Source organism: Lysinibacillus sp. JNUCC-52 (assembly GCF_015999545.1).
In the GTDB taxonomy this organism is placed as follows: Bacteria; Bacillota; Bacilli; order Bacillales_A; family Planococcaceae; genus Lysinibacillus.
Map to the genome: position 1 here is coordinate 4,086,446 of NZ_CP065546.1, position 230,686 is coordinate 4,317,131.

The 230,686-nt window shown below is 37.4% G+C and carries 225 protein-coding genes, 1 other RNA gene, 1 riboswitch and 5 other annotated features (2 of these 232 cut by a window edge); of the genes, 188 read left to right on the forward strand and 38 right to left on the reverse strand.

Features of this window, described 5'->3' with window-relative positions:
* The 13 genes from pnuC to JNUCC52_RS20280 form a co-directional block, all read left to right on the forward strand.
* Window positions 1–144, forward strand: partial view of a nicotinamide riboside transporter PnuC gene (pnuC, locus tag JNUCC52_RS20220; RefSeq protein WP_172772281.1) — the final stretch only. 537 nt of this gene lie to the left of the window's left edge; the window shows 144 of its 681 coding nt (coding positions 538–681); its start codon lies beyond the left edge, outside the window; the stop codon is at window positions 142–144.
* The gene (locus JNUCC52_RS20225) at window positions 141–1,151 is read left to right on the forward strand and encodes an AAA family ATPase (protein ID WP_337980671.1); all 1,011 of its coding nucleotides are present in this window, start codon (window positions 141–143) and stop codon (window positions 1,149–1,151) included. The genes pnuC and JNUCC52_RS20225 overlap by 4 nt, the downstream gene beginning before the upstream one ends.
* A 25-nt stretch (window positions 1,152–1,176) precedes the next feature.
* On the forward strand, window positions 1,177–2,070 hold the full coding sequence (locus JNUCC52_RS20230) for an NUDIX domain-containing protein (RefSeq protein ID WP_337980672.1): 894 nt from the start codon (window positions 1,177–1,179) through the stop codon (window positions 2,068–2,070).
* Window positions 2,067–2,618, forward strand: coding sequence for a riboflavin biosynthesis intermediates N-glycosidase (gene ybiA, locus JNUCC52_RS20235; protein ID WP_337980673.1), 552 nt, complete (start codon window positions 2,067–2,069; stop codon window positions 2,616–2,618). The genes JNUCC52_RS20230 and ybiA overlap by 4 nt, the downstream gene beginning before the upstream one ends.
* A gap of 41 nt (window positions 2,619–2,659) precedes the next feature.
* Complete coding sequence (locus JNUCC52_RS20240; RefSeq protein WP_172772278.1) at window positions 2,660–2,950, forward strand: hypothetical protein; 291 nt, start codon at window positions 2,660–2,662, stop codon at window positions 2,948–2,950.
* 71 nt (window positions 2,951–3,021) lie between these two features.
* Window positions 3,022–3,444, forward strand: a complete 423-nt coding sequence (locus tag JNUCC52_RS20245; RefSeq protein ID WP_172772277.1) for a DUF6508 domain-containing protein — start codon at window positions 3,022–3,024, stop codon at window positions 3,442–3,444.
* Complete coding sequence (locus JNUCC52_RS20250; protein ID WP_172772276.1) at window positions 3,434–3,742, forward strand: hypothetical protein; 309 nt, start codon at window positions 3,434–3,436, stop codon at window positions 3,740–3,742. The genes JNUCC52_RS20245 and JNUCC52_RS20250 overlap by 11 nt, the downstream gene beginning before the upstream one ends.
* A gap of 86 nt (window positions 3,743–3,828) precedes the next feature.
* Window positions 3,829–4,059 carry a hypothetical protein gene (locus JNUCC52_RS20255; protein WP_172772275.1) on the forward strand — a complete coding sequence of 77 codons (231 nt, stop codon included), beginning with the start codon at window positions 3,829–3,831 and terminating at the stop codon, window positions 4,057–4,059.
* Window positions 4,060–4,098: 39 nt separating this feature from the next.
* Window positions 4,099–4,479, forward strand: coding sequence for an Imm10 family immunity protein (locus JNUCC52_RS20260; protein ID WP_172772274.1), 381 nt, complete (start codon window positions 4,099–4,101; stop codon window positions 4,477–4,479).
* Between the two features lie 231 nt (window positions 4,480–4,710).
* Entirely contained in the window at window positions 4,711–5,766 is a 1,056-nt protein-coding gene (locus JNUCC52_RS20265; protein ID WP_337980674.1) for an ankyrin repeat domain-containing protein, read from the forward strand.
* 17 nt (window positions 5,767–5,783) lie between these two features.
* Entirely contained in the window at window positions 5,784–6,800 is a 1,017-nt protein-coding gene (locus JNUCC52_RS20270) for a hypothetical protein (protein ID WP_337980675.1), read from the forward strand.
* A 443-nt stretch (window positions 6,801–7,243) separates the two neighbouring features.
* Window positions 7,244–7,666, forward strand: coding sequence for a DUF6678 family protein (locus tag JNUCC52_RS20275; protein WP_337980676.1), 423 nt, complete (start codon window positions 7,244–7,246; stop codon window positions 7,664–7,666).
* Between the two features lie 52 nt (window positions 7,667–7,718).
* Entirely contained in the window at window positions 7,719–9,008 is a 1,290-nt protein-coding gene (locus tag JNUCC52_RS20280; RefSeq protein WP_337980677.1) for a DUF1963 domain-containing protein, read from the forward strand.
* Window positions 9,009–9,079: 71 nt separating this feature from the next.
* Here the strand turns inward: JNUCC52_RS20280 and JNUCC52_RS20285 are convergent, their stop codons facing one another.
* From JNUCC52_RS20285 to JNUCC52_RS20295, 3 genes are all read right to left on the reverse strand, one after another.
* Window positions 9,080–10,462, reverse strand: coding sequence for an SMI1/KNR4 family protein (locus tag JNUCC52_RS20285; protein ID WP_172772270.1), 1,383 nt, complete (start codon window positions 10,460–10,462; stop codon window positions 9,080–9,082).
* Window positions 10,463–10,727: 265 nt separating this feature from the next.
* Window positions 10,728–10,901, reverse strand: a complete 174-nt coding sequence (locus JNUCC52_RS20290; RefSeq protein ID WP_337980678.1) for a hypothetical protein — start codon at window positions 10,899–10,901, stop codon at window positions 10,728–10,730.
* Between the two features lie 132 nt (window positions 10,902–11,033).
* Window positions 11,034–11,600 (reverse strand): hypothetical protein, encoded by a 567-nt coding sequence (locus JNUCC52_RS20295; protein WP_337980679.1) that lies wholly within the window; start codon window positions 11,598–11,600, stop codon window positions 11,034–11,036.
* 287 nt (window positions 11,601–11,887) lie between these two features.
* Between JNUCC52_RS20295 and JNUCC52_RS20300 the strand changes: the two genes are divergently transcribed.
* Window positions 11,888–12,115, forward strand: a complete 228-nt coding sequence (locus JNUCC52_RS20300) for a hypothetical protein (RefSeq protein ID WP_172772268.1) — start codon at window positions 11,888–11,890, stop codon at window positions 12,113–12,115.
* Window positions 12,116–12,219: 104 nt separating this feature from the next.
* Here the strand turns inward: JNUCC52_RS20300 and JNUCC52_RS20305 are convergent, their stop codons facing one another.
* Both JNUCC52_RS20305 and JNUCC52_RS20310 read right to left on the reverse strand, forming a co-directional pair.
* A complete protein-coding gene (locus JNUCC52_RS20305) occupies window positions 12,220–12,750 on the reverse strand; it encodes a hypothetical protein (protein ID WP_337980680.1) in 531 nt (176 codons plus the stop codon).
* Window positions 12,731–13,228 (reverse strand): RNA polymerase sigma factor, encoded by a 498-nt coding sequence (locus JNUCC52_RS20310; protein ID WP_172772266.1) that lies wholly within the window; start codon window positions 13,226–13,228, stop codon window positions 12,731–12,733. The genes JNUCC52_RS20305 and JNUCC52_RS20310 overlap by 20 nt, the downstream gene beginning before the upstream one ends.
* 310 nt (window positions 13,229–13,538) lie before the next feature.
* Between JNUCC52_RS20310 and JNUCC52_RS20315 the strand changes: the two genes are divergently transcribed.
* Complete coding sequence (locus JNUCC52_RS20315) at window positions 13,539–14,384, forward strand: aldo/keto reductase (RefSeq protein WP_337980681.1); 846 nt, start codon at window positions 13,539–13,541, stop codon at window positions 14,382–14,384.
* Window positions 14,385–14,438: 54 nt separating this feature from the next.
* Here JNUCC52_RS20315 and JNUCC52_RS20320 read toward each other — a convergent pair whose 3' ends face one another.
* A complete protein-coding gene (locus JNUCC52_RS20320; protein WP_172772264.1) occupies window positions 14,439–14,822 on the reverse strand; it encodes a winged helix-turn-helix transcriptional regulator in 384 nt (127 codons plus the stop codon).
* A gap of 108 nt (window positions 14,823–14,930) precedes the next feature.
* Between JNUCC52_RS20320 and JNUCC52_RS20325 the strand changes: the two genes are divergently transcribed.
* From JNUCC52_RS20325 to JNUCC52_RS20340, 4 genes are all read left to right on the forward strand, one after another.
* Complete coding sequence (locus JNUCC52_RS20325; protein WP_337980682.1) at window positions 14,931–16,118, forward strand: MFS transporter; 1,188 nt, start codon at window positions 14,931–14,933, stop codon at window positions 16,116–16,118.
* A gap of 394 nt (window positions 16,119–16,512) precedes the next feature.
* Window positions 16,513–17,499 carry a LacI family DNA-binding transcriptional regulator gene (locus JNUCC52_RS20330; protein WP_337980683.1) on the forward strand — a complete coding sequence of 329 codons (987 nt, stop codon included), beginning with the start codon at window positions 16,513–16,515 and terminating at the stop codon, window positions 17,497–17,499.
* Between the two features lie 256 nt (window positions 17,500–17,755).
* On the forward strand, window positions 17,756–19,030 hold the full coding sequence (gene hisD, locus JNUCC52_RS20335; protein ID WP_172772261.1) for a histidinol dehydrogenase: 1,275 nt from the start codon (window positions 17,756–17,758) through the stop codon (window positions 19,028–19,030).
* 75 nt (window positions 19,031–19,105) lie between these two features.
* Entirely contained in the window at window positions 19,106–20,428 is a 1,323-nt protein-coding gene (locus JNUCC52_RS20340) for a GntP family permease (RefSeq protein WP_172772260.1), read from the forward strand.
* A gap of 92 nt (window positions 20,429–20,520) precedes the next feature.
* Here the strand turns inward: JNUCC52_RS20340 and JNUCC52_RS20345 are convergent, their stop codons facing one another.
* Complete coding sequence (locus tag JNUCC52_RS20345; RefSeq protein ID WP_172772259.1) at window positions 20,521–20,751, reverse strand: phosphoglycerate mutase; 231 nt, start codon at window positions 20,749–20,751, stop codon at window positions 20,521–20,523.
* A gap of 155 nt (window positions 20,752–20,906) precedes the next feature.
* On the opposite strand from JNUCC52_RS20345, the gene JNUCC52_RS20350 reads away from it, so the two are divergent.
* From JNUCC52_RS20350 to JNUCC52_RS20375, 6 genes are all read left to right on the forward strand, one after another.
* A complete protein-coding gene (locus tag JNUCC52_RS20350; RefSeq protein ID WP_172772258.1) occupies window positions 20,907–21,917 on the forward strand; it encodes a linear amide C-N hydrolase in 1,011 nt (336 codons plus the stop codon).
* 230 nt (window positions 21,918–22,147) lie between these two features.
* The gene (gene pdxR / locus JNUCC52_RS20355) at window positions 22,148–23,578 is read left to right on the forward strand and encodes a MocR-like pyridoxine biosynthesis transcription factor PdxR (RefSeq protein WP_172772257.1); all 1,431 of its coding nucleotides are present in this window, start codon (window positions 22,148–22,150) and stop codon (window positions 23,576–23,578) included.
* Window positions 23,579–24,090: 512 nt separating this feature from the next.
* Window positions 24,091–24,537 carry a YfmQ family protein gene (locus tag JNUCC52_RS20360; protein WP_172772256.1) on the forward strand — a complete coding sequence of 149 codons (447 nt, stop codon included), beginning with the start codon at window positions 24,091–24,093 and terminating at the stop codon, window positions 24,535–24,537.
* 244 nt (window positions 24,538–24,781) lie between these two features.
* Window positions 24,782–25,048: a hypothetical protein gene (locus JNUCC52_RS20365; protein ID WP_337980684.1), complete on the forward strand. Its 267-nt coding sequence runs from the start codon at window positions 24,782–24,784 to the stop codon at window positions 25,046–25,048.
* A gap of 16 nt (window positions 25,049–25,064) precedes the next feature.
* Window positions 25,065–25,625, forward strand: a complete 561-nt coding sequence (locus JNUCC52_RS20370) for a DUF4256 domain-containing protein (protein WP_172772255.1) — start codon at window positions 25,065–25,067, stop codon at window positions 25,623–25,625.
* A gap of 75 nt (window positions 25,626–25,700) precedes the next feature.
* Window positions 25,701–26,195: a CDI toxin immunity protein gene (locus JNUCC52_RS20375; protein ID WP_337980685.1), complete on the forward strand. Its 495-nt coding sequence runs from the start codon at window positions 25,701–25,703 to the stop codon at window positions 26,193–26,195.
* A gap of 217 nt (window positions 26,196–26,412) precedes the next feature.
* On the opposite strand, the gene JNUCC52_RS20380 is transcribed toward JNUCC52_RS20375, so the two are convergent.
* The gene (locus JNUCC52_RS20380; RefSeq protein WP_172772253.1) at window positions 26,413–26,580 is read right to left on the reverse strand and encodes a YjcZ family sporulation protein; all 168 of its coding nucleotides are present in this window, start codon (window positions 26,578–26,580) and stop codon (window positions 26,413–26,415) included.
* Between the two features lie 422 nt (window positions 26,581–27,002).
* Window positions 27,003–28,763 (reverse strand): ABC transporter ATP-binding protein, encoded by a 1,761-nt coding sequence (locus tag JNUCC52_RS20385; RefSeq protein WP_172772252.1) that lies wholly within the window; start codon window positions 28,761–28,763, stop codon window positions 27,003–27,005.
* A gap of 169 nt (window positions 28,764–28,932) precedes the next feature.
* On the opposite strand from JNUCC52_RS20385, the gene JNUCC52_RS20390 reads away from it, so the two are divergent.
* The 11 genes from JNUCC52_RS20390 to JNUCC52_RS20440 all read left to right on the forward strand — a co-directional run bounded on the left by JNUCC52_RS20390 (window position 28,933) and on the right by JNUCC52_RS20440 (window position 41,957).
* Window positions 28,933–30,363 carry an ABC transporter permease gene (locus JNUCC52_RS20390; protein ID WP_443136901.1) on the forward strand — a complete coding sequence of 477 codons (1,431 nt, stop codon included), beginning with the start codon at window positions 28,933–28,935 and terminating at the stop codon, window positions 30,361–30,363.
* A gap of 13 nt (window positions 30,364–30,376) precedes the next feature.
* A complete protein-coding gene (locus JNUCC52_RS20395; RefSeq protein ID WP_337980686.1) occupies window positions 30,377–31,873 on the forward strand; it encodes an ABC transporter permease in 1,497 nt (498 codons plus the stop codon).
* Between the two features lie 24 nt (window positions 31,874–31,897).
* Window positions 31,898–33,709 (forward strand): ABC transporter substrate-binding protein, encoded by a 1,812-nt coding sequence (locus JNUCC52_RS20400; RefSeq protein WP_337980687.1) that lies wholly within the window; start codon window positions 31,898–31,900, stop codon window positions 33,707–33,709.
* Window positions 33,710–33,859: 150 nt separating this feature from the next.
* Window positions 33,860–34,198, forward strand: coding sequence for a hypothetical protein (locus JNUCC52_RS20405; protein WP_337980688.1), 339 nt, complete (start codon window positions 33,860–33,862; stop codon window positions 34,196–34,198).
* Window positions 34,199–34,410: 212 nt separating this feature from the next.
* Window positions 34,411–34,611 (forward strand): hypothetical protein, encoded by a 201-nt coding sequence (locus JNUCC52_RS20410; protein ID WP_172772247.1) that lies wholly within the window; start codon window positions 34,411–34,413, stop codon window positions 34,609–34,611.
* Window positions 34,612–34,820: 209 nt separating this feature from the next.
* Entirely contained in the window at window positions 34,821–35,999 is a 1,179-nt protein-coding gene (locus tag JNUCC52_RS20415) for a beta-ketoacyl synthase N-terminal-like domain-containing protein (RefSeq protein WP_337980689.1), read from the forward strand.
* Window positions 36,000–36,011: 12 nt separating this feature from the next.
* Window positions 36,012–38,405 carry a sensor domain-containing protein gene (locus JNUCC52_RS20420; RefSeq protein WP_337980690.1) on the forward strand — a complete coding sequence of 798 codons (2,394 nt, stop codon included), beginning with the start codon at window positions 36,012–36,014 and terminating at the stop codon, window positions 38,403–38,405.
* A 112-nt stretch (window positions 38,406–38,517) separates the two neighbouring features.
* Entirely contained in the window at window positions 38,518–39,729 is a 1,212-nt protein-coding gene (locus JNUCC52_RS20425) for an SH3 domain-containing protein (protein ID WP_337980691.1), read from the forward strand.
* Window positions 39,730–40,367: 638 nt separating this feature from the next.
* A complete protein-coding gene (locus tag JNUCC52_RS20430) occupies window positions 40,368–40,745 on the forward strand; it encodes an SET domain-containing protein (RefSeq protein WP_172772243.1) in 378 nt (125 codons plus the stop codon).
* A gap of 261 nt (window positions 40,746–41,006) precedes the next feature.
* Window positions 41,007–41,210 (forward strand): cold-shock protein, encoded by a 204-nt coding sequence (locus JNUCC52_RS20435; RefSeq protein WP_172772242.1) that lies wholly within the window; start codon window positions 41,007–41,009, stop codon window positions 41,208–41,210.
* A 333-nt stretch (window positions 41,211–41,543) separates the two neighbouring features.
* Entirely contained in the window at window positions 41,544–41,957 is a 414-nt protein-coding gene (locus JNUCC52_RS20440; RefSeq protein ID WP_172772241.1) for a YugN family protein, read from the forward strand.
* Window positions 41,958–42,052: 95 nt separating this feature from the next.
* On the opposite strand, the gene JNUCC52_RS20445 is transcribed toward JNUCC52_RS20440, so the two are convergent.
* Window positions 42,053–42,466, reverse strand: a complete 414-nt coding sequence (locus JNUCC52_RS20445) for an NUDIX hydrolase (RefSeq protein WP_172772240.1) — start codon at window positions 42,464–42,466, stop codon at window positions 42,053–42,055.
* A 143-nt stretch (window positions 42,467–42,609) separates the two neighbouring features.
* Here JNUCC52_RS20445 and JNUCC52_RS20450 point away from each other — a divergent pair, with 143 nt between their 5' ends.
* A complete protein-coding gene (locus tag JNUCC52_RS20450) occupies window positions 42,610–43,686 on the forward strand; it encodes a PQQ-dependent sugar dehydrogenase (protein WP_337980692.1) in 1,077 nt (358 codons plus the stop codon).
* A 57-nt stretch (window positions 43,687–43,743) separates the two neighbouring features.
* Window positions 43,744–44,160, forward strand: a complete 417-nt coding sequence (locus JNUCC52_RS20455; RefSeq protein WP_172772239.1) for a universal stress protein — start codon at window positions 43,744–43,746, stop codon at window positions 44,158–44,160.
* A gap of 144 nt (window positions 44,161–44,304) precedes the next feature.
* Here JNUCC52_RS20455 and qoxD read toward each other — a convergent pair whose 3' ends face one another.
* The 6 genes from qoxD to JNUCC52_RS20485 form a co-directional block, all read right to left on the reverse strand.
* Complete coding sequence (qoxD, locus tag JNUCC52_RS20460; protein ID WP_172772238.1) at window positions 44,305–44,586, reverse strand: cytochrome aa3 quinol oxidase subunit IV; 282 nt, start codon at window positions 44,584–44,586, stop codon at window positions 44,305–44,307.
* Entirely contained in the window at window positions 44,586–45,185 is a 600-nt protein-coding gene (qoxC, locus tag JNUCC52_RS20465; RefSeq protein ID WP_172772237.1) for a cytochrome aa3 quinol oxidase subunit III, read from the reverse strand. Before qoxC ends, qoxD begins: the two co-directional genes overlap by 1 nt.
* Before the next feature lies 1 nt (window position 45,186).
* On the reverse strand, window positions 45,187–47,130 hold the full coding sequence (qoxB, locus tag JNUCC52_RS20470; protein ID WP_172772236.1) for a cytochrome aa3 quinol oxidase subunit I: 1,944 nt from the start codon (window positions 47,128–47,130) through the stop codon (window positions 45,187–45,189).
* A 27-nt stretch (window positions 47,131–47,157) separates the two neighbouring features.
* Complete coding sequence (gene qoxA / locus JNUCC52_RS20475) at window positions 47,158–48,096, reverse strand: cytochrome aa3 quinol oxidase subunit II (RefSeq protein ID WP_172772235.1); 939 nt, start codon at window positions 48,094–48,096, stop codon at window positions 47,158–47,160.
* Window positions 48,097–48,867: 771 nt separating this feature from the next.
* The gene (locus tag JNUCC52_RS20480; RefSeq protein WP_172772234.1) at window positions 48,868–49,710 is read right to left on the reverse strand and encodes a DUF2785 domain-containing protein; all 843 of its coding nucleotides are present in this window, start codon (window positions 49,708–49,710) and stop codon (window positions 48,868–48,870) included.
* A 268-nt stretch (window positions 49,711–49,978) separates the two neighbouring features.
* Complete coding sequence (locus tag JNUCC52_RS20485) at window positions 49,979–50,443, reverse strand: hypothetical protein (RefSeq protein WP_337980693.1); 465 nt, start codon at window positions 50,441–50,443, stop codon at window positions 49,979–49,981.
* Window positions 50,444–50,640: 197 nt separating this feature from the next.
* Here JNUCC52_RS20485 and JNUCC52_RS20490 point away from each other — a divergent pair, with 197 nt between their 5' ends.
* The 17 genes from JNUCC52_RS20490 (at window position 50,641) to JNUCC52_RS20570 (ending at window position 73,005) form a co-directional block, all read left to right on the forward strand.
* Window positions 50,641–51,630 (forward strand): CDC27 family protein, encoded by a 990-nt coding sequence (locus JNUCC52_RS20490; RefSeq protein WP_337980694.1) that lies wholly within the window; start codon window positions 50,641–50,643, stop codon window positions 51,628–51,630.
* Window positions 51,631–51,899: 269 nt separating this feature from the next.
* Complete coding sequence (gene tig, locus JNUCC52_RS20495; RefSeq protein WP_172772231.1) at window positions 51,900–53,189, forward strand: trigger factor; 1,290 nt, start codon at window positions 51,900–51,902, stop codon at window positions 53,187–53,189.
* 609 nt (window positions 53,190–53,798) lie between these two features.
* Window positions 53,799–55,070, forward strand: a complete 1,272-nt coding sequence (gene clpX, locus JNUCC52_RS20500; RefSeq protein WP_172772230.1) for an ATP-dependent protease ATP-binding subunit ClpX — start codon at window positions 53,799–53,801, stop codon at window positions 55,068–55,070.
* A 230-nt stretch (window positions 55,071–55,300) separates the two neighbouring features.
* Window positions 55,301–57,625, forward strand: a complete 2,325-nt coding sequence (gene lon, locus JNUCC52_RS20505; protein WP_172772229.1) for an endopeptidase La — start codon at window positions 55,301–55,303, stop codon at window positions 57,623–57,625.
* Between the two features lie 4 nt (window positions 57,626–57,629).
* Window positions 57,630–58,211, forward strand: coding sequence for a ribosome biogenesis GTP-binding protein YihA/YsxC (gene yihA / locus JNUCC52_RS20510; RefSeq protein ID WP_025220187.1), 582 nt, complete (start codon window positions 57,630–57,632; stop codon window positions 58,209–58,211).
* A gap of 201 nt (window positions 58,212–58,412) precedes the next feature.
* On the forward strand, window positions 58,413–58,586 hold the full coding sequence (locus JNUCC52_RS20515) for a YjfB family protein (protein ID WP_172772228.1): 174 nt from the start codon (window positions 58,413–58,415) through the stop codon (window positions 58,584–58,586).
* Window positions 58,587–58,749: 163 nt separating this feature from the next.
* Window positions 58,750–60,405, forward strand: coding sequence for a hypothetical protein (locus JNUCC52_RS20520; protein ID WP_228134126.1), 1,656 nt, complete (start codon window positions 58,750–58,752; stop codon window positions 60,403–60,405).
* 80 nt (window positions 60,406–60,485) lie between these two features.
* Complete coding sequence (locus JNUCC52_RS20525) at window positions 60,486–61,934, forward strand: S-layer homology domain-containing protein (protein ID WP_337980695.1); 1,449 nt, start codon at window positions 60,486–60,488, stop codon at window positions 61,932–61,934.
* Between the two features lie 17 nt (window positions 61,935–61,951).
* On the forward strand, window positions 61,952–64,879 hold the full coding sequence (locus JNUCC52_RS20530; protein WP_337980696.1) for a VWA domain-containing protein: 2,928 nt from the start codon (window positions 61,952–61,954) through the stop codon (window positions 64,877–64,879).
* A 349-nt stretch (window positions 64,880–65,228) separates the two neighbouring features.
* Window positions 65,229–66,593, forward strand: a complete 1,365-nt coding sequence (gene hemA, locus JNUCC52_RS20535) for a glutamyl-tRNA reductase (protein WP_337980697.1) — start codon at window positions 65,229–65,231, stop codon at window positions 66,591–66,593.
* Between the two features lie 222 nt (window positions 66,594–66,815).
* Window positions 66,816–67,643, forward strand: a complete 828-nt coding sequence (gene ccsA / locus JNUCC52_RS20540; protein ID WP_172772224.1) for a cytochrome c biogenesis protein CcsA — start codon at window positions 66,816–66,818, stop codon at window positions 67,641–67,643.
* An 18-nt stretch (window positions 67,644–67,661) separates the two neighbouring features.
* Complete coding sequence (gene hemC, locus JNUCC52_RS20545) at window positions 67,662–68,594, forward strand: hydroxymethylbilane synthase (protein WP_337980698.1); 933 nt, start codon at window positions 67,662–67,664, stop codon at window positions 68,592–68,594.
* A complete protein-coding gene (locus tag JNUCC52_RS20550) occupies window positions 68,584–69,345 on the forward strand; it encodes a uroporphyrinogen-III synthase (RefSeq protein ID WP_337980699.1) in 762 nt (253 codons plus the stop codon). Before hemC ends, JNUCC52_RS20550 begins: the two co-directional genes overlap by 11 nt.
* Window positions 69,342–70,322, forward strand: a complete 981-nt coding sequence (gene hemB / locus JNUCC52_RS20555; RefSeq protein ID WP_172772221.1) for a porphobilinogen synthase — start codon at window positions 69,342–69,344, stop codon at window positions 70,320–70,322. The genes JNUCC52_RS20550 and hemB overlap by 4 nt, the downstream gene beginning before the upstream one ends.
* Window positions 70,323–71,615: a glutamate-1-semialdehyde 2,1-aminomutase gene (gene hemL / locus JNUCC52_RS20560; RefSeq protein WP_337980700.1), complete on the forward strand. Its 1,293-nt coding sequence runs from the start codon at window positions 70,323–70,325 to the stop codon at window positions 71,613–71,615.
* 119 nt (window positions 71,616–71,734) lie between these two features.
* Window positions 71,735–72,181, forward strand: a complete 447-nt coding sequence (locus JNUCC52_RS20565) for an SRPBCC family protein (RefSeq protein ID WP_172772219.1) — start codon at window positions 71,735–71,737, stop codon at window positions 72,179–72,181.
* Window positions 72,182–72,318: 137 nt separating this feature from the next.
* Window positions 72,319–73,005: a valyl-tRNA synthetase gene (locus JNUCC52_RS20570; RefSeq protein ID WP_173477664.1), complete on the forward strand. Its 687-nt coding sequence runs from the start codon at window positions 72,319–72,321 to the stop codon at window positions 73,003–73,005.
* Here the strand turns inward: JNUCC52_RS20570 and JNUCC52_RS23240 are convergent.
* A complete protein-coding gene (locus tag JNUCC52_RS23240) occupies window positions 72,982–73,176 on the reverse strand; it encodes a YszA family small membrane protein (RefSeq protein ID WP_228134125.1) in 195 nt (64 codons plus the stop codon). The two genes, JNUCC52_RS20570 and JNUCC52_RS23240, sit on opposite strands and share 24 nt — an antisense overlap.
* A gap of 104 nt (window positions 73,177–73,280) precedes the next feature.
* Window positions 73,281–73,604, forward strand: a binding site (T-box leader).
* Window positions 73,605–73,783: 179 nt separating this feature from the next.
* Between JNUCC52_RS23240 and JNUCC52_RS20575 the strand changes: the two genes are divergently transcribed.
* From JNUCC52_RS20575 to JNUCC52_RS20680, 22 genes are all read left to right on the forward strand, one after another.
* Complete coding sequence (locus tag JNUCC52_RS20575; RefSeq protein ID WP_337980701.1) at window positions 73,784–76,429, forward strand: valine--tRNA ligase; 2,646 nt, start codon at window positions 73,784–73,786, stop codon at window positions 76,427–76,429.
* A 125-nt stretch (window positions 76,430–76,554) separates the two neighbouring features.
* Window positions 76,555–76,653: riboswitch (cyclic di-GMP riboswitch) on the forward strand.
* Between the two features lie 88 nt (window positions 76,654–76,741).
* Complete coding sequence (locus tag JNUCC52_RS20580; RefSeq protein WP_139860139.1) at window positions 76,742–77,143, forward strand: hypothetical protein; 402 nt, start codon at window positions 76,742–76,744, stop codon at window positions 77,141–77,143.
* A gap of 141 nt (window positions 77,144–77,284) precedes the next feature.
* On the forward strand, window positions 77,285–78,577 hold the full coding sequence (locus JNUCC52_RS20585; RefSeq protein WP_443136902.1) for a bifunctional folylpolyglutamate synthase/dihydrofolate synthase: 1,293 nt from the start codon (window positions 77,285–77,287) through the stop codon (window positions 78,575–78,577).
* Complete coding sequence (locus JNUCC52_RS20590; RefSeq protein ID WP_337980703.1) at window positions 78,574–79,833, forward strand: bifunctional folylpolyglutamate synthase/dihydrofolate synthase; 1,260 nt, start codon at window positions 78,574–78,576, stop codon at window positions 79,831–79,833. The genes JNUCC52_RS20585 and JNUCC52_RS20590 overlap by 4 nt, the downstream gene beginning before the upstream one ends.
* Window positions 79,834–80,143: 310 nt before the next feature.
* Complete coding sequence (locus tag JNUCC52_RS20595; protein WP_337980704.1) at window positions 80,144–80,794, forward strand: hypothetical protein; 651 nt, start codon at window positions 80,144–80,146, stop codon at window positions 80,792–80,794.
* 98 nt (window positions 80,795–80,892) lie between these two features.
* Window positions 80,893–81,486, forward strand: a complete 594-nt coding sequence (locus JNUCC52_RS20600; RefSeq protein ID WP_337980705.1) for a Maf family protein — start codon at window positions 80,893–80,895, stop codon at window positions 81,484–81,486.
* Window positions 81,487–81,518: 32 nt separating this feature from the next.
* Window positions 81,519–82,190: a RadC family protein gene (radC, locus tag JNUCC52_RS20605; RefSeq protein ID WP_173477662.1), complete on the forward strand. Its 672-nt coding sequence runs from the start codon at window positions 81,519–81,521 to the stop codon at window positions 82,188–82,190.
* Between the two features lie 603 nt (window positions 82,191–82,793).
* On the forward strand, window positions 82,794–83,813 hold the full coding sequence (locus JNUCC52_RS20610) for a rod shape-determining protein (protein WP_172772214.1): 1,020 nt from the start codon (window positions 82,794–82,796) through the stop codon (window positions 83,811–83,813).
* A gap of 13 nt (window positions 83,814–83,826) precedes the next feature.
* A complete protein-coding gene (gene mreC, locus JNUCC52_RS20615) occupies window positions 83,827–84,738 on the forward strand; it encodes a rod shape-determining protein MreC (protein ID WP_172772213.1) in 912 nt (303 codons plus the stop codon).
* Entirely contained in the window at window positions 84,738–85,262 is a 525-nt protein-coding gene (gene mreD, locus JNUCC52_RS20620) for a rod shape-determining protein MreD (protein ID WP_172772212.1), read from the forward strand. Before mreC ends, mreD begins: the two co-directional genes overlap by 1 nt.
* A gap of 29 nt (window positions 85,263–85,291) precedes the next feature.
* Window positions 85,292–85,960, forward strand: a complete 669-nt coding sequence (gene minC / locus JNUCC52_RS20625; protein WP_172772211.1) for a septum site-determining protein MinC — start codon at window positions 85,292–85,294, stop codon at window positions 85,958–85,960.
* A gap of 1 nt (window position 85,961) precedes the next feature.
* Window positions 85,962–86,759 carry a septum site-determining protein MinD gene (gene minD, locus JNUCC52_RS20630; RefSeq protein WP_172772210.1) on the forward strand — a complete coding sequence of 266 codons (798 nt, stop codon included), beginning with the start codon at window positions 85,962–85,964 and terminating at the stop codon, window positions 86,757–86,759.
* 133 nt (window positions 86,760–86,892) lie between these two features.
* Entirely contained in the window at window positions 86,893–87,447 is a 555-nt protein-coding gene (locus tag JNUCC52_RS20635; RefSeq protein WP_172772209.1) for a M23 family metallopeptidase, read from the forward strand.
* Entirely contained in the window at window positions 87,437–88,048 is a 612-nt protein-coding gene (locus tag JNUCC52_RS20640) for a zinc metalloprotease (protein ID WP_337980706.1), read from the forward strand. Before JNUCC52_RS20635 ends, JNUCC52_RS20640 begins: the two co-directional genes overlap by 11 nt.
* Before the next feature lie 45 nt (window positions 88,049–88,093).
* Window positions 88,094–88,169 (forward strand) — a sequence feature (ribosomal protein L21 leader region).
* Window positions 88,170–88,183: 14 nt separating this feature from the next.
* Window positions 88,184–88,492, forward strand: a complete 309-nt coding sequence (gene rplU / locus JNUCC52_RS20645; protein WP_010860053.1) for a 50S ribosomal protein L21 — start codon at window positions 88,184–88,186, stop codon at window positions 88,490–88,492.
* A gap of 16 nt (window positions 88,493–88,508) precedes the next feature.
* Entirely contained in the window at window positions 88,509–88,865 is a 357-nt protein-coding gene (locus JNUCC52_RS20650) for a ribosomal-processing cysteine protease Prp (RefSeq protein ID WP_172772207.1), read from the forward strand.
* Entirely contained in the window at window positions 88,862–89,161 is a 300-nt protein-coding gene (rpmA, locus tag JNUCC52_RS20655; RefSeq protein WP_024363181.1) for a 50S ribosomal protein L27, read from the forward strand. The genes JNUCC52_RS20650 and rpmA overlap by 4 nt, the downstream gene beginning before the upstream one ends.
* 137 nt (window positions 89,162–89,298) lie before the next feature.
* Window positions 89,299–89,826 carry a Spo0B domain-containing protein gene (locus JNUCC52_RS20660; RefSeq protein ID WP_172772206.1) on the forward strand — a complete coding sequence of 176 codons (528 nt, stop codon included), beginning with the start codon at window positions 89,299–89,301 and terminating at the stop codon, window positions 89,824–89,826.
* A 5-nt stretch (window positions 89,827–89,831) separates the two neighbouring features.
* Window positions 89,832–91,121 (forward strand): GTPase ObgE, encoded by a 1,290-nt coding sequence (obgE, locus tag JNUCC52_RS20665; RefSeq protein ID WP_172772205.1) that lies wholly within the window; start codon window positions 89,832–89,834, stop codon window positions 91,119–91,121.
* Between the two features lie 24 nt (window positions 91,122–91,145).
* Window positions 91,146–91,601: an ACT domain-containing protein gene (locus JNUCC52_RS20670; protein WP_172772204.1), complete on the forward strand. Its 456-nt coding sequence runs from the start codon at window positions 91,146–91,148 to the stop codon at window positions 91,599–91,601.
* Between the two features lie 369 nt (window positions 91,602–91,970).
* Window positions 91,971–92,849: a prephenate dehydratase gene (gene pheA / locus JNUCC52_RS20675; RefSeq protein WP_172772203.1), complete on the forward strand. Its 879-nt coding sequence runs from the start codon at window positions 91,971–91,973 to the stop codon at window positions 92,847–92,849.
* Between the two features lie 20 nt (window positions 92,850–92,869).
* Complete coding sequence (locus JNUCC52_RS20680) at window positions 92,870–93,259, forward strand: thiol-disulfide oxidoreductase DCC family protein (protein WP_337980707.1); 390 nt, start codon at window positions 92,870–92,872, stop codon at window positions 93,257–93,259.
* Between the two features lie 205 nt (window positions 93,260–93,464).
* Here the strand turns inward: JNUCC52_RS20680 and JNUCC52_RS20685 are convergent, their stop codons facing one another.
* Window positions 93,465–93,998 (reverse strand): transcription repressor NadR, encoded by a 534-nt coding sequence (locus JNUCC52_RS20685; protein ID WP_337980708.1) that lies wholly within the window; start codon window positions 93,996–93,998, stop codon window positions 93,465–93,467.
* Between the two features lie 142 nt (window positions 93,999–94,140).
* Here JNUCC52_RS20685 and JNUCC52_RS20690 point away from each other — a divergent pair, with 142 nt between their 5' ends.
* The 8 genes from JNUCC52_RS20690 to JNUCC52_RS20725 all read left to right on the forward strand — a co-directional run bounded on the left by JNUCC52_RS20690 (window position 94,141) and on the right by JNUCC52_RS20725 (window position 101,354).
* Window positions 94,141–95,217, forward strand: a complete 1,077-nt coding sequence (locus JNUCC52_RS20690; RefSeq protein WP_172772200.1) for a LysM peptidoglycan-binding domain-containing protein — start codon at window positions 94,141–94,143, stop codon at window positions 95,215–95,217.
* 70 nt (window positions 95,218–95,287) lie between these two features.
* Window positions 95,288–96,085 carry a phosphotransferase gene (locus tag JNUCC52_RS20695; protein ID WP_172772199.1) on the forward strand — a complete coding sequence of 266 codons (798 nt, stop codon included), beginning with the start codon at window positions 95,288–95,290 and terminating at the stop codon, window positions 96,083–96,085.
* 112 nt (window positions 96,086–96,197) lie between these two features.
* Window positions 96,198–96,818, forward strand: a complete 621-nt coding sequence (gene ruvA, locus JNUCC52_RS20700) for a Holliday junction branch migration protein RuvA (RefSeq protein ID WP_139860358.1) — start codon at window positions 96,198–96,200, stop codon at window positions 96,816–96,818.
* A gap of 18 nt (window positions 96,819–96,836) precedes the next feature.
* Window positions 96,837–97,841: a Holliday junction branch migration DNA helicase RuvB gene (gene ruvB / locus JNUCC52_RS20705; RefSeq protein WP_139860360.1), complete on the forward strand. Its 1,005-nt coding sequence runs from the start codon at window positions 96,837–96,839 to the stop codon at window positions 97,839–97,841.
* A gap of 18 nt (window positions 97,842–97,859) precedes the next feature.
* Entirely contained in the window at window positions 97,860–98,906 is a 1,047-nt protein-coding gene (gene queA, locus JNUCC52_RS20710) for a tRNA preQ1(34) S-adenosylmethionine ribosyltransferase-isomerase QueA (protein WP_139860362.1), read from the forward strand.
* Window positions 98,907–99,015: 109 nt separating this feature from the next.
* Complete coding sequence (tgt, locus tag JNUCC52_RS20715) at window positions 99,016–100,161, forward strand: tRNA guanosine(34) transglycosylase Tgt (protein WP_172772198.1); 1,146 nt, start codon at window positions 99,016–99,018, stop codon at window positions 100,159–100,161.
* Window positions 100,162–100,308: 147 nt separating this feature from the next.
* Window positions 100,309–100,575, forward strand: a complete 267-nt coding sequence (gene yajC, locus JNUCC52_RS20720) for a preprotein translocase subunit YajC (RefSeq protein ID WP_173477661.1) — start codon at window positions 100,309–100,311, stop codon at window positions 100,573–100,575.
* 143 nt (window positions 100,576–100,718) lie between these two features.
* Window positions 100,719–101,354: a DUF421 domain-containing protein gene (locus JNUCC52_RS20725; protein ID WP_172772197.1), complete on the forward strand. Its 636-nt coding sequence runs from the start codon at window positions 100,719–100,721 to the stop codon at window positions 101,352–101,354.
* On the opposite strand, the gene JNUCC52_RS20730 is transcribed toward JNUCC52_RS20725, so the two are convergent.
* Entirely contained in the window at window positions 101,351–102,868 is a 1,518-nt protein-coding gene (locus JNUCC52_RS20730; RefSeq protein ID WP_172772196.1) for a putative polysaccharide biosynthesis protein, read from the reverse strand. The genes JNUCC52_RS20725 and JNUCC52_RS20730 overlap by 4 nt on opposite strands.
* A gap of 93 nt (window positions 102,869–102,961) precedes the next feature.
* Between JNUCC52_RS20730 and JNUCC52_RS20735 the strand changes: the two genes are divergently transcribed.
* Complete coding sequence (locus JNUCC52_RS20735) at window positions 102,962–103,300, forward strand: post-transcriptional regulator (RefSeq protein WP_172772195.1); 339 nt, start codon at window positions 102,962–102,964, stop codon at window positions 103,298–103,300.
* A 360-nt stretch (window positions 103,301–103,660) separates the two neighbouring features.
* Entirely contained in the window at window positions 103,661–105,928 is a 2,268-nt protein-coding gene (secDF, locus tag JNUCC52_RS20740) for a protein translocase subunit SecDF (protein ID WP_337980709.1), read from the forward strand.
* A gap of 140 nt (window positions 105,929–106,068) precedes the next feature.
* Here secDF and JNUCC52_RS20745 read toward each other — a convergent pair whose 3' ends face one another.
* The gene (locus JNUCC52_RS20745) at window positions 106,069–106,770 is read right to left on the reverse strand and encodes a hypothetical protein (protein WP_337980710.1); all 702 of its coding nucleotides are present in this window, start codon (window positions 106,768–106,770) and stop codon (window positions 106,069–106,071) included.
* A 104-nt stretch (window positions 106,771–106,874) separates the two neighbouring features.
* Between JNUCC52_RS20745 and JNUCC52_RS20750 the strand changes: the two genes are divergently transcribed.
* From JNUCC52_RS20750 to JNUCC52_RS20790, 9 genes are all read left to right on the forward strand, one after another.
* Window positions 106,875–107,063 (forward strand): hypothetical protein, encoded by a 189-nt coding sequence (locus JNUCC52_RS20750; protein ID WP_172772191.1) that lies wholly within the window; start codon window positions 106,875–106,877, stop codon window positions 107,061–107,063.
* 147 nt (window positions 107,064–107,210) lie between these two features.
* Window positions 107,211–107,526, forward strand: a binding site (T-box leader).
* A 102-nt stretch (window positions 107,527–107,628) separates the two neighbouring features.
* Window positions 107,629–109,002, forward strand: a complete 1,374-nt coding sequence (locus JNUCC52_RS20755) for a chorismate-binding protein (RefSeq protein WP_337980711.1) — start codon at window positions 107,629–107,631, stop codon at window positions 109,000–109,002.
* On the forward strand, window positions 109,002–110,033 hold the full coding sequence (gene trpD, locus JNUCC52_RS20760) for an anthranilate phosphoribosyltransferase (protein ID WP_337982244.1): 1,032 nt from the start codon (window positions 109,002–109,004) through the stop codon (window positions 110,031–110,033). Before JNUCC52_RS20755 ends, trpD begins: the two co-directional genes overlap by 1 nt.
* Window positions 110,030–110,821: an indole-3-glycerol phosphate synthase TrpC gene (trpC, locus tag JNUCC52_RS20765; protein WP_337980712.1), complete on the forward strand. Its 792-nt coding sequence runs from the start codon at window positions 110,030–110,032 to the stop codon at window positions 110,819–110,821. Before trpD ends, trpC begins: the two co-directional genes overlap by 4 nt.
* Complete coding sequence (locus JNUCC52_RS20770) at window positions 110,818–111,435, forward strand: phosphoribosylanthranilate isomerase (RefSeq protein ID WP_337980713.1); 618 nt, start codon at window positions 110,818–110,820, stop codon at window positions 111,433–111,435. Before trpC ends, JNUCC52_RS20770 begins: the two co-directional genes overlap by 4 nt.
* Window positions 111,432–112,643 (forward strand): tryptophan synthase subunit beta, encoded by a 1,212-nt coding sequence (gene trpB, locus JNUCC52_RS20775; RefSeq protein WP_337980714.1) that lies wholly within the window; start codon window positions 111,432–111,434, stop codon window positions 112,641–112,643. The genes JNUCC52_RS20770 and trpB overlap by 4 nt, the downstream gene beginning before the upstream one ends.
* Window positions 112,640–113,431, forward strand: coding sequence for a tryptophan synthase subunit alpha (gene trpA, locus JNUCC52_RS20780; RefSeq protein WP_337980715.1), 792 nt, complete (start codon window positions 112,640–112,642; stop codon window positions 113,429–113,431). The genes trpB and trpA overlap by 4 nt, the downstream gene beginning before the upstream one ends.
* Window positions 113,432–113,725: 294 nt before the next feature.
* Window positions 113,726–116,065, forward strand: coding sequence for a single-stranded-DNA-specific exonuclease RecJ (gene recJ / locus JNUCC52_RS20785; protein ID WP_337980716.1), 2,340 nt, complete (start codon window positions 113,726–113,728; stop codon window positions 116,063–116,065).
* Window positions 116,066–116,079: 14 nt separating this feature from the next.
* Window positions 116,080–116,592, forward strand: a complete 513-nt coding sequence (locus JNUCC52_RS20790) for an adenine phosphoribosyltransferase (protein ID WP_172772184.1) — start codon at window positions 116,080–116,082, stop codon at window positions 116,590–116,592.
* Between the two features lie 82 nt (window positions 116,593–116,674).
* Here JNUCC52_RS20790 and JNUCC52_RS20795 read toward each other — a convergent pair whose 3' ends face one another.
* Window positions 116,675–117,127 (reverse strand): MarR family winged helix-turn-helix transcriptional regulator, encoded by a 453-nt coding sequence (locus tag JNUCC52_RS20795; protein ID WP_172772183.1) that lies wholly within the window; start codon window positions 117,125–117,127, stop codon window positions 116,675–116,677.
* A 188-nt stretch (window positions 117,128–117,315) separates the two neighbouring features.
* On the opposite strand from JNUCC52_RS20795, the gene JNUCC52_RS20800 reads away from it, so the two are divergent.
* The 6 genes from JNUCC52_RS20800 to JNUCC52_RS20825 all read left to right on the forward strand — a co-directional run bounded on the left by JNUCC52_RS20800 (window position 117,316) and on the right by JNUCC52_RS20825 (window position 124,010).
* Entirely contained in the window at window positions 117,316–118,572 is a 1,257-nt protein-coding gene (locus tag JNUCC52_RS20800) for an MFS transporter (protein ID WP_172772182.1), read from the forward strand.
* A gap of 210 nt (window positions 118,573–118,782) precedes the next feature.
* Entirely contained in the window at window positions 118,783–119,874 is a 1,092-nt protein-coding gene (locus tag JNUCC52_RS20805) for a carbohydrate kinase (RefSeq protein WP_172772181.1), read from the forward strand.
* Between the two features lie 3 nt (window positions 119,875–119,877).
* Window positions 119,878–120,792, forward strand: a complete 915-nt coding sequence (locus tag JNUCC52_RS20810; RefSeq protein WP_172772180.1) for a pseudouridine-5'-phosphate glycosidase — start codon at window positions 119,878–119,880, stop codon at window positions 120,790–120,792.
* A gap of 206 nt (window positions 120,793–120,998) precedes the next feature.
* Entirely contained in the window at window positions 120,999–123,194 is a 2,196-nt protein-coding gene (locus JNUCC52_RS20815; RefSeq protein WP_337980717.1) for a RelA/SpoT family protein, read from the forward strand.
* A 94-nt stretch (window positions 123,195–123,288) separates the two neighbouring features.
* Entirely contained in the window at window positions 123,289–123,729 is a 441-nt protein-coding gene (gene dtd / locus JNUCC52_RS20820) for a D-aminoacyl-tRNA deacylase (protein WP_172772178.1), read from the forward strand.
* Window positions 123,730–123,800: 71 nt separating this feature from the next.
* On the forward strand, window positions 123,801–124,010 hold the full coding sequence (locus JNUCC52_RS20825) for a DUF2642 domain-containing protein (RefSeq protein WP_337980718.1): 210 nt from the start codon (window positions 123,801–123,803) through the stop codon (window positions 124,008–124,010).
* A gap of 56 nt (window positions 124,011–124,066) precedes the next feature.
* Here JNUCC52_RS20825 and JNUCC52_RS20830 read toward each other — a convergent pair whose 3' ends face one another.
* Window positions 124,067–125,659, reverse strand: coding sequence for an N-acetylmuramoyl-L-alanine amidase family protein (locus JNUCC52_RS20830; protein WP_337980719.1), 1,593 nt, complete (start codon window positions 125,657–125,659; stop codon window positions 124,067–124,069).
* A 163-nt stretch (window positions 125,660–125,822) separates the two neighbouring features.
* Window positions 125,823–126,065 (forward strand) — a binding site (T-box leader).
* A 125-nt stretch (window positions 126,066–126,190) separates the two neighbouring features.
* On the opposite strand from JNUCC52_RS20830, the gene hisS reads away from it, so the two are divergent.
* From hisS to JNUCC52_RS20915, 17 genes are all read left to right on the forward strand, one after another.
* Window positions 126,191–127,456, forward strand: coding sequence for a histidine--tRNA ligase (gene hisS / locus JNUCC52_RS20835; protein WP_337980720.1), 1,266 nt, complete (start codon window positions 126,191–126,193; stop codon window positions 127,454–127,456).
* Between the two features lie 18 nt (window positions 127,457–127,474).
* Window positions 127,475–129,244, forward strand: coding sequence for an aspartate--tRNA ligase (gene aspS, locus JNUCC52_RS20840; protein ID WP_337980721.1), 1,770 nt, complete (start codon window positions 127,475–127,477; stop codon window positions 129,242–129,244).
* Between the two features lie 137 nt (window positions 129,245–129,381).
* Window positions 129,382–129,585: non-coding RNA, 6S RNA (gene ssrS / locus JNUCC52_RS20845), on the forward strand.
* Between the two features lie 295 nt (window positions 129,586–129,880).
* A complete protein-coding gene (nagA, locus tag JNUCC52_RS20850; protein WP_337980722.1) occupies window positions 129,881–131,056 on the forward strand; it encodes an N-acetylglucosamine-6-phosphate deacetylase in 1,176 nt (391 codons plus the stop codon).
* 13 nt (window positions 131,057–131,069) lie between these two features.
* Window positions 131,070–131,792, forward strand: coding sequence for a GntR family transcriptional regulator (locus tag JNUCC52_RS20855; RefSeq protein ID WP_172772172.1), 723 nt, complete (start codon window positions 131,070–131,072; stop codon window positions 131,790–131,792).
* A gap of 4 nt (window positions 131,793–131,796) precedes the next feature.
* The gene (locus JNUCC52_RS20860) at window positions 131,797–132,516 is read left to right on the forward strand and encodes a sugar isomerase domain-containing protein (RefSeq protein ID WP_173477659.1); all 720 of its coding nucleotides are present in this window, start codon (window positions 131,797–131,799) and stop codon (window positions 132,514–132,516) included.
* Between the two features lie 17 nt (window positions 132,517–132,533).
* Window positions 132,534–132,803, forward strand: coding sequence for an HPr family phosphocarrier protein (locus JNUCC52_RS20865; protein ID WP_172772171.1), 270 nt, complete (start codon window positions 132,534–132,536; stop codon window positions 132,801–132,803).
* Complete coding sequence (ptsP, locus tag JNUCC52_RS20870) at window positions 132,797–134,509, forward strand: phosphoenolpyruvate--protein phosphotransferase (RefSeq protein WP_337980723.1); 1,713 nt, start codon at window positions 132,797–132,799, stop codon at window positions 134,507–134,509. The genes JNUCC52_RS20865 and ptsP overlap by 7 nt, the downstream gene beginning before the upstream one ends.
* 40 nt (window positions 134,510–134,549) lie before the next feature.
* Window positions 134,550–135,725 (forward strand): GNAT family N-acetyltransferase, encoded by a 1,176-nt coding sequence (locus JNUCC52_RS20875; protein WP_337980724.1) that lies wholly within the window; start codon window positions 134,550–134,552, stop codon window positions 135,723–135,725.
* 262 nt (window positions 135,726–135,987) lie between these two features.
* A complete protein-coding gene (locus JNUCC52_RS20880; protein ID WP_172772168.1) occupies window positions 135,988–136,299 on the forward strand; it encodes a PTS sugar transporter subunit IIB in 312 nt (103 codons plus the stop codon).
* A gap of 12 nt (window positions 136,300–136,311) precedes the next feature.
* The gene (locus JNUCC52_RS20885; RefSeq protein ID WP_172772167.1) at window positions 136,312–136,632 is read left to right on the forward strand and encodes a PTS sugar transporter subunit IIA; all 321 of its coding nucleotides are present in this window, start codon (window positions 136,312–136,314) and stop codon (window positions 136,630–136,632) included.
* A 46-nt stretch (window positions 136,633–136,678) separates the two neighbouring features.
* Window positions 136,679–138,001: a PTS sugar transporter subunit IIC gene (locus JNUCC52_RS20890; protein WP_172772166.1), complete on the forward strand. Its 1,323-nt coding sequence runs from the start codon at window positions 136,679–136,681 to the stop codon at window positions 137,999–138,001.
* A 26-nt stretch (window positions 138,002–138,027) separates the two neighbouring features.
* The gene (locus JNUCC52_RS20895) at window positions 138,028–139,110 is read left to right on the forward strand and encodes a DUF871 domain-containing protein (protein WP_337980725.1); all 1,083 of its coding nucleotides are present in this window, start codon (window positions 138,028–138,030) and stop codon (window positions 139,108–139,110) included.
* A 72-nt stretch (window positions 139,111–139,182) separates the two neighbouring features.
* Window positions 139,183–140,160 carry an N-acetylglucosamine kinase gene (locus JNUCC52_RS20900; RefSeq protein WP_337980726.1) on the forward strand — a complete coding sequence of 326 codons (978 nt, stop codon included), beginning with the start codon at window positions 139,183–139,185 and terminating at the stop codon, window positions 140,158–140,160.
* Window positions 140,161–140,337: 177 nt separating this feature from the next.
* Window positions 140,338–141,099: a tRNA threonylcarbamoyladenosine dehydratase gene (locus JNUCC52_RS20905; protein WP_172772163.1), complete on the forward strand. Its 762-nt coding sequence runs from the start codon at window positions 140,338–140,340 to the stop codon at window positions 141,097–141,099.
* Between the two features lie 291 nt (window positions 141,100–141,390).
* Window positions 141,391–141,777 (forward strand): hypothetical protein, encoded by a 387-nt coding sequence (locus JNUCC52_RS20910; protein WP_337980727.1) that lies wholly within the window; start codon window positions 141,391–141,393, stop codon window positions 141,775–141,777.
* A gap of 221 nt (window positions 141,778–141,998) precedes the next feature.
* Window positions 141,999–142,517, forward strand: a complete 519-nt coding sequence (locus JNUCC52_RS20915) for a hypothetical protein (protein WP_172772161.1) — start codon at window positions 141,999–142,001, stop codon at window positions 142,515–142,517.
* Between the two features lie 226 nt (window positions 142,518–142,743).
* Here the strand turns inward: JNUCC52_RS20915 and JNUCC52_RS20920 are convergent, their stop codons facing one another.
* Entirely contained in the window at window positions 142,744–144,027 is a 1,284-nt protein-coding gene (locus tag JNUCC52_RS20920) for a replication-associated recombination protein A (RefSeq protein WP_337980728.1), read from the reverse strand.
* Between the two features lie 135 nt (window positions 144,028–144,162).
* Between JNUCC52_RS20920 and cymR the strand changes: the two genes are divergently transcribed.
* From cymR to JNUCC52_RS20940, 4 genes are all read left to right on the forward strand, one after another.
* Complete coding sequence (gene cymR, locus JNUCC52_RS20925) at window positions 144,163–144,582, forward strand: cysteine metabolism transcriptional regulator CymR (RefSeq protein ID WP_172772159.1); 420 nt, start codon at window positions 144,163–144,165, stop codon at window positions 144,580–144,582.
* Between the two features lie 136 nt (window positions 144,583–144,718).
* Window positions 144,719–145,864 (forward strand): cysteine desulfurase family protein, encoded by a 1,146-nt coding sequence (locus JNUCC52_RS20930; RefSeq protein ID WP_337980729.1) that lies wholly within the window; start codon window positions 144,719–144,721, stop codon window positions 145,862–145,864.
* 107 nt (window positions 145,865–145,971) lie between these two features.
* Window positions 145,972–147,096, forward strand: coding sequence for a tRNA 2-thiouridine(34) synthase MnmA (mnmA, locus tag JNUCC52_RS20935; protein WP_337980730.1), 1,125 nt, complete (start codon window positions 145,972–145,974; stop codon window positions 147,094–147,096).
* A 141-nt stretch (window positions 147,097–147,237) separates the two neighbouring features.
* Window positions 147,238–147,897, forward strand: coding sequence for a tetratricopeptide repeat protein (locus JNUCC52_RS20940; protein WP_172772156.1), 660 nt, complete (start codon window positions 147,238–147,240; stop codon window positions 147,895–147,897).
* A 223-nt stretch (window positions 147,898–148,120) separates the two neighbouring features.
* Here JNUCC52_RS20940 and JNUCC52_RS20945 read toward each other — a convergent pair whose 3' ends face one another.
* From JNUCC52_RS20945 to hisA, 3 genes are all read right to left on the reverse strand, one after another.
* On the reverse strand, window positions 148,121–148,855 hold the full coding sequence (locus tag JNUCC52_RS20945) for a GTP pyrophosphokinase (protein WP_337980731.1): 735 nt from the start codon (window positions 148,853–148,855) through the stop codon (window positions 148,121–148,123).
* A gap of 227 nt (window positions 148,856–149,082) precedes the next feature.
* Window positions 149,083–149,370: a hypothetical protein gene (locus tag JNUCC52_RS20950; RefSeq protein WP_172772154.1), complete on the reverse strand. Its 288-nt coding sequence runs from the start codon at window positions 149,368–149,370 to the stop codon at window positions 149,083–149,085.
* Complete coding sequence (gene hisA, locus JNUCC52_RS20955) at window positions 149,367–150,134, reverse strand: phosphoribosylformimino-5-aminoimidazole carboxamide ribotide isomerase (RefSeq protein WP_337980732.1); 768 nt, start codon at window positions 150,132–150,134, stop codon at window positions 149,367–149,369. The genes JNUCC52_RS20950 and hisA overlap by 4 nt, the downstream gene beginning before the upstream one ends.
* Window positions 150,135–150,325: 191 nt before the next feature.
* Between hisA and recD2 the strand changes: the two genes are divergently transcribed.
* The 16 genes from recD2 to mtnN all read left to right on the forward strand — a co-directional run bounded on the left by recD2 (window position 150,326) and on the right by mtnN (window position 168,598).
* Window positions 150,326–152,767 carry an SF1B family DNA helicase RecD2 gene (gene recD2, locus JNUCC52_RS20960; protein ID WP_172772152.1) on the forward strand — a complete coding sequence of 814 codons (2,442 nt, stop codon included), beginning with the start codon at window positions 150,326–150,328 and terminating at the stop codon, window positions 152,765–152,767.
* Window positions 152,768–152,798: 31 nt separating this feature from the next.
* Window positions 152,799–154,493, forward strand: coding sequence for a polysaccharide deacetylase family protein (locus JNUCC52_RS20965; RefSeq protein ID WP_337980733.1), 1,695 nt, complete (start codon window positions 152,799–152,801; stop codon window positions 154,491–154,493).
* Window positions 154,494–154,870: 377 nt separating this feature from the next.
* Window positions 154,871–156,301, forward strand: coding sequence for a 4-hydroxyphenylacetate 3-monooxygenase, oxygenase component (hpaB, locus tag JNUCC52_RS20970; RefSeq protein ID WP_337980734.1), 1,431 nt, complete (start codon window positions 154,871–154,873; stop codon window positions 156,299–156,301).
* Window positions 156,302–156,407: 106 nt separating this feature from the next.
* Window positions 156,408–156,622 (forward strand) — a binding site (T-box leader).
* A 76-nt stretch (window positions 156,623–156,698) separates the two neighbouring features.
* A complete protein-coding gene (alaS, locus tag JNUCC52_RS20975; protein ID WP_337980735.1) occupies window positions 156,699–159,359 on the forward strand; it encodes an alanine--tRNA ligase in 2,661 nt (886 codons plus the stop codon).
* Window positions 159,360–159,445: 86 nt separating this feature from the next.
* A complete protein-coding gene (locus JNUCC52_RS20980; protein WP_024363117.1) occupies window positions 159,446–159,712 on the forward strand; it encodes an IreB family regulatory phosphoprotein in 267 nt (88 codons plus the stop codon).
* A gap of 2 nt (window positions 159,713–159,714) precedes the next feature.
* Complete coding sequence (gene ruvX / locus JNUCC52_RS20985) at window positions 159,715–160,131, forward strand: Holliday junction resolvase RuvX (RefSeq protein WP_172772148.1); 417 nt, start codon at window positions 159,715–159,717, stop codon at window positions 160,129–160,131.
* 17 nt (window positions 160,132–160,148) lie between these two features.
* Window positions 160,149–160,457, forward strand: a complete 309-nt coding sequence (locus JNUCC52_RS20990; protein ID WP_024363115.1) for a DUF1292 domain-containing protein — start codon at window positions 160,149–160,151, stop codon at window positions 160,455–160,457.
* Window positions 160,458–160,609: 152 nt separating this feature from the next.
* On the forward strand, window positions 160,610–161,137 hold the full coding sequence (locus JNUCC52_RS20995; RefSeq protein WP_172772147.1) for a DUF1292 domain-containing protein: 528 nt from the start codon (window positions 160,610–160,612) through the stop codon (window positions 161,135–161,137).
* A 211-nt stretch (window positions 161,138–161,348) separates the two neighbouring features.
* A complete protein-coding gene (gene mltG, locus JNUCC52_RS21000; protein ID WP_172772146.1) occupies window positions 161,349–162,476 on the forward strand; it encodes an endolytic transglycosylase MltG in 1,128 nt (375 codons plus the stop codon).
* 276 nt (window positions 162,477–162,752) lie between these two features.
* Window positions 162,753–163,385: an O-methyltransferase gene (locus JNUCC52_RS21005; protein WP_173477658.1), complete on the forward strand. Its 633-nt coding sequence runs from the start codon at window positions 162,753–162,755 to the stop codon at window positions 163,383–163,385.
* A gap of 5 nt (window positions 163,386–163,390) precedes the next feature.
* Window positions 163,391–164,323 (forward strand): peptidase U32 family protein, encoded by a 933-nt coding sequence (locus JNUCC52_RS21010; RefSeq protein WP_337980736.1) that lies wholly within the window; start codon window positions 163,391–163,393, stop codon window positions 164,321–164,323.
* A gap of 14 nt (window positions 164,324–164,337) precedes the next feature.
* Window positions 164,338–165,618, forward strand: coding sequence for a peptidase U32 family protein (locus tag JNUCC52_RS21015; RefSeq protein WP_337980737.1), 1,281 nt, complete (start codon window positions 164,338–164,340; stop codon window positions 165,616–165,618).
* Window positions 165,618–166,256 carry a uridine kinase gene (gene udk / locus JNUCC52_RS21020; protein ID WP_337980738.1) on the forward strand — a complete coding sequence of 213 codons (639 nt, stop codon included), beginning with the start codon at window positions 165,618–165,620 and terminating at the stop codon, window positions 166,254–166,256. The genes JNUCC52_RS21015 and udk overlap by 1 nt, the downstream gene beginning before the upstream one ends.
* A 187-nt stretch (window positions 166,257–166,443) precedes the next feature.
* A complete protein-coding gene (gene greA, locus JNUCC52_RS21025) occupies window positions 166,444–166,932 on the forward strand; it encodes a transcription elongation factor GreA (RefSeq protein ID WP_172772142.1) in 489 nt (162 codons plus the stop codon).
* A gap of 108 nt (window positions 166,933–167,040) precedes the next feature.
* Window positions 167,041–167,703, forward strand: a complete 663-nt coding sequence (locus tag JNUCC52_RS21030) for a YrrS family protein (protein WP_337980739.1) — start codon at window positions 167,041–167,043, stop codon at window positions 167,701–167,703.
* Between the two features lie 202 nt (window positions 167,704–167,905).
* Window positions 167,906–168,598, forward strand: a complete 693-nt coding sequence (gene mtnN / locus JNUCC52_RS21035) for a 5'-methylthioadenosine/S-adenosylhomocysteine nucleosidase (protein WP_172772140.1) — start codon at window positions 167,906–167,908, stop codon at window positions 168,596–168,598.
* Window positions 168,599–168,952: 354 nt separating this feature from the next.
* Here the strand turns inward: mtnN and sigK are convergent, their stop codons facing one another.
* Together sigK and pssA are read right to left on the reverse strand one after the other, a co-directional pair.
* Window positions 168,953–169,660 carry an RNA polymerase sporulation sigma factor SigK gene (gene sigK, locus JNUCC52_RS21040; RefSeq protein ID WP_172772139.1) on the reverse strand — a complete coding sequence of 236 codons (708 nt, stop codon included), beginning with the start codon at window positions 169,658–169,660 and terminating at the stop codon, window positions 168,953–168,955.
* An 87-nt stretch (window positions 169,661–169,747) separates the two neighbouring features.
* Entirely contained in the window at window positions 169,748–170,248 is a 501-nt protein-coding gene (pssA, locus tag JNUCC52_RS21045; protein WP_173477657.1) for a CDP-diacylglycerol--serine O-phosphatidyltransferase, read from the reverse strand.
* A gap of 136 nt (window positions 170,249–170,384) precedes the next feature.
* Here pssA and JNUCC52_RS21050 point away from each other — a divergent pair, with 136 nt between their 5' ends.
* The 12 genes from JNUCC52_RS21050 to JNUCC52_RS21105 all read left to right on the forward strand — a co-directional run bounded on the left by JNUCC52_RS21050 (window position 170,385) and on the right by JNUCC52_RS21105 (window position 180,695).
* Window positions 170,385–171,167: a phosphatidylserine decarboxylase gene (locus JNUCC52_RS21050; RefSeq protein WP_172772138.1), complete on the forward strand. Its 783-nt coding sequence runs from the start codon at window positions 170,385–170,387 to the stop codon at window positions 171,165–171,167.
* Between the two features lie 36 nt (window positions 171,168–171,203).
* Window positions 171,204–171,725, forward strand: a complete 522-nt coding sequence (locus JNUCC52_RS21055; protein ID WP_172772137.1) for a YqeG family HAD IIIA-type phosphatase — start codon at window positions 171,204–171,206, stop codon at window positions 171,723–171,725.
* Window positions 171,722–172,825 carry a ribosome biogenesis GTPase YqeH gene (gene yqeH, locus JNUCC52_RS21060; RefSeq protein ID WP_139860448.1) on the forward strand — a complete coding sequence of 368 codons (1,104 nt, stop codon included), beginning with the start codon at window positions 171,722–171,724 and terminating at the stop codon, window positions 172,823–172,825. The genes JNUCC52_RS21055 and yqeH overlap by 4 nt, the downstream gene beginning before the upstream one ends.
* Window positions 172,826–172,856: 31 nt before the next feature.
* A complete protein-coding gene (aroE, locus tag JNUCC52_RS21065) occupies window positions 172,857–173,687 on the forward strand; it encodes a shikimate dehydrogenase (RefSeq protein WP_337980740.1) in 831 nt (276 codons plus the stop codon).
* Window positions 173,688–173,692: 5 nt separating this feature from the next.
* A complete protein-coding gene (gene yhbY / locus JNUCC52_RS21070) occupies window positions 173,693–173,995 on the forward strand; it encodes a ribosome assembly RNA-binding protein YhbY (protein ID WP_139860444.1) in 303 nt (100 codons plus the stop codon).
* A 9-nt stretch (window positions 173,996–174,004) separates the two neighbouring features.
* Window positions 174,005–174,595: a nicotinate-nucleotide adenylyltransferase gene (locus tag JNUCC52_RS21075; RefSeq protein ID WP_337980741.1), complete on the forward strand. Its 591-nt coding sequence runs from the start codon at window positions 174,005–174,007 to the stop codon at window positions 174,593–174,595.
* Window positions 174,564–175,136: a bis(5'-nucleosyl)-tetraphosphatase (symmetrical) YqeK gene (gene yqeK, locus JNUCC52_RS21080; RefSeq protein WP_172772136.1), complete on the forward strand. Its 573-nt coding sequence runs from the start codon at window positions 174,564–174,566 to the stop codon at window positions 175,134–175,136. Before JNUCC52_RS21075 ends, yqeK begins: the two co-directional genes overlap by 32 nt.
* Window positions 175,133–175,477: a ribosome silencing factor gene (rsfS, locus tag JNUCC52_RS21085; protein ID WP_172772135.1), complete on the forward strand. Its 345-nt coding sequence runs from the start codon at window positions 175,133–175,135 to the stop codon at window positions 175,475–175,477. Before yqeK ends, rsfS begins: the two co-directional genes overlap by 4 nt.
* A complete protein-coding gene (locus JNUCC52_RS21090) occupies window positions 175,478–176,218 on the forward strand; it encodes a class I SAM-dependent DNA methyltransferase (protein WP_337980742.1) in 741 nt (246 codons plus the stop codon). It abuts the gene before it with no gap.
* 856 nt (window positions 176,219–177,074) lie between these two features.
* Window positions 177,075–177,716 (forward strand): helix-hairpin-helix domain-containing protein, encoded by a 642-nt coding sequence (locus JNUCC52_RS21095; RefSeq protein ID WP_337980743.1) that lies wholly within the window; start codon window positions 177,075–177,077, stop codon window positions 177,714–177,716.
* A gap of 121 nt (window positions 177,717–177,837) precedes the next feature.
* Window positions 177,838–178,407: a ComE operon protein 2 gene (locus JNUCC52_RS21100; protein WP_172772132.1), complete on the forward strand. Its 570-nt coding sequence runs from the start codon at window positions 177,838–177,840 to the stop codon at window positions 178,405–178,407.
* A gap of 188 nt (window positions 178,408–178,595) precedes the next feature.
* Entirely contained in the window at window positions 178,596–180,695 is a 2,100-nt protein-coding gene (locus tag JNUCC52_RS21105) for a DNA internalization-related competence protein ComEC/Rec2 (protein ID WP_337980744.1), read from the forward strand.
* A gap of 32 nt (window positions 180,696–180,727) precedes the next feature.
* Here the strand turns inward: JNUCC52_RS21105 and JNUCC52_RS21110 are convergent, their stop codons facing one another.
* Window positions 180,728–180,865 carry a YqzM family protein gene (locus JNUCC52_RS21110; protein ID WP_172772131.1) on the reverse strand — a complete coding sequence of 46 codons (138 nt, stop codon included), beginning with the start codon at window positions 180,863–180,865 and terminating at the stop codon, window positions 180,728–180,730.
* Between the two features lie 169 nt (window positions 180,866–181,034).
* Between JNUCC52_RS21110 and holA the strand changes: the two genes are divergently transcribed.
* Together holA and JNUCC52_RS21120 are read left to right on the forward strand one after the other, a co-directional pair.
* On the forward strand, window positions 181,035–182,045 hold the full coding sequence (gene holA, locus JNUCC52_RS21115) for a DNA polymerase III subunit delta (RefSeq protein WP_172772130.1): 1,011 nt from the start codon (window positions 181,035–181,037) through the stop codon (window positions 182,043–182,045).
* Between the two features lie 57 nt (window positions 182,046–182,102).
* Window positions 182,103–183,137 carry an acyltransferase gene (locus JNUCC52_RS21120; RefSeq protein WP_172772129.1) on the forward strand — a complete coding sequence of 345 codons (1,035 nt, stop codon included), beginning with the start codon at window positions 182,103–182,105 and terminating at the stop codon, window positions 183,135–183,137.
* A gap of 182 nt (window positions 183,138–183,319) precedes the next feature.
* On the opposite strand, the gene rpsT is transcribed toward JNUCC52_RS21120, so the two are convergent.
* Window positions 183,320–183,568 carry a 30S ribosomal protein S20 gene (gene rpsT / locus JNUCC52_RS21125; RefSeq protein ID WP_172772128.1) on the reverse strand — a complete coding sequence of 83 codons (249 nt, stop codon included), beginning with the start codon at window positions 183,566–183,568 and terminating at the stop codon, window positions 183,320–183,322.
* Between the two features lie 163 nt (window positions 183,569–183,731).
* Between rpsT and gpr the strand changes: the two genes are divergently transcribed.
* The 4 genes from gpr (at window position 183,732) to lepA (ending at window position 190,312) form a co-directional block, all read left to right on the forward strand.
* Window positions 183,732–184,748, forward strand: coding sequence for a GPR endopeptidase (gene gpr, locus JNUCC52_RS21130; RefSeq protein WP_172772127.1), 1,017 nt, complete (start codon window positions 183,732–183,734; stop codon window positions 184,746–184,748).
* Between the two features lie 51 nt (window positions 184,749–184,799).
* Window positions 184,800–185,642: a stage II sporulation protein P gene (gene spoIIP, locus JNUCC52_RS21135; RefSeq protein ID WP_228134123.1), complete on the forward strand. Its 843-nt coding sequence runs from the start codon at window positions 184,800–184,802 to the stop codon at window positions 185,640–185,642.
* Between the two features lie 580 nt (window positions 185,643–186,222).
* Window positions 186,223–188,103, forward strand: a complete 1,881-nt coding sequence (locus JNUCC52_RS21140) for an acyltransferase family protein (RefSeq protein ID WP_337980745.1) — start codon at window positions 186,223–186,225, stop codon at window positions 188,101–188,103.
* Window positions 188,104–188,485: 382 nt separating this feature from the next.
* Entirely contained in the window at window positions 188,486–190,312 is a 1,827-nt protein-coding gene (gene lepA, locus JNUCC52_RS21145) for a translation elongation factor 4 (protein WP_172772124.1), read from the forward strand.
* 104 nt (window positions 190,313–190,416) lie between these two features.
* On the opposite strand, the gene JNUCC52_RS23210 is transcribed toward lepA, so the two are convergent.
* The 3 genes from JNUCC52_RS23210 to JNUCC52_RS23215 are packed head-to-tail and all read right to left on the reverse strand — an operon-like array spanning window position 190,417 to window position 191,261.
* Entirely contained in the window at window positions 190,417–190,632 is a 216-nt protein-coding gene (locus tag JNUCC52_RS23210) for a tyrosine-type recombinase/integrase (RefSeq protein ID WP_443136928.1), read from the reverse strand.
* Window positions 190,601–190,990: a site-specific integrase gene (locus tag JNUCC52_RS21150; RefSeq protein ID WP_337980746.1), complete on the reverse strand. Its 390-nt coding sequence runs from the start codon at window positions 190,988–190,990 to the stop codon at window positions 190,601–190,603. Before JNUCC52_RS21150 ends, JNUCC52_RS23210 begins: the two co-directional genes overlap by 32 nt.
* 25 nt (window positions 190,991–191,015) lie before the next feature.
* Window positions 191,016–191,261, reverse strand: a complete 246-nt coding sequence (locus JNUCC52_RS23215) for an N-terminal phage integrase SAM-like domain-containing protein (RefSeq protein ID WP_443136903.1) — start codon at window positions 191,259–191,261, stop codon at window positions 191,016–191,018.
* Between the two features lie 220 nt (window positions 191,262–191,481).
* Between JNUCC52_RS23215 and JNUCC52_RS21155 the strand changes: the two genes are divergently transcribed.
* Entirely contained in the window at window positions 191,482–192,249 is a 768-nt protein-coding gene (locus tag JNUCC52_RS21155; RefSeq protein ID WP_139859976.1) for a hypothetical protein, read from the forward strand.
* 681 nt (window positions 192,250–192,930) lie between these two features.
* The gene (locus JNUCC52_RS21160) at window positions 192,931–193,155 is read left to right on the forward strand and encodes a PepSY domain-containing protein (protein ID WP_139859978.1); all 225 of its coding nucleotides are present in this window, start codon (window positions 192,931–192,933) and stop codon (window positions 193,153–193,155) included.
* A 226-nt stretch (window positions 193,156–193,381) separates the two neighbouring features.
* On the opposite strand, the gene JNUCC52_RS21165 is transcribed toward JNUCC52_RS21160, so the two are convergent.
* A complete protein-coding gene (locus JNUCC52_RS21165; RefSeq protein ID WP_172772122.1) occupies window positions 193,382–193,546 on the reverse strand; it encodes a hypothetical protein in 165 nt (54 codons plus the stop codon).
* A gap of 189 nt (window positions 193,547–193,735) precedes the next feature.
* Between JNUCC52_RS21165 and JNUCC52_RS21170 the strand changes: the two genes are divergently transcribed.
* The 13 genes from JNUCC52_RS21170 to JNUCC52_RS21230 all read left to right on the forward strand — a co-directional run bounded on the left by JNUCC52_RS21170 (window position 193,736) and on the right by JNUCC52_RS21230 (window position 203,426).
* Window positions 193,736–194,443: a hypothetical protein gene (locus JNUCC52_RS21170; RefSeq protein ID WP_337980747.1), complete on the forward strand. Its 708-nt coding sequence runs from the start codon at window positions 193,736–193,738 to the stop codon at window positions 194,441–194,443.
* Window positions 194,444–194,726: 283 nt separating this feature from the next.
* A complete protein-coding gene (locus tag JNUCC52_RS21175; protein WP_337980748.1) occupies window positions 194,727–195,116 on the forward strand; it encodes a VOC family protein in 390 nt (129 codons plus the stop codon).
* A 166-nt stretch (window positions 195,117–195,282) separates the two neighbouring features.
* On the forward strand, window positions 195,283–195,921 hold the full coding sequence (locus tag JNUCC52_RS21180) for a DUF2306 domain-containing protein (protein WP_337980749.1): 639 nt from the start codon (window positions 195,283–195,285) through the stop codon (window positions 195,919–195,921).
* Window positions 195,922–196,546: 625 nt separating this feature from the next.
* Window positions 196,547–196,954 (forward strand): S8 family serine peptidase, encoded by a 408-nt coding sequence (locus JNUCC52_RS21185; RefSeq protein ID WP_337980750.1) that lies wholly within the window; start codon window positions 196,547–196,549, stop codon window positions 196,952–196,954.
* Between the two features lie 747 nt (window positions 196,955–197,701).
* Window positions 197,702–198,190, forward strand: a complete 489-nt coding sequence (locus JNUCC52_RS21190; RefSeq protein ID WP_337980751.1) for a tetratricopeptide repeat protein — start codon at window positions 197,702–197,704, stop codon at window positions 198,188–198,190.
* A gap of 40 nt (window positions 198,191–198,230) precedes the next feature.
* The gene (locus tag JNUCC52_RS21195) at window positions 198,231–198,440 is read left to right on the forward strand and encodes a hypothetical protein (RefSeq protein WP_337980752.1); all 210 of its coding nucleotides are present in this window, start codon (window positions 198,231–198,233) and stop codon (window positions 198,438–198,440) included.
* 84 nt (window positions 198,441–198,524) lie between these two features.
* Window positions 198,525–198,863 carry a cupin domain-containing protein gene (locus JNUCC52_RS21200; RefSeq protein ID WP_337980753.1) on the forward strand — a complete coding sequence of 113 codons (339 nt, stop codon included), beginning with the start codon at window positions 198,525–198,527 and terminating at the stop codon, window positions 198,861–198,863.
* A gap of 63 nt (window positions 198,864–198,926) precedes the next feature.
* Window positions 198,927–199,664 carry a VOC family protein gene (locus tag JNUCC52_RS21205; protein WP_337980754.1) on the forward strand — a complete coding sequence of 246 codons (738 nt, stop codon included), beginning with the start codon at window positions 198,927–198,929 and terminating at the stop codon, window positions 199,662–199,664.
* A gap of 89 nt (window positions 199,665–199,753) precedes the next feature.
* Window positions 199,754–200,161, forward strand: coding sequence for a GNAT family N-acetyltransferase (locus JNUCC52_RS21210; protein WP_337980755.1), 408 nt, complete (start codon window positions 199,754–199,756; stop codon window positions 200,159–200,161).
* A 168-nt stretch (window positions 200,162–200,329) separates the two neighbouring features.
* Window positions 200,330–201,091, forward strand: a complete 762-nt coding sequence (locus JNUCC52_RS21215; RefSeq protein WP_337980756.1) for a formate/nitrite transporter family protein — start codon at window positions 200,330–200,332, stop codon at window positions 201,089–201,091.
* A 23-nt stretch (window positions 201,092–201,114) separates the two neighbouring features.
* Entirely contained in the window at window positions 201,115–202,131 is a 1,017-nt protein-coding gene (locus tag JNUCC52_RS21220) for a DUF1835 domain-containing protein (RefSeq protein ID WP_337980757.1), read from the forward strand.
* A gap of 140 nt (window positions 202,132–202,271) precedes the next feature.
* Complete coding sequence (locus JNUCC52_RS21225; protein WP_337980758.1) at window positions 202,272–202,931, forward strand: hypothetical protein; 660 nt, start codon at window positions 202,272–202,274, stop codon at window positions 202,929–202,931.
* A 69-nt stretch (window positions 202,932–203,000) separates the two neighbouring features.
* Entirely contained in the window at window positions 203,001–203,426 is a 426-nt protein-coding gene (locus JNUCC52_RS21230) for a GatB/YqeY domain-containing protein (RefSeq protein WP_172772110.1), read from the forward strand.
* A 133-nt stretch (window positions 203,427–203,559) separates the two neighbouring features.
* Here JNUCC52_RS21230 and JNUCC52_RS21235 read toward each other — a convergent pair whose 3' ends face one another.
* Window positions 203,560–205,257 carry a methyl-accepting chemotaxis protein gene (locus JNUCC52_RS21235; RefSeq protein ID WP_172772109.1) on the reverse strand — a complete coding sequence of 566 codons (1,698 nt, stop codon included), beginning with the start codon at window positions 205,255–205,257 and terminating at the stop codon, window positions 203,560–203,562.
* The gene (locus tag JNUCC52_RS21240; RefSeq protein WP_337980759.1) at window positions 205,241–206,884 is read right to left on the reverse strand and encodes a pyridoxal phosphate-dependent decarboxylase family protein; all 1,644 of its coding nucleotides are present in this window, start codon (window positions 206,882–206,884) and stop codon (window positions 205,241–205,243) included. The genes JNUCC52_RS21235 and JNUCC52_RS21240 overlap by 17 nt, the downstream gene beginning before the upstream one ends.
* Window positions 206,885–207,382: 498 nt before the next feature.
* Between JNUCC52_RS21240 and JNUCC52_RS21245 the strand changes: the two genes are divergently transcribed.
* Complete coding sequence (locus JNUCC52_RS21245; RefSeq protein WP_172772107.1) at window positions 207,383–208,249, forward strand: DUF4179 domain-containing protein; 867 nt, start codon at window positions 207,383–207,385, stop codon at window positions 208,247–208,249.
* Between the two features lie 99 nt (window positions 208,250–208,348).
* Window positions 208,349–209,509 (forward strand): chromate efflux transporter, encoded by a 1,161-nt coding sequence (chrA, locus tag JNUCC52_RS21250; protein WP_337980760.1) that lies wholly within the window; start codon window positions 208,349–208,351, stop codon window positions 209,507–209,509.
* Window positions 209,510–209,656: 147 nt separating this feature from the next.
* Here the strand turns inward: chrA and JNUCC52_RS21255 are convergent, their stop codons facing one another.
* A complete protein-coding gene (locus JNUCC52_RS21255) occupies window positions 209,657–211,339 on the reverse strand; it encodes a sigma-54 interaction domain-containing protein (RefSeq protein ID WP_172772105.1) in 1,683 nt (560 codons plus the stop codon).
* A 289-nt stretch (window positions 211,340–211,628) separates the two neighbouring features.
* Here JNUCC52_RS21255 and JNUCC52_RS21260 point away from each other — a divergent pair, with 289 nt between their 5' ends.
* The 8 genes from JNUCC52_RS21260 (at window position 211,629) to hutH (ending at window position 222,489) form a co-directional block, all read left to right on the forward strand.
* Window positions 211,629–213,344, forward strand: coding sequence for an N-tau-methylurocanate hydratase (locus JNUCC52_RS21260; RefSeq protein WP_337980761.1), 1,716 nt, complete (start codon window positions 211,629–211,631; stop codon window positions 213,342–213,344).
* 78 nt (window positions 213,345–213,422) lie between these two features.
* Window positions 213,423–214,775 carry a YjiH family protein gene (locus tag JNUCC52_RS21265; RefSeq protein WP_228134119.1) on the forward strand — a complete coding sequence of 451 codons (1,353 nt, stop codon included), beginning with the start codon at window positions 213,423–213,425 and terminating at the stop codon, window positions 214,773–214,775.
* Window positions 214,776–214,787: 12 nt separating this feature from the next.
* On the forward strand, window positions 214,788–216,053 hold the full coding sequence (hutI, locus tag JNUCC52_RS21270; protein ID WP_337980762.1) for an imidazolonepropionase: 1,266 nt from the start codon (window positions 214,788–214,790) through the stop codon (window positions 216,051–216,053).
* Between the two features lie 15 nt (window positions 216,054–216,068).
* A complete protein-coding gene (locus JNUCC52_RS21275; RefSeq protein ID WP_337980763.1) occupies window positions 216,069–217,232 on the forward strand; it encodes a M20/M25/M40 family metallo-hydrolase in 1,164 nt (387 codons plus the stop codon).
* A 16-nt stretch (window positions 217,233–217,248) separates the two neighbouring features.
* The gene (locus JNUCC52_RS21280) at window positions 217,249–218,427 is read left to right on the forward strand and encodes a M20 metallopeptidase family protein (RefSeq protein ID WP_337980764.1); all 1,179 of its coding nucleotides are present in this window, start codon (window positions 217,249–217,251) and stop codon (window positions 218,425–218,427) included.
* A 12-nt stretch (window positions 218,428–218,439) separates the two neighbouring features.
* Window positions 218,440–219,609 carry a hypothetical protein gene (locus JNUCC52_RS21285; RefSeq protein ID WP_172772101.1) on the forward strand — a complete coding sequence of 390 codons (1,170 nt, stop codon included), beginning with the start codon at window positions 218,440–218,442 and terminating at the stop codon, window positions 219,607–219,609.
* Window positions 219,610–219,629: 20 nt separating this feature from the next.
* Entirely contained in the window at window positions 219,630–220,946 is a 1,317-nt protein-coding gene (locus tag JNUCC52_RS21290; RefSeq protein ID WP_337980765.1) for a Na+/H+ antiporter family protein, read from the forward strand.
* A gap of 37 nt (window positions 220,947–220,983) precedes the next feature.
* Window positions 220,984–222,489, forward strand: coding sequence for a histidine ammonia-lyase (gene hutH / locus JNUCC52_RS21295; protein WP_337980766.1), 1,506 nt, complete (start codon window positions 220,984–220,986; stop codon window positions 222,487–222,489).
* A gap of 456 nt (window positions 222,490–222,945) precedes the next feature.
* Here hutH and rpoN read toward each other — a convergent pair whose 3' ends face one another.
* Window positions 222,946–224,211, reverse strand: coding sequence for an RNA polymerase factor sigma-54 (gene rpoN / locus JNUCC52_RS21300; protein WP_337980767.1), 1,266 nt, complete (start codon window positions 224,209–224,211; stop codon window positions 222,946–222,948).
* A 559-nt stretch (window positions 224,212–224,770) separates the two neighbouring features.
* Here rpoN and JNUCC52_RS21305 point away from each other — a divergent pair.
* From JNUCC52_RS21305 to dnaJ, 6 genes are all read left to right on the forward strand, one after another.
* Window positions 224,771–225,163 (forward strand): YhfM domain-containing protein, encoded by a 393-nt coding sequence (locus JNUCC52_RS21305; RefSeq protein WP_337980768.1) that lies wholly within the window; start codon window positions 224,771–224,773, stop codon window positions 225,161–225,163.
* 246 nt (window positions 225,164–225,409) lie between these two features.
* Window positions 225,410–226,555 (forward strand): radical SAM family heme chaperone HemW, encoded by a 1,146-nt coding sequence (hemW, locus tag JNUCC52_RS21310; protein WP_172772096.1) that lies wholly within the window; start codon window positions 225,410–225,412, stop codon window positions 226,553–226,555.
* 89 nt (window positions 226,556–226,644) lie between these two features.
* Window positions 226,645–227,673 carry a heat-inducible transcriptional repressor HrcA gene (gene hrcA / locus JNUCC52_RS21315; protein WP_172772095.1) on the forward strand — a complete coding sequence of 343 codons (1,029 nt, stop codon included), beginning with the start codon at window positions 226,645–226,647 and terminating at the stop codon, window positions 227,671–227,673.
* Between the two features lie 17 nt (window positions 227,674–227,690).
* Entirely contained in the window at window positions 227,691–228,257 is a 567-nt protein-coding gene (grpE, locus tag JNUCC52_RS21320) for a nucleotide exchange factor GrpE (protein WP_172772094.1), read from the forward strand.
* A gap of 75 nt (window positions 228,258–228,332) precedes the next feature.
* The gene (gene dnaK, locus JNUCC52_RS21325) at window positions 228,333–230,171 is read left to right on the forward strand and encodes a molecular chaperone DnaK (protein ID WP_172772093.1); all 1,839 of its coding nucleotides are present in this window, start codon (window positions 228,333–228,335) and stop codon (window positions 230,169–230,171) included.
* A gap of 241 nt (window positions 230,172–230,412) precedes the next feature.
* Window positions 230,413–230,686, forward strand: partial view of a molecular chaperone DnaJ gene (gene dnaJ / locus JNUCC52_RS21330; RefSeq protein ID WP_172772092.1) — the 5' portion only. The gene runs 848 nt beyond the window's last position; the window shows 274 of its 1,122 coding nt (coding positions 1–274); it begins with the start codon at window positions 230,413–230,415; its stop codon lies off the right edge, out of view.

Below are 230,686 nucleotides of genomic sequence, written 5' to 3' on the forward strand. Positions count from 1 at the left end.
TTCACTGTGCTGCTGTGGGCAATTCGAATGCTGGAAGGGAGCGGCGAAGGCTTGCTAATGATTGTGATGTGGAGCGCGTATCTGGTCAATGCGGTTTACGGGTACTATACTTGGAATAAAGTGGTTAAGGAGGTGGCGGTATGAAAACGCTTGGACTAACACTCGGGAAGTTTGCCCCGTTGCATAAAGGACATCAGTTTATGATTGAAACGGCGTTACAAGAGGTCGATGAATTAATTGTAGTTATTTACGAGACGACGGTCAGCCCAATTCCGCTTCATATCCGAGCAAATTGGATTCGCAAACTCTATCCGCAAGTCCGTGTAATCGAAGCTTGGGATGGACCAGACGGCTATTCGGATGATCGAGAGCATGAGATACGCGAAGAACAGTATATACTCGGTTTACTGAACGGAGAGCAAGTAACACATTTTTATTCGAGCGAGTTTTACGGCGAACATATGAGTATTGCTTTGGGTGCTATAGACCGACGGGTGGATGAAGCCCGCGAGCTAGTTCCAATCTCAGCGACAATGGTGCGCTCCAACCCATATAAGTATAGAGAGTTTGTAAGTGATATTGTGTACCGAGATTTAATCACGAAAGTTGTTTTTGTTGGAGCGATGTCAACGGGGAAATCGACAATTACTGAAGCACTTGCCAAACGATACAGCACGACGTTTGCAAGTGAATATGGGCGCGATTATTGGACTGAGCATCAGGTGGATCGCCGAATTGGACTCGAAGCGTTCGATGAAATTGCAGTCGGACATATTGAGCGCGAAGAACAGGCATTACTTACTGCGAACAGATATCTTTTTGTCGATACCAATGCCATTACAACGTATATGTTTGCTCAGGACTATCATGGCAGGGCGCCCGAGCTGTTAACACATCTCGCTTTGGAGAATACGCAACGCTATGATCTGTTCTTCTTATGTGATGACGATATTCCTTACGACGATACGTGGGACCGAAGTGGAGATCAGAAGCGGCATGTTTTCCATAAACAGATTATTGCGGATTTGAAGGAGAGACGAATTCCTTATATTACACTGCAGGGGAGCCTAGAGGAACGCATAAACAAGGTTGACGAAGTGCTGGCAAAATTCGAGCCCTACGGAAACTATTTCGGAGAGTTAAATAGTTAAATCATGAATTGAGGAGGCGAGCCAAATGGATTTGTTAGATAAAGATGGACTTACAGAACACGAATTTTTGGAGCAGTATAGTGTTGGGGATTACGAGCGACCTTCTGTGACAACGGATATGGTTATTTTTACTGTAACGGCGGAGGAGGCTGACAGTTATCGTAAACTGCCAGAAAAAGAGCTACGCGTCCTGCTTATTCGTCGAGCAGGACACCCGTTCTTAGGTAAATGGGCATTGCCTGGTGGCTTTGTACGTTCGAATGAGACGACTGAGCAGGCAGCGGTAAGGGAACTATGCGAGGAAACGGGCGTGAAAGACGTTTATTTGGAACAGCTATATACGTTTAGTGATATTGGGCGAGATCCACGAACATGGGTGATAAGCTGTAGCTATATGGCATTGATTAACAGTGACAAGTTGGAACTGAAGGCAGGAGATGATGCTGCTGATGCCGCCTGGTTCAAGGTAGCTTATCGACCGCTACGGGAGAAAAAAGAGCGGATTGAAGACGGGTATATCAAAACACTGGAGTATGAAATTAAACTAAGTAGTGAGGAAGAAGAACTTTCGGCGGTCGTGGCAAGGACGATGACAGCGAAAACGACCTCTACTGGCATGGATTATCAGATTGTATCGAATGATGGATTGGCTTTTGACCATGCAAAAATCATAGCATGCGCTATTGAGCGGCTGCGTGGAAAAGTGAATTATACAGATATTGCATTGCACCTAATGCCGAAGTTTTTTACTTTAACGGAGCTGCAGCAAGTTTATGAGGTAGTGATGGATAAAGAACTGTTGAAGGCGGCATTCCGACGTAAAGTGGCCGATCTTGTGGCGGAGACTGATCAATACACCGAAAATGCGGGGCATCGACCATCTCGCTTGTATCGGAGAAATTGGGAGGATGAAGGATGATTTACAATATAGACGACTTAAAAAAAGCATATAACGAGGGGAAGAAGTCCAAATTCGTGTTTTTTTGGGGGCATACGCCGTCTAAGGACGGGAGTGTCGACAAAAGCTGCTTTAGTCAATGGTGGATGTGTCCATTTACAGTAGACGGAACGCAGTACACTTGCGCCGAGCAGTTTATGATGGCCGAGAAGGCACGGTTGTTTAGTGATGATGAAATGCTAGAGTCCATCCTAAATGCTAAGCATCCAAAGGAGATGAAGGCTTTTGGACGGGCGGTTCGAAACTTTGATAATGATATTTGGGATAAGGAATGCTATGGCATTGTCAAAAGAGCAAGCTTGGCTAAATTTTCGCAAAATCTGGTGCTTGCGGATTATCTTAAATCGACAAAGAACCGCATACTCGTTGAGGCTAGCCCGCGGGACCGTATTTGGGGGATTGGCATGGCACAGTCCAATCCAGCTGTGGAAAATCCACTGAAATGGCGGGGGAAAAATCTGCTGGGGTTCGCACTGACGGAAGCACGAGACGAGTTGCTAAAGCATTAGAAGTAAGACTTATAGTAAGAGAAAATAAAGGAAGGATAGTGATGACCTTGAGATACACTGAATATGTCCGTCTAAAAACAGGTAGATACCAATCTGTCGGCAAGTTTGGTGATGAAATTTATGCCTATGAGGTTTTAACTGGGGTAACAGACTCCCCTGAGTACCATCAAATTTCTAAGGCGGAATTCGACTCATTTGAAACATGGACGAAAGAGTATATTTCGGATCTTAAAAAACTGTATGACATCATTAACCGCCCAGTTATATGTAGTGGTTATTTGGGGAAAGAGAAATTGGATACTTCACTTCTTCGTGATTTAGAAAATGAATAAAGAGGGTTTCCATTTAGAACTATGAATTCCTAAAATTTAAATTTTTAAATAGATGAATTGAGGTGAATGGGATGTCACAGCTGCCAGAAATAAACTATGAAGCGTTAAATAAGCTAGTTAAATTTCTTGATTTTTTCCAAAGACTAGACGGACTGCCGAGTGAAAACGAAAAAAGAAATATGCTTGTATGTGAAGAAATTCGACAATTTCACGATGAATTAGGTAAGACAGGTTTTCTCATTGTATTCGATTGGAAGAGTTGGTTGCATGAAAATGAAGCTTATAGGCAAATTGCAAATGATATAGAAGAGCATATCAAGAAAGCAGATTTAGCTACACTTCGAAAATTGATGACCAGTTATATACGAGGAGATCGATTTACGGAAGGACTATTTGAAGCCGTCATTATCAATGGACATATAACAAAGATACTAACAAGACTGCAAGAATTAGTGGAGATAGAAGGCAATAGGAGGGACATAAATGAGTATTAGTAACGCTCAACAATGCAATCTAAATATATGGTATGACTTACCATCTGAGGTATGGGATAGGATGACGAATGTATACGAGTGTATGCCTGGGTGGAAAGGATATAAAAATGGTATTCCCTATTGGTTTGGGCACGAAGAGGATGATGTTTTTATAATGGCATCGGTAGAACCAAGTGGGTTATCTTTTTTTGCACAGATGAATCATGATGACTGGCATACCTGGATCGAGCGCTTTAAAGTGGAAGCTACCAAAATAGTAGGATTTGATGTGGGTGAACCGGAAGACGGATTTAATTAATTTGGGATGAGATTAATAAAAAGAAACGAGGGATAGCTATTAATAACAATATCAAGCAAGAACATATTGAGGGGCTTTCTGAGAAATTGAAAGCTATATTACACAATGAATTATTGCTTGGGAATGAAATTACGGAGACTTGGGAAGGGTGGCCTCCAGATAGCATTGTTGTATTTTTGAAAAAGCCATTTAGAACAAATATTAAAAAGATAGATAAAGAACTAGAGTACAGAGAAATAAATGATTTGCATTATTGGCAAGCCGAAATACATGATAGAAAGTCAAATCGTATATTGCTATGTGGCTTTGCTAATTAACGATTAATACAACTAGATATTAGGGGAGAGAGTAATTAAATGTCCATTTTACTAAAAGCGTCATTTGTTTATTTTGGTATTGAGGATGAGACAATTATAATTGGTTTTGCAGATGATGAATTTGATACGAAGGAATATGTGTTATTTCAAAAGTCGTTATCGGTTGAAGAAATACCTATTTTAAATAAGGTTCATATTACGCTTAATAGTGAAAATAGAGCAGCGTATGGGGGAATAGTAAGGATAATACTAAGTAAAAAATTAATTTCTATTTTTTTATCAAAAGAGACAGCAAGTTCACTAGGCGTAGCTGATTCCATAGACATTGAGTATGCAACAGAAGAAAAAGAGTTTGATTCCTTAATAAGTCACTTTCATAAACTTAATGTCGAGCAAGAGATAGTCATTGAAGTGAAGTAGATTTAAGAATGATGTTCATGATGAAGTGACAATTAAAGATAAAACGCTAAAGAATCGAGCTCCCTCCTAAGACACCCCTCAGGCATTCTCCATCGGTCCCTCTATTAAGGGAATCTCTCCATATTTATGACACCCTATTGATGGGTGCAGGAAATAGACAAGAAATGAATAAGTGGTAAAATTTAGTGATACAGTAAAATGAAAAATCAGACGTAAGGAGAGAAAACAACGATGGGCAAGAAGAAAAAGACCTTACCGAAAAATTTTGATGAACTAATTGAAGCAGGAGATATATTAGGGTTAAAAGAGGTATTTACCAAATGCGAACTAGATGCTCGTGGCGGTTACAGTAAATCAACAGCTTTAGGCTTTTACAATATACCGCATGAATTCGTTCGCTGGCTTTTGGAACAGGGGGCTGATATAAATGCTAGCGATAGTTATGGAAGAACAGCTTTACATAAACATGCAATAAGTTCGAGCGGTATTACTGAATTGCTACTTGCTTTGGGTGCAGATATAGAAGCTAGTGATTATCAAAACGAGACACCTTTATTTGCCGCTGCAGGTTTTTGTAATCCAAATGCGGTGCTCACATTAGTTGCCAACGGAGCAAATACTAGCGCAAAAAATAAGATGAAACAAACGCCTTTAGAAAAAGCTTTGGCAATGTGTAAAAATAGCGATATCGTCAACATGGCAAAAGTTGCCGATATTTTGCTTGACGCTGGGGTAAATGTCACGCAGGAAATGAAAGAGTCTATTAAGCGAATTGGAACAGACTTTGAATTTCATAGAGAAGGTTTTAACAAAGACCATTTGAATCAAACAGATGAGGCACTATTACATCTATACGAACTATTCGATGTTCCTCCAGTAGGGAAACGAAAGACTCACGATGGCGCCTCTTCGATAGAAGTTTCTACAACGGGATGGCAAGCACAACATAGTGAACTTTGGAGTTTATTAATTCCTTCACAAGGACATGCGAAAACCGTACAGGGCGAGGTTATTCGTATTACTGGTAAAGTATCATACGAAATATTAGATAATGGTGGTATCAACTGGGATAACCAATATCGTAAAATGCTCAAAAGTCTAAACCAATACTTTAAATTGGGCATTCCATTAAATGATGATGCACTTCTGGAGGTAGAAACATTAGTAAAGGAACTTCACAATGGCAATGGTAGTGATGAACCAGCAAGACTGTGTGAACTGGCAGTGAGCTGGGTACTCAGCAATCTAAATCCTATTACGTTGGAACAGCCTGACTATAAGCGATAAAGGGGATGTATATCACAATGAGTAATGATGTTCAAATTGGAAGGCTAATCAACGGGACAAGAGAATTGGAAGGCAAAGGTACGTTTCTACTATGCTCAACAGCTCAAACCATTCAGGAAATCACGACATTTAATCCACATGAAGGGATTTTCGTTAGTAGAAAAGATCTTGAGAATGCGCTATACGACTTCTGCAAATCGGCTATCTCTAACTATATAGAAGAAGGAAGAAATAAAGATGTGTATACCTTCTCCATCTATACCGATAGCTATAACGGTAGCTACATTGTGTACATAAATAATCGGGCTTCCTTAGAGCAAACTGTTGCAGATTGTTACGACTGTTATCAAGAAAATTATATGAGAACGGGTGACGAAATTTATAACCAAACAAAAGAGCAGGTCTATCGTTCAAGTAAATTTAGTGAAGGTGATTATCCCTTTATGTTTGAAGACATGCCTGCGTGCCTAGAAAGCTATCTTGAAACATACAGCTGCATTAGTCAAGAAACGCCTGAGTATTTAAGCAATAAGGAGAATTATATATTTGAAAAGACGATTATAGATTCGGAGCTATTTTTAATCGCCATGGATGTTATTCAACGATTGCACAACGATTTAAAACAATTAAACCAAACAGAGGACTTCATTGCCTACGTTTCAGCAGCGGATGGCGTTGGTGGTGATTATTTGACACTAAGCCAACTCGTCAGAAACTGTGTACCCTTAGACCAATTGTATAAAGCAATGCCTGACTTAAAGATTAAAGACCAAGAATTTCAGTTTGCTGTCGAAGCTATACACCAACTCTCCCTTGATCAACAAGTAAAACATTGGGTCAATGTGATAGAAGGAGGAGAATTTGGTGAAGGTAGTATGAAAAGTTTCTGGCGAACAGATTATGAAGCCTATGAACAACTTGCTGCGCTTGGAGCACTAGCCATCCCATATATTAAAGCGTATTTGAACGGTGATCTTAATAATGAGAGTAGGAATATTCTAACGTTAGTATTAGAAACTCTAGGCGAACAATAACACCCAATAATACTGTTACTCATGAAAAATATGAGGTGACTGGCTTGATTACAGGAATCGCGATTTATAATACTGAGAATATTAGCGCGACCGACTCTTTAAACATCGGATTGTCTTTTTTTTTAGGCGGTATGCGTCGGAGATTATGTAGAGGATCATCAACTTTCCAATGATTCTGTCGATCGGTTATAAGAGAATGTGTTAAATGGAGCTTGTGATGCGTTAGGGCTATACCATGAGCGAAAGGGCTCGACACCTTGATATGCTACATTCAGCCGTGAAACTGTGAAGTTTGGCAGCTTCTCTCATTTCACTGCATGTTGTGAATGTTCACTTGAAAAAGTTTATGCCCCTTTAACGGCGATGCTTGCAGACTTTGCAAAGCGATTTCCAAGCTTGTCCTATGCGATCCATACAATAACTTATCGAACTGAGGTTTCAATATGATAGCAAATCAAAACAAAATGAAAGTAATGGAGGCCATTGCAGACAGAAATTTAGTTTCGATTATGAATAATACAAAGTGGCGAGAACTGCAAGATGCCGTTATAAATACGTTATTATTTCCGCCACCATACCAATGCAAGTATTTGTTAGAAGGAATACTACACCCAGAAGAATTTGAAACGGATGTGTGGTATTGGGGAGATTGGGAAGAGGGCATTGAACCGTTTTACAGTGTCGAGTGGATTAGAGTAAGGCCAAGATATTTGAAACATCGAGGTAAACTCGTTTCACCAGAACTGATTGATATCACAGATGATTTTGTCAATATATTAAAGGCATTATCCATTCCATACCGACTTGAGAAGGATACCTATTATATTTACGGCTATCTATTAGATACAAGTATATTAACATCATGAAGCCCAGTGGGAGGCAATGTTAGCTGTTGACAAATAAAGGAGGGAATCTAATATGACAGAACGAATATCATGTAAGACGGAAGGTTGCAATGCAACAATTTTGCCGAGCACCGCAGCCAAGACAGGCGGAATCTGCATGCCTTGCTATCAAGAGCAGGAACGAAAAAAACAACAAGCATATATTAAGCAGCACCGCAAAACGGTCAATCTCTATGAAGGATTAACAGATCATGTCGATATCCTCAAGGTGATGCATGCACCGAAAAAGCATGATCCGTTTATCGAGTATGTTCCTTATCCAATAAGCAAGGAGCAGATATACATATCTTTATCAGACCAAGAAGCGGACTGTATGCTGACATATGCAATGGAATTACTCGCTGTTCACAATGAAAGTGAAGCAGAGGATATTTTATTAGCGCTAGTGTGCTATCGGGATGTGAATATTTCAGATGCTTTGTTAGATCTTATACAGCAAGGCTTGTTTGATAATCCAATTCTTTTTAAAGATGCAACACAAGACATTCGAAATCAGCTTCTAGAGCGGGTGGAATGGGATGAGGATAGCCGAAATCATCTCCTCCTTATACTCGGCTGGATTGGTGATACGGTAGTTATCGAGCAGTTTCGAAAATGGCGAATGCAGCCACCAAAATGGGTGGAGCAGTTATTTGTAACTCCTGAAACTTACGCTCTTGATGGCGGGTGGGAGCTTACCCCTGACGGAGAGCGACGTAACCTAATTAACCAACTATGTTATGCAATTAGGCAAGCAGATGAACCATATAATGAATTAAATGTAGAACATCATGCGCGTTTCCTGGAGACAAGTCATTTAACATGTCCATGGTGCAACAGGAAGCTAACGAAGTTGATGGACGTAGCTACCTCTCATCCAGCTTTGCAATATCTCAAACTCCAGATGGAAACATTACAGGTCATAACCTGTGACTTATGTGGGGGCTTTAGCACAATATACATGGAGCTGGATAATCGTGGCGTGCCTGTTTGGAGCCGCTATAATCAGGAACCCGATTATCTTCCTGATGCTGATGACGTTAATAGCAGTACGGAAACCCCTCATAATTTAATGCTTGCACAAAAGCCACAATCGCCTTATTATGCTGCTGTTTGGACAATGTCACAATTAGATTCGCAGATGGGTGGACATCCAAGCTGGGTACAAGATTCGGAGTATCCGATTTGTCCTTGCTGTACGCGAAGAATGATGTTTATAGGGCAGATTGATTATGCTGATATCGATGAATATGCAGAAGGTATTTTTTATATGTTTATATGTCCAAAAGACAGAATAACAGCAACAGTATATCAGCAAAGCTAATTAATGTTCACGCTTTGTTGCATTTCAGGAACCGCCACAAGAAGAACCCGCTTTAACAGCGAGCTCTTTGCTTAGGCGTCTTTTAACTTATTAATTACTTCATTTGTATAGGAATCGTTAAAGCGAATGATCCCGTGATTCTTTACAATACGACCTTCCTTCAAGCGGCGATCAAGCCAATCGGTAATAAAGGCAGGAGCATATCCGCCTTGCCCGAATTCTCCGCCAAATGCAATGATGTTCTGATAAACGGATACATATTGATCGTAATTAGTATCTGTATACGACTTGGTATATAACCAAAACTGCACATCGTACATGTCATAGGATAATTCATCTGCATGAAAACTAAAATAGCCTTTTTCTTCGACAATCCGTGTGCAAATGTTGCGGATTTTTTGTTCAACTTGTTCTACTTCGGTTACCCGAGAGCACAGCTCCTCCAGCAGTGGTGAAAATTTGCCGTGCGCTACTTTATCGAGGGCTTCCTCTTTGTCCTCTTCAAAAGTATCGTATTGTTCTTCGCTCACTAACCCTTTAATAAACGCTTCGAAATTGTCGGCAAGGAAGGTAATCTCATAATCATCTTCTTGATCGACATGAATCACTTCAGGTTCACCATCCCTACCACATGCTCGATAGTCTAACATAACGACATCATGACCTGCTGATGGACAATCGCAGATTACGACTCCAATGTCTGGATATCCCCATTCCTCAATCATAAACGGACTGCCCAAATCTCCGCATAGGGAATAGCTTTTCTCACGCCCAATACCCATGATACCAGTAATGGCAATATGATCTTCAGCCCAGGAAGTAGGCTCCTCTGTTGGAAAGCAAGTGTGCATCGGTACTCCGCCATTTTGCTGCTTCATGAGATAAATATAAGAGGAAGGGAGCTTATAGCCAAGTTCCTTTTCAATAGATTCAATTAGTTCATCCGTCGGGGGCTCACATTGATAGGATGTTCTAGCATACTCGCTGTCTTCCCAGAAATCGGGTAAAGACATGTCTGAAAAAGGAATCTTTTTTTCTACGAACCCACCATGCGCTAACGAAGCTTTCTTTTTAGCAAGCCGAAGTTCTTCTTTTTGCTGCTTCGTCGCTTTATGCGTACTTTGTCTCAAAAAGTATTCTGTACTTTGATCACCAGGTTCTAGTTGATTAGAAATGCTAAAAGCTTGAACTGCTTCCTCATATCGCTGTAAATGATAAAGAGCAAAGCCAACCCGATAATGCCAGAGAGAATCCTGTTTGCCAGCCTCAGCAATCTTATCGAATTGATAGAGCGCTTCTTCATAAAGCCCTGAATTGTTATAGGCTCTTGCCATAATACTAATTGCTTCATAGTCTCGCTTTTCTTCGGGTATTGCTAAAAGCGAATCGATAATTCGCTGATGTTCGTCCATTTCATGCCACTCGTTCAATTGATCAGTAAGTCTTTGCTCCATGTCTACCTCCAAATGAATATTTACTTAATAACTACATATGTTTCTGGTGGTCTCTACCTTAAAATAGTAACATCTATAAATGAAGGATTCTAGAATTTTCCTTTGTTACGATGAAACTGAAATGATAATTTGTTTATTCAAATAATCACAAATTATAGAAGTTCGTTCATCACGTAGGTATAGGAGCTATAGAGGAAGCATATTAAAAGGACTTGCATAAATGATAAAAAAATATCCATACAAGTCCTAAAACGTAACGCTGTGATTATTTTTCTTTTATAAAGAAGAAGCCTGTTCCATTTTCTTGTGGCACAAAACCTTCTTTAACGAATGTTTTTTCAACCATATATTGTTCTTCTTTTGTTATAACCGTAGTCATGTTTGTTTGTTTTGAAGCAACAACAGTTTTTTCTTCTATTGATACTTGTGTGTTTTGCAAGTTTGCAACAAAACCAATTGTGAATGCAAGAACGCCTGTTAAACCGATAGTAAAGATTACATTCTTTTTTATATTAAAACTTCCAGTTGTATTTAGATTGCAACAAGCACATAGGTTTACTTTACGGAGACATTAAGGATACCAAGAAAGTTTAGAATCACTATCTAGTGGTATCGTTTTTATTTCTTCACTTATAATAGTGAACCATTTACGTAAAATGTCTTCTTTTCCTAAATTACTATTGTCATCATCAGCCCAAATAATATGGGAAAACCATGCTCCTGTTGCCCATTCGAATTGCAGTTCAGCAAATGATATGCCAGGATGGTTCACTTGAGTGAATTTGTCATTTACTGCGACAGCGACATTAGAAGCTTGAGGGAGTAATTCATTTTGTATTTTTTCTGTCATATTAGGATCTTCAAGCTCATTCCACATCTTGAGACGCCCATCAATTTGGTAAAAAATATTGAAAGAAGGCTGTTCGCCCATATCGATTAAAATAAAGGCACGTTCTACTGTGTTGTCAGTCGCCTTAACGGCATTGACGATTAGATTTTGCGCGATGTCCACCCAAAAGTTATTGGCTTCATCTAATGGTGTGTCCTCTAAATAAAACTCCGATTCAAGTTCAGAAGCAGCGACTTCTCCTTTATTCACATCTTCAATTTTTTTAAAAAACCTATTAAAGAACCCCATTTATTTACACCCTCCGATATTTATATAATAAATAATTCTAGCATTGAATTTCTTGTTTAAAATTCTACATATTACAAATTTTAACACATTGAAGTGTTGGATAGTAAATAAATAGATTTTCATGGTGAGTACTAAACAGAAAGTATGAACTACAGAGTAAAGGGATTCTTACTATATAAAAGATCTGTAACTGTTCACGATGAAATTGTAGTAGAGCTAAAAGTATTTTGGTTGATTACTTCAATGCCAATTGTCCCATGCTATAACTAGATGGGGGGTGTTGGTTAATGGATTACGAATATACAGTGAAGTTATACTTCAATGAAAGTCGTGAAGAAGAATATAAAATTAAAAATAATATTGGACAAGATACATTTGTAGAAGAAATTTTGAATGGGTTCAATGAGAAGCGCTGGCATTCATTTACTGAAACTGAAAATTTTAAAACGATATTAGTTAGTACTAATGAGGTTTATAAAGTAACGGTAGTGCAAAATGTTGTAACGTTTGATTAATCTAATGGAAAAGTCACTTCTAATTTGGAGTGACTTTTTATTACCTCTATAAGGTCATTTCAATGAATGGAGTGGGAAGTAAATATAAAAAACAGATAACTTATTTAGTTATCTGTTGCAGGAGCCATATTGTTGTAGATTACGTCGGCAGTCACTTTACCAGTCGTAACATCTTGAGAGGTGTAACCTGAAATGAAGTTTCCTACTTTAAATTCTTTCTGTAACAGTTCTTCGGATGGTTTTGCTGCAGTTGGACCTTTAATTCCCAGCTGGGTTTTGTCCGTTATCGTTACCCATAAATCACCGATCTTAAAGGTTTTGCCGTTTGCAGTGACTTCCGTAATCGTCCCTTCAATATTCACCACTGCTTTAGCTGTAGTTTGCGGTTTATCTATTTCTATTACTGTACTTTGCGTGTCGCTTTTTAAATGCTGTGTCATCGTGTATGTCCCCGTGAGTACTGTACAAACTGTGACTATTAAACCGAAATTTTTTAAGGATAATTTCATGTTTTTTTTCATTTTCACTTCCTCCTTAATGGGTGTTGATTGCATGATTTTTTTATATGTTTCTTCTTTGAACCTATTGTTAATCTTGACCTGCTCCATCGCAGATTTATAGACAGACTTCCTCATTGTCAAGGCCTCCAATCTTTTCTTTTAAAAGAAGGCGTCCACGCGCAAGCCAAGTACCCACTGTTGCTGGTTTGGCCTGTAAGATTTCTGCAATTTCCTGAATAGAATAACCCTCATAATAGTGCAGATGAATAGGAATCCGATATTTTTTATCCAAAGCTAATACTGCCTGTAATAACTCGTTCTCTTCCTTGGGGAGGTAGCTTAAATCCTCAGGAATTGGGTTTCTACTGCGGAACCATCCCGTTTTTAGCATGTTTTTGCTTTTGTTAATAGTTGTGCGTATGAGCCAAGCTTTTTCGTGTTCATCGCTGTTGAATACAGGGGCATTCTGCAAATACGTTAAAAATACCTCCTGTGTAACCTCTTCAGCGTCCGCTACATTTTTTAAATAGGCGAACGCTACTTTAATCAGACTGTGCGAATATAAGTCTAGTGCTCTTCGCAATGCTTCATGTACTTCTAGAGAATGATGCACGCCACCACCTCCTTTCACTATTAATACAACTGAGGATGCCAATATTTTTCATCGAGCATAAATTTTTTAAAATATTGAGTGGAAAAGTTTATTGTATATCCAGTTTCAATCTTCTACCTATCTTCCTTGTTTTTCTGTAATGATAAAAACGAAAGAAATTGATGATAAAAAACTTTATCCCGCTTATCATTGCCAATTCACAAATGTTACCTCAACGTTACTATGAAACAAAATTGTGCGTACTTTTTTTTACTCCTTCAAGACTACATAATGAGAAAGCAATCAAGAAAAGCACATTGGAGGAATAAAAATGATTAATCATTTACAAGATACAATCACATTAAATAACGGCTTACAAATGCCTGGAATGGGTTTAGGTGTTTTCCAAGTAGAAAATGAGGCGACGGCAGAGATGGTGAAAAACGCTATCGAGGTTGGCTATCGCAGTATTGATACAGCTGCTATTTATGGCAATGAAGCGGGAGTAGGGCAAGGTATTAAACTAGCATTAGCATCTACTGGTTTAAAACGTGAAGACCTGTTTATTACATCAAAAGTATGGAATGACGGATTAAGCTATGACGAAACAATTGCTGCTTATGAAGACAGCCTACAAAAATTAGGGTTAGATTATTTAGATCTTTACCTTATTCATTGGCCAGGTAAAGATAAGTATGCGGAATCTTGGAGAGCACTTGAAGACCTATATGACCAAGGCAAGATTAAAGCAATCGGCGTATGTAACTTCACTGTTGCACACTTAGAAAAATTATTAACGTTTGCTCGTATTAAACCTGTTATCAATCAAGTGGAATTTCACCCACGCTTACAACAAGTGGAGCTTCGTGCGTTTTGTGACAAGCACCAAATTCAATTAGAAGCGTGGGCACCTTTAATGCAAGGCGGTCTGCTTGAAGATGAAACGATTGCACAAATTGCTACTAAATACGGAAAATCAATTCCTCAAGTTATTTTGCGCTGGGATGTACAAAATGGTGTTATCACGATTCCAAAATCTGTGCGTAGAGAGCGCATGATGCAAAATGCTAATGTTTTTGACTTTACATTAACAGATCAAGAAATGGCGATTATCAACTCGATGAATCTTGAACAACGTGTTGGTCCTAACCCAGATGAATTCGACTTTGCGCTATAAGCATTAAAAAGGAAAAGAGACTGTCTAGTGTATGACAGTCTCTTTCTTCCCTCATTATGAGGTTTGTTGCATAGCGATATCTTCATCACGTTGTTTCAAAATGATATCTTCACCTTTTTCTTGTAATACTTCAATATGATGTTCGCCCCACGTGCAAAGCATGTTTAAAATAGGTTCCATGCCTTCTCCATAAGGCGTTAATGAATATTCTACTTTGGGTGGTACTTGATTAAAGACTTTGCGATCGATGAGTCCAGCCTGCTCTAATTCTCTTAATTGACTTGTCAGCATTTTTTGTGAAATTTTTGGAATCAATCGTCGAAACTCATTTGTTCGAATTTTACCATGGTGGTTTAAATGACAAAGAATGACCGGTTTCCATTTTCCGCCGATTACTTCAAGTGTCGCTTCAACACCAATATTATATAGTTTTTGCATTGTAACCTCCGTAATATTCAAAAGTAACTAAAAGTACTCTATGGTTTGTTTAGGTATGTATGAATAGTACTACACATGAAAAGAAAAATCAAAGGAGATAGTATTTAAATGTCACAATCAAAAAAAACAAGTGCTAAATTAACATTGCTAGCACTTGCAATCAGTGCTTTTGGTATAGGTTCTACTGAATTTATCAGTGTTGGATTGCTACCATTAATAAAAGAAGATTTTGGTATATCGTTAAGCACAGCAGGTTTAACCGTTTCTATTTATGCATTAGGTGTGACGATTGGGGCCCCATTATTAACAGCCCTAACATCACGCCTCAGTCGAAAAACCGTTTTATTACTTGTTATGGCTATATTTATAGTTGGTAATTTAACTGCAGCTTTCGCCCCTGTTTTCTCTATCCTAATATTAGGGCGCATTATATCAGCATTAGCACATGGTGTATTTATGTCGATTGCTTCTGTTATTGCTGCCGATGTAGTTGAACCAAATAAACGAGCAAGTGCCATTGCCTTTATGTTTACAGGTTTAACATTAGCTACTGTAACAGGTGTCCCGCTTGGTACTTTTATTGGACAAGTAATGGATTGGCGTATGTCATTCATCTTTATTGTCGAAATTGGCATTATCGGCTTAATTAGTAATGCGATGTTAGTGCCTAGCCAATTATCGAAAGGTAACCCAATCTCATTACGTGATATTGGCAAAGTATTAGGCAATATCCGCATGTTATTAATACTGTTCATTACCGCAATTGGTTACGGTGGTGCCTTTGTTGCTTATACTTATATTTCACCTATTTTAGAGCAATATATGGGCTATTCACCACATGCTGTTGTTGTTATTTTAGTTGTCTATGGTATTTGTGTAGCGATTGGTAATACACTAGGCGGTCATTTTGCTAACCAAAATCCGCTTCGTTCAATTTTTATTATTTTTATTGGGCTTGCCTTGGCGTTACTTGGCATTAACTTTACTCTAGAATCACCTATTATCGGATTAATCATGGTACTGCTAATGGGACTTTTTATGTTCATGAATGTCCCTGGTTTGCAGCTATATGCGGTTATCCTGTCTGAAAAATATGTACCATCAGCTATTTCAATGGCGTCCGCATTGAATATTTCTGCTTTCAACATTGGTATATTCCTAGGATCGTATATTGGTGGCTTTATTATCCGTCATCAATCATTAGCCTATACGCCAATTTACGGATTCTTAATGGTAATGCTTGCAGCGGTTGTTACATTGTTATGGTTACTTTTCGATAAAAAGAAAGTAGATTAAATTTTTAGCCATGAATTGCATTTCGGATAACTAACAAAAAGGAAGCTCACTATCGCTTCCTTTTTTATTTATGGCAACAACGCTTTCCTTGGAATATTCTTGACATCTAACGTAGTTTCTAGTTTTAATATAAGTATATACATTAAGCAATAAACACGTTTTTCGGTTACGTATAGGTAGGACCTCTAGTTGATAGATGGTCTTTTTTTGTGGGCTCATATCGACTATACAAGTTAGGAATGACATTCAATACAAATAGTCTATCTAGTACTTGCTTTCCACCCAAGTTCTAAGGTAGTTTGTTTATGAGAATAGGTTTTATCGAGGACACAGTGAAAGCTCATGCAATTAATTTGTTGAGATGAAATATAGATCGAAAGAGGTTATGTACAACATGAAACAAGGAGTTACTGCCAAGGATGTAGCAAAATTGGCTGGTGTTTCACAATCTTCAGTATCAAGAGTTTATTTTGAAGGTGCGTCAGTATCTGCGAAAACTAAAGAAAAGGTTTTAGCAGCGGCACAGGAGCTAGGTTATAGACCGAATGAATTTGCACGTAGTTTAATTACAAATCAATCAAAAATAATTGGTTTAGTAATGAAAGGCGTTCAAAATCCATTTTACCCTCAAGTATTAAAGCTATTTACAACTTCTCTAAAAAAACATGGCTACAGCGTACTATTCATCTATACGAACAATGATGAAATACAAAAAGATGATATCGAAATATTATTTAATTATAATGTTGCGGGTGTAGTTATTACCGATGCATCACTTTCTTTATCGGTTACAGAAGATTTCATCAAGTATCAAATACCGTTAGTTCTGTTTAATCGAAAAATAGATAATAATCAATTTTATTCTGTATGTTGTAACAACTTTGAGGCAAGTAAAAAGATTGCAGAATATCTATTGAGTATGGGCTGCACAAAGATGATTTATATTTCAGGGAATGAAAATACATCGACTAGTAGAGAACGGGAAAAGGGATTTAGTGCTGTGTTGCAAGGGGAAGAAGTGGACTATCAGAAATACAGCTCTGATTACACATATGAGGGTGGATATAATATCACACAGAAAATTATATCAGAAAAACAATTGCCCGATGCGTTCTTTGTGGCCAATGATATTATGGCGTTAGGGGTAGTGGATGCATTAAAGGACAATAATATTGATATTCCGAATGAAACGAAAGTAATTGGTTTTGATAATATTGAAATGGCAGCTTGGCCTACATACAATCTAACAACATGGGAGCAACCAATTACAGAAATGGTAGAAGAGACTGTGAAATATTTACTTAATGAACTAGAGGAATATTCAGGTGAAGCTAAAAATCTCGAAATTGATGGAGCGCTTATTTTACGAAAAACAACATAGTGTATAAAGGTCGTAAAGACTTATTTCTAGGCATCATGCTATTTCAAAATGAGGATGCATACAGCAATATGTATGTGTATCTTATATGAGATAGTGTGATGCTTTTATTATTTTTATATGTGATATGGTAAATATTTAATAAAAATAACGAAAATAAATACTTGTTGACAAGCTATTATTTTTCGAATAATCTTACTTATATAATTTCTGCATACGTATGCAAAAATGAAATTCTAAACAAAAAGGGGTAAAAACAATGGTTAAAGTATTGAAATCTGGAAAATCAAAAGAAGAAGTAAGCATAAATGACTCGCAGGTATCTCAAATTGTTTCCGAAGCAATTAAGGATATAGAAAAACGAGGAGATCAGGCAGTTCGTGAACTATCTGAAAAATTTGATAAATGGTCTCCGACAGCGTTTCGTTTAACTGACAAACAAATAAATGAAATCGTATCCAAAGTGCCAAGTGACGTAATTGCGGATATTCAATTTGCTCAAAAAAATATTCGTGAATTTGCAGAGGCGCAATTAGCTTCACTACATGATGTAGAAGTAGAAAATATTCCAGGCGTTATTTTAGGTCACAAAAATATTCCTGTTAACAGTGTTGGATGTTACATCCCTGGTGGTCGCTATCCAATGGTTGCATCAGCACATATGAGTGTTTTAACGGCTAAAGTGGCAGGCGTAAAACGAGTAATCGCATGTACGCCACCTATTAACGGAGAAATTCCACATGCCACAATTGCTGCTATGTCCTTAGCAGGTGCGGATGAAATTTACCTTTTAGGTGGTATTCAAGCAATGGCTGCAATGGCAATTGGGACAGAAACAATCGAATCTGTAGATATGATTGTTGGACCAGGGAATGCTTTCGTTGCTGAAGCAAAAAGACAATTGTATGGTCGCGTAGGCATTGACTTGTTTGCTGGACCAACAGAAACATTAGTAGTTGCTGACCATACGGCAGATGCCGAAATGATTGCAACGGACCTTTTAGGTCAAGGGGAACATGGACCTACATCACCTGGTGCACTAATTACAACATCTGAAAAACTAGCAGAAGAAACTGTAAAAGAAATTGAACGTCAATTGCAAACGTTACCAACTGCTGATGTTGCCCGTGTATCTTGGGAAGATTATGGTCAAATCCTTTTAGTAGATTCAATTGAGGAAGCTAGAGTTGAAGCAGATCGCCTTGCTTTTGAGCATGTAGAGATATTAACCGAAGATCCAAATTACTTCCTTGAAAATATGACGAACTACGGATGCTTATTCTTAGGCCCTGAGACAAATGTTGCCTATGGAGACAAAGTAATTGGCACAAATCATACATTACCAACTAAAGGTGCTGCTCGTTATACAGGTGGATTATGGGTAGGAAAATTCATTAAGACGGTTACCTATCAAAAAGTAACACCAGAGGCAAGTGCCTACATCGGGGAATATGCAGCACGTCTTTGTCAGTTAGAAAATTTCGCTGGTCATGCAGAGCAGGCTCTTCTACGTGTAAGAAGATACGGAAAATAGAATGATGAATGCTAGGAATGACGGCAAGTAAGTGAAGATTAATAAAGTGCAAAAAGGGGATTCGGGGGGAACAATATGTTAGGGATGATTGGGTTATTTGGCGGATTGGCACTATTAATATATTTAACAATGAGAGGTATGAATTTACTCATTGCTGCACCTATTACCGCATTGCTTGTAGGGCTATTAAATGGGCTTCCGCTTTTCCCGCAGCTCGCAGAAAATGATGCTGCAAACTTTTTAACTAATTATATGTCTGGTTTCACAGGCTTTATTGCATCTTGGTATTTAATGTTTTTAACAGGGGCTATATTTGGTAAAGTAATGGAAGATAGTGGAGCGGCGGACAGTGTTTCGCAATGGATTGTCAATAAAATTGGCATGAAACAAGCTGCATTAGCGATTGTAGTTGCCTGTGCGGTTTTAACTTATGGTGGTGTGAGCTTGTTTGTTGTAGCATTTTCTGTGTATCCAATGGCGCTTAGCCTATTTAAACAGGCCGATTTACCAAGACGCTTTATTCCAGCGGCACTTGGGTTTGGCTCAACAACGTTTACGATGACATCTGCAGGTTCGCCTGAAATACAAAATTGGATTCCAATTCAGTTTTTAGGCACTTCACCATATGCAGGATGGGAAGTGAGCTTTATTGTCGCTGTATTTATGTTGGCATTTGGTTATTGGTGGCTAAAAAAGATGATCAACAAAGCTATGGCGAATGGAGAACGATTTGTTAGTAGAGAGACGGATGTATTGAAAACAACTCGAACAGATTTACCAAATCCGATTTTAAGTATTGTTCCGCTTCTCGTTGTATTAATTATTTCTTTCACCTTCCATAATTCTTTAGGAACGTCAGCATTGATTATTGCGTTAACGGGCGGTATTTTAGCAAGTTACCTAATCAACAGAAAGTTCTTTCAAAATTTTGGTGCAGCAGTAGGAGAAGGGGCAATGGGTGCTATTGTTGCGATTGCAAATACAGCTGCAGTTGTTGGTTTTGGGGGTGTCGTAAAAGCAACACCTGCCTTTGAATCTGCTGTGAAGGTTATGACGGATATTCCAGGAAGCCCATTAGTAGGTGGTGCTTTAGCGGTAGCAGTTATTGCGGGACTAACGGGTTCGTCATCTGGTGGACAAGCCATCGCATTACCTTTATTAGCACCACATTATTTAGATTTAGGAGTCAATCCTGAGGCGTTACACAGAACAGTTGCCATTTCTTCTGGGTCACTTGACTCGCTTCCACAAGGAGGATATGTTGTCACGACTATTCGTTCTATCTGTGGAGAAACACATAAAGATGCTTATCCAGCATTTGGTGCCTTAACAGTTGTAGTACCAGCATTAGGCGTTATATTAGCCGTAATTTTATTCTCATTAGGTTTGGGCATTTAAAAATATATGAAAATAGAAACCCAATAAATGATTAATCATTTATTGGGTTTCTAAGCCTGCAATAGTTTTATTTAAGCATAGCTAAATGTTAGTTACCGGTGCATCGTATTGGTTGTTTCATACTGTATATTTAACTTAATTTTGTTCAAGTCTCTATCAATTTTGGAAATTAACATATGTAATTCTTCATTTTCTGGAGCGTCAAACGTTTCCCCTCTTCGTTTGCATAAAGTCACTGTTTGATTAATTAATCGCAAACAGGATTTAATTAGAGCCAAATCAGTTTTGATTGCTTCTTTGTTTATAATGTCTATTTCATCCATTAATAATCACCCCTACAAACATAATACAATATTAGTGATAATTAACCAATTTCGTAAAATGAATATAATCCTTGGGAAATTCACATTTTGTTTTTAGTGAAAGCATGTCACCCATTCAAAGTTGGTTAAGCTAATCTTAAAGAGGGAGTGTTTTAATGTTTGGATGTAGTAGCTTATCAATAAATACAACAGATAAAAAAACATTATTTGCTAGAACAATGGATTTTACAATGGAACCAGATAGTAAAGTAGTTATTGTTCCACGTAAATATGGCATTCGATTGCTTGAAGAGAAAAATGAGGTAACGATTAGCAATCCATACGCGTTTATTGGCATGGGAAGCACGGATCTCGCATCTCCAGTTCTCTACGATGGTGTAAACGAAAAGGGGTTAATGGGAGCAATGCTTTACTATGCCACATTTGCGACATATTCGGATAAGCCGAAAGAAGGTACGAGAGGTATTAATCCAATTTATGTTGTTTCACAAGTTTTAGGAAGCTGTGTAACAGTCGACGATGTTGTTGAAAAATTAGGTGCTTTTACATTATTGACTGAAGCAAATAACATACTTGGCTTCGCACCACCACTTCACTATACTTTTACAGATGCTACTGGAGAAACGATAGTTATTGAGCCTGATAGAACAGGCATAACCATTCATCGCCAAACAATAGGGGTTATGACCAATAGCCCTGGATATGAATGGCATCAGACAAATTTAAGAGCTTATATTGGTGTCACACCTCACCCTCCACAAGACATTACAATGGGAAATTTGAAATTAACACCGTTTGGGCAAGGGGCAGGTGGGTTAGGATTGCCAGGTGATTTTACGCCATCTGCACGATTTCTTCGTGTCGCTTATTGGAAAAAGTATACGGAACAAGCGAAAAATGAAACAGAAGGGGTAACTGCCATGTTTCATATTCTATCTTCCGTTAATATTCCGAAAGGTGTTGTGTTAAATAAAGAGGGAAAGACGGATTATACAATTTATACTTCTGCAATGTGTGCCCAAAGCAAAAACTATTACTTTAAGCTTTATGACAATAGTCGAATTTCAGCTATTTCATTATTTGCAGAGGATTTGAATAGCCATGATTTAATTACATTTGAGTGGGATCGTAGACAGGATATCAAACAGTTGAATATAAAAAGCTGATAGTGGTCCAGTTCTCATTAATATAATGAGCAACTGGTCTTTTTTTAGTCTTTTAGTAACCGTCGCAACGCATTATAGCTAGCGATTGGATTTTTTAGTGGATGGCTAAAATAGCATTGTAGTGGCTGGTTCAAGACAAGCTAACTTACATTAATATATAATCTTTTAGCTTGTATAAAAATGCTAAAAGATGAAAGCATGTTTGATAGAATATTATGAGGTGAGTATATATGGATTGGAAACCTGATAGAAAAGCAAAAAAAGCTATCTATAAACAACTCGCAGAATATATTGAAAAGGGAATTGCAGATGGTACATTTCCACCTGATAAACCATTGCCATCGGAAAGATATTTGGCTAGTACATTAAACGTAAATAGAAGTACTGTCGTGCATGCATATGACGAATTAGAATCGTTGGGCCTAATTGACAGAACTAGAGGAAGCGGTACTACCATTAGTAAAGATATTTGGGGTATTACAAAAAAACGGATTCCAAGCTGGAACCGCTATATTGAGGCAGGTTCTTTTTTACCGAGTCTACCTGTAATGCAAAAAATAAGAAAAGAAGCAGTTGAACATAAATTAATTAATTTAGCTTCTGGTGAGTTGTCAGAGGATCTTTTCCCTAAAAAATTTTTAAGCGAAATTACTTCGACACGCTCCTTTATTGGAAGCTTAGGATACGATCATCCTCAAGGAAATGAAATTTTAAGAAGTACACTTTCAAAACATGTAAAAAGAAGTCGCGGAATTGAAACCAGCCCGTCTTCAATACTTATCACTTCAGGGGCGCAGCAAGCATTACATTTAATTGTCCAATGTTTGCTAAAGCCAGGAGACGCCATTGCTATAGAAGATCCTTCATATAATTACAATCTTCCTACTTTTAAATCAGCAGGCATTCAAATACATTATTTGCCTGTCGATAAGGATGGGATTAACCCAGAAGATTTGCAAAAACTATATAAAAAACACCGAATTAAAATGATTTTTCTAAATCCTTATTTTCAAAATCCGACTGGTTATCTATTGAATCAAAGAAAAAGAGAAGCGATTTTAGACATATCCTCAAAGCTAGGGATTCCTGTTGTAGAAGACGATCCATATAGTTTAACTGCTTTTTCAGGAGAGAAAATTTCAACCCTTAAATCATTGGATAGGAACGGCAATGTTTTATATATTAGTTCATTGTCCAAAATTGTAGCTTCAGGACTAAGAATTGGATGGATTATTGGTCCGACATCAGTAATTGAACGTTTATCCGATGCGAAGCAACAAATCGACTTTGGTCATTCTAGCTATACACAATGGATAGCGAATGATTTTTTAGAATCAGAAAATTTTCATACGCATATAAAAAGTTTAATTAAGGAATTAGAAAAAAGAAGAGATACAATTATTAAAAGCCTTGATACTTATTTAAAAGGGCTTGTGGAATATTCGATTCCGCAAGGTGGTATTCATATATGGTGTAAAATACTAAAAAGCTTTAATGAAACCCAATTACTTGAGGCATCTATTAAGCAGGGGGTCATCTATGCCCCAGGCTCTACATTAGGTTCCAAAGAAAGCTTTGTTCGTTTTACTTTCGCAAGGGAAGATGAAGAATCGATTGATGAAGGTATAAAAAGGTTTGCACAAGCACTACAAAGAGTATAGTTAATTGGATGACTAAAAATAACCAAGAGTGGATGGTTTAAACGATATAGAAAACCTATATGATTGTAATAAGGGAAAATAGCATCATCCCTTAAAAGTTCGAGCTGCTGATGAGAAAACTTAAGGCGGCTACCTTTTATTATATTTTATACCGCGTTCATTTTATGTTTTAAAGACATCGCCACTTAAGCTTAAAATGAAAGAAATAGAGCACTCCTCCAATCCTCAGGTTGGAGAGTGGCTCTGTTTTTATTATGTCACAATACTTTCATTTGATATTCAAAGCTTGTATGGTATGGTTTTGAATAGAGCAAAAAAATGATTTTAGTTTAGTTCCAAAATAAATGGATGGTCAAAAAACCCTCCAATTGGATGGTACGATTCACTATAATTCCTTTATCATTGAGAAGTGGATGATGCATCTAGGCATTTAGTGAAACGATGGCAATGAAGGTGATAAAATTATTTGCTATATATAAAAATAATAAAATGATTGAAAGAGTTGATATGCTATGACATGGGGTTTAGTTATTACAATCGTTATTGGATCTATTGTTAAATTGATAATGAGTCCGCCAAGTATCGTTGTGGGATGGACAGTAAGTAAATTTGAACTTCATAAAAAACTGGATTCAAAAGATGTGACGGTAACCTACAATGGAAAGAATTTAGAAGAAGAAGATAAAAATAGATTTACTGGCTATTTTAATGAGGCTTCCTTTTTAAAAAAGCATTATATCTTTCCAGGCAATGAAAAATTATTTTTAGAGCCAGAATCGAATGTAACGCCTTTTGTTATCAATGTAAATAAGGGCAAAAAAGAAGATATTCACTTTTTTGTTTTTAATTACGATAATCACGTGGATGTTGTGAAGAAATACAAAGAGAAAGTTGTTTCTTATAGTATAAGTTCTGAACATCTACAAAAATGGTCTACGTCTCCTAACGGATTAATTTAAAGGATAAATACCTAAACATAATATGGAATTCATGAAAAGGCACTTACTAAGTTGTAAGTGTCTTTTATTCTGTCGCCTCTTATATTACAAAAATCACTATCGATTGAGATTGTATCGTTCTCTTTTGTACTAATAACAGTCACGAATAAACAACTGTCGATGACAGCAAGTTGTTGAAAACGACGAAGAAACAGGTTATTTTATATAGATAATTGAAAGTGATTTTCAAGGTGGAATAAATGAATTGATAGAAGATTTACTTGCAGCTTTCATCCCTAATGGTAGTATTGCTTTAAATACACGAAAAATCGATAGAAATATTGAATTGTTAAAAAATGAATTTTGGTTCGAAGTTATTTATAATGAAGAAAAATATCGAAAGCTATTTTTCGTAAATAGAAAAGTAAGGAAATATTTGCAAAGTACACATCGTGTGAAAAGATTGATAAAGAAGGAAAAAGTTCAAAATGCATTTATAATCTTTTTAAATAATCAACTAGGACAATTTTAATATGGGGGAAACGAATATGCCAACGAAAGAGTTATCAATTGAGCAGCATGAGGAACTACTGAAAACGTTGCAAGACCGATTTGAGAAAAATATGGACCGCCATCAAGGTCTTGACTGGGCTAAAGTACAAGCTAAGCTAGAAGCTAATACGGAAAAACTATGGTCACTGAATGAAATGGAAGTGACAGGCGGTGAGCCCGATGTTGTCGAGTATGACAAAAATTCGGACGAGTACATTTTTTACGATTGTGCAACGGAAAGCCCTAAAGGTCGTAGAAGCTTTTGTTACGATCGTGAAGCATTGGAATCAAGAAAAAAGCATCAACCAGAAAATACTGTAATCGATTTGGCAAACGCTATGGGCATTGAACTTTTAACAGAGGACCAATATCGCAAGTTGCAGGAACTAGGAAATTTTGATTTGAAAACGTCAAGTTGGGTGCAAACACCTGACAATATTAGAAAACTTGGCGGGGCCATCTTTTGTGATCGTCGCTACGACACTGTCTTTATGTATCATAATGGAGCGGATTCCTACTATGCTGCAAGAGGCTTCCGTGGCTCGCTTAGGGTTTAATCATTTTGAGCTGTTGAGACAGCTCTTTTTTATTTTTTAAAATAGCAAATTGAACAGATAGTAAGGACGAATAGGATGAAAGATAAAAAGGAACGTTTGAAGGAATTGTTAGCTCTGCAAAACGAAAAAAGAAAGGAGGCGGAGGAACAAAGAGCCTATGAAATAGTTGTAGAGGAAGTAAATTCGTTGTTTCCAAATATTCGTTTTGAAGAGGAGATAGCCATTTTATCAAAAGAAGCTTCTAAAAAAATCACCGATGATTTATTTGAAGAGTTCCCATTTTGTCACTCGGGAATTGACTGGACACGTATGTTTTACAAAACGATATTTTCTAACTTTGTTGACTATGAAAGTGCATTAGCAGAATTAGTGATGAAAAATCATAAAGAACAGCATACATATTGTTATATTATTGACTTGAATGCTCAACATGTGATTAAAACACAATTGGTTAATATCCTTCATAGAGTCGAGGAAGTGAGGCATTGGGATAAATATATTTATGCACCTCAAATTCAATTGGTTATGGAATTTCCTTCGAATGATATTGCAGTAGGATGGAAGAAATAAAATTGAGTAAATAGCAAAATAAAAATCAAACCAGTGACCAATGCAAAATTTACAATGGTGACTGGTTTGATTTTAAGTATAAAAAATTTTTAGCTCGTCTATTTGAGTTACTTCATATCTAAATGAAAGGTGTCGGTGCAAGGATTAGATTAAAAGGGTTACCAGGCTGAGAGCAACCCTTTGTGTTAGAGAGGTGCATTACATTTGGATAATAGTATTAGCAATCATCTCCATTACTGATGAAAGTAGCACCGACAATAATTAAAAGAATAAATAGTACAACAATTAGTACGAATGTTGAACCGTTATTGTTATTACCATAATCATAGTTATTTACTCCACAACAATTATTGTTCCAATTGCCTGCATTTCCGTAGTATCCCATGGAAAATTCCCTCCTTTCTTCAATGTATAATATGTATTTTGCAAAAAAGTGGGGGGGTGTTTATCCATTAAAAATTTAAACTAGTTATATTTTGTGGGAGAAAGAAAATCATTCGATTAAATTAGCAAAAATCATAAAATCGATAGAGGGCTTAAAATATCAGACATAGTAATAATGAATCAACAAATTACTATTACGTCAAAATATTTGAGTTTTACTAAAGATGATTTAGAAACGATAAATCATGCCTAGCCATATTAAGAAGAGGTAAATTAAATCCATTCAAGCGCTTCTAAATTAAAAAAACCACTCAACTTTCCGCAGGCACGATGTAAGACGCAACTTGCTTAAACGCGCTTTTTTGCGTCTTACGTTCCGTTGTACCGCAGAAGTCAAAGTGGATTTTACTCGGACAAAAAAATTCAGAATTGTTTGAGTGACTGGCACTCCTTCGCTACCCAGTGATCTTTAGACACTTCCACAAGCTGTGTATTGTCTAAATTAAAACGATTGGTCATCAATTCTTCCTCTGACATGACCTGGCGTTTCTTCTGTTTTTCAATAGCTGGGTCTGGAATTGGAATAGATTGTAGTAACATCTTAGTATAAGGATGCTGTGGGTTTGCATAGAGTTCTTCACTCTCCGCTAATTCCACGATTTTTCCTCCGTACATTACAGCAACGCGATCACTAATATGCTTCACCATCGACAAATCATGTGCGATAAATAAATACGTCAATCCTAAGCGTTGTTGTAATTCTTTCAATAGGTCTACAACTTGCTTTTGAATCGAAACATCTAAGGCAGAGAGTGGTTCATCACATACAATAAAATTCGGTTCGACTGCTAAAGCGCGGGCAATACCAATACGTTGTCGTTGCCCACCACTAAATTCATGTGGATAGCGTAAAGCATGCTCCTTTTTTAAGCCTACTAGTTCGAGTAATTCTTCTATGCGTGTGCGTCGTTGCTCAGCGGATTTCGTTAATTTATGTACATCAAGTGCCTCCCCGATAATATCAAGCACCTTTTTTCGGGGGTTCAATGACGAGTACGGATCTTGGAAAATGATTTGCATATGACGACGCATACTCTTTAATTCATTTTTAGTTAAGCGAGTGACAGGCACCCCTTTATACAATACTTCTCCTTCTGTTGGTGCATGGAGCTGTAAAATCGTACGTCCTGTTGTTGACTTACCTGAACCAGATTCTCCTACGAGCCCCAGTGTCTCACCAGGATAAATACGGAATGATAAATCATCTACTGCTTTTAAAATTTCCCCTTTCTTTAAATCGAAATGCTTGGATAAATTGCGTACTTCTATTAGCGGTACATTTAAATCAGTACCATCTTCGATATTAGGTGGCTGTTTTGGTTCTTTCTTTTCATGCAGCTTTGGTAGCGCGTTTAATAGCTTCTTCGTATAGGAATGCTGCGGATTCGCAAATATCTCTTCCGTAGTTCCTTCCTCAACAATTTCTCCCTCTTTCATGACAATGACACGATCACACATACCTGCAACAACACCTAAATCATGTGTAATTAAAATAATAGATGTTCCAAGACGCTCTTGCATTTGCTTCATAATACTTAAAATTTGAGCTTGAATTGTAACATCTAGCGCAGTAGTTGGTTCGTCTGCAATTAAGAGGGAGGGGTTGCAGGCAAGGGCCATCGTAATCATGACACGTTGACGCATACCACCACTAAACTCATGTGGATATTGCTGATAACGCTCCTCACTATTTTTAATGCCAACTAATTTTAATAATTCAATCGTTTTTTCGTATGCTTCCTTTTTAGACATTTTTTGATGCTTCATTAAGCCTTCAGCAATTTGCTCACCAACGCGAATTGTTGGGTTCGTAGATGTCATCGGGTCTTGGAAAATCATACTAATATCTTTTCCTCGGATTGCCTCCATTTGCTTTTCAGATTGCGTCACCAAATTTTCCCCTTGGAATAGGATTGTACCTGACTTTAAAAATGAGGGAGGGGATGGGAGAAGACGCATAATGGATCGAGCCGTAACACTTTTACCGCTTCCCGATTCTCCAACAATGCCAACCGTTTCACCTTTATTGACGTAAAAGTTTACGCCCTTTACAGCTTCAAATTCGGTTTCTCCTGTAATAAAAGAAACGCGTAAATCTTGTATTTCAAGAATTTTTTCGCTCATCGAATGCTCATCCTTTAATAAATTTCAAATATTCTTATTGACGAACTGTAGTCGTTCATACATACTATACTATACAGGTAGGTATTGTACAATATACGCAAAGAAAGTAAATTATCTCATTTTATTTTCATACCTTACTACTATAGTAAGCGAAGAAAGGAGGAAATACATGAATAATTTTCTGAATATTAGCAAGTTTAAAGAAAATTATTATTTTAAGCGAATTTTTAATGAAATGACAAGAAGAAATAGTTATTCTTTTGTGTTATTTTTACTAGGATTTCCAGTGCATATTGTTACATATTTTTTATATTTGTTAAAAAAAGATAAACATTCATATGCTCAATTGTTTGCACAAACGAAAGAACATTTTATTTCGCAAGGGAAACTCCAAGCATGGGAAGCGGAATATAGACAGCAGGAACAAACGAAGGCAGCATTTTTTAATAAATCGCTGAATGAGCAGCAACTTGAATCGGTAGTTAATCAACTAACTGAACAAAAGCTTACTAGAGAAGTAGAAAAGAAACTAGAAAGTGAAAGTATTGCAAAACAATCTTACAAAAAGTATTTTAGTGAACTACTTGAAAAGCCAATTTTTTTAGCTGTGTCATTTATTCCTGGTATTTTAATGTATTGTTTCTTAATTTTATGCAGTAATGCGTTTAGTCGATTTATCGTTGAACGTTTATTCCAAAGTGCATTTGTCATTGTTGGTGTGGCGACATTAGTATTTACGATTTTATATTTATCGCCGTTTGATCCAGCACGTAATTTGCTAGGTATCGAGGCAACACCTGAACAAGTCGCGAATTTTAATAAAATTTATGGATTAGATCAGCCCTATTTAGTACAGCTGTGGCATTCCTTATCTGGACTGTTTACGTTTGACTTAGGAAATTCATTTGAAGGTAAAGAAAATATTACGCAAAGTATTATGAATAAGTTTCCAGTAACATTGGAAATTGCGCTGTTTTCATTATTAATGGCGGTGGCAATCGCAATACCTGTTGGAATTATTTCAGCGGTACGACCGAATTCATTTGCAGATTATGCGTTTATGTTTATTGCACTTATTGGTTTATCGATACCAAGCTTCTGGCAAGGGCTCATTTTTATTTTAACGTTCTCATTAAAATTACAATGGTTCCCTGCTACTTATAATCCTAACAATTGGTTATCCATTGTCATGCCAGTTGTTGTATTAGGTACTTCTATTACAGCGTCGATTGCACGAATGACAAGATCAAGCATGCTCGAAGTAATTCATGAGGATTATATTATTACAGCAAAAGCGAAAGGGTTGAGTGAGCGTAAAGTCATCACAAAGCATGCGATTCGCAATGCGATGATTCCGATTGTTACCGTAATAGGCCTTTTATTTGGCGGTATGCTCGGTGGCGCTTCTGTGACTGAAAAAGTATTTAATATTAGTGGTATCGGTAGTTATATAGTAGATAAACAATTTATTCCTGATATACCTGCCATTCTAGGTGGGGTTGTCTATATTGCCATTACTATTTCGATAGTCAATATGGTGATTGATGTGCTATATGCGTTCTTTGATCCACGCATTCGTTCAAAAATGAAGAAATCTTAGGAGAGGGTATATTGTGAAATTCATATCGAATGTAAATCTGCTTTTGAAAATAACGCAAGAATATGTCAATGCACAGTTTACTATTGCCTTTTCTGCTATTTTTTCAGTGCTGTTTTTACTAAATAGTTTTGATTTTGCTAATGGCGTGTGGCGACCTTATGTCCTTGCGATATTTGTCATTTATGCCTGTACGACATTATATATATGGTTTACAACGTTACAAATTAAAAAGGATTTAGCTAAAGAACGAGAAATTCAAACACGAACGCGTCTGCTTGCTTATCCATTAATGCTCACAGTTTTAGTAGGTAATGTATTTGCAGCAGGCTTTGGCTTTATGCTAGCAACGAAAAATAAAACAGCAGAATATACCTTTGCTGTCTATGCGTTGATTACGCAGATTTTTATACTTCTTATTTCGGCATTAAATTTATTTAAACCATATGTGGTGGATACATTTTTATTAGCGATGGGTGCATTTCTATTACTCGCAGTCCTTTATGCGGTGATGGCGGTACTTGTAGCGCGATACGTTACAGTAAGCGATGCTCCTAAATGGATGATACCACTTGGTGTAATATTGCTTTTACCAGCGCTAACAGGAAATCTTTTCTCATTCCTGCTCGGCTGGACATTAATTAAAAAAGCACGAAATACGGATCCATCCGCTGTTGAAAAATGGCAAAAAATATGGAATAAAATATTACGTAATACGATGGCTGTTTTCGGCATGTTCTTCATTATATTTATGTTCTCGCTATCAGTCGTTAGCTCATGGACATTTGATTACGATTTTGCCGTGCAAAATAATTATAGTGCGTTATTACAAACACCTTCTTTGGATTATCCGTTAGGGACAGATAACTTTGGTAGAGATTTATTTTCAAGAATCGTGTTTGGTGCTCAAATCTCTTTAATAGTTGGGTTCTTTTCAACTATCATCCCTGCTGTAATAGGAGGCGCACTTGGTGCATTTTCAGGCTATTACGGAAAAAATACAGATAACATCATTATGCGTTTGCTCGATATTTTGTATGCGATCCCTGGTATCTTACTGGCGATTGCGATCATTGCAGCATTTGGCGCAAACACAGTGAATTTAATTATTGCATTGAGCGTAGGGGCGATCCCGACATACGCAAGAACGATGCGTGCGAATGTTATGCAAATTGCCAATTTTGAATTTGTAGAATCAGCAAGAGCACTCGGTGTATCAGATGCTGCCATTATTTTTAAGCATATCGTACCGAACTCTCTCGCTCCGATGATAGTAAAAGCAACTTTGACAATTGGCGGCGCGGTTATTTCAACTAGTAGTTTAAGCTTTCTTGGACTGGGAATCGAGCCACATATACCAGAGTGGGGCAATATTTTAAAAGTAGGCAGTACGTATTTAGAAACTAATTCTTATGTAGCCATTTTCCCAGGATTATGCATCATGCTACTCGTCTTATCGTTTAACTTTTTCGGCGATGGGTTACGTGATGCACTTGATCCTAAAACAAACTAATTTATAAATTGGAGGAATAGAGAGATGAACAAAAAATTATTTACACTTGCTGCATCAGCAACTGTTGCGGCGGTCGCTTTGGCAGGGTGTGTAGAAACGAAATCGAATGTTGAAAATAAAGGTGATAAGTCAGATACAGCGAGCACAAAACCCGTTATTGAAGTGCTAGGTATGGCAGCACAAGAGCAGGATATGAATATTGTGCGCGATCAGCTAGTGAAAAATGGCTTTGATGTAAAGTTAAATATTCAACCAGACTTCGGTTCCTACTCAGCACAAAAGGATGCTGGGAACTATGATGTGGCCATTTCTAGCTGGACGACTGTAACTGGAAATCCGGACTATGCAGTACGTGGTTTATTTAAAACTGGTGGAGATTATAGTGTGACTGCAGATGAGACAGTCGATAAATTAATTGATGAGGCAAGTACTTTAACAGGCGATGCTGCAAAAGAGAAATATAAAGAGCTTGAGCAAGCATTAGTATTTGATAATGCATATATTGCACCGTTATATATTTCTCAAAAATTCCAAGGTATTTATTCGAAAAAAGTAAACCCGGATACTGTGCGATTACCAAAATCACGTGCTCAAGCATGGGAATCAATTGCATTTAATGATGCTGGCAAAAATGCAACGGACACATTAGTATTACATCAATCAATAGGCTCATTAACGTCTCTTGATCCGATTAAAGGGAATGACGGTTCGATTAATACATTAAATACAAATATGTATGTTCGTTTAGTGAATTTATCTGATACAGATGAAGTAGTATCGGATGGTTCATTATCATATAATCATGCTATTTCTGAAAATAACCAAGAGTACTATTTCGTGCTACGTGATGATATTAATTTTGCTAAAGTGGAAAATGGCAAAGCAGTAGATACTGGTGATGTAGTATCGGCTGAAGATGTTGTATTCTCATTAGAACGTGCGAAAGATCAAAATTCGGTACCAGATCACCGCACATATTCAATTCATGAAAATATTGATTCCGTAGAGATAGTTTCAGATATTACTTCACTTGAATCTGTGAAAACAGCTGACGGAAAATCGGTTTTAGATGAATTATCAGATCAACTACCAGCAGCAATTGCGCAAGTTGTAACGGATGAAGCAAGTGTCGACAATGCAGCAGGTAAATATCAAGTTGTGAAAATTACAACGCCAAATCCGTTCCCGCAAGTGCTAAATTATTTAGCGCACCAATCAGGCGGAATCGTCTCTGAAGCGGCGGTTAAAGCGGTTAATACGTTTGACGTAGCAAGCTATGATCCAAATGTAAATGTTGCATATGGTGACCAAGCAACTGTTACAGAAGGGGCAACATATGCAAACCATTTAGCAGCATCTGGTCCTTACATTTTAGTGCAAAAAAATGATTACGAAGCAACATTTGTCAAAAACCCTGCTTACCAAGTTGGTACAGACAACGAGCCGAAAATTAATAACATAAGTGTTCGCTTTATTGAAGATAATGACAGTGCGCTATCTGCACTTCGTAATGGTGAAATTGACGTATTACAATCCGTACCAGAAACTAAAATTGATGTAGTAAAAGGCGATGCCAACTTAACATTAAAAACAGCTGATAGTAATGCAGTCTCTTATTTACTAGTAAATCCAAAAGGTCGTGAAGTATCGAAATCAGTAGACTTACGTAAAGCAATTCTTTACTCTATCAACCAAGATGAATTTATTAGCTACTATCAAGGTAATAAAAAACCAGCAGTATCAACAGTTTCTCCACTTGTTGACACGGGCTTAAAGCTAACTGCAGATAGCTCAAAAGTGAAAGAATTTTTAAGCGCTTATAAAGCTAGTAAATAAAGTGTCAGGCACATAAATGGAAGCACTTCAAATCCTAATCTAAAGGTTTGAAGTGCTTTTTTTTTGAGTGTCAGGCACTTTTTGTTTAAATTTGGAACTTAAACCAAGTTTAGTCGTATATAAACTAACAAGATAAAAGGGGAGTTGTATATGCGAAAGAAAGATTACATCATTATGATTGTGACATTAGTTGTAGAAGCGGTTATTACGTACTTTATTGCATCATTTTTCTCCGTTCGCTTTATCGAAATTATGTTCTTTATTGGCTTTGCTATTGCGGGTGGTATTTTTTACTTTTCGAGTAGTGGTGGTCCAATGGCTAGATTCAATGAAGTGCAAGTTACTGCTCAAACAGGTATTATGCAAAAAAGCGAGCAGTATATCGCGAAGAAAGGCCCAATATTTTTTGCCTCGGTACTATTTTGCTTAATTGGGCTAGTTTTCTTTCTCCTCCTTATTGCAGGTATCATCCCACCTAGAGAAATTTAATTCTTGTTAGCTAGCAGCAAGCTTCCTACTGAGGATAGCTCTCTGCAAATATGGACGCCCTTTTCATCTTTTAATGATTGAAAGGGCTTTTTTGTTACAACAGGATTAAAGGGAATACATAAATAACCCCACAGCGATTTTTAATCAACGAAACGATTAAATTGCATACTATTTGGAAAGTACTGTATGTAAAAACGTTGGAGTTGATTAGCTTGGAATTTATTAAAGATAAAGAGCTTTACTGCTATAGCTGTCGTAAAAAGACCGTCTTTACATGTAAAGATGGGCATCATAAAAGTGGTGTAGAAAGCCATTGCAGTGAATGTAGTGGCATTTGGTTTGAATGGCAAAATCGAGCGGTCGAAAGAGAAATGGAAAAATGGGTTGAATATAACCAAAGAATCGTCAATTAATACAAGCGCTACACAATTTTTGTTATTGTGTATTGTAATTTATTATATTTATAGAAAGATTTTACCTTAAATTATTGCGATATTTTGCTTAAAAGTGATACAAATTATCCAAAAAGCTCACTTACTTAGAACTTAAGGCTTTCGAATATAGACTATGTCCGATTTAGTTGTATATAATGGAATAAAGTTAAAGTGTGAAGGTGATATATTTGGACGACATAGTCATAACAGGATATGGCATTAAAGCTCCTGGAATTTTAGATAAATTTAGCTTTTTAAATATATTAGAAAAAGGTATTTGTACGCAGAGCATTTTAAACAATGCTCATCAGCCTCACACTAATATCGTAGCGGGTTTGATTGAAGAAAGTTTCAAGGAGATAAATGGGGTAAGTTATCATCGTCATCCGCGTTCAGTAAGAATGGCGATTGCTGCTGCATTGGATGCAGCTGAAATGTCAAATTTAGATGATTTTAAACCACATCGTATTGCAGTAATTATGGGTACATCCGCTGGAGCAATACTTGAAATCGAAAAATATGCTACTGCAGCTTTTGATTTAAGGCAATTTCCCATTCATGGAGTTTCCCTTGTGGATACGCACACACTTTCAAGTTCTGTTGCCGAAGCAATCGGTTCGTGTGGTTCTGCATTTACAGTAACAACAGGCTGTAGTGCTAGTTTGGATGCTATATTAATAGGGAAACAGCTATTAGAATCTGGAAGTGTTGATGCTTGTATTGTGGGAGGAACTGAGGCTCCTTTAGGCCAATGGACAGTTAATGGCTTTAAAAAAATAAGATCACTTTCGCTAGAAAGTTCTATTGAAAAAGCTGGTGTGCCGTTTTCAACTCAGCATCGCGGCTTTGTGTTATCCGAGGGAGCTGGGGTAATGGTTTTAGAGCGTAGACAATCAGCCGTCAGTCGTGGACAGAAAATCTACGGTAAAGTTGAACGTGTGATTTCAAGAAATGAAGGACAAAAACTATTAAGCTCTGATATCACTGGTAGACATATGCTGGACGTTTTTCAAGAAACAGTCGGAGATACTATACCAAGCTATATAAACAGTCAGGCGCTAGGGATAGAGGTAAATGATCAGATAGAACGCTTTACTCTGAAAGAAACATTTGGCTCTAAAGTGCCTATTACGTCTATTAAAGGAATGATAGGGCACACATTTGGTGCAATGGGTGCGATGCAAATTATTGCATCTTTATTATCAATGGAATACAGGTTTATACCTCCAACGATTAAAACCTCTGGGCATGGGTTTGAAGACATACCTATTGTTTATGAAACTAGACATCAAGCAGTAGAGTCTGTATGTATTACTACTCATGGGAGTAGCGGGAATAATGCTTGTCTATTACTGACACATACATAGGAGGCTCTTTATATGTTTTTTATATTTTTAATTTTATTATCATTTATTCCCGTTTGTGTTGGCATTACAATCTTAGTGTTATTTAAAAAAAATAAACTTTCTAAAATTATTTTTCTATTCTTAATTTTAGCCTCATTTTGGCACATCGATGTTTCGTTTTTGTACGCATATCGACTGTTTAGTGAAGAGACGATAATGTTCTTTTTCAAGCTGTTTCGATTTGGGTCTATTATGTTAACACCAACAATCTTTTATATAGGTTATACGATTGTACAAGAAATACTACCAATTGAATATCAAAAAAAGTGGGGGTATCTTGTTAATCGAACAACCGTTATTATATCTTATGCATTTGCATTACTTGGTTACATAATCGGATGGAGCTCTAAGGGCATTAGTCAATTAGAACTTATTCAAATGGATACGAGCATATTTTATTTTCCAGTAGATGGCGAGCTCTCATGGATTTTTAATTTTAATGTCCTTCTTTTTATAGTTTGTATCATTATTAGTTTATTGATTAGTTTAGATGTACAAAACAAGAATGAACGTTCATTTTTGTTTTATTTTAATATTTTCACGTCCATTGGGTTTGCTATTGGCTACTTAAATATGTTTCCTAATACAAGATTGTACCCAAGTTCGATTGCTGTTTTAGTCTTTGCTATTTCGATCTTAATTCTTTCAAGCAGAATGCATCTTGAAATCGTAAAAACTATGAATAAAAAGCTTTATGAACAAAAGCAGTTTTTATTTAAAGTTATTGATTTAAATCCGAATTACATTTATGCACAGGATGAAAATGGTCGTTATACTTTAATGAATAAATCCTACGCACAGTTAATGGGTATGAGCTTTCAAGATATGATTGGAAAAACAGATACTGATTTACTCATTGATTTGACTAATGAGGATGAGTGCGTTGATCTTGAGAAAGACATGTTCAAGCTACCAGAAAAACATTTCATAAAAGAGGAAGCCATTACAGCTGCATCTGGGGATGTTATATGGGTACAAACGGTTAAAGTACCGATTCAATTACATGATAGTTCTACGTTACTTGCTGTTTCAACAGATATTACTGAACGTAAGCAATATGAAGATGAAATTAAATTCCAAGCGAATCATGATGCATTAACAGGATTACCGAATAGAAGAATGTTCAATGATGATTTAATTGCCCTTTTAGAAAAGGCTAAAATCGAGGGCAGTGACAATGCAATATTATTTTTTGATTTAGATCGCTTTAAATATATTAATGATAGTCTTGGACATGATGTAGGCGATTTATTATTAGTAGAAGTTTCAAGACGGATTGAAAGGTTACTAGAAGAAAAACATCGTAAGGCAAACATTTATCGTCTCGGTGGAGATGAATTTACAATTTTACTTCCTTATTATGATGCGAATGAAAGTGAAGCGTTTGCTAAGGACTTATTGGCACAATTTATTTCAGGCTTTTGGATAGATGGTAGTGAGTATTTCATTACACCAAGTATAGGAATTAGCACGTTCCCGAATGATGGCTATGATGCCAATACATTAATTAAGCATGCAGATACAGCCATGTACTATGTAAAAGAAAGAGGGAAAAATAACTATCAATTATTTACTTCCGAAATGCAACAACATTTCTATCGTAAAATGATGATTGAAAAACAATTACGTACTGCACTAGATAATAATGAATTTGAACTTTATTATCAGCCCATTATAGATGTAAGAACGAATGAAATCATTGGTATGGAATCTCTCATCAGATGGAACAATGCGGTACTTGGTCAAGTAACACCAGACGAATTTATTTCCATTATGGAAGAGACAGGAATGATTATTCCTATCGGTAAATGGGTATTGAATACGGCAATTACCCAAACTGCACGTTGGCACAATGAAACAAATAAGGAATTGAAAATAAGTATAAATGTTTCAGTAAAGCAGTTACTTGAATCATCGTTTGTAGAAAATGTCCAAATGGCTATTGAGAAAGCAGAATTGGATGCGTCCTATATTGTATTAGAGATAACGGAAAGTATCGCAATGTATGCAGAGTCGATGATTGAAAAATTATGTGCATTAAAAAAACTCGGTATCAGTTTATCGATGGATGATTTCGGAACAGGGTATTCATCCCTTAGTTATTTAAATAAATATCCTCTTGATTCCTTGAAAATTGATAAATCATTTGTCATTGGCATGAATCAAGATGATGAGAACAAGGCACTCGTAAAAACCATTATAGCGATAGCCAAACAACTCGATTTGAAAGTGATCGCTGAAGGCGTAGAAGGTAAGGAAGAATATCACTTCTTGGCTGAGATTGGCTGTGATTATGCACAAGGGTACTTATTTAGCCGTCCACTCCCTGTTGCAGAATTTAAAGGGAAATGGCTTTCAGTGAACTGATGTATGGCGCCAATGTAGATTTATTAAAGTAATAATTGTTAGCGAGGCTTTCTCTTACTGAGGAAGCCTTTGCTTTTTAATAACTAAAGATAGTTTAGAAGGAGCGGTAGAAGTGAAGAAAAAGTGGATTGTTTTAATTACTTTCATTATGTGTATAAGCTTCCAATCAATTACTGAAGCAAAAGTAATATGGGATGGAGCGGAGATTACAAAAGGACAAACGGGTAAATTAACATTTTCTAAAGACGTGAAAATATATAAAAAAAATGCTGACGGTACGTTTGTTTCGCTTATTGTAAAAAAAGGAGAGTTTTATCGCGTTTATGGCCATGAGTATTCGACTGTTGGCAAAGTATATAACATGAGTGGTGACTATCGTGTACAAGCAACGGATTTAGTTATTTACAAGGAAGTGCCGTTAGCTATTCAACAACAAGTATCTGGGGGGAAGTTTACTGTAGGAACACCCATTTTTGCTAATTCAGCAAAAGGCGTTTCTATTAAAGAAGCCCCGAATAGTTCAGCAAAAACTATTATGCATACACCCTATGGGGCTGTTTTTAAAGTGGTCGAGCTAAGTGGTGATTATGTCAAAGTAGAATACAATCCAAGAACTGATACGACAATCGATTATATATGGGGATTTGTACCTCAAGACTATGTTTCGAATTTACCTGAAGGCACAACCCAATATGTAAAACAGATCGTTGATTTATCGGTTCGTCCTGGGTGGCAAAGTCAGTCATTAAAACCTGGTACATCGGTTGCAGTCTATTTCACAACAGCAGATGGTCGTGCATATGTGTCTTCAAATAAAATATATGGATATCTCCCTGCTAGTGCTTTATCAAAGACGCCAATCGTTGATAAGGAACTGCAAACTTTAACCGAACCGTCGAGCTTATTATTTGATGCAACGAAAAAGATTTCCTTATCAGAAACAGCACCAGATTACTATTTAGCCGAGTTTTCACCGATTTCTAGTAATCGCTGGCAAGGACATATGCAACTTGTGAATGACGACGAAATTAGCGGTGGCAAACAAATAGAAGGTGAACTAAGCTACACGCTTGTAAATAAGAAGCTAATGTATCATTTAGAAAGCGAACTACACAATCATAATATTGCGATTCAGTTCCCGCTAAAAGTAAATGATACAATTTATGTCAACGACCAACCGCAAATGGTCACAAAAATTTATGACCAAAGGGATTTAAATATTAGAGGTAGCTATGAAACATTTAAAAATGTTGTAATCGCAGGTGACTACATTATTGCGAAAGGTTTAGTAAAGGGTCGTTACGATTATTGGATTCAATCGTAGCGTGGTCTATTAGGAAAGTCATTGTTTTAAAAGAAGTGTTTCTGATTGAACGAAAACGCTCTTATAGTAAAAAGTTGAATTAGTAAAAAAATTGAAATATTCGGAATGAGAATTTATAATATTTACAAGTATTTTATGGGAGGGATTTTTTATATGAAACAAAAAATATGTATTTTGTTATCATTAAATCTATTGCTTTCCACTTTCTTACCAATGTTTAATTATGATGGAACGAGCTTGTAGAGGATCTTGGAGACAGTAAGGTATGAAGACAATAAATGATATATCGATTTTTATTGATACTAGCTACATTAATCTTTATATTTAATTTATATGTCCTTCCAACATTTTTTTCCATTGAACAAGACCGTACGGGTACTTTTATTGGTTTAATGATAATCATAGGTATTATCAATTATTTATTAAAAAATAAAGATAAAAACTAAGATACTGTGCAGCGCCTTTCAATAGAAATGCTGCACAATTTTTTTATGTTTCAGCTATTTTTATTGTACGAAATGTCTATTTTATGTATTTAAATTGAAAAAATTGTTCAAAAAAAACAAAAAGATGCGCTCATTGACCAAATTAATGGTACAGTTAGAAAGTATATTTTAAAAGTGAGTAGGAGACAAAACATGATAGAAATTAAAACATCTCCATTAAGCGATGGAGAATTCAATAGAGGGGTATTTGCTACATGCGATATCCAAAAAGGAGCGCTTTTGCATGAAGCTCCAGTCATTTCTTATCCAAATGAACAGCATCAATACATCGAGCAAACATTGCTTGGGGATTATGCTTTTGAATATGGAATAGGACAATCTGCTATCCTTCTTGGCTATGGCATGCTGTTTAATCATTCTTATGAACCGAATGCAACATATGAGATTAATTTTAGAAACCAAACATTCGATTTCTTTGCTTATAAGGATATTAAAGCTGGGGAAGAAATTTTAATCAATTATAATGGAGATGTAGATAATCAAGATCAGCTATGGTTTAACGAGGAATAACAGAGATTTACATGCCCCATATAAAAAATTTGTATGGGGTTTTTTTCATACTATGCGGAGTCGAAGAAGTTTTTTATATAAGTGCTAGACAAATGAGATTTTATATTATATAATGAATTCAATAACATCGTTTGCAAAGAAACAATAATTCACATGTTACAAAGAGTAATCGTGTTTTGTTCGGTACTTTTTGTAATATGTGAATTTTTTTCTTTTGAGGAAATCGGATATTATTAAATACAATTAATGGAGGTCATTTAAATGACACAACAAGGTACAGTAAAATGGTTTAACGCAGAAAAAGGTTTCGGTTTCATCGAAGTAGAAGGCGGAAACGACGTATTCGCTCACTTCTCAGCAATCCAAGGTGAAGGTTTCAAATCACTTGACGAAGGTCAAAAAGTTGAATTCTCAGTAGAAGAAGGCCAACGTGGACCTCAAGCTACAAACATCGTAAAACTTTAATTTTTAATTAAACGAACGATATCTAACTGTAGGCAAACTCAAATTTGAGTTTGCCTACAGTTTTTTTTGTCGGTTTAATTTATATAATAAAGAACTTTTCTTTTTAAGTCGTTTACAAGCCCGTATGTAAATTTTTAATAACTATAGGACACTTTTATCTAACATCGGGTAAAAAGGGAATAGAAAGCATGGGAGGTGGCTTAAAATGAGCCTCAGGATATTTCTAAAATTAAAATGACTTATGACAAAGTATTTCACATCATGCCGAATATATTTGTTTGTATTTCCTCTCTTTAGGATAGACTGAAATCAAAAGTAAGGGAGGGCATACAATTGTTACAAATTGAATCTAATATTGTCGGTAAAGAAATTACCTTTGGTTATTTACGTGATCAAATCGAAAGACATGGTTTTACAATTGGAGGCAATTGGGAGTATCACAAAGGGAGCTTTGATACAATTTTATCGAGCGAGGGGGGCGAAACAATTTATTTACGTGTACCTTTTATCGTGACACAGGGTGAACTAGATTTTTATGATGCACAAATCCGCTTTCAAAACCCTTTTGTTATTAAACATGTTATAAACGTGGGATTAGATTATGATGAAGGCTCATTGCTTGATGCGACAGGGGCTAGTCAATTCCAAACACCGCTTGATAATGATGGTCATATACATGACAAAAGCAAATGGATACAAGCTGGTGAAAAGGTAGTGGCTGATAAAGTTCTTCCTTATTTTCACTAGCCTTCGCACCCATATTATTACGTAGTCACACTTTTAATAAGTAGTGGCTTTTATTATGTTTAAAACACAAGAAGCCTGCAGCTGAAAAATCTTTGCTATTTTGTTCCTTCATAGTAATAAAGAGCGTGATTTTGATAGAGATTATCCACACCACCTATATAATACGGCATTCTAATGCTGGCAAGATCGCTAGGTGCCCACTCAATGAGTGAAATTTCATCAGGTAATGTTATTTCCTCCTCACCTTCTACTATTTGCGCTTCAAAAGTGAAAAACAAAGCATGATGATTCCGACCCGTAAACTTTGCCTCATTAACTGAAAGTAACTTCCCTATTTCAACAATATAGCCTGTTTCTTCTTTAACCTCGCGGATTGCCGCTTCAAATAGTGTTTCACCTGCTTCAACTTTTCCTCCAGGAAGCGACCAATGACCTTCGTGATTATGAACCATTAAAATTTGATGATTGAGGTTTTTAATGAATGCATAGACAACTTTTACTTCTTCCATAATGCTCTCCTTTTTATATCATTTTTTGGTTAAATATGTACATAATAGTTTATTGGTATTTAATTAGGAAGTAAATATATCATGTACGATTAACATAAGAAATTGCAAGTCGACGAAATAACTTTAAGAAAGAGGGTTAGCAATTGAAGAAAAGAATTATTTTTTTGTTTTTAATAATGATTTTGGCGTCTGGCTGTTCCTCAAGTTCACAACAAAGGCCTACAATGCATAAGCAGGAGAATGTTACAGATAATCTAGAAAGCAATAAGAACATAGAAGTAATCGCCGATAATTTAAACATACCATGGGCTATCGAAAAATATAAAAATATGTTTTACGTTACGGAGAGAGCTGGGTATATTGTAAAAATTAAAGAAGGAGAAATAGAGAGACAACATGTCAAATTGAAAAAGGAACTAGCGACAGCCGCTGAAGCAGGATTATTAGGGTTTGTACTTGCTCCTGATTTTTCTGATTCAAAACTTGCGTATGCTTATTATACGTATGTCGATGGAAATAAGCAGTTTAATCGGATAGTGACACTTCGACAAGAAGAGAATGTTTGGAATGAAGAGCATTTGCTCATTGATGAAATAGTAAGTGGTACCTTTCATCATGGAGGAAGACTTAAAATTGGGCCGGATGGTAAGCTTTATGCAACAGTGGGGGATGCATTGCAACCTTCTGTAGCGCAAGACCTGTCTGTATTAGAAGGGAAAATTTTACGAATTAATTTAGATGGAACGATTCCTTCTGATAATCCATTCCCAAATTCATTTGTTTATAGTTATGGACATCGCAATCCGCAGGGACTGACGTGGTCGTTAGACGGCACATTATTCACAAGTGAGCATGGCAATAGCGCCAATGATGAAATAAACAAAATAGATGCAGGACAAAACTATGGTTGGCCGATCATTGAAGGGATTGAGACTCGACAAAAAATGAGGTCACCGTTGTTTACATCAGGAAGTAGCAACACGTGGGCTCCTTCGGGCATCGATTATTATGACAATAAATTGTACGTTGCTGCGTTAAGAGGAGCGGCTGTTTTGGAATTTGATCTTAAAACGAACAGCCAAAGGGAAATGATAGCAGGGCTGGGGAGAATTCGAGATGTTTTCGTGGACGAGCAATATCTTTATTTTGTAAGCAATAATACAGATGGACGTGGGAATCCACTAAATAATGACGATAAACTATATCGAATACCATTATGATATAATGATTTTGAAAACGTTGAATTGGTTGGAAAAGATGAGGGGGGAAAGATAGCTATGAATTATAAGACAATCGCAGTAGCTATAGATTTTTCAAAACAGTCATTAAAAGCCTATGATCGAGCTATAAAATTGGCAATTGAGTATGGGGCAACATTACAATTAGTGAATGTCATTGACACGAAGTCGTTCGGAGCTGTTACGGCATATGACTTGAAGTATGCTGAGAAATTAAAAGAAGAGAATTTTACCAGAATAGAGAAGTTAAGAATAGAAGCTCAAGCAGCAGGTGTAACGGAAGCATTAGCTAATGTAGAAACTGGTTCGCCGAAAAGTATTCTTACACAACTTCCAACTGTAGATTTACTTGTATGTGGTGCAACGGGGTTAAATCAAATAGAAAAGATGGTACTTGGTTCAGTAGCAGAACGAATCGTCCGATTAGCATCATGTGATGTATTGATTGTTCGCTAATTTAAAAAATAATCATCTTAACAAAGCTAGTGACAATTAATTTTGGAACTCGGAAGCCAATCTTCGAAATTTCGAAGGTTGGTTTTTTGCTAGATTCAAATAAAAAAGACCGAGAAAATGAAATCATTTTCTCGGCTCTTTTGATTAGTAACCCCAGATCATTGCAAATAATGTACCAAGGACTGTCACAGCAGCTACGAATACTGAATATAAAATTGTTGTATATAATGTTTTTTTATCTTCAGATTCACCGATGTGCATGAATAATACTAATTGAACAGTTGCTTGTGCAAGTGCAGTTACTAATAGGATAGCAAATGCCATATTGTAAGACATATCAAATTTCACAACTGCTAAAGCGATAACTGTTAGTAATAGTGAGAAGCCGAAGCCCATCACGTGTTGTTTTGGGAATAGTTCCTTCATTAGCTAATCAGTCCTTTCAAGTAGACGAAGCTGAAGATGAAAATCCAAACAACGTCTAGGAAATGCCAGTACAGTGAGAAAATAAACGCTTTGTTAGCCGTTTGTGGGTTTAAGCCACGTCTTGCTACTTGGATTAAAATTGCAACACCCCAGAAGAAACCAAATGTTACGTGGGCACCGTGCGTACCAAGTAAAGTCATTAATGAAGATAAAAATGCACTTGTTGTAATTGTTGCACCTTCATGAACATAAGTGACGAACTCATCAATCTCAATACCTAAGAAGCCAAGACCTAAAATAAGTGTAATGATGAAAAATGTCATCATTGCTTTTTTGTTGCCAAGACGCATAGCGTGTACGCCAAGACCGATTGTAAAACTACTTGCTAGAAGTAAAAATGTTTCTAGTAATACTGGTGTTAACTCGAAAATCTCAGCACCGTCTGGGCCGCTACCTGTACGATTGTGTAGCGTGAAATAGACAGCAAAGAGTGTAGCGAATAACATGATTTCGGCGCCAAGGAAGATCCAGAAACCAAAAATCTTTAAGCGGTTTTCCTCTGTACTATATTCTAATGGAAGTGAAGAATCGATTTTCATATTATTTATCACCTCTCAAACTTTTTTCAGTTTCCATAATTTCTTCCACTGAAATGTAACGGCCATGATCATCTTCAAATGAACGATGAGCCATGAAGCCAAATACAACAAGCATGCTGATGATGGCTAGAGGCCATAGACTAAATACAGCGAAGAATGCTGCAAGGAATAAGAATCCACTTGTCCAGAAAGGAGTACCTGTGTTGTTAGGCATGTGGATTTTTTCAATTTTACCAGCAGTAATATCGCGACCTTCTTTTTTCGCGAACCAGAACTCGTCTAAACGTGACACGTTTGGTACTACTGCAAAGTTGTATTCAGGAACTGGAGAATGTGTAGCCCATTCTAATGAACGACCATCCCAAACATCTGCTTTCTCGTTACGAGGCATATGTTTCCAGCTGTAGTAAATGTTATAGCAGATTAACGCAAAGCCTACTGCAAGTCCAAGGGCACCGATGAACGATAGCATGTTTAATGGACCGTAACCAGTTGAAGCTGAGTAAGTGTACATACGACGTGCATAACCATCTAAACCTAAAATGAATAGAGGGAAGAATGTTACGTTAAAGCTGATAGCGATGAACCAGAAACCAGCTTTCCCTAATTTCTCATTTAAACGGAAACCGAACATTTTTGGCCACCAGAAATGGTAACCTGCAAGTACACCAAATACTGTACCTGGAATTAATACATAGTGGAAGTGGGCAACTAAGAACATCGTATTATGATATTGATAGTCAGCACTTGCCATTGCTAGCATTACACCTGTAACCCCACCAATTGTGAAGATCGGAATAAATGCAAGCGCATAAAGCATTGGGGTAGTGAATTGAATCTTACCGTGCCTCATTGTGAGCAACCAGTTAAACATCTTAACCCCAGTTGGAACAGCAATCGCCATTGTAGTAATAGAGAATACACTGTTTACCATAACGCCGTGACCCATTGTATAGAAGTGGTGGGCCCAAACTAAGAATGATAGTAATGAAATGACAACCATACTCATTACCATTGATTTGTAACCGTATAAGTTTTTACGTGCAAATGTTGCAATAACTTCTGAGAAAATACCGAACGCTGGTAGGATAACGATGTAAACCTCAGGATGTCCCCAAACCCAGAATAGGTTGGCCCAAAGCATATCCATACCGCCGTCTGTCATTGCAAAGAATTTTGTACCGAATTGACGGTCTAACATCATTAAAGCAAGTGCTACAGTTAATACTGGGAACGCAAATACGATAATAACGTTTGTAATTAAAATTGACCAAGAGAACATTGGCATTTTCATTAATGTCATACCAGGAGCACGCATTTTAAAGATCGTTGTGATGAAGTTCACACCCGTCAATAACGTACCAATACCTGATAATTGTAGTGCTAATGAATAGTAGTTGTTCCCTACAGTTGGACTAAAATCAGTACTTGCTAATGGGAAGTAAGCTGTCCAACCTGCATCTGGTGAACCACCAATAATGAATGATAGGTTCAGCAAGCCACAACCTGCTGCAAATGCCCAGAAGCTGACTGCATTCAAACGAGGGAATGCTACGTCACGTGCCCCAATTTGTAATGGAATAACAATGTTCATTAAACCGATAACAAACGGCATCGCCATAAATAAAATCATGATTAAACCATGTGTAGTGAAAATCTCGTTATAATGTTGTGCATCAAGAAGTCCGTTATCAGGAACGGCTGTTTGTGCACGCATTAAAAGTGCGTCGATACCACCGCGGAATAGCATTAATAGTGCTACGGCGATATACATAATACCGATCTTTTTATGATCGACTGTTGATAGCCAGTTTTTATAGAAGTAGCCCCATTTTTTAAAATAAGTAAGGCCTGCTACGACAACAACTGCACCAACTACGATACTGATAGCTGCCGCTAAAATCATCGGTTCTTGCAGTGGATGGAATAATTCTTCCATACTCATAGGATGCGCTCCTTTCAAATTTGAAAATTAGTGTGAATGTGTTGAATCGGCATCAGTTGAATGGTCCATATCTTCATGGTTCATGTCTTCATCAGACATATCCATGTCGCTATGATCCATACCCCCCATATCCATATCACCATGTGCCATTGGTGCTGGGCTGAAATCTAAGTGAGTAGATGAGTAGCTTGAACGACCTACATGTTCAGCTGCTAATAATTCTTTGAATTTCTCTTCAGTTAATGGTTTTTCGTTCGCTTTTACGTCCTTAACCCATTGCTCGAAGTCTGCTTGAGTCATAGATTGAGCTTCAAATTCCATTTCCGCAAATCCACGACCGTTAAAGTTAGAGTTACGACCCATGAAAGAGCCAACTTCATCTGCTGCAAGGTGAATAGTTGTTAACATGTCACTCATTGCATATTTTTGACCAGCTAACTGTGGAATCCAGAAACTTGTGATTGGTCCGAATGAATACAATTTGAATTCAATAGGACGATCAGTTGGAATGTTTACATAGTTCACAGTTTCAATACCCTCTTCTGGATAGCTAAAATGCCATTTCCAGTTTGAAGATGCTGCATAAATAACAAGTGGTTCTTTATTGTCATAACCTTCTGGTGTTGTTTCTACCGTACTAGTTGTTTTAACAGTAACAATTGCTAGGAATGCTACGATAATAATAGGAATAACTGTCCACGTAATTTCAAGTACGTGACTACCTTCTTCATGAGGTGGCTCATAATCGGCAGATGCTTTAGATGCGCGGTATTTTGTTAGCATAAACGCAAAAAGCACATACACGACTAGTAAAATAACTGCCATTGTAATAATGGATAAAATAATTGTGTTTGATAATGTTTGAGCATTCGGTCCTTTTGGATTGAAAACTGTTAATGGTTCACAACCAGACAGGATTGCAATAGCACCAAATGCTAAAAACATTAAGCTTAATTTTTTATTCATGTTTGACTCCTTTCTATAAAACGGCTATTCATAAATTTAATGTGTAGTAGTATTGATTCACATTTATAAATAGTGGGTATTGAGGTCACCTCTTTTATCTGTTGTACCAATCAAGTACAGTTGCATTTACAATGACAATGGCATGGTTCGATATGAAGCATAATGTCTAGTATTTGATTGGTCTGGTGCAAGCGTTCACATACATGATGATTAATGCACCATAAATTGGACAAAATTTCAATGTCGATGGTCGCATCATGTCTTTGTTTGCATATAGGATTATACGCCCGCTTCACTAAAAAAAAAAATAATTAATTATAAATATGATAATGAAATGGGGTTGAATATGAACATTTTTTGAACAAAAAAAGCTATTTCACTATTGGTATTTTTAGGTTTTGTTAATTTAACACTGTATAAACGTTGAAAATACTGAGTTTATCGTATTTAACTAAGTAAATGTTTTTTTTGTGAAAAATTCTATTTCACATTTTAGACGATGATTTGTAATAAAATCCTTGACCTACCTCTGTTTTCGATTCTTTTTAGTTGCGTTTTTTTAAAAAAAGGAGTATATAAAAAGACGGTTTTCCAAAGAATAAAGGATAAATTTTCAATGTAAGGAATGATTAGAGAGAGGATACTGGAACAATGATAAAATTATGTTAACATAATTAAGCGCTTTCAAAATTTAACAGAAATTAGTATACCAATATTGGTGTTCGTATAAACAAAAGAACATCCGATGTGAATTGGATGTTCTTTCATTAGTTAAGAACCGAGCTTCAGCCACTTTGCTACTTGAATATAAAGTGTATTTTGAAGTTTAGGTGCTAGATTATTCATTTTTAAAGCGAAGTACAATGTTTTCATCGTATTTAAAGTGCAAGTACGGCCGCTAAAAAAGCTTTCGTTATAGCCTTGTGTTACTAAATGTATTTCGAATTTATCAAAAGTTTGCTCGACCCATTCCGTTAAGGCTTCTTCAGAATAGTCCCTTGCTAATAATGCTTCAATAATATTGACAAAGCGTTCTTCCTCATCGTTAACATAGACAACATCTTTCCAAGTTGCTAATTTCAATGCATGTAAGATGGAAGGTGCATGTTGCAAGTCAAATTTAGGATGTTTAATTGTCATGGCGGCTAAATCAGCCCCATGTGCAATGCTATGTGCCCAACCTTTGCCTTCAACATGTCCTCTTGTATCCTTCTCAAGTAATAAATAGCGACCAATTTTTTTAAAGAAAGTGTCCAAGCTTGTATCATTTAAAATAAGGAGCTCGCTATCTTTTGCAAGAATGCTAGCAACAAGTAACGCTGAAAAGGAACGAGTAAATACACTATCTCCCGTTTGTTCCCCAATGTTTGCATATAAGAAATCGTCACCTGTTGCCGTATCGAACAAATATTGGAGCTGCTGTGAACTTAGTAAGTTATCACTAAGCAGGTCGATAAATGTTCGATAGATCAAATGGTCACGTAGCTGCTCATCAATAGAACCGATATGTGTTAACATTTCCTTCAATAGCCAATCACCTTCTTTTTCAAAAAAAGCTTGTTTTTCAGTAGGTGTCATTGAAGAAAATGTTTGTAATGCTTCTTTTATATCCATGTTAGTTGCCTCCAATAATAAATCTATTTTTTCATTATACCTTCTTTACTAAAGAAATTTGTCAGAAGTGAATTTTTTAATGGTTACTTTGTCAATTGCAATACCGTAATCAATAGAAAGCTGATATGATAAAAGCGCAACGAATGAGGGAATGGTTTTTGATTCACAATAAAAAGACATACTTAATTAAGTATGTCTGAGACAAAAATAGTTTATTTGTTAGTCAATTTTATAAGCATGTGTTACATAAAGAGTTTTGTTTAGCTTCCTATAATATAACAGCGGACTTTATGCCAAGTGGCCATTCGATATAGGAGTTTTGATTCGTTTTTAATTCAACGAGAATACTCGCATTTTTGATGGCATCTAAAAGCCACTCACTATAATAAAGTGTTGGGTTAGGATGTTGTAAAATGCGTTCCATATCTTTTGTATCAATATGAAGAAGCTTATAGTTGCATTCAATGTGAACACTTTGGGGAATAATATAAAGTGACTCCTGATGATGCCCAATTGAGATGGATCCAGGTATAGTTCCATGAATACTCGAAATATGGGTTGTTGCTTCTTTCGAAAACGTATTAATTTTTGTTCGCGTGAAAAATTCGAAGTCAATTGAATAATCTTGTAACGGACCATGTGCTGTTGTAATTGATATAACTTTAATTGATAGTGCCTCGAAAGCAGGGGAGATGCGACTATCGAATTCAATGATTGTATCCATTAATGGCATGTATTACACTCCTTGTGAACAACTTGTTTTCGTCTAGCTAACAATGACTATATGATTGCGGAAAATTTTGATAATAATGTAAATTATGTTAGGTATTATTAATTATAATTCAATTCATTACAAAATATGAATATAAATTCAATTATTTTTGTTAAAAATAAACAATTAGGAAATAGTGAACTAAAGAGGTGAGAAAAATGTCAAAGCAAAAGCGCCATGTTATTAAACATGAAAATATTGTTGTTTTTCCAGGCGCAACCCAAACGTTAATTCGTGAAGGACATATGTATGCGGAGAAATATCAATATGAAGAGGCGGTCGCATGTTTTGAAAAGGCGTTTTTATATGATAATGGAGATGAAAAAGCTTTAAGTGCCTATGCCTATGCATTATATGAGCTGAAGCTTTATGTGAAAGCTAAGGAAATATGTGAGCAATTGCTTGCTATGGGCACCTCTATGTATGTTGAAGTGATGGAACTATACATTACAATTTGCATGCAGTTAAAGGAATATCATCAAGTTGAGTCTATAATAAATACGTTGATAGAAGAAAAAGTACTGCCTGAAGCGCAGCTAGAAAAATTTGAACGCTTAAAAAGTATAAATAGTGAAGTCGCTAAAAAGCTTCAACAACGAGAAGATGTACAAGATCTAATAGAAACACAAGAATATGAATTAGAAAAATTTATTGATCTGACACCAAGTGAACAGTCGTTGCGATTACATCGACTGATGGATACGAATGTAAGACAGTTGAAAAAGTCGTTAAAGGCTATTATCGAATGTTCGGATATTCATCCATTTGTGCAAAGTCTTGCACTCATTTTGCTAGTAGAGCAAGAAGTTTCAATCGAAGTGGATGTTACTAAATTTGAGCAGACAAAAATTATTAATCCAATTGATTTAGCGTTACCGAATCAATTACAGCAATATGGTGAAATAAAAAAAATTATAGAATCCGAATTAGAACAAGACCCATCGACATTGGAAATGGTACAATATTTAATGGCAAAGCATGCAATCGTTACGTATCCATTTGAATGGCACCCGTTTGCAGCCGATGATATTGCTTATAGTTATATTGATTTTGTTAAAGTAATGCTCGGTAAGGTGCAGGAAATGGACTATGAAATCATCGACTTTTTACAAATGTTAGAAAAACTAACAGAACTCCATGAAGTATGAAATAAGTTGAAACTATGCGCATCTATGATATACTAAAATGGTTGTCAAAATCGTAGTTACGAATAAATTGTCTAACATTTAAACTTGATTCAACTGAAGTCCCTTATTTGACAAAGTGGGTGGATGAATGTCAAAGATATATACTATTCAGCAGAAATGCTAAGTCTTTGACACAAGTTGCGGATTTACAAAAATTATCGAGAAATCGAAATCCGGACACGATTACGTTATGCGTAATTGAAACTAGATTATTTTGGAGGTATTTATACATGTCAGCAAAATGGGAAAAACAAGAAGGAAATATCGGTACTCTAACAATTGAAGTACCAGCTACAGAAGTAGATGCAGCAATGGAACAAGCATTCAAAAAAGTTGTAAAACAAATTAACGTACCAGGTTTCCGTAAAGGTAAAATGCCTCGTAAAATGTTTGAACAACGTTTTGGAATCGAATCTTTATACCAAGATGCATTAGAAATCATTGTTCCAGATTCTTATGCTAAAGCAATCGATGAAGCTGGTATTATGCCAGTTGATTACCCAGAAATTTCTGGTACAGAAAACTTTGTGCATGGTCAAGACTTCTCATTCACAGCTCAAGTAACAGTGAAACCAGAACCAAAACTTGGCGACTACAAAGGCTTAGAAGTTACGAAACTTCCAGTTGAAGTAACAGACGAAGAAGTTGAAGCGCAAATCCAAGAACAATTAGCACGTAAAGCTGAACTTGAAATTAAAGAAGATGAAGCTATCGTAGAAGGCGATACAGCGGTAATTGACTTTGAAGGTTTCGTTGGCGAAGAAGCTTTCGAAGGCGGAAAAGGCGAAGACTACCCATTAGAAATCGGTTCAGGTTCATTCATTCCTGGATTTGAAGAGCAATTAGTAGGTGTAAAAGCTGGTGAAGAGAAAGACGTTGTTGTAACTTTCCCAGAAGAATATCACGCTGCTGAATTAGCTGGTAAAGAAGCTACTTTCAAAGTAACTGTGAAAGAAGTAAAAACAAAAGTTCTTCCTGAGCTAAACGATGAGTTTGCAAAAGAATTAGATCCAGAAGTAGAAGGCGTAGAAGCATTACGTGCAAAAATTAAAGAACAAACTGCTTCTCAAAAACAAGCAGAATCAGATGCTACACTTCGTGATGAATTAGTAGAAAAAGCTGCTGAAAATGCGGAATTCGAAGTACCAGCTGGCATGGTTAACTCTGAAACAGATCGTATGCTACAAGAGTTTGGCCAGCGCTTACAAACACAAGGTATGAACTTAGACCTTTACTACCAATTCTCTGGTCAATCAGAAGAAGATTTACGTGGTCAAATGAAAGAAGAAGCTGAAAGCCGTGTGCGTGTTTCATTAACGCTTGAAGCAATCGCTGATGCAGAAAAAATTGAAGCTTCTGAAGCTGATATTGATGCTGAATTAGAAAAAATGGCTTCTCAATTCAATATGACAAAAGAACAAATTACTGGCGCTCTAGGCGGTACTGCTGTTCTTGAAAATGACATTAAAATCCAAAAAACAGTTGAACTTTTAGTAGAAAACGCTAAAATTACTGAATAAGATTTTTTACGTAACTAGATAGAAAAATTAAGATGACAAGGTACGGCGCTAAACCGTGCCTTGTTTTATCACACATAGCTTTTTAGTTTAGGCTAAAGGGGCCCCAACCTCTCAAGGTCAAGGACGACAAAAAGTAAGTCTGATTTTTACTAACTGTTATACTTTTGGTGGCCACTTTAGTTAATTTACTTATACATAGTATTGTTGTTTAACTTTTTACACGATGCTAAATTTTAACTTCATTATAGTAGAGCCGATAAGTAGCAGTGACTATAGCGTCCCCATTATAATGGAGATAGAACGCACATAGGTTTTACGAGTGAGGGAACTAAACCTCGAAAAAATGAAGCTAAACAATCAATCAGTGGTCATGGGTTAGTCTGAATGGTCGCATCAACACGAATTATCTGCATGAAGGTGAGCAGACAGCGTTAATGTTTTAAGTATGAATGACTGGTAATTATTAGTTAGCAGTCCTCGTGCTTGAAGACTTTGAAAATAATTCAAAATCTAGACGCATTTGCGCCATGACGTAAATGTTGCAATCAATTTATTTGATAATGGTTCAATAATCTTGTAAGATTGTAGCTTGAATAGGGGTGAAACATATTGTTCAAATTTAATGATGAAAAAGGCAATTTAAAATGCTCATTCTGTGGTAAGCCACAAGAACAAGTACGTAAATTAGTTGCAGGTCCTGGTGTTTATATTTGTGATGAATGTATCGAACTTTGTTCAGAAATCGTTGTAGAAGAACTAGGTGTTGAGGAAGAAATTGACTTCCAAGATATTCCGAAACCGAAAGAAATTCAATCGATTTTAAATGAGTATGTAATTGGACAAGAGCGTGCTAAAAAAGCCTTAGCGGTTGCGGTTTACAATCACTACAAACGCATCAATACAAATAGTAAAATCGATGATGTGGAATTAGCAAAATCGAACATTGTGTTAATCGGCCCAACTGGTAGCGGTAAAACATTATTAGCTCAAACATTAGCACGTATACTAAACGTACCTTTCGCAATTGCAGATGCTACTTCTTTAACAGAAGCAGGTTATGTAGGTGAAGACGTTGAAAATATTTTATTAAAATTAATTCAATCAGCAGATTATGATATTGAACGTGCAGAAAAAGGGATTATTTATATTGATGAGATCGATAAAGTTGCACGTAAATCAGAAAATCCGTCGATAACACGTGATGTTTCTGGTGAAGGGGTCCAACAGGCATTACTAAAAATTTTAGAAGGCACTGTTGCAAGTGTACCTCCGCAAGGTGGACGTAAGCATCCGCATCAAGAATTTTTACAAATAGATACAACAAATATTTTATTTATCGTAGGCGGAGCATTTGATGGTATTGAATCCATCATTAAACGTCGTCAAGGTGAAAAAGTAATTGGTTTCGGTTCAGATCCTAATAAAGTAGAAGTGGACGAAGGTTCATTAATGGCGAAATTGATTCCTGAAGATCTGTTGAAATTTGGTTTAATTCCAGAATTCATCGGTCGATTACCAGTACTTGCAAGCCTAGAGCAATTAAATGAGGCAGCGCTTGTACAAATTTTGACGGAACCAAAAAATGCGCTTGCGAAGCAATATCAAAAAATGCTTGAACTAGATGGTGTTGAGCTTGAGTTTGATGAAGGTGCCCTTTCTGAAATTGCAAAGGAAGCAATTGAACGTAAAACAGGTGCACGTGGTCTTCGTTCAATTATTGAGTCAACAATGCTTGATGTAATGTACGAATTACCTTCACGTGATGATGTGAAAAAATGTATCATTACTGCAAAAACAATTACGGAAAAAGAAAAACCGAAATTGCTTCTTGAAGATGGCACTGAACTCGATGAAGGTAGCGACACAAAAACTTCGGCATAATAAACAGACGTAGCGTCTATTGTTATGAGAAAAAGAGTAACTTAGCTGACTTCGATTGTGCAATGTTCGCACATATCGGGAGTCAGCTTTTTATTCATACATAAAGCTGACGACTGTAAATAGATGAAATTTTTGGCTCGTTTGAATAGATAGTGTGAATCAGTTTTTTAAACACATACTAGAAGCGCGGGATTGTGAACAAGAAAATTTTGACGGAGGTGAATACCCGCATGGTAACAATTCAAAAAACAACAAATGTACCATTATTGCCTTTACGTGGACTTTTAGTATACCCGTCGATGGTGTTACATATTGATGTGGGTAGAAATCGTTCTGTAGCGGCGCTAGAACAAGCGATGTTAGAGGACCAATTGATTTTATTGGTAACACAAAAAGAAATGCACGATGAACAGCCAGAAGAGCAAGATTTATATCAAGTTGGTACAATGGCTTATGTAAAGCAAATGCTAAAATTACCAAATGGAACGCTACGTGTTTTAGTGGAAGGTGTGGCACGTGCAACATGGTCCAACTATCAAGCATTAGACAAATATACAGTTGTTGATATTGATGTTAAAGAGGAAAAAATCGATAAAGATGTGGAAACACAGGCCTTAATGCGTACATTGTTAACGTATTTTGAAAAATACGCGAAATCCTCCAACAAAATAACAACAGAAACAATTAATACAGTTGCAGACATTGAAGAGCCAAGCCGTCTTGCTGATATTATTGCCTCGCATTTACCAATTAAAATTGCGGATAAACAAGAAGTTTTAGAAATGCTAAATGTGAAGAAACGCTTAGATCATTTAATTATTCGCCTGCACGATGAGCAAGAGGTCCTGGATCTTGAAAAGAAAATTAATTCAAAAGTAAAGCAATCAATGGAGCGTACGCAAAAGGAATATTACTTGCGCGAACAAATGAAGGCTATTCAAACAGAGCTTGGAGATCGAGAAGGTAAAACAGGTGAAGTAGCTGAGTTGCGTAAGCTTATAGATGAAACAGGTATGCCTGAATCTGCAAAAGAAGCTGCGCTAAAAGAACTTGATCGGTATGAAAAACTCCCTAGCGCAAGTGCGGAAAGTGGAGTTATTCGAAACTATATCGATTGGTTAGTGTCTTTACCTTGGACGAAAGCAACGGAAGACCGAATGAATATTGCTCATGCTGAGGAAATTTTAAACAGAGATCATGCTGGACTAGAGAAAGTAAAGGAACGTGTGCTTGAATATTTAGCTGTACGTCAGTTGAAAAATTCATTACGTGGACCAATATTATGTTTAGCTGGCCCTCCTGGGGTAGGTAAAACATCGTTAGCACGTTCAGTAGCAGAAAGCTTAGATCGTAAATTTATTCGTATTTCTTTAGGTGGGGTGCGTGACGAATCTGAAATTCGAGGACATCGTCGCACATACGTAGGTGCAATGCCAGGACGTATTATTCAAGGAATGAAAAAAGCAGGTACGATTAATCCTGTATTTTTACTTGATGAAATCGATAAAATGTCAAATGATTTCCGAGGGGATCCTGCGGCCGCAATGTTAGAAGTGTTGGACCCTGCACAAAACAACACGTTTAGTGATCACTATATCGAAGAACCGTATGACTTATCAAACGTATTATTTATTGCTACAGCAAATGATTTAAGTACAATTCCTGGACCTTTATTAGATCGAATGGAAGTGATTTCGATTGCAGGTTATACAGAAATTGAAAAGGCGCAAATTACAAAAAATCATTTGATCCCAAAACAATTAAAAGAACATGGCTTGAAGAAAACACAAGTAGTTATTAAAGACGAGGCTGTAATGGACATTATTCGCTATTATACACGTGAAGCAGGTGTCCGAGGTCTAGAGCGTCAAATAGCAACACTTTGTCGTAAAATTGCTAAAATTATTGTTTCTGGCGAAAAGAAACGTGTAACAGTAAATTCAAAATCAGTTATCGAATATTTAGGGAAGCACCGTTTCCGCTATGGACAAGCGGAAGAGGAAAACCAGATAGGTGTAGCAACAGGACTAGCGTATACAACTGTTGGTGGTGACACATTACAAATTGAAGTTTCTTTAACTCCTGGGAAGGGCAAAATACAGTTAACAGGGAAACTTGGGGATGTTATGAAGGAATCCGCACAAACAGCGTTATCGTATGTCCGTACTAAAATAGAGGATCTCAATGTAGACTCCGAATATTTCGAAACACATGATATCCACATCCATGTACCTGAGGGAGCTGTACCAAAAGATGGTCCATCAGCAGGTATTACGATGGCGACAGCAATTGTTTCGGCTATTTTACATCGTCCGATTCGTCGTGAAGTAGGAATGACTGGTGAAATTACGTTACGTGGTCGTGTACTACCAATCGGTGGTTTGAAAGAAAAAACTTTAAGCGCACACAGAGCAGGTTTAACAACAATCATTTGTCCAAAAGATAATGAACGTGATATTGAAGATATTCCTGAAAGTGTACGCGAACAACTTACATTTAAACTAGTGTCATCTGCTGATGAAGTATTAGCAATCGCACTGGACGGAGGTTTTTAAGGAAATGAAAGTCCATAATGTCGAAATGGTCATAAGTGCAGTAAGACCGGACCAATACCCAGAAGATGGACTGCCAGAGTTTGCATTAGCAGGTCGCTCAAATGTTGGGAAGTCATCATTTATTAATCGTATGATTGGGCGTAAAGCGTTAGCACGTATTTCTTCTAAACCTGGGAAGACTCAAACGCTAAATTTTTACAAAATTGAAGAACAGCTGTTTTTCGTCGATGTTCCAGGATATGGTTATGCCAAAGTCTCAAAAACAGAGCGTGAAGCATGGGGGAAAATGATTGAACGTTATATTACTGGCCGTGAAGAATTAAAAGCCGTCGTTCAAATTGTTGATTTACGTCATCCTCCAACAGCTGATGATTGTATGATGTATGACTTTTTAAAACATTACAGTATCCCATGTATTGTCATTGCAACAAAGGCAGATAAAATTCCAAAAGGTAAATGGGATAAGCACAAAAAAGTTGTCAAGGAAACATTAGATATGGATAAAAATGATCCACTCATTGTGTTCTCTTCTGAAAAAGGTATCGGTTTTGAAGAAGCTTGGCAAACGATTGAAAATAAAATGTAATCAAAAAACATCTATTGCGTGTATGGAGCACAGTAGATGTTTTTTTATTGCGTAACATCGAGCTACACATATGTGCGTTCTATATACAAAAAGAAGTAAAAAAGCTTTTCTGCTGCTAGTCTGAAAGTTATGGATAAATATGAGGAAATTACTTGATGTATGGCAAGTTTAGCCGATAAATGTAATAGGAGGTGGACTAAAATGGATATCGCAGCTTTATCAATCGCAATGCATCAATCAAATCTTATGCAAAATGTATCTTTAGCTGTTACAAAACAAGCAATGGAAATGCAACAGCAAAATACTGAACAGCTAGTTGAGATGCTAGATGCTCCACATCCAACAGCTGGACATACAATTGACATCCAAGTATGATGATGGCAAGGTAGCTTGAAGTTGGAAGCTACCTCTATCTTTATGTCTAATGGTAGATTCGAAAAAATATTAAAACGCGTGAAAATGTAACTTTTTGAATAAGAAAAACTACCAATAATACGATATACTATTTATAAATAACAATTTTTTAAGGAGGCGGGAAATGTTGAAGAAGATTCCATACATATTGATTGTCCTGTTTGTAATGGCCCTTAGTTTGCCATCCCTACCGACTGTCCATGCCGCACAGTTAGTAACAGGAACCTTTGTCGATGTAACTTATTCAGAATATACGAATACAAACGGGGAAATAGAAAGGCAGCTTAGCAAAATTACACTAGAAAATGCTGATGGCCGACAAGTAACTTATAATATTAACAATAATGCCCGCCTGTACATTAATAACACTGAAACGACAATTGAAGGCTTTAAGATGGGTATGAAAGTAGAAGCTAAAATTAACCTTCGTAGTGTTATTGAGCTCCGAGGCACTTCCAATAGCACAGAGGAATCAACAACAGTTGTTCAAAGTCCAAGAATAATTGCTGGGGTAATCACAAGTATTGACCCAAAAGGGTTATTCATAATGGTGAAACCAGATACTGGAAAAGAAACTACATATTATTTGAATAAGGATACTGCTTTTCAAAAGGGTTCTTCATCGGTAGATATTAGTGGGATGTATGTAGGTGATCGAGTTAAGCTTCATCTAAAAAATAAAAGTACATCGATTGTCACAAAAGTAGATATTAGTGAGACTGGAACATTAGTTGAAAATTTATACAAAGGTGAAATTCAAGCAGTTAATATTAATACGAACAAATTAACAGTAAAAAATCAAAATGCCTTTGTGAACTGGCAATTTGGCTCAGCATCAACGACTGCACTTTCAACGATGAATTTTTCAACAAAAGTGCCGATTTATGTTGGCAATACGAAAATTGAAAAAGGGCAATTGAAAAATTATATTGGCAGTGAAGCATATTATGCGACGGTGAAGCAATTTGGTAAAGAAGTTATTGAAAAAATCGTCGTATTGAAAAACAATGAACGCACGTACTACGAGCCGATGATTGCAGTCGATACGGATTATCAATTATTAAAATTAAAATCAGCTGGCACTTTGTACTTCCATGATGGGTCAATTTTAATTCGAAACGGCCGCTTTATTCAGCCTACAGGATTATTGGCATATGGGACAGCGTTCGTCATTACAGACGGTGCTGCTCGCGACCATTATGCACAAGTAGTGGATGTTACTAGTGATAGCTTTATGTCACCAAATTTAGCGTCGCATGAATTATATTATGGTCGATTAGCACAAGCAGATGGTTACTTAATTGAAATTGATGATGCAATGAAAATTGAATCGAATGTGTTCAAAAAAACTGCAAGCACCGTGCTATCTGTTAGTAATACAACAAAAGCAATGGTAGACGATGGTAATAAAACGTACAGTGTAGTGCCGGATATTGAACTGTATTTATCGGAAGGCGATTATGGTTACTTCTATGTAAACAATGGGCATGTGCAGGCTCTTCACATGTTAGATAATGCAAAACCTGTTGCGCCATTAATGCTAGTCGGTAAACTACAGTCAATAAAATCGACATATCCAGCTACTATTAATGTGAAAAGTGTGAGCCAATGGCAAAATGGCCGTTGGTATGAAGCTGGCCAAATGGTGGATATGAATATTGACCAAGCTACACTGATTAAAGCAGGAAAAGTCATTCAACCATCTGATTTGAATCCTTCTGATCGTTTAGTCGTATTATCTGACCGATTTGTAAAAGCACATTTCATTTTAGTTGATTAATAAGATAGAAGCTATCTCTACAATATGAGATAGCTTCATCTGTGCATACGCATGGGAAGAAAGAGAGGGGAAAAGAACAGATGCGCAACCATTTATATAAAGCACTGTTAGCTATTGTAATGGTGTTCGTTTTGGGAACGAGTATTTTAGGGAATGCCTCCGCTGCATCAGTGGAAACAACGGGTGCTGTAAAAAATGAATATACATATGAAGAAGCAGTGTTCATTACTGGTACACCGATTATTTTTAAAGGTACAAGTAAAGATATTAAAATTACACAAAAAGAAACAAAAGGTAAATTAACAGAAACATATAATTTAAAATTAACTGCTAGCAATGGGGCAACATTAACAAGAAATATTGCCTATGAATCAGATGTTGTTAATTATGCGACGATCGGCCAAAAAACATCTAATGGGGTTGTTAAAAAATACTCTGAAAAGATTGTTGATGGAAAACTTACGTATACATTAGCAGACTACCAATTTTCACAAGGCACTGTAACAGATAACCGTGCAGCTTCTGATTATTTCTCAGGGAATGTTATTTCAAGAAAAACATATACGTACCAAACTGGTTCTGGAAAGAATGCAAAAACTAATACAGTCACAATAGATGTTGATAGTCGTCATGCAGGCTACGAAAATTTCTGGGGTGCGACTGAAACGCAAATTACAGAATCGATTTATACGTACAGCGATGGGACAACTAGTCATGTAAAAAATCGTTTATCAACAAGTAAATCGCGTGTCCTTAACTATGAAGAAAACCCAGGTAGTTTAGCTAGCTTTGATGGTGGATATGCAGTCGTAAGTGAAAAAGATGTCATTTCAGAATATACGTATGACTTAGCTTCTGGCAAAAAAGGCAAAGTTGATTTGGATACAGAATATACGCCAACAATCGAGCGCCTTATAATTCCGAAGTTCCGAGATTTATCTAATCATTATGCGAAGAGTGCTATCGAAAAACTATATTCTTTAGGAATCTATTCAGATACAAGTAATTTCTTTTCGCCTAACACACCAATGAAGCGAATTGACTTTACCATAGCAATTGGTAAAGCAGTAGACCTTCGTGTAATGGAAGAAAAGAATACGAAAAAACCATCTACAAGTGTCTTTAAGGATGTTAAACGTACTGTAAAAGATTATCCATATATTGAATCAGCAGTAAATAAAGGCATTATTAAAGGTGTGACGCCAGAGTATTTCAAACCGGATAATGCGATTACACGTGCGCAAGCAGCTGCCATATTTGTACGTGCATTAGGGCTTGAAAATAAAGCGCCAGAGCCTGGGTATGTTACGGAATTTAAAGATGATGCACAAATTCCAGACTATTCAAGAGACGGTATCTATATCGTCAATGAACTTGGTCTAATGACAGGTGACCCTGTAACTGGTCGTTTTAATCCAAACCAACCATTGACGCGTGCACAAGCATCTGTTGTACTTGAACGCTTCTTAAACTATTTAGAAAATGATTTAAAACAAAACTATCGAGACGATATTTTATTCTTTAACTAAAGGAAGGACTGAAATGAATGAAGTATGCGAAAAAGGCATTGCTATTACTGGCCTGTTTTGTACTAGCCTTTATGACTTTAACACCATCAGTCACATTGGCAGCTACAACGATTCAAGATGTACCAACATCTAATAGTAAATACAAAGCTATTTCATGGGCTGTTGCTAATGATTTACTATCGTTAAACAGTGCAAATAACTTTTTACCAAACGAACAAGTAACTGAGCGTGAGCTAGTAACGATGTTTGCAAAGCTTGATAAAAACTATGCACTATCTTATAACGAAAATGTTGCCTATAATTTTTATAGTGATTTTTATTTACCGTTTGACGGAACGCATGTAATGGGGAATCGCTCAAAAGCTATCACTCGTGGTCATTTTGCTCGCATCTATGCTGCATTTCAAGGCTTAGATTTGGATGAGCCACAAGCGGTGCAATATTTATATACAAATGATATTTCAACAGGTAGTACAGGTAAAAAAACATTTGCTGATTTTAACCCCTCTACGAAACTATCACGTGGTGATGCAGCTGTGTTTTTATATCGCATTGTAGAAAATAATTCCTTTGCGGTACAAGGATTAAAACGATCTGCAGCAGGCCGTGATAATGATAAAATTACTTTGCCAGCAGGTTTTATGGGTTCTAATAGTGGTGAGTTTGAAGAGCCAAACGATAATGAAAATGATTTTACTGGTCCTGACTATGTTAACAATGCATTACAGAGTATTGAAGTTGAAAAACCAGATTTAATTGCAAATGGTGAGGATATGACGCCAATTACTGTATCCTTAAAGGCATGTAATGGAGATCCAATTGCTGATGATAAGTCCTACACATTCCGTGTGACTTCTTCTAACGGAGCGGATATTGTAAATGCAGCTGGGGAAGCTGTTCGGAATGTACAGTCGGACGGTTCAACAGTAACAGCATTTGTGAAAGCGAAAAAGCTAACGAAATCTGTACGTGATACGATTACTTTTGAGCTTATTAACAATACAGATCCTAGCATGAAATGTCTTGTTGGAGAAAAAATAAATGCACACGTTCGCTACTTACCACAGCCAGAATTGCGCATTGATTTTAAAGTGTATGACCCAACGAATACAGATGATAATGGAAGTGTCACACCACCATATGTACAATACGAAAAGCCACCAGAGTTTTTCACAGAAAATTTAATTGATGTATATGGTCCTGTACCGTTAAAACCAGATGCAGATGAAAAGAAATTTAGCATTGGGCAACAAACAAATGTTACAAATGCTCTTGGTCAAGTAGAAAATATATACTTACAATATGGTGGCTCAGATCCGAAGTATCCAGCTCTCGGATATGAAAATGCGATATTACAATTTGAAAACTACAATATTTCAGTGTATTTATTTGAGAAAATATTGAATGACCGTATAAATGACTCAGTAACGACGCCAGCTAAGACTGAGATTATGTACATGATCTCAGAGGATGGTCGTCCGATTTATCGCATCCAAGGAATCGATGATAATATTGCGTCTCAAGTTGAAAACATTAATCCTGTCGGTGCCATTATTCAATTAATGAGTCCAAAATATATGCCAGAAGAAAAGAATTTAACATTAGAGCATTATGATAGTGTTATGAAGATTTATGCGATTTTAACAAGTCTAAGTAATTATGAGCGTACAGTATTATTAAAATACCAAGGTGGTAAATTACTAGGCCAAGTAGAAGCATATAAAAAACGTGTAGAGGCGCTAAAAGAAAGTGCGGACGCTGCTGCAAGACCAAATGGAAAGGACAGATATACGCAAGTAATGGTGACACTAGTAAGTCCAGGTGGTGAAGTTATTACAGACTACCAAGGAACAGTAAAAATCAAATTTGATGGTGTTGAGAAAACAGCTTCTTTTGTCACGAATACTTCGGATTATTTAAATAATACAGGTGGTCCTGGAACTGCAGTCGCTTATTTTGACTCAATTATTTATGGGAAATCTAAAATAGAAGCGACACTTGTAAACAAAATCGATCCACGTTATGCCACAATATTGAAGTCTATTACGGATAAAACGATTACGAAAGAAATTTTTACAAATCCTTACTTTAGTAAAAATGCTTGTTCATTAGCAACTGAGGTTGCATATGTAGTCGATTACTCATCTTCTATGAAACGTATTGATCAGACGAATTATCGTGGTAAAAAAATGATGGAACTGATAAATCAAATACAAGCTAAAAATAATATTGTCATTGAAACAAATACAAGTGCAAATTTATTAGGTGAGGGTAGCACCGAAAATGTCTTAAAGAAAGATTTATATCGTACGTCTACTGATAAAGGTGCTACAGATATCTTTACAGGTATAGAGTTGGCGCTTTCTAAATTCTCGAACGATACAAAAACTTCTAAATCCATTGTTGTTGTGTCAGATGGTAAAACAAGTAAAACGAAAATGACAAAAGTAATCAATGATGCGAAAAAGAAAGGCATTAAAATTTACACTGTAAGTATGGGCAAGAAAAATCAAATTAATGAAGCAATACTTACTCAAATAGCTGAGGAAACAGGTGGTATTTACTATCATGCTATTGATAATTATCAATTCCATCAAGTTGCTCAAAAAATAATTGATTCGATTTTATGTAAAACTTCGCCTTCAAGCTGTATTAATCCTGAAGACTTATTTGAAGAAGCGCAGGTAACATTACGAAAAGGTTATATTACAATGAATGCAAGAATTGATGGGAATTGTTCAAATGTTGCCAAAGTCGTTGTGCGTTATTCTTCTGTCAGCGGAGATGTTCAATTTGAACTTACAAAACGCAGTGATAGTGTGTTTATGTTGACTAAAAATGTGCAAACTATGTATGACTTTAAAGTGAATGGTGACATCGAATTTTTAGCATATGATAAAGATGGTAATGCGATTTCGCAGCAAACTGTGAAAATTTCAAACTAATATTGCTCTTCTATAGAGCTATCTTAGACTGTAGATGCACTCAATATTATTGAGTCATCTGCAGTCTCTTTAAATTGTGTTTTACAGGAGAGCTCAAATAGTTGTTTCTATAAAAACCTCCAAAATAGTATGCGTCTTTCTTATTTTCGACACAAGATGCTATTGCATCCTATTGAGTCCAGTTTTTAAATTTGATACATGCAGTATAATTTGTTAAACTTAGTTTATAATAATTCTAATGTAAGAAATGAATTATAGTTCTTCATGACATGTTCACAAATTATAGATGAACTATTGTCGAACTATGCTATAATGAAATTTGTGAATTAGAACGTGTGAGGTGTTATTCATGCATACCATCGTAGTAGGCTTGAATTATAAATCAGCGCCAGTTGAAATTCGTGAAAAGCTATCTTTCATAGAGAGTGAGCTACCACAAGCAATGGAAGCGCTGCAAAAACAAAAAAGTATATTGGAAAACGTAATCGTTTCAACTTGTAATCGGACAGAAATATATGCAGTAGTAGATCAATTGCATACTGGCCGACACTTTGTTAAGCAATTTTTAGCAGATTGGTTTAACTTGCCTGTGGAGACTTTTTCTTCTTATTTAACAATTCGAGAAGAAGATGAGGCATTAGAGCATTTGTTTAAAGTAACAGCTGGAATTGATTCAATGGTGCTAGGTGAAACTCAAATTTTAGGACAAGTGAAGAAAAGCTTCTTAAATGGACAAGAGATTGGGACGACAGGTACGGTCTACAATCAGTTATTTAAACAAGCAGTCACATTTGCGAAGCGAGCACATAGTGAAACAGCTATCGGAGAGAATGCGGTATCTGTATCATATGCAGCAGTAGAATTAGCAAAGAAAATTTTTGGATCTTTACAGCGCAAGCATGTTGCTATTTTAGGCGCAGGTAAAATGGGTGAACTTGCCATTGAAAATTTATATGGCAATGGTGTAGGAAAAGTAACGGTTATTAACCGTACGTTTGAAAAAGCGGAGACTTTAGCAGCTAAATTCCAGGGTGAAGCAAAATCAATGAGGGAATTACAATGCTCGTTACTAGAGGCGGACATTTTAATTACGTCTACAGGTGCAACCGATTTTGTAATTGATTATGAATTAATGCAACTTGTTGAACGTTTACGTAAAGGTAAACCATTATTTATGGTAGATATTGCGGTACCACGTGATATTGATCCACTTGTTGGAGAATTACCGAACGTTTTCTTATATGATATCGATGATTTACAAGGTATTGTAGAAGCAAACTTAGCAGAGCGTGAACGTGCAGCAGCTGAAATTACACAAATGATTAGTAAAGAAGTTGTCCAATTTAAAGATTGGTTTGCAACGCTAGGTGTTGTACCAGTTATCTCGGCTTTACGTAAAAAAGCAAACCAAATTCAAGAAGAAACAATGATCAGTATTGAAAATAAAATGCCAGAGTTAACGGAACGTGAACGTAAGATTTTAAGTAAGCATACTAAATCAATTATTAATCAATTGTTAAAAGAGCCAATTTTACAAGCTAAAGAAATGGCAAATTCATCAAAAGCAAATGAACAGTTACGTTTATTCCAACAAATTTTTGGCATAGAAGATGCTGTGGAAGTAGAAGTAGATATGATGAGCAAGCAAGAGCTTGAGCGTAAAGAACGTTTACAGTCATCGCAAACACCTACCGAACCAAAGTATTCTTTCTAGTAATGTCTAGACATTCGAGCTCCACAATCGCTTGAGGTTCACGATGTGAGTTATGTAGGCACTAGTGCGAATTGCGTACTTTTGCTGACGTGTGCGAACTTGAAATTACATGAGGCGTTTTCGTATCTGTATGGTAAACTAAAGATACGAAAACGTCTTTTTTAGGCTGGGATACTGTTTATAGTAACTTTAGCACTTTTTGATATAAAGAAGGGATGTCCATTGGCTGATTTGACAATGACAAGGCTCTATGAAGTAATGATCGTCTTGTACGCGATCAGTCTAGTGTTTTACTTTACTGATTACTTTTATAAGCAAGTGCGAGCAAGGCGAATTGCTTTTTGGCTTGTATCATTTGTATGGGTAATTCAAAGTGCCATTATTATTTTGACTTTTGTAGAAACAAAGCGATTCCCGATATTATCCTTGTATGAGGGGATTCTTTTCTATTCATGGTTACTTGTAACACTGTCGATTATTCTCCATTGTATAGCGAGAGTCGATTTACCAGTATTTATTATCAATATATTAGGATTTGTTTTTGCTAGTATATTTACATTTATGCCGAAGAGACCGACTGGTGCAGTAGGAGATACTTTAATTTCGGAAATGCTCTTCATCCATATATCATTTGCGATTTTATCGTACGCTGCTTTTACATTAACTTTTGTTTTTGCGATATTATATTTAATTCTATATCGTTTATTAAAAAAGAAAAAGTGGTCACAGTTGTGGACACGTTTGCCGTCTTTACAGCAAACGAGTAATTGGATGAACATTTCATTTTTTATTGGTATTCCAATGCTTTTTATAAGTTTAGTTTTAGGGTTTGAATGGGCATTATTAAGATTAGAGAGTTTATCTATCTTTGATGCGAAGATAATAGGGTCCTTTATCATTTTAGTATTATATTGCTGTATTTTATATGTGAATCGGAAAAGTAAGCTGACAGGTACTAATTATGCTTGGGTGCAAATTTATGCTTATTTATTGGTTGTCGTTAACTTCTTTTTAGGAAGTAGCTTATCTCGATTCCATTTATGGTATTAGAAGAAAGGTTGGAGACAGTTGAGAAAAATTATTGTAGGTTCTAGGAGAAGTAAATTAGCATTAACGCAAACAAATTGGTTCATCAATGAGCTAAAGGCAGCAGGTGCGCCGTTTGAATTTGAAGTAAAAGAAATTGTCACAAAAGGCGATCAAATTTTAGACGTCCAACTTTCAAAAGTTGGCGGTAAAGGGCTGTTTGTAAAAGAAATTGAACAGGCACTTTTCGATAAGGAAATTGATTTTGCTGTTCATTCAATGAAAGACATGCCTGCGGTACTACCTGAAGGTTTAGTCATTGGTTGTATTCCACCACGTGAAGATGCGCGTGATGCATTTATTTCTAAAGGTCATGTGAAGTTTGCAGATCTTCCTGCAGGAGCGGTAGTTGGGACAAGTTCTCTTCGACGTAGCGCTCAACTCTTAACGATGCGTCCAGATATTGAAATAAAATGGATTCGTGGCAATGTAGATACACGTTTAGCAAAGCTTGAAACAGAAGAATATGATGCGATTATTTTAGCTGCTGCAGGGTTAAAACGCCTAGGCTGGAGCGAGGATGTCGTAACAGAATTTTTATCAGTAGAAGATTGCCTGCCAGCTGTAGCACAAGGTTCTTTAGGTATTGAATGCCGTAAAGATGATGCGGAATTATTAGCTGAACTAGCAAAAATAACTGACAATGCAACATGGCAGGAGGCACATGCAGAACGTGCCTTCTTAGCGGCTATGGACGGTGGTTGCCAAGTACCTATCGCAGGGTATGCAAAGCTTAATGGGGAAGAAATTACACTTACAGGTTTAGTTGCTGCACCAGATGCTTCTGTCATTTATAAAGAGACTGTAATGGGTAGCGATGCTGAAACAATCGGCAAGGAGCTTGCTGAGATGTTAACGAAGCAAGGTGCCTATGATCTAATTCAACGTGTGAAGGCAGAGCAAGATGCAAAATAGTTTACCTTTACAGGGTAAAACAATCGTTTTAACAGGAACATCTAAAACAGCAACTGTTGTAGAAGATATTTCCTCTTTAGGTGGTCAGGCAGTTTTTGCCCCATTGATAGAAACTTGCGAAATAATCGATTCAAATGATGGCGTGCATTTAGAATGTGCGCGTCAATTTAACTGGCTCATCTTTACGAGTCAAAATGCAGTAGATGCTTTTGCTAAGAAAATGGATCGCAGCCAATTACGAGCAAGTCATTTTCAAGGGAAAATTGCATCTATTGGAACTAAAACTACTGAGGCATTAGAAAAGTTAGGTTTTCAAGTTAGCTTCATGCCTTCAGTATTTAGTGCTGATGTATTTGTAAAAGAGTTTCCTATTATTGCAGGAAGCAATCCAACGTGTTTATTTATTCGTGGGGAAAAAGCAAAGAAAACGTTAAAGGAAGGTTTGCCTTTTAAACTCAATGAATGGACTGTTTATGAAACGATTGAGCGCCACGACCAGAAACAAGTAATTATTGATTGCATTCAGGAGCATGCTGATGTCACAGTAATATTTGCAAGTCCTTCAGCTGTGGACGTATATGCAATGGATGTAGCATCAATCGTTGGTTGGGATACTGTACGTGTGGCAGCAATTGGTCATATTACAGAAGCAGCTATTTTAAACCACGGTGCTACTGTAGACATTAAGCCGAGTGTTTATACAATGACAGCAGTCATCGAGGAATTAACGAAAGTAGAGGAAAGAAAATGACAAATTTACAATTTCAAAGACATCGTCGTTTACGAGCAAATGCAACGATTCGATCTATGGTAAAAGAAACTTACTTACACAAAGAGGACTTAATTTATCCGATTTTCGTTATTGAAGGCGAAAATATTAAAAATGAAGTTCAATCTATGCCAGGTGTTTTTCAATTTTCATTAGATAACCTAGGTGCTGAAGTTGATGAAGTGGTTGCTTTAGGTATACCTGCTGTTATTTTATTTGGTTTACCAGCGGAAAAGGATGCGGTTGGTACAGGTGCATTCCATGATCATGGTATTGTACAAGAAGCTACTCGTCTAATTAAAGAACGTTATCCTGATCTTTTAGTTATTGCCGATACATGCCTTTGTGAATTCACAGACCATGGTCATTGTGGTTTAATTGAGGGCGATCAAATTTTAAATGACGCTTCTCTGGATGTTTTAGCACGCACTGCTGTATCACAAGCACAAGCAGGGGCAGATATTATTGCACCATCAAATATGATGGATGGTTTTGTTGCTGCAATACGTACTGGTCTTGACGAAGCTGGATTTGAAAATGTACCAATTATGTCCTATGCCGTAAAATATGCATCTAGCTACTATGGTCCATTCCGTGATGCGGCTGATGGAGCACCACAATTTGGTGATCGTAAATCATATCAAATGGATCCTTCAAATCGTATGGAAGCATTCCGTGAGGCGGAATCTGATATTGAAGAAGGTGCAGATTTCTTAATCGTGAAACCAGCTCTTAGCTATTTAGATATTATTCGAGATATGAAAAATAACTATACATTACCGATTGTTGCCTATAACGTATCGGGTGAATATGCAATGATTAAAGCTGCGGCAATAAATGGCTGGATTGAAGAGAAAAAAGTCGTGTTGGAGACATTGCTAGGTATGAAGCGAGCAGGTTCTGATCTAATTATCACATATCATGCTAAAGATGTAGCACGTTGGTTGGAGGAGAAATAAATGGCGCGTTCTTACGAAAAATCAAAACAAGCATATGCAGAAGCTGTTAACTTAATGCCAGGTGGGGTTAGTAGCCCTGTCCGTGCATTTAAATCTGTGAATATGGACCCGATTTTTATGGAATCTGGTCACGGTGCGATTATTAAAGACATTGATGGAAATGAATATATCGACTACGTATTATCATGGGGACCTTTAATTTTAGGGCATACTCACCCAGAAGTTGTAAAAGCTATCGCTGAAACTGCAGCCAAAGGCTCTTCTTTTGGCGCACCTAGTTATACAGAAAACCGATTGGCTAAACTAGTGTTGGAACGTCTGCCAGGTATGGAGATGATTCGCTTTGTATCATCTGGAACAGAGGCAACGATGTCCGCATTACGTGTAGCACGTGGTGTAACAGGACGCGATAAAATTTTGAAATTTGAAGGGTCATATCACGGTCATGGGGATTCATTACTTATTAAAGCTGGTTCAGGTGTCGCAACATTAGGCTTACCTGATAGCCCAGGCGTACCTGCAGATATTGCGCGTAATACATTAACAGTTGCCTATAATGATTTACAGGGTGCACAACAAGTATTCGAAAAATTTGGTACGGAGCTCGCAGCAGTTATCGTTGAACCAGTGGCGGGGAATATGGGTGTTGTACCACCACAACCAGGATTCCTCGAAGGTTTACGTGAGCTAACAACTGAACATGGTGCTTTGTTAATCTTTGATGAAGTTATGACAGGCTTCCGTGTTGACTACGGCTGTGCACAAGGCTATTTTGGTGTGACACCAGATATGACAACACTAGGAAAAGTAATTGGTGGCGGTCTTCCTGTAGGCGCGTTTGCTGGTAAAAAAGAAATTATGGAGCAAGTAGCACCAGCTGGTCCGATTTATCAAGCTGGCACACTATCTGGTAACCCGTTAGCAATGACAGCAGGTTATGAAACTTTATCACGTCTTGATGCCAACTCCTATGAGTATTTTAAAAAATTAGGAGATCAATTAGAAGAAGGTTTCCGAGCAGCTGCTACAAAATACAATATTCCACATACTGTTAATCGTGCAGGCTCTATGATTGGTTTCTTCTTTACGAATGAAGAGGTAATAGATTTTGCTACTGCGAAAACGTCGGATTTACAATTATTTGCGGAATATTTCCGCTTAATGGCAGAGGAAGGTATTTTCTTACCACCTTCACAATTTGAAGGATTATTTATTTCTACTGCACATACTGAGGAGCATATTGCAAAAACTGTCGCTGCCTTCCATAAAGTGTTTGAACAATTAGCAAAATAATGTAAAGCCATCCATTTAGGGTGGCTTTTTTTTGTTAAAATTAAAACTTTCAGCATAGCCAAATTGTGGGCGTTTTAGTTTATAATATTACTATTCATAATAGAAAGTAGTGAATTAAAATGGCAACAGGCACACATACAGTAGAAGTACCCGTAGGAATCGAACATGTTTGGGAATTCGTTAGCGATATGGAAAAATGGGCAAAACTTGTCCCAGGCTATAATGCACATACGATGATAGATGATAAGCAGTCTACATGGACATTTAAAGGTAATGTTGGCGTACTGAAAAAAACAGTTGAAGTAGAAATTACAATTTTAGAGTGGACAGCACCATCAAAAGTAACGTTCAATTTAAAAGGTTTATCAGATAATTTCACAGGAAACGGATATTTCCTTGCTGAAAGCATTGATGCAGACAATACAAAAATGACAGGCTTTTTAGAAGTTATAGCAGGTGGCTTAGCTGGACCTGTATTAAACCCTATCTTTAAGCCAATCGTTCCAAAAGCTACTCAAGTATTAACGGATCGCGTAGCTAATAAAATTAAAATGGTTAACGTATAATTATAAAAAGCATGCCTGATTTTAATTCGGGCATGCTTTTTATATGAACACTAACTTGCTAGTTGAGTAGTATATATTCCACTTGCCATTCATATGATGCAAAGGGAGGGATTATTATCGAACAGAAAACATGGAATATGCGTGAGACATTTTGTTTTCCAGGGTACGGTTGCCCAACAGAAATTGCGGCTGTGCAGATAAAGCCACAATGGCAGTCAATGCAATTAGAAGATTCGTTAAGATTAAATGGTATTTATCATATTACAGCACATGTACGCTTTGATTTTCAAGACATGCAAACATTTATGGATGCTGAAGATTTAATCCGTATTGATGCGCTTGATGTGCAAGGAGACACAGGTTATTTTGAGTATGCAGTCCCATTAAATGTCGATTTACCAAAAGAGGCTGCAATTGAGGACTTAATGATAAAAGACATTCGTCCGATTCTTACCAATCAAAAGTGTCAACTAGAATGGACAGTGACAAGTACGTTTAGCGAATCGACGCCAGTAGTCGAACAAGTCGATGCTGTTATAGAAAAACTTGTAGAAGCTACGCCCCAAGAATTAGTGGATGAGTCTACATTTGTTGCGCAATCTGTTCAAGTAAAGCAACCGACAACGATAGAAGCTAGTGCAGCAACTGCAAAACCGAAACAAGCTGCACCTGCCGAGCAAAAAATCGTCCTTAGAGAATCTTCAAGCCATACAGCTGTGAGAGAATCAAGTTCTTGGCATGAAGTACCGTCTATGATATGGGATTTAACAGAAGGTTATACACCACTTAAAGTTCGTGTATCAAATGATATCTTTCAAAAGTAAATAGCATAGAAGTAGTAAAAGTAATAAGATGAGAAGATCGCCAGAAGTTGGAATGATGATGACACGTATAAACTGAAAACCACAAATCGGTACAATAATTGTTCTACAATAAAAGCGGAATTGTCGTAGCCAAGGTGGTAAAAGCCAAGGGTTATACTTACGTCGTCGCATTTGAATAGTCACTTCCTTTTCTATTTACTTTTTAAGACTAGCTGAAATTAACGAAATCACTTGAAAAAATATATGAAATTGCGGTACAATGTGTAAAATCGAATATGGATGCTATGACAGGGAAGAGTAAATTATTTGTGCAATTATAGAGAGGAAACGGTAGCTGAAAAGTTTCTATTTGTGCGTAATTGAACGTAGCCCTTGAGCAGCTTTAGTGAACTAGTAGTAGTTAAAGCCGGTTAAACACCGTTAACGAATTGAGAGCCAGCTGTTATAAGCTTAAGTAAATCAAGCATATCATTATTTTGAAATGATAAGGGCATTTAGAGAGCACTTATTAAATGATGAATTGTGGGATGCAAAAGTACTAATCTTAAAATACTGGAATTAAAGGTGGTACCGCGAACTTAAACTCCTTCGTCCTTTTGTAGACGATAGGAGTTTTTTTATTTGCTAAAAAGATGTATAGGTTTTTTTAGTAAATAAGCCACGTGCAATTGTCACGGATTTATTTGGTGAGAATACACTGAAAAAATCAAGACGAGTGGTTATCTAGTTTGCCAAAGCTGACGTATGTCAAAAATTATTTACAACAGGAGGAGACAATATGACAGAAAACATTGCAATGCCAACGAAATATGATCCACAATCAATTGAAACAGGTCGCTATGAATGGTGGTTACAAGGTAAATTTTTCGAAGCACAACCTGAAAGCGGAAAAGAACCTTATTCCATCGTTATTCCACCGCCGAACGTAACAGGTAAATTACACCTTGGGCACGCATGGGATACAACGCTACAAGATATTTTAATCCGTATGAAGCGTATGCAAGGTTATGATGCACTTTGGTTACCAGGAATGGACCATGCAGGTATTGCAACTCAAGCAAAAGTAGAAGCAAAATTGCGTGAAGATAATATTACACGTTATGATTTAGGACGTGAAAAATTCCTAGAAAAAACGTGGGAGTGGAAAGAAGAGTATGCTGGACACATTCGCGCACAATGGGCGAAGCTTGGCCTTGCATTAGACTACTCTCGTGAACGTTTCACACTCGATGCAGGTCTATCAGATGCAGTTAAAACAGTATTCGTTCAATTATATGAAAAAGGCTTAATTTATCGCGGGGAGCGTATTATTAACTGGGATCCAGCAGCGAAAACAGCCTTATCTGATATTGAAGTAATCTATCAGGATGTTCAAGGTGCATTCTACCATATGAAATACCCGTTAGCAGATGGCTCAGGCTTTGTGGAAGTGGCAACAACTCGCCCCGAAACAATGCTAGGTGACTCTGGCGTAGCAGTTCACCCGAAAGATGAGCGTTATCAACATTTAATTGGTAAAACAGTTATTTTACCGATTGTCGGTCGTGAAATTCCAATCGTAGCAGATGATTATGTTGATATGGAATTCGGTACAGGCGTTGTAAAAATGACTCCAGCCCATGACCCGAACGACTTTGAAGTTGGTAACCGCCATAACTTAGAACGTATTCTTGTTATGAATGAAGATGGCACAATGAATGAACTTGCTGGTAAATATAATGGCATGGATCGTTTTGAATGTCGTAAACAAATCGTAGCAGATTTACAAGAAGCGGGTGTCTTAATTAACATTGAAGAGCATATGCACTCTGTAGGACACTCTGAACGTTCTGGTGCGGTTGTTGAACCTTACCTATCTGCACAATGGTTCGTTAAAATGCAACCACTTGCAGATGCTTCTTTAGAGCTTCAAAAAGATGAGGAAGGTAAAGTGAATTTTGTACCTTCTCGTTTTGAAAACACATATTCTCGTTGGATGGAGAATATCCGTGACTGGTGTATCTCTCGCCAACTATGGTGGGGACATCAAATTCCTGCCTGGTATCACAATGAAACAGGTGAGATTTACGTAGGGAAAGAAGCCCCTGCTGATGCAGAAAATTGGACACAAGATGAAGACGTATTAGATACATGGTTCTCATCTGCACTATGGCCGTTTTCTACAATGGGTTGGCCAGACGAGGCAAATGAAGAATATCAACGTTACTACCCAACAAGTACGCTTGTAACGGGCTATGATATTATTTTCTTCTGGGTTTCTCGTATGATTTTCCAAGGTATTGAATTTACGGAACAACGCCCATTCAAAGATGTATTAATCCATGGATTAGTACGTGATGGTGAAGGACGTAAGATGAGTAAATCACTTGGTAATGGTGTAGATCCTATGGATGTTATTGAGAAATACGGTGCTGATTCACTTCGTTATTTCTTAGCTACAGGCTCATCTCCAGGTCAAGATTTACGTTATACAACTGAAAAAGTAGAGTCGGTTTGGAACTTTGCTAATAAAATTTGGAATGCTTCTCGTTTTGCATTAATGAATATGGATGGTATGTCATTTGACGAAATCGACTTAACTGGTGAAAAATCAGTTGCTGATAAGTGGATTTTGACTCGCTTAAATGAGACGATTGAACGTGTAACATCGTTAGCAGACCGCTATGAATTCGGTGAAGTAGGACGTGAGCTCTATAACTTCATTTGGGATGATTTCTGTTCTTGGTATATTGAAATGGCGAAATTACCATTGAATGGTGAAGATGAAGCTGCTAAGAAAACGACTCGCTCTATATTAGCTTATGTACTAGACCAAACAATGCGTCTATTACATCCGCTTATGCCATTCATTACAGAAGAAATTTGGCAACACTTACCGCATGAAGGTGAGTCAATTACAGTTGCAGCATGGCCAACGGTACGTGCAGACCTTCACTTTGCTGAAGAAGCAGACAATATGAAGCTTCTTATGGATATTATACGTTCAGTGCGCAATATTCGTGCGGAAGTGAACACACCAATGAGCAAAAAAGTACCATTATACATTTCTGCTAAAGATGCAGCAACCGTTGCCATTCTCGAAGCGAATAAAGGCTATTTAGAAAAATTCTGTAATCCAGAGCCATTAACAATTGGTGAAGGCTTAGAGGCTCCAGGACAGTCTATGACGGCCGTAGTAACAGGAGCAGAGCTATTCTTACCACTTGTAGGACTTATCAACTTAGAGGAAGAGATTGCTCGTCTTGAAAAAGAATTAGAAAAATGGGCAAAAGAAGTGAAGCTTGTTACTGGTAAGTTGTCAAATGAGAAATTTGTATCAAAAGCACCAGAAGCATTGGTTAACGCAGAACGCGAAAAATTAGCGGACTATGAAGGTAAACATGCCGTTGTATTAAAACGTTTAGAAGAACTAAAAAATATGTAATCATAAAAATGATTTATTGAAACAGCAGATGGCGAAAAAGTCATCTGCTGTTTTTCTTTTTATGCGTCAAAAGATATGTATTGAGTTAGGAAAAATTATATAGTATTATACAATGTAGTTAGTATAATAGATAAAGGCAAACTACCCGAAAGGTTAGGACGCAAAGCCTAGGGTCTAAGGTGAAGAGAGAATTGGTTTTTTACTATGATTGCCAGGTTACCATTTAATGTAATTTCATTTAATTTTATGGCTATTCTATGGTGATTAGAATAGCTTTTTTCTTTGTTACAAAAATAATTTTGGAGGTTTTTCATGTCTGGAAATATTGGAACAATAGTAGTGAAGGTGAACAAAGCCTGTGATGATTTAGATTTTGTGAATGCAAGAGGAATAATAGAGGCAAATCTTCTAAAGCTATCGGAAGCAAAATACTATCGCCTATTAAACGCAAGCGGGCGTGTACTTATTAAACATATATTAGCAAATGGCGACGGGCAAAATGAAGTGAAACAAACATTAACACGTACTGATTTCCTAGTGATTAATAAAATTAATGAGTATTGTTCGAACTTTGATATTTCAATGTTGAAAAGAACATTAAAAAACTCATTTGAATTAGTGCAAAGATCAGATGTATTGCCACTTTTAAATAATGATGCAAAAATTATTTTAGACGATATGGGTGCGCTTTTAGGCGTCCATCAATTACATTAATTTGCTGTTTATTTGCAAAAAACTAGTTAAAAACACACAGACAATCACTCCTACAGTGCTTTTCTGTGTGTTTTTAAAATTGTGTCAGAATTGTTTGTGTGCCTGGCACGCTTTATACTAGAGTGAGAGGGAGTGTTTCTTTTGTTTACAACGATAAAAGCATGTACAGATTTTATTTTTACATTAAAAGCGGTTGATCATAAACGTGAGCCATTAGTAATGATGCGCGAAGTATTGGCTCGTTTAGGAGACCCGCAGAACAAGCTACGAACTATACATCTAGCAGGTTCCAATGGCAAAGGGTCTACTGTAAATGTATTGAGGGAGATGTTGGAGAATGCAGGTTATCGAGTAGGGGCTTTTACTTCTCCACATTTAACGCGTGTCAATGAACGGATGACGATTAACGGCATGCAAATTTCGGATGAGCAATTTTTACAATATATGAACAATATCGCTTCAATTATTGAAGCGCATTATAATGGGGACTATCCAAGCTTTTTTGAGGTCGTAACACTTATTATGTTCCAGTATTTTGCTGAAGAAGGAGTAGATTTTGCACTTATTGAAACAGGGCTTGGTGGGCGCTTAGATGCGACCAATGTAATCACACCACTTGTTTCAATTATTACGACAATTTCATTGGAGCATACAGCATTTTTAGGCGATACGTATGCGAAAGTTGCATTTGAAAAGGCAGGGATTATTAAAGAAGGAGTACCTGTTGTGGTGGGCGTTAAAAACGATGAGGCGCTTGCTGTTATTCAAAAAGTTGCACAACAACGTCAAGCCAAATGTTTTGTTTTAGGATACGATTTTCACGTCGTAGCACAAAATCAACGGGTTGGTATGCAATCCTTTAATTATCGTAACGCAAATGTTGAACTAACTGGTATTCAATTAAAAATGGCTGGAGAGCATCAAATTGCTAATGCCAGTCTTGCCATAACAGCAATGGATATTTTACGTGAGCAAGGACATATTCAACTAACAGAACAGGCTATGCTTCAGGCGCTACAAACTGCACAGTGGGCAGGCCGCTTTGAACAATTTATAAATAATATTGTGCTAGACGGTGCCCATAATTCAGAAGGAACCGCCGCATTGATTCAAACGCTTCAGACAGTTTATCCGCATCATCATTATCACTTTATTTATGCAGCGCTTTCTGATAAAGATCATGCAAATAGTATTGCATTAATGGATGCAGTGGCAACTTCTATGTCGTTTACACAAATTGGCTTGCCGAATGCCATGCCAGCTGAAAAATTAGCGATGTTATCAACACATATTAACAAACAATATGATGCGAATTGGCAGGCAATAGTCCAAGCCGTTATACAAAGCAGGGAGCCTCAGGATATTGTTGTTATTACTGGCTCACTTTATTTTATAGCGGAAGTTCGACAATGGTTGAAGGAGGAAACACGATGATTCCTCAGTTTGATCAATATAAGAAAAAATGGGCATTAGCAAGTGATGATATCATTAAGCCTGGACTAACGGCTATTGAAGAAGCTTTAGCACTAGTGGGAAATCCAGAGAGAAAACTACAAATTGTGCATCTTGCAGGTACGAACGGCAAAGGCTCTACACTGACATTTTTAGAGTCGATTGCGCAACAACATGGTTTAAAAGTAGGGAAGTTTATGTCTCCTTGCATTTTAAATGTGCATGATCAAATTCAAGTAATGAGCGAGCCAATTTCTAAATTAGAGATGGATCGCGTTTTTCAACAAATGAAAAGTGCTGGACTTAGTGGGAAGCTGACAGATTTTGAGCTACTAACAGTTGCAGCATTTTTGCACTTTGTCCATAGCGATGTAGATGTGGCATTCATTGAAGCGGGTATGGGGGGCTTACTAGATAGTACTAATGTCGTAATGCCAATTGTCTCCATTATTCCAAGTATTGCGCTTGAACATACGAAATTTTTAGGATCGACAATTGAAAGTATTGCCGAGCATAAAGCAGGGATTATTAAGCAAAATCGTCCTGTTGTTATTGGTGAGGTACCGTTAGAGGCGATGGCCATAATTAATAAAGTTGCAAAAGCAAAGCATGCTCCAATTTTAGAGCTATCAAAACAATTTACAATTGAGCAAATGGATGATGATGAGTGTTATACAAATAAAGAAAAAAACATATGTATTGCCAATCTCACTCGTAAGATGAAAGGGCCACATCAGGGTAATAATATGGCATTAGCCATTACCGCTTTTTTTGAAGTAGCTACAGCATTAGACGTTGCCATCAACGAAGAAAGCATACGCTATGGTATTAAAATGGCAAGTATTTTAGGACGTTTTGAAGAAGTAATGCCTTATATTATTTTTGACGGTGCGCATAATCCAGCAAGTGCAGAAAAATTGGTAGAGACGGTCCGTCGAGAATTTCCTGATGAGTCCATTACGTTCGTTATAGGCATATTAGGTGATAAAGATGTAAAAGAAGTTTTGCAATACTTTGAGCAAATTAGCGATCGTTTTTATTTTGTTGATTTTGATAATCCGCGAGCTATGTCCGCAAAAAATATGGTAGAACTAAGTAATGCACCCCATAAAGCGGTTTTACGTGATTACATTCAATTTATACAACAGCAATCAGAAAACCAGTGCAGAACAATTGTATCGGGCTCTTTATATTTATTAACAGAGGTTCGTAGTAGGTTACTACAATCCAACAATTAGGAACGTCAAATTATAGTTTTATAATTACAAGAAGGACTAGCAATTCGTCATCGTTCTACTGAAAACAACGTAACCTTCCGTTAGTTGAACCACATGTATTATGAAAGCGTCACAGCGTGGAAACAGGCTCTATAGCCGTGTTTAACGTGGAAAATGCACGAAATTAGGCGAGCAATCATGATGTGACGAGCTTTGAAAATTAAAGACGTTTTTTGAAAGTTTATAGCGATAAATTTTTTAGACGAGACGACAACAGTCTCGTCTTTTTTTATGTTTATTTTGATAGGTTGAAATAAGAGGTGATGAACGTATGAAAATTGTTAGTCAGGTAATCAGAAAACAAATAGTGCGCGCAATGCTAATTGGTGGCATCGTGGGGCTTTTTGGGGTAGCCATTTTTTTAGGTGTTCTTCAGGCAAGTACCCAATTTTCTTTAAAAAAGGATAGCGAGGTCGCAAAAAACGAAACGGAAGCACCAGTAGAGGGAAATTCAGAAACAATACCGACAGCAGGAGGTACTGGAACCTCGACAATGTTTTATGCGAGTCAAGCAGGTGTATTTTCTAATTATGAAAGTGCAAGTGCGTTTATAGCAGAACATCCTACACTGCAAGAAAGTGCGATTGTGGAAGTAGAGAGTAAATATTATGTATGGACAAGTATGGTGACAGAGGAAAGTGACTTAGTTTTTTTAAAGGATCCTCCAACATTTAAAAAAGTTTTCAATGTTACTGGCGATAGTTGTAAAGAGCCGACCATTGCAGAAATAACAAATGTATTAGCAGATAAAAATACGAAAAAATTAAATTTTAGTGAGGCAGCAAATGATTCCACATTGCCTTCCGATTGGCAAAGTATTGGCAAGGCAGCAACATCTATTTCTAGTGAAATAAGCATTATCCGTCTTCAAATTTTTGCGCATTACAAATCCAAAAATCCTTGTCTTCAAACGAAATTTTAAGTAAAGAATATAGCCAAAAGTACATTATCTTGATTTTTAGAAAATTTTCAAAAACCACTTTCTCCGTTATGATAGAGAGAAGGAGGAATGGTGAAAAAATGTTTGAAACGAATCATAAATTAGTGCTTGCTTCCGCATCACCACGACGTAAAGAATTGCTTGCGATGCTAGACCTTCCGTTTGAAATTGTGACAAGTGAAGTAGAAGAGACAAGCGTAACCGCAACAACAATGCAAGATTATGTAAAAGGTGTGGCACTTTTAAAAACGCGGGATGTCGCTCAAAAAGTATCAAATGCAACGATTATTGGTGCGGATACGATTGTCGTCTTTGACAATGAGCTACTGCATAAGCCAAAAACACGTGAGGAAGCCATTTCTCACTTAACACGTTTATCAGGCAAGCGTCATGCGGTCATGACTGCTGTTGCCATCATTGAACCAAATGGATTGGAAACGACATTTGTAGAAGAAACAGCTGTTGTATTCCATACTTTATCACAGGAGCTTATAGAAGCGTATGTAGCCTCTGGAGATTCTTATGATAAGGCAGGCGGTTATGGGATTCAAACAGTTGGTACCCTTTTAGTTGAGCGAATTGAAGGAGATTATAACAATGTTGTGGGCTTACCACTTGCAGCGTTGTTCGCGCAATTGGTAGCACGACGAATTATCCAATTTGCGAAGGAGTGAAGCTATTGCCAATAGATGTTATACCAGATATGATGATTCGCGACGTTCATTTAGCAGATCGACCTCGGGAAAGACTATTACGGCAAGGTGCTAAGAGCTTATCCAATCAGGAGCTACTGGCTATATTACTGAGGACAGGCACGAAGGAAGAATCTGTTCTTGTCCTTGCCAATCGTGTTTTAAGTACATTTGAACGTTTACATCAATTAAAACATGCAACAATTGAAGAAATGGTCGCCATAAAGGGTATTGGAGAGGTAAAGGCAATTCAAATATTAGCCGCAATCGAACTCGGAAGGCGCTTGTCTCAAAAGCAAAATGATGATAAATATACGGTTCGTTCTCCGCAAGACGCCGCTGCTTACCTTATGCCTGATATGACCTCTTTAAGTCAGGAACATTTTGTTGTCCTTTTTCTTGATGTGAAAAATCAAATCATTCATAAAAAGACGATTTTTATCGGGGGGTTGAATGCCTCCATTGTGCATCCGAGGGAAATCTTTCGTGAGGCTGTAAAGCGCTCTGCTGCCTCAATTATTTGTGCTCATAATCACCCAAGTGGTGTGCCGACACCGAGTCCAGAAGATATTGAGGTAACGAAAAGAATTCAGGAAGCTGGTTTTATTATTGGTATTGAGTTACTGGATCATATCATCATCGGTGACCACCAGTTTACTAGCTTAAAAGAAAAAGGTTATTTTTAGCACTGTACGCTTAAAGGCTTCCTTGCTGGAGCTTCTAGTAAATAAGCTTCAGCCTTTAGAAGGCACCCCATTACCTAGCTACTCGCCAGCGAATTAGAAAGAGGAATGATGCTTGTGCTTGCAATAGTGGGGCTAGTACGTTTTGCTACAGAACATTTTGCAAATTAAATAGCTTTGGTAACAAGCTGAGCTCTGCAAAAATTTTTGCAGAGCTTTTTAGAATACAAAAGGCGTTAATGCTCCGAAATGCGTTTTTTCTTGGTAATAAATTTTTCTAGTTTATTTTAGGGACAGTATAGTTTGAACGGTTTTTAAGCATTTTAATAAAAAATGAACCTTTTTGATTGAATGACGTTATTGTATTCGTAGAAAAATATCTATAGCATTCACAAAAATTGGTAGCCTATAATGCGTTGTCTTACATGAAAAAAAATAATATGCTAATCTATACGTACTATTTTTAGTTTAAGAGGGAATTAAAATAGTAAGTTTTCTGCAAGATGAGGTATGTGGCACTACAAATTCTTGCATTTATCCGTTATAATGAACGGTATGATTTTATGTCAACGATAGTATGGCTTAAATAGAAAGGGAGTACACAATTTGTTTGGATTAGGTAGTAAAGATGTCGGGATTGACCTTGGCACAGCGAATACATTAGTTTTTATTAAAGGGAAGGGGATCGTTTTACGCGAGCCTTCAGTAGTAGCAAAAAACACAAAAACAGGAGACATCGTTGCAGTTGGTAATGATGCGAAAAATATGATTGGCCGTACACCTGGATCAATCGTGGCGATTCGTCCGATGAAAGATGGCGTTATTGCTGATTATGATATTACAACAGCGATGATTGAATATTATTTAAAAGAAGCTTGTAAAAATTCTGGCGGAAATTGGAAAAAACCGAATGTAATGATTTGTGTGCCATACGGTATTACATCGGTAGAGCAACGTGCAGTTATCGATGCTTCTCGTCAAGCTGGTGCAAAAGAAGCCTTTACAATTGAAGAACCATTTGCAGCTGCTATTGGAGCAAACTTACCTGTTTGGGATCCAACTGGTTCTATGGTTGTTGATATCGGTGGCGGTACAACTGAAGTAGCAGTAATCTCTTTAGGTGGTATTGTGACAAGTGAATCTGTACGTATTGGCGGGGATGCTATGGATCAATCAATCATTTCATATATCCGTAAATCGTATAACTTAACAATTGGTGAACGTACTGCAGAAGCAGTTAAAATGGAAATTGGGACAGCATTCGCTGAAGGCCCAGAAGAGAAAATGGAAATTAGAGGTCGTGACCTTTTAACAGGTTTACCAAAAACAATTGAGATTTCGTCTCAGGAAATTTCAGATTCATTGCGTGAAGCGGTATCGTCAATTATTGACGGTGTACGTAAAACGTTAGAACAAACACCTCCAGAATTATCTGCAGACGTGATGGAGCGAGGTATTGTGTTAACTGGTGGTGGCGCATTGTTAACGAATTTAGACAAAGTTATTAGCCGTGAAACAAATATGCCTGTATTTATTGCAGAAGATCCATTAGACTGTGTAGCTATTGGAACAGGTAAAGCTCTAGATCATATTGATCTAATTCGTCAACAACAAGTAAAAGGGTAAGGAGGTTTAGGCAATGCCACATTTTTTTTTCAATAAGAAATTAATACTGCTATTAGTGGGCATGGTTTTTCTTGTGGCATTGATTAGCTTCTCATTACGAGATCGGACGAACGCAACTTTACCAGAGCAAATTATTAAAGATACTGTCGGCGTCGCGCAATCTATTGTTGCGAAGCCGGCGAATTACATAGCTGGTATTTTTAATAATATTGACTCCCTCTTAAACACGTACGAAGAAAACAAACGTTTAAAAGCACGCTTAGAAGATTTTGCAGCTGTACAAGCCGAAGCATTGGTATTAAAATCTGAAAATGAAAAGCTATTAGAACTTACAAAGTCAGAAAGTTTAAAGGCGTTTAATCCTATTCAAGCAACGGTTATTGCTAGAAATCCAGACCAATGGGAAGAAAAGATTATTTTAGATAAAGGTTCATCCCATGGTGTAGAAAAAAATATGGCAGTTATGACAGCGAAAGGGCTAATCGGTAAAATTACGTTAGTGACTCCTTTCACCTCTGAGGTTGAGCTTTTATATACAAATAATCCTAATTATCGTGTGTCAGCGATGGTTTTAGGAGAAAAAGAAGCATACGGTTTAATCGAGGGCTTTGATAAAGAACGAAATGAACTCATTATGAAGCGAATCGATTCTAGCTTAAATGTGAAGGAAGGCGAAAAAGTAGTTTCTTCAGGTTTAGGTGGTATTTTCCCTAAAGGTGTACCAATCGGAGAAATTACGGAAGTTAGCACAGATGATTTTGGCTTAACGAAAATGGCTTATGTAAAACCATCTGCTGATTTTTCTCTATTAGAAAATGTTGTTATCGCAAAACGATCATTAACAGTTATTGATGGTTCTGACGGAGAAGCAACGAATGAAGATTTAACAAATCCACAAAAGGTTACTGAAGAGGGGGAAAAGTAATGGTTCGGTTTCTTATTCCCTCTGTTGCAGTATTGCTATTTTTACTAGAACCAGAGTTTGCTATGCTGTCACCGATTGAAGTGGGCGGGCATGTCTATTATCTAGTACCTCGATTTCTAATTCTATACTTAATATTTATATCCATCTATTACAGCCGTCAACGAGCGGTAATGTATGGACTTTTTTTTGGTGTCTTGTATGATGTGTTTTACATTGATATTATTGGATTATACTCGGTACTATATCCGCTAATTTGTTTTTTAGCAGGGTCTATCGTGAAAATAATTCATCAGCACTTAGTTGTGACTACAACTATTTCAGTTGTTTTAGTAGCAATTTTAGAATTCGTACTTTATCAATTCTTCTATCTAATCGCTTTTACAACGATACCGTTAACGGATTTCTTACAATCACGACTACTGCCAACAATCATTGCGAATACGTTATTTTTAATGATTCTTGGTTGGGCCTTCAAGTATCTAATTAATGCGCGTGTCTTACAGAGAGCACGTGAAGTTTCTTAATATCAAGAGCAACGTGAGGTGAGGCATTCATGAAAAAACAATTAGTTAATATGAAGGGAACAAAGGATGGTTTTGTTCTTCGTTTAGACGATCAATGTTCGTATGCCGATTTAGTAGAAGAGCTAAAGCGAAAAGTTTCAGAAGGCGGTATCGATGGTAAAGTAGATGTACAATTACATTTAGGCTATCGATACTGTTCAGATGAACAAGTAAAAGAGTTAGTGAAAATTGTTCAAGAATCAGAACAATTAGTAGTAGCAAAAGTGCAAAGTGAAGTACTGACTGTCCATGAGAGCAACAAGAAAATGATAGAAAGCCAACAAGATACATATGTAGGAGTGGTCAGATCGGGACAAGTTCTACGTGCCTCAGGGGATATAGTAATTGTGGGGAATGTGAATCCGAATGGACGGGTAGAAGCTGGTGGTAATGTATACGTCCTTGGCAGACTAAAGGGAATTGTACATGCAGGTGTACATGGAAATAGGGAAGCAATCATTGCTGCCTCTCGTTTAGAAGCCACACATATTATGATTGCTGATCAGGTTGAAGCAATGTCAGATGAACATGTAAAAGCTATCAATCAAGCAGACATGGCTTGTGCATTTATCGGCTATGATGGGCGTATTGCGTACGATCAAATTCATGCGTTAAAAAATATTCGACCATTATTAAATGTGTCTAAGGGAGGAAGCTAGTGTGGGAGAAGCGATCGTCATAACTTCAGGTAAGGGCGGTGTCGGTAAAACGACAACAACGGCTAACCTCGGGACTGCATTGGCTCTACAAGGGAAAAAAGTATGTTTAGTAGATACAGATATTGGCTTGAGAAATTTAGATGTGATTCTAGGTCTCGAAAACCGTATTATTTATGATTTAGTTGATGTTGTTGAAGGACGTTGCAAAATCCATCAAGCATTGATTAAAGATAAACGTGTAGATGATAAACTATTTTTATTACCTGCTGCTCAAACGACAGATAAAAATGCTGTCACACCTGAGCAAATGGAGAGCTTAGTAGAGGAATTAAAGAGAGACTATGATTATGTTTTAATAGATTGCCCTGCTGGTATTGAGCAAGGTTATCGCAATGCGGTAGCAGGTGCAGACCATGCAATCGTTGTAACAACACCAGAAATTTCTGCTGTACGGGATGCAGACCGAATTATTGGACTGCTTGAACAAGAAGAAATTACAGCTCCTAAACTTATTATTAATCGTATTCGTCAGCATATGATGAAAAACGGCGATACACTGGACGTCAATGAAATTACAACACATTTGTCCATTGATTTATTAGGCATTATTGTTGATAGTGAAGGTGTTATCTCATCCTCAAATAAAGGTGAGCCAGTCGTTATGGATCCAACGAATAAGGCATCTTTAGGTTACCGTAATATTGCCCGTCGCATATTAGGTGAATCTGTGCCATTAATGGCCATTGAGGACGAGCATCGTGGAATGTTCTCAAAACTTAAAGCATTATTTTCAAGATAATCAAAACCTTTTCGTGCACATGCGCGGAAAGGTTTTTTTATTGCTAGTAAATTGTGTGAGAATTGTATGAGTGACTGGCACATGCATGAATGGACATGCTGCCTCATATAGTGTGAAAAAAGAGGATGAGAGCTTGTTTAAAAAATGGAAATGGATTGTCATGATATTACTTGTGGCTGCAATTATGCTTATGATTCGCTTAGAAGATCAAGGCGTAATGGAAACACCTGTGCGAAAGCTTGTAACGACATCAGCAGATTTAACATATTTAAGTGAGCTCGGAAAAAGTCTGCTGAAAAAAGAGGAAGAAACGATAATGGTTTCCAGTGATATAGGGCAAACTGAACTATTAACGTTTTCAAATGCGCAAGTTTTTAAAGAGGGGTTTTTATTACAATATGATGTGGGCCTCCCTGTATATGCGGGCCAAAGTGGGCTCGTTGTTTTTACAGGTCATACAAAATATACTGGTAAAACGATGACAGTTAGCTATGAGGATGGTACAACTGTCTCTTATGGGATGCTTGATAGTTTAGCACAGTTACCATATACAACAATACAGGCCAACGACTTGATCGGTATGAAGCAGACTGGACAACTCTATATTTCGATTGAGAAAGATAAAAAGCATTTAAATTTAGAAGAAATTGTGCAGTGGCTTGAAACGACGGAGAACGATGAAGGTTAAATTGCATTTACTTTGTATCCCTCTGATTCTGTTAATGATTTTCAGTGGCCAGATCGCTTATTATGCAATTATTTTAACTTCTTTGCTATGGCATGAAGCGGGCCATATATTGGCTGCGGTGCTTTGTGGCGTGAAAATAAAATCATGTGTGATCGCACCCTATGGAGGGGAAATAGAATTTGAAAATCCAGCAGCTGTGCAGGCATCTTCACTACTTTGGATTGCACTAGGAGGTCCAATCGCCACAATACTGGGGATTGGTCTTGCTTTTTCTATGCCAGATTTAATTGCCATTCGACTTGTCAATGTGCAGCTAGTATTACTAGTAATTAATTTAATACCCATCATTCCGTTAGATGGTGGAAGGATACTTTTGGCCTGTTTATTTTTATTTTATCCAAGTGTGAGAGTTTTTGAATATTATTATTCGCTTTCTCTTATTTTTGCCTCTATACTATTCATAGTAACTTTAGGAAATTTACCACAATCCATTTTTTTAGCTGTTCTGTGCCTATTTATATGGTTGCAAGTACTAAAAGAATGGAACTATCGAAAGTACCGTTTAGCATTTGAGAAATATGTAATGAACAGGTTGACTTGATAGAATCCATGTGGTAGTATTTTAATGTTATTGTTTGTAGCACCCGTGCTACTACAACCGCTCTGGGAAGGTTTAAGCATCTTTGGATCACCTTCATAAACAGGCGAGTCTGAGTCTAAGAGGAGGTGCAGTAAAATGTACGCAATTATTGAAACTGGTGGTAAACAAATCAAAGTAGAAGCTGGTCAAGAAATCTATGTTGAGAAATTAGGCGTAGAAGCTGACGAGGTTGTAACTTTCGATAAAGTTCTATTCGTAGGTGGCGAAAACGTTAAAGTTGGAGCTCCATTCGTAGAAGGCGCTACAGTAACAGCTAAAGCTGTGAAAGAAGGCCGTCAAAAGAAAATCGTTGTTTTCAAATTGAAAGCTAAAAAGAACTACCGTCGTAAACAAGGTCACCGTCAACCTTATACAAAATTAGTTGTTGAATCAATCAATGCTTAATTGTGAGGTGTAACATTTGATAAAAGTTACGATACATCATGATGAAAACAGACATGTGTCTGCATTTGAATTTTCAGGACATGCTGAGTACGACGAATCTGGAAAAGATTTAGTATGTGCAGGTGCATCTACCATTGCCATCGGTACGGTGAATGCGATTTATGCATTACTACAATTGCAACCAGAAGTTGAACAAGCAGCTGAAGGTGGAGGTTATCTTAAGGTAAATTTACCGACAGATTTAGAGCCTGAAATTGATACAAAACTACAATTAATTGTCCAAGTAATGACTGCTCAAGTGTATTCTATGGTGCAAAATTACGGACAATATATCCAAATCAACTACAACCAAGTAGGAGGTGGAACAGAATGAAATTGTTATTAGCATTAGACCTTCAACTTTTCGCATCGAAAAAAGGGGTAGGTTCTACAAAAAACGGACGTGACTCTGAGTCTAAACGTCTTGGCGCTAAACGTGCTGATGGCCAATTTGTAACTGGTGGTTCTATTCTTTACCGTCAACGCGGTACAAAAATTTACCCAGGTACAAACGTAGGTCGTGGTGGCGATGATACACTATTTGCTAAAGTTGATGGCGTTGTTAAATTCGAACGCTTAGGTCGCGATCGCAAACAAGTATCTGTATACCCAGCTACACAAGAAGCTTAATTTTAATAAAGTAGACATAAAGCGGAGGACTGCATTTATTGCAGTCCTTTTTTTGGCTAAATTTCAATGAAGAATTAAGGGAAAAATACATCAAAACTTGTTATACTAGTTAAGATAACTTTATTGGAGTGAATGGGATGAACAATCAATCACTAACCATTAGTGAGGTATTACGTTTTGCAAATCATGATTATGTGAATCAACTTCAACTTATTCGCATGAATTTAGATTTAGGTAGAATTGATGAATCAAAAGAACTTATTCAACATTATTCGGAACAGCTACGAGTATTGTCTATCATGAATCGTCTACAATTACCACAAACAATGGAGTGGCTACAAACAGCAGGATGGCGTTATCCATCTTTACCGCTGGAGCTTAATGGTGAGATCAAAAAACCAGTCACTAATAATATTGACAAGGATGTTGTAGAGTATTTAAACAAAACAGTTATGCATGTTTATGATACATTAGATCCATTTACGGAGCAGAGCTTAGCGCTTGATGTACGTGTTGACGATCATACATTTGTTTTGGCGTTTACGCTAAATGGACTGTGGAGTGCAGACGCATTCACCGAAAAAGGTTTGAAACAATTCGACATTCAAACAATTGTGCAGACAAATACGTGCTGGCAATATGTGTTGAGTGCAAATAGGGAGTGAAATAAATGTTTGTCGATCACGTAAAGATATATGTTAAAGGTGGCGATGGCGGCGATGGAATGGTAGCCTTTCGCCGTGAAAAATATGTACCAAATGGTGGGCCAGCTGGTGGAGATGGCGGTCACGGAGGTAACGTAGTATTTGAAGTAGAAGAAGGCTTACGTACGTTAATGGATTTCCGTTATAAACGTCACTTCAAAGCAGAACGTGGTGAACACGGGATGAGTAAAGGGATGCACGGAAAACGCGCTGAAGATTTAATTGTTAAGGTGCCACCAGGTACAGTTGTGATGAATGAGGAAACAGGAGAAGTCATCGCAGATTTAGTTGAGCATGGCCAACAAGCGATTATCGCGAAATCAGGTCGTGGTGGACGCGGAAATTCTCGCTTTGCAACACCTGCCAATCCTGCGCCTGAGCTTTCTGAAAAAGGCGAGCCAGGACAAGAATTAAATGTTATATTAGAGTTAAAAGTATTAGCAGATGTTGGTTTAGTTGGTTTCCCAAGTGTAGGTAAATCCACACTATTATCAGTTGTTTCTGCAGCAAAACCAAAGATTGGCGCTTATCATTTTACGACAATCGTGCCGAATTTAGGAATGATTGAAACAGATGATCACCGAAGCTTTGCAATGGCAGATTTACCAGGGCTAATTGAAGGCGCGCATGAAGGCGTAGGGTTAGGACACCAATTTTTACGTCATATCGAACGTACACGTGTCATTGTGCATGTTATCGATATGTCAGGTATGGAAGGCCGTGACCCGTACGAAGATTATTTAACAATTAACGAGGAGTTAAAGCAATATAATTTGCGTTTAACAGAGCGTCCTCAAATTATTGTAGCAAATAAAATGGATATGCCAGAAGCAGAAGAGAACTTAGTGGAATTCCGCAAAAAAGTTGGAGAAGATGTGCAAATCTTCCCAATCTCAGCAGTTTCACGCCAAGGCTTAAAAGAATTATTATTTGCTATAGCAGATTTACTTGAAGTAACGCCTGAGTTCCCACTATTTGAAGAAGTAGAGGAACAATCAGATGCAACAGTAATGTACAAGCATCAATCGCAAGGCGAAGATTTCGAGATTACTCGTGATGATGACGGTGCATTTATCATTAGTGGCTACTCGATTGAACGTCTATTTAAAATGACAGACTTTAGTCGTGAAGATGGTATTCGACGTTTCGCACGCCAATTGCGCGGTATGGGTGTGGATGAGGCATTGCGTGAGCGTGGTGCTCAAAATGGTGATACCGTTCGTCTACAAGAGTTCGAATTCGAATTTATAGATTAAGACAGGAGTTTTAGGGGGAAGCGTATGAAGAATGTTGCGAATCAGCGATATTATTTAGTTCGTGAAGATGTATTAACGGATGCTATGCAAAAAACATTGGAGGCAAAGCAATTACTTTCAAGTGGTTCGGTATCCTCCATCTGGGATGCGGTAAAGCAAGTGGATTTATCGCGCAGTGCGTTTTACAAATATCGTGATGCTGTATTTCCTTTTCACTCAATTGTACAGGAGCGCATTTTAACCGTCTTTTTACAGCTTCAAGATCGAAAAGGAACGTTAGCCAAATTGTTAGAAACTGTGACCAATTCACATTGTAATGTACTGACAATCCATCAAACTATACCAATTCAAGGACGTGCGAATGTAACATTGTCATTAGATGTGACGAGTATGACTTCTGAACTTGATGACTTAATACAGCAGCTAAAACGTTTAGATTTTGTTGAATCTGCAGAGGTAATAAGTTCTGGTGCATTGTAAGGGGCTATTAAAAAAGGCCCCTTTGCCTTTTATTAGTTAATGCTGGTAGATGTTGATACAAAATTTCGCTCCCTTTCCGCATGCGATGAGCAAGCCTCTCTGAAGCTGAAAAATAGCTTCTGTGAGGTTTCGCTAAAGTCGCGATCCTGCAGAAATACTGCGAAATTTTTTAAAATACCCGAGCATAGTGTATAAAACTGCATTAAGCTATAAGCAATAGTGTTGAACCTGCTAGCAAAAGCAGTATCTACTATCACAATTACTCATTTTAGAGGGAGGCTGTATTACATAGCCTTTTCTTTTTATAAAGAGTTTTCCAAACATTATAAATGTTTCATATACTAAGAGTTAAAGAAGGAGGTCATTTCGATGACAGAGCGACAGTGGGAGAAACGAATTGCATATTTAGGACCTGAAGCATCATTTACATACTTAGCGACAAAATCTATCTTCCCAACTGATTTGCTTGTCCCGTGTACAACGATACCTGAATGTATTGAGGCAGTAGCAGAGGGCAAGGTTGATTTAGCGGTTGTACCATTAGAAAATGCTTTAGAAGGCTCAGTACCATTGACGCTCGATTATTTATTCCATGAGGCAACGCTTTATGTAACAGGTGAGCTACAATTGAAAATTCAACAACATTTAATGGTTAATAAGGCGCAAAAGAATAATTGGGAATCCATCAAAGGGGTATATTCACATCCGCATGCTTTAGCGCAATGTCATAAATATTTATTTTATCGCTTTAGTGATGTGCCGTTACATCAAACAACATCAACAGCTGCTGCAGCTAAATTTGTATCAGAAAATCCTGATGATTGCATTGCAGCAGTAGGTAATGCAGCCGCTGCTGCAAAATACGGACTAGAAATCGTGCAAGATAATATTCATGATTTTCATTTTAATCATACTCGTTTCTTTGTGTTATCTAAGCAAAATAAACGATTACCCCAGGAATTATCAGATGGGCAAGCTAAAACAACCTTTATGATTACGTTACCGACAGATCGATCAGGGGCATTACACCAAGTTCTTTCCGTTTTTGCGTGGCGACAATTGAATTTAAGTAAAATTGAATCACGCCCATTAAAAACAGGTCTTGGTGATTATTTCTTTATGATTGATGTTTTAGCTGATGAAAAAGAACCAATGATGCGAGGTGCTATGGAGGAGCTAGCGGCACTTGGCTGCAAAGTGAAATCGCTTGGTACATACTTTACGTATTTAACATCAGACGAAGGCTAAAAGATTTAGGGGGTGCGAAAATGGGTGGTATTATATTGTTCGATGGTATTTGTAATTTCTGTAATAGCAGTGTGCAATTTATTATTAAACGCGATCAAGCTGCTTTTTTCAAGTTTGCCTCCATTCAAAGTGAAGTTGGGCAAGCACTACTTGCACAATACAACGTCCCTGCAAATATAGATAGTGTAATTTACATTGAACAAGGTACTATTTATTTTGAATCAACAGCAGCACTTAAAATTTGTCGCCGTTTAGATGGCTTATGGCCAGCGTGCTACGCGTTTATTGTGATACCTCAATGTATAAGAAATACGGCATATAAATTATTTGCCAAAAACCGTTATCATCTTTTCGGTCAAAAGGAAGCATGCCTATTACCAACACCTTCACAACGACAACGTTTTCTTTAAATATGGTGTCAGGCACTCAAACAATTTTGAAAATTTTATTACTGTCCAAGTAAAAATCCACGGAAGCCAGTCGGGACCACACGATGTAAGACGCAACAAGCCACGCATATCATAAGCGAGGGTTGCGGCTTACATCGTGCTCGCCGAATGCTAAGTGGATTTTTATGTTATAGAAAGTGATATATACCCTATCCATCATCATTGTTTATTGATCTGAGACAAGGTATCCCTTCTTTTGCAAGGATTGCTCAATTAAATCTAAAATATCAACAGAAGGTGCTGTAATAACATGAAGATGAGTGCCACCTGTAAGCGCAGATAAATAGTTTGCCTGAGTGTCATTTACACGTTGTACGAATTTTTCAACTTCATGACGATTCGAGACCATAATCGAAGCGGTAAGCTCTCCGTAAATCGGATGCTCTACAATGACATTTTTAACCGTTCCACCACAATCTACAATTGTTAACAATTCGTCTTTGGCATCTTCGGGTGTGTGGAAACATGGGATTGTCCGTTCAACAGTTTGACTGAGCTGCTCTTGGTGCATATAAATATAACCTTGGCTTGTTGCAATAATAGGTTCATTTCTAGCCTTTAATAATGTCATATCATTTACGATGACTTGTCTAGAAACATTTGCAAATTTAGCGAAGTCTGTCCCAGTTATCGGTGTGTTGCTTTTTTTTAACAGTTCTAAAAGTTGCAGTCGGCGTTCCTCGCCTAACATTTTTTTCATAAAAGATCACCTCTGCCATGTAATAAAGGAATAGTTATTCCTTAAGCATTAGTGTACCATGAAGCATTTCCACCATGCGTAATTTTTTGTATCCAAATGAAACATTGAACATATGATACGTAGAGAGGAAGGGAGGAAAAAATTGCGTATTCATATTGTTCAAAAGGGAGATACATTGTGGAAGATTGCGAAAGAGTACGGTATTTCGTTTGAGGATTTAAAACGACTCAATGCTCATCTTGCCAACCCTGATTATATTGTTCCGGGCATGGAAATTATTTTGCCTGAAAAAATAAACATGGAACCACATAAAGGAACACATAAGGAAACACAAAAAGAAACACATAAGGAAACACAAATGCATAAAGAGATGCCAACTCAAACAAAGCCTAAGGAAAGTGTTAAAAAAGAGGTGCAAAGACCGATGCCAGTGCCACCACCTATTGTTATTCAACCACCAGCACCGATGCCTATGCCAGAACCACAGATGATTCCAATACCGTTTCCAATGCCAATGCCGATGCCACAACAACAGCAACCGATGTGGGTGCCTCAGCCAGTAGAACTTAGCTGGAATCAACAATTAGTAATGCCGCAAGTGCAACAACCAGCACCCCCACCACCACCAGTAGCACAACCAGCACCGCCGCCACCACCACCGCCAGCACCAGCACCAGCACCACCGCCAGTTCATATGGTACCACATATGCCAATGGTACCTCATTGTTCTAGCTGCCATCAGCCAATGCATCATCAAATGTGGTGGCATATGCCAATGCATCCACAAATAGATGCATATGCAATGCCACAGCAACAAATGCCATATGCTATGCCGCAACAGCCAATGCCAACATATGTAGAAGGTGCGAATTTCTTAGAATCGAGCTCATCACCATTCTTTAATGAGCCACAAATGCAGCCTCAATTTGAGCAGATGCCAATGATGCCGATGGGTCAAACTTGTGGTTGTGGCGCACAACACGGAATGGGTCAAACTTGCGGATGTGGCGCACAGCACGGAATGGGTCAAACTTGCGGATGCGGTGCACAACATGGAATGGGCCAATCCTGTGGATGTGGTTCACAACCAGTAATGATGCCGAATTGGCAATATGACCATGGTCACTGCCCACCGCCATGCCCGCCACCATGTCCTTCAACTGGACCATGGGTTTCACCGAACTTTTTCCCAGGCGGGATGACGCCTTATCGATGGTAAAAAAGCGTACATTGTTGAGGAAGTAAAGCCGAATATTTGGAAGTATAAATATCGATCCAATCATTATTTTGTGAAACGAGCAAAGCAGTTAGAAATAGCAGATAAGGTGAGGGTCATTCATCGCCAACTTGGGCGAATAGAGCCCTCCCTCGTCCTGCCTTTAGTAAAAAGTGATGATGAGCAACTTATCGTTCAAATGTGGCAAGAGGGAAGCCACAGTGCGAATTTCGCACATAAAAAAGATAGAGAACAATCTTTAAAGCTATTAAATACGTTACATGATACAAATCAAAAAATTGCGTGGCAACGAGTGCCAGGTCTGTATACCTTCTCACAGCTATTAAAATGGCAAATGCGTCATATCCGTTTTAAAAGTAGACGAAATGAATTCAGAACATTTTTAACGAGAGAAGAAGTGGATCAAATCATTCATTTTAGTGAAAAGGCTTTGCAGTTAATGGAACAAGAAAATGTGCCAGAAAAAGATCTTACGTTGCTACATGGTGATGTTGTACATCATAATTTCTTATGGTGTTCAGATGGAGAATTACGTTTAATCGATTTTGATCTTGCTCATCTTGGTGAAGCCGATGATGAATATATATTATGGCTGCATCGTGTATTGCCAGCAGTAGATTATAATATTGATAGTATTTTAAACGAATTACCAGACCTCCAACGATTAGATATGAGAAAGTTACATCGTTTAAAGTTTCCAAATGAGTTATTGAGAGAGTGGCTTTTTGCTGTAGATTTGCCATTAGAACAACAGCTAGTATTTTTAGATTATTTAATACCGTTTACGAAGCGAGCCCTAACATACTGGCCAAAACTGTGGTACGATATTGATAGAGTGATGAAGAAATGACCGTCCCCGAGGCGGTCATTTTTGCATGTGAACGGTACTATCGCCATTTATATAGTCGAGCATTCGTTCGCTATATGCTATAATCGAAGACGATGAATGTGAGGGATTTTACATGTATGATTATTTAAAAGGACAAGTAGTGCGTATTACGCCTGAGTATATTGTGCTTGAGCAACAAGGGATTGGCTGGCAGTTGAATACACCTAATCCATTTGCATTTCGTGCGTCCGCTGTCGAACAACAAATTTATGTACATCTACATGTTCGAGAAGATGCACAAATGCTATATGGCTTTCCGAATTTAGATCAACGAGAGCTGTTCCGTAAATTAATTTTAGTATCAGGCATTGGACCAAAAGGTGCGCTTGCGATTTTAGCGACTGGCAACCCACAACAAGTCATCAGTGCCATCGAACGAGAAGACGAAGCATTTTTAGTGAAATTTCCTGGTGTGGGCAAAAAGACAGCACGCCAAATGATTCTAGATTTAAAAGGCAAACTTGGTTCATTAATGGACTCAATTGAGTTGCCTAGCACTGAGGATGAATTACCGTTATTTGGCGTTAATCCGTATAAGCATGAACTCGAAGAAGCCATTCTAGCATTAATGGCGCTTGGCTATTCGGAAAAAGAACTTGATAAAATCCGACCGCTTCTTGAAGATAATGACAAGCTGGAAACAACAGATGCCTATATGAAACAGGCATTACAGCTTCTACTAAAGTTAAAATAATGAAAGGGGGGCACGTACATGTCAGAGCGCATGATAGCAAGTGAAGCAGGCAGTTATGATGAACAATTTGAATTATCTTTAAGACCGCAACGATTAGCTCAATATATTGGGCAGCATAAGGTTAAAGAGAACTTACAAATTTTCATTGAAGCGGCGAAGCTTCGGCAGGAAAGTTTGGATCATGTACTATTATATGGTCCTCCTGGATTGGGAAAGACGACATTAGCCGCGATTATTGCAAATGAAATGAATGTTAATGTTCGTATGACGAGTGGTCCTGCCATTGAACGTCCAGGAGATTTAGCCGCGATTTTAAGCTCACTGGAACCAGGAGATGTTTTATTTATTGATGAAATTCATCGTCTTCCTCGTGCCATTGAAGAGGTACTATATCCTGCAATGGAGGACTTTTGTTTAGACATCGTTGTTGGAAAAGGCCCTGAAGCACGTTCTGTCCGTCTAGATTTGCCACCCTTTACACTTGTGGGAGCAACTACAAGAGCGGGGGCGTTGTCAGCGCCACTCCGAGATCGATTCGGTGTCTTGCTTCGTCTTGAATTTTACGATGATATATCACTAGCTGAAATTGTAGTTAGGAGCGCACATTTATTTGACGTCAATATAGAACAAATAGCCGCAGGTGAAATGGCAAGGCGCTCTCGTGGTACACCTCGTATCGCAAACCGTTTACTTAAACGAGTGCGAGATTATGCACAAGTGCTTGGAGATGGTATGATAACGGAGGACCTTGCCAAGCAAGCGCTAGAACTTTTACAGGTTGACCCTAGAGGGCTTGACCATATTGACCATAAACTTGTGACCAATATGATTGAGCGCTTCCGTGGTGGCCCAGTAGGCTTAGATACACTTGCTGCCTCCATAGGTGAAGAACGAGTGACGATAGAAGATGTGTACGAGCCTTATTTAATGCAAATAGGCTTTATTCAACGTACACCGCGTGGACGTGTTGCAACGCATCTTGCTTACGAACATTTTGGATATGATTATCCACAACAATCATAAAAGAAGGAAGTTTTTTTAATGCGTGTAGAAGATTTTGATTTTGAATTACCAGAGGAGCTCATCGCACAAACGCCACTTGTCGATCGTACGGCAAGTCGTTTAATGGTCGTGACACCAGGTTCAGAAAAAGTTGAGCATCAGCATTTTGCTCATATATTAGAAGAGCTTCATGCTGGAGACTGTCTTGTTTTAAATGATACAAGAGTATTACCAGCACGTTTAATGGGTGTGAAAGAGGAAACTGGCGCACATATCGAAGTATTGCTATTAAAGCAAACAGCAGGTACTGATGAATGGGAAACACTTGTAAAGCCAGCAAAGCGTGTTAAAGTGGGGACAGTTGTAACATTTGGAGACGGTTTACTAACGGCTACTTGTACAGCTGAACTAGATCATGGTGGCCGCATGTTTGTATTTAAATACGACGGTATTTTTTATGAAATTTTAGAGCAACTTGGAGAAATGCCATTGCCTCCTTATATTCGCGAAAAACTAGATGACAGTGAACGTTATCAAACTGTATATGCGAAAGAGCGTGGCTCGGCAGCAGCCCCAACAGCAGGTCTTCATTTTACGCAGGAACTATTAGAACAAGTTCGTGCAAAAGGTGTGGAAATTGTTTTTATAACGCTACATGTTGGTCTTGGCACATTCCGTCCAGTGAGTGTGGACTCTATAGAAAATCATGAAATGCATGCTGAATTTTATAGTGTAACAGAAGAAGCAGCTGCTACAATCAACCGAGTGAAAGCAAATGGTGGTAATGTGATAGCTGTTGGTACGACATCTACTCGTACGCTCGAAACAATCGGCTCTAAGTATGGAGAAGTACGTGCAGAGCAAGGTTGGACATCTATCTTTATTTATCCAGGCTATAAATTTACGGTAGTAGATGGGTTAATTACAAACTTCCATTTACCGAAATCGACATTAGTAATGCTCGTTAGTACACTTGCGACAAAGGATACGATTTTAAGCGCATATAATCAAGCGGTAGAAGAAAAATATCGCTTCTTTAGCTTTGGAGACGCAATGTTTATACGTCCGAGTACAATTCGTAAATAATGTTTTATAAACATTTAGGCAGTTGAATGTTAACATGGATTCTTCTATGAGAAGAATCAAAAAATCGGAGTACTGTTTTTACTTTAGATAAGAGAGGATTTATTATTTTATGACACAACCAGCAATTCGGTATGAACTACTTCATACATGTAAGCAAACAGGAGCACGACTAGGTATTGTGCACACACCACATGGCTCTTTTGAAACACCAGCATTTATGCCTGTGGGGACTCAAGCGACGGTTAAAACGATGTCTCCTGAGGAATTAAAAGAAATGAATGCGGGCATTATTCTTTCAAATACGTACCATTTATGGCTTCGTCCAGGTAATGATATTGTCAAAGAAGCAGGTGGCTTGCATAAATTTATGAACTGGGATCGCCCAATTTTAACGGATTCAGGTGGCTTCCAAGTGTTTTCATTGAGCCAATTCCGTAAAATTGAAGAAGAAGGTGTCCATTTCCGTAATCATTTAAATGGAGATAAGCTGTTTTTAAGTCCAGAAAAGGCAATGGAAATTCAAAATGATTTAGGTTCAGATATTATGATGGCATTTGATGAATGTCCACCTTACCCAGCGACATATGACTATATGCTGAAATCAGTAGATAGAACGACACGTTGGGCAAAGCGATGCAAGGAAGCGCATGCTCGTCCAGAAGATCAAGGCTTATTCGGTATTATTCAAGGTGGGGAATTCGAGGAATTACGTCGTCGCTCTGCGGAAGCGCTAGTAGAGCTTGATTTTCCTGGTTATGCAATAGGAGGCTTATCAGTGGGCGAACCTAAAGATGTGATGAACCGAGTGTTAGAGTTTACGACACCGTTAATGCCAACTAATAAGCCACGTTATTTAATGGGAGTTGGATCTCCAGATTCTCTTATTGACGGCGCTATTCGAGGAATTGATATGTTTGACTGTGTACTACCAACTCGAATTGCACGTAATGGAACATTAATGACGTCTGAAGGCCGTTTAGTCGTGAAAAATGCAAAATATGCACGTGATTTCGGTCCAATCGATCCAAACTGTGATTGCTACACATGTAAAAACTATTCTCGCGCATATGTGCGTCATTTAATTCGTACAGAAGAGACATTCGGTATTCGTTTAACTTCTTACCATAACTTACATTTTTTACTGAAGCTTATGGAGCAAGTGCGTGATGCTATTCGTGAGGATCGCCTAGGAGATTTCCGTGAAGAATTTTTCGAGAAGTATGGTTTTAATGGGCCGAATGCTAAAAACTTCTAATACTGGAATGTAACTTAGCGAAAATTTACCTAATATAGAAAAACTATTATTAATATAGAAAAATTTTGGGCTTGTTCATCGCTTTTTTAGGGTGAAATAGTCTATACTAAAAAAGTGAGATTTGGAAAGGGGGCTAGCAATTTGAATATGGAATCAATATTAGGTTTTGCACCGATCATTCTAATGTTCGTGGCAATGTGGTTCATTTTAATCCGTCCTGCTAAAAAGAGACAGCAAGAAACACAAAATATGCAAAGTAGCTTACAGCGCGGCGATAAAATTATTACAATCGGTGGCTTGCATGGTGTTATCGACTCAATTGAGGACACAGCTGTCACTTTAGTTATCGCTGATAATGTTCGCGTTAAATTTGACCGTCAAGCAATTGGACGTGTCGTAAATGACCAAGTATAATGTTATAAGGCGTTGTCCCAAATAATTTTTGGACAACGCCTTTGTAATTTTTCAAGCTATGTCGAAATGTGTATTTTTGACACAGCTTTTTTTGTATAAAAAGTAACTGATACGGTCACCTTGATATAGATGGGGGTGTCTGTATGGAAGAATATTTAACAATAATTTTTAGAACATGCTTTTTATATGTGTTTATACTTATCGTTTTCCGTTTAATGGGTAAACGTGAAGTCGGTGAATTATCTGTTATCGACTTAGTCGTGTTCGTATTAATTGCGGAAGTTGCTGCCTTTGCACTTGATGATTACGATAACCCGTTATTTAATGCTATATTACCGATTATTATTTTGCTCTTTATTCAAATATTGAGTGCTTATTTATCGTTAAAAAATAAAAAAATACGTGATTTAGTTGACGGTGAACCAGCATTGCTCGTAAAGGATGGGATTATCCAAGAAAGCGAAATGAGGAAACAGCGCTATAATTTGGATGATCTATGTCAACAAATACGAGAAAATGGCATCGCTTCTGTTACGGAAATTGCTTTTGCTTACTTAGAGCCTTCTGGCAACCTTTCTGTTTATAAAAAGGATGAGAAGGCATTTATCTATCCACTTATCATTGATGGAGATATTCAAGATAGGCATTTAAAGATTATTCATAAAGATGAAGAATGGTTAATGACTGAGTTAGCTAAAAATAATATTCTGGATAGTAGTACGGTGTTCTTCTGTATATGGGAAGACGAGCGACTTCATATTCAATTAAAGGAATTTTAAACCTTCTTGGCTAATTTACGTATATAGTGGAAATCTGTAAAGCGTAATTGATTGGTCATTAATAATAGCGTAAATAATAAAAATAATGTAACACAGCTACTTAAAAGCAATGGTAGTGGCATAATTTGCATGAAGAAATATTGGGCAATACAAACCATAATAAAACAACTATAAGGTACAACAAACATACGGAAGCCTGCGCGTAAATTTTTACGTTGTCTTACCGTAGCAATATGCAAGAATGATGTTAGCAAAACACCAAAGCCAATTGCTACAACAGCACCTTTTTCTTGTATCCCAGGTTGAGAGGCCAGTACAAACATAACGAATAGTTTGCCGAGGCCTCCGTATATCGAATTCATCATCGCGGCACGCGCTTCACCAACCGCTTGTAAAATCGAATGTAATGGACTTTGAATATAATAAAAATAAAAAATTGGTGCTAAAATTTTCACATAGCCTCTATTTTCTTCTAAGTGAAATAATTTCATGGCTAAGTCATCACCGTGAACGAAAAAATACGTAGCAGCGAAGCAACCGACCAATGAAGATAAGCGCAAGGAAACAGAAATACGTTCCTGTAAAAGAGCGTTATGTTGCCGAGCGACTGCATCACTCACTGCCGGAATAAGGACAATGGATAGTGCTGTGGATACAAAGGCTGGGAATAATAGCAAGGGTACTAAAACACCTGAAATAACCCCATATAATATAGTCGCAGCAGAAGCTGTCAAGCCTGCCATTGTTAATGCCTTTAAAAAGATAATAGGCTCTAAAAACCAAGTGAAAGAGCCAAATAGCTTACTACCTGCTGAGGGTACGGCAACCCGCAACATAGGTGAAGCAGGATAGGATTCCACTTTGCTTTTTCTTGGCAATAATTTTTTCTTTGAAACGGTATAGTGCAACCATAAATACAAGAAAGCAACTACTTCTGCTAAAAGCGTAATACCCATTGCAGAAGCTGCAGTGATTGCTGCATTATTATAAGCAGCAACAAGTGGTAACATGAAGGTAATAAACCCGATTCGAACAATTTGTTCAAGCATTTGAGCCCAAGCAGTTGGTGTAATTTTAGCTACACCCTGTAAGTAGGCGCGGAGTAAACCTGAACCAACCGAAACAGGTACAGCGAAGAGTGCAATCCAAAGTGTAATCGTTGTTTGTTCATTATGTAACAGCGTTGTAGAGATATAAGGTATTGTCAGTGCAACGAGTGGCATAAAAACAATCATACCAATAAATGACCAAATGATTGCCGTACGCATTACGCCAAAAATGCTTTCGCGTTTATTTTTTGCTAGTAATTCAGCTACAATTTTTGCTACAGCGATAGGTAGTCCAAGTTGAATGAGTGAGATGAAGAAAATAAATGCAGGATAGGCGGTCATATAAATGCCGACTGCCTCTTCACCAGCGATACGCATAAACTGCATTCTATAAAAGAAGCCAAAGAGTTTAGATAAGAAAATCACAAACATTAAAAATAGTGTACCTCTTACAAAAGAACTCATGCCATCCGTCCCTTCTCAAGCCACAAAAATTCATTTACACTATTTGTATGCAAACACTTCTTACGATACAACTTTGATTGGAGATGATTCAAAATGAGTATGCAACATGCACAACTATTTGAAAAAATTCGTCCGGCAATTGATAGTAAGATTGCAGAATTTAAGTATTATAATTATGATGCAATTACAGCAGAGGAATTATGGCGTTTTTGCGTAGAAAAAAAATGGCGAAAAAAAAATGTAGAGCAATTACGTTTATATGAAATTATTGCTACTATTTTTGCAGTATCACCGTCCGATATTGTATCATTCAACCAAGTAGAATTTTTACAAAGTTCTGATTGGTTTGCAGAAATAAACACAGATGAACTAAAATCATTGCTTGGTCCATTAAAAACACAAGAAGAATATGTCGGTTCTGTAAAAGATTAATAAGAATACTACAGTGTTGAATTGACACCAAGCGCAACGTGTTTCATAATGAGTGTGTTGCGCTTTTTTACTTTGTACAAGCCATATCGAAAAAAAGGCTGTAAAAAGTTGTAAGGAATTTGATTTCCCTACATACATGTTCCGCTTACTATTCATAATGAAATGGAAGACGCATCTTCTATTAGTACGGGATTTGCGCGTTATTGAACGATTGAAATAAGTAAAGCAAAGCAACCCTTTTGAAGCACGAGCTACAATTATTCTAAGGAAAAGGAGGAATATACGTTTCAAAAGGTATTGCTAGTATACTTGTTTGCAGTGTAAGGGATGCCCTTGCACTAATTCGAGGAGGATTTATAGATGAAATTAAGAAGTCGAATTGTTGCATTCGTGCTACTTTTGGTGCTATTTGCAGCTTCCATGAGTACGACTGTAGAAGGCGTCTTAAAGGACATTAAGCTTGGTCTTGATTTACAAGGCGGGTTTGAGGTACTTTATGAGGTCAATGAATTAAAAGAAGGACAAAAAATCACACCTGAGGTTGTAACCGCAACGGCAACAGCTCTTAGTAACCGTGTCAATGCAATTGGGGTAAGTGAACCAAGCATTCAGGTTGAAGACAAAAACCGTATTCGTGTGCAATTAGCGGGGGTTGAAGACCAAGAATCTGCTCGTAAAATGTTATCTACTTCTGCGAATTTAACATTCCGCGATGTCGATGATAATTTACTTTTAGATGGTGATGATTTAAAGGCTGATGGTGCGTCAGCTTCCTTCGACCAACAAAACCGTCCAATTGTTTCGCTAACATTAAAAGATGCGAAAAAATTTGCGGATATTACGAGTAAAATTGCTGCCAAACCACAAGGCCAAAATTTACTTGTTGTATGGTTAGACTTTGAAGAAGGTGTTGATTCTTATAAAACAGAATCGCAAAAATCGAAACCTCGTTATGCATCTGCAGCAACAGTAAGTCAAACGTTAAATACAACAGATGTCATGATTAGTGGTAGCTTTACAGTTGACGAAACAAAAAATTTAGCGGGTATTTTAAATGCAGGGGCACTTCCTGTGAAACTTGATGAGATTTACTCTACATCAGTTGGCGCACAATTTGGTGACCAAGCATTAAAAAGCACAATATTTGCAGGTATTGTAGGCGTAGTAGTTATTTTCCTATTTATGCTATTCTACTACCGTTTACCAGGCTTTATTTCGATTATTACACTTGCGATATTCACATTCCTAGTTCTTGTTGTGTTCGATTGGATTAATGCCGTGTTAACATTGCCAGGTATTGCAGCGATCGTGCTCGGAATAGGGATGGCAGTAGATGCGAATATCCTAGCAGCAGAACGTATTCGGGAAGAGCTACGTGTTGGTTATTCAGTAAAACAAGCATTCCAGATTGGTTCTAAACAATCGTTATCAGCGATTGTCGATGCGCAACTAACAACATTATTAGCAGCAGCCGTGCTATTCTACTTCGGGACAAGCTCTGTTAAAGGATTTGCAACAACATTAATCATTAGTATTTTACTAAGCTTCCTAACAGCTGTTTGGGGTTCTCGTGTGCTACTAGGGTTACTCGTAAACAGCGGTTACTTCAATAATCCGGCATGGTTTGGTATACCAAAATCTAAACAACATAGCTTGGATGAAAAAATTGGTACATTAGATTTATCAACGAAATTTGATCGTTTTGACTTTGTACACAACCGTAAAAAATTCTATACAATCTCTTTAGCTATTTTTGTTGCAGGGATTGTTGTGCTTGGCATTTTCCGCTTAAATCTTGGGATTGACTTCTCAAGTGGTACGCGAGCGCAAATAGAAGCGGATCAAACCTTAACGAAAGAAGAAGTTTCAAACTATGTGTCTAGCATCGGTTTCCCATCTGATGATATTGTGCTTTCAGGTGAGAAAAATAAAATGGCGGTTATCCGTTATAAAGATGACTTATCACAAAGTGAAATTTTAAAATTCAAGAAGGTAGTGGGCGAGAATTATGGTCATGAGCCTGCAGTAAGTACTGTATCTCCAACTATCGGTAAAGAGCTCGTGAAAAATGCGATTAAAGCATTAGCACTTGCTGCACTTGGAATCATTATTTATGTAGCGATTCGATTTGAATGGCGTATGGGTATTGGCGCGATTGTATCGCTTCTGCATGACGTATTCCTAATTATTGCTGTCTTTAGTTTTATGCGCTTAGAAGTGGACATTACGTTTATTGCAGCCGTACTGACAATTGTTGGTTACTCCATAAACGATACCATTGTTACATTTGACCGCATGCGAGAAAACTTAGAGCGATATGATACAATTCAAGACCGAGAAGTCCTAGCGAACATTGTTAATAAATCGTTACGTCAAACGATGGGACGTTCAGTAAATACGGTATTAACTGTAATTATCGTAGTAGTGTCGCTCCTTATTTTCGGTGCACCGTCAATTGAAACGTTCTCAATTGCGTTATTAATTGGTTTAATTACAGGTATGTATTCTTCAATCTGTATTGCAGCCCAAATCTGGTACTCACTAAAAGTGCGTGAGATGAAAAAATCAGATGGTCAATTACGCAAAAAAGAGAAAAAACAATGGGGAACTGACGAACCTACTGTTTAATAAATAGTTAAAAGAGCCATTCTCAACTGAGGTTGAGATGGCTCTTTTTGTATGGTTAGGATTAGTGTTTTACAAATAACTTAATTATTGAGAATTTTTGTTGAAAATTTTATTGTTTCTAATAATAACCTTTTATTGTGTTAATGATAGATTGTTTCATGTCTTATTAGCCCTGTATATTGTGAGTATTTGTAAAAATATACCTCTTCTTTATATCTTTTATATAGTAAGGGAAACTGTTCGTGTGGTTTTGTATATCTGATGTGCTTATAATATACACTGCCTCTTTCAGAAGAGACTGAAGAAAAAATGGCAGTTGCTATAGAAGCTAGAACACCTACTATTACATTTTTTGTAAGTATGGCTGCGAGGACACCTATTAGTGCAGCTTTAGTTAAGCCAAATACATTAATTTGTCCATAATCTGTAAATTCATAAACCCATGATGTACCAAATCCAGCACCTTGATCAACTGATAAAGGTGTTGGATTATTGTTTTGCAAGTGAATAGATTGATGGTTATTGATTGATGTATGCTCATTTTCAATTTCAGCAAATTTTTTTAAAGAATTTACTATTTCATCTGAAAGTTTTTCACCGTTTAAAAACATTTCATTTTTTTTAGTATCGTAGACAATGTTTTCAGTTGTGTTTCCGTCGTCTACAATCACCGTTTTTATGCCGTTATCAGTATTTATTGTTACGAAGAAACTTTCTTTTGTTGCAGAGTCAGTTAAAATAAATCTTTTATTATTTGATGATACTTCTGCATTAGCTGAGGGGAGATTGAGAGTAAATATTACTAGTAGTATTAAAGCTGTAAGGTTTAGAAATTTTTTCATGATTATACGCCTTTCTTTAAAAGACTATAAATATGATATATAAATTATATATAGAAAAGGAAAATAAATTAAACTAACAAGTGATTTTATAGGAGGGAAATTTAATGAAATTACTGAAAATTGTATTGAGTTTGTTTATTGTGCTGGTTGGTTCTTTCTTTTTAAATATTACAGTAAAAGATGAATTACTTAAAAATATTGTATTGAATTTTTTAGGAGTTATATTTTTGTTCGTTGGTTTATTTTATCTACTTAAAATAATGAAAGTCCCTAACAAATGTGAAAAGAAATAAGCAACTTTGTCATCTTTTAATCAGAATTGGTTGACAATTATTATAGGGTGGCATAAAATAAGGCTAACTTTTCGTTCGGATACGGCAGAAGGTCTCGGGAGCGAGATCAGCCTAGAACAGATGAGCAGAGCATAGACGAGAATAGCTGAGAAATTGTTGAATAAGAGTAGTAGCATAAGTGTGCAATCTAGAGAGTCAGTGGCTGGTGAAAACTGATTTGTAGCTTATGTGAATGGACTTATGAGAGTTGCTATGCAAATAGCAAACGGATTCCCCACGTTATCGGGGGTGCTTCATCTTTAAACAGTTAACTACACAACTGTTTATTAGACATATGCTTATAAATCTTTCGCACAAAAAACACTGCGATAGATTTTATTTGCTATAGGTAAAAATGATGCACATAAGTGAGAGCTATCTAGCTCTAATATGAGGTGGCAACGCGGTCATGATCGTCCTCTGTAATTAGGAAAATTCCTTTTTGCAGAGGGCTTTTTTTGTTTTGTTTTATGCTTTTGCTAAATCGAGAAACGTTAAATGAATGTTAAAAAGGAGTTTAGTCGATATGCAAACAACCAGTTCAAGAACGAAGATGAAGAAAATAAATGGGGATTCGTTAACGCCAATATTAATTTTTAGACGCTTGCAAGGTACACATAAATTTTTGCTAGAAAGTTCCGCTCAGCATGAAGGTGCAGGACGTTATTCATTCATAGGTGCCAATCCTCGAAAAACATATAAAGGTATAGGCGATGAAATTACGGAATACTCCTATAAAACTGGAAAAACATATACACATAAAGGCGACCTTTTCGTATTGCTAAAGCGCTTGATACCTCGTATTTCGAATACGACTGAATTTCCATTTTCAGGTGGTGCGATAGGTTATATTGGCAGCGGTGCTATAAACAACGTAGCAAAAAATCAAGAAATTATTGAGCAACCAACTGTACATTTTCATGTTTATGAAACAATCGTTGTTTTTGACCACCTAACAGATGAGGTTACATTGATTCATACAAACATCGATGCAGAAAATAAAGAGCCGAATTTAGAGGAATTGGCTCAGCAGTTATTAACTGGTAAGGAAGCAGACGATACTACATGGAGCTATCAAGCACTAAAGACGTTATCGGATACACAATTTCATACATTTGTTAGCAAGTTAACGGAGTCGTTAAGCGAGGAGCATACACGTGTTATGCTTTCTAAACACTTTTTAGCCACTATACAGGGAGATGCCTTTGCATTATATCGTCAATTACGAAAGAAAAACCCTGCACCTTATATGTATTATGTAACATTTGAGGATCATATTGTGATGGGAACATCGCCTGAAAGTTTGGTTCTAGTAAAGGGTGAACGCGTTATTGCGACACCGACAGAAGGCACTTATGCGCGAGGTACAACCAACCTAGAAGATATAGAAAATGAACGCAAGCTGTACGAAAATGCTGAAGTGAGGAAATCACATGCCGTTCTTGTTACGGCGATGCAACAAGAGTTGGCAACAGTATGTTTCCGAGATTCTATACGAGTGATAGATGCGATGAGAATTAAGCGGTCGAAGCAGGCGCTACATATGACCTCCTATGTAGAAGGGCAACTTTTACCGATGTTACATGCAATAGATGTATTAGCTGCTACGATACCACCATTTACATCTACTGTTATGCCAGAACAACTAACCGAGAGCCATTTATCAAAAACAACGCAAACGGCTGGTGTTTTCGGTGGGGCTATCGGATTTATCGGATTTAATGGGCATTTAGATTTTGCATTAACAGGTAAGTCAATTGTTGTTGAAAATGAAACAATGCATATGCAATCCACTGTTACAGTTACAAAATATTCAAATGTGAAAAATGTACTTGAACAAGTAACAGCGGAAGAACAGTTGTTTTTACAACATTTGAAAAATGAAGGTGGGGCAAAATGATGGAAATGATACAAAGAAAGGTTCAGCAGCGACAGCATTTAATGTATGAAGAAATGATAGAAGCTGCAAAATGGATGTTTCAACAAGATACGCCGAAAGAAGAAATAGCTGACTTTTTAGTAAGCTTATCCGCAAAGGGCGAAACCGCACATGAAGTGGCGGCATTGGCCATGATAATGCGTTCATTTGCACTTGAAGTACCAGCTAAAGCAGGTGTCTATATGGATAACTGTGGTACAGGTGGAGATGGTTTAAATACATTCAATATTAGTACGGCTTCAGCCTTTGTATTGGCAGGAGCAGGTGTCAAAATGGCGAAGCACGGTAATCGCAAAGTTTCATCTTCATCGGGTAGTGCTGATGTGTTAGAAGCGCTAGGTATTCATACAAATATTTCTATTGCGCAAACGGTAGAGCTATTAGAAAAAGAAGGGATAGCCTTTTTATATGCTCCCAATGTACATCCAAAATTGAAGCGTATCGGAGAGGTACGTCGTGCCTTAGGAAAGCCAACTATTTTTAATCTTGTCGGTCCACTGACAAATCCAGTCCCATTATCTACACAATTTACTGGCATTAATCGCCCAAACTTTGTAATGGAATATGCCTCTGTTTTACAAATGCTTGGACGAGAGCGAGCGATAGTTGTTTCTGGTCCAATGGGTTTAGATGAAGCTTCACTTGCTGGTCAAAATACATTTGTTTTAGTCGATAAGGGAGATTTAATCCCGTTTACTTTAACAGCAGAAGATGTAGGACTACACTATGCTCCTTTAGAAGCGATACGTGGAGGCAATGCTAACGACAATGCAGCTATAATGCGCAAATTGCTAGCAGGAGAACAAAGTGCTTATTTTGATACGGTATTGTTAAATGTGGGAATTGGTTTATTTGGTCATGGGATAGCGCAAACCGTTAAAGAAGGTGTAGAAATCGCTAAAGATAGTATCTTCACTGGACGCGCATTGCAAAAATTAGAAGCTGTTGTCGCTTATAGTGAGAAAATTAAAGAGGTGGAGATAGGGCAATGAATATATTAACTAAAATTATAGAACAGAAAAAAATAGAAGTAGCCAACTTACTTACACAGCCAGATCCACTAGCCAATTTTACTGTCATAAAGCGCAATACACTTTTTGCAACGTTAAGTTCTGCTGATACTTTGCAAGTCATTGCAGAAATGAAACGAGCATCTCCGTCAAAGGGGCTTATTGCACAAGGTGCTGATCCTGTTAAACAGGCAAAAATTTATGCAACAGCAGGGGCAGCGGCGATTTCTGTCTTAACGGACAAAGCATTTTTTCAAGGTTCATTTGAAGATTTGGCGGCGGTTGCGAAGGCTGTGCAAACACCATTACTTTGTAAAGATTTTATGATTGATCGTGTGCAAATTCGATTTGCCAAGGCTGCTGGTGCATCTGTGATTTTACTAATCGTTGCTGCACTTGATGATGCAACGTTACAAGATTTATTTAGCTTTGCAACAAGCTTGGGACTAGAAGTATTAGTAGAAGTTCATGATGTGGAAGAGCTTGAACGGGCACTAACTTTAGGGGCAAAGTTAATTGGTGTCAATAATCGAGATTTACGAACATTTGAAGTAGATTTAGCACGTACGCAAGAAATTGCAGAAGCTTTTCCTTTTGAAGAGCAACGAGTGCTTATTAGTGAAAGTGGCATTTGGAGCAATGCAGATGCTAAAAAGGTAGCGGCTATGGGCGCAAGTGCTGTACTTGTAGGAGAATCCTTAATGCGTAGTGGTGATGCAGGTAGTGCACTTCGACATTTACAAGTAAATAAAGCGGGGGCATCAGTATGACGAAGGTGAAAATTTGTGGATTGAAAGAAATACAGCATGTGAAAGCGGCTGTGCAAGCAGGAGCAGATGCCATCGGTTTTGTCTTTGCTCCAAGTAAACGTCAAGTATCCATTGCACAGGCGCAACAATTGGCTAAGCATGTACCAAAAGGCGTTATGAAAATAGGTGTTTTTGTAAATCCAACGCCTGAGGAATTACAAAAAGCAGTTTTAGGCGTGCCATTGGATTATGTGCAGTATCATGGTGATGAAACGCCTGATTTTATAGCTCAGCAAGGCTATCCTTCGATTAAGGCACTGTCTATCCATGGCGCTGAGGATGTGCAGGCGGCGACCAACTATGATGTTGACTATTATTTATTTGATGCTCCTGGCACGGAATATAAAGGCGGAAGTGGTCATACGTTTGATTGGACATTACTCGAGGCAGCTGGCATCCAACGTGACAAGCTAATACTAGCAGGCGGCTTAAAGGTAGAAAATATTCAGGAGGCATTGTCATTAGTATCACCTTCTATGGTAGATATTTCAAGCGGTGTGGAGACAGAGGGTAGCAAAGATACGAAAAAAATAGAAGCATTTTTACAAGCAGTAAAGAGGGGGAGAGCATTATGACAAATTCAATCGCAAATAGCGTACCAACGAAGGAAGGGCGCTACGGGAAATTTGGCGGACAGTATGTTCCTGAAACATTAATGACAGCATTAATAGAATTGAAAGCATCTTTTGATGAGGCAATGGCAGATCCCACATTCACAAATGAGCTAGCTTATTATTTACAGGAATACGTCGGACGTGAGACACCACTATACTATGCTGAAAATTTAACAAATGAGCTGGCGGGAGCCAAAATCTATTTAAAGCGTGAGGATTTAAATCATACAGGTGCTCATAAGATTAATAATGCAATTGGGCAAGCGCTTCTTGCTAAGCGAATGGGTAAAAAGAAAATAGTGGCGGAAACGGGCGCGGGACAACATGGTGTAGCGACAGCGACAGCTTGTGCATTATTAAATCTGGAATGTGTTGTTTTTATGGGTGCAGAAGATATAAAACGACAACAATTAAATGTTTTTCGTATGGAGCTACTTGGCACAAAGGTAGAGTCTGTTGAAACGGGTTCGAAAACGCTGAAAGATGCTGTTAATGCTGCCCTTCGCTACTGGGTGACGAATGTCGAAGATACGCATTATATTTTAGGCTCAGCACTAGGGCCTCATCCTTTCCCAAAAATTGTGCGTGATTTCCAGCGGATTATTGGTGTGGAAACAAGAGCACAAGTCCTTGCAAAAGAAGGTCGTTTGCCAGATGCCGTTGTCGCTTGTATCGGTGGAGGTAGTAACGCAATTGGCATGTTCCATCCATTTGTCGATGATGCATCAGTAGCGTTATATGGTGTAGAAGCTGCTGGAAGTGGCATTAAGACAGGAAAGCACGCTGCTGCCATTGCAGGCGGGCAGTTAGGTGTTCTTCACGGAGCATACATGTATTTGCTGCAAGATGACAATGGCTTTGTACAGGAGGCCCATTCGATTTCAGCAGGTCTTGATTATCCTGGCAAGGGGCCAGAGCATTGCTATTTGTATGATATCGGACGCGCAAAGTTTGATTCTATTACAGACGATGAGGCACTAGAAGGTCTTCAATTATTAAGTCGCACAGAGGGAATTTTACCAGCTCTGGAAAGTGCACATGCTATAGCGTATACAGCAAAACTAGCAAAAGAGATGAATGCTGAAGACATTATTGTTGTTTGTTTATCAGGTCGTGGTGATAAGGATGTACATACTGTTCGTGCAGTACTTGGAGGTGATGAAAAATGACAACTTTACAGCAGGCAATTGAACAAGTGAACAACGCTGGTAATAAAGCATTTGTGCCCTATATTATGGCGGGAGATGGTGGACTTGCAACGTTAAAGCCGACGATTTTGTCCTTACAAAACATGGGAGTAACAGCCATTGAAGTTGGTATTCCTTTTACGGATCCAGTTGCTGATGGACCAACGATAGAGCAAGCAGGAGAACGGGCTTTAGCGGAAGGTGTAACATTGCGCAAAGTGCTAGAAGCGCTCGCTTCATTCCGTCATCAGATAACCGTTCCATTAGTCGTTATGACATATTTTAATCCAGTTTTAGCCTATGGTTTAGAGCAATTTGCCATTGCTTGTGTGGCAGGAGGGGTTAAAGGAATAATCGTACCTGATGTACCATTAGAAGAAAGTGAAATACTACGTCAAACTTTAAATCCCCACGGTGTTGATGTGGTGCAACTTGTATCGTTAACAAGCCCACCAGATCGAATTGCTCGTATAGCAGCAGCTAGTCAAGGCTTTGTTTATGCTGTTACGGTAAACGGTATTACTGGAGCACGCGCGAGCTTTGCAGATGATTTAGAAGGCCATTTCGCACGTTTGCGCAATATGAGTCCCATTCCTGTGTTAGCTGGCTTCGGTATTTCTACGCCACAGCAAGTAGTGAGCATGAGTGCCCTTGGTGATGGTGTCATTGTAGGCAGTACAATAGTGGCGGCTTTACATGAAGGAAATGTTGCGAAAGTCGAAGCATTAGTCGCTGCTTCAAAAGGAACGCTTGAGACTGAAATTGTTTGAGTGCCTGACACTTCGCTTGCACACTTGTAAGCTGCAACAATCGCTTGCGGGGCGGTCTGTTCCAGTGCATTCGTCGCCATCGTCCGCACTAATTAACTGAAATTGTTTGAGTGCCTGACACATTTCAATCCGAAGTCTACTCTTTTTTAGAGTAGGCTTTTTTACATGCTGACCTTCAATGGCTACATGTTAGTCATAATAGAAAATCTATGCAAGGATAAAACTAGTAAGCTAGTGGATAGTGCGAACAAGCTAGATTTTCGGTATAATAGCCTTCGTGAGGAAGTGAGAAATATGATTTTATCGAAAAAAAGATGGCAGGTCGAGCGTCCAGACGCCGAACTTGTACAAACATTACAAAATGACTTACAACTTTCTGCAATTGCGGTGAAAATTTTGGTTGCCCGAGGATGTTCAACATCAGCTGATGCAGAAAGCTTATTAAATATGACAGAAGCAAATATACATGATCCGTTTTTAATGCATGGTATGGCAGAAGCAGTAGAGCGCATACAACAAGCGCTAGAAAAGAATGAGAAAATTTTAGTTTATGGGGATTATGATGCAGATGGTGTAACGAGTACGACGGTCATGCTCAATGTATTACTAGACCTTGGAGCGGATGTATCATTTAAAATTCCAAATCGTTTCTTACATGGCTATGGTCCGAGCGAAGCATTATTTCGTGAAGCCCATGAAGAGGGCATTCAATTAATTATAACGGTTGATAATGGTATCTCAGGTATTGAACCGATTCGAGTGGCTAAGGAACTTGGGATGGATGTCATTGTGACAGATCACCATGAGCCTGGGGAAGAGTTACCACAGGCGGATATCATTTTACACCCGCGCGTACCAGAAGGGCATTATCCGTTTGGTGAGCTAGCGGGTGTTGGTGTGGCATTTAAATTAGCGCACGCCCTTTATGGGGAGCTGCCAACCCATTTATTTGAGTTTGTGGCAATAGGTACCGTTGCAGATTTAGTACCTTTAGTTGATGAAAACCGTTACCTAGTAAAACGTGGCATTGAGGAAATGAAACGCTCACTTAGCCCGTGGATACAAGCAATGTGTGAAGTAGCAAGTGCTGAGCAAGCCACTATAAATGAAGAAACGATTGGCTTTTATTTTGGACCTCGTCTTAATGCAGTTGGACGACTAGGCGAAGCATCTCCAGCTGTTGAATTACTCATGGCAGAGGATGCACCGAAGGCGACAGCTTTAGCGAAGCAGTTAAATGGCTGTAATACAGAGCGAAAAGATATTGTAAAAAGTATTACAGATGAGGCGATTGCCTTCATTGAAGCAGATGAAAAGATAGGGGACTCTCTTGTTTTAGTTGTAGCAGGTGAAGGCTGGAATGCTGGTGTTGTAGGTATTGTAGCATCCAGACTTGTTGAACTTTATTATCGACCAACAATTGTTCTATCACTAGACTTGGAAAAAGGGACAGCGAAAGGATCTGCCCGTAGTATTGAAGGGTTCCATTTATATAATGAATTGGCGAAAAATAGAGATATTTTACCACATTTCGGCGGACATCCGATGGCCGCGGGAATGACGTTACCATTGGAGCATGTGGATGAACTGCGCGCGCGATTGGATGTGCAGGCAAGGGAATGTTTAACAGAAGAGCAATTAACGCCAGTTGTTTCAATCGATATTCCGCTTAAAATTGATGAAATCTCCACGGAAGCTATTGAAGAAATTGCGACGCTCGGCCCGTTTGGCACAGATTTCCCGAAGCCAGTGTATGTGCTTGAGGATGTGGAAATTGCATCAATGCGTAAAATTGGCGCTGCTGAAAATCACATTAAAATGGAATTAACAGACGGCTTAGAGAAATTGGATAGTGTAGGATTTAATAAAGGGCATTTGTTCAATGAGCTGACATACGGCATTAAAGTTTCGTTTATTGGGGACCTTCAAATAAATGAGTGGCAAGGACGTAAAAAGCCACAATTTATGATTGAAGATGTCCAAACGACGGAGTGGCAATTATTTGATATTCGTGGAATTCGTCAAACATCTCGATGGTTGCATACAGTGCCGAAGGAGGAAGCTGTTTTTTATGCGTTCCGTCCTGAGACAATTAGCTATTATCATTCATTGCTTGGAGTGCCAATACAATTAGTTGATGCAGAGCTGTCCAATGTAGAGCAAACAAATTACATTGTCTTGCTTGATTTACCGCATAACGTTCAATTATTAGAAAATGTATTACAAAAAACAGCACCTTCCCGTATTTATGCGCATTTTTATATGCCAGATTCCCAGTACTTCAACGGAATGCCTACACGTGAACAATTTGCCTGGTACTATAAATTTTTAAAGCAACGTCCTGCATTTCCATTAGATATGCATCTAACAGATTTAGCAAAGCATACGGGTTGGCCGTTAGAAGCATTAAAATTTATGACACAGGTGTTTTTTGAGCTCAATTTTGTTAGAATGGAGAGTGGACTGACGACTGTCAACGTGAATGTGCCGAAAACTGCATTAACTGAGGCGCCGTCTTACAAACAACGTTCAGAACAGATTGAAATAGAGCAAAAACTTGTCTATGCACCATATATAGAGCTAAAGCAATGGTTTGATGAACGATTAAATTTATATGCGAATACAATTTCGTAGGAGGAGCAAGAACTATGGATTTAAAGCAATACGTGACAACAGTTGAGAACTGGCCAAAAGAAGGCATTAGCTTCAAAGATATTACAACAATTATGGATAATGGACCAGCTTACAAATATGCAACAGACCAAATCGTTGAATACGCTAAAGAAGTTGGCGCAGAAATTATTGTAGGTCCTGAAGCTCGTGGCTTCATTATTGGTTGCCCAGTTGCCTATGCACTAGAAATTGGCTTTGCACCAGTTCGTAAACCAGGAAAATTGCCACGTGAAGTAATTAGTGCCGATTACGGTTTAGAATACGGTAAAGATACATTAACAATGCATAAAGATGCCATCAAACCAGGTCAAAAAGTGCTTATTTGTGACGACTTATTAGCTACTGGTGGTACGGTAGAGGCAACTGTTCGCTTAATTCAACAATTAGGTGGAGAAGTTGTTGGCTGCGCATTCCTAATCGAGCTAAACGAGCTAAACGGTCGTGCAAAACTTGGCGATTTAAGCGTAAAAACATTAATTCAATACTAATAAATGAAAAGGCTGTCCCATATATTGGGACAGCCTTTTCATTTATTGAGTGCCAGGCACCCAAACAATTTGAAAAATACCGTTATTCGTAGGATTTCAATACTTTTTGCATTTTTTTAAGTGTTTCATAAAAGTCTTTATATTTGTCGAGGCCAATATCTTGAATAATTTTTTCTTGTATATCCATCCAAAGAGGCGTTGCTTCCTTTAGCTTTTCAATACCAATAGCCGTTAAGGAAATGATTTTTGTTCGACCATCTTGTGTATCACGAGTAACATCCACATAGCCGTTTTTCTTCAATAGATTGACATTACGGGTTATCGTTGTCTGATCAAGTAATAGAATATCACCTAGTTGACTTACTGAAACTGCTTGATGGCGGGCGATATTTGCTAGCATCGAGTATTGAGTAACTTTTAATTGAGTAGGTTCAAGTACTTTATCATATAGTTGCGTTACGGCCCTAGTCTTTTTTCTAAGATTTGCACATACGCAAATTTGAGTATAGTCAATGTCTGTGTAATTTCTCTCCATAACTAGATCTCCTTTTCTTTTTTCGTTATATTACATTGTACCACTAAAATGGAATTATTTTCTTGACATCTAAATTAACAAGTCATTATTATATATGTATATACATATATTTTTAGCATAACGGTTTTCTAAACTTTTTTCATTTAAAAACATTCGTTTTACATTTTTCAAGAAATGTAGGTGGCGTTATGAAACGTATTCATTACAGTTGGTTTATTTTAACGATAACATTTTTCTCAATTATTGTAGCAGGCATTACTTTATCTTCATCAGGTGTTTTTATTGGCCCGTTTGAACATGAATTTGGCTGGGACCGATCGGTAATAGCAATGGCATTTGCTATCAGTCTTTTTTTATATGGAATTTCTGGTCCATTTATGGCAGCATTACTCGAAGTTCTTGGATTAAAGAAAATGATGCTAGCTGCTATGACAATATTAATGATAGGTATATCGCTTACATTGTTAATGCAACAAGCATGGCAACTAATTATAATTTGGGGCTTTATTATTGGGCTAGGTGCGAGTCTCTTTTTAACCGTTTTAAGTCCCTTTGTAGCGAATCATTGGTTTGAAAAAAGAAGAGGGCTTGCTTTAGGGATATTAACGGCCAGTACTGCAACGGGGCAATTAGTTCTTCTGCCAATATTAGCAATGATTATCGAAAAATCCTCATGGCGATGGGCAATTGTTTTAATCATGGTGTTAAGCGCCATTATGTTTTTCATTATTTTAGTGTTTATGAAAAATAAACCGAAGGATGTTGGAGTTCTTGCGTATGGACTTGAAGAGGAAAAAACGGAAAGTGTAATAGTAGAAAAGAAAAACCCAATCATTATTGCTTTTAATGGTTTGTTCACTGCGGTGAAAGTGAAAGAATTTTGGCTTTTAGCAGGTAGTTTTTTTATTTGTGGATTATCAACGAGTGGTTTAATTGGTACGCATTTTGTATCGTATTGTATTAGCTTCGGTGTTCCATTAGTAACGGCAGCTTCGTTTTTATCGTTTATGGGCATATTTAATTTAGTTGGAACAACATTATCAGGCTGGTTATCTGATCGCTTCGATAATCGCTGGTTACTGTTTTGGTATTATCTTTTAAGAGGAGCTTCTCTCGTTTTATTGCCGTATGCATTAATGCAAGGTTCGCTCACATTGCTTATTATTTTCACTGCGTTCTATGGATTAGATTGGATTGCCACTGTACCGCCTACAGTTAATATTTCAAGACAAATTTTTGGCACGCAAAAAAGCGGTATTATTTACGGTTGGATTTTTGCATCCCATCAGGCAGGTGCGGCAGTAGCAGCGTATGGTGGAGGTCTAATTTATAAATTTTTCAATTCGTACACATGGGCATTTTTCTTAGCTGGTGTATTTTGTGTTTTAGCTAGCCTGTTTGTCATCATAGTGAAAAAACAAACGCTGAATAAACTAGCACATTAAAATATAAATCATTGCTCTGATTGTAATGAACAGAGTGAATTGAACATAATAGTATAAACGACATAAAAAGTACAAATAGTATGCTAGGAAGTATTCTAGCGTGCTATTTTTTTGCCGTAAAACCAGTTAGGTAATTGTGAATAAGAGATATGTTTGACAATATTCAAACAAAAGTTTATAATGTAAACAAATATAATAAAAGGTGATGCTATGAATGAAAGAGAACAAGCGGTACTGGCTTTAATTCGTAAAAATCCGTTTATGTCTCAGCAAGAGATGGCAGATAAGATGAATCTGTCACGTCCAGTACTTGCAAACTTAGTGTCGAGCTTAACGAAGCAAGGAAAGATTGTTGGCCGTGCTTATATTTTACCTGAGGAAAATGAAATTATTTGTATCGGCGGGGCTAATCTCGATCGGAAATTTCATGTAAGAGGGACCGTGCAATTAGGAACTTCTAATCCTGCTAGCTCCTCATTTAGTGTAGGTGGGGTTGGTCGTAATATTGCGGAAAATTTAGGTCGACTTAATCATGAGGTGACGTTACTCACGACAGCTGGAAAGGATGCGGATTGGCAAGTAATCCAAGAAGCATCAGAATCATTTATGAATTTACGCTATGTCGAGCAGTTACCAGATGCTTCAACTGGTTCCTATACTGCGATTATGGACGAGCAAGGTGAACTTGCATTAGCTGTTGCAAACATGGAAGTTTATGATTTGTTATTGCCAAGTTTATTGAAGAAATATGAGCCAATGTTGATGAATGCAGGCTGCTTTATTATGGATTTAAATTGCCCGAAAGAAACGGTCGCTTACATCCAACAAGTAGCGATTGCGCGAGCTATTCCGTTTGTCATTGTACCTGTATCTTCACCAAAAATGAATCGATTACCAGATACATTGCAAGGGGTTACATGGTTTATTTGTAACACAGATGAAGCAGAAACAATCGTTGGTCATAAAATTGAAACCGATGCAAGCTATGAAAAAGCTATTCAAAAGATTCTTCAATTAGGTGCCGAACATGTCATTATTACGGCAGGTAGCAAAGGTGTCTATGCTGCATCTGCAACTAGTACACCAAGTCATTTTGCTGCTAAGGAAATAACTAAAATTGAAGATGTAACGGGCGCTGGTGATGCTTTTGTAAGTGCTGTCATCCATAGTTGGTTAAGGGGACAATCTCTTGATGTTTGTATTGATGCAGGCTTAACAAATGCTAAAAATACACTGGCATCCCCGTACACAGTAAGACCTGAATTATCAGAAGAATTGTTAAAGAGTGAAATGGAGGAATAACACATGAAAGAATTCATCGTATTATCAGAAGAAGTAAAAGCTGGACAAGCAAAAGGACTACCAATTGTTGCATTAGAGTCAACAATTATCTCACATGGTATGCCGTATCCTCAAAACGTACAAACAGCACGTGAAGTAGAGCAAATTATTCGTGACAACGGTGCAGTGCCTGCAACGATTGCGTTAATAGACGGTAAAATTAAAATCGGTTTATCTGACGAAGAACTAGAAATGTTTGGGAATGCACAAGGTGTTGCTAAAACATCTCGCCGTGACCTAGGCTATTTATTAGCGACGAAAAAATTAGGTGCAACAACAGTTGCTGCAACAATGATTTGTGCAGAGCTTGCTGGCATTGAAATTTTCGTTACAGGTGGTATCGGTGGCGTGCACCGCGGTGCTGAAACAACAATGGATATTTCAGCTGACTTAGAAGAATTAGCACAAACAAATGTTGCTGTTATTTGTGCGGGTGCTAAATCAATTTTAGATATCGGTTTAACACTTGAATATCTTGAAACAAAAGGTGTACCTGTTGTAGGTTATGGCACGCCAGAGCTTCCTGCATTCTACACACGCCAAAGTGGATTTGATGTAAACTTTAAGCTTGATACACCAGAAGAAGTAGCAGCAATGTTACGTGCTAAATGGGATTTAGGTTTACAAGGTGGAGCAGTGATTGCAAATCCTATTCCAGAAGCAGAAGCGCTTGAGCACGAGTTTATCACTAGCATTATTGAAAAAGCGTTACAAGAAGCTGAAGAAAATGGAATTCAAGGTAAAAACGTAACGCCATTCTTACTTGGCAAAGTAAAAGAATTAACAGAAGGTAAGAGCCTTGATGCAAACATTGCATTAGTGAAAAACAATGCAGTAGTTGGTGCGAAAATTGCGGTTGCTTACAACAAAGCAAACTAACTAGTAAATGAAAGACCCTTTGTGAAGCTGATTGATTTCACGGAGGGTCTTTTTATCTATAATAATGTATTTTTAACCCATTAATACGAAGTGTTCACGATATTATCTAAACTATATGACACAGTCCCTTTACAATCGACCTCTATTTTTTATACAATTAAGTTTATATCTAATCTGAAAAATTTGACGAGCAAGGTGGACATGTTATGGCGAAAGAGCAAATTTTGACTCCTGAGGACGTTTTTGATTTAGTCAAATCCTACATGAATGAGGAAAATGTCGCATTCGTGAAAAAAGCATATGAATTGGCAAGAGATGCGCATATTGAGCAATTCCGTAGCTCTGGTGAACCGTATATTATTCACCCAGTGCAAGTTGCGGGTATTTTAGCTGAATTACAAATGGATCCAGAAACTGTAGCAGCAGGCTTTTTACACGATGTTGTGGAAGATACGGAATTTACACGAGATGATTTAGTCCGTGAATTTGGCGAGGAAGTAGCAGTGCTTGTTGACGGAGTAACGAAGCTTGGGAAAATAAAATATTTATCGAAGGAAGCACAACAGGCGGAAAATCACCGCAAAATGTTTGTAGCAATGGCTCAAGATATTCGCGTCATCTTGATTAAGCTTGCTGACCGTCTGCATAATATGCGCACGTTGAAGCATTTACCTGCTGAAAAGCAACGCCGTATTTCGAAAGAAACACTTGAAATATTTGCACCGCTTGCACATCGTCTAGGGATTTCGACAGTAAAATGGGAGCTGGAGGATACTGCACTTCGATATTTAAATCCACAGCAATATTACCGTATTGTCAGTCTAATGAAGAAGAAGCGGGATGAACGTGAGGCTTATTTAGACAATGTCATGGGGGAAATGAAATCTCAATTGTCTGAAGTTGAAATTGATGCGGATGTTTATGGTCGACCAAAGCATATTTATAGTATTTATCGTAAAATGGTGCTACAGAAAAAGCAATTTAATGAAATTTATGATTTATTAGCGATTCGTGTACTTGTTGATAGCATAAAAGATTGCTATGCAGTGTTAGGAATAGTCCATACTTTATGGAAGCCGATGCCTGGGCGTTTTAAAGATTATATTGCAATGCCAAAGCAAAACTTGTATCAATCATTGCATACGACCGTTATAGGGCCATATGGCGACCCATTAGAAGTGCAAATCCGCACAAAAGAAATGCACAAAATTGCGGAGTACGGGATTGCAGCACACTGGGCATATAAAGAAGGTAAAAAAATTGATATTGAAAAGCAAAATGTCGATCAAAAATTAACGTGGTTTAGAGAAATATTAGAATTCCAAAATGAATCATCTAATGCAGAAGAGTTCATGGAATCATTAAAATTCGATTTATTTTCTGATATGGTGTATGTATTTACACCTGAAGGCGATGTTATTGAATTACCTGCTGGTTCTGTACCTATCGATTTCGCATACCGTGTGCATTCAGAAGTCGGCAATCGTACAATCGGAGCCAAAATCAATGGTAAAATGGTACCGCTTGATACCCCATTAAAAACTGGTGATATCATTGAAATTTTAACATCGAAACAATCATTTGGTCCGAGTCGTGACTGGCTTAAAATCGCACAATCATCGCAAGCGAAAAATAAGATTAAGCAATTTTTCAAGCGTCATCTTCGTGAGGAGAATATCATCAAAGGTAAAGAGATGATTGAAAAAGAAATTCGTTCACAAGATTTCGATATGAAAGAAACGATGTCCTCGGAAAACTTAAAACGTGTTTGCGATAAATTTAATTACACGAATGAAGAGGATTTATATGCGGCAGTTGGTATGAATGGTATTACTGCACAACAAGTTGTAAATCGTTTAGCTGAAAAACGCCGTAAAGAGCGTGAACAAGAAGAAGCGCTTGAAAAAATCGAACAAAAAATGAAAAATCCAATTCCACAAAAACGTACAGAGTCAGGCGTTATTGTAAAAGGCATTGATAATATGCTTATTCGACTATCACGTTGCTGTACACCTGTTCCTGGTGATGACATCGTCGGCTTTATTACAAAAGGTCGGGGTGTTTCAGTACACCGTGCGGATTGTCCAAATATTCAAATTGAGGATGAGCAGGAGCGTATAATTGAAGTGGAATGGGAGCATGGCCTTACACCAGAGAAAAAAGAGTATCCTGTTGATATCGAAGTTTCTGCCTTTGATAGACCTGGAATATTAAATGAAGTCATGCAAATCGTTAGCGAAACAAAAACAAATATTTTAGCTGTAAGTGGCCGTGCAGATCGCGATAAAATTGCGACTATTCATCTTACAATTTCTATTTCAAATATTTCACATTTGCATAAGGTTGTTGAACGCATTAAACAAACACCCGATATTTACTCTGTGCAACGTGTAATTAATTAGAAGAGCAAAAGATAACATAGTATGCATACTGGAAAGGCACTGCAGTTAAAACGACAGTGGGCACAGATTTTGATAGATTGAGGGGTTAAACATTATGAAAGTAGTTCTACAGCGTAGTAAGGCTGCATCTGTAACGGTCCAAGGAGAAGTTACAGGTGCGATTGATAAAGGCTATGTGCTTCTCGTAGGTATTACCCATGAGGATACGGCAGAGGACGTTGCATACCTTGCCAAAAAAGTCGCTAATCTACGCTTATGGGAAGATAGTGAAGGGAAAATGAATCATTCCATTTTAGAGCATGGTGGGGCAATCTTATCTGTATCTCAATTTACTTTGTATGGAGATGCAAAAAAGGGCAATCGTCCGAGCTTTACAAGTGCAGCAAGACCAGAAATCGCTGCACCGTTATGGGAAGCTTTTAATGATGCTTTACGTGGATATGGCTTACAAGTAGAGACTGGTATTTTCGGTGCTATGATGGACGTTGCATTGACGAATGATGGTCCTGTCACAATCTTACTTGAGTCAAAATAGAGGTACATTTCCTATCATTCCTACATATAGTAAGAAGAATGGCAAATTTGTAGGAAGGAAGTGTATCGTCGATGACGCAAACAGGAAGGCTATCGAATCCTTATTTATATGAAACACTTAAACTGATGATTAGCCAAAAAATTGTCGTGCAAACAGAGAAAAGTATCCAGCAAGGGATTTTAACTACTGTATTACCTGACCATATCGTTATCGAGATTGAGCATACACCCTTCTTTATTCGTATGGAGGAAATCATATGGGTTACAATGGCGACAAAATAAGCACAAATAAATAAAAACCTTCATTTTCTATAGGTAATAGAAAATGAAGGTTTTTGTTATTCGTTAGCATCAAAGTAATCTAAAATACCTTGATAGATGCCGAGTGTGGCCTGTTCTCTGAATTTAGCCGTTGTAATGATCCGTTCTTCATTGGAATTACTTAAGAAACCTAGCTCGAGAAGCACTGCTTTTTGTCTGTTTTCACGAAGTACTAAGTAATTTCCTTCCTGTGTACCGCGATCTTTAATGTTAATTTTACTAGCGAGCCCGTTGTGTATAGCTTCAGCTAGCCCTTTTTGATTGTTGTTCAAATAGTAGGAAGTAAAACCCGAAACCGAACTATTGTCAGTTGCATCATAGTGAATACTTATAAACGCATCTGCATCATGTTGGTGTGCAACGGATACACGTTTACGAAGGGCAACATATTCATCTGATTCACGTGTCATGACAACATTTGCTCCAGCTGCACTTAACTTGGAAGCGAGAAGAGACGCAGTTTTCAACGTTAAATCTTTCTCGTCCGTTCCTCGCTGACCCGTTGTACCGTGGTCATTTCCACCATGTCCAGCATCCACAACAATTGTAAGTCCGTTAAGAGTTCCTTTTTTTCGAGGTTCAGATTTTGTATTGCTAGTTGTAACTACTGTGCTTTGGGAAGTGGAGACTACCCAGTTAGCGACAAATGCCGTTTTATCTTCTAATTGGATTTCGTAAAAATCATCTTTAGCACCTACAATTGGATAGGTTTCACCTGCATCTACACGTTTAACAACCTCAGCCGTTGTAGTTGCGTCCGTACGTAAGTTTGTCCCATTATAAATAATTGTGACAGATTCAAGCGAGGAAGATGATGGTGATGTTGACGTTGACGATGACGTTGTAGTTTTCGCCGTCGTTTTTACCGAATCTGAAAATGTCCCGTAGAAGCTGTATACCCAACCAGTTTTTTTGTTATTGTACTGAATTTGCACCCAATTATGTTCTTGTGCGAGAACTTTAAAGGATTGTCCATTAGAAACAGTTCCTATTTTTTTTGAGGTTAAATCTGCATTTTTGCGAACATTTAGTGTATCAACTAAAATAGTAAAGGTAGTACCTTTAGGCTCGGTAGTTGTAGATACTTCTACTACTGGGTCAGTTGTTGTTTTTTCGGTTGTTTCATTAATTGTCACATAGTCTGAAGATACCCAACCGACTAGTCCATTCCAATTAATTTTTGCCCATGCACCACTTTCTGTTATGAGTGTTGCTTGATTGCCTGTTGACAGTTGCCCAAGGACTGGTGATGCAATATCGGGTTCAGTACGGATATTGAGACGATCAACTTGCGAAATAACTGTTTTATCAATTGTTTGTTGCTCATTTATAGAAGCTGTTAGCCAAGATGCTACCCATCCTTCGTCATTGCCTGCTTTTACTTGAATCCAGTCACCTTCACGACCGATGGATGTTAACATATCACCTTCTTTTAATGTTGTAATAATCGGGTAAGAGAGCCCAGGTCCTTCGCGTAAATGAAGTATCGTTCCAGTAACTTTTAAATCACTCGTATCGGCAAATACTAGTTCTTTATTGCTGATACTGGGAATCAAAAATGCTAATAATAGGACAAAGATAATGGTTTTATGTATAAGTTTTGTCGTCATCGGACCCCTCCTTTTCTTGTGCTATTTTACCATGTTTTCATAATAAAATTCGAGGGAAAAAGGTAACGGAAATCATTATTTTAATAACTACTTTGTGAAAAATAAGAAAACAGTTGACATTACCTATCGTTGTGACTAACATAAAGGGTAATCAAAAAATGATTAACCGCTTATGACCAAGCAAGTAGCATATACCTCTATTGGAAAAGAGAGGGAAAGACTTAGGCTGCAATCTTTCCTACAAAAAAGTATAAGGCGAATAACACTTGAGAGGCTTTTTTCTGAAAAGAAATTCTTAGTAGGAAAAAACGGAATCGGCCGTTACCCGATTATGAGGAGGACGCAATGTAGTTTATGCGTCAACTAGGGTGGAACCGCGGAAGCATATACAGCTCTCGTCCCTTGCAATTTTGCAAGGAGGCGAGGGCTTTTTTTTGTTGGATTCCTTTTGATAAAAGTCGTCTGTCTGAAGGTAAGTGCGCGCTTTACAACGAAAGCTAGCTCATAAGCAATTGACAAGGAGGTAATTACATGAGTTTTAAAGTGCCACGAGGGACCCAAGATATATTGCCAGGTCAATCAGAAAAATGGCAAAAGGTCGAAGCAATTATTCGTGATATTTGTCGTGTGTATCGATATAACGAAATTCGTACACCTATTTTTGAACAAACAGATTTATTTGCGCGCGGCGTTGGTGAAACAACTGATGTAGTACAAAAGGAAATGTATACATTTGAAGACCGAGGTGGTCGTTCATTAACATTGCGCCCTGAAAATACGGCTGGCGTTGTTCGTGCATATGTCGAACATAAAATGTTTGGTGCACCTGATCAACCTGTGAAGCTCTCTTATTTAGGACCAATGTTCCGTTATGAACGTCAACAGGCTGGTCGTTACCGTCAATTTGTACAATTTGGTGTCGAAGCTATTGGCTCAGCTGACCCTGCAATCGATGCAGAAGTTATAGCATTAGCTATGGATATTTATGAATCAACGGGCTTAAAAGATTTAAAATTAGTTATCAACTCTCTTGGTGATAAAGTAACGCGTGATGCACACCGTACAGCATTAATTAATCATTTTGAGCCACATATTCATGAGTTTTGCTCTGATTGCCAAAATCGTTTGCAAAAAAACCCATTACGTATTTTAGATTGTAAGGTAGACCGTGAGCATCCATTAATGGCTACTGCTCCTGCATTAACTAATTTTTTAACAGAAGATTCAGCGGCATACTTTGCGCAAGTTAAAACGTATTTAGATACGCTAGGTATTTCATATGAAGTAGATCCGAATTTAGTACGTGGCCTTGACTATTACAACCATACAACGTTTGAAATTATGTCAACGGCGGACGGCTTTGGCGCTATTACAACGCTTTGTGGTGGTGGTCGTTATAATGGGCTTGTAGAAGAAATCGGAGGTCCCAATGTACCAGGTATTGGCTTTGCTTTAAGTATCGAGCGTTTATTATTAGCTCTTGAAGCGGAAGCGGTAGAGTTAGATACAGAATCCGCATTAGATGTTTACATGATTGCTATGGGCGATGAAGCGAAGCTAAAAGCAGTCGAGCTAACAAGTTCATTCCGTGCTAAAGGTATTTCAACTGATATGGATTATTTAGATCGAAAAATGAAAGCACAAATGAAATCAGCAGACCGTTTAGGTGCTAAATATACGATCGTCTTAGGTGAAACCGAAATAGAAGAGCAAGCAGCAGCAGTAAAACATATGGCATCTGGGGAACAGCAAAAAATTGCCTTCTCAGAATTAGTGAACTACTTATTAAATAAATGATTTTGGAGGAAATGCAAAATGGCAAAAAGAACACATGCTAGTAACGAGCTTTCTGAAACGTTACAAGGCGAACACGTTGTATTAAAAGGTTGGGTGCAACGTCGTCGCGATTTAGGTGGATTAATCTTTATCGACCTACGTGACCGCACAGGTATTACACAAGTTGTATTTAGTCCAGATGTAGCAGAAGCACATGCTTTAGCTGATAAAGTACGTAGCGAATACGTAATTGAAATAGAAGGAAAAGTAATTCTTCGTTCTGAAGATCAAATCAATCCAAATGTGCCAAACGGCAAAATTGAAGTGGAAGCGACAAGCTTAATTGTTATTAATACAGCAAAGACACCTCCATTCCAAATTGAGGATCGTACAGACGTTTCAGAAGATTTACGATTAAAATATCGTTACCTAGATTTACGTCGTCCTGCAATGTTCGATACATTCAAAATGCGTTCAGATGTAACTCGTACAATTCGTAACTTCTTACAAAATGAAGGCTTCCTAGAAGTAGAAACGCCTATTTTAACAAAATCAACGCCAGAAGGTGCTCGTGACTATTTAGTACCATCTCGTGTACATGAAGGCGAATTTTATGCTTTACCACAATCTCCTCAGCTATTTAAACAATTATTAATGGTAGCTGGATTTGAAAAGTACTTCCAAATTGCGCGTTGTTTCCGTGACGAAGACTTACGTGCTGACCGTCAACCTGAATTCACACAAGTTGACATCGAAACAAGCTTCTTAACACAAGAAGAAATTTTAGAAATGAACGAACGTTTAATTCAAGCTGTAATGAAAGATGTCAAAGGCATCGACATTCCTGCACCGTTCCAACGCATGAAATACCAAGAAGCGATGGATCGTTATGGCTCAGATAAACCAGATGTTCGCTTTGGCTTAGAGTTAGTAGCGTTAAATGATGTGTTTGATGGTTGTGATTTCAAAGTGTTTGCTGATACAGTAGCGCAAGGCAAGCAAGTGAAAAGTATCAACATTAAAGGTGCGGCTGATAAATATTCTCGAAAAGATATGGATGAGCTTACAAAATTCGTTGGTATCTACGGAGCAAAAGGTCTTGCTTGGTTAAAAGTAACAGAAGAAGGATTAAATGGACCAATCGCAAAATTCTTCGATGAAGCGTTAGCTGCTGCATTAATAGAGCGTATGGGCGCTGAAATTGGCGATATATTAGTATTCGTAGCTGACAAAGCGGATGTAGTTGCAGCATCTCTAGGAGCACTTCGTACAAAATTAGGTCAAGATTTAGGCTTAATTGATGAATCACAATTCGCATTCTTATGGATTACGGACTGGCCATTATTTGAGTACTCTGAAGAAGATGGCCGCTATTATGCAGCACACCATCCTTTCACACGTCCATTTGACGAAGATATCGAATTAATGGATACAAACCCTGCTGCAGTTCGTGCACAAGCTTACGATATCGTATTAAACGGTTATGAGCTTGGCGGTGGTTCATTACGTATTTATGAGCGTGATTTACAAGAAAAAATGTTTAAACTTCTTGGTTTCTCAGATGAGGAAGCAAAAGCACAATTCGGTTTCTTATTAGAAGCGTTTGAATACGGCGTACCTCCACACGCAGGTCTTGCCTTTGGTCTTGACCGTTTCGTAATGTTACTTGCTGGTCGTACTAATTTACGTGATACAATTGCATTCCCGAAAACAGCAAGTGCAAGCTGCTTATTGACAGATGCTCCAAGTGAAGTGTCTCCAGATCAATTAAGCGAATTAAGTTTAGCGATTAAAACATTTAAAAGATAAAAGCATTACCAAATACCTGGATTTCCTAGCAAAAAATGTTGGGAATCTAGGTATTTTTTGCGTTTTTTGAAAGAATCTGTTTTTTTATTATAAATCGTTTGAATTATCAGAAATATGGTGTTATTATAACAGTAATACGAATCCTGATGTGTTTGTCTAACTGCTAACTCTATTTAACAGTTTTGACCGAACACTATATCGTCGGGAGCCATCTATTTTTGTAGTGGCAAACAAGCCCCATTTTCGAGAGGGACGTTTAAAGCTATAAAGCGGGCACCCACCTGCAAATTGCGGGTTCAAAACGAATGTTTCATTGGCATTACGGCACAATCGGGATTCGTCCATACATAGAATACTAGATACTAATGTGACGTTGTTTAACGTTTTTAGCAAAAAAGTGATAGATTGATTAATGTCAATCTATCACTTTTTGTTATTTGTCCTACTTTTTCACGATAAAAAGGCAGATGGGCGTTATTTACTAAATTAAATGAAAAATAAGAAAAATTGTAAAATTTACTTTTTATTTTTGGATTAGCATACTATAATTGGTATAGACAACTATACCAAAACTTGTAGCTTGTCTTTACGTTTCAAGTAAGCTTCGAAAAAAACTTAGACAGCGGAGGTGTGAAATTGAGCAATACATTATTAATTTCCAATGTAACGATCGTCAACCATAACGAAATACCGTTCACAGGTGACGTATTGATTGACAATGGCAAGATAATTAAAGTAGGTAAAGAATTATTTGATAAGGCAGAGCAATATATTGAAGGCAAGGGGAAAGACTGGTTGTTGTTTCCTGGTTACATTGATATGCATATTCATGGTTCGGCAGGCAATGATGCAATGGATGCATCACAACAAGCGCTTCATGATATGGCTGCGTCATTAGTTAAAGAAGGTGTCACAGGCTACCTTGCAACGACAATGACACAAACACCAGAAGCTATTGAAAATGCATTAAAGACAATCGCACAATTTGAAAATGGTAATAATGAGGCCAATTTATTAGGTGTACACGTAGAAGGACCTTATGTATCGAAAAAGCGTGCTGGAGCACAGCCAATCGACTATATGATATTGCCATCTATCGAACAATTTGCACACTGGCAAGCATTAAGTAACAACCGCATTAAACAAATAACGATTGCACCTGAGCTTGAAGGTGGCTTTCCGTTTATTAAAGAGCTTTACAAGCAAGGGGTCATTGTTTCAATTGGCCATTCAGATGCAACACTTGAAGAGGTAGAGCAAGCAGTAGCATTCGGCGTCAGACAGGCAACGCATTTATACAATCAAATGCGACCATTCCATCATCGAGACCCAGGTGTTGTAGGCGGAGTGCTTGTTGAAGATGCAGTGAAAGTAGAGATTATTGCAGACTTTGTGCATTGCCATCCTATGTCTGTAAAACTTGCGTACCGAGTAAAAGGGGCAGAAGGAATTATTTTAATTACAGATGCAATGCGAGCTAAAGGATTACAATATGGGGATTATGATTTAGGTGGTCAAACAGTCCATGTCACAGAAAGCGGAGCACATTTATCTAATGGAGCATTAGCTGGAAGTGTATTGACGATGGAACAAGCAGTGAAAAATATGAAAGCGGTCACAAATTGTTCGTTGTCAGAGCTTGTAGCAATGTCTTCAGCAAATGCTGCGAAACAATTACAATTGCGCTCAAAAGGACGTATTGCAGAAGGCTTTGATGCAGATGTCATTTTATTGGATCAACATTTAAATGTTGAAAAAACTATTTGTCAGGGAAATATTGTATTTGAGAAAACGATAGTAAAAATGCGATAGGATGGTGCAAGTCTTGTTAGATAAAAATTCTCATATACCAATCTATATACAAATAGAAGAAGTATTAAAGCAACGGATTTATTTAGAGGAATACAAAATTGGTGAAAATATTCCATCTGAACGCGAGCTGTCCGTTCAATTTGATGTGAGTAGAATGACTGTTCGTCAATCGATTACCAATTTAGTGAATAGTGGATTGCTTTATCGTGAAAAAGGTAGAGGGACTTATGTTGCCAATCCAAAGTTGGAACAGCCATTAATGGGCTTAACAAGTTTTACAGAGGATATGCGTGCAAGAGGTATGGAACCAAGTAGTAAAGTATTACGTTTCGAAAAAATTGTACCACCATTAGATATTGCAGGAGATTTAATGTTAGAACGTGGGGAGGAAGTATTTTTCGTAACGAGGATACGGAGTGCCAATTCTAAACCGATGGCGATTGAAAGAACCTATATTCCAGTGAAAGTATATCCTGAATTAGATGAAAAGAAAATTATGGGTTCCTTGTATGCGCTTATAGAAGCAAAATTCCATCAGAAAATTGGCAATGCTATACAGCAAATGGAAGCGGCCATTGTAGCAAAAGAAGATAGTAAATATTTGCAAATCAATAGTACTGCACCAGTGTTAATTATTAAACGAACAAGTTATTTAGGGGATGGTGTGCCATTCGAACTTGTGCGAAGTACTTATCGTGCTGATCGATACAAATTCATAAGTGAAATTAAAAGGTGATATGATGCGTGCTTATTTTCATGAACTACAAAGGCTTTTAGATGTTGTGCTAGCGCAAGAAAATACGCTGTTAGCAGAAGCTGCACAAATGATTGTTTCTCGTCTTCAAAGCGGTGGAATTGTCCAACTGTTTGGGTGTGGACACTCACATCTTTTAGCACAAGATGCTTTTTATCGTGCGGGAGGGCTTGTACCTGTACGTCCAATTACGATCGAGCCATTGACTTTACATGCAGGGGCTTTAACATCATCAAAAAATGAAAAGGACCCATCGATTATCGTGCGTCATAAAGATGAATTTCAATTTCAGGAAAATGATGTTTGCATCGTCATTTCGACGTCTGGTCGAAATAATGCCCCGATAGAAGCGGCAATGCTTGCAAAGCAGTCAGGCGTCCTCGTAATGTCTATGCAATCACTTGAATATTGTGAACAACCAACACGTCATATTAGTGGAAAACGTTTAGAGGATGTTGTCGATGTTGTCATCAACACACATATTCCTATAGGGGATGGGCTCTTGCACCATCAACAGATACAGTATGCACCTGCATCAACAGTAATTGGTTCTGCAGTTCTTCAAGCATTATTCAGTCAAGTCATTGAGTTATTGGCTGAATGTCAGGAAGTACTGCCTGTTTTTGAAAGCAATAATGTTGAATCGAATAAGCATCATAATGAAATAATGATTGCGAACTATCAATCGCGCATTAATTTTGAGTGAAATTTGGAGGGGTAACCATGGAAAAAACATTTAAGATTACAACACCAGAAGGTTTACATGCTCGACCAACAGCGCTATTAGTAAGTGCGGTCACACCATTTGAGAGTGAAGTTCAGTTAACCTACAATGATAAGTCTGTCAATTTAAAGTCCATTATGGGGGTCATGGCGCAAGGAATTGTAACGGGGAGTACTATTGCAATTTCTGCACAAGGAGCAGATGCCCAACAGCTAATGCAAACAGTTACAGATGTGATTGTTACAAAAGGAATTGGTGAAGAATGCTAGAGATTCAGGGTATTGCCGTATCGGAAGGCATTGCCTTTGCAACTGCCTTTTGTTTAGTGGAACCAGATTTATCATTTGAGAAGTACACGATTACAGATATACAGCCAGAACTAGAGCGCTTTAAATCAGCACTTGCCCATACGAAAATGGAATTACAAGAAATTTTAACACTCGCTCAGAATAAATTTGGCGAAGACAAGGCGGCAATATTTGCTGCGCATTTATTATTGCTAGAGGACCCTGAAATGTTAGCAGCCATTGAAGAGAAAATTAAAACAGGCAGTAATGCGGAGTATGCCTTACACGAAGTTTCCAATATGTTCATCGGACTGTTTGAGGGAATGGACAATGTTTATATGCAAGAGCGAGCAGCGGATATTCGCGATGTAACGAAGCGCTTATTAGCCCATTTATTAGATGTTGAATTAGTTGACATGAGTCGTTTATCAGCAGATGTCATCATCGTAGCAGAAGATTTAACACCATCGATGACGGCACAGCTAGATACTAACTATGTCAAAGGATTTATAACAGATATTGGTGGGAAAACCTCTCATTCTGCTATTCTTGCACGCTCACTAGATATTCCAGCAATCGTTGGCACTAAAACGGCTACACAAGTAATTCAACATGGCGCACCAATTATTATGGATGGCACGAATGGCACTATCATTATTAATGCAACGCAAGAAGTGTCTGCATTTTACGAGCAACAGCAACAAACGCTTAGTCAGCAACGACACGAGCTCCTTCAATATCGCACAATGTCGAGCGTAAGTGCGGACGGACATAATGTAGAGCTTGTGGGCAATATCGGCAAGCCCGAAGATGTGGAAAAAGTCATGCAGGCGGCGGGGGATGGAATCGGTTTATTTCGAACAGAGTTTTTATATATGGGACGGCAGGAGCTCCCAAGTGAAGAGGAACAGTTTCAAGCGTACCGTATCGTCCTTGAAAAAATGCAGGAAAAGCCAACGATTGTACGCACATTGGATATTGGCGGGGATAAGCATCTTCCATATTTAAAGCTACCGTCAGAGATGAATCCTTTTTTAGGCTATAGAGCGATTCGTATTTGCCTAGACCAACAAGCAATGTTCCGTACACAATTGCGTGCATTGCTAAGAGCAAGTGCTTTTGGCAACTTGAAAATAATGTTTCCAATGATCGCAACGTTAGATGAATGGAGAATGGCAAAGCAAATGTTGTTTGAGGAAAAAGCCCAATTGCAAGCAGACGGAGTGGCAATTGCGGAAACAATAGAAGTCGGTATAATGGTAGAGATTCCAGCAGCGGCGATGATTGCAGACTTATTTGCAAAAGAAGTAGATTTTTTCTCGATTGGTACAAACGATTTAATTCAATATACTTTGGCAACGGATCGGATGAATGAAAATGTCTCTTATTTATATCAGCCATATCACCCAGCAGTATTAAGACTTATAAAAAATGTGATTGATGCAGCACATAAACAGGGGAAATGGGTTGGTATGTGCGGTGAAATGGCAGCAGATGAAATAGCAATACCGATTTTACTTGCTTTAGGTTTAGATGAATTTTCCATGAACCCTTCTTCTATTCTTAAAACGAGAGCACATATTGCAAAGCTTTCAAAGAAGCAGTTAATGCAACATATTGAGCAACTGTTAATGCTATCGACAGCCTCTGAGGTTGAAGTATATGTAAAAGAACATCTAGGTATGTAAGTTCTTATTTTTGAATATTGTGAAAAATAAGGAGGGCGTCATGGATATTAAAAACGTTCCAGCGAAAGATTACCAACAAATTCATCGTTTAAGGGATTATTGCTTTCCAAATAAATATAGCGGTGCTAGGCGCGATGATTTTCATTATTGGATTGAGCATAGTACAACTTTAGGAGCTTATGATGGCGATAACGTTGTTGGGCAACTGCTAATCCTTCCGCTCAATATGACGATACATGGTGAAAACTATGAAATGGGTGGTATTGGATTTGTAGCTACATATCCAGAGTACCGTCAGCAAGGTATTATAAAAAAGCTAATGACGGCTTCACTAAAGGAAATGCAACAACGTGGGCAAACAATTTCCGTCCTTGCACCTTTTTCCGTTTCTTTTTACCGTTATTTTGGCTGGGAATTATTTTTTGACAAACTACATTATGCAATACCTCATTCACACTTTCCTCATTTCGGGAAACAGTTAGATGATGTAAAACGTATGAGCTTTGAATGGCCGAATAGTGATCTGTTTGAGGCAATTCAGCAATTTCATAATGTCCAAGCAAGCATTACAAATGGGGCGATGCTACGTGATGCAGCTTGGTGGAAGCGCATTGAAAGAAGGTCACCTGAAAGTCATTTTGCTGCGTGTTTTCAGGAACAAAAAATAACGGGCTATATCCGCTATACCATTCAAGATGGCATCTTTACAACCCATGACTATATTGTGAAGGATTATCTAGCACAACAAGCACTATGGCGCTTTATTACATCACATGCGGCAAGTATCCACACAATCGAAGGAATTACGGCAAATGATAGTCATTTCGGTTTTAATTTCGATAATCCACAATTTCCTAAAAAGATTATACAAGATATCATGGTAAGAATCGTGGATGCTTTTGCTTTTATGCAACGCTACCGTTGGAGGGATATAAAGCAAACTTTGTACGTTCGTCTAGAGGATCACTTTTGTCCGTGGAATGAACAAATTTTCATGATAAATAAAGATGGAGATGTCTCAATAATTGAGGAAAATTCCATGTTTAAAAAGCATATGCTAACATTACCAATCAACTTATTTTCTGCGATGATGGTCGGCTATCTTAGTGTGAAGGATGCAGTGACTATTGCGAATAAAGTACTAGATGATGAAGAAATACGTCATTGGCAACAGGCAATTCCGACGGAGCGACCTGAATTTTACGAATATTTTTAACTTACTGCGAAAATAAGTAGAAAATGAAAATTTTTTTGAAGTTTTTTCTGGACTATACCAGTTAAGGGAAGCCATTTATTAGCAAGTATCGAAGCAATAGCCCAATTAGGTATTAGTTTTTAAAAGGTATAAAATTACTAAAAAAGTATATTGTGGTATATACCAATTGGTGCTATTCTCAATATAAGAAAGCGATTTCATTAGAGTCGTCAATTCGTTAAAAGGGACTAAATTAAAAAAAGACAATGAGGGAGTGCTGACGATGAAAAATATTATGTTAGTTTGTGTTGCAGGTATGAGCACGAGTTTACTAGTTTCAAAGATGCAGAAGGCTGCACAAGAACAAAATATTGAGGCGGATATTTTTGCTATAGCTGAAAGTGAGGTAGATAAAATTTTAGCAAACAAGAAGGCAGATGTACTGTTACTTGGCCCACAAGTTCGTTACTTGAAATCAACATTTGAAGCAAAATTCAAAGAATTGAATTTTCCAATTGATGTAATCAATATGGCTGATTACGGCATGATGAACGGTGAAAATGTCTTAAAGCAGGCATTGAAACTGATTGGGTGAGGAGGCAAGTTAATGGAAGAAACAGCAATGATGCAGTCCATAATGGGGTTGATTGTTCATAGTGGTAATACGAAAAGTGAATGCATGGAAGCACTTCAGTTAGCGAAAAAGGGGCAGATTGGTGAAGCAAAGGAAAAAATAAAGCTGGCAAATGAAGCACTAGTTGAAGCTCATCATTCACAAACAGCATTGTTAACGCAGGAAGCAAGGGGAGAAAAAGTAGAGGTATCGATGCTATTAATTCATGCACAGGATCACCTAATGAATGCCATCACGTTTCGTGATTTAGCGCAAGAAATGATTGAACTGTATGAACAAATCAAAGGGGAGTAACATCAATTATTTGATGTCACAATAAAAAGCAAAGGGAGTGTGTAGAATGTTCCGATTTTTAGAAGAAAAATTTGTGCCGGTAGCTGCTAGGATTGGGAGTCAGCGTCATTTAGTTGCCATTCGTGACGGTTTTATTACAATCATGCCATTGACAATTGTAGGCTCGTTAGCTGTATTAATTAATAACTTACCAATTGACTTTTATCAAAATGCACTGGACTCCATTTGGAAGCATGAAACATGGACGCAATGGGGCGGCAATATTTGGAGTGCAACATTCAATATTCTGTCACTGTTACTCGCAGTTTCCATTGCCTATAACTTAGCCAAAAGTTATAACAAGGATGGCCTTTCCGCTGCCGTCATTAGTCTTTCCAGTTATTTGACATTTGGTACATTTGGTGAAGGTGGTTTAACAGGTTTAACAACTGGAACGGGTGGGATATTTATCGCCATTATCGTATCGTTGTTATCTACTGAAGTATTTTGTAGATTATCAGGTAATAGTAAGCTACTGATAAAAATGCCTGAAGGGGTACCACCAGCAGTTTCGAAATCATTTGCAGCATTGCTGCCAGCTATTATTACAATTGGTGTGTTTGCATTAGTTCGTACAATTATTTCTGCAGGCTTTGATATGCCAGATATTGTTGGTTCATTCTATTCAGCCATTCAAGAGCCGTTTATGGGCTTAACAAATACGTGGGTTGCTGCCATAATTTTAGCTTTTATTCCAGCATTCTTATGGACGCTAGGCGTTCATGGTGCGAATATTATCGATCCATTTATGCAAACGATTAATTCAGCCGCGATTGATGCAAACGTAGCAGCAATTTCTGCTGGCAAAGTGGCACCATATATCGTGAATAAGCCATTCTTTGATGCATTCGTTAATATGGGTGGGTCAGGTACGACAATTGCACTTATTATTGCGATATTCATTATTGCAAGGAAAAATAAGCAATACAATACCGTTGGAAAATTGTCCGCAGCACCAGGGCTATTTAATATTAATGAGCCGTTATTATTTGGTCTACCAATCGTCTTAAATCCAATTTTATTTATTCCGTTTATTTTAACACCAATGGTTAACGTAACAATTGCATTCTTTGTAACAAAATGGGGTTGGGTTCCTGCAGCAACTGTTGTAGCGCCATGGACGACACCGCCAGTAATAAACGGGTTTTTAGTGACACAATCTTGGACTGGAGCTGTTTTAAGTTTAGCGTTAATCGTTATTTCTGTTTGTATCTACCTTCCATTCATTGCAATGGCTAATCGTATAGCTAAACAACAGGAAAGAAAGGCAGAGCAAGCACAAGAACAACAGCCTGAAATAACTCCAGAGATTCCAAAAGTAGAAGTGTAATAGCATAGCATTGGAGGTATTGTCATTTGAGGAGATTAGGAATTTCACTCTATCCACAGCACAGCACGCTAGAAGAAATGCAACAGTATGTTCAGCTAGCACACGATAATGGTTTTGACCGTATTTTCACATGTTTGCTATCTTTAAATAATGAAGAAGAAAAGCTTAAATTACAGCAAATCAATTACTTTGCAAAACAACTGGGCTTTGAGATTTCTGCGGATATTGCACCAGCTGTTTTTGAAGATTTAGGCTTAACGTATAAAGATATTGCCTATTTTAAAGAACACTACCATCTGGCGGCATTGCGTTTAGATATGGGATTTTCAGGTCAAGAGGAAGCGTTAATGTCTTTCGATGATAGTCAGTTGAAAATTGAGCTAAATATTAGTAATGGAACGAAATATGTGGATAATATATTATCCTACCAACCGAACCGTAACCATATTATAGGCTGTCATAATTTTTATCCAAGACGATTTACGGGTCTTTCAAGACAGCATTTTCTGGCAACATCTAAAAATTTTAAAGCCAACCATATACGGACAGCGGCGATGATTTCCTCGCAGCATGCACTGTACGGACCTTGGGAAAAAACAGAGCACGGCCTACCAACACTTGAAGAGCATCGCGATTTACCGATTACAGTGCAAGCGAAAGATTTATGGCATACAGGTTTAATCGATGATTGTATTATTGGTAATATGTATGCCTCAGAGGAGGAGCTTAAAGCATTAGGGCAATTAAATCGACATAAGTTGGAGCTGAAAGTTGTCCCATCCTCAGAAACGACGGTTTTAGAAGAAGCCATTTTATTTAAAGAACCTCATTTTAATCGTGGCGATGTATCAGATTACGTTATTCGTAGTACACAATCGCGCGTAAAATATAAAAATGGGGATTTCCCAGCCCACGATACGCATGTTTTGCAGTTAGGTGATGTTACCATCGATAATAATTTAGATGTGCGCTATAAAGGGGAGCTACAAGTAGTATTAAAGGAAATGCCGAATGCTGGTTCTACAAATGTAGTGGCCAAGGTAGTGGAAGAAGAGCGTTTTTTACTAGCACAAATTCAACCATGGGCATCATTCGGTTTTACAAAATAATTGAACTAAGAGGAGGATTAAGCCGACGATTGTATGTGCTTAATCCTTTTTTTATAGAAAGGGGCAAATAGGATGTATGTGCTAGCGATAGATGGTGGAGGTACAAAAACATGTGCAGTTATTTGTGACGAATATGGCACTATTTATGGTAAGGTGATGACATCACGTAGTAACCCTACTGCAATGGAAGCACATGATTTTGAAGCAACGATTCATGGATTGTTACAGAAATTGCAGGAGCAAACGCCACAAAGCTTTACGGCAATACATAGTTGCTTTGCAGGAATGGCTGGGGTGAAGGAACGGCAAGCTGAAGATATAGTAGAACGTATTATTCGTCAATATGTTGATAAGAAGACGCACATTGTTATCGAAAATGACGCATTAATCGCGCTATATGCTGGCACGATGGGACAAGAAGGGATTGTCCAAATTGCAGGTACGGGTGCGATAACGATGGGATTTAATTATCAACATTCGGTCAATCGTGTCGGTGGCTGGGGGTACTTATTTGATGATGAGGGAAGTGGCTATGATTTAGGAATTCAGGCGCTAAAGGCTATTTTTCAGAGCTATGATCAGCGGGCACAGCCAACAGCGTTAACAGATGTCGTGCTACAACATTTCGCGGTTGATTGTGTGCCGCAATTAATCGCCCATATTTATGGGGAACAGCATCCTAGAACAGTGATCGCACCACTAGGCAAATATGTATTTCAAGTTGCGGATAAAGGGGATAGTATAGCTCAAGCCATTTTAAAAGAAGCATGTGACAAATACTATAAAGCGATAAAAACATGTTATGGAAGCATGCTATGGGGGCGAGAAGATGTTTCTGTAGTATTAGCGGGTAGTGTGTTTTCAAATAATCCAACTATTGTTTCACACCTTGAACAATTAGCGTTAGCAGATCAGTTGCCAATGCAGTTTATATTACCTGTTTTAGAGCCTATTGGTGGGGCGGTTGTTGGAGCCTTTAAACAAGCGAACATCCAACTAGATATATCATTTGTTGAATCGTTTCAAGCAAGCTTTAAAGCTATGGGATAATGACGAATAAGTAAATAAAAGTTATCTATGCGAAATTTTTTAGTACATCAATAGGCCTTGTTCTTTTTGAGAATTTCCACTTGAACAATATCATGATAGAATGTAATATAGGTTTGATTTTATCTTAGTATATAACTAGGTTTACTAATAAAAATTAGATAGATGGAGAGTGTAAGGATGTTACATCAATTTTCTCGTAACGAGCTCGCGATAGGTACAGAGGGACTCGAAAAATTAAAAAATACAACAGTAGCCATTCTAGGTGTCGGTGGCGTCGGTTCATTTGCTGCAGAAGCATGTGCTCGTAGTGGTATCGGTCGCATTATTTTAGTTGATAAAGATAATGTAGATATTACGAATGTTAACCGTCAATTAGTAGCGTATCTTTCAACTGTAGGAAAATCCAAATCTGGCGTTATGAAAGAGCGTATTGCTGATATTAATCCTGAATGTGAAGTAATTGATATGCATATGTTTTACACGGAAGAAACATATGAGGAATTTTTTGCACAAGGCATCGACTATGTTATAGACGCGAGCGATACTGTGATTTATAAAATTCACATAATGAAAGAATGTTTAAAACGTAACATCCCCATTATTTCAAGTATGGGTGCTGCCAATAAAATGGACCCAACACGCTTCAAAATCGCGGATATTTCAAAAACGCACACAGATCCATTAGCGAAAGTTATTCGTACAAAATTACGAAAAGATGGTATTCATAAAGGGGTAACAGTAGTTTTCTCTGATGAAAGCCCGATTGTCGTACGTCCAGATGTCGTCGAGCATGTTGGAAAACCTGATGCCGCTATCCGCAAGGCGAAAATGCCGCCATCTTCTAACGCATTTGTCCCTTCTGTTGCAGGTTTAATAGCAGCAAGCTGGGTAGTCAATAAAATTGTAGAAGATGTGAAAATTACTCGCGTACAAGGCTGAGGATTTATTTTGTATTTAGTATATTGAATTTCAAAGCACTTAAATGTTAATGAAAAGAGGAATCTACAAAGTTTTCCTTGGGAAAGTTGTGAGTTTATACCTGCGCATAATAGCTGTAGGTAAGAGCTAGCTTACTTTTTTGAGAGACGACATGTAGATTCTTTTCTTTTATGACAAGAAAATCAGTAGGAGAAATGACTAAAAATGCTCCCTTATGTTACTTACGAGACAGACCTTCACTTTTTCTATGATACAATAGGGCTGTTATAAAAGAGGGGGCATTCATTAATAATGGAGCAAATTTATCAAATGGAATATAGAGGATTGAATCTATTCGATGAAATTAGCACAGTGGAATTAGCGATTGATGAGGAGAGAAAGACGATACATATTTTTGATGTAGGACAGGTAGTGACACCTGTTTTTAATTTTGATGTATCTGCTTATGAATTATCTGATGGTTTTTACAAAATGGCGGATATACTTCGGCATAAACGAATTTTAACTGAACAGCAACCAGCGACAGAGCTAACGTTAAGCCAATGGCTCATTACAAATAATGCATATTTTTATAGTCCAAAACAAAGAATTAAAAAATATGCAGACGGTCGCATCATCGAAATAATCGATCGAGAAAAGGAACAATTTTTGTTCGATTACTATATACAAAGAGTTTAATTTTACCAAAATAATTAATCTTACGTACACAAAATGCTAATAATTCACGGAATTGCCTTATTTTTTTCATGTGCTCACTTCTTCTTTTGGTTTATTGCTATAATTTGAATAATTCCAATATATATAGTTAATAGGTCAGCTTGTTTGGAATGTTCAAATCTACTTAGGGGAAGTGGAAATGGCGTTTGATAAAACAAATGAGAACATGGGAGAGTGGGAAAATGGAAATACAAGTAATTCGTGAACATTTAGATATTGTAAAACTTCAAGAAAAAATGAATAGTACTGTATTTGATTATTTAGATACGTCTAATAATTACACAAAAGCCATGAGAGCTTTAACGCCTTTATATACACAAGCTACAACATTTTATAAGGAATATTTAGTTGCTAAAGCAGGTGAACTACCGAAAGCCAATACATATTGGCATCTGTTTATAGATTGTAGCGCGAAGCTATGTTATTTTTTAGCTGCATCTACTTATTATTCTTCAAATGAGCTACAAAAAACGCCTGAAAAAGTAGGACGATTATTAACAATCGCCGCCCGTTCTTTACCAAGTATTGAACAGGAAGAGAATGAGGAGTTATTAGCTGCAATTATTGCCCTATATGGTGAGGTAATAAAAGATGATGATAAAGTAGCTGCTTTGAGAGAAGAAGTACTTGCCCAAAAAGGTGACGTCAAGCAATGTTTACAGCAATTTAAATGGTTTGTTGAGAAGGAATCAAATAATTAAATGAATTATTACCATTGTCGAGCAGTATATCGACAATGGTTTTCTTTTTGTAATGGGGGGATAGCAGCAATTGTTTCTGTGCCTGTCACTCCACGACGTTTTCACAGGCATAAAGTAAGACGCAACCCTGCTGTTGCACGATAGGTTGCGCCTTACGGACTGCGCGTTCTCGCCGCAGTCTACTTAGATTTTTATTAATAGGTAAATTGTGTGTGTGCCTGGCACTTTATTTCTTATGGAAGGATTTAAGCTTGTCGTAAATACTTGCCATTCGTTTTTCTTCACCTGCAATAACAGGTTTATAAAATTCTGTACCAACAAGCTCGTCTGGTAAATATTGTTGATCTACCCAGCCACCAAAAGTACCAATTGGACTGTTATGCGGATATTGATAACCAATATGCCCTAAATCTTTGGCACCTTCATAATGAGCATCGCGTAAATGGTGTGGAATATCTCCCGTTTTACCTTCATGGATGCTTGCAATCGCAGCATCAATCGCAGAAATGGCCGAATTTGATTTTGAAGCAAGGCACATTTCGATTACAGCACTTGCTAGTGGAATCCTTGCTTCAGGTAATCCTAGACGTTCTGCCGCTTGAACAGCTGCAAGCATATGAGCACCTACTTGGGGGTTAGCAAGACCAATATCCTCATAGGCCATGACGAGTAAACGACGACTAACTGCAACTAAATCACCCGTTTCAAGTAAATGTGCTAAATAATACAATGCCGCATTCGTATCACTTCCACGTACCGATTTTTGTAAAGCGGACAGCAAGTTATAAAAGTGTGAGCCATTTTTATCCCCGTACACACCAATTCTGCCAATAAGATGCTCTAAAATATGGTCAGAAGCTATTGTTTGTCCATTCACTTCATCACTTGCATAGTAAATCGATTCGAGCAATGTTAGTGCCTTACGTGCATCACCATTAGCTGCTGTAGCAATTTGTTCAATTTGAGAATCTGTCAATGCAAAATGATATTTTCCTAATCCGCGTTTGTCGTCAGTAAGTGCCTTTTGAATAAGTTCTACTAAATTTGCAGTAGTTAATTTTTTTAACTGATGAATTTCTCCGCAACGTGAACGAATAGCGGGATTGACATCATGATATGGATTTTCTGTTGTGGCACCTATTAAAACGATAGAGCCATTTTCTACATGTGGTAATAATGTATCCTGTTGTAATTTATTGAAACGATGTATCTCATCTAGAAACAGTATAACTTTTCCAGAAATTCGCGCTTCTTGGACAATATCTTCTACGTCTTTTTTGCCCGCCCGTGTCGCATTTAGTGCGAAAAAGGGTAGTTTAGAGCTTCCAGCAATGGCATTTGCAATAGATGTTTTACCGATGCCAGGCTCACCGTACAATAACATGGAAGGAACATGTCCGTTTTGAATCATTTTGTATAGAGCAGTATCAGGACCGACAAAATCTTGTTGACCTATGATTTCGTCGAGCGTTAATGGGCGCATCCGATATGCAAGTGGTTCGTTATGCAAAAGAATATCCCCTTTCGTACGTTTGTTCTAAAAGATAGTATATCATAACCTTCCAAGAGTATTTCCGAGTTCTTCAAGAGGAGATTATGATATACTGTTGGTAGTATTTTGACTAGACTAATTGAGGGTGATAAAATGAAAATTTCTACAAAGGGCCGTTACGGTCTCACGATTATGATTGAATTGGCAAAGCATTATGGTGAAGGGCCAATTCCATTACGCAAAATTGCTGCTGAAAAGGAGCTTTCTGAAGCGTACTTAGAGCAACTTGTATCGCCATTGCGCAATTCAGGCTTGGTAAAAAGTGTGCGCGGAGCTTATGGTGGTTACATGCTTGCAAATCCACCAAGTGAGATCTCAGCAGCAAATGTAATTAGTGTATTAGAAGGACCGATTCAGCCTGTTGAAGGTATCGAAAATGAGGAAGCACCGCAACGTGAGCTATGGCTACGAATTCGTGATGCTGTGAAAAATGTATTAGATACAACGACAATTGAAGATTTAGCGCAGTATACAGAAGAAAATGTAACAGACGGCTATATGTTCTATATTTAATATTTTTAGGCTAAAGCACCTCCAAAGGTTTAGAGACGCTGGCATGCACACTACATAAATTTACCGTGTAACATGCAGTGCTAAAGCCATTTAGGTGAACTGTGCTTTAGTGTTTTTGTATAAAGGAGTTTTCAACATGAATTCATATATCTATCTTGATCATGCGGCGACATCCCCGATGAACGACAAGGTAATAGACGCCATGACTTTAGCGATGCGAGATGTATTTGGAAATGCATCAAGTATTCACGGAGTAGGACGAGAGGCGCGCAAACATTTAGATAATGCACGTGATGTACTTGCACAATCTATAGGTGCAAAGCCAGGGGAAATTATTTTAACTAGTGGTGGTACAGAAGCTGATAATCTGGCAATCATTGGAACGGTTACTGCCCGAGCTGCTGAAGGTAAGCACGTTATTACAACTCAAATCGAACATCATGCGGTGTTACATACTTGTGAGAAGCTGGAACGAGATGGCTTTGAAGTGACGTATTTACCAGTTGATGCGCATGGACGCATAACTGTTGAAGCGGTACAAAAGGCGTTACGTGATGATACTATCCTAGTAACAATTATGTATGGTAATAACGAAGTTGGTTCAATTCAGCCAATTGCTGAAATAGGTGAGTTGTTGCGGGAGCATAAAGCGACGTTTCATACAGATGCTGTTCAGGCGTATGGCTTAGAGAAAATTGATGTAGCAGCTTTGCAAGTTGATTTATTAAGTGTATCTGCGCATAAGATTAATGGACCAAAAGGGATTGGCTTCCTTTATCAGAAAACTGGGACACCACTTACAAGCTATGCGTTAGGTGGTTCGCAGGAGAAAAAACGTCGTGCTGGTACCGAAAATATTCCTGCTGTTATTGGCTTTGCCACAGCCGCAGAAAATGCAAGTCAGTTGCGCGAAAGTAAGCGAACACTGTACAATCGCTTTAAACAAATTATGCTTGAAGTTTTTACACATGAAAAGCTAGTATTTCATGTCAATGGCGATACTCAAAATGTCCTGCCGCACGTCTTAAATGTCAGCTTTGCCAATATGGAGGTAGAGTCATTTTTAGTGAATCTAGATATGGCTGGTATTTGTGCATCGAGCGGTTCTGCATGCACAGCTGGTACGATTGATCCTTCACATGTGTTAGTTGCTATGTACGGCAAAGGGGCAGAGGAGTTACGAAACTCTATTCGCTTTAGCTTTGGCCAAGGTCTAACAGAAGAAGCTGTCCGCCAAGCGGCAGAAAAAACAGCAGCGATTGTGAAAAAGCTGGCAAAATAATTTGTTAATTACTATCAATTTAAACCGAATTAATTAAAATGCTATGTATATTTGCACAGCCTTATAGTTCGGTTTATATGAATTGAATAAAAGAAAAGGTGACCACAATGATCGAAACACGTGACCCATCGGAAATTCGTGTCGTCGTCGGCATGTCAGGTGGGGTAGACTCTTCAGTTGCTGCATATATGCTAAAGCAACAAGGGTATGAAGTAATTGGTATTTTTATGAAAAACTGGGATGATACAGACGAAAATGGCGTTTGTACAGCAACAGAAGATTATGAAGATGTAATTAAAGTATGTAATCAAATTGGCATTCCCTATTATGCTGTGAATTTTGAAAAGCAATATTGGGATAAAGTTTTCACATACTTTTTAGAAGAATATAAAGCGGGACGCACACCTAACCCCGATGTAATGTGCAATAAAGAAATAAAATTTAAAGCATTCCTAGAACACGCTATGAATCTTGGGGCAGACTACTTGGCAACAGGACATTATGCACGAATTGATCGTAATGGTGATGGCGAAGTACGGATGCTTCGTGGTGTTGATGATAATAAGGATCAAACATATTTCCTTAACCAATTATCGCAAGAGCAACTAGCACATGTAATGTTCCCAATAGGAGATATTGAGAAAAAAGAAGTGCGCAAAATTGCAGAAGAAGCAGGTCTTGCAACAGCAAAGAAAAAAGATTCTACTGGCATTTGCTTTATTGGGGAACGAAATTTTAAAGAGTTTTTAAGTCAATATTTACCTGCTCAACCAGGAAATATGGAAACGATGGACGGCGTAGTGATGGGACAACATGATGGTTTAATGTACTACACATTAGGTCAACGTCATGGTCTTGGTATAGGCGGAGACGGTGAGCCTTGGTTTGTACTTGGTAAAGATTTAGCACGTAATGTGCTACTTGTTGGCCAAGGGTTCGACCACGAAGCTTTATACTCAACTTCCCTTACAGCTGTGAAAATGGGCTATACTTCGACAAAAAAATTGCCCGGGAAATTTTCTTGCACTGCGAAATTCCGCTACCGACAAACAGACACGCCTGTTGAGGTAGAAATTTTAGAAGATGGCCGTGCACATATTGTGTTTGCTGAACCAGTACGCGCCATTACACCAGGACAGGCTGTTGTTTTATATGACGGCGAAGTGTGCTTAGGTGGCGGTACAATTGATGAAGTGTTTAAAAGTAATGAAAAACTAACATATGTTGGATAACTTGTGGAAAGGCTGCAAATATACTGAGCTCTGTTAATGTTCTTAGGAGATAAGAAGATGCATTAAGTAGATGGAGTCACTTAGTGTAAACGAATAAGCGATAGGATTTGCAGTCTTTTCGCTACATAGAGGTGAAATAATTTGGATTTGAACGAGCAGGGCATACAAGCGTTCCAAGAAAAGCGTTATGAGGATGCTGCACAACTATTTACGAAAGCTATAGAAGCAGAACCTGACAATGCAATTGGCTATGTAAACTTTGGGAATTTATTAGCCGTACTAGAAGATACAGAACGAGCAGAACGCTTTTTTCAAAAGGCAATCACTGTTGACGAAACAGCAGCTACAGCATATTATGGCTTAGCTAATTTATATTATAATGCGGAACGCTATCCTGAAGCGCTAAAACTTTATGAGCTAGCGGTACAGCATAAAATAGCAGGTGCAGATGTTTATTATATGATGGGCAAATGTTTTGAAAGAATGGAAAATCCAAAGCTTGCATTGCCGTATTTACAACGTGCAGCGGAGATTGCACCTGAAGATACGCAAATTCGCCTTGCATATGCGATCGTGCTATGTGCTTTAGAAATGTTCGAAGAAGGTAAGAAGGAATTGGATTATTTAATCGAGCTGGATTGGAATAATGCAGATGCGCATTATAATTTAGGGGTTCTATATGCAGTATCTACAGAACAAACAGAAGATGCTATGTATCATTTGAAGCAGGCATTTACACTCCAACCAGAATATGACCAAGCGCGCTATATTTACGATATGATTGCACAACGGTTTAACTAAAGTAGCTTGAACCAAAGAGAAAAAGTGTTAGATTGACTGCCATCAATCTAACACTTTTTTGCTATACCGTTGACTTCCGCGGGCACACTGTCAGCAACAACCCTCGCTAACGCAAGAGTTGTTGCATCTTTCTATGCGTGCGTTTCCGCATGAGTCATCGCCTTCGTTCATCAACTGGTGGCATCTTGAAATTTTATTACATTTAATTTTGCTATTCGATCAATTATTTACTGTCTTTCCTGTCAAATGTGAGCTGTGACAAGTATTGTGCTAAATGCGCAACAGGTGTGGTATCTAAAAGTGAGGATTCTGCCTCATTTCCCTTTAAAATATTGATTTCTTTATTGAGCCGCTCCATTTTACGATCTAATTCTGCAGCTTGTAATGCCGCCTCTTTTAATTCCATGCGAATATGGGCAGGCACTTCTTTATTATACTTATAATAAATTTTATGTTCGAGACTTGCCCAAAAATCCATTGCAATCGTACGAATTTGAATTTCCGTATAAACTTTTTCCATTCGATCGGACATAAAGATTGGAATTTTAATAATAAGATGTAGGCTTTGGTAGCCATTTTCTTTTGGATACGCAATATAGTCTTTTACATCGACGACCTCAATATCATTTTGTGCTTGAAGCATCGCACTTACTTTGTATATATCTTCAACAAAAGAGCACGTAATGCGGAGGCCTGCGATATCACGAATATTATCGCGAATACTTTCAATAGCAGGCGGTAGCTCTTTTTTCTGCATCTTTAATAAAATGCTTTTTGGTGATTTCACGCGAGTCGAGACATGTTCAATTGGATTATATTCATGAATGAGCTTAAATTCTTCTTGTAAAATATTGATTTTCGTTTCAACTTCATTTAATGCAAATTTGTATGCAAGGAAAAAGCGGGTAAGCTCTGTTTGAAGTGTTTTATAAGTGATAGCTTCGAGTTCGTTTTTCATATTATAATAAATCCTTTCTTCCGAAAAAATCGTTCTAGTCATGATAGAGAATAATATTAGTATGCCTACTTTCAAGCTTAACAAAAAGAAAGGATAAATAAAAATTTGTGCTCTAGCAAAAAGCATGTCGGAACTCCTTTAACAAGAAATGTTTTCTGCTTTGAAAAAGAAAAAATACCTCGAAAAGTGTTTCTCTCGAAGTATTTTTTATCTACGTTTATATTATTTTAAACAAGTATTTTAGCGTCTAAATTGTAACGTTTATTGAACTCATCAACGAAAAGCTGTAAGTCAATATAAGTACCGATATATGGCTCGGTTTCTTGATCGAGAAGGAAACCACAAGTTGCTTTTAATGATTTAGAAAACTCAAGTAACATTTGTTCGTTATCAAGTTGAATTTGTAATGATAAAGAATCATCCAACGTATTCACCTTGAAATATTTTCTATCAATAATGCGTTCTAAATTTGTCTTTTCAAATGGAAAAACAAAGTCTTTATAAATTAATTTCACAGTACCCCGCCTTTTTTACAATAATTTACAACCTTAGTATATGGTAAATCTCCACCGAAAATAGAAAGGGAGCTACCAATTGTGACATGAAGCTTATTATTAGAAATTGCTTTAAATTTTTTTAAGTCCTCTAAAGAACGAACTCCGCCAGCATAGGTTGTTGGAATGGATGTCCAAGCAGCCAAATCTCGTACAAGGTTTTCTTGCATACCACCTTTTTTTCCTTCAACATCGACAGCGTGAATCAGTAATTCATCACAAAATCCTTCGATATAGGCAATGGTCTTTGCATTCACTTCGAAGTCACTAAACTTCGTCCATTTATCAGTTACAACAAACCATTTGTTATCGCGCATTCTACAGCTAAGGTCAATTACGAGATGCTTTTTCCCAATGGTATTAACTAGTTGCTCTAAACGATTAATGTCGAGTTTTCCATCATGAAAGATATAGGATGTCACGATAACATGAGAGGCACCTGCATCTATGTATTTTTTTGCGTTTTCTGAAGTAATACCGCCCCCGACTTGTAGGCCTCCTGGAAATGCTGCTAATGCTGCGATTGCGGCTTGTTCATTGCCATTGCCAAGCATGATGACATGACCACCAACTAATTGATCTTTTGCAAACATGTTAGCATAATAGCTAGAGTCAAAATCTGAAATGAAATTTTCGATAACTTCTTGATCTATATGTCCTAATGTACTTCCAACAATTTGTTTTACTTTGCCATCGTGTAAATCGATGCAAGGTCTAAATTCCAATAGCTTCACAATCCTTCCAACAACAAGTTCATAGTATCTATCATAGCATGGTTAGAAATAAATTAGCTGTAAATCTTCATTTGTCAAAATAATGTTAAAAATTTTTACGTTTTTCTTGTGAAAACGATATTTCTTAACGTGCTGTGGTAAAATAATAAGATTGAAATAAACGAGAAGGGGACGAATCGAAAATGACAGAAAATCTAGATTTATTTGAGTTGAATAAGCTATTTATTCTCGGCCGTCCTATTGTGTCTATTTTTCATAATCCTCAAAATATGTATTCTATTGTACGTGTGAAAATTCAAGAAACAAATTTGCAATATGATGATAAGGAAATTATTGTTGTTGGTTATTTCCCGCAACTGCAAATGGACGAACAATATCGTTTTACAGGAATTATGAGACAACATCCAAAATATGGTGTACAATTTCAAGTTGAGACGTTTACAAAAGAAGTGCCCGCAACTGAGCAAGGAATTGTTCATTACTTATCAAGTGATTTATTTGTTGGGATAGGGAAGAAAACTGCTGAAACAATTGTTGAAAAGCTTGGTGCCAATACAATCCGTCGTATATTAGAAGATCCAAATGTGCTTGATGTTGTACCTCGATTATCGGCTGAAAAAAAAGAAGTCATTCATCGCACGATTGAGCAAAATCTTGGATTAGAGCGTGTTATGATTCAATTGAATGAATGGGGATTTGGTCCACAGCTCGGAATGAAAATTTATCAAACATACCGTACAGAAACGATTGATTTTTTGACTGAAAATCCTTATCGTCTCATTGAAGATGTGGACGGAGTTGGTTTTTTCCGTGCAGATGAGCTTGGTGCAAAATTAGGGATTACTGGTAATCACCCTGACCGTATTAAGGCTGCGATTTTACATACTCTAAATACAGCTGCTTTATCGGATGGCCATGTATATTTAGATGCTGAGCATGTCTTACCGCAAGTGAAAGATATGCTTGAGCAAAGCCAACGTCAAGAAATTCCGTATGAAGCAATTTCTAAAGCTTGTATTGAGATGCGTGAGGAAAATAAAATATATGGAGAAGAAACAAGACTTTATTTGCCTTCCTTATATTTTTCGGAAATAGGCATTGCGTCAAAAATTATTGCGTTAACTGAACGAAATAGTCAGGCTAAGCATTTTAGTAAAGATGAAATTCGCAAGGCGATTGGGGATACGGAAGCATTTTTAAATGTTACGTATGCAGAAACACAAGCTTTTGCGATAGAACAGGCTCTTAATTCAGCTGTGATGATTTTGACGGGTGGTCCTGGTACAGGAAAAACGACTGTTGTTAGAGGCATTGTGGAAGTCTATGCAAAGCTTCACGGTCTTTCATTAAATCCTAAGGAGTATGCGCAAAAAGAAGAACCGTTTCCTATTATTTTATGTGCACCAACAGGAAGAGCTGCTAAACGTTTAGCAGAGTCCACAGAGCTACCTGCTATGACAATCCACCGCTTGCTAGGTTTTACAGGACAGGAGAAGGAAGAAGAAACCGAGCGAGAGGTTACAGGGAAACTTATTATTGTCGATGAAATGTCAATGGTTGATACATGGCTTGCCCATCAGTTATTAAAATCACTACATGAAGATGTTCAAGTTGTTTTTGTAGGTGACCAGGATCAGTTACCACCAGTAGGCCCTGGACAAGTACTCAAAGATTTACTTGCCTCACAACAAATTCCAACAGTTGAACTGACGGATGTTTATCGACAGGCGGAAGGTTCGACAATTATAGAGCTTGCCCATCAAATTAAGCGGGGGACAATACCAAATGATTTGACGATGAAAACGTCTGATCGTTCATTTATTAAAGCTTCACCCGATCAAGTAGCAAATGTCGTAACGCAAGTTGTAAAAAGTGCTGTAGCGAAAGGGCAAGAAATACGTAATATACAAGTTTTAGCACCGATGTATAAAGGGCCAGCAGGCATTGATAATTTAAATAAAATGATTCAAGACCTTGTTAATCCGAATGATACAGGTACAAGAAAAGAGCTTATTTTTGGTGATGTAACGTATCGAATTAAGGACAAGGTGCTACAGCTTGTCAACCAGCCAGAAAGCAATGTCTTTAACGGCGATATGGGGGAAGTCATTAGTATTATTAAAGCTAAAGAAACGATTGAAAAGCAGGATTTGCTTGTCGTGTCATTTGATGGTATTGAGGTAACGTACCAACGGAGCGATCTTAATCAATTAACCCTAGCGTATTGTTGTTCGATTCATAAATCGCAGGGCTCTGAATTTCAAACGGTGATTATGCCTGTTGTTCGTGGCTATTCTAAAATGCTACGTCGTAATTTGTTATATACTGGAATTACGCGGGCGAAAAATTTCTTAATTTTATGCGGTGAGCCTGATGTGCTAGCTAATGGCTTACAGCGTACAGATGATTTACAACGGTTCACGTCTTTGCGAGCACGACTTAATCCAATGGATGCATCTCCAGATGAGGTCAATGAAGTGAAGGAGATGTCAGAGGAGACAATTGGAGAAGAACGACAAGACGAGCCTGTGACTGTTCTACAGCTAACAGTAGAGACATTACCATATATACATCCAATGATTGGAATGGATGGCATTTCTCCATATGATTTTATGGATAACTAAAAATCGAAATAAGTTTTATGAGGTGAAGAAAGTGAAACGCATCGTGTTATTGCTTCTATTCATGCTGTTATTACCATTTGCACAAAAGGTACATGCCAGTAATATTGTTATTCAAGTGAATGAGGAAGCAACTGTCTTTGATAATCGTTCAGGAGCACTTGAACAAGTAGGAACGTTATCAGGAGGACAAACTTTTGAAGTGACAAAAGATTATGGGGCAAATTGGTGGCAAATTCGTTGGGGTGGTAGTTACGGCTATGTCGATAAACGGTATACAACCGTTGTACCATCCACAACATATAAAAATACCGTTCCTTCAGTTGCGAAGATAAAAGATTATATTGTAGCAACGAAGGTAACCCCTATTTATGATAATACAGGCAATAAATTGGTTCAATTTGCAACATTGTCAGAAGGTGTTCGTTTTCCCATTTATAGTAGAATGGGCAGTTGGTACGGAATTGCTGTGAACGGACGACTTGGTTATGTACATAGTAATTTCGTGAATGAAGAAAAAGGGCAAGAGACAACGAATCCTTCAACAAAGCCGACTGAAAAGCCAACGCCAACACCCACTCCGCCAAGTAAGCAAAATGGCTATATTGAAGCATTAGAAAATACAGTACTTTATGATCTTCGTAGAGAACAACCGATGTCTATTGCAACACTTAACAAAGGTCAGCAATTGGAAGTGGCAGGTGTTGGTGATGAAACTTATGTTCAAGTTCGTTGGGGCAAAACATTTGTTTATGCTGAAAAAACGAAAGTAAAGTTTGTGAACACGCCTACTTATAAAAATATTGGTAAAGACAATGCCGTAAAAAATCAATATTTCATTCCGATATCAGGAAATAGCGAAATTTATGATCGATCAGCAAACAAACTAGTGCCATTTGCAAAGCTCGATATGAATCGACGTTATCCTATTTTACGAAAAGAAGCCAATTGGTATGTGACGACAATTGGTGGACGCGAAGGCTATATTCACAGTTCTAAGGTTGCTTTAGATCGTGGTGTTCCAGTTATGATGTACCACCATTTATTAAAGGAGCATGAGCTTGGACGCTTTAAAAATGTAAGTACTACAATGACAGATACACAATTTGCTAATGAAATGAAATATTTGAAAGATAAAAAATTTGAAACGGTTAGTGCAGACGATTTATTACGTTTTATGCGTAATGAAATTACATTACCCGCATATTCAATTGTTCTAACATTTGATGATGGTTTATTATCTACAAGAGAATATGCTTATCCGATTTTAAAAAAATACGGTTTTCAAGCAACACAATTTTTAATTACGTATCGTAATGAATATTCTCCAGCAGAGCAACTATTTAATTACAATGATTTACAAGCACTATCAAGAAAAGATATGGAGCTCATGCAAGATGTCTTTACATATGAGTCTCATACGTACAATTTACATGATATGATCGGGAATAAAGGGAAAATGTTGCTAATTCCTTATCATGAAGTTGTACAAGATTTAAAGCGCAGTTTAACGATTATTCCAGAAGCAAAAGCATTTGCTTATCCATTTGGTCAATATACTACCAATACAATTTACGCTGTAAAGGAAGCTGGATTTGCGATGGCCTTTTCAACGAAGCCTGGCTACAACAATCCATATGATGATGTTTACCAAATTAAACGTTTATATAGTGATCAACAAACGTCCTTCACGCAGTTCAAAAAAATGGTTTCACCGTATGCACAATAATATTTTCTAAAAAGAAGCTGGGATTAAATTTTAATTTTTGTAAGAGGGAAAAGGTTAAAGGAGATACTGGTGACATTTAAAATAGTATACTAGTTAATGGTAGCGTAGGCAGTGACTCCAATGGCAACGCAAGCAACGTAAAACCAAAGAAACCGTGCGTTAGAGATGGTGGAAGTTTACGGTGTACTGGCGGAATGCATTTCTCGTAGCATTAACAACGGTATAACCAAAAAGTGTTAGATTGATTATAGTCAATCTAACACTTTTTTTCTTGGCTTCCTATTTGAAGTGAGCAAAGGAGCGATGGAACGATTCAGCCTAATAGGTCATATAATACATGAGTAGTAAAAACATAGGTCCATTTTAGGGGTGAATGTATGCCAGCAATTACAGGCCAGCAATATATTAAACGCATTGACGAATTGCAAACGTATATATCAATAGATGGGGAAGTCGTGAAAGGGAATGTTTCTGAACATCCAGCTTTTAAAGGTGTTATGCAAAGTCAGGCTAAACTTTTTGATTTGCAGCATGATGAAAATTTACACGACAGTATGACTTATATGTCACCAACAACGAACCAACGGGTAGGGATGTCTTATCTTCAAGTGACAAAGGCAGAAGATTTGGTAAAAAGACGTCAAGCTGCTCGGGAGTGGGCTTTATGTAATCATGGATTTATGGGAAGAAGTCCAGATTATATGAACACTACTTTAATGGCACTGGCATCAGCAGCCGAATACTTAAAAGATAAGCCGAATTGTTTTCCAGATCATCTGCTAAAATTTTATGAATACGCACGTGAAAATGATTTAACGATGACACATACGTTTATTGAGCCTCAAGTAAATCGTCATAGTTATCAGTATGAAGATGATGAGGTGATCATTGCTGCTAAAATTGTCGGGAAAACGAATGAAGGATTAGTAATTAAAGGGGCGAGATTGCTAGCAACGCAGGGTGGCATTACGGATGAACTTCTTGTTCTTTCAACAAATGGCATTGATGAGGAAAAAGGCTTTGGTTTCTCTATACCAAGTGATACTAAAGGCTTAAAATTTTTATGTAGGCAGTCTTTTGTTGGCGGTGAATCGACGTTCGATTATCCATTAAGCGCTCGATTTGAGGAAATGGATGCAATTGTTGTTTTTGATGATGTAGTAGTCCCTTGGGATCGTGTCTTTTATTATGAAAATACAGAAGTTGCAAATCGCTTTATGAATGTAAGTGGTTTCCAAGCATATTCTTTGCATCAAGTATTGTCTCGACAAATTGCTAAAACGGAATTTATTTTAGGCGTTGTACAATCTATTGTTGATACGATTAATATCGGTGGCTATCAGCACGTGCAACAAAAAGTAGTCGACATTATTGTAACGCTAGAAACGATGAAGGCTTTATTACTTAAGTCAGAAATAGAAGCAAAAAAGGATGACTTTGGTTTTATAAGACCAGATTTACCAACGTTGCAAGTAGCCATTCAAATTTTCCCAAAGGTTTATCCAACCTTTACAGAAATTATCCAATTACTTGGAGCAAGCGGCTTAATGTCTATTCCAAGTGAAAAAGCATTTGCCGCAGATGATGGCGACTTAGAACATTATTTACAGTCATTTAGAGATGGTGGAGAAGATCGGGTAAAAAAATTCCGTCTAGCGTGGGATTTAACGATGAGTACATTTGGCACAAGGCAAACACTTTATGAGCGGTACTTCTTTGGAGATCCAGTTCGCTTATCTGGCTTGCTTTATCAAACTTATAATCGTGAGTCATTTATGAAAAGAGTTGAAAATTTCCTAAAAAGTTAACATACAAAAACGACGTATGTTTGAAGAATTCGATATTTTTGTATAGAATAGAAATGCAATGATTGACAGAAGAACATAATTTTTTTATAATGTGCGTTAGAAAATAGAAAAAACGATGATGGAACAAGTACGTATTTGTGCGTGTGTAGAAAGGGATTTCTAGGCTGAAAAAATCCTCGCGTCAACAAGTGCCGAAAGCTACTCCAGAGTGCAGCTAATCCCTGCCGTTCACTTACGTTACAAGTGCTAAAGAGGTAAGCATGTTGATGCTTACAACTAGGGTGGTACCGCGAGACAATTCACAAAGTCCTCGTCCCTTTTTGGGATGAGGGCTTTTTTATGTGTATAAGCGGATTCATATCGTAAATTTTACACAATTAGAGGAGGAACTTTTCGTATGAAAGCAGCAGAAATTCGCCGTTTGTATTTAGAATTCTTTAAAGAAAAAGGACATCACCATGAACCGTCAGCACCACTTGTGCCAATTAATGACCCTTCATTACTTTGGATCAACTCAGGTGTTGCAACATTAAAACCATATTTTGACGGTCGTATCATTCCCGATAACCCACGTATTACAAATGCACAAAAATCGATTCGTACAAACGATATTGAAAATGTAGGGAAAACAGCACGTCACCATACATTCTTTGAAATGCTAGGGAACTTCTCTATTGGAGATTACTTCAAAAAAGAAGCTATTCACTATGCGTGGGAATTTTTGACAGATAAAAAATGGATGGGCTTTGACCCTGAACTTTTATCCATTACAATTCATCCAGAAGACCAAGAAGCTTATGATGTTTGGCATAACGAAATTGGTATTCCTGAGGAACGTTTAATTCGCTTAGAAGGGAACTTCTGGGATATTGGTGAAGGTCCATCTGGTCCAAACTCAGAAATTTTCTATGACCGTGGAGAAGAATATGGTTCAGATCAAAATGATCCAGAAATGTATCCTGGCGGTGAAAACGAGCGTTATTTAGAAATTTGGAATTTAGTGTTCTCTCAATTTAACCACAATCCAGACGGCACTTATACACCATTACCAAAGCAAAATATTGATACAGGGATGGGCCTAGAACGTATCGTTTCGGTTGTACAAAATGTGCCAACAAACTTTGATACAGATTTATTCATGCCAATCATTGAAAAAATTGAACAATTTGCAAATCGTAAATACAAACGTCCAGGCGAAGTTGCGTTAAGCGAAATCTTCGGTTCAGAAGAAGATATTAATACGCCATTTAAAGTAATTGCAGACCATATTCGTACGGTAGCATTTGCTATCGGTGACGGCGCACTTCCTTCGAATGAGGGTCGTGGTTACGTATTGCGTCGTTTACTACGTCGTGCAGTGCGTTACGCTAAGCAAATTGGTATTGAAAAACCATTTATGTTTGAATTAGTACCGACAGTCGGCGAAATTATGGTTGATTTCTACCCAGAAGTTACGGAGAAATGCGAATTTATCCAACGTGTTATTAAAAACGAGGAAATTCGCTTCCATGAAACATTAGATGGTGGTCTTGCCATCTTTAACGAGGTTGTAGAGGCACAAAAAGCAGCAGGGCATGATTATATTCCTGGCGCTGATGCATTCCGTCTTTATGACACATATGGCTTCCCAATTGAGTTAACAGAAGAATATGCGGAAGAAGTTGGCATGAAGGTAGATCACGAAGGTTTTGAAGTTGCTATGAACGAGCAACGTGAGCGTGCGCGTGCTGCTCGTCAAGATGTCGATTCAATGCAAGTACAAAATGAAGTGCTAGCAAACTTAACAGTAGCAAGTGAATTCGTAGGCTATGACACATTATCAGTGGAAACTGAAATTGCTGCGATGATTGTCAATGGTCAAGTAGCGAAAGTGGCTTCAGAAGGTCAAGAAGCGTTAGTCGTATTAGCAAAAACACCATTCTATGCTGAAATGGGTGGACAAATTGCAGACAGCGGTGTAATTGCCAATGATGGCTTTACAGCAATTGTTAAGGATGTTCAAAAAGCACCAAATGGACAACCGTTACACACTGTTCTAGTAGAATCAGGCGAAATGCATGTTGAAGATGCGGTAACAGCAGTAGTGAACCGTGATGAACGTAATCTAATCATTAAAAACCATACAGCGACACATATTATGCAACGTGCGTTAAAAGATATTTTAGGTGACCATGTAAACCAAGCAGGCTCATACGTTGGTCCAGATCGATTACGTTTTGACTTCTCTCACTTCGGTCAAGTAACAAAAGAAGAATTACAACAAATTGAACGTATCGTTAATGAAAAAGTGTGGGAAGATATTGAAGTCGTGATTGAGGAAAAAGCAATCGATGAAGCGAGAGCAATGGGCGCAATGGCATTATTCGGTGAAAAATACGGTGATATCGTTCGCGTCGTATCGATTGGTGATTATTCAATTGAACTTTGTGGTGGTATTCACGTAAAACGTTCTTCTGAAATAGGCTTCTTTAAAATTGTTTCAGAAGGTGGTATTGGCGCTGGCACTCGTCGTATCGAGGCTGTCACTGGTAAAGTGGCATATGAAGCAGTCAAAGAAGAAGAGGCGCTGTTAAATGATGCAGCAGAACTATTAAAAGCGAATCCGAAAGATCTTGTGACAAAAGTCCATGCATTGCAAGTAGACTATAAAGAATTACAGCGTGAAAATGAAGGATTGTCACAAAAAATTGCGAACGCTCAAGCAGGTGCTATCGTAGATGCAGCACAAACTTTTGGGGATGTAACAGTTCTTTCAACTAAAGTTGAAGCAAAAGATAATAACCAACTTCGTCAAATGATGGATGACTTAAAAGGTAAGATGACAAAAGCTGTTGTCGTATTAGGTGCTGTTGATGGCGATAAAGTTATGTTATGTGCAGGTGTAACGAAAGATTTAGTTGGTGGCAATTACCATGCAGGAAATATTGTGAAAATGGTTGCCGAAGCTTGTGGCGGTAAAGGTGGCGGTCGTCCTGATATGGCGATGGCAGGTGCAAAAGAGGCTTCAAAACTTGATGAAGCGCTACTTTCTGTGTATGATTACGTTAAATCCATTTAATTAATACATCAAATCGGTTATAATAAGAGAAATCGGAGATGAGCTTCTTTGCACATCTCCTTATTTCTGAAAGCGAGGTGCTGGTCATGAGTTCATTTGATCAAACGATGAAATTTAATTTTCCAGAAGAATCAATGGAACAGGAAGTCAAGCAGGTAATGTTGAAAGTACATTCTTCATTAGAGGAAAAGGGATATAATCCTATCAATCAGATTGTCGGTTACTTACTTTCTGGTGATCCGGCGTATATTCCTCGCCATCAGGATGCTCGTAATTTAATTCGCAAGCTAGAGCGTGATGAAATTCTAGAAGAGCTTGTTAAATTTTATATTAAAAAGAATAACGAGGGCTAGAAATGAGAATTATGGGATTAGACGTTGGGTCGAAAACAGTAGGTGTTGCGATTAGCGATGCACTTGGCTGGACGGCTCAAGGTATTGAAACCGTAAAAATTGATGAAGCAAATGGCGAATTCGGCATCGGCCGTATTGCTGAGCTAGTGAAGGAATATACTATCACTGAATTTGTTGTAGGATTCCCGAAAAACATGAATAATACGGTAGGACCACGTGGTGAAGCTTCTGAAAACTATAAAAAGTTATTAGAAGAAACATTTTCACTGCCGGTTAAACTTTGGGATGAACGTTTAACGACGATGGCTGCCGAGCGCATGTTAATCGAAGCGGACGTAAGTCGCAAAAAACGCAAGCAAGTCATTGATAAAATGGCTGCTGTGATGATTTTACAAGGCTATTTAGATAGCAAAAACTAATTAATGAGGTGGCAAACATGGCACACGAGCATAACCATGAAGAAGAATTACACGTACAACACATTACAGTGATTGATGAAAATGGAAACGAGCAGCTTTGCGAAGTGATTCACGTACACGAGTCTCCTGAATTCGGCAAATCATATGTATTTTACTCAATGGTAGGCGCTGAAGAGGATGAAGATGGCTCTGTAGAAATCTTCGTTTCATCATTTGTACCATCTGAAAACGGTGAAGATGGCGAATTAACACCGATTGAAACAGAAGCAGAATGGGACATGGTAGAAGACGTTTTAAACGCTTTAGAGGACGAAGACGAAGAATAATTGTTTTCTTTTTAGAGTGTATGGAACAAGGATGGCACAAGCGGTCCTTGTTCTTTTTTTACGTCATCAAGTTTGTGGCACGATGAAGCGGTAGTAATGATTTAGCATATAGAAACTTAGACTATACGTGATTATAGTAAGGAGGAATAACAATGAACGAAGAAACACAAGAATTCATAATAATAGGTGACAATGGCAAAGAGCAAACATGCCGTGTTGTTTTTACATTTGATGCAGAGGAAAAATCATATGTACTGTTTTCCCTAATCGATGAAAATGGGCAGGAAATACCTGGTGATATTTCAGCAATGACATTCGATTATGATGATAACAGTGGAGAAATGACTAATTTACAACCTGTGGAAACAGATGCAGAATGGGAAATGATTAATGAAGTCGTGTTAACGCTTCTGGATGAATTCCAAGAAGAGCCACAGCTTATTACAGTAACAAATGAGGATGGAACGGATCAAGTGTGCGAGGTAATTCATACATTTGCCTCAGAACAATTCGGTAAATCGTACGTACTTTATGTAGCTGTCTCAGATGAGCCAATGGAGGAGCGAGATATTTTCGCCGCCCAGTATATACCTGGAGCAGATGGAACAATCGAGGATTTACTACCAATTGAAACAGATGAAGAATGGGCATTTGTAGAAGATGTATTAAATGACTTATAAAAGTGCCAGTCACCCAAACAATTCTGAACTTTTAATGTTGGAAAAGAATAGTTAATTTATCAGTGACGATTTATTTATAAAGTATCAAATCTGCTAAAGAATGTATTAGCAGATTTTTTTTATATGCGCAATTTCACCTGAATTGTCCATTTCTGTTTGTCGTAAAAGTTGATTTCTAGTATGATATTGAATAGTGATAGGGGGGAAACCCGTGGATAACGGTTCTAAAAAACAAGAAATGTTTTCAAAAATGAAGGAAAAAAAGACTGAGGTAAAAATTGTGAGAAAAATAGTCGCTATTATAGCCATTGCATTTGTATTAGTATTTGCAGTTGTCGGTTTAATGGGGTACAACTACGTAAAAAGTGCTTTAAAACCAGTTGATCCCGATGCAACAAAAACAATAGCTGTCGAAGTTCCAATTGGCTCAAGTTTAAGCTCGATTTCGGCTTTATTGGAGAAAAAGGGCATAATTAAAGATGCAAAAGTTTTTAAATACTATGCAAAATTTAAAAATGAATCCCAATTCCAAGCAGGGAATTATGATTTAACACAATCAATGACATTGGACGAGCTGATTGAGAGCTTAAAAACAGGGAAGGTGTATCGCGAGCCTATCTTTACAATGACAATTCCAGAAGGCTTAACATTAGATCAGATTGGAAAAATCGTTGAAAAGAAAACTCCTTATACACAAAAAGAATTTATGGATTTAGTGACAAGCGAAGCATTTGTCCAAAAAATGATGGCCAACTATCCAGAGCTGGTTACAGATGCGGTACTGGCAGACAATATTCGCTATGATTTAGAAGGCTATTTATTCCCTGCAACATATTCATACTTTGAAGAGAAACCTTCGTTAGAAGCAATTGTTGAAGAAATGATAGGTGCTATGAATAATGTTGTGAAAAATTACAATGAAGTACTAGTAGAAAAACAAATGTCAGTCCATCAACTATTAACGTTTGCCTCATTATTAGAGGAAGAAGCAACGGCACAAACAGATCGTGAGACGATTGCAAGTGTATTCTATAATCGTATTGATGAAGGCATGCCACTCCAAACAGACCCAACTGTTTTATATGCACTTGGCTCACATAAAGACCGCGTTTTATATGAAGATTTAGAAGTAGAAAATGCTTATAATACTTACAAAAATAAAGGATTACCGCCAGGTCCAATTGCTGGTGCTGGAAAAACTTCGATTGAAGCAGCATTAAATCCGAGCAAAACTGATTATTTCTACTTCCTTGCAGATAAAGAAGGGGTCAACCACTTCTCAAAAACATATGATGAGCATTTGCAAAAAGTAGAAAAATATTTACGTCAAGCAGAGTAGTTTCTAAAAAATAGAAACGAACATAGTGCGCTAAAAAGAATAGAAGGAAAGAAAAATAGCTTTCCTTCTATTTTCGTGCTATTATAAATTGTGATTTTTAATCAATTAATACGTGGTGGCAATTGTTTCGTGGCATATAGACAACAATTGCTCATTTTTGTATGGCAAAGTACCAAGACATCACGTTTGGTCTTTTTCTTTTTGTAGCAAAGTGATGATGAAGTTTGGACAACGGGAGTGTGCTCGTTTCCTTTTAAATTGAGGGTGAATTTTACAATGGAATTATCGGATGCATATATACAATCATTTATTCAACCACGTAATGAGTTGCTTTTAGAAATGGAAGCATATGCGGAAGAAAATCATGTACCGATTATGCAACTAGCAGGTATAGATGCGTTAAATCAGTTACTTCGTATTCAAAATCCGTCAAAAATATTAGAAATTGGCACGGCAATTGGCTACTCAGCAATGCGTATGGCTGACGCTTTGCCGAATGCGCATATTGTGACGATTGAACGCGATGAAGAGCGTGTAGCTAAAGCAAGAGCTTATATTGCACGTTCAACTGTTTCAAATCGTATTACGGTCATTGAGGGAGATGCCTTAGAGGTAGACGATGAGGCAATCCATACAACTTTTGATGCGATTTTTATTGATGCAGCGAAAGGTCAATATCAACGATTTTTCGAAAAATATGCCCCTCTTGTAAAATCAGGAGGCGTCTTATATATCGACAATATGTATATGCATGGCTTGTCGGATTTGGACTTAAAGGACGTGCCACGTCGCAAGCGGACAATGATTCGAAATTTAAAAAATTTTACCGATTGGATTATGCAACATCCTGAATATACGAGTGCATTTTTACCAGTCGGTGATGGCTTATTATTATGTTTGAAGAGGTGACGACTATGAAAAAACCTGAATTGCTTGTCACACCACAATCAGTGGACCATGTAAAAGCACTTTTAACAGCTGGAGCAGATGCTTTTGTCATTGGAGAACAACAATTTGGTCTTCGTCTTGCTGGGGAATTTTCTGTAAGCGAAGTAGAAGAAGCAACGAAGCTAATTCATGCAGCTGGTAAAAAGGTTTATGTTGCAGTGAATGCGCTATTTCATAACGAAAAACTAGATGCATTAGGTGAATACTTAAAAGAAATGCAAAGTATTGGTGTAGATCGTTTAATTTACGGCGACCCTGCTGTTATTATAGTACGTCGTGAGCAAGGAGTTACAATTCCATTACATTGGAATCCTGAAACAACAGCAACAAACTGGTTTACTGCAAATTATTGGGGTAAACGAGGTGCCACAAGAGCTGTTCTTGCACGTGAGCTTTCACTAGATGAAGTAATAGAAATTAAAGAAAACGCGGAAGTAGAAGTTGAAGTACAAGTGCATGGTATGACTTGTATGTTCCAATCAAAACGTCCATTACTAGGTCATTATTTCCTATACCAAGAAAAAATAATGACAATTGAAAATCGTCAGGAAAACCGTAACATGTTCCTACACGATGATGAACGTAACAATAAATATCCAATTTATGAAGATACCAATGGTACGCATATTTTCAGTCCAAATGATATGTGTATTATTGATGAGCTTGGCGAGTTATTTGAAGCGGGGATCGATTCATTAAAAATCGAGGGTGTTTTACAATCACCAGAATATGTTGTCACAGTAACGGAAGCGTATCGTCAAGCAATTGACACATATTTTGACGAATCTGAAGAAGCATATGACGATATAAAAGATGATTTACTGGCTAAAATTGAAGATGTCCAGCCCGCTATTCGACCACTCGATACTGGCTTTATCTTCAAAGAAACAGTGTACTAGGAGGTGGCAAGAAAATGGCATTGGCATTAGAACAAAATGACAAAATTCGCGAAGTCGTCGACGGCAAGCGCGTCATTACAAAAAAACCTGAACTACTTGCCCCTGCAGGTAGCTTAGAAAAACTAAAAGTTGCTGTCCATTATGGTGCAGATGCAGTATTTATTGGCGGTCGTGAATTTGGTCTTCGTTCAAACGCAGATAATTTCTCAATCGATGATATGCGAGAAGGTGTAGATTTTGCTAATCAATACGGAGCAAAAATCTACGTGACAACGAATATTTTCGCTCATAACGAAAATATGGATGGCTTAGAGCAGTACTTGAAAGATATTGAATCAGCAGGAGTTACTGGCATTATTGTAGCGGACCCGCTAATTATCGAAACATGTCGTGCTGCTGCACCAAAGCTCGAAATTCATCTTTCGACACAGCAATCATTATCTAACTGGAAAGCTGTTCAGTACTGGAAAGAAGAAGGATTACATCGAGTAGTGTTAGCGCGTGAAGTTGGCGGCGAAGAAATGAAGCTTATGAAAGAAAAAGTCGATATTGAAATCGAAGCATTCGTTCATGGCGCTATGTGTATCGCATATTCGGGTCGTTGTGTACTATCAAACCATATGACAGCGCGTGATTCTAATCGTGGTGGCTGTTGCCAATCTTGTCGTTGGGACTATGATTTATACGAGCTAGAAGACGGTGAGGAAAAAGCGCTTTTCGATGATAACCATGCACCATTTGCAATGAGTCCAAAAGATTTAAAGTTAATTGAAGCGATTCCACATATGATCGAGCTTGGTATTGATTCATTAAAAGTAGAAGGTCGTATGAAATCAATTCACTATGTGGCTACAGTGGTTTCTGTTTATCGTAAAGTGATTGATGCTTACTGTGCAGATCCAGACAATTTTAAAATTAAGCGTGAATGGCTAGAAGAGTTAGATAAATGTGCGAACCGTGAAGCAGCTGAGGCGTTTTTCCACGATGCACCTGGCCACGAGGAGCAAATGTTTGGCGTTCATGGTCGTAAAACAACTTACGAATTTGCAGGACTTATTTTAAACCACGATCCAGAGACGAAAATTGTTACAATGCAACAACGTAACTATTTTAAACCTGGTGATGAAGTTGAATTTTTTGGTCCAGAAATCGAAAACTTCCGCATTACGATGGGAGAAATTTGGGATGAGGACGGCAACAGCTTAGACGCTGCACGTCATCCATTACAAATTATTAAATTTAAATGTGATACATTGCTTCAACCGCATAACATGATGCGAAAGGAGAATAATTAATGGCAATTAAGCGTCCAGTTGTCATCGGAATCGCTGGTGGCTCATGTTCAGGTAAAACGAGCGTGACACGTGCTATTTATGATGTTTTCCGTGACCATTCTGTTGTTGTAATTGAGCAAGATTATTACTACAAAGATCAAAGTCATTTAACATTTGAAGAACGTTTAGGTACGAATTATGACCATCCTCTAGCGTTTGATAATGATTTATTAATTGACCATATTAAAAAATTATTAAAGCGTCAGTCCATTGATAAACCTGTATATGACTATGTACAGCATACACGTGCCAATGAAGTGATCCATGTTGAGCCAGTAGATGTTATTATACTAGAAGGAATTTTAGTATTAGAGGATGCGGACTTACGTAATTTAATGGACATTAAATTGTTTGTCGATACGGATTCAGATTTACGTATTATTCGTCGTATTCTTCGTGACATAAAAGAGCGTGGTCGTACAACGGATTCCGTTATCGAGCAGTATTTATCTGCCGTGCGTCCAATGCATAATATGTTCATTGAACCAACTAAACGTTATGCTGATATTATTATTCCCGAAGGCGGGGAAAATGGCGTCGCAATTGACTTGATGGTAACGAAAATTAAAACTATTCTTGAAACTGACAACGTATTGTAATAAGATAGAGTGGTATTGACAATATTTACATGAATTTCAAAGCATATTTTTGTAACGCATGCATACTATTAGGTCAAAGCATATTTTGAACTGAGATTAAAAATAATAAAATTCGATTAAATGCACTTTATAAAGCATTTGGTCGAGTTTTATGTTTTTATATTGATGAAATAAGGAGTGAAGTACTTTGTCAAATGAAAAACAGTACCCAATGACAGCAGAGGGTAAACGAAAATTAGAAGAAGAATTAGTAAAATTAGAAACAGAAACACGTAAAGAAATCGTAGAGCGTATTAAAATCGCACGTGACTTCGGTGACCTTTCTGAAAATGCTGAGTACGATTCAGCTAAAGAAGAACAAGCCTTTTTAGAGGGGCGTATTTCTACTTTAAAATCAATGATTCGTAACGCAGTTATTATTTCTGAAGATGAAACAGATAACAGTGTAGTTTCTCTTGGGAAAACGGTTACATTCGTTGAAATTATTAACGGTAAACCATCTTCTGATGAAGAATCTTATACAATCGTAGGTTCAGCTGAGGCAGATCCAATGGAATTCCGCATCTCAAACGAATCACCAATTGCAAAAGGCTTACTTGGCAAAGGTGAAGGTGAAGAAGTAGTTGTACAAACACCTGGTGGCGAAATGAAAGTGAAAATTCTATCAATTAAATAATTACAAATGTACAAGCAGTTAGCTTCTCTTTCTAAGTGAAGCTAACTGTTTTTATTTTGCATGCGGTGTGGAACTTGATAAAATATTGGTTAGAGAGGGGGAGACTTCATGAGTGAACGAAAAACACGAAGCAGTCGTCATTTGCAGCCATCTCGCAATAAAAAGCTAGATAAGATGTTGAATGTTTTAATTGGTATAGTCATTATACTAATTGTTATAACGGCAACGTATGTGTTTAAGTGGCAGGATGACGAACAAGAAGCAGTTAAAGAGGAACCAGTTCAGGAACAAAAGAACGAAGAAGGTGAGCAGGAACCTCAGAAAGAGGAAGACAGCGCCGAAAATGAAGAACAATCGACAGATAAAGAACAATCGACAGACGAAGACCAGTCGAAAGAGGAAGAACAGCAGCTAGAGCAAAATACGGCTGAAGAAACGACGTCTGACGATCCGATTGTTGATCGTGTTGTGACAGATAAAAACTGGAAGCCAACGCCTACAACGCAAACAGGAGCACATGTATCGTCATATGATGACCAATCTGTCGACTGGGCAGAGAAAATCGCTACAATTACCGCAGTGACAGGTATAACAAATGATAATATGATTGTTTGGCGTTTACAAAATAATGGTGGGGCGAATAAAGCAATTGCAACCGTTTCTACGAAAGATAAGAGTGAAAAGTATCGTGTCAGTATGGAATGGGTTGATAATGAAGGCTGGCTGCCAGTAAAACTAGAACAGTTGAATACATTAGATGGTGCCTATTGACGAAAGCTGTTGTATTGATTATTTTTAAAGATGGCAAAGAAATACGGATTCGTTCTTAGCTTTACCGAAAGTGGAACAATCGGTCATAAAACTATATGGCAACTATTTTCGATTTTGATTGTAGTAAAGCTCATCAAAATGCAGATGCCGACTAGTGAGTAATCTGTTTAGAGTTGAATTAAAGAAGGGAAGTAAAGAATTCATGAAAATCGCAGTTATCGGTGCAATGGAAGAGGAAGTAGAGCTGCTACGTGCATCTTTAGAGGATGCTAAAAGTAAAACAATTGCTGGCAGTGAGTATACAACAGGGACATATGAAGGAAAAGAAGTAGTATTATTAAAAAGCGGTATTGGGAAAGTCAATGCAGCAATGTCTACAACAATTTTATTGCATGAATTCAAGCCAGATGTAGTAATTAATACGGGTTCTGCTGGGGGCTACGATGAGGCACTTGAAGTAGGAGCAGTTGTTATTTCTGATGAAGTACGCCATCATGATGTCGACGTGACAATCTTCGGTTATGAAATTGGGCAAATGGCAGGAATGCCTGCTGCTTTTCAATCAGATGCAAAGCTAATGAAAGTAGCTGAGGAGGCTGTAAAAGCGGTAGGTGAACACCAATATGGTATTGGCCTAATTTGCTCAGGTGATGCTTTTATGAATGATCCTGTACGTGTAGAAGCAGTACGTCAGCATTTTCCGCAAATGAAAGCAGTAGAAATGGAAGCGGCAGCTGTTGCGCAAGTATGTTATCAATTCGGGACACCATTCGTGGTTATCCGTGCTTTATCTGATATTGCAGGGAAAGAATCGAACATTAGCTTTGATGAGTTCCTACCAGTAGCTGCTAAGCACTCTACACAAATTGTATTAAAGGCAATTTCGTCATTATAAAACTACAGGAAATAGACAAAATGAACAGTTAAAGAGTGAGAAAAATCACAGTCGTAATGAATCTTCAATGCTACAATGGCATTAATTAATTCTCTTCATAGTTAGATGGGAGGTATACATTATGCTATTTTTGACAGCAGGTGTCGTCATCATTACGATGTTAATCGGCACGCTTATTTCGGCCGACCTTACTGAAACAACTCATTAATATTGTATAGAAAGCTCCTTTGCGGCTGCTAAAGCGTAAAGGAGCTTTTTATATGAAACAAGTAACTGCTAAATCTCCATGTAATTTTTGAACACATGTGCCTCATATTCTTGATTGAATTTTTATCAATAACACATTACAATAAATTACTCAATAGACTTTTGATCTCTTTTGTAAAATTGATAGAGTTTAATGAGTGCTCGCTTTTCTATGCGAGATACATAACTACGAGAAATGTTCAAACGGGCAGCAATTTCTTTTTGGGTAAGTGCGTCATGTTGATTTAATCCGTAGCGCAGTGTGACAATTTCAAGCTCTCGTTCATCAAGCATATGCAAATAATGATACAACTGCGCAACGTGCTCTTTGTGTTCTAATTTTTCTGTTGCACTTTCTTCATCACATTGAAGCAAATCGCGAATTTGCAGCGCATTTCCATCTTTATCTGTACCAATCGGTTCAAACAAAGAAACATCCTTTTGTACTTTTTTCTGTGTCCGTAAGTGCATTAAAATTTCATTTTCAATACAGCGCGCTGCGTACGTAGCAAGGCGCGTCTTTTTATCAGGGGTATAGCTTTCAACGGCTTTCATTAGACCAATTGTACCGATGGAAATATAGTCATCGAGTTGCTCGTGCTTAGGGTGGAATTTTTTTACGACATGTGCAACAAGTCGCATATTGCGCTCGATTAAATCAAGACGCGCTTGCTCATCACCACCTAAAAATCGTTCAATACAAGCAGCTTCCTCTTCTTTAGAAAAGGGTTTATGGAATGTTTGCCCTTTTAAATAACCGAATAACGCAGGAATTTCAAACCATAACTGCAACATAGAAGTAAAAATTCCGCTCATTGAATGATTTCATCCTTTCCCCATTTTTCGACAGTATATGTTAAGAAACTGCGTTCAATGAAAAAAAGTGCAACAGCAAATGCGCTGTTACACTTTTTTTAACGTGAATGTACTGATCATTAGTAAAGCTAAAATGGGAAGTAGGAAAAGATAAAAAGCTGGGTGGAACGTATTGGACGCAAAATACGTTAATGTTAATAGCGTACCAGCAGCTGTAATCGGTAGTCCAGTGAAATAACCGTTTGCTTCACTAATATTGAAGCGAGCTAATCGCATCGCACCGCAGACGATATAAAGAACGGTCATCATCATGCCCGCGAAACCAAAATCAACTAGGACAACTTCATACATTAATAATGCAGGGGCTACACCAAATGATATAATATCACTCATAGAATCTAATTGCTTACCTAACTCAGAAACCTGTCCGAGTGCACGTGCTACTTTCCCGTCATAACGATCGAGAAGAGCAGCAATAAAGATAAACAAGACACTATAGCTATAATATTCATGTAAAGTGGCCATAATGGCCGCGCCACCAAAGGACATATTACTAATAGTAATGAAGTTTGCTGCGTGCGATTTCATTTTCTTAACCGTCGTATCCACCAACTTGTGATAAAAAAACAAGGCGGATCACTCCTTTGCACTTAAGATATTGTACCATTATACTTCGGATGCGAAAAAATTGACAGTCTAATTTAATCGATAGGGGTTTTGCTTTATGAAAGAAAAACTTTACCAACGCTTAATAGAATTAACGAATGGCAAACAATCTTCCCAGCTTTTACAAACTATTGCTAAAGCGAAGTGGAGTAAGCGAATAATTCCAAGCTATATGAAAATATACGATATAAACCTTGAAGAGGTTTCAAAAAAACAACAACAATTTTCAAGTTTACATGATTTTTTTACAAGGGAACTTGTAACTGAGGCACGACCAATCAATGAAAATCCTTTCGTCTATACAAGTCCAGTGGATGCCAAAGTAGAATCATTTGGGCGCATCGAATGGGATATGACTTTTCTTGTCAAAGGCAAGCCATATGCACTACAGGATTTATTAGGAAATAAAGATCGTGCTGCCCAATATGCTGATGGACATTATATAGTATTTTATTTAAGTCCTGCGGATTACCATCGAATCCATAGCCCAATTGATGGCACAGTGTTAAGACAATATACACTTGGACAAACGTCTTTCCCAGTTAATCAGCTTGGGCTCACATATGGCAAAAAACCAATTTCTCATAACTACCGTCTTGTAACGGAGTTAAAAGTAGCAAATGACCAGCATGTAGCATTTATTAAAGTTGGTGCTACCTTTGTCAACTCCATTGTGCTGACAAATACAACAACGCAATGGGCAAAAGGTGAGGAAGTCGGTTATTTTTCATTTGGTTCGACAGTGGTCATGCTATTTGAAAAAGATACGATTACATTTACGGACAATGTTGTGCAAGGAAGTCCAATTCGCATGGGTGAAGCCTTTGCAAATATGCTATAATGGTCGAATAATACGTTTAGATTAGGGGTCGCTATTTTGTATAATTTTTTATTACCAGATGAATTTGTGACAAGCATTTTTGAAATTACACCAGAAAAGCTTCAAGAACTAGGCATTAAAGGGATTATTACAGATTTAGATAATACGCTTGTGGAATGGGACCGTGCAGATGCAACGGAAGAGCTTATTATTTGGCTACGTATTATGAAGGAATCAGGTATTCGCGTTATTATTGCGTCGAATAATAAAGAGGCGCGTGTAAAGCATTTTGCTGACCCGCTTAATATTCCGTATATTCATAAAGCAAAAAAGCCACTTCGCAATGCCTTTTATAGTGCTGTAATTCAATTAGGATTACGTCCAAATGAAGTAGTCATGGTAGGAGACCAGCTACTAACAGATGTAATGGGTGCCAATCGTTTAGGACTGCATACGATTTTAGTAAAACCAGTTGCACAATCAGATGGGCTCGTAACAAAATTTAATCGTTTCGTTGAGCGTCGTGTGTTCAATGATTTAAAACGAAAAGGAATAATTACTTGGGAGGAAAAAGAATGAACGAAATGCCAAATTGTATTGGCTGCGGTACGACAATTCAAACAGAAGATAAAACAGCAGTAGGGTACGCACCCCCATCATCATTAGAAAAAGACGTGGTTATTTGCCAACGTTGCTTCCGTTTGAAAAATTACAATGAAATTCAACCTGTGTCATTAACAGATGACGACTTTCTACGTATTTTAAATGGTCTTGGAACACAGCAAGGCTTAATCGTAAAAATCGTTGATATTTTTGACTTCAATGGTAGCTGGTTGCCAGGGCTTCATCGCTTCGTTGGCAAAAATCCAGTGCTCTTAGTAGCGAATAAAGCTGATTTGCTTCCCAAATCAGTGAAGCCTAAAAAGGTTATTAACTGGCTGAAGCGTGAAGCAAAGGCACTTGGCTTACAACCTATTGATGTGCTATTAGTGAGCGCACATAAAGGACAAGGGATGACCGAGGCAATGGAAGCGATAGACGAATATCGCAAAGGACAAAACGTTTACGTAGTAGGTTGTACAAATGTAGGGAAATCCACGTTTATTAACCGCGTTATAAAACAGGCTACGGGTGAAGGGGAAGTCATTACAACTTCTCATTTCCCTGGAACTACGTTAGATATGATTGAAATTCCACTTGACGATGGTAGTGCATTATATGATACCCCTGGGATTATTAATCACCACCAAATGGCGCATTATATTGATTCGAGTGAATTAAAATACATTATGCCCAAAAAAGAAATTAAACCGAAAGTGTATCAGCAAAATCCAGGTCAATCCTTATTCATTGGTGCACTAGCACGATTTGACTTTATTCAAGGTGAACGTTCTGCATTTACAATACATGTTGCAAATGATCTGCCCATCCACCGTACGAAGTTAGAAAAGGCAGATGCTTTATATGCTGAGCATAAGGGCGAATTACTTGCACCACCGACAGCAAACTTTATCGACAAGCTGCCTGAATTAATCCGTCATGAGTTTTCAATAAAAGAGGCAAAAACAGATGTCGTCTTTTCAGGTCTTGGTTGGATTACAGTACAGCATGCTAATGTCGTTATTGCTGCGTATGCCCCAAAAGGTGTACAAGTTTCAATTCGTCCATCGCTCATTTAATAATTAGTGAAGAGAGAAGAGGAGCTAGGACATGAAGAAGTGGTTTGCAGTAATTGGTGATCCGATCGAACATTCAAAATCACCAGCCATGCATAATGCTTGGTTTGAGGAAATGGCGATCGATGCAACTTATATTCCAGTACATGTGACACCAGATCAGTTAGAAGCGGCTGTTGTTGGTTTTAAAACATTAGGTGCAAGTGGTTGGAATGTTACTATCCCCCATAAGACAGCAATCATTCCTTATTTAGATGAGTTAGATGAGCTAGCAGAAAAAATGGGTGCGGTAAATACAGTTGTCCGAACAAAAAACGGTAAGTTAAAAGGGTACAATACTGATGGGCTTGGTTTTGTTCGCTCGTTAGAAGAAGCTGTCGGCAAGTCACATAAAGAAAAGCCTGTCCTTCTTATCGGAGCAGGAGGGGCAGCACGTGGCATAGCTTTTGCAATGCAACAACAAGGCTATACGAATTTAACGATTGCTAATCGTACAGTTGCCAATGCACAGGCAATTATTGATGAACTTGGAACAGGTCGAGCGATTTCATTAGCACAGGCTGAAGAAACGTTAGCTGACTATGGCATTTTCGTACAAATGACGTCCGCTGGTCTTGTTGCGGGCGAGTATTCTATGCCGTTTTCACTGAATCGACTTGTAAAAGGCGCAATTGTTGCAGATATTGTGTATAATCCATTAATGACGCCTTTTTTACAAGCGGCTGAGGAAAAAGGCGCAACCGTAGTAACAGGTCTTGGCATGTTTGTACATCAAGGTGCAATCGCGTTCCAATACTGGCTCGATGAATATCCAAAAACAAATTCAATGATTGCGCGATTGAAGGCGCAATTAGGAGGACAATAATTTTTATGTTAACAGGTAAACAAAAGCGTTTTTTACGTGCAGAAGCACATCATTTAACACCAATTTTCCAAGTAGGAAAAGGCGGCGTTAATGACGAAATGACAAAGCAAATTCGTGAAGCATTAGAAGTACGTGAACTAATTAAAGTGCGTATTTTAGATAACTGTGAAGATGACAAACAAGAAGTGGCGGAAGCTCTTGCAAAAGGTGCGCATGCTGAGCTTGTACAATTAATCGGATTGACAGTTGTATTATATAAAGAATCACGTAACAACAAAAAAATTGTGTTACCAAAAGTAGCGAAATAAGGTGGAACGATGAAAAAGGTCGGTTTACTTGGAGGTACGTTTAATCCACCACATATCGGACACTTAATGATGGCAAACGAAGTATTTCATGCATTGGAATTAGATGAGGTACGTTTTTTGCCAAATGCATTACCACCGCATAAGCAAGCTCCACATGATGCGAGTGATGCAAAACGTTTAGAAATGGTTGAGCGTGCTATACAACCATATCCGCATTTTCGTGTAGAGTCGTATGAGGTTGATAAGGGCGGCGTATCCTATTCATATAATACACTTGCTGCATTATGTGAAAGAGAGCCGACTGTAAAATTTTACTTTATCATTGGTGGGGATATGATTGATTCACTCCATACGTGGTATCGTATTGACGAGCTCGTGAAGCTTGTTCAATTCGTTGGTGTAAAGCGTCCTGGGACAGAAGCACGTACGGAGTATCCTGTATTGATGGTGGAAGTACCACAAATCGATTTATCGTCTACACTCATTCGTGAACGCCTTGCCACTGGTAGAACGGTAACCTTTTTACTGCCAGAAGCGGTAGAGACGTTTATACGAGAGGAAGGTCTTTATGGAACGCGAACAGTATCTAGCAGCGATTAAACCACGTATGCCTGAAAAGCGTTATATTCATACACTTGGGGTAACGGAAACAGCCATCGCGTTAGCGAAAATTTACGGTGAGAATGAGAAGAAAGCTGAAACAGCAGCTATTCTCCATGACATTGCAAAATATGCAGATGTCAAATGGATGGAGCAGATTGTTCAAAACGAAAATTTAGATCAACAACTGATTGGCTGGGGCAGTGAATTACTACATGGTCCAGTTGGGGCATATATTGCTGAAAGTGAATTCGGCATTTCAGATGAAGATATTTTGAATGCTATTCGCTTTCATACGACAGGGCGTGTAGCAATGAGTCGTTTAGAAAAAATACTTTTTGTCGCAGATATGATTGAACCGAATCGAAACTTCGATGGGGTTGAACGTCTGCGGAAAAAAGCGCAAAAAAATTTGGATAAGGCAATGAGTGCCTGTATACGTCATACACTAGCATTTTTAATTGATACAAAGCAGGCAATTTACCCATTATCTATAGCATGTTATAACGATATGATGAAAAGAGAGGACAGTGAAGGATGACTTCAACTTTATTACAAGCAGCTTACAAAGCAATCGACGACAAACATGGTGAGGATATTGTCGTTTTAAATATGCAAGGTATTTCACTATTAGCAGATTATTTCATCATTGCACACGGGAACTCAGATCGCCAAGTACAAGCGATTGCACGTGAATTACAAGATGTAGCAATCAAAGAGGGGCATGAAATTCGTCGCGTGGAAGGCTTCGATGGGGCACGATGGATTTTAGTAGACCTTGGTGATGTTGTAGCACACGTATTCCATAAAGATGAGCGTGCTTACTATAACCTAGAGCGTCTATGGGGCGATGCACCGCAATTAGACGTACCAGAGGCATAAGTGAGTAGCTACGAACGTTTTGCCCATGTTTACGATGAGCTTCAAACTGATATTCCATATAATAGCTATGTTGATTGGATTGAGCAACATGCACCGAGCAAACATTATCCAAGTCTTTTAGACATTGGCTGTGGCACTGGTGTTCTTGGGCTGATGTTAGCAAATACTGGCTATAATGTTAGTGGTATCGATTTGTCAGAAGATATGCTTGCTATAGCGGCAGAGCGCTTTGCTAATGCTGGTCTACAAGTACCGCTATACTGTATGTCGATGCATGAATTAGATGGCTTTGAGGCACTAGATGTTGTCACAATTGCCATTGATTCGCTTAACTATGTCGTGGAACAAGCAAATGTTTATGCAACGCTTGAACGTATTTTCCATTCTTTACGTGAAGGTGGTCAGTTATTTTTTGATGTCCACTCATTATTTAAAATGAATGACATCTTTTTAGACGGACCCTTTACGTATGATGATGGAGATATTAGCTATGTATGGCATACAGAGCCTGGTGATTATGAGCATTCTGTTGTTCATCAAATGACGTTTTATGTACGAGATGGAGCGAGCAATTTGTATGAACGCTTTGACGAAGAGCACATCCAGCGCACATTTCCAATTGAGCAATATATGATATGGCTTCGTGAAATTGGTTTTACAGATGTAGAAGTGACAGCAGATTTTACAAATGAAGCACCTGAATACGAAAGCGAACGCATTTTTATTCGTGCAGTGAAATAATAACAATATAAGTGACGCCAAAAAGTTCGGTATTTTACCGAACTTTCAGCTTGTCGACAAAAGGGATTAAGAATAGAAATCTTAATCCCTTTTGTTATTTTTATTGTAAAGAATGGGTTCTTACTTTCGTCTTGCCATACTCTTCGAGCCTCCCCTTCCTATGAAGCTGTTTGCCATGTCCAAGCAGCAATTATAGTAGCCTTTTAGCAATACATATAAAGTTGATTGGAGCAGAGGTCGGGCGACTCCTGCGGGAAAGCACAGGATGTAAGACGCAAAAAACCGCGCACTAGCAAGGGTTGCGGCTTACGTTGTGCCCACGGAAAGCGACTGCTCGTAGTAGAAATCAAAGGTAGTAGACCTCTAAGTTTATTTAATGATTAACGCAGACGACTATCCTATATATTCATAAGTGCGATAATTGTACTGTATTTTAACTTTTTCCTTCGAAAGAGCGTGTTGACATTAGTTGATTGGAGCAAAGGTCGGGCGACTCCTGCGGGAAGGCACAGGACGTAAGACGCAACAAACCGCGTACTAGCGAGGGTTGCGGCTTACGATGTGCCCGCGGAAAGCGCCCGCCTGTAGCGGAAATCAACGGCAGTAGTCATCACCTATATTAGTTTTAAATAAAAAAGGACTATAGACAAATTCGAAAAACTTTGAGTTTATCTACAGTCTGAAAGTTCGGTATTTTTTCCGAACTTTTTTTATTAAATATAACTTTTGGAACATATAAGGCAACAACAATTCTCTTTTTGATTTATAGCATCAATTTACTGTTCAATATGAAATGGATAGTTTATCATGAAATGGACTCCATATGATTGCCTTTTGCAGCGAAAGGATGGTTTAATTGATCCAATCTTTATGGCAAAAGTATAAAAAGAGTATGTTGCTCCCTAGCATACTTGGTATCAGTGGACTTTGTTACTTCTTTTTTTCGAGTTTTGACTCTTCACCTCCCCAAGAAGAGCTCATCGAAACAATCCAACCGACAGAACAACTAGCATTAACAGAACCTGCCGAAGAAGAAGCGGTCTTACAGCAGGTGATGATTGATATAAAGGGTGCTGTATTGCATCCAGGTGTTTATACGCTAAACCCCGAACAACGTATTATCGACGCTGTACAGCTTGCTGGAGGGTATAGCGAGGATGCGGATCCAACGCTTATTAATCATGCCCAAAAGGTGCAAGATGAAATGGTGATTTATATACCTGTACAAGGTGAGCAGCTTGATGAAACGATGGCCAGTTTCCATTTTGCCAATTTAGCTGCTGAAAGTCACACGTCAACGAGTAATAAGGTGAATGTCAATAAAGCGGATAATACGGAACTGACAACATTAGCAGGTATTGGACCATCAAAGGCGCAAAGCATTATTGCGTATCGTGAGGAAAACGGAGGCTTTCAAACGATTGAGGATATAAAAAAAGTGACAGGTATCGGCGAAAAAACATTTGAAAAGCTGAAAGATTCCATTACTGTTAATTAATGAGTCAATATCGTGTGAAGTTGACGACTCTTTTCGAAAAGGGCTACACTATAGTAGAAAAGTGACTGGCGCAAAGATGCACAGTTCGTAATCAACGAAAGTAAATTTAGGAGGTAGTCATATGGAGCGTATTACTTGGGATCAATTTTTCATGGCACAAAGCCATTTACTCGCGTTACGTAGTACTTGTACAAGACTGGCAGTCGGAGCGACGGTCGTACGCGATAAGCGTATTATAGCAGGAGGATATAACGGCTCGATTACAGGTGATGAACATTGTATTGAAGAAGGTTGCTATGTCGTGGATAATCATTGTGTCCGTACAGTGCATGCAGAGATGAATGCCTTACTGCAATGCGCAAAGTACGGTACTCCGACAAAAGGAGCAGACCTTTATGTTACACATTTCCCTTGTCTTCCATGTACAAAATCAATTATTCAAGCAGGAATTGAACGTGTCTATTATGCAACGGACTATAAAAACAATTCATATGCGCAAGAATTATTTAAAAAAGCAGGCGTAGAGGTATTGCACGTACCTTTTGATGAACGCAAAATTGACTTTTTAAGAAATGAAAAATTGGCATTGTACATAGATATGCTTAATGAATTACGTGAAAGTGGCGTGCCTGCTGAAAAATTACTCCCTTATGAACAGAAGGTGAGTGCATTATTTGGCAAAATACAATAAAGCATAAATGGATTTATATAGCGCTTGCTGTACTTGTTGCCTCACTAGCGGCACACAAGTCAGCTTGGCTTTTAGCGAGTTTACTAATTATAGCAACTTGGCTTACTTTAAAAGGTGAAACATTCATCATCACAGCACTCGTAGTAGCTGCTGGACTTCTTTCCTTCTTCTTTATTACAAAGATACAATTGACGGAACCTTCCCCATTACCGTCAACTTTTCAATTAACATGGACGAGCGATTATAAAATTAATGGACAACGGCTAAGTGGATTTGCGAGGACAGATACAGGCGAAAAACTATATGTCACGTATACATTATCCTCAGAGCATGAAAAGCATTTTTATGAAAATACATTAATTACTGGCTTTACTTATATCGTTCAAGGAGAACTTGTAGCACCAAATCCACCAGCACATACTTACGCTTTTTCATTTGAGAAATACTTAGTAAGTAAGGGCGCAAGGGGGATATTTGAAGTGAAAAGCTGGACGTTGATGTCAGAAAATAAAACGATAGGCTCTGTTCTAGCAAATTATCGATTTCTTCTTAAAAAACATATTGAGACTACTTTCCCGCCATCATTAATAGCAGAGGCACAGTCGCTGCTTATTGGTTTACGAGATCATGTGGATGATGAGCTTCAACGAGCATACCAAAAGCTCGGCATTACGCATCTATTTGCAATCTCTGGCTTACATGTAGCACTTATATGTTGGTTGTTTTATGAGGGCCTTCTTCGTGTCGGTATTCGTAAAGAGATGGCCACAATTATTCTACTTATCATATTACCCACTTATGGTGTAGTAGCAGGTGGTGCTCCTTCAGTAATCCGAGCGGTGGCAGTTGTAGAAATAATAATGTTTATGCGACTAAAAGGGTGGTATATGGCAGTAGAAGATGCACTTGCCATCAGCTTTATTGGCTTTGTCTTACTAGAGCCAGGGGTTATTTTTCAGATTGGTTTTCAGCTATCCTATTTAGCAACGGCTAGTCTTATATATTCAAGCGTTATTTTGCAGAATAGACACTGGTTGACAAAAACATTTTTAATTACATTTGTATGCCAACTACTTGTTTATCCGCTATTGCTTTATCATTTTTATGAGCTATCGATATCTTCCTTTTTGGTAAACATTGTTTTTGTACCATTATTCTCGTTTGTTATTTTACCGATGAATATTTTATTGCTTATTGTCACATTTGTCTCTATGCCTTTAGCTAAGCTATTATTTCAAATATATGAGCCATTGCGTACTTGGCTAACAGAGGCAATTTTGTTTTTTCAAGCATTACCATTGCAACTATGGTCGCCTGGGAAACCAACAATATGGCTAGTTTGCATAGCGTTTATTAGCGTGCTTATTAGTTTATATTTGTTAGAAACAAAACATTATTTTAAAGTCGGCATTGTCCTCCTTGTTCCAGCTCTTTGTATACATTTTGCACCGATGCTCTATAAGGAAACGAAAATCACGTTTTTGAACGTAGGTCAAGGTGATTGTACAATCATTGAATTACCGTTTAGAAGGGCCGTATACGCGGTTGATACGGGAGGTGTACTTCGACTTAGGCAAGAGCCATGGAAGCTCTCAAACAGCCCCTATGAGGTTGGTAGACAGGTTGTTGTTCCGTTTCTCAAAGGTAAAGGTATTCGTGTTGTTGATATTTTGATTGTGACACATCCAGATGCTGACCATGTAGAAGGAGCCGAAGAAGTGCTTGAAGAGATACGGATGCGAGAGATTCATGTAACACCAGGCTCATTAAATACACCTGCCATGCAAGATTTATTAGCGGAAGCCACGAAACAAAAAGTACCTGTGAAGGAAAAAATGGAAGGTACTTCATGGCAAGTAGGTTCAACGCGTTTTCACTACTTATCCCCACACGATACACTTTATGAAGGCAATAACGATTCCATTGTGTTATTTATACAGCAAGGGTCCTTTCGAGCATTGTTAACAGGTGATTTAGAAGAACCTGGAGAACGCCAGCTGATAAAGCTATATGGCCACCAATTAGCAAATATGACGCTGTTAAAGGCAGGCCATCATGGTAGTAAAACATCAAGTATTGAGCCATTTGTAGAGCTTCTTCGGCCAGCATTAACCGTTTTTAGTGCAGGGCGTAATAATCGCTACCATCATCCTCATGATATTGTAGTCGAGCGCTTTAGGATGCGGCAATTAGCGACGAAAACGACAAGCATTGATGGGACAATTGAAGTGTTAGTTCATGGTGGAAAATGGATTGTTCGTACAGAAAAAGACCTTGTCCGAAAGTGAACAAGGTCTTTTTCATTGGTATAAGAGGTAGATTACATGCTTGCGTAGTCTACTATTACTGCGATGATGAACATAATAGTGAAGACCCCAAATGATACGCCGAAACCAACGCCTGAATCGATAGCATCGTTACGTCTGCATTGTATATTATTACCTTCAAATGGATTCATTGTCATCCCTCCAATTCTGTTACTAATTATAAGACATCGTTTTCATAAAAGCTATATCGAAAAGATGAATTACCAACTGTGGCAAGGAATGGACACAATTTAGCTCGAAGTCACAATCGAAACTAAATCATGTATACTAGTAGTATTGCTATATGGAGGTAAAAATATTATGATTTCAACGGTTTGGAACAAAATAAAAAAAGGTGAGCTTGCACCAGTGTATTTGATTATTGGTGAAGAAAGCTATTTTATAGATGAAACTGTAAAACGTTTAAAAGAAGCACTTGGTACGGAAGAAGAAATTGAAATGAGCACTTTTGATTTGGAAGAGTTGCCTGTGGATGTCGTTATAGATGAAGCGGATACAGTCCCATTTTTTTCAGAACGAAAGCTTGTCATTGCTAAAAATGCCTCGTTTTTAAAGGCAACTGAAAAAGGGAAGGAAAAAATTGATCATGATGTTAAACGTTTAGAGTCATGGCTAGCAAATCCTTCAGATTTTTCGGTGACGGTTTTTATTGCTCCATATGAAAAGCTGGATGAACGAAAAAAAGTGACAAAAATGATGAAAGAACATGCGTTTATCGTCCAAGCGGAAACACCGAAAGAACAAGATTTAGCTGTGTGGATTCAAGGGCTTGTAACATCGCAAGGCAATACAATTACTCAAAGTGCTATTGAGCAGCTTGTCTCAATGGTTGGATCGAATATGCTCCAACTGCAGATGGAAATAGAAAAACTGGCATTATATGTTGGCGACGGTGGAGAAATTACAACGATGCTAGTGGAGGATTTAGTAGCGAAAACACTAGAACAAGATGCTTTTAAAATGTTAAATGCTTATTTAGCACATGACCCTGTTGCAGCATTGTCAATTTACCATGATTTATTGCGACAAAAACAAGAGCCGATTATGCTTGTTGGACTTCTTGCCTCTAATGTGCGAACGATGTCGAATGTTTTTTACTTGCTGAAAAAAGGCTACCATCCACAGCAAATTGCAAAAAATTTAAAAATCCACCCTTATCGTGTAAAGTTAATGGTCGAGCAACGCAATCGTCCATCCGAAGAGAGTTTATTGAAAGCTTTGTATCAATTGGCAGAGGTTGATTTAAAGCTAAAAACAGCTGGAGGAAACCGCGAGCGTTATTTAGAACTATTTTTACTGCGCCGACTGTAAAAAATATTAACTTGTTGGGCATGAATGGTTGTATAATGTCGTGGGGGGTTTTTGAACGTGCAAACACGAATTCAGTACATGGATAGCCTACGTGCCATAGCTATTATAGGTGTATTACTTTTACATGCTGCGACTCCTTATGTCGTACTTTATGACAAAATAGATGGTTTTGATTGGCAAACGGGCATTGTGTTCAATGCTTTGTCACGATGGTGTGTACCCATTTTTTTAATGATTAGTGGGGCACTTTTACTTGGACGAAAGGAAGAATCTTTGAGTACCTTTTTTAAAAAGCGTGCCAATAAAATTTTACTACCTTTCGTAGCTTGGTCGATTATTTATTATGTATGGGCAACATATATGTGGAATCCAGGGTATTCGGTAAAAGAATTTCTAATCATGTTCTTTAATGACCAGATATACTATCATTTGTGGTATTTTTATGCGCTTATCGGTATTTATCTACTAGCGCCAATATTTAATATTTTTGTTAATCATGCCTCCAAACAAGTGATAGGCTATGTGGTTGTTCTATGGATATTATTTTATGGGGTATTCCGATATTATTCCTATATTGTGAGTAATGAATTTACATTGTTTTTCCCTTTAAGTGAGTACATCGGCTTCTTTTTACTAGGCTACTATTTAGCAAAATTTGAGCTATCAAAAAAATGGCGTGTTGGAATTTACATGTTAGGGATTATTGGAGCACTTGAAACGATTTGGCGGACAATTGTCTTGTCTGAGCAGCAAGGGCAATTTTCAGGCTATGCATTTTCGTATTCAAGCCTTAATGTTATTGCGATGAGTATTGCACTTTTTGTTTTTGTGAAATATTGGGTCAATCGAAAAGTAGCACAAGGAAGCTATGAAACAAGTGGGATTGTCAAGCTAATTGGACAAACAAGCTTTGGTGTTTACTTAGTGCATGCGATGATTTTAGATAAGGTCCGTCCGCATTTTTTTGAAGGCAATGAGCTCTTTGTAAAGCCACTTATGGCGATTCCGTTACAAGTAGTCATTATTTTAGTACTTTCTACAATAATTGTGTGGATAATACAGAAAATACCTTTGTTGAAAAAACTAATTTAGTTTAAAAAACGGAAAAACTATATATTAAAATCCGCTTTGCTTTTTGATAGGTAAGTAAGATACGAATGTGTTATCACTTTCCCCTTTAGCTGCAAGGCGGATTTTTTATATATTGCTGAAAAACATAAAGAAATGAAAAAAGACCAGTTACTCCTAAGAGTAAACTGATCCTTAATAAACACTTACGCTTTTTTAGCTAGGCGAGACTTTTTACGAGCCGCCGCGTTTTTGTGGATAAGTCCTTTTGAAGCTGCTTTATCTAAAGATTTGTAAGCTGCTTGTAAAAGTTCTTGTGCGTTTTCAGCGTTTGCAGCAACAGCGTTTTCAGCTTTTTTCACTGTAGTACGCATTGCAGATTTAGCTTGAGTGTTAGCAGCGTTAGCTTTTTCGTTCACTTTTACGCGTTTAATCGCAGATTTAATGTTTGGCATATCTTTCACCTCCTAAAATAGGTACGAGATGATATCTTCTCATTGATTTCTTGTGTCAATACAACAAAAATCATTTTAACAAACGCTAGGCTAAATTGCAATAGATAAATGCAAAGAATATTTACTTGACAGTTTGAACAAACTACAATTTGAGGTGAACTGAATGCAAAACTTAAATTGGCAGCGTACTGATTTAATTGATGAATCTGAAGAGGTAGTATTGCATCAAACGAAAGAACAAAAAGATACACTTAAACAATCAAGTGGGGTTCAAATCGAAGACAAAACTGCTGGGCGTGTGAAAATTACCGATGTACAAGTAAATGCGGAGGGTGGAAAACAAATAGGCAAAAAGGAAGGGAAATATATAACCCTTTCCGTCCCAACGCTTACATTAGAGGATGAAGATGGATTCGACCAGCTTGAGAAAGAATTGCTAGCAAATTTTAAAACATTGCATGAGTCAATTTCCTGGAAGGAAGATGACAAAATATTAATTATAGGTCTTGGAAATAGAACGATTACGCCAGATGCTATTGGACCTTATGTGATCGATCATTTGCATAGTTTAGATCATATCGATGACAAATTTGTCATGTATGCACCTGGGGTAACAGGACAAACAGGTTATGAAACAGGTGAATTTGTAGCAGCATTGGCAGAGCGGCTACAGCCCAAATTAATAATTGTAGTAGATGCACTCGCAACAAGAGCGAGCGATCGATTATGTAAAACAATTCAGCTTACTGATACAGGGATCCATCCTGGCTCGGGTGTCGGCAATCAGCGCAAGGAAATTTCCTATGAGATGCTCGGTATCCCAGTTACTGCAATTGGAATTCCAACTGTCGTTGACGCGCCCGTATTAATTGCGGATGCAGTAGAGGTGATGCTACGTTCTATTGCGGCTCGTGTTGCAGAACGCGGAAAGCCTTCATCTAAATTATCCTTATCTTCTTGGCGCCCAGATATTAATAAGGAACTTGATATGTCGCTTGTGACCCCGATTTTTGGTGAATGGGCAACATGGACAAAAGAGGAACGTCAACAGCTTTTTGAAGAGACATTTGCCGCTTCCCATTCACAGTTAATGGTTACACCAAAAGAAGCAGATTATTGGATAGATAAGTATGCAACAATCATTTCAACTATGCTTATGAATTGGGCAAACGATCTATAAAATCATCGTTCTAAAAGACACATCCCCTCCATACGATATTGGGAGGAGGGTGTGACTTTGCTAAAAAAACTACAATGGTCAATTGGTCTATTATTGTTCTTTTTCGTATTACCAGTCATTGCTGGGCAACTTCCGTTCAACAAGCAAGCATCGACTCCGATCAAGCAACCAGAGGATAAACAAGTCGTGTTTGCCGCTACAAATTTGCCTGAACAAACAGCACTAGAGTTGACGAAAGAGCAGACGAAAGAACAGGATCCTTTTAAAGTATTATTGTTATTTACGCATTCACAAGAAGCCTATCAACCAATGGTGAAAGCGGTAAGCGGGAAAGCAGACTTTTATGATGAAAAGACAAATATTTTTAATTTACAAGGAGCTATTTCCAAGCATTTTAGCATGAACGGTATACAGACAGATGTATTAGATGTAGATGTCATGAAGGTAATGAAATCTGAAGGTAAAACCTTTCCACAAGCTTACAACACAGTACGTCCATATTTAGCCAATCGTTTACAGGAACAATCCTATGATTTAGTGATTGATTTACACCGAGATTCCGCTAAACGAGATGCGACAACGATTACACACAACAATGAAAGTTACGCACGCATTGCCATTGTTGTGGGGGCGGAACATAAAAACTACCGATGGAATACTGCTTATGCTGAAACTCTCTCTGTTGCTATGAATGAGATGGTGCCAAAAGTATCAAGAGGAGTTATCTCTAAAAGTGGTGACAATGTAGATGGTCGTTACAATCAAGATTTAGCCAAGGAAATGATTTTAATTGAATTAGGTGGAATTGATAATACGGAAGAAGAATTAAATCGTACCATTGCTGTTATTGGGAAAGCAATTGCGAAAAGCTTTGTAACTGAATCCAAAAGTTAAAAACTAGCTTTTATTATCTCTATAAAAAATTTTCGGAATCGCTAGTTTTAATAAAATACGCATATCTATGCGATAGCTTTATTGGTGTCCACGATTATAAAAATGAGTTGTAGTAAGACCTATAAGGAAATAAATGGTGAACAGAAGTACCTTTTGAAAAAATTACCTAAAAATTTTTGTTTCAGAGGTCTTTCAATTGTTTTTCCGTTGCATTATACTTTTCAAGTCAGCTCATACGCCTTATTGAATCGGGCGATTTTCGATGGTGTACATCAATGGAAAAAACCGCTTCAAAAGCATCTACCATTATGGGCAGATGCTTTTTTTCGTTGGTTAATATTACAAATTTTAATTAAGAAGTTAAGTATTTGATACATATAGGTATTTATAAAATCATGGAGCTAAAAAATCTCAGCGAAAATTTTTTGTTTTAGAAAATGGTTAACCTTTTTAGGTAGCTCATACGTCTTTAATAATAGGTAATGGAAATGAAAGTAAAGGGGCAGAGGCTAGGCGTAATACAAACTATTTTTATAACTAAATAATGTTAATGGTTTTACATTTTATTGGAGGAAACAGTATGTTAGGCAAGTCATTGAATCATCGTTACATCCCTGGATTAGATGGGATTAGAGCATTAGCAGTATTAGCTGTAATTGCTTATCATTTTAACTTTCGATGGGCCAGTGGAGGATTCCTCGGAGTTGATATATTTTTTGTATTATCAGGTTACTTAATTACCTCAACAATTTTACCGATGCAAGGGGAGCAAATAACAATTAATTTGCGTAAATTTTGGATTGGACGCTTTAGACGCCTAGTTCCAGCTGCGTATGTCATGATAATGACTACCTTTGTGTGGGTCATGTTATTTCATAAAGAGCTACTTAATACGTTACGAGGAGATGCTCTTTCCTCCATTTTTTATTCGAGTAATTGGTGGTTTATTTATCACAAACTATCTTATTTTGATAGTTTTGGGTCGCCTTCTCCTTTGAAAAATTTATGGTCGTTAGCGATTGAGGAACAATTTTATGTTATTTGGCCAATTGTATTAATCATTGGATTGTCTATTGTGAAAAAACAAAGCAAATTTTCTAACATTATTTTTATTGGAGCAATTTGTTCAGCAATCCTTATGGCTATCTTATTTCAGCCTGGAGCTGATCCTAGTCGCATTTATTTTGGAACAGATACTCGTTCATTTGAATTACTAATCGGTTGTTGGTTAGCCTTCGTTTGGCCGATGAAAAGACTTTCTACTAAAAAGCTTTCTACAAAGCATGTTTATGAGCTCAATAGTATCGGTGTAATTACCTTTATAATTTTTATTGTAAGTATTTTATTTGTAGATGAATACCAAGCATTTTTATACAGAGGTGGTATGTTCCTATTTTGTATGAATGCTGCGCTATTAATTGCCTGTGTTTGTCATCCAGCTAGTTTCTTAGGAAAACTACTCTCATGGAAACCACTTTGCTGGATTGGTTCTCGATCATATGGAATTTATTTATGGCATTACCCAATAATAGTGCTAAGTACTCCTGTTCATGAAATAGGCAATCCAGTTTATTGGCGTGTCGCTTTACAGCTAGTGTTTATATTAATCGTCGCAGAATTGTCGTATCGTTTTATTGAAATGCCGATTCGTAAACAAGGATTCCGAACATACTTCCGACAATATTTAGTTATCAATCCAAGCAAGTGGCACAATTTTTCAATTGCAAGAAAGATAGCAACTGCTATTATTCCGCTATTTATATTAGTATTTTTTACAGGTATGACAGGGGTAGTAGGGGAAGCACAACACGACTCTAAGGAGAATTACCCTACAAATATTAAAATAAATGGTGAAGAACATTCTATTAAAGATTCGGCTCAACAAAATAAGACTGATGAAGAAGTAGGACCGTCAGTGGAAAAAAATGACGATACATCTCAAACAGAACAAGATGAGCCGATTGAAAATCCTATAAAAAAACCGTATAAGGAACTATTAGCAATCGGGGATTCAGTCATGATTGATATTGCAACGCGTTTACATACGCTCTACCCTAACATTACAATCGATGGAAAAATAGGGAGACAAGTTTCACAAGCAGTAAAATTGGTTCCTAGTTACACTCGCTTCAATCAACAAGAAAAAGCGGTCATTATTCAATTAGGCACAAATGGCTATTTTACAAATGACCAGATTGACACGCTACTCGGAGCGTTCTCGCAAGCTCAAATTTACCTAGTGAATACACGTGTACCCCGTCCATGGGAAACAAAAGTAAATAATGCTTTAGCAACTAAAGCACATGAGTATAACAATATTACGTTAATTGATTGGCATTCAACAGCGCTTAACCATCCAGAGTATTTTGCTCCAGATGGCGTCCATTTAGAACCAAAAGGGGTAGAAGCGCTATGTAACCTTATTCAACAAGCGATCGATGCGCATCAGAAAGAAGTATAATGATTCAGCCCATAGACACCATATTCTCACTTCAATGTAGAAGTTCATGAAAATACAAAGAGACCAGCTGCTTATAGTTAAGCAGCTGGTCTCTCTTTTAATTTAGATATAGGATAAGGAATTTAAAAATACTAATTTAATGCAATAATACCATTTTTTATTAAGATTATACACACACTCGCCATATTTATGCTGTTCCTTCTAGAAAGCTATATTTAGCTTAAGTGCCCTAATTAGGTGCTATTTTTTGCATTGAAATGCAGAAGATAAGAAACATAAATAAGAGTAACCATTGATTTAACAGCATTTATGCCGTTCTAATGTTGTGGTTTGTATATGGTTCATAGTATAATTCATTATAGTTTAATTAGGAGTGGAAGAGATGAACCGAGAAGCACGATTAAAAAGACAAGAGAATATTCGAAATTTCTCTATTATTGCACATATTGACCACGGGAAATCAACGCTTGCTGACCGTATTTTAGAGCAAACGAAATCACTGACATCCCGTGAAATGAAAGCACAGCTACTCGACTCAATGGATTTAGAGCGTGAGCGAGGCATAACAATTAAGTTAAATGCAGTCCAATTAAAATATGAAGCTAAAGATGGCGAAGTGTATACATTCCATTTAATCGACACACCTGGACATGTCGATTTCACATATGAAGTATCACGTAGTTTAGCTGCTTGTGAGGGCGCTATTTTAGTTGTGGATGCAGCACAAGGCATTGAAGCGCAAACGCTGGCTAACGTTTACCTAGCACTTGATAACGACCTTGAAATACTACCAGTTATCAATAAAATTGACTTACCTGCGGCAGATCCAGAGCGTGTTCGTCAAGAAGTTGAAGATGTCATTGGTTTAGATGCATCTGAAGCGGTATTAGCGTCTGCAAAAGCTGGTATTGGAATTGAAGATATTTTAGAGCAAATTGTTGAAAAGGTTCCTGCACCAACAGGTGATCCAGAGGCACCGTTACAAGCACTTATTTTTGACTCTGTATACGATGCCTATAAAGGTGTTATTATCTCTATTCGTATTATGAATGGTACTGTTAAACCAGGTGATAAAATTCGCATGATGGCGACAGGCGCAGAATTTGATGTTATTGAAGTCGGCGTACATACTCCGAAAAGTGTACCGCAAAGTGAATTAACGGTTGGTGATGTTGGTTACTTAACAGCGTCAATTAAAAATGTAGGTGATACGCGCGTAGGGGATACTGTAACATTTGCGAGTCGCCCAGCAGCTGAGCCATTAGCGGGTTATCGTCGTTTAAATCCAATGGTGTACTGTGGATTATATCCAATCGATACAGCTAAGTATAATGACTTACGTGATGCCTTAGAAAAATTAGAGTTAAATGACTCAGCATTGCAGTATGAGCCTGAAACGTCACAAGCGTTAGGTTTCGGTTTCCGTTGTGGTTTCTTAGGACTTCTTCATATGGAAATCATTCAAGAACGTATTGAACGTGAATTTAACATCGATTTAATTACAACAGCACCATCTGTTATTTACGAAGTGCATATGACAGATGGTACGTCCATTAAAGTCGACAACCCATCATTTATGCCTGACCCACAAAAGATCGATCGTGTTGAAGAGCCATATGTGAAAGCAACGATTATGGTACCGAATGATTACGTTGGGGCGGTTATGGAACTTTGCCAAATGAAACGTGGTAATTTCATGACAATGGACTATATTGATACATCACGTGTCAGCATTATTTATGAAATGCCATTAGCTGAAATTGTCTATGACTTTTTCGATTATTTAAAATCAAATACAAAAGGCTATGCATCATTTGACTATGAGCTAATCGGTTACCAGCCTTCAAAACTAGTGAAGATGGATATCCTACTAAATGCTGAGCAAGTCGATGCACTAAGCTTTATCGTTCACCGCGACTTCGCTTATGAACGTGGCAAAATTATCGTAGAAAAACTAAAAGAATTAATTCCACGTCAACAATTCGAAGTACCGATTCAAGCCGCAGTTGGACAAAAAATTGTCGCGCGTTCAACAATTAAAGCGATGCGTAAAAACGTATTAGCGAAATGTTACGGCGGAGATATTTCCCGTAAACGTAAACTTCTTGATAAACAAAAAGAAGGTAAAAAACGTATGAAACAAGTCGGCTCCGTCGAAGTACCACAAGAAGCGTTCATGGCTGTACTGAAGATGGATGATTCGAAGTAATTCAGTAGTAGTAAGAGTTTGTAACGTATTTTGATAAATTATTATAGGGTTAAATGGTGGGGCTCCCCACCAATTCCCCACCATAAAAAAATATGTTAGTAATTTTATATATCTTGAGCAAATGAATCAAAGATGTTCGTGGCATCTCTGGCCATTTTCTCAGTGAGGTGGACATAGCGATCTTCTGTTACGGCAGCTCGACTATGTCCTAATCTTTTTTGTACAGTTTTAACAGGAGTACCATTCTCGATTAAAGTCGTAGCATGTGTAGGGCGTAGAGAATGATAATTAAAAGTAATATTTAATTTTTCTAGTGTTATATTTGATTACACTTGGTGTACAATGTTCACCACTTTCTTTTTGCACTTCTGCATTACCAAAAGGAATCGTACGATAACCAGCCTTTGATTTAGGAGGTCTAGGTTGCCATTGAATTTTTCCGTTTTCATCTTTAATACCAACCAGTTGTTGCTCAACTTCCAGTGTCATTTCTTCGAAATTTATATGTTTCCATTCAAGACCACAAACTTCTCCAACACGTAATCCACAATGCAAGCCAATATGAAATGGTAGATAAAAAGGATGATCTTCATTTATTGTGCTATTAATGCCTCTTAAGTTTTCTTTCGATTGGATTTTTAACTCTTCACGAGTAGGTTTTCTATTTTTGTCTCTCATTAATTCCACATAATGCATTTGGTTTTTATTTGATGTATTTATACGGATATACAGCATGATTTAAGGACTTACTAAGGATACCCACGATAATGCTCAAAGTTTGACGAGCGTAACCCTCACGCGATTTTAGATTAATAAACTGTTGCAATACATGGGGAGTCAATGATTTCACTTTATACTTACCCAAATGAGGTATTATGTGAATTCTAATCGTCGACTCGTAATTATAATACGTATTGGGCTCTAATTTGAGCTCAACATATTCATGCATCCTTTCTATAACTGGCTAAAGGAAAGAGATAGCCTTTCACAATCAAATTAGTAATAAACCATTTATTTTAGAGAATTGGGTAGAATGGTAGATGGATGAAATAATGTAATGGAAAAACACTCTACTTTTGTTGGATTTTTAACATTCGTTGCTAGAATATTAGATTACTAGTATATAATACTGAGAGATTATTTTTTTAAAACTGAGTAGGAGGAGAATAATGAAAAAAATACTTATTGTGTTACTAACAGCATTTGTAATCGCAGTAGTAAATCCAACAAAATCAGAAGCAAAAGTAATGTATGATGGAGCAGAGGTTGTAAAAGAGCAAACAGGAAAAATGACCTTTAAAAAAGACATCAAGGTATACAAGAAAAATTCAGATGGTACGTTTGATTCGTTAGTGGTTAAGTCAAATAACTTCTTTAGAACGTATGATATTGAAAAATATGATGGCAAAATATTTTACCAGATGGGGCAATATCGCGTACAAGCAACGGATTTGGTAATTTTCAAAGAAGTACCAATAAAAATTCGTTCATCTTTCTATAACAATCCAACTTATATTTATATTAATCGTGACCAAATTGGATACTTTAAGAGTTACGGAAAATATTTTAATAAAGATGAAAAGCTCAATGGACAAGCGGCCAAGATTTCTTTCTCAAATGACGAACAATTCCTTTCTTATTGTTTCATGGATGCAGATGGAGAAATATGTATGGGATATCAAGGGACAGATATTAAAATAGCAGAAACGATAAAAAGAAAAGAAGGCGTGCATTATGAGTTAACAGCGGATACGCGAGCGCAACTTAGTCCAATAGAGGGATACGTTCGAGCTGATGATAACAGAATGTATTTAAAGGGAAGCGTTTTTTCATCGCTAGGTATAGAAATTAATGGTTATCTATATGTAAGGAATGAATCGGATTCGTTAGTTAGCTATTTTCCAATAAAATTATTAAAGTCAGTTGGAGATAAGTGATATATTATGAATTATATATAGCTCTCTTATTTAATTGATAAGGGGGCTATTTATATGGTTGTTGATATACAATGTTTGTCAATGTCTTGGTCTTAGCTGAATAAACAATAATAAGACCACTCTGTGATGGGTGGCAATTTTGTTATTTTTCCCATCATATCCCCACTAATGATAGTAAATAAGCGAAGATAAAACCTATATACAACTAGATAAAATTAAATAAAAAACAACCGACAAACCGTTATATATCATAGGATTGTCGGTTGAATACAATGTTTCTACAGGAAGGGTTCATGGCTGTACAGAAGATAGATGATTCGAAGTAATTCAGTAATGGTAAGAGTTTGTAACGTATTTTTTTAGGGTTCAATGGTAACTAACGAATAAATATATCTGAGTTAAGCCTTTCACATTTCTGTGGAGGGCTTTTCTTATTCAAAAATAGGAGATGAGCCTTATGAGAGGTATTGATTTGAACCAGTTATGAGAACTGAAACAAAAGCTTTATTGCGCACGCTGTTAAGGACGGTATTATTTCAGGATTTATAAAATGGTATAACTGACCATTTATCGGTTTATATGTCACCAATTCAGCAGAGAGGTAGTAAATGATAAGTGATAACAGTTTTCCTTGCTTTTGCATACTATAGGAGCATGTATGCAAAAAGAGGAGGATAAAATATGGTAATGCCTTCATATAATCAGAGAATTACTCCCCAACAGGCAATGCAGATTGCTGTGCAAAGAGTACCTGGCCAGATCATTCATTATGGTATGGATATGGAAAACGGCACTTTAGTGTATGAAATATTCATTTTAACTGCTCAAAATAAGATTTATGAAGTAGAAGTAAATGCAAAGACAGGTGTAGTTCGAAAAATTGAAGAAGAGAATGATTATGATTAATTAAAAATAAAAGGACAGGACTTACTTAGTTGAATAAACAATAAAAAATGACTCCGAAATGAACTGCACCTCAATTGTTAGACACAATCTAACAATTGAGGTGCGTTTAATATGGTTAAGATTACACTAGACAATTACTTTACTTACAAAAGTATAAAATGTCTAACTTTTTGGGTTCACTTCAAATATGGGTGGTCAAAATAAATAAAACCTAATTAATCTTATATTATAATGAGGTTGATTTACTTTTCTTCTCATTAATTATAAGGTCTTCTTGATTTTGTGGGCGAGCAGTTTCAGTATGTCCGACACGCTCATTAGGTTTTTTAATATTTGATTGTTTTGTTGGCTCGTCTGTTGCAAATTCTGTATCTTTCTTATCCCTTTTCATTTCAACACCTCCTAAAGATATTATTTAACTTATCTCAATAAAATATCCTTGTTTATTTCGACTTCATACTTACAACTATAGCGGAGCTGGTTTTTTAATTTGCAATGAAAGAGCCATAGCGAAGAGTTAACGATTCTTCACTTTAAAATGCCAATAAATGGTCGATATATAAACAAGAGGTGATGTAATATGAAACTTACGAATGAAGTAAATTCTTCTAATTTCATGAAGTTGTCAAATGGATCAGCAATTAAGCCTAAATTGGTTCAGCAAAATCTTATAGTACATAAAGATACATTAACAATTGGACAACAAGCTCGTAATTTGTTTAAAGGGCAGCAAGCTAAAACGAGTCTTATCGAAAGTTTAATGAAACAACGTGAGAATATTCAAAAGATGAAAAGTGATCTGAGTGAACGTACGTTGGAAAGCGGAGGCGACTTATCATCTATTAAGGAACAACTAAAAGATTTTGAAAAGCAAATAGCTGATATAGATGCGCAAATAGCTGAACAGCAAACGGATGAGCAAAAGAAAACGACAAACCAAAATGAACAGGATTTGAAAAGCGAAAAGCCATCCAACTCAATGGAAAATCTTTTAGAAAAATCTGTTTCACTAGAACAAATGAAAACACTTGAGTTGACAAAGAATTCATTAGGACGTGAGCAAAATCGCCTTTCCAGTGAATTAGAGATGGATGCCGACCGAGGTATTTTTATTGATAGTAAATATGAAAAACTTTCGGATGTAGAGAATCGAATACAAACGGTTCAAGAACAAGTTGCTGAAGAAATCCAGAATAATGATGATAAAGAACTAAATAAAGATGTTTCCCTAGCGCCTATAAGTGAAAAAGAAGTGCTTAATGAATCAAAAATGGACAATCAATGGTAAGCGAGAAAAAGCGTTATAAGCGGTGCTGAAGATGGACGAAGAAGTAATTCAGTAACCTCTATAATTTTAGCGCCAATAAAAAAAGTTAAATAGCCCAGGCTCCCGAGTAATTGCGAGTCTGGGCTTTTGTTATTCAGTTTATATAAGTAAAAAAATTTTTTAATAGTTATTTGAAAGCTCGCAGCAATTTTATCTAATTTAATTTTTTGAACAAAAAAGGATAATATAAGTAAATATAGAAATGGTTATCTTATAGTAAAAAAATGACGGGAGGCAAGTTATTGTGACCATACCAATAAATAAAACACCGATTAAAAACCAAATAGGCGGTGTATTTGTTCCAGTACGTGATCTAGAAAAAGCAAGAGAATGGTACAGTAAAATACTCGGATTAGAAGGGGGAGAAATATGTTTCGGGCATTTATACACAGCACCAATGATGGGAACGGCAGGTTTGATGTTAGATACAATGCCTAAGTGGAGAAAGGAAGATGGGGATATTTCAACCTATCAAGCTCCCTTTATTCAGTTACTAACAAATGATATCCAAGCTTCTTATCAATTTATGAAAGAAAATGATGTTGAACTTGTGACGGAGATTGAGGACAATTTTTATTTTGTAATTAAAGATCCAGATGGAAATTTATTGATGATTTGTAGGGGAATATCTTAAACAAGATTTAGTCAACTACAAGCTTCACTGGCTGATATTCATAATTAAGTACCTCTTATGCCAATTTTTTTACCACTTATCATGAGAAAAACAAATCCTCTAAAATTTAATGCTACATTAAGGACTGAGGAACGTATTTCTAAAATAAATTTTAGGGGACCGCACAATGAATAAAAAAACTTGGCTTCTTGTTAGTTTCTTAGCTATTGGTATAGCTTGTTATTCCATTGTTCAATATTTAATATTGGATGCCCATCAAGCAGGGTTTGTTAGCTTGAAACTTATGTTTATAGATACTTTAGATTCGCTTTGGTATACGATGCTGTATATCCATATTATATTTAGTATACTGGCATTAGTTATTGGCCCCTTTACATTATTCTCAAAGTTTAGAGAAAACAATATAAAGCGGCATCGTATTTTAGGAAAAATCTATATGATTGGTATTTTATTTGGTAGTATTGCAGGTCTTTATTTAGCCATTTATGCTACGGGTGGAACCATATCGCAGCTCGGTTTTAGCGCATTATCTATATTATGGATGATCACTGGTTATCAAGCACTTGTTAAAATTAAAGAACAAAAAATTTATGATCATCAACAATGGATGATACGCAATTATTCGTTGACTTTTGCTGCTGTAACATTGAGAATTTGGCTATTAGTCTTTACAGTATTATTCGGATTTGAAAATTTTATAATAAGCTATCCGATTATTTCATGGTTATGTTGGGTACCGAATCTCATGATAGCTCAATGGATTATTGGGCGGTCACGTCAAGAAAGAGGCTTAATAGTTAAATAAATTAGGGTAAAGGCCACTCCATTTTGGGTGGTTTTTTTATTTGTTCTTGTAGAAAAAATATAAGGGAAGAATTAATATAAAATATTTTTTACATAATACTAAAATTTTTATTACAAAAGTGCCTGAATTTTATAAAAAATAAATTGATATTACTATTGATTGAGAAATGTTTTCAATGATAAATTATTATTAAATTCGAGGTTGTTTAGCTATAGCTATTTGATGTTGGTATTAATAAGTTAAAAGATAGTTTTTTCAAATTGACACCACAAATGAAAATTTAGATTTTACATTTCATTAATAGGGTGAACTAATACTAAATAAAAATTGAAAAAGGTGAATTAAAAGTTTTAGACAACGGTGCCATGATTGATTCGACCGATAAAAACTTTTATATTCAGGGCGGATCTACTTACGATGAAACTTTTTGGTGGGGCAAACGACGTTATATGAGTACTTCAGCTGCTAGGCAATGGGTTTATGATTTAAGAGATGCAGCAGGCTGTATCAACTGGTCTCGCACTTGCTAGTGTCGTTTTTGGCAAACTTGGTATAATTCCTGGAACTATTAATGGTATTACTGCTTTATGGACTAACCAATTAGCTAATCGAGTAGAATATCATAATGGAAATACAAATAGAGGATTTAGAGCAGATTTATACTGTAGTAGCATCCTCAGGAGATTATGGAAATACTGAATTGATGTATCCTGCAATTTTGGATGAAGTTATTTCAGTTGGAGCAATTGATGCTTCTGGAAATGTACTTGATTTAACAAGCGGTCCTCAAAGAACGACGATTAACGCTCCTGGTCACGAGATATCAACAATCAATACCGATAGAGCAATAATTAAAACAAGTGGTACCTCACAGGCAACAGCCTTAATTTCAGGTTATATCGCACTATTAAAGGATTATGCATTTTCGAAAAATAAAGATTTGACCAATGATAGTATTATAGCGCTACTAAAATCTATTAATAGTCGAGAGATAACCTATCTACAAGCATTGAAGAAGATAGATTCTCTCTGAAGGGGGCTAGTTAATATGAAATTATTACCATACTATTATTTAGTGATAGTACCTGTCAGTATAAGCTGTATTGCATCGTATTTATCTATATCTTCAAATACCAAAACCATTATTAATCTTATCGCGGCTTTGTTAGTGATTATTTCGATACCTTTGAACTACAGAGAATACAAAAAGTTAAAACAAGAGTCTAAATAAGTAGACATGACAAGTGCAGATACATTCTATTTTGATTAATGGGATGATGATAGATGGAATTGGGTGATTGGTTCAGCATACCAATGATTCTAAGTCAAATTGTCGTTTGGATTTTATGGAGCTTTTTACAGTTGGCAATAGGCAGCGAAATAAACAGGTCTTTTCAATCCGTTAAATTTTCTTTTTATAGTTAATTTTATTTTTGGGGTTGTTTATCACATAAAAAAAGTAAAAAGACAACAAAATTAAAAATAACCATTTGAATCATAATTAATTATTGGCATCGAAAAAAAGAAGAAGATTATATGTTCAAATCAATAAAAAAATGACCAAGGACCAGCACAAAAATGTGAACCTGGTCATTTTTTATTGCTAATATAAATCTCAAGCATCATACAAAATAGTGGGGAAAATAGTAACTGTCGAATTTACATATCGTGTATGATGATAAAAGAATAGGAAATTTGTTCCGTCGTCGAAAATTCGGAAAGAAGGGATTAACCCTGGATTTAAAAAATAGTCCTCTATCAAGAAAAAGGAGCAATTACATTGTACGAAAAACAACTAGAAAGAGCGCTTGAATTACGAAAAGTTAATAAGAAGCAAGAATCAAATCAGTTACTTTTACAGTTGGTAGAGGAATATCCAGAAGATGCATACATTAACTACCAATGTGCTTGGAGTTTTGATGTGTTAGGACAAGAATTACAAGCCGTTCCTTACTATGAAAAGGCCATCAAACAAGGGTTATCTGGAACAGCTTTAGAAGGAGCATTTTTGGGACTTGGCAGTACGTATAGAACATTAGGGCACTATGAAAAATCCGAAAAAGTTTTTTTAGAAGGGATGCAATTATTTCCAACGAATCATGCATTACAAGTGTTTTATGCAATGACTTTATATAATCTAAAAAAACATAACGAAGCAATGGAACTCTTACTTCAATGCCTAGCAGAAACGACAACAGACGCTGAAATACTTAGTTATAAAAACGCAATTAATTTCTATGCAAATCAATTAGATAAAGTATGGAAATAGTCCCTTGATAATCGAATCTACTATAATGGAGGAGCAAAATGTGACGAAGTTTTATATGATGAACATTTCAAAGAGATCAGATGATTCAGAAGGTGAAGAAATGAATCAAGATAAAGTTTTTGAGAAAAAATCTGAGCTAAAAGAGTATTTGAAAAATGATGGATACATTAAAGAATCGAAGGATCAATACATTAAAATGCATGAAGAAACGATTTATATTGCTTCAGTCGAAAAAATTAAAGTTAAATGATCGGTATGTCACGTATGATGCGCGTGACTTTTTTTATGAAATGATAGTGCCATCCAAAAAGGTAAAATTGAAAGGGTGTTGTAGTTGAAAATTAGTAAAGAACATGCAGAACATTATAATTGGGGAAATGCGTGTGATGGTTGGCATTTAGTTAAAAATAATGAATTGAGTGTTATTCACGAAAGGATGCCAGCCAATACAGCGGAAGTTTGTCATTATCATCATCAAGCACAACAATTCTTTTTTGTACTTTCGGGTACGGCAACAATGGATATAGACGGAGAAAGGATTACATTACAGGCGAATGAGGGAATTGAAGTGCCAGCGCTTACGCCGCATCAAATGCGCAATGATTCACAGGAAGATGTAGAATTTTTAGTAATCTCTCAACCGAATAGTAAAGGAGATCGTATACCGCTATAGGGCATGAAGCTATAAGACGTGTCCTATTTTCCAAAATGTTCATTCTTTTGCATGAGGTTCACCATGTATTTATTTAGTACAGTAAATGGTAGTAAATACAAAGGGGATGTTTGGAAAATGAAGATTTCGGAAGTGAAACTTAACGTGCATGATTTACATAAAATGAAGGAATTTTACTGTGACAAATTAGGATTTGAATTATTAGAACAAGCAGAGCATTTTTTTGAAATAGCAGCTGGGGAAAGCAATATCCTATTTGAAAGAATAGACTCTACTATCGACAAGCAATATCATTTTGCGTTCAATATACCAAGTAATTTATTTCAACAAGCGAAAAAATGGGTGCAAGAACGTGTAGAAATATTACGCGCAGATGAACAAGATGAGGTCTATTTTGAATTTTTAGATGCATACGCATGCTATTTTTACGATCCAGAGGACAATATAATTGAGTTTATTGCTAGACAGGGGATAAACCCAAAAGTGAGTACCAATGCATTTTCAATTCAACATGTATTAAATATTGCGGAAATAAATTTAACGACTGATGCGATCCTTACTGTCGCAGAACGTTTAAAGGAATATGGTATCACGCCCCTTAAAGATGAAGAAATACGTACAGATGCGCTTACTTTTATGGGGAATTACGAGGATGGTGTCCATCTATTAATCGGTCCGAGTGAACGTATGTGGTATTTCTCTACTAAAAAAGCAATTGTCAGCCCGATTGAAATTAGAGTCGATGATCATCTACAACTATGTGTAAGCGTAAATGGAGAATTTGCTATTTCACACCTATAAAAATTGTATTGCTATTTTCCGAAATTGTATTGAATAATAAATCTCTTTATTGTATATTTATTCAAAATAGTGCGGGGGGAATAGCCAAGGTGTACATAATAAGTGAAACGAATCCTACCTTTGAAGATTATCAAGCATTACATCAGACTACTGGCTGGAATGCGAAAGGGCTATATACGTACGAACAATTATTTCAAGCCATTTGTCGTAGCTGGTATAGTATTTCAATTTATGATGAGCAAACATTAATCGGCTATGGTCGAATTATTTCTGATGGTATTTATCAAACATTTATTTGCGACGTAATGGTACATCCTGAGTATCAACGAAATGGCATTGGTACAACTATTATGGAAGCTCTATTCGCACATTGTAAACTTAAAAATATAAAGTGGATTCAATTATCATGTGCTAAGGGTAAACAACCTTTTTATCAAAAACTTGGATTTTCTGAAAGGGATGCAGATGCTCCAGGAATGATGTTGTTTTTTGAATAATATGTGAGCCGTTGCTGAGAAAAAAGAAGGATAGAATGCTGTCCTTCTTTTTTATGAAATTAACTAGCGTATAGTACCAAGGTTGTTCAAAAATTTTCACATTCATAATATGGGGGAACTACGAAATACGATATGATATTTATAGGTAATGTTTATTCGGAGGTGAGCATGATGAAAGAAACCATTGCCATTGTTTGTTCGACAGCTAGCATGAAAGTTACGATGATGAAGAAAAGGCCTATTAACTATTTATTGCAAGCGATAGCTGGAGGACTCTTTATTGGCTTTGGTATTTTGTTGATTGTTACTATTGGAGGCTTATATGATCCTGTTGGTGTACCAAGTATGAAAGTTGTTCAAGGATTAGCATTTGGTGTGGCACTTAGCATGGTCATGATGGCTGGTGCAAATTTATTTACTGGGGATAACTTCGTATTATCTGTAAGTACTTTAGAGAAAAAATCCACCCCTTTTGCAATGGTCGGTATTTGGTTATTTAGCTATATAGGTAATTTTATTGGCTCTTTAGTTGGGGCAGTGCTGTTCTTCTATGCAGGGCTTGCAGTAGGTGATACCGCGACGTATATCGAGAAAGTGGCAACGTCCAAAATGAATGCAGGCTTTGTCGCTTTGCTATGTCGTGGTATTTTATGTAATCTTCTTGTTTGCTTAGCTGTCTGGAGTACCTATAAATTAAAATCAGAAATAGCAAAATTAGCGATGATTTTCTGTTGTATTTTCCCCTTTATTACATCAGGTTTTGAGCATAGCATTGCCAATATGACACTTTTTTGCCTAGCGCTCTTTGTTCCACATGATGATCTAGTGTCCATTGGAGGTGCAGTGGCAAATTTAGTTCCCGTCACACTAGGTAATATCATTGGCGGTGCAATAATTGGTTTTGTCTATTGGCTTAACGCACGGAGATAAACTTATCGAAAGGAGAAATGGAAATGCTCGAGGATTCTATTCGATTGAAAGAGGCAATTAAAAAACTTAGCGAAGCCGAAGCGAAGTCAATGCTTTTCTTTTCCTTATTAAATGGCAAATCAAGTGAGGATATTCAACAAGTTATATTACAAGTATCAGAGGAAAAAAATAATACGAATGCACAAACGGTACATATCCTATTTGGCGAATCACCAGGAGGAAGTTTAAAAGCTGCATTTAGAAATACAGACTATCAAAAGACAGAAGATATCATTGTGTTGCCACATAATCTATCTATTGGTCCTATTAATGACTTACATAAAACATCAGGTATTGAAGCCAGATTTGCGTGGTTTAAGAATCGATACACAACTGAAGATGATGGAATTACGCATTATAGACAGCTTATGTTAGCTGCAGTTGAAAAAATAAACAATATTTTACCGCATCAGAACATTGTTATTTGGACTTGTCAAAATGCACATGAGCAAACAGGGTTACGTCTTGTGCTAGCTATGCTAGATGGTAAGTTAAATACAGTGCGTGTAATTGACACATTCACTGCTTTTCATAAAAAGAAAATAAACCCGCACTTAGCGCAAGATAACTATCCAAGATCAACGGGTGAATTAAATGGGGAAACGCTTGTTAATTTTTATGAGCAGGGGATAGAGCCATTAAATAACGTACAAAGGCAACAATTGGTTGATGAAGGGAAACGTTTATTATTAGACGATGTCCATATTATTCGAACATGGGCTTGTGATAAGCTATTAACCAGCAGTAACGAAAAACGAGATGATGATTATATTGTTGAATGTGCAAAGCGTATGTATCAAGAAGATGGCAAGGTGGAATATAAGAAGGCAGCACGATTAATTGGTGAAGTGATTGGACATATGCAGGAATATACAGGAGACGAATGGATAGAATATCGGTTACGTTGTTTAATTAAGGAAGGTGTTTTTTCATATAAAGGTGATATAAAAGCCATGCGTTTTTATGAAGTAAAATTACTAGACGATTTCTTGACAAATTGAAATTTTTGATGTTTTGACTTCATTAAAAATGGTAGATAAAATTGGTATGGAAGAGCTCGTAAGACTCTCATAGATTAATAACATTAAAAGTGAACATAAAGATTGACTTAATAGATTAATTTAAAGAAAGGAAGTTGACAATGAATCCTGAGATCAATCAAAATGCAATTCTTCAAGCAATTTTGGAGCTTTCTACACAAGTACAAGGCGTGAAAACAGAGATTCAACAGCAAATTGTAGCAGTAGAAAAAAGATTAGTAGAGAAAATTGAAGCAGTAGAAAAAAGATTAGAAGAGAAGATCGAAGCGGTAGAAAAAAGATTAGAAGAGAAAATCGAAGCGGTAGAAAAAAGATTAGAAGAGAAAATCGAAGAGGTAGAAAAAGGATTAGAAGAGAAAATTGAAGAGGTAGAAAAAGGATTAGAAAAGAAAATCGAAGAGGTAGAAAAAGGATTAGAAGAGAAAATTGAAGAGGTAGAAAAAGGATTAAAAGAGAAGATCGATTTAGTTGAAACAAGATTGGACTCACTTGAAATAAGATTAGGGAAAGTTGAAACAAGACTAGATTCGCTTGAAACAAGATTAGAGTCAGTTGAAACACGAATAGACTCACTTGAAATTAGATTAGAGAAAGTTGAATCAAGATTGGATTCTCTTGAAACTAAGCTAGAGAATAAAATGGAGACGGTTGAAAAAAATCTTAGTGAAATAATAGATAAAGTAGATGCTAAGATGGAAGTGTTAACTATAGAAATATTAGAAACAAAGGCAGATGTGTTAAAATTAAAGAAAGCAAAATAAATTGTTTCTGCCATCACTATGTGCAATAATCATTGACAATTAGTGATGCATATTTGAGGAGTGAGCTTGATGTTAAAAACAGAAGTATTTGATCAACTAAAAAAGGCTATGAAGGAAAAGGATGTCTTGGCAAAAGGCGTACTTACACTTGTTAAATCGGCACTAGATTTAGCTGAGAAGGAAAAGGGTGAACCCCTATCACAAGCTGAAGAGATTGCCATTATTAATCGTGAAGTAAAGCAGACGAATCAGGCATTAGAAGGTGCGCAAAATGCTGGTCGCGCGGATTTAATTGAAAAAGAGGAAGCAAAATTAGTACTATTAAAATCATTCCTTCCTAAACAATTAACTGAAGAAGAAATTGCTGAAAAATTAGTAGCCGCTGGTGTTACTAAAGGCATGAATATGGGAGACGCAATGAAAATTGCAAAACCTTTGTTAAATGGTCAAGCGGAAGGTGCCGTTATTTCAAAAGTAGTCAAAAGTTTAATTTAATAGAGGAACAAAAAGGATAGCTGGCGTTCGTAACGTCAGCTATCCTTTGTTTTTTAAGCCATTGGCAATCTACCACAGACTTCGTATGGAAGAATTCTTAATTGTTTCGGTGCCTGGCACGCAAAGATGGCACTCATAGATTAAATTTCTGGATAATATTTCGTAGTTGTTGAGCCATTTCCGCTAAATTATTTGAAGAAGCGGTAATCTCTTCGATGCTAGCAGACTGTTCTTCGGAAGCAGCTGCGACATTTTGAATGTTTCCAGATGCTTGAACAGCTACAATTCCAACTTGCTCAACTGAATTAGCAATATTGCTAACTCCTTCATTCATGTTCGTAATGATGCTGTTAACCTGGTTCATTTCTTGTGTAAGTTCTGTTATATGTGCATAGATATCGCCAAAGGCTTCTCCAGATGCGTTAAAAGTAGTAGAACTTTCAGCAAGGTTATTACTGCTAATCGCCATTGATTTCACTGCTTGAGCAGATTCTTCTTTGATCGTTTCAATACGTGTTCGAATACTATTCGTTGCTGTAAGTGATTGATCAGCTAATTTACGTACCTCTTCAGCTACAACTGCGAAGCCTTTACCATGTTCGCCCGCACGCGCTGCTTCAATAGAGGCATTTAAAGCAAGTAAATTGGTTTGGTCTGTAATTTCATTTATAAGTGAAACGATATCACCAATCTCATTTGTATAAGTGCTTAAACGTTTTACAACATCCGCAGTATGGTGAATGGCCTCAGATGTGATTGCCATTTTTTCTGTAGCACTTTGGATTGTAGTATTGCCCTTTTCGGCAATAGTGGATGCGCTAAACGCCTTTGTTGTGACATCATTGACACTATCTACAACATCTGTCATCTTCGTCGAAATCATTGTAATATGACCTTCTACCTCTTCAATAGATGATGTTTGTCTTTCTGAGCCTGCAGCTACTTCCTGCATAGAAGATGTAATTTGTTGAATAGATGCGCTCGTTTGTTCGGAGCTGGCAGTTAATTCTTCTGACATGGCAGCCACTTGTTCAGCATTTTCTGCAATTTGCTGAATGAGCGTCCGTAAATCAGCCGTCATGTTTTGAATGCCATCTGAAAGCTGAGCGATTTCATTTGTACCTTTGATTGGTAATGGGTCAACAGCTAAATCACCCTTTGCAACCTTATCCACATAACTTGTCATGTTTTTAATTGGTTTAATTATGCCTTTACTGATGAAATAAGCAACAATGACACCAAATAGTGCAAAAATAATTGTCATGATGATGCTAACCCAAATAATTTGTGTTTGAAGTTCAGATATAAATGAAGCATCCATATCTAACCCAAAAAGAATATCTGTATTGTTGAATGGAATAAAAATCGATTTATGAATACCGTATTCGTCTTCATAGATCTCACTTATTTGCGTCCGCCCAGTATCTAAAGCCGCATGCATTTTTGGATCAAAAACGTAGTCTTCCTGATAACTATCCGTATTACTTAATGCAACGATATGCTCCTTACCATTAGCGCGGGATAGTATATAGGCATTTTCAATATCAAACTTTTTTGTTGTACCATTTAATTGTTTCATTATTTTTTCATATTGAGTTTTAATACCGTTATCTGCTGCTTTTACTTTATTTTTATCGATATCCTCGAAAATATTGCTAGAAATCACCTCTAATGATGATTCAAATTCCTTTATAACAAAATTATCAATGATTTTATTAGAAACGAGAAATAACATGAAACTAAATATTATTGAAATAATTACGATTGGAATTGTTAAACTTGCAATATATTTATAGAGTAAAGAACTTTTAAATTTACTTAATATACTCAACTTGTAAATCCTCCAATAATACAACTTTTTGTTGTAGGAATTGAATCATAGCACTAATATGTTCTGTCTCAGTGTAAGGTGAGATAGAAAAGAATTTAGCTGCTGCTACTGGAACTTGTTGCTTTGTATCACTTGCGTTAACAGTGCAGACACGTGTCGTATCACCGAAAAATACTTCATCTCGTCCTTCACCTAAAATTTCAAAGAATGAAGCATTTAAACCATTAATGTACTCGATTTGATCTTGTGTATAATTTCCAGCTTGTTCATTTGCCCAGTCAAAGCCTTTTGGATATAGTCTATAGGCTGTTACTGGTCCGATATTTGCGTCATTTACTACTTGTAACATTGGTAATTGATCAGCTAATTGTGTACGGAATGCTAAATTTACACGAACATAGTTAGCTAATATTTGTTGATAACCTTCTTTACCAAATGCCTGTAATGCAGCATAAATAGCAATTGAGCTACCCATACGAGAACATTCTAATGTATAACCAGTATGATATGAACCGTAGCCTCTATTGCCTACATATGGTGTATCAAAGTCGTCAATATCTAATAGTTGTAAACTTTTTCCTTCTTTTATTAAGAATAGACTTGTTAAATACGGTGTTTGACCAAGCTTTTGGAAATCAAAACATAGACTATCCGCAATTGCGAGATGTTGCATACGTTGGCGAATTTGTTGTAAGCCTTTCAATACATCTTCCTCGAATTGTAGTGTGTTTGCTTTAAAGTCGTAGTCATTGAAAAATGCGTAAAAACCGCCTAAAGCAGAGTCAGCATGGATATGTATTTGTTTTAAATCATATTTTTGTTCAAGTGTTGTTGCAACTTCCTTAATTGCCTGCACATCATCGATTGCAAATTGATCTGTAGCACCTGTAGTCGCTACGATGTAAACAGGAATACCACCATTTTCAATTACTTCTGTCATGCGTTTTCTTAAATCTTCTACGTCCATCGATTGGTCTTTACCTGCTTTTACACGTACTAAGTGGTTACTACCAATACCGACTGCTTCAATAGACTTTAATAAGCTATAGTGGGCGTTTTCTGAAGCGAAGCAATATAAATTATTTGGAACACCTTCCTCTTTAGCGTGAGGGAATTGTTTCGCAATGGCAAGACGTAAACCACTAAATACCGCTCCTTGTCCACCCCAAGTTGTATAACCAAAACTTTCTGTGAAATCATAACCAACTAATTTTGACATCATTGCGATAACTTTTACTTCGCATTCTGCTGCTGCAGGTCCATATACATCCCACAAATTGTTGCCATTAAGTAAGGCATTCGTAAATTGTCCCAATACACCAGGGATACTAGCCATTGGTAAAACGTTTGTGACAAAGTTGCGTGTATGATAAGGATGACCTTGCATTAATTGTGTTAAGTCTTGAACGACCTGATCAAGTCCAACGCCTGATGTAGGAACTTGGTTTTCTTGCATAAGATCTTTATAGAAAGTAGCAGAACGTTCTTGTATAGGTCCTAGTGTTGTTTTCTTTGGATCTTTTAATTGATCTAATGAAGTTACAATTTGCTCTATTAGAGATAAAAAGTTTTCCCTTTGTAAGCTGTTCCCATCTTCACTTTGAAATAGTTGTTGGATTTTCTTCATTTTCATCATCCTTTATTAGTTCATATTTCACCATTATTTAGATAATAATAGTACAATTTACTAAAGTCATAATAACATATTCTTATGGAAAATATATTCATATTTGAGTAGGATATTAAATTTCTATTATTTAAAATTATTAGAAAATATTTTCATTATATTTAAAGAATGATTTGTAGACAGATGTTTACGTCGTTTTTTTACTTTTATTACTATTTAATGCAACGAAGGTCCTGAAAAAAAGATCCATTAATATTTTCTTGATATAATTAATTGTTAAATAGATACTTTTAGCTATAAAAAAATAGCATAATAAATTACGGTTTTCTTTATGGTTCTTTTTGCTTATTTTATATAATTAGAGATGAGATTTTGACTAGTGGAATAACACACCACATTTTTTGTTATGCGGGTTGTTGGTTATATAATGCATAACTCGTTATTACAATGAATCATAAAGAGTTAACGTCGAAAGATTTTGAACTCGGGGGTGTTTAATTGCCAGTTGAGCCACATGTACATGAAGTCGACTATTTTGGGAAAAGTGGAAGACGTAAAAGATGGGTGATTATTGTAGTAAGTGTTTTAGTAGGTGCCAGTGTACTTTTGGCAAGTGCTCTGTTCGTCTCCTCAATTTTTAATAAACATGATGAGTCGGATTTTTCGGCCTATAAAACACTTGTAGGTACAACAACCAAAAATGATTTTGGTCAATTGACCTTAAATGAAGTGATGATTGATGATAATCAATTATTACTAAATGCAACATTTGAACCAGCAAAAGGCATGAATTTTAACTATCAAATATTTTTCTTTCCGCAAATACTAGTAAATGGTCAAGATTATATGGTTCGAAATGGGGGACAGACCATTGCACAGTCAGCATCAACCTATACAATTTATAGCAGTGTGAAGATGCGTGATTTACCGAAAGATGAAATACTACAACTAAAAATTCTTTATAATGATTGGAATTGGGAACAACCAATCGATAATCCGTGGGCATTTGAAATTGAAGCTTCCCAAAAACAATTACAAGAGGACCGAAAAGTAATCGAGGTTAATAAAACAATTCAGCTTAATGACGGCCAAGAAATTAATGTAGATAAAGTTGTTTCTACACCTATTTCGACTACGGTTTATTTTGAATCAAAGGAAACATTGAATGAATCCATTGACTTTAAAATTTTAACAGAGTCAGGAAAAACATGGCGTCACGACTCATCATATACATTAAATGAAGCGCATACAAAGTGGGGAATTCGCTTCGATGCTCGTTATTTAACAGATAAAACGTATAAGCTAATCCCTGTAACGACAGGGGATATTGAGCTGGGGTCAGCTATCAAAATTCGTGTAAAATAAATTTTACACGCAACTAATTAATTTTTACAATTTTTTAATAATAATAAAGTATTCTCCATGTAATATGTTTGTATATAACATGGAAAGTAGTTGAACTAATTGCCAAAGCTGTTAGAAATATTTCTTACTTCCTTTAAGCTAGGCTGTACTTCCTTTGGAGGACCAACCGCCCATTTAGGTTTTTTTCAAAATGAATATGTGCAAAAGAGAGAATGGCTCACGGATAAAGAATATAGTAATTTAGTAGCACTAAGTCACTTTCTTCCAGGTCCTGCATCAAGTCAGGTCGGAATGGGTATTGGTGTCCTACGTGGAGGACTTATAGGAAGTTTAGTTTCTTTTCTTGGGTTTACATTACCCTCTGTGTTGCTGTTAACGCTATTTGCCTATTTTTACAAGCATACAACGATGGACATGGGCTGGATTCATGGCTTGAAAATAGTTGCTGTCGCCATCGTTGCACAAGCAATTTGGGATATGTCCAAAAAATTAATACCAAGTATTTTACACTTGATGATCGCCATATTATCGCTTTTAACTGTTCTATTATGGGACAATCCGTTTGCACAAGTAATTGTCATAGCATTAGCTTGTTTAACAGGATCTCGCCTTTTTAAGCAAACAAAATTAAATACTGATACTGTAAATAAAACTATGCCCATCTCTAAAGCGACAGGTGGATTGTTTCTCGCATTCTATGTCATACTACTGGTGGCTTTACCGATAGCAAATACACTTTTTAAATCCGAATGGCTTATGATATTAGAAAAGTGTTATCTAGCAGGAGCTTTAGTATTTGGTGGTGGGCATGTAGTGTTGCCATTGCTAGAAACACAATTTGTACAAAGTGGCTTAATGAGTTCTACAGACTTTATAGCAGGGTATAGTCTTGCGCAGGCAGTGCCTGGTCCATTATTTACGTTTGCCTCCTATATTGGTATGGTCATTGCTGGATTACCAGGAGCAGTGGTAGCGACAGTGGGCATATTTCTACCGTCATTTCTTTTAATCATTGGAGCAATGCCCTTTTGGCTTTCTCTGCACGGTCATACAGCATTGAAAGGTGCAATGGTCGGAGCAAGTGCTGCGGTTGTTGGTATTTTAGCTAGCGCTTTTATTCATCCCATTGTGACGCAATCAATACAAAGTGGATTAGATTTTCTTTTAGCAGCCTTATTTATATGGCTGACCATGAAACGAGCCTGGTCACCTTACCTATTAGTAGTATTGGGGGTAGTCGTTGGACTTATATGTTACTAAAGTAAACTGTGGCATCGGAAATACGGCAATGTCTTGCCAAAGGTTTACTAGCTCGGTGCCAGGCACTCAAACAATTTAGTTTGCACGTAAAAAGTGTTAGATTGATGGCAGTCAATCTAACACTTTTTCTTTTTTGTCCTGGACGTTTTATATAAGCTCTTCTTTTTGAATCGCGAGTTTTTTCATATGATATTGCAACGATTGTCGGGAAATATTTAATTGTTTCGCAGCAGCTGATATATTTCCATCACACTGTTGTAGCACTTTTCGTATATACTGTTCTTCATTTGTATGCATAAGTGCTTTGAAAGGGCGTTTTTTAGATGGGGCCGCTTTTATTGAAATTTTATTTTTTAAATAACGTGGCAGCATATCTTCTGTAATATCGCTGTCAGAGCTCGCTTGAATTACAAGGTTTTCAATTAAGTGCTCCAGTTCACGTACATTGCCAGGCCAATCGTAAGCAACAAGAATTTGATAAAGGTCAGGCTTAATCGTGATATTTGCCTTCATATATTTCAGCACATTTTTATGTAAAAAATGCTGAATAAAGAAAAGGATATCCTCTGGTCTCTCACGTAACGGGGGGATATATATACTTGAATGGGCTATACGATAAAATAAGTCAAGCCGCATTCGCTCACCAGCAGTTAGTAGCTCTGGATCTTCATTGGATGCACTAAACACCGTACATTCAATAGGAATAAGTGTATTACTGCCCACTCGTCGAACAGCACGTTCTTGCAGGACACGCATTAATTTTGGTTGAAGCTCCATTGGTAATGAATTAATTTCATCTAGAAAAAGAGTGCCATCTTTGGCATATTCAAAAAGACCTTCTTGGTTGGTAGCACCAGTAAAAGCCCCTTTAACCGAGCCAAAGAGCGTGCTCTCTAACAATGTAGCAGGGATGGCAGCACAGTTTATGGCAACGAAGGGCTTTGTTACACGAGGGCTTAAATTATGCATGCTTTGGGCAAACAATTCTTTACCTGTGCCAGTTTCCCCAACTATTAATGTATCCGTATTATAATTAGCAATATTTTTCGCTTCAGATATTGTTTGAAGGAGCTCGTGACTGTTCCCTTTGATATCTTGAAATGTGTAAATCGTTCCATTATTCCGTTTGACTTCTTCAGGTACTTCCATTGTCTCACGTTTGGAATCCAATGTTTGTTGTAATTGATTTCGTAAGCTTTTTTCCGTATGGGTAATTGAAAAAACACCAATGGTTTTATTATCCTTTTGAATAGGGAACGAACTGTAACCTACAAATTTAGGTTCATTTTCTGAATAGGCATGTGCTCTATATTTCGTATAAATGGGTTTAGCTGTTTTTAAAATATGATTATGCTCTGATAGTCTACGATCTTGATAGTTATACGCATCCCACAGCTTCTTGCCAAGCATGTCCTCTTTTTTATGCTCCTCCATTTTAGCGAGTGCCTCATTGTAATAAATAATGTCCCCGTCTTCATTGCTCACAATAATCCCTTCATCTAAATGCTCTATAATTTCCTCTAGCACAAAAACTTTATTTTGTAAGGAATGCTGGAAATCTACTAAGTTTTCTACAGATACAATATACAATTGCTCTGGAAAATAAAAAGGCTCTATTGTGAAAGATAGAAGCTGGTCTTGTATTTGCAATTGTTGCGGTTGATGCAAGCTTGTCACGTCAATGGCAGCGAAGAAATCTATTGGCATATCAACTTGGATATTTAACGAGATACTTTCATTGAAATGCCACCATTTCACCTTGAATGATTTGTCTACTGCAATGATATTCGCGCCTAAAAAAGCTGTGTAACGCTGCAATTCGTTGTTCATACAAAAACCTACTTTCTCTCGTTATTTTGCATGCAAAATTTATCTGCTTTGCTCTTTATCGTATCACAATTATTTTCTGAATAAAAACAATATACAGAATATTAAAAGGTGCAAAATATATCTGCATACACTTTCCATTTCGTGACAATAACGACGATTGAATGTGAATGTACATCATTTGAGAAACAGCATGTATTTCACATTTTTAAAATTTTTTTGAGTGTTTTGGAAAGTTGGCACACTATTTGCATTATTAAAGTGTGTAGTCACAAAAAAGGAGGAATTTTCAATGACAAAACCAGAAATTTTATATTCAGTAAAGGCTCAGCGAGGAAATACATTACGATGCAAAGGATGGCGCCAAGAAGTTATTTTAAGAATGCTAGAAAATAATATGGAAAATGCCGAAAAACCTGAAGAGCTCGTGATTTACGGGGGGATTGGGAAGGCAGCTCGTAACTGGGAGTCCTACCATGCCATTGTAGATTCCTTAAAAAATTTAGAAGATGATGAAACGCTTGTTGTACAGTCGGGGATGCCAGTTGCTGTTTTTAAAACACATAAATATGCACCAACTGTTGTTATGGCAACGACAAATATTATGAAAGCAGATTGGCCAACATTTTATGATTTACAAGAAAAGAACTTAACGATGTATGCCAATTATACAGCGGCACCTTGGGAATATATCGGTACACAAGGCGTTATTCAAGGTACATTTGAAACGCTTTCGGCAATTGCACGATTGCATTATAACGACTCACTTGTTGGGAAAATTTTATTGACTGCTGGTGCAGGAGGTATGGGTGGCAACCAGACACGTGCGATGACAATGCACGGAGGTGTCGCTATTTTATGTGATTCCAATATTGATATTATTAATCGTCGCATTGAAAAGGGCTTTATTGACATTGTTGTAGATTCTTTAGAAGAGGCGATTGAACTAGCAAAAACGAAAGCGGCTGCTGGCGAAGCGCTTGGTATAGCAGTAGTAGGGAATGCAGCAGATATTTTCGAAAAAACATTAGAAATTGGCTTTTTACCTGATATAGCAACTTCCATGACACCTGCCCATGACCCGATTGCCTATTTACCAGCTGGTTACAGTGTCGAAGAGGCTGACGCGCTACGTGAAAAAGATCGTCTTGCATACTTAGAAAAAGCACGCCATACGATGATTCGCGAGCTGAAGGCATTAATAGCTTTATTAGATAAAGGTGTACATTCGTTTGAATATGGCACAAGTATTCGTAAAGAGTGCATTGATGCTGGATTTGATGAGAAGGAGGCAAAGCGTTTGCCAGGATTTGTAGCAGAATATATCCGTCCATTATTCTGTGAGGGGCGTGGGCCTTTCCGTTGGATTTGCATGTCAGGCGAGGCAGAGGATTTACGCAAAATTGACGATATGATTTTAGAGAAGTTTAGTGATGATTTCCTTGTTACGCGCTGGATTAAGCTTGCGAAGGAGCATATTCCGATAGAAGCATTACCTGCTCGAATTTGTTATATGGGCTTTGGACAGCGTAAAAAGTTCGCATTGGAAGTTAACGATATGATTAGACGAGGGGAGTTAAGTGGCCCAGTTGCCTTCTCCCGCGATAATTTAGACTCTGGTTCCATTGTCAATCCAACATTTGAATCTGAAAATATGAAGGATGGCGGAGATTTAATTTCTGACTGGCCAGTATTAAATGGTTTATTAAATGCAGTTGGTATGTGTGACTTAATTGCGCTTCAAGCTAACTATTCAATGGGAGAGGCTGTGCATACAGGTGTGACGATGATTGCTGATGGAACAGAGGAATCGGATATGCGCTTAGAAGTAGCAATGACAGTGGATTCAGGTATTGGCGTTGTGCGACATGCACAAGCAGGTTATGAAACTGCAAAAGATGTAGCGAATGGGAAAGGAAAATTAACGGATGAAAGTATTCAAATCCCATTATGGTGGGAACCGACTGCAACTTTTGGTCCGAAAGATTTAGTAAAAGAAAAAGTGTAATGCATTTTTAGGAAAGAGGCCAGTGCAATAAACAATAAGAGATGCTGGCCTCTTGTTAGTTTAAAAGGAGGAATGTACATGAAAAAAGCTGATATGTCACCTGTGGATTTTGACAACTTTCTAGAAGGTGTATCGCATCAATATAAAAAGTCAGCCATCTACAAATTTTTTGCTTTTAGCTTATTTGGTATTTTCATGTTCTTTATCTCTATCACCCTAAATGGTAAAAAAACAATACCGCTTGATCATTTAGTGACATTTATTCGTACACAGTTTTCGTCAGCCATTGTTTACTATATTTTAATCATTGTTATTGCTGGCGCCGTTTATCCTTTTTATAAAAGAACGTGGAATCGATCGGTAGTAGAAATAGTAATCTCTCTATTAAAAATAATCGGTGCAATTGCCTCTATATTAGTTGTCTTTAAAGTTGGTCCGAGCTGGCTTTTAGCTGCAGATATGGGACCCTATTGGTATAACTCACTGCTTACACCAATCGGAGTATTAGTTCCAATTGGTGCCATATTTTTAGCTATGTTGGTAGGCTATGGATTGTTGGAGTTTATCGGTATTATAGTGCAGCCAATTATGCGGCCAATTTGGAAAACGCCTGGTCGATCGGCGATTGATGCGGTTGCCTCATTTGTCGGTAGCTATTCTATCGGTTTATTAATTACGAATCGCATTTATAAGGAAGGAAAATATACAACAAAGGAAGCGGTGATTATTGCTACTGGATTTTCGACCGTTTCAGTTACCTTTATGATTGTCGTTGCAAAAACACTAGGTCTAATGGATATTTGGAATCTTTATTTTTGGGTGACGTTTCTTGTGACATTTTTAGTAACAGCCATCAGTGTTCGGATTTGGCCTATTCGAAATATGAGTACGGACTATTACAACCAGATGGATGGGGATGTAGAGAAAATTGTAAAAGAAAAACGTTTGCAATGTGCATGGAGAGAGGCGTTACAAACAGCTGAGAATGCACCGAATCTGTGGCAAAGTATGAAGGACAATGTGAAAGATGGTTTAGTGATGGCTATGGGGATTTTACCAACAATTATGTCCATTGGCTTAATCGGTTTATGGCTTGTTAATAATACACCTATCTTTGATTATGCTGCTTACTTGTTTGTACCTATTACCTATTTACTGCAAATGACAGAGCCGTTAATAGTGGCAAAAGCGGCCGTCATTAATTTAATTGATATGTTTTTACCTTCACTTGTAGCTATAGATAGTGCTATAGAGACGCGATTTATTGTTGGAACTTTATCGATATCTGCCATTCTCTTTTTCTCTGCATTAATTCCTTGTATTCTATCAACGGAAATTCCCATTTCTTTAGGCAAGATGATTGCAGTATGGTTTGTACGAACGGTTTTAACGCTCATTATCGTCACGCCTATCGCCTATATACTTTTGTAAAGGAGTGGTCGTGTGTTAAAAAGACCAGACATGATTATTCAAAATGCAGCACAAATATTACCTTGTACAGGTGATAGCATGCAAGACTTTCAAGTGTTAACCAATCAGGCAATCGTTATAGATGGACAAAAAATTATCGATATTTGTAGCCATCAACAGCTTGAACAACGCTATGTAGTGGATGCTACTAACAGTATTGATGCAAGTGGGAAAGTAGTGGCTCCTGGTTATATTGATGCACATACACATCTGGTGTTTCATGGTAGTCGAGTTGAAGAGTATGCCGCTAAACTTACTGGAAATATAGAAGAAAATTTAAAAAAGCTTGCTATTACGACAGGACCAAATCGAACAATCGAACTTACGCGAGATACTTCAGAGGAGGAGCTTTTCGAACAAGCGAAAAAACGAATATTGACGATGCTTAAGCATGGTACAACAACGGTAGAGAGTAAAAGTGGCTACGGTTTAACACTAGAAAGTGAGCTAAAAATTTTACGAGTAGGTCGACGCTTAAGCGATCTTACTCCTCTTGATGTAGTCAATACATTTTTAGGAGCGCACGGGATTCCAGATCATTTAACAAAGGAACAATATGTGGATGAAATTGTTGAAGTGATGATTCCGCAAGTAGCCCAACATCATTTAGCAGAGTTTTGTGATGTTTGGTGTGATGAAGGCTATTTTACTGAGCTTGAATCCGAACGTATTTTACAAGCGGGCTTAGCACATGGATTATTACCTAAAATTCATGCGGATGCCTATTCGTATATCGGCGGTTCAGATTTAGCTGCGCGCATGAAAATGATTTCCATTGACCATCTCAATTACACACCAGAAGATGTTATGACACAACTAGCGAAGGCTGGAGTTGTCGGTGTATTAATGCCTGCATTAGATTTCGCTGTTGCCCATAAGAAACCATTTGAAGCGCGGAAAATGCTTGATAAAGGTATGCAAATAGCACTAGCAACAGATATGTGCCCTGCTTGTTATACGACTTCTATGTCCTTTGTAATTAATTTAGCATGTAGACTCTATCAATTTTCAGTAGAGGAAGCAATTAAGGCGGCGACAAAAATGGCTGCAAAGGCTCTAAATCTTACAGATCGAGGAACAATAGAAGTTGGTAAAATGGCAGATCTTCAAATATGGGATGTACCAAATTACAAGTATGTAGCATATGAACTTGGAACGAATATTGTAGAGACGGTTATTAAAAGCGGGCAAATTGTTATAAGTAATGGGACATGGGCAAAGGAAGGCACATTTAGTTAGAAGGGAGAATTAGTAATGACAATTGAATTTGCATCGAAAGCAGCGTCATATGTAAATGAAGAAAAGTTAGTACAATTATTTTTAGAAATGGCTAAAATTAATGGCCCAAGTAGTAAGGAGAGTCTAGTAGCAGCATTTTTAAAAGAGACATTACCAAAGCTTGGCTTTCAATTAACATTCGATGAAGCACATGAACATTTTAATGGTGAAGTTGGGAATCTAATTGCTTGGCATCCGGGAACGGATAATACGATTCCGCCATTATTTTTTTCTACACATATGGATACGGTGTTACCAACCGAGCACCTCAAACCTATTATCAAGGAAGGGATTATTTATTCAGATGGTACGACGATTTTAGGGGCGGATGATCGGGCGGCACTAGCTTCTTATATCGAAGCAATGCGCGCTATTATTGAAAGTGATGTCCCGCATGGTCCAATTGAATTCATTTTAACAGTAAATGAACAAGCAGGTTTAGTTGGTGCAAAATATATGGATTATAACAAGATTAAAAGTAAAAATGGATATATCTTTGATAGTAGCGGGGATGTTGGTCAAATCATTTTACAAGGTCCTTTCAGTAGTAGAATTTGGTTCACTGTGAAAGGCAATGCCGCCCATATAGCGCTCAATGCAGAGGCAGGAAATAATGCATTTATTATTGCTTCCGAAGGGTTGTTATCAATGGAGCTTGGAGAAATTGATAGTGAAACATTAGCAAATGTAGGGATTATAAGTGGTGGAGAACTAACTTCAATAATACCAGGTTCAGTGACGCTTGGTGGCGAAGTAAGAAGTTTTTCAAAGGAGAAGCTGGACGCACAATTGCAACATATGCAACTAGCGATGGAAAGAGCAGCACAGAAATTTCAGGGGACGGTCGAGGTTAACATTGAAGAAAAGTATTTGGGCTTTAATATTTCTGAGGAAGATGATCTTGTGAAAACGGTAAAAAAAGCGGCTGATAATATTTGCGTTTCATCCTATTTAACAAAAACATTAGGTGGCGCAGATACGAATGTATTAAATGAACATGGATTAACATGTATTACGCTCGGAAACGGATTTCAGAATATTCACTCTTTTAGAGAAAATATTAGTATTGAAAACTTAGTTAATACGGGTAGATTAACTGCTGCATTAATTGAGCAGTGGTATGAACTCCATAAAAATTAAAGGAGGAGAGTGTTACATGTCAAGCACTTTAAATGTAGCGAAAGAAATAGAGCAAGTAGTGCCGCAAATTTTACAGTGGAGAAGATATTTACATGAAAACCCTGAACTGTCGTATGAAGAATATGCTACTGCAGATTTTGTTTACAATCAGTTAATCTCTTTTGGAAATTTAGTCGTAACGAGGCCGACAAAAACAAGTGTGTTAGCTGTTTTAAAGGGGACTTTACCAGGAGATTGTTTGGCATTCAGAGCAGATATGGATGCTTTGCCGATACAAGAAGAAACAGATTTACCGTTCGCTTCTAAAGTAGCGGGTGTAATGCACGCTTGTGGTCATGATGGTCATACTGCTATGTTACTAGGCGCTGCTAAAATTTTATCTACGTTGCAGCAATCTTTAAAAGGGGAAATTCGCTTCATCTTTCAACATGCTGAGGAATTATTTCCAGGAGGCGCTAAAGAGATGGTAGCAGCTGGTGTAGTGGATGGTGTTGATCGCATAATAGGATTGCATTTATTTTCTACGCTTCCAACAGGCAAAATAGGCATTTGTGCAGGCCCTTTTACAGCCAATTCAGATACGTTTGATTTAGAAATAATCGGAAAGGGAGGCCACTCCTCTCAGCCTCATGATTCTATTAATCCGATTTTAATAGGATCGCAAATTACAAATGTATTACACCATATCATTCCGCAAAAAGTGAATGCAGAAGAACGAGCGGTACTTGCGGTGACAGAGTTTCATGCGGGTAGCGCCAAAAATATTATCCCTGATCGCTTAGTAATAGGTGGAAGTGTCCGAACATTCTCGCAGCAAGTGAGAGAACGGATTGCCCAACAAATAGCCATGCAAGTTCAGCATACGGTTGCTGCACATGGTGCTGATTATAATTTTACGTACAATGATGGTTATTCATCAGTAATAAACGATGAACAATTAACTGCCGTAGTGGAAGGGGTTATCCAACAGCATTTTCCTTCCGATACCATTTTGCACATAGGGCCATTTATGGGCGGAGAAGATTTCTCGGCATTTTTAACAAAAGTACCTGGTGTATTTATCGCGATTGGAGCAGCGTTTGATGATGAAACATTAAATTATCCTCATCATCATCCTAGATTTGCAGTAAATGAAGATTCATTAGCAATTGGATTAAAACTTTTTGTTCATTCAGCTTTAACATTAAATAGTTAAAGGGGAGATTAAATGGTTCAAGAACCTGTAATTGCAGCGATGATTATTTTAGGGCTCGTTGCGCTAGGAGAAATCATTTCCGTTATTAGTAAAGCAAGAGTGCCAATGCTTTTTGTGGCAATGATGGGCTATTTAATTTTGTTATGGCTAGGGATATTTCCGAAAGATTTGCTTGAAAACTCGACATTTTTAACGGTTGGCGCTTTATTAGGAACGGCACCTATTTTAGTTCATATGGGTACTTTAATTCCATTACGAATGATTCGCTCCCAATGGAAAGTAGTGTTAATTGCAATAATGGGTATGTTTTTTGCTTCACTCTTTATTTTAACAATTGTGACCGTCCTTTTTGATTATCAAACTGCTGTTGCAGGTACGGGACCATTAAATGGGGGTATTATTGCGGTTTTAATTACATCTGAGGGGATAAAAGAATTGGGGTTTGTCAGCTTATTGACCATCCCTGCACTAATTATGGCTTTGCAGTCGTTAATTGGAATTCCACTAGCAAATTTATTGTTACGCAAACATGCAACTGTGATTAGTGAGCAAATAAAAAGCGGTTCGTATGTAGCCTCCAACACTGTTGCATTTGGGCAAGAAGATAATGATCAATTAATCGTTCCTAAAAAGTTTCAAACGCCTTTAGTATTACTGTTTATGTTGTTTATTGGTGGGGCGCTAGCCGTAGTTTTAGCCAAATTAACTGGAATTCCGTATAGCTTATGGGCGTTGGCGATAGGTATTATCGGTCGGTTAGTGAAATTTTATCCTGAACGTGTTATGGAGAAATCAAATAGTTTTACCGTTGGGATGGCAGGAATTATTTTCATCGTTATTGGGATGATGAACGATATTACATTTGAGATGTTTATTGATAAATTACCTGCTGTATTAACAATTCTTTTCGTAGGAGTAACTGGCATTTTATTAGGGGGGTTACTAGGATCTAAGTTATTAAAGGTGAATCCTTTTCTTGGGATTCCAGTTGCTTTAACGTCTACATTCGGCTTTCCAGGTGATTACATTGTATGTGAGGAAGTCAGTAGAAGCATTGGTAAAACGGAAGAAGAGCAAAGAAAAATCTTTAATGAAATTTTAACACCAATGCTCGTTGGAGGGTTTACGACGGTAACCTTGGGAAGTGTTATTATTGCAAGTATTTTGATTAAAACAATATAAAACAGACAGTGGGGATGTAGATGTTAGATAATCCTGTTTTAATCTCAGTCATTGTGTTATCCATTTTAAGTTTATGTGGTATTCACGTATTATTTGCTTTATTAATTGCGGCTATTGTTGCAGGGCTTGTTGCTGGTTTATCGCTCTCTGAATCACTTTCAATTTTTATTGGTGGAATGGGAGGTCAATCTGAGACGGCATTAAGTTATATATTGTTAGGAATCTTTGCGGCATTAATTGCGCATTCTGGTTTAGCAAACATTCTGATACAAAAATTATTGTCACTCGAAAAGCCTAATAAATACATTTTAATCTTTGCGTTGGCAATCATTGCGTGTTTATCAGGAACACTGATTCCCGTACATATTGCCTTTATTCCAATATTGATACCACCACTTTTATTTTTCTTTAATCAATTAAAAATGGATCGTCGTGCATTAGCATCAGCGCTAACATTTGGCTTAAAAATGCCCTACTTGTGGATTCCTGTTGGCTATGGATTAATATTTCAAGGAATTATTGCTAATGAGATGACAGCCAATGGCATGGCCATTGTTCAAAGCCAAATACCAAAAGCGATGGCTATTCCTGCTATTGGTATGTTCGTTGGTTTAGCGATTGCTGTATTTGTTTCCTACAGAAAACCGCGAGAGTATAAGCAACTAGAAGAGGATATTAAAGACTATGAGCAAGCAAAATTAGAAAATAAAAAGGCATCCATGGATACGAAAGGATGGATAGCGATCGTTGCCATTTTTGTAGCACTGGGCATTCAATTATCATTAAGCTCATTAGTATTAGGCGCATTATCAGGCATTATCATTATGTTTATAGGCCGTGTAGTGTTTATTAAGGATAGTGAAGAAGTGGTCCAAAATGGCGTCAAACTAATGGGGGTTATTGCTTTTATTATGCTAATTGCCTCAGGCTATGCAACGATTTTAAAAGAAACAAATGCTATTACGGAGCTTGTAGAGGCAATGACTGGTATGACAGGACAAAGCAAACTTATAACAGCTATCCTTTTATTATTTATCGGTTTACTAGTAACAATGGGGATTGGCACATCTTTTGGCACCATTCCTATTTTAGCTGTAGTGTTCGTGCCGTTATGTGCGGCAGTTGGGTTTAGTGCGCTTGCAACAGCTGCGCTAATTGGAACAGCAGGTGCATTAGGGGATGCGGGTTCCCCTGCCTCTGATAGTACATTAGGTCCGACATCAGGGTTGAATGCAGATGGACAGCACAATCATATTTGGGATACTTGTGTACCTACATTCTTACATTATAATATCCCTTTATTTATTTTTGGCATAATCGCTGCAATGGTTTTATAGAAAAAAAGTCGTAACAATCAAAGGGGTGGAGTTCTAGATGGAAGTTATTCAGTTGGATGGTCATACATTGACGATAACGCAAATTGATCAAATAGCGAGGGGGCATGCTCAAGTTGCCATTGCACCAAGCGCTTTAGAAAGAGTGCAAGCAAGCCGTGCTCGAATTGAACAAAGATTAGCGGATGGACATACTATTTATGGTGTAAATACAGGCTTTGGGAAACTAAGCGATGTCCAAATTGCCGACGAGGATAATGAATTATTACAATTAAATTTGCTACGCGCTGACGCGGTTGGTGTAGGGGTGCCATTGGATACAGCAGTTGTTCGTTCAATGATGGTTTTACGTGCCAATGCTTTAGCGAAAGGATACTCTGGCATACGGCAAGCAACACTTCAATTACTAGTGGATTTAATTAATCATCATGTTCATCCTATTGTCCCTTCCCAAGGATCAGTTGGAGCAAGTGGTGATTTAGCCCCTCTGTCACATATCGCATTAGTTTTGATTGGAGAGGGCAAGGCAGAAGTAAATGGACATGTTATGTCAGGGCAGGAAGCATTAGCAAAAGTGGGGTTAACAGCTGTCCGACTGCAAGCGAAAGAAGGACTTGCATTAATAAATGGGACACAGGCGATGACTGGTATAGGGGTAATGACAATTAAAGAAGCGGAACGTCTTGGCTATATAGCAGATATGGCAGCCTGTCTCACAATGGAAGCGTTACAGGGCATTATTTCTGCATTTGATGCTGATTTATTGGCTGTGCGCCCTCATGCTGAACTTGCTATGGTTGGTAATCGAATTCGAAAGTGGTTAACTGGTAGTCAAAGGATAACGACGCAAGGTGCAGTCCGTATGCAGGATGCCTATTCAATACGTTGTGTGCCGCAAGTTCATGGTGCATCTTGGCAATGTTTTGATTATGTCCAGCAACGTTTGCAGACGGAAATCAATGCAACGACAGATAACCCGATTGTATTAGAAAATGGTGAGGTGTTATCTGGTGGTCATTTCCACGGGCAGCCGATTGCACTTGCAATGGATTTTTTAAAAGTAGGCGTAGCGGAGTGGGCGAATATTTCTGAGCGAAGAACGGAACGTTTAGTGAATCCTCAATTAAGTGGATTATCACCATTTTTAGCAACAGATCCAGGACTTGAATGTGGTTTAATGGTCGTACAATATGTTGCAGCATCTCTTGTTTCTGAGAACAAAGTACTTGCGCATCCATCGAGTGTCGATTCTATTCCTACTTCTGGCAATCAAGAGGATCATGTCAGTATGGGGACAACTGCGGCAAGGCAAGCACGACAAATTGTGCATAATAGTGCACGGGTGCTTGCCATTGAATTAATCGCCGCTTCTCAAGCTATTTATTTAGAGCAAGCAGAAGAGCAATTAGCACCTACAACACGTAAATATTTAAATATCATACGTTCGTTTTGCCCACCATTAGAAGGGGACAAAGCGATTGGTGAAGAAACAGAGGCACTGGCAAACTATTTATTAAATAGTAATGATATTTTAACGATTGGGTAGAAATTGTTTGAGTGCCTAGCGCTTAGGATTTAAAGAATATAAATAATTCAAACAAAATTATATTAAAAAGAACTATAACGCCAACAATTATTAATACACTCTGTGTAGCAATATCTAGAATGAAGATTATTGTTATTAATATTATCATTGCAATAAGTATTTCTATATAACCTTTTTTTCTAACATTCATTAAATCAGCTCCTAAACTAATTTAAGTTGATATTATATTGGGCATTCTGTTCAACTTAAAGCTTTGCTTTATAGTTGAAGCATAAAACCCTCAGTTAGAAGTCATTTAATATTTATGAAATTTTATATGTTACCCTTGAACATTACCACTGAAATAGAAATCAAAGCATCGAAAATAAAGAGAGTACGGGAACGTTTTTCGTTCTCGTACTCTCTCATTCGTTTTCGTTTCGAAAGTACTTCGAACGTTACGTGTTGAGTGAACCATTATAATTCCTTACGTTTGCTCGCTGCTTGTATTCCTAGTTCCTCGCGATACTTGCTGATCGTGCGTCTCGCAATTTGAATTTGATGGGAGTTTGCTAGTATTTCAGCAATCTTTTGATCAGATAATGGCTTTTGTTTATTTTCTGCTGTAATAATATTTTTAACCATTTCTAAGATGGAAGTTTGAGAATGTTGCGCTTGCATATTGTCAATTTTTGAAGAAAATAAATCTTTCCATAAATACGTTCCAGCAGGTGTTTGAATACGTTTGTTGCGAATTGCTCGGCTTACTGTTGAAACATGCATATCGATTTTCGTTGCGACATCTTGTAGGGTAAGCGGTTTCAAAGAAGAGAAACCATGAATGAAAAATGCTTGCTGATGCTCTAAAACTACAGACATTATTTGAATAATTGTTTGTCGACGTTGCTGTAAGCTATGTATAAGCCAGTTATAATGCTTGAAATGTTGTTTTACATATTTTTGCTCAGATTGAGGTAAAAAAGAAGTGATGTTTTTATAGCTTTCATCGAGTTGAACTATCGGTAATGAGCCATCATTTAAACTAAAGTGTAATGTCCCGTCTTCAAGAAAAACGATAATGTCAGGAGTGACATACAACGTATCATTCTCTTGGCTCAACGTACAAGGTACTGGTGTTAGTTGTTGTAGCCGATGAATGCAATTTGATAATTGTTCCTTTGATAGCTGCAGCGATTTCTGTAGAGCTAGGAATTTTCGTTCGGCTAACAGAGATAAACCGCTTTGGATAAGCTGTTGTAAATCAAAGTCTTTCTCTTCAATTTGCAACAAAAGACATTCTTGCAAATTACGTGCACCTACTCCAGCTGGACCAATTTGCTGTAATAATTGAATGGCGCGATTATGCTGTTGTACTGAAAGATGGCCAATCTGTAGTGGCGAATACCCTTTATGATCTAAGTGCATAATTACTGTTTGGGTAAGTCGTATATCTTCCCCCTCAAAAGTGAGTGCAGCTAATTGGAATAACTCCTCACGATAGTTTGGTTCCGCCCTCTTTGTATAAAATTCGTTGGGCATAGTTGAAGCAGAGTTATAGGTAGCACTAAAAACTCTCTCCTGAAAAGTTGGCGATTGTAGATCAATTAATGGATTTTCTAATTGTTGTTCATAAAGAAATTGCTCTAATTCATAGGCATTGTATTGTAGTAATTCAATAGACTGCTGTAATTGAGGTGTCATCATCACTTTCTGTTGTTGTTGTAGCTTTAAACTCGGGTCCATTATGATTCCTCCTGTCTATCACTTTTTCTTATCATATCATATAACTGAGTGAATTTTCAGAAAAATATCAACTATATACTAGTTTTTCTGTATTACTTTTAGAAGATTAATTTACATAAAAAAGAACGGCATAATGCCGTTCTATCAAAATAATTTTCATTTAATATAAAGCACCGTTTTTAGAGATGCTTACTGTAAAATTAGTCGTAAATGGGATAACGACACCTTGGTAAGTATAGTTGCCAGCAAAGAGGCGAAATGAAAGATCTATAGAACATGGAGCACGGACAATTCAAGTTATGATGAGAATTTTGAAAGACAAAATAACGATTAAATCATCATAAATTTAACAAGTTCTCCAGGTTTAAAGGTACTAAGCTAAAACCTCTCCTGAAATGTCGGAGTAGGTGAAATAATCTATATATATTTTAAGCTGTTCGATAAATTGGGTCAATTTTTATGTTATGAATAAAAAAGTAATCCTTATAATTGTAAAAAAGGTTTGTTTCGTACGGATTTAATAGTAAAATAATGGTAAAAAGAGAGTGTGTATGAAAAATTGAGAATATTTGTTTTATTATTATGTATTCTGTCTGTCATTGTTATTGCATGCCAATCAAATGAAAGTGTAAATATTTCAAAGGTCAGTATCTCTATATCAAGTGGTTTCGGTAAAGTGAATGCTAATTTTTTTGGAGAATATGAAGATAATAATACGCTCGATATATTTAACAATGCCTTCGCTAGCGCTGTAAAGAGAGAGGGGATAGTAGATATGACTGAGCCTGAATTTGATTTAAAGGTCATTTATACAGATGGAACTAAGCAAGGTTATCATCTATGGCTAGGGGAAAAAGGACAAAAAAGTGCCTTAATGAAGGTGGATGATACACACGTTACTTATGCCATCCCAGAAGAAATAACAGATCAGTTAATTAAACTTCTTAAATAATATTTTACTCCAAAGCTTTTGCTAGGAGGTCTTTTCTTTTATTCGAAAGGTCTTTAAAGCAACCATTAATGGATTCTTTCTATTAATAACAATTCAATGAGTTCACATATTATTGAAAGTTTATTGTCAATTTGTACTAACTCGTTTTTACTGTCGTTCATGTATCTGGATGGATTCATGGCGTTCTCCATAACGTTTGTTTATAATGGGGAAATGGAAAAACTCAACTAGAAAGAAGGGATAGCTATGGCACGAGGTGTTTACATTCATATTCCTTTTTGTCATCAAATCTGCAACTATTGCGATTTCAATAAGTTTTACTTTAAAAATCAACCTGTAGATGAATATATCGAAACGCTAGGCAAGGAGATGGCGCTTGCGACGGAAAAATATCCACATAGTTTTACCCAAATAGAAACGATTTTTCTTGGTGGAGGCACACCAACTGCTTTATCTCCAGATCAATTGACAAGGCTGCTCAAACTGATTCGCACGTATATTCCGATGGACAGTGTGACAGAATTTACATCAGAGGCAAATCCAGATGAACTATCTGAGGCAAAAATGCATGCCCTGTTTAATGGAGGCGTTAATCGTTTAAGCATGGGCGTGCAATCATTCGATCAGGAATTATTAAAAAAAATTGGCCGCACACATAGCAATGCACATGTCTATGACACAATTGCACTTGCAAAAAAGGTTGGTTTTAAAAATGTAAGCATCGATTTAATGTATGGCTTGCCAGGCCAAACAATGGAGCAATGGAAGGATACACTAGAAAAAGCGTTCGCACTTGACCTTCCGCATTTTTCAGCGTACTCCCTTATAGTGGAACCAAAGACGATTTTTTATAACCAATATGCAAAAGGGAAGTTAAGTTTACCGACGGAAGATATAGAAGCAGATATGTATGATGTCCTCATGCAAGAGATGCAATCGCATGGCCTTCTGCAATATGAAATTAGCAATTTTGCAAAGACTGATTATGCTTCGACTCATAATAAAATCTATTGGGAAAATGATGAATATGCTGGTTTTGGTGCAGGCGCACATGGCTATATAAATGGTGTACGCTATTCAAATCATGGTCCTTTAAAAAAATATATGGATGCTGTAAGTGCAGGGGATTTGCCTATTATGCAGGACCATGTGGTGACTGAGACTGAACAGCGAGAAGAGCAAATGTTTTTAGGACTGCGTAAAACGGAAGGGATTGCGCACGCTATATATGAAGAAAGATTTAAAGAGCCGATGATGAATCGCTATGGACAAGTTATAGATAAATTAGTATTAGAAGGTTTATTAGAGCATGATAAAGTAGGTATTCGTCTTACGCGCAAGGGGCGTTTTGTTGGAAATGAAGTTTTTCAACAATTTTTACTAGAAGATTGAGCGATATCGTTGACAGAAAATGTGGGATTTGATAACTTAATAATAGTATTAGCACTCCTCTTGGTTGAGTGCTAACAGAGGTGATAATCATGCTAACAAATCGGCAATTACAGATATTGCAAGTAATCGTAGATGATTTTATTATGTCTGCACAGCCGGTAGGTTCTCGCCAAATCTCAAAAAAACATGAGATTACATTTAGTCCAGCCACTATTAGAAACGAAATGGCGGATTTAGAGGAATTAGGTTTCTTAGAAAAAACACATACTTCCTCTGGTCGAGTGCCTTCGGAAAAGGGGTATAGATTTTATGTAGATCATTTGTTGAGTCCACAGGGCATTAATTCTAGGGATATTCAGCAGATTCAATCGATTTTCAATGAACGTCTAGTAGAAGTAGAGCACATTATCCGAAAATCAGCCAATATTTTATCAGAGCTGACATCGTATACATCGATTCTTTTAGGACCAGATGTCCAAAGACATCGAGTAAAACGTTTTTCTATTGTGCCACTCTCAAGTGATGCTGCAGTAGCGATTATCGTAACGAATAACGGTCATGTTGAGAATCGCATGTTTAGTTTACCACCTAATTTTACCGCTGCTGATTTAGAAAAAATGGTTAACATTTTAAATGAACGCTTAGTTGGCGTTTCATTAGATGAAATCCACAAAAAATTGGAAATTGAAATACCCGCCATTTTACAACAACATGTGCGATCTGCGGATGATTTTATCCATTCGCTCGTTTCAGCTACAATGCAAAATTCGGAAAGTAAAATTTTCTATGGTGGCAAGACAAATATGTTCAACCAGCCGGAATTTCACGATTTAAATAAAGTCCGAATGATACTGGACTTAATGGAAACGACTAGCCAAGTGCAGTCGCTCTTCCATCCGAACGAATCGGGTATTCATATTCGTATTGGCTCGGAAAATAAGCAGTTAGAAATGGAAAACTGTAGTGTCATAACAACGACTTATTCAATAGGTGATGATCAACAAGGAGCCATTGCAATTATTGGTCCTACACGCATGGATTACAAGCGTGTGGTTGCTTTGCTTGAAGTAATGCGCATGGATTTAACCCAAGCCTTTACGAAGAATCGTAGTGATTGATAATGAGGAGGATTTAAGTGACTGAAACAACTGAAAACAAAGATCTTGTACAAGAAAATGTACAAGCTGAAAACGAATCAACTGTCGAGCAAACAGAAACACAAGAAGTAGAACTAACAGTGGAAGAGCAGTATGAAGCAAAGCTAGCAGAGTTGCAAGCAAAGCTAGATGACGAGGAAAATCGTCACCTACGCTTACGTGCAGACTTCGATAATTTACGTCGTCGTTCTCAGCTTGATCGCGAGGCTGCCGAAAAATATCGTGCACAAAATCTATTATCGGATTTACTGCCAGTATTAGATAATTTTGAACGTGCTTTGCAAATTGAACCGACTTCTGAGGAAGCAGTATCAATCGTAAAGGGCATCGAAATGGTCTACCGCTCACTATTGGAAGCAACAGAAAAAGAAGGCTTACAAGTTATTAAGGCAGAAGGGGAACAGTTTGATCCAAACGTCCACCAAGCTGTTATGCAAGAACAAGATAGTGAAAAAGAACAAGGTGTAGTGTTACGTGAGCTGCAAAAAGGGTATCTTTTAAAAGATCGCGTATTACGCCCAACGATGGTATCTGTAAACGAATAGTCAAAGAGCATTAAGCAAAAATATTTTAGTTAATTAACGCAAATTTGCGTTTTAATAATAGGAGGAAATTTTACTATGAGCAAAATTATCGGTATTGACTTAGGAACAACAAACTCTTGTGTATCTGTACTTGAAGGCGGAGAACCAAAAGTTATTCCAAATCCAGAAGGAAATCGTACTACACCATCTGTAGTAGCATTTAAAAATGGTGAAAAACAAGTTGGTGAAGTAGCAAAACGCCAATCAGTGACAAATCCAAACACAATTATTTCAATCAAATCAAAAATGGGTACAGCTGAAAAAGTGAAAGTGGAAGAAAAAGAATACACACCACAAGAAGTTTCAGCAATGATTCTTCAATACTTAAAAGGTTATGCAGAAGATTACTTAGGTGAAAAAGTAACAAAAGCAGTAATTACTGTACCTGCTTACTTTAACGATGCGCAACGTCAAGCGACAAAAGACGCTGGTAAAATTGCTGGTCTTGAAGTAGAGCGTATTATTAACGAACCAACAGCTGCTGCACTTGCTTATGGTTTAGACAAACAAGATGTAGACCAAAAAGTTTTAGTATTCGACCTTGGTGGTGGTACATTCGACGTTTCTATTCTTGAATTAGGCGACGGTGTATTCGAAGTATTAGCGACAGCTGGTGACAACAAACTTGGTGGGGACGATTTCGATGATGCGGTAATCGAATATTTAGTAGCTGAATTCAAAAAAGAAAACGGCATCGACCTTTCTAAAGATAAAATGGCTATGCAACGTCTGAAAGATGCTGCTGAAAAAGCGAAAAAAGATTTATCAGGTGTAACTTCAACACAAATTTCTTTACCATTCATTACAGCTGGTGAAGCAGGTCCATTACACTTAGAAATCTCTTTAACTCGTGCGAAATTCGATGAAATTACATTACCATTAGTAAACCGTACGGTAGGTCCAGTACGACAAGCTTTATCTGATGCAGGCCTATCAACTTCTGAAATTGACCAAGTTATTTTAGTTGGTGGTTCTACTCGTATTCCTGCAGTACAAGAAGCTGTACGTAAAGAAACTGGTAAAGAGCCTCACCGTGGTGTTAACCCTGACGAAGTAGTAGCGATGGGTGCTGCAGTTCAAGGTGGCGTACTAACTGGTGACGTAAAAGACGTAGTATTACTTGATGTAACACCTCTTTCATTAGGTATTGAAACAATGGGTGGCGTGTTCACAAAATTAATCGATCGTAACACAACAATTCCTACATCTAAATCACAAGTATTCTCAACTGCGGCTGATAACCAACCAGCAGTAGATATTCACGTATTGCAAGGTGAACGTTCTATGGCAGCGGATAACAAAACATTAGGTCGCTTCCAATTAGCGGATATCCCACCAGCACCACGTGGTATTCCACAAATCGAAGTTACATTTGATATCGACAAAAATGGTATCGTTTCGGTTAAAGCGAAAGATTTAGGTACAAATAAAGAGCAAACAATTGTAATTCAATCTGATTCTGGTTTATCAGACGATGAAATCGAACGCATGGTAAAAGACGCTGAAGCGAATGCAGAAGCCGATGCAAAACGTAAAGAAGAAGCAGATCTTCGCAACGAAGCGGACCAATTAGTGTTCCAAGTTGATAAAACAATTGCTGACTTAGGTGAGCAAATTACAGAAGATGAGAAAAAATCTGTAGAAGATGCTCGTGATGAACTTAAAAAAGCGCTTGAAGCTGGTGAATTAGAAGGTATTAAAGCAGCGAAAGAAAAATTAGAAGGCGTATTACAGCCTCTAGTAATGAAAGTATACGAACAAGCGGCAGCTGCAGCACAAGCAGCTCAAGGTGGCGAGGCAGGTCCAGATGCTGGAGCTGATAAAAAAGACGACATCGTAGACGCTGACTTTGAAGAAGTAAAAGACGACAAATAAGAAATTATCAACATAACAGTAAAGTGAAGAAGCCAAAGACCGCTTGCGGCTTTGGCTTTTCTCTTTCTATACAATTATTTCTTGAGTTTGAATAGACGAAATTGAAGTGGCAAGGGCTTGTCAATTCGACTATGAAGCTTAGAAATATGGATAGAAAAGTGAAAATTATGGCGAAAATAGAGGCAGTTTTTTAGACTGCATGTTACAATAGATTTTATGCAAAAAGAGCGGAGTGTGAATCATGGAGAAACGCGATTATTACGAGGTGCTTGGTTTAACGAAATCGGCTTCTAAAGATGACATTAAAAAGGCATACCGTAAATTATCAAAACAATACCATCCTGATCTAAATAAAGAGCCAGGTGCAGATGAAAAATTCAAAGAAATTGCTGAAGCTTATGAAGTATTAAGTGACGATCAGAAAAAAGCGCGCTACGACCAATTTGGACACGAAGATCCAAATGCAGGTTTTGGAGGCGGCGGTTTCGGAGGCGGCGGCTTTGGCGGCTTCGAGG

Coding starts and splice junctions, on each gene's coding strand:
- JNUCC52_RS20800 (WP_172772182.1), top strand. CDS start 117,316: ATGAAACGTATTCATTACAGTTGGTTTATTTTAACGATAACATTTTTC.
- hemB (WP_172772221.1), top strand. CDS start 69,342: ATGACAAATTTACAATTTCAAAGACATCGTCGTTTACGAGCAAATGCA.
- alaS (WP_337980735.1), top strand. CDS start 156,699: ATGAAAGCAGCAGAAATTCGCCGTTTGTATTTAGAATTCTTTAAAGAA.
- hutH (WP_337980766.1), top strand. CDS start 220,984: ATGGAAGTTATTCAGTTGGATGGTCATACATTGACGATAACGCAAATT.
- JNUCC52_RS20480 (WP_172772234.1), bottom strand. CDS start 49,710: ATGGATATAAAAGAAGCATTACAAACATTTTCTTCAATGACACCTACT.
- JNUCC52_RS20590 (WP_337980703.1), top strand. CDS start 78,574: ATGATTCCTCAGTTTGATCAATATAAGAAAAAATGGGCATTAGCAAGT.
- hemA (WP_337980697.1), top strand. CDS start 65,229: ATGCATACCATCGTAGTAGGCTTGAATTATAAATCAGCGCCAGTTGAA.
- JNUCC52_RS20995 (WP_172772147.1), top strand. CDS start 160,610: ATGAACGAAGAAACACAAGAATTCATAATAATAGGTGACAATGGCAAA.
- JNUCC52_RS20900 (WP_337980726.1), top strand. CDS start 139,183: ATGTATGTGCTAGCGATAGATGGTGGAGGTACAAAAACATGTGCAGTT.
- JNUCC52_RS21230 (WP_172772110.1), top strand. CDS start 203,001: ATGTTAAAAACAGAAGTATTTGATCAACTAAAAAAGGCTATGAAGGAA.
- JNUCC52_RS20570 (WP_173477664.1), top strand. CDS start 72,319: ATGCGTGAGACATTTTGTTTTCCAGGGTACGGTTGCCCAACAGAAATT.
- JNUCC52_RS20885 (WP_172772167.1), top strand. CDS start 136,312: ATGGAAGAAACAGCAATGATGCAGTCCATAATGGGGTTGATTGTTCAT.
- holA (WP_172772130.1), top strand. CDS start 181,035: ATGATTTCAACGGTTTGGAACAAAATAAAAAAAGGTGAGCTTGCACCA.
- JNUCC52_RS20565 (WP_172772219.1), top strand. CDS start 71,735: ATGGCAACAGGCACACATACAGTAGAAGTACCCGTAGGAATCGAACAT.
- JNUCC52_RS20285 (WP_172772270.1), bottom strand. CDS start 10,462: ATGGAGCAAAGACTTACTGATCAATTGAACGAGTGGCATGAAATGGAC.
- recJ (WP_337980716.1), top strand. CDS start 113,726: ATGATTTTATCGAAAAAAAGATGGCAGGTCGAGCGTCCAGACGCCGAA.
- aroE (WP_337980740.1), top strand. CDS start 172,857: ATGAAGAAGTGGTTTGCAGTAATTGGTGATCCGATCGAACATTCAAAA.
- JNUCC52_RS20230 (WP_337980672.1), top strand. CDS start 1,177: ATGGATTTGTTAGATAAAGATGGACTTACAGAACACGAATTTTTGGAG.
- JNUCC52_RS20730 (WP_172772196.1), bottom strand. CDS start 102,868: ATGAGTTCTTTTGTAAGAGGTACACTATTTTTAATGTTTGTGATTTTC.
- JNUCC52_RS20980 (WP_024363117.1), top strand. CDS start 159,446: ATGAGTTCATTTGATCAAACGATGAAATTTAATTTTCCAGAAGAATCA.
- JNUCC52_RS20945 (WP_337980731.1), bottom strand. CDS start 148,855: ATGAAAAACGAACTCGAAGCTATCACTTATAAAACACTTCAAACAGAG.
- JNUCC52_RS20865 (WP_172772171.1), top strand. CDS start 132,534: ATGGAAAAAACATTTAAGATTACAACACCAGAAGGTTTACATGCTCGA.
- ruvB (WP_139860360.1), top strand. CDS start 96,837: ATGTCAGAGCGCATGATAGCAAGTGAAGCAGGCAGTTATGATGAACAA.
- JNUCC52_RS20990 (WP_024363115.1), top strand. CDS start 160,149: ATGGCACACGAGCATAACCATGAAGAAGAATTACACGTACAACACATT.
- JNUCC52_RS20930 (WP_337980729.1), top strand. CDS start 144,719: ATGAATTCATATATCTATCTTGATCATGCGGCGACATCCCCGATGAAC.
- hisS (WP_337980720.1), top strand. CDS start 126,191: ATGAGTTTTAAAGTGCCACGAGGGACCCAAGATATATTGCCAGGTCAA.
- JNUCC52_RS20530 (WP_337980696.1), top strand. CDS start 61,952: ATGAAGTATGCGAAAAAGGCATTGCTATTACTGGCCTGTTTTGTACTA.
- JNUCC52_RS20595 (WP_337980704.1), top strand. CDS start 80,144: ATGAAAATTGTTAGTCAGGTAATCAGAAAACAAATAGTGCGCGCAATG.
- JNUCC52_RS21225 (WP_337980758.1), top strand. CDS start 202,272: ATGAATCCTGAGATCAATCAAAATGCAATTCTTCAAGCAATTTTGGAG.
- JNUCC52_RS21180 (WP_337980749.1), top strand. CDS start 195,283: ATGAATAAAAAAACTTGGCTTCTTGTTAGTTTCTTAGCTATTGGTATA.
- JNUCC52_RS20315 (WP_337980681.1), top strand. CDS start 13,539: ATGATTAATCATTTACAAGATACAATCACATTAAATAACGGCTTACAA.
- queA (WP_139860362.1), top strand. CDS start 97,860: ATGCGTGTAGAAGATTTTGATTTTGAATTACCAGAGGAGCTCATCGCA.
- JNUCC52_RS21150 (WP_337980746.1), bottom strand. CDS start 190,990: ATGAGAGACAAAAATAGAAAACCTACTCGTGAAGAGTTAAAAATCCAA.
- JNUCC52_RS20755 (WP_337980711.1), top strand. CDS start 107,629: ATGCAAACAACCAGTTCAAGAACGAAGATGAAGAAAATAAATGGGGAT.
- pssA (WP_173477657.1), bottom strand. CDS start 170,248: ATGAAATCGCACGCAGCAAACTTCATTACTATTAGTAATATGTCCTTT.
- JNUCC52_RS20345 (WP_172772259.1), bottom strand. CDS start 20,751: ATGGATGAAATAGACATTATAAACAAAGAAGCAATCAAAACTGATTTG.
- JNUCC52_RS20890 (WP_172772166.1), top strand. CDS start 136,679: ATGTTCCGATTTTTAGAAGAAAAATTTGTGCCGGTAGCTGCTAGGATT.
- yqeH (WP_139860448.1), top strand. CDS start 171,722: ATGAACGAAATGCCAAATTGTATTGGCTGCGGTACGACAATTCAAACA.
- JNUCC52_RS20270 (WP_337980675.1), top strand. CDS start 5,784: ATGAGTAATGATGTTCAAATTGGAAGGCTAATCAACGGGACAAGAGAA.
- JNUCC52_RS20420 (WP_337980690.1), top strand. CDS start 36,012: ATGTTTTTTATATTTTTAATTTTATTATCATTTATTCCCGTTTGTGTT.
- hrcA (WP_172772095.1), top strand. CDS start 226,645: ATGCTAACAAATCGGCAATTACAGATATTGCAAGTAATCGTAGATGAT.
- JNUCC52_RS20265 (WP_337980674.1), top strand. CDS start 4,711: ATGGGCAAGAAGAAAAAGACCTTACCGAAAAATTTTGATGAACTAATT.
- rpsT (WP_172772128.1), bottom strand. CDS start 183,568: ATGCCAAACATTAAATCTGCGATTAAACGCGTAAAAGTGAACGAAAAA.
- JNUCC52_RS20525 (WP_337980695.1), top strand. CDS start 60,486: ATGCGCAACCATTTATATAAAGCACTGTTAGCTATTGTAATGGTGTTC.
- JNUCC52_RS21255 (WP_172772105.1), bottom strand. CDS start 211,339: ATGAACAACGAATTGCAGCGTTACACAGCTTTTTTAGGCGCGAATATC.
- radC (WP_173477662.1), top strand. CDS start 81,519: ATGATTCGCGACGTTCATTTAGCAGATCGACCTCGGGAAAGACTATTA.
- ybiA (WP_337980673.1), top strand. CDS start 2,067: ATGATTTACAATATAGACGACTTAAAAAAAGCATATAACGAGGGGAAG.
- JNUCC52_RS20515 (WP_172772228.1), top strand. CDS start 58,413: ATGGATATCGCAGCTTTATCAATCGCAATGCATCAATCAAATCTTATG.
- hemW (WP_172772096.1), top strand. CDS start 225,410: ATGGCACGAGGTGTTTACATTCATATTCCTTTTTGTCATCAAATCTGC.
- mreC (WP_172772213.1), top strand. CDS start 83,827: ATGCCACATTTTTTTTTCAATAAGAAATTAATACTGCTATTAGTGGGC.
- udk (WP_337980738.1), top strand. CDS start 165,618: ATGGCAATTAAGCGTCCAGTTGTCATCGGAATCGCTGGTGGCTCATGT.
- JNUCC52_RS20295 (WP_337980679.1), bottom strand. CDS start 11,600: ATGGGGTTCTTTAATAGGTTTTTTAAAAAAATTGAAGATGTGAATAAA.
- JNUCC52_RS20795 (WP_172772183.1), bottom strand. CDS start 117,127: ATGGAGAGAAATTACACAGACATTGACTATACTCAAATTTGCGTATGT.
- JNUCC52_RS20880 (WP_172772168.1), top strand. CDS start 135,988: ATGAAAAATATTATGTTAGTTTGTGTTGCAGGTATGAGCACGAGTTTA.
- JNUCC52_RS20350 (WP_172772258.1), top strand. CDS start 20,907: ATGTTTGGATGTAGTAGCTTATCAATAAATACAACAGATAAAAAAACA.
- mtnN (WP_172772140.1), top strand. CDS start 167,906: ATGAAAATCGCAGTTATCGGTGCAATGGAAGAGGAAGTAGAGCTGCTA.
- tig (WP_172772231.1), top strand. CDS start 51,900: ATGTCAGCAAAATGGGAAAAACAAGAAGGAAATATCGGTACTCTAACA.
- aspS (WP_337980721.1), top strand. CDS start 127,475: ATGGCAAAAAGAACACATGCTAGTAACGAGCTTTCTGAAACGTTACAA.
- JNUCC52_RS21030 (WP_337980739.1), top strand. CDS start 167,041: ATGAGTGAACGAAAAACACGAAGCAGTCGTCATTTGCAGCCATCTCGC.
- JNUCC52_RS21285 (WP_172772101.1), top strand. CDS start 218,440: ATGGTTCAAGAACCTGTAATTGCAGCGATGATTATTTTAGGGCTCGTT.
- JNUCC52_RS21215 (WP_337980756.1), top strand. CDS start 200,330: ATGATGAAAGAAACCATTGCCATTGTTTGTTCGACAGCTAGCATGAAA.
- JNUCC52_RS21010 (WP_337980736.1), top strand. CDS start 163,391: ATGAAAAAACCTGAATTGCTTGTCACACCACAATCAGTGGACCATGTA.
- JNUCC52_RS20370 (WP_172772255.1), top strand. CDS start 25,065: ATGCCAACGAAAGAGTTATCAATTGAGCAGCATGAGGAACTACTGAAA.
- cymR (WP_172772159.1), top strand. CDS start 144,163: ATGAAAATTTCTACAAAGGGCCGTTACGGTCTCACGATTATGATTGAA.
- JNUCC52_RS20790 (WP_172772184.1), top strand. CDS start 116,080: ATGGATTTAAAGCAATACGTGACAACAGTTGAGAACTGGCCAAAAGAA.
- JNUCC52_RS20915 (WP_172772161.1), top strand. CDS start 141,999: ATGGAAATACAAGTAATTCGTGAACATTTAGATATTGTAAAACTTCAA.
- JNUCC52_RS20905 (WP_172772163.1), top strand. CDS start 140,338: ATGTTACATCAATTTTCTCGTAACGAGCTCGCGATAGGTACAGAGGGA.
- JNUCC52_RS20430 (WP_172772243.1), top strand. CDS start 40,368: ATGATAGAAATTAAAACATCTCCATTAAGCGATGGAGAATTCAATAGA.
- hemL (WP_337980700.1), top strand. CDS start 70,323: ATGGCGCGTTCTTACGAAAAATCAAAACAAGCATATGCAGAAGCTGTT.
- JNUCC52_RS20245 (WP_172772277.1), top strand. CDS start 3,022: ATGTCACAGCTGCCAGAAATAAACTATGAAGCGTTAAATAAGCTAGTT.
- JNUCC52_RS20575 (WP_337980701.1), top strand. CDS start 73,784: ATGACAGAAAACATTGCAATGCCAACGAAATATGATCCACAATCAATT.
- gpr (WP_172772127.1), top strand. CDS start 183,732: ATGCAAAACTTAAATTGGCAGCGTACTGATTTAATTGATGAATCTGAA.
- JNUCC52_RS20260 (WP_172772274.1), top strand. CDS start 4,099: ATGTCCATTTTACTAAAAGCGTCATTTGTTTATTTTGGTATTGAGGAT.
- hpaB (WP_337980734.1), top strand. CDS start 154,871: ATGCCAGCAATTACAGGCCAGCAATATATTAAACGCATTGACGAATTG.
- recD2 (WP_172772152.1), top strand. CDS start 150,326: ATGACAGAAAATCTAGATTTATTTGAGTTGAATAAGCTATTTATTCTC.
- JNUCC52_RS20240 (WP_172772278.1), top strand. CDS start 2,660: ATGACCTTGAGATACACTGAATATGTCCGTCTAAAAACAGGTAGATAC.
- secDF (WP_337980709.1), top strand. CDS start 103,661: ATGAAATTAAGAAGTCGAATTGTTGCATTCGTGCTACTTTTGGTGCTA.
- JNUCC52_RS20280 (WP_337980677.1), top strand. CDS start 7,719: ATGACAGAACGAATATCATGTAAGACGGAAGGTTGCAATGCAACAATT.
- trpD (WP_337982244.1), top strand. CDS start 109,002: ATGGAAATGATACAAAGAAAGGTTCAGCAGCGACAGCATTTAATGTAT.
- JNUCC52_RS20445 (WP_172772240.1), bottom strand. CDS start 42,466: ATGGAAGAAGTAAAAGTTGTCTATGCATTCATTAAAAACCTCAATCAT.
- JNUCC52_RS21185 (WP_337980750.1), top strand. CDS start 196,547: ATGGAAATACAAATAGAGGATTTAGAGCAGATTTATACTGTAGTAGCA.
- JNUCC52_RS20325 (WP_337980682.1), top strand. CDS start 14,931: ATGTCACAATCAAAAAAAACAAGTGCTAAATTAACATTGCTAGCACTT.
- trpB (WP_337980714.1), top strand. CDS start 111,432: ATGACAAATTCAATCGCAAATAGCGTACCAACGAAGGAAGGGCGCTAC.
- JNUCC52_RS20405 (WP_337980688.1), top strand. CDS start 33,860: ATGCGAAAGAAAGATTACATCATTATGATTGTGACATTAGTTGTAGAA.
- JNUCC52_RS20435 (WP_172772242.1), top strand. CDS start 41,007: ATGACACAACAAGGTACAGTAAAATGGTTTAACGCAGAAAAAGGTTTC.
- JNUCC52_RS23240 (WP_228134125.1), bottom strand. CDS start 73,176: ATGCGACGACGTAAGTATAACCCTTGGCTTTTACCACCTTGGCTACGA.
- dtd (WP_172772178.1), top strand. CDS start 123,289: ATGAAAGTAGTTCTACAGCGTAGTAAGGCTGCATCTGTAACGGTCCAA.
- JNUCC52_RS21160 (WP_139859978.1), top strand. CDS start 192,931: ATGGTAATGCCTTCATATAATCAGAGAATTACTCCCCAACAGGCAATG.
- JNUCC52_RS20485 (WP_337980693.1), bottom strand. CDS start 50,443: ATGCCATTAATGGATACAATCATTGAATTCGATAGTCGCATCTCCCCT.
- JNUCC52_RS20815 (WP_337980717.1), top strand. CDS start 120,999: ATGGCGAAAGAGCAAATTTTGACTCCTGAGGACGTTTTTGATTTAGTC.
- JNUCC52_RS20400 (WP_337980687.1), top strand. CDS start 31,898: ATGAACAAAAAATTATTTACACTTGCTGCATCAGCAACTGTTGCGGCG.
- JNUCC52_RS20640 (WP_337980706.1), top strand. CDS start 87,437: ATGAAGGTTAAATTGCATTTACTTTGTATCCCTCTGATTCTGTTAATG.
- JNUCC52_RS20860 (WP_173477659.1), top strand. CDS start 131,797: ATGCGTGCTTATTTTCATGAACTACAAAGGCTTTTAGATGTTGTGCTA.
- minC (WP_172772211.1), top strand. CDS start 85,292: ATGAAAAAACAATTAGTTAATATGAAGGGAACAAAGGATGGTTTTGTT.
- JNUCC52_RS21280 (WP_337980764.1), top strand. CDS start 217,249: ATGTCAAGCACTTTAAATGTAGCGAAAGAAATAGAGCAAGTAGTGCCG.
- JNUCC52_RS20830 (WP_337980719.1), bottom strand. CDS start 125,659: ATGACGACAAAACTTATACATAAAACCATTATCTTTGTCCTATTATTA.
- JNUCC52_RS21075 (WP_337980741.1), top strand. CDS start 174,005: ATGAAAAAGGTCGGTTTACTTGGAGGTACGTTTAATCCACCACATATC.
- JNUCC52_RS21240 (WP_337980759.1), bottom strand. CDS start 206,884: ATGAAGAAAATCCAACAACTATTTCAAAGTGAAGATGGGAACAGCTTA.
- JNUCC52_RS20680 (WP_337980707.1), top strand. CDS start 92,870: ATGGGTGGTATTATATTGTTCGATGGTATTTGTAATTTCTGTAATAGC.
- JNUCC52_RS20875 (WP_337980724.1), top strand. CDS start 134,550: ATGGATATTAAAAACGTTCCAGCGAAAGATTACCAACAAATTCATCGT.
- JNUCC52_RS20360 (WP_172772256.1), top strand. CDS start 24,091: ATGACATGGGGTTTAGTTATTACAATCGTTATTGGATCTATTGTTAAA.
- JNUCC52_RS21050 (WP_172772138.1), top strand. CDS start 170,385: ATGAAAGAAAAACTTTACCAACGCTTAATAGAATTAACGAATGGCAAA.
- ruvA (WP_139860358.1), top strand. CDS start 96,198: ATGTATGATTATTTAAAAGGACAAGTAGTGCGTATTACGCCTGAGTAT.
- rpoN (WP_337980767.1), bottom strand. CDS start 224,211: ATGGACCCGAGTTTAAAGCTACAACAACAACAGAAAGTGATGATGACA.
- pheA (WP_172772203.1), top strand. CDS start 91,971: ATGACAGAGCGACAGTGGGAGAAACGAATTGCATATTTAGGACCTGAA.
- JNUCC52_RS20550 (WP_337980699.1), top strand. CDS start 68,584: ATGCAAAATAGTTTACCTTTACAGGGTAAAACAATCGTTTTAACAGGA.
- JNUCC52_RS20380 (WP_172772253.1), bottom strand. CDS start 26,580: ATGGGATACTACGGAAATGCAGGCAATTGGAACAATAATTGTTGTGGA.
- yajC (WP_173477661.1), top strand. CDS start 100,309: ATGGAATCAATATTAGGTTTTGCACCGATCATTCTAATGTTCGTGGCA.
- JNUCC52_RS23215 (WP_443136903.1), bottom strand. CDS start 191,261: ATGCATGAATATGTTGAGCTCAAATTAGAGCCCAATACGTATTATAAT.
- JNUCC52_RS20275 (WP_337980676.1), top strand. CDS start 7,244: ATGATAGCAAATCAAAACAAAATGAAAGTAATGGAGGCCATTGCAGAC.
- JNUCC52_RS21005 (WP_173477658.1), top strand. CDS start 162,753: ATGGAATTATCGGATGCATATATACAATCATTTATTCAACCACGTAAT.
- rpmA (WP_024363181.1), top strand. CDS start 88,862: ATGAAATTGTTATTAGCATTAGACCTTCAACTTTTCGCATCGAAAAAA.
- JNUCC52_RS21140 (WP_337980745.1), top strand. CDS start 186,223: ATGTTAGGCAAGTCATTGAATCATCGTTACATCCCTGGATTAGATGGG.
- JNUCC52_RS20660 (WP_172772206.1), top strand. CDS start 89,299: ATGAACAATCAATCACTAACCATTAGTGAGGTATTACGTTTTGCAAAT.
- qoxD (WP_172772238.1), bottom strand. CDS start 44,586: ATGAAGGAACTATTCCCAAAACAACACGTGATGGGCTTCGGCTTCTCA.
- trpC (WP_337980712.1), top strand. CDS start 110,030: ATGAATATATTAACTAAAATTATAGAACAGAAAAAAATAGAAGTAGCC.
- JNUCC52_RS20670 (WP_172772204.1), top strand. CDS start 91,146: ATGAAGAATGTTGCGAATCAGCGATATTATTTAGTTCGTGAAGATGTA.
- lepA (WP_172772124.1), top strand. CDS start 188,486: ATGAACCGAGAAGCACGATTAAAAAGACAAGAGAATATTCGAAATTTC.
- rplU (WP_010860053.1), top strand. CDS start 88,184: ATGTACGCAATTATTGAAACTGGTGGTAAACAAATCAAAGTAGAAGCT.
- obgE (WP_172772205.1), top strand. CDS start 89,832: ATGTTTGTCGATCACGTAAAGATATATGTTAAAGGTGGCGATGGCGGC.
- JNUCC52_RS20735 (WP_172772195.1), top strand. CDS start 102,962: ATGAGTATGCAACATGCACAACTATTTGAAAAAATTCGTCCGGCAATT.
- JNUCC52_RS20330 (WP_337980683.1), top strand. CDS start 16,513: ATGAAACAAGGAGTTACTGCCAAGGATGTAGCAAAATTGGCTGGTGTT.
- JNUCC52_RS20490 (WP_337980694.1), top strand. CDS start 50,641: ATGTCAAAGCAAAAGCGCCATGTTATTAAACATGAAAATATTGTTGTT.
- JNUCC52_RS20745 (WP_337980710.1), bottom strand. CDS start 106,770: ATGAAAAAATTTCTAAACCTTACAGCTTTAATACTACTAGTAATATTT.
- JNUCC52_RS20805 (WP_172772181.1), top strand. CDS start 118,783: ATGAATGAAAGAGAACAAGCGGTACTGGCTTTAATTCGTAAAAATCCG.
- ptsP (WP_337980723.1), top strand. CDS start 132,797: ATGCTAGAGATTCAGGGTATTGCCGTATCGGAAGGCATTGCCTTTGCA.
- JNUCC52_RS21220 (WP_337980757.1), top strand. CDS start 201,115: ATGCTCGAGGATTCTATTCGATTGAAAGAGGCAATTAAAAAACTTAGC.
- trpA (WP_337980715.1), top strand. CDS start 112,640: ATGACAACTTTACAGCAGGCAATTGAACAAGTGAACAACGCTGGTAAT.
- JNUCC52_RS20385 (WP_172772252.1), bottom strand. CDS start 28,763: ATGAGCGAAAAAATTCTTGAAATACAAGATTTACGCGTTTCTTTTATT.
- JNUCC52_RS21100 (WP_172772132.1), top strand. CDS start 177,838: ATGGAGCGTATTACTTGGGATCAATTTTTCATGGCACAAAGCCATTTA.
- ruvX (WP_172772148.1), top strand. CDS start 159,715: ATGAGAATTATGGGATTAGACGTTGGGTCGAAAACAGTAGGTGTTGCG.
- JNUCC52_RS21290 (WP_337980765.1), top strand. CDS start 219,630: ATGTTAGATAATCCTGTTTTAATCTCAGTCATTGTGTTATCCATTTTA.
- yihA (WP_025220187.1), top strand. CDS start 57,630: ATGAAAGTCCATAATGTCGAAATGGTCATAAGTGCAGTAAGACCGGAC.
- qoxC (WP_172772237.1), bottom strand. CDS start 45,185: ATGAAAATCGATTCTTCACTTCCATTAGAATATAGTACAGAGGAAAAC.
- qoxA (WP_172772235.1), bottom strand. CDS start 48,096: ATGAATAAAAAATTAAGCTTAATGTTTTTAGCATTTGGTGCTATTGCA.
- JNUCC52_RS21165 (WP_172772122.1), bottom strand. CDS start 193,546: ATGAAAAGGGATAAGAAAGATACAGAATTTGCAACAGACGAGCCAACA.
- JNUCC52_RS20520 (WP_228134126.1), top strand. CDS start 58,750: ATGTTGAAGAAGATTCCATACATATTGATTGTCCTGTTTGTAATGGCC.
- yqeK (WP_172772136.1), top strand. CDS start 174,564: ATGGAACGCGAACAGTATCTAGCAGCGATTAAACCACGTATGCCTGAA.
- sigK (WP_172772139.1), bottom strand. CDS start 169,660: ATGAGCGGAATTTTTACTTCTATGTTGCAGTTATGGTTTGAAATTCCT.
- hisD (WP_172772261.1), top strand. CDS start 17,756: ATGGTTAAAGTATTGAAATCTGGAAAATCAAAAGAAGAAGTAAGCATA.
- JNUCC52_RS20375 (WP_337980685.1), top strand. CDS start 25,701: ATGAAAGATAAAAAGGAACGTTTGAAGGAATTGTTAGCTCTGCAAAAC.
- JNUCC52_RS20825 (WP_337980718.1), top strand. CDS start 123,801: ATGACGCAAACAGGAAGGCTATCGAATCCTTATTTATATGAAACACTT.
- JNUCC52_RS20685 (WP_337980708.1), bottom strand. CDS start 93,998: ATGAAAAAAATGTTAGGCGAGGAACGCCGACTGCAACTTTTAGAACTG.
- tgt (WP_172772198.1), top strand. CDS start 99,016: ATGACACAACCAGCAATTCGGTATGAACTACTTCATACATGTAAGCAA.
- mnmA (WP_337980730.1), top strand. CDS start 145,972: ATGATCGAAACACGTGACCCATCGGAAATTCGTGTCGTCGTCGGCATG.
- JNUCC52_RS20300 (WP_172772268.1), top strand. CDS start 11,888: ATGGATTACGAATATACAGTGAAGTTATACTTCAATGAAAGTCGTGAA.
- JNUCC52_RS21170 (WP_337980747.1), top strand. CDS start 193,736: ATGAAACTTACGAATGAAGTAAATTCTTCTAATTTCATGAAGTTGTCA.
- JNUCC52_RS20910 (WP_337980727.1), top strand. CDS start 141,391: ATGGAGCAAATTTATCAAATGGAATATAGAGGATTGAATCTATTCGAT.
- JNUCC52_RS21110 (WP_172772131.1), bottom strand. CDS start 180,865: ATGAATCCATTTGAAGGTAATAATATACAATGCAGACGTAACGATGCT.
- JNUCC52_RS21275 (WP_337980763.1), top strand. CDS start 216,069: ATGACAATTGAATTTGCATCGAAAGCAGCGTCATATGTAAATGAAGAA.
- JNUCC52_RS20340 (WP_172772260.1), top strand. CDS start 19,106: ATGTTAGGGATGATTGGGTTATTTGGCGGATTGGCACTATTAATATAT.
- JNUCC52_RS20455 (WP_172772239.1), top strand. CDS start 43,744: ATGAATTATAAGACAATCGCAGTAGCTATAGATTTTTCAAAACAGTCA.
- JNUCC52_RS20580 (WP_139860139.1), top strand. CDS start 76,742: ATGTCTGGAAATATTGGAACAATAGTAGTGAAGGTGAACAAAGCCTGT.
- JNUCC52_RS20770 (WP_337980713.1), top strand. CDS start 110,818: ATGACGAAGGTGAAAATTTGTGGATTGAAAGAAATACAGCATGTGAAA.
- JNUCC52_RS20320 (WP_172772264.1), bottom strand. CDS start 14,822: ATGCAAAAACTATATAATATTGGTGTTGAAGCGACACTTGAAGTAATC.
- lon (WP_172772229.1), top strand. CDS start 55,301: ATGGTAACAATTCAAAAAACAACAAATGTACCATTATTGCCTTTACGT.
- dnaK (WP_172772093.1), top strand. CDS start 228,333: ATGAGCAAAATTATCGGTATTGACTTAGGAACAACAAACTCTTGTGTA.
- JNUCC52_RS20810 (WP_172772180.1), top strand. CDS start 119,878: ATGAAAGAATTCATCGTATTATCAGAAGAAGTAAAAGCTGGACAAGCA.
- JNUCC52_RS21015 (WP_337980737.1), top strand. CDS start 164,338: ATGGCATTGGCATTAGAACAAAATGACAAAATTCGCGAAGTCGTCGAC.
- yhbY (WP_139860444.1), top strand. CDS start 173,693: ATGTTAACAGGTAAACAAAAGCGTTTTTTACGTGCAGAAGCACATCAT.
- JNUCC52_RS20390 (WP_443136901.1), top strand. CDS start 28,933: ATGAATAATTTTCTGAATATTAGCAAGTTTAAAGAAAATTATTATTTT.
- JNUCC52_RS20305 (WP_337980680.1), bottom strand. CDS start 12,750: ATGAGGAAGTCTGTCTATAAATCTGCGATGGAGCAGGTCAAGATTAAC.
- JNUCC52_RS21265 (WP_228134119.1), top strand. CDS start 213,423: ATGAAAAAAGCTGATATGTCACCTGTGGATTTTGACAACTTTCTAGAA.
- JNUCC52_RS20250 (WP_172772276.1), top strand. CDS start 3,434: ATGAGTATTAGTAACGCTCAACAATGCAATCTAAATATATGGTATGAC.
- qoxB (WP_172772236.1), bottom strand. CDS start 47,130: ATGAGTATGGAAGAATTATTCCATCCACTGCAAGAACCGATGATTTTA.
- JNUCC52_RS20225 (WP_337980671.1), top strand. CDS start 141: ATGAAAACGCTTGGACTAACACTCGGGAAGTTTGCCCCGTTGCATAAA.
- JNUCC52_RS20750 (WP_172772191.1), top strand. CDS start 106,875: ATGAAATTACTGAAAATTGTATTGAGTTTGTTTATTGTGCTGGTTGGT.
- mreD (WP_172772212.1), top strand. CDS start 84,738: ATGGTTCGGTTTCTTATTCCCTCTGTTGCAGTATTGCTATTTTTACTA.
- JNUCC52_RS21260 (WP_337980761.1), top strand. CDS start 211,629: ATGACAAAACCAGAAATTTTATATTCAGTAAAGGCTCAGCGAGGAAAT.
- pdxR (WP_172772257.1), top strand. CDS start 22,148: ATGGATTGGAAACCTGATAGAAAAGCAAAAAAAGCTATCTATAAACAA.
- JNUCC52_RS20725 (WP_172772197.1), top strand. CDS start 100,719: ATGGAAGAATATTTAACAATAATTTTTAGAACATGCTTTTTATATGTG.
- JNUCC52_RS21155 (WP_139859976.1), top strand. CDS start 191,482: ATGAAAAAAATACTTATTGTGTTACTAACAGCATTTGTAATCGCAGTA.
- rsfS (WP_172772135.1), top strand. CDS start 175,133: ATGACTTCAACTTTATTACAAGCAGCTTACAAAGCAATCGACGACAAA.
- JNUCC52_RS20600 (WP_337980705.1), top strand. CDS start 80,893: ATGTTTGAAACGAATCATAAATTAGTGCTTGCTTCCGCATCACCACGA.
- JNUCC52_RS21205 (WP_337980754.1), top strand. CDS start 198,927: ATGTATTTATTTAGTACAGTAAATGGTAGTAAATACAAAGGGGATGTT.